This window comes from Nocardia arthritidis NBRC 100137, assembly GCF_001612765.1.
GTDB lineage: Bacteria > Actinomycetota > Actinomycetes > Mycobacteriales > Mycobacteriaceae > Nocardia > Nocardia arthritidis.
Genome location: NZ_BDBB01000018.1, coordinates 1 through 190,112, shown reverse-complemented (window position 1 = coordinate 190,112; position 190,112 = coordinate 1). Strand labels below are relative to the sequence as shown.

The following is a 190,112-nucleotide window of genomic DNA, read 5'->3' as shown; positions in this document are numbered from 1 at the left end:
GGGGGATTACTTTTCTTGCCGGTCGGCGGTGAGCGCGGTCGTCAATGCGGTTGCGGTGCTTCGCGTCGCGTCCATGAATTCCTCGCGTTCCGCTCGGGTCGTCGCGGCGCGCAGCGGTCCCAGCTGCACTTCGTATGCGGCGGCGCCGCTCGCGTCGAAAACCGGCGCCGCGAGATAGCTCAGCGGCAAGACTTCCTCCGAATCCAGCTCGGCCCTGGTGAAGGGCCGTGAGGTCAGTGCGGCGAGCTGGCGAAGCGCACGAGCGCGCAGATGCGGTTGCAGCAGTTCGGATCCCACGGCGCCGAGCAGATCGACGAGCAGATCGACCATCCCCGCGTCGTCGGCGCGTGGCCGGAAGACGGCCACCCCACGCTCGCGGACCAGGGCCAGCAGCCCACCGGCCATCCGTTGATCCGCTTCGGCGGCGGTGCGCAGCCAAATGTTCTGCTCGTTCGCGGGCCGCCACGGCATCACGCTGGCCCCGGCCGGGAACTGCAGCGGAATCCGATGTCCCACCGGGATTCCGGGAACGACGCGGTCGGCGCCGTGCCGCACGTCGAGCACCGTCAGTCGGTCGGGTTCGATGCGGCTGAATGTGGCGCCGTAACCGGTCCGGGCGGCGAGGCCGGCGAGGAGCTCGCCGACACCGTGCGGGAGGGCAGCGCCGTGCAGACCGGCCAGTGCGGGCCCTATGCCGTAGCCGCGAGCAGGGTCGCGGACCACCCAGCCGGCTGCGTCGAGTTCGGCCAAGATCGCGGTCGCGGTGGCGCGGGCGATACCGAGGCGTTCGGCGATGCCCGCGACGCTGATCGCCTCCGCGGAGGCCGCCAGCAACGACACGATTTCGACGACGCGACGCGTCGGTGGCGACGCCGATCGATCCGGCATGTCCACAACCCCTTGTCCCGCTCGGGTGAGCGACCTACGATGACGAATATTAGATCACATGTTGTCGAATATTCGTCACCAGCGTAGGGAGCGCGAATGATTCTGGATCGGTTCCGAATCGATGATCAGGTCGCCATAGTCACCGGTGCGGGTCGCGGTCTCGGCGCGGCCATAGCGGTGGCGTTCGCGGAGGCGGGGGCGGATGTCGTCATCGCCGCACGGACCGAGAGCCAGCTCGAGGAGGTGGCCGCGCGCGTCGCCGCCGCAGGTCGACAGGCCCACGTGGTGCCCGCGGATCTGAGCGACGCCGATGCCACGGCGGCTCTCGCCGCGGCGGCGGTCGAACGCTTCGGGCGACTGGACATCGTGGTCAACAATGTGGGCGGGGCGCTGCCGTGCCCGCTGCTGGACACGACGCCGCAGGCGCTGACGGACGCGTTCGAGTTCAACGTCACCAACGCGCACGCACTGGTCCGAGCCGCGGTACCGCGCATGCTCGAAACCGCCGGTGGCGGTTCGATCCTGAACATCACGTCGACCATGGGTCGACTGCCGGGGCGTGCGTTCGCGGCGTACGGCACCGCCAAGGCCGCCCTCGCCCACTACACGAGGCTCGCCGCCCTCGACCTGAACCCGCGTATCCGGGTGAACGCCATCGCGCCGGGGTCGATCCTGACCTCCGCACTGGAGATCGTCGCGGGAAACGACGCCATGCGCACCGAATTGGAATCGAAGACACCGTTGCATCGCATCGGCGAACCCGAAGACATCGCCGCGGCCGCGCTCTATCTGGTGTCGCCCGCGGGCAAGTACCTCACCGGCAAGATCCTCGAGCCCGACGGCGGCTTGATCATCCCGAACCTCGACCTCCCGATCCCGGATCTGTGACATGACATATCGCGTAGTGCAATGGGGCACCGGCAATGTGGGCAGGCATGCCCTGGCCGGCGTGATCGCCCATCCCGAACTGGAACTGACCGGCGTGTGGGTGTCCGGTCCCGCCAAGAGCGGCGTCGACGCGGGGACGCTCGCGGGCCTCGAGCACCCCGTCGGCATCACTGCCACGACCGACGCGGACGCATTGCTCGCGTCGCGGCCGGACTGCGTCGTCTACTGCTCCATGACCGACAACCGGCTGTTCGAAGCCGTGCAAGACCTCCAGCGCATCCTGGCCGCCGGAATCAATGTCGTCGCCTGCGCACCGGTGTTCTTCCAATACCCCTACGGAGTGCTGCCCGACGAGCTGCTGAAACCGGTGCAGGAGGCGGCCGCGCAGGGGAATTCGTCGCTGTGGGTGAACGGTATCGACCCGGGTTTCGCCAACGACCTGCTGCCGCTCGCGCTCACGGGGACCTGTCTGCGCGTCGACCAGGTGCGCTGCCTGGAGATCGTGGACTACGCCAGCTACGACAACCGGGCGGTCATGTTCGACATCATGGGCTTCGGCAAGCCCGTCGACGAGATCCCCATGCTGTTGCAGCCCGGGGTGTTGTCGCTCGCCTGGGGCGGCACGGTCCGTCAGCTCGCCGCCGGGATCGGCGTCACCCTCGACGCCGTCACCCAGTCCTACGAGCGCATCCCGGCGCCGGAGTCGTTCGACATCGCGACCGGGCACATCGCCGAAGGAACCGCGGCGGCATTGCGTTTCGAAGTCCGGGGCATGGTCGGGGACGTGCCGGTCACGGTGCTCGAGCACGTGACCCGGTTGCGTCCCGACCTGTGCCCGGACTGGCCACAGCCGGCGCACCCCGAGGGCTCCTACCGGGTCGAGATCACGGGCGAGCCCGACTACGCGCTGGACCTGGTGACCTCGAGCCGCAACGGGGATCACAACTACGCGACCGTCCTGGCGACGGGCTTGCGGATAGTCAACGCCGTTCCCGCCGTCGTCGCCGCTCCCGCAGGCATCCTCACCGCGCTCGATCTACCGCTGATCACGGCTCCCGCGCACCGCCCCGGCCGGTGACCGACCTCGCGGACCCGAGGCGCGCGGCCGCGCGGCTGCGGCCCAGGCTCCGGTCCTGGTCGCAGACCGGTGACGTGCGGGGCTCTGTCTCGTGGGGCGCGGTGCGGACAGCGCCTCCTCGAGGTATTGGGCGGGCTCGACGCTCCGGCCCTGGTCTCGGACCGGTGGCGCGGTCGCGTCCCGCTACGGCTTGCCGCGCTGGAGGCTCACCTCGATCTCTGACCGGTCGGGCGGTACGCGGCTGCCGCGGGAACTATCCGGCGCGCAGTGCGGACAGCGCCCGCTCGACGTCGTCGGCGCTGTTGTAGAGATGGAAGGCGAACCGCAGCCCGCCGCCGCGCGCCGAGGCGATCACCTCGGCCTCCGCGAGCCGGGCTGCCAGGTCCCCCGCGCCGGGCACGGAGACGATCGGTGAGCGCGCATCGACGGGCTCGAAGCCCAGGTCGCGCAGACCGTCGCGGAAGCGGTCGGCGAGTTCGAGGTCGTGCGCGCCGATTTTCTCGACGGTGAGTTCCTCGATCAGCGACAGCCCCGCCAGCGCTGCCACGACGCCGAGCCAGTCCGGTGTCGTGTCGAACCGCCGTGCCGTCGCGGGCAGTGCGACCGGACGGTAGAGCTCGGCCCAGCGGTCCTCGGCGGCGTACCAGCTCGAGCCCACCGGACGCAGCTGCGGGACGAGGTCGGACGGTGTGGCGAGGAACGCGACGCTGCGTGCGCCGATCAACCATTTGAAGGTGGCGCAGACCCAGTAGTCCGCGTCGGCGAAGCGCAGTGGCAGCCATCCCGCGGCCTGGGTGGCATCCACCAGCAGGCGCGCGCCGTTGGCCCGGGTCACCGCGCGCAGTTCGGCCAGATCGGTGACGCGGCCGTCCGCGGACTGGACCACACTCATGGCCACCAGCGCGGTCTCCGGCCGCACGCGCGCGGCCAGTTCCCGCAAGGGCACGAAGCGCACGACGAGGTCGTCCCGGTACACGAAAGGCATGGACACCGACGAGAATTCGCCTTCCGGCAGCAGGACCTCCGCGCCGGGCGGCAGTGCGGTGGCCACGGGGGCGATGAGTCCCGCGACACCACTGCCGAGCGCGATGTCGTCGGCGGTCGCGCCGTCGAGCAGCCGGGCGAACCCGGCGCGCAGACCGGGCGCCAGTCGATCCACCTCGGATGTCGGCGCACCGCGGCCGGAGGCCCAGCTCGCACTCGCGTCGTGCACCGCGGCCAGGGCCCGGGCGGGCGGCAGACCGAAGGACGCGGTGTTCAGGTAGGTGGTTTCGGGAGTGAACTCGTCAGGCGCAAGGGAGGGCATGGTCGCAGCATCCGCCGGAACGCGCCGGGCCGTCCAGCGCCACCGGGCCGATAGTGGACCGATTTCCGCGCCCGGCGGTCACTTCTCCGGTGCCCACATATTGGACAGCAGTTGGAAGCTGGGCGTGTCGGCCAGCGACTGCATGGATTCGTAGATGCGGCGGTAGCCGGTGGAGGCGATGCGCCATTTGCCGTCGGCGTCGCGGCGGTAGGTGTCGGTGTAGTAACCGGCCCCGCGGATCAGGACCCCGTACTCGGTGGCGATGACGGTGTCCTCGAAGGCCCAGGATCCCGTGGCCGTCGCTCCGTCGACGCTGATCTCCGGGTGGTTGGCGATGTGCACCGAGACGATGGAGGGTCCGAGGTTCTCCCGCATGAACGCCGTGATGGCGTCGCGGCCGTCCAGGTGCAGCGGCTCGCCCATGGCGTGGGTGCCGTAGCGTCCTTCCGCGTCGACGGCGAGGGTGTCGGCGAAATCGTCCCAGTCTTTGAGGTCGAGGCTCCGGAAGTAGCGGTACTTCAGCTGGCGGACGGCTTCGATGGCGTCGAGATCCATCTGTCGAGCCTGACACGCGCGGGCGCCGCGGACAAGAACGTGTTCTACTTCGCTGGCGATCGGCGTCGAACAGCGGATGATCGCGTCCCCCGGAAGGAGAATTCGGACGCAGGGGCGCGGCCGACGGTCACAGGCGGGGTGTCGAACCAGTTCGACCGGGTACCCGTAGGACAGGAGTTGTCCTACGGCTACGACAGCACCTCAGGTACCGATCTCGTCACCACCAGGGGAATCTTGCGATGACCGACCGTCCTGCCACTCACGACACGAACCAGCAGACCCCGCTCGATCAGGAACTCGCCTTGAAAACGGCCGCGCAGCGCTTGGAGGACGAATTCGGCGGCGTCGCCAGCGAAGCCGCGATCGAGGATCATCTGCACTCGTCCTACGATCATGTCGCCGACCACGCCACCGTCGTGAACTACCTGCCGCTGCTGGCTGAGCGGTACACCCGGGAGTGGCTGTTCACCCTCGCGGATTCCGCGCACGGGTCGCCCTAGTGGCCTCTAAGCTCTACGCGAGTACGCGTGGAGGTTGGCAATGACGGTCGAGGTGATGACCGATCCCGAGCCGGGGGAGTTATGGACCGGATCTGGACAGGCAGCACGGCCGGGTCAGCCCCCGGTATCGATGATCGAGCGGATGACGCTGATATTGGAGGCTTTCGACGGCGTCACGCCGACGCTCACCCTCGTCGAACTGGCCGAGCGCACCGGGTTGCCGCGTTCCACCGTGCACCGCATTCTCGACCAGTTGATCCGGCTGCGCTGGCTGGCGCACGCGCCCGGCGGCTACCGGCTCGGTCTGCGCACGCTGGAGCTGGGCGGACTTGCCGCCGAGCACAACGAGATCCGTGACGCGGTGAGTCCGCTGCTGCACGATCTGTGTCAGCAGACCGGAATGGTCGGGCACCTCGGTGTGCTGGACGGGCGCGACGTGTTGTATCTGGACAAGGTCGGCGGCCGATTCGCCGCGAGCGTGCCCACCCGGCTCGGCGGCCGGATGCCCGCGCACAGTACGGCATTGGGCAAGGCGCTGTTGGCCACCTTGGACCCGAGCATCGTGGAAGCTTCCTTCCGGGACCGCCTGCCGCAACTGACCTCACGCACTCTCACCGACAGCACCGAACTGCATCGCGAACTCGGCCGCATCCGCAATCGCCAGGGTGTCGCCGTCGACAACGAGGAGTGCGTCCCCGGTCTGGCATGCGTGGCCGTGCCGATTCGCGGGCGTGGCGCCGCGGTGGCCGCGGTGTCGCTGTCGGGCCGCACCGGTTCCGAGACAGTGGTGCCGGACACCGCTCGGTTGGCCCGTGCGCTGTCCGAAGTGGCCCAGGAGGCGGGACGGAATCTCTTCCCTCGGCACGCGCGCAGGCGCTGAGGTCAGCGTGGGGCGTGGTGGTTTCGCCCCGAGCCACGCCGGATCATTTCCGACCAGCCGGTGTCGTTGCCGGGTGGCGAGGCCGAAATTAGCGGCGTGCTTGCTGAATTACGCGTCCTTCACAATGAAGAATTTTCGTTCGCGCTGCGCCCGGGCGGTGGGGCTGCTTTCCTGGTGAGGTCAGGATGGACAGTCCGCGAGCAGGCGAGCCGGAGTCGGGGAAGCGATGCACCGGGTACCGATCCAAGAGCGGCCATTCCGTTCCGAGTGGCTATGGTTCGCCGCAGGCGTGCTGGCTACCGTCGCGGTGGGCGTCTGGCTGGTGCGGCCGTCTGCGCCCACCTGTGTCGCGGCGAGCCCCCTGCACGAGGCGTCCTCGCCGTCCCGATATCCGGTGACCGCCATGACCTTCGCGCCGATCGGGCCGGAAACGTCCGCCGAAGCGCGCTACTTCGTGCTCGGCAAGCAGGTGTCGTGCTCCTTCCACGACCTGACGCCGGACGGCTTCTATGCCGGATTGTCCACCCCCGACTTCGGGCGCGCCGAGCTTTGCGGGGCGTATCTGGACATCACGGGTCCGCGCGGGTCGGTCCGGGCACTGGTGGTCGACCACTGCCCGGCATGCGGTCCGGGGCAACTGGATCTGAGCGCGGCGGCGTTCGAACGGATCGCCGATCCCCACGACGGGGTGGCGCGGATCGGCTATCGCCTGGTGCGGGACCCGCAGCCGGCGCAGGAGCTGACCTACGAGGTTCAGCCGGATTCGTCCGCGTCCTGGTTCGGCCTCCTGTTCGGCGGGACCGGAAATCCATTGCGTGAGGCGGCTGTTCGACCCACTGCGGGCGGCCCCTGGCGACCGCTCACCCGGCGGGCGGACAACTATTGGACCCTCTCCGGCGCCGGACCGGGCCCGTTCACGGCGCGCGTGACGGACGTCTACGGCAACGAGGCCGAGATCACCGATGTCACGGTGGAGCCTGGGCGGTACGCGGCACGGACCCGGCTCTACTCCGGCACTCCGTCGTTCACGTCCGCGCCGGTCCTCGCCACCTCGGCCGGGACCGGCGCGGTCGCCTCCCGCTGCGGGCGTTAGCGATCAGGCGAGTTCCGCCGCCAGCGCACGCCCGGCGGCCCGGCCCGAGAAGATGCATCCGCCGAGGAAGGTGCCTTCCAGCGCGTTGTACCCGTGCACGCCGCCACCACCGAACCCGGCGACCTCACCCGCGGCGTACAGACCAGGGAACGCCGTGCCGTCCGGCCGGATCACCTGGGAATTCAGGTCGGTCTGCAAGCCGCCCAGGGTTTTGCGGGTGAGGATGTTGAGCCGCACGGCGATCAGCGGGCCCGCGGCCGGATCGAGGATCCGGTGCGGTTTGGCGACCCGGCCCGCCTTGTCGCCGAGGTACCGGCGCGCGTTGGCGATCGCCATCAGCTGGCTGTCCTTGCTGTACTTGTTCGTCAGCTCACGGTCCCGCGCGACGATCTGGCGTTCCAGATCGTCATAGTCCAGCCGGGGGCCGCGAGCGATCTTGTTCATGCCCTCGACCAGTTCACGCAGCGTGTCCGCCACGACGAAATCGACACCGTGCTGTTTGAACGCCTCGACCGGCCCCGGTGCGCCCTTGGCGACGCGGCTTTTCAGCGTCAGCTTGAGGTCCTTGCCGGTGATGTCCGGGTTCTGCTCGGAGCCCGACAGCGCGAACTCCTTCTCGATGATCGACTGGGTGAGCACGAACCACGAATAGTCGTGGCCGGTCTTCAGGATCTCCTTCATCGTCGAGTTGGTGTCGAATCCGGGGAAACACGGTGCGGGCAGGCGCTTTCCGTTCGCGTCGAACCACATCGAGGACGGTCCGGGGATGATCCGGATCGCGTGATCGGGCCAGATCGGGTCCCAGTTGACGATGCCTTCGGTGTAGTGCCACATGCGGTCCCGGTTGACGATGGCCCCGCCCGCGGTCTCGGTGATGGCGAGCATCCGGCCGTCGACGTGCGCGGGCACGCCGGAGATCATGGTCTCCGGGCACGGACCCAGTCGCTGGGTGGGCCAGTTGCGCCGGATCAGCTCGTGGTTGTGACCGATTCCGCCGGATGCCACGATCACGGCCTTGGCGCGCAACTCGAATTCGCCCACTTCGGTCCGCGACGAAGCGCGTCCCCGGTCCAGATCGGTGTCCTCGAGCACCGCGCCGCGCACGCCGACCACCGCGTCGTTCTCCACGATCAATTCGTCCACCCGATGGCGGAAGCCGAATCGAACCAGTCCGCGCCGCTCGCCCTCCAGGACCGGCTCGGCGAAGACCCGGACCACCTCGGGGCCGGTGCCCCAGGTGAGATGGAAGCGCGGCACCGAGTTGCCGTGTCCGTCGGCGCGGTCGCCGCCGCGTTCGGCCCAGCCGACCAGCGGCGTCACCCGCAGGCCGAGTTCGCGCAGGTACTCCCGCTTCTCGGTGGCCGCGAACCGCACATACGCCCGCGCCCACTGCCGGGCCCACTTGTCCTCGTCGTCACGGTCGAACCCGGCCGAGCCGAGCCAGTCCTGCAAGGCCAGATCGTAGGAATCCTTGATGCCGAGGCGTCGCTGCTCCGGGCTGTCGACGAAGAACAGCCCGCCCAGCGACCAGAACGCCTGCCCACCGAGATTGTTGCGATTCTCCTGGTCGAGCACGTGCACCGTGCGACCGGCCTTGACCAGTTCGTGCGTGGCGACCAGGCCGGCCAATCCGGCGCCGACGACAAGGACGTCCGCCTCCGGCGTCGCCTCGGAACTGCTGTGGGACATGTTCATCCTTCGGTTGCGGTGCTGTAGGCCAGCACGACGTGGTGGAACAGTTCGGTGCGGCGCTCGCGCGCGGCACGGCTGTCCGGCTCCATCAGGACCTGCACGCTGGTCCCGTCGTGGACGGCGATGAGCGCTTGGCCGAACGCCTCCGGGTCCGGCACGGTGCGGCCGCCGCGGGCGAGCGCCGCGACGATGGTGGGCATGAGGGCCGCGACGATGGCTTCCTCGCGGGCGGCCATCACCCGGCGCAGCGCGGGGGTGCGCAGGGCATGCGCGGTGAATTCGGCGGTGATCCGGTACCAGCCCTCGTCGACCGGCACCGCCCGTTCCAGTCGCCGGACCGCGGCGCGCACGTCATCGGCGCCGTCGGCGGCGATCTCGTCGAGGATGGCGCCCGCCTCGGTGAGCATCGCCGTCGAGCGCTGCTCCCACATGGCCAGGAACAGCTCGTCCAGCGAGCTGAAGTTCGAGTAGAACGCCCCGCGGGTGAATCCGGCGCGCTCGCACACCCGCTCCACGGTGGCGCGCCCGAAGCCTTCCTCGGCGAACGCGTCGTAGGCCGCGGTCAGCAGCCGATTCCTGGTTTCGGCGCGGCGGCGGGTGACCCGGGCGGGTGCGGCCTGCGCGGCATCGGACGCCATCGGGCACCTCCTCGGTTCGGCCTCGACCAGGGCATCGGATACAGAAATGTACTCGATACAGAAACGTATCAGAAGCCGGTGGGCGGTGTGGCCGAATCCGCCGAGTAGGGTGATTTCGGCGCACCCGGCCCGGCCGGGATGCCCGGTCCGTGTCGATCCGATCGGTGCGAGGTGATCCGACGATGAGCCAGGTCCGCGAAGGTAGGACTGCGATGCGATGCTGGCGGGTGCGCAGGCCGGGCCCGATCGATGGCGGCCCGCTGCAAGCGGAGCGAACCTCCGTCCCGGAACCCGGTCCCGGCGATCTGATGGTGCGTGTGGTGGCCTGCGGCGTGTGCCGGACCGACCTGCACGTGGCCGAAGGCGATCTTCCGGTGCACCGCGCCGGAGTGGTGCCGGGGCACGAGGTCGTCGGCGAGGTCGTCGCGATCGGGCAGGGTGCGGAGGGGGAGGGTTTCGCGGTGGGGGACCGGGTGGGCATCGCCTGGCTGCGGCACACGTGCGGGGAGTGCAAGTTCTGCCTGCGCGGCGCGGAGAACCTCTGCCCGCGTTCGGCCTACACCGGCTGGGATGCCGACGGTGGATACGCCGAATTCGCCTGTGTGCCCGCGACATACGCGCTGCGCTTGCCCGCCGGTTACTCGGATGCCGACACCGCCCCCTTGCTGTGCGCGGGCATCATCGGATACCGGGCGCTGCTGCGGGCCGCCGTTCCGCCGGGCGGGCGGCTGGGAATCTACGGCTTCGGCGGCAGCGCCCACATCGCCGCCCAGGTAGCCGCCGCGCAAGGAGCGCAGGTGCACGTGATGACCCGGGATCCGGCGGCGCGGGAACTCGCGACCGCGCTCGGCGCCGCGTCGGTGCAGGGCGCCGCGGATCCGCCTCCGGTGCCGCTGGATTCGGCGATCCTGTTCGCGCCGGTCGGTGAGCTGGTGCCGCCCGCGCTCGCGGCGCTCGATCGCGGCGGGATCCTGGCCATCGCCGGTATCCATCTCAGCGACATCCCCGCGCTGAACTACCAGCGGCATCTGTTCCAGGAACGGGAGATTCGATCGGTCACCGCGAATACCCGCGCGGACGCTCGTGAATTCCTGGCATTCGCCGCCGACCACCGGATACATCTGGCCACGCACCGGTACTCCCTGGACATGGCCGATCGGGCGCTGATCGATCTCGCACACGGACGATTCACGGGCGCAGCGGTTCTCGTACCGTAGGACGACGGAGAACACGATTCGGCGCTGACTCCGTATCGGTCGGGTGGAGTTCCTTGACGGCCCCCGTGGCCGTTCCTACCTTCGCGGATATAGCCGAGTAATCGTCACTGACAAGTGTCGCTCGGCTGTCTCACAACGGCGTGAGTAGGTGAGTACGATGGCCAACCGGAAGGTAATTCACTTCGAAAAGTGGCGTGTAGTAGAGGCATTCGCTGTGCTACTGCTCGTCGCGGGGTTCGGGGCTGCGACGGGATTGCACGCATGGGCGACGTCCTGTGCGGCGGTCGAGGTGGTCGTCGCCCGAGGCACCCACGAACCCGGATATCTGGGTGCGGTGGTGGGCGACCCGCTGTATGACGCCCTGTGGCGAGCACTTCCGGTTGATTCGCAGGCATATCGGGTGGACTATCCCGCAGACCTGCTCGACCCGTCCTCGATCGGCCGCGGGACCCAGGACATGACCGCTCATGTGCTGTGGCAAGCGGCGCGGTGCCCGGATCAGCGGTTCGTTCTGGTCGGCTTCTCACAAGGGGCCGTCGTGACGCACGGGGTGCTCGGCACGGGCATCGTGACCGCGCTCGGTGGCATCCGCACCCTGCCCGCGGATCTGGAATCCCGCGTGGCCGCGGTGCTGTTGCTCGGTGATCCGATCCGGCTGGTCGGCTGGTCCGTGCCGGAGCAATACGCCTGGCGGACCGGAAACTACTGCGCGAGTGGTGATCCGGTGTGCGAGGGCGGCATCCGTCCGGCCGCGCACACGGACTACCGCTGGGCCATGCGGCCCGCCGTGGAGTTCGCGGTGTACCGGATGTGACCGCGCGGGACCGGGAATCCGCAGGAGTGGGGCCGACCGAGGTCGGCCCCACTCGGCTGTGCGGAGCTACCAGTGCAAGCCCGGGACCATACGAGCGACGCGCGCCGCGGGGGTCGGCAGCGCCATGAGCGGCATGATCACAGGGGCCAGCGCGGACAGCGCGCCGCCGCCGGTCGCGGGCGCGGTGGCGGGCGACGGGTCGCCCGGACGGCGCTCCGCGTCGCCCCGCGCGGCGCGGGATTCGCCGAACATGCGGTAGCCCTGGTGCATGATCTGACGCTTCACCGACGGCATCAGCAATTCCACCGCCTGGGCGAAGGTGCCGACCGGCGTGTCGATGCGATGCGGCCGGTCCTCGAGCGCACGCACCACGATCGCGGCGGCCTGCTCCGGATCCGGCACCGGAAGCGAGCGGTACAGGTCGGTCGGCGCGATCATCGGGGTCCGCACCAGCGGCATCCGCACCGAGGTGAAAGTGATCCCGGCATCGCGGTTCTCCACCGCCGCGATCTCGCTGAAGTTGTCCAGCGCCGACTTGCTCGCCACATAGGCGGCGAATCGGGGCACCTTGGTCTGCACCGCGATCGAGGAGATGTTGACCACGTGTCCGAAGCGTCGCGCCCGCATCGACGGCAGCAGGCCGAGGATCAGCCGCACGGCGCCGAAGTAGTTCACCGCCATGGTGCGCTCGAAATCGTGCATCCGGTCGGTGGAGTTGAGCACCGAGCGGCGGATCGAACGGCCCGCGTTGTTCACCAGGTAGTCGACGTGGCCGTGGTCGTCGAGCACGCACTGCACGAGCTTCTCGACCGCTTCGGAGTCGGTGATGTCGCACGGATAGGTATGCGCGACACCGCCATCGGCGCGCACGGCGTCGGCGGCCGCCGCCAGGTCGTCGTGCCCGCGGGCGACCATCAGGACCGTGGCGCCGCGCCGGGCGACGGCGTGCGCGGTGGCCAGCCCGATGCCGGAGGACGCGCCGGTGATCAGCACGACCCGTCCGGCGAGCGGGTCGCCGGTGATGGACACGCGTCCGCGCTGCGGGTCGAGGTGGTCGCGCCAGTACTGCCACAGCCGCTCGGCGTAGCTGTCGAACGACGGCACCGTCAGGCCGCAGCCGCGCAGCTGGGCGCGGGTGGAGTCGCTGATGAACTCCGCGGAGAACGAGGTGTGTGGAGCGACTTCGACCGGGATGCCCACCTGCTCGAGCAGGAAATCGCGCACGGCGGTGAGGCCGGGGATCTGCGCGAGCCCGCTGAGCGCCATTGCGCTGCCCGGCACCGCGCCCACACCGGTCGGGGCGCCCGCCGCGGCGGCGAGCGCGCGGTACACCTCGCCGAACGGCTGCGGCTCCGGGTTGACCAGGTGGAAGGTGCGCCCGTCCAGGCCGGGGCGGCGGATCAGCTCCGCCATGGCGGCCGAGACATAGTCCACCGGAACGATATTCGTGGCGCCGAGATCCGGGAGCGGCAACGGCAGCTCGGACGGCAGCGCGGCCAGCCGCGCGATCGCGCCGAAGAAGTAGTAGGGGCCGTCGATCTTGTCCATCTCGCCGGTGCGGGAATCGCCCACGATGATCGCGGGGCGATAGACCCGCCAGCGCACGCCGCGCGACTCGCGGACGAGCTTCTCGGCGGCGAACTTGGTGCGGTGATACGGCGAGGTCAGCCGCTGCCCGAGGTCGAAGTCCTCCTCGAAGAACTTGCCTTTGTGGTCGCCGGCCACGGCCACGGAGGAGACGTGGTGCAGCACCGCGCCCAGCTCGTGCGCCAGGGCCAGCACCGAGCGCGTGCCGGTGACGTTCGCCGCGTGCGCGGTGTCCTCGTCGGCGGTCATGTCGTAGACGGCGCCCAGGTGCACCACGTGGTCGGCCCGCGGCGCCTCGCACGCCAATCCCAGGCCCTCGGCGGTGAGATCGCCGATGAGCGCGAAGACCCGCTCGGCGCCGCGCCAGCCCGACGCGATGTCGGTGAATTTCGCCAGCGACGTCTCGCGCACCAGCACGTGGACGATCGCGTCGGCGTCGCGATCCAGCAGGTCCTGCACCACCCGCCTGCCCAAGAATCCGGTTCCGCCCGTCACGATGTAAGTGGCCATCGCACTCTCCTGCTGCTTACTCGAACCATGTTGTCGCACAAGTCATCCGGCATGCGGCAATGGATGCGGACAGCGTTGATTCGGCCCCCAGCGACACACGTCGGGCCGAAAGTAGGAACACCTTCGTCCTGACTTATTACTGAACAGTAATCGACCGCGTGCGGCACCGGCAAGCGATCATGGTCCGTTCGACATGTGGGACTGATCACCGTCTGCGCAGGTCAAACGGTATGTGTTACACAGAATTCCAGTTACTCACGTTCTGGTCGAGTGTCCAGCAACTCTGTGGCGTCCGATTCGACTACTTCTTCTCGACCCGTGCCGGCGGGGCCTGCAGCGGAGGTTTGTCACGCAGGAACGTCTCGAAGGCGTCCAGGTCGGTCGGGCCCACCGCGGTGTCGACGCCCTCGGTGAAGACGGTGAATCCGTCGCCGCCCGAAGCGAGGAAGTTGTTGGTCGTCACGCGATAGGCGGCGACCGGGTTGAGCGGCTGCCCTCCGATACGGACACTGTTCGCGATCACCTTCGCGCCTGTGGGAGCGGTATCGGAGTAGGCATAGCCGATGCCCGCGAGGGAAAGAATCGTCGGTTTGCCAGGGTTGTTCCACTGCTGTTCCAGTAGGCGCAGGATCTGGCTGCCGGTGAGTGTGACCGTGACGACCTGGTTGCCGAACGGCTGGACGGTGAAGATATCGCCGTAGGTGATCGGTCCCTGTCTCAGATCGGCGCGCACGCCGCCGGGGTTCATGAAGGCGGCTACGGCGGCGCCCGGTCCCGCGGTGGCCGACAGCATGGAATCGGCGATCACGTCGCCCAGCGGTGAGGTGCCCGCCGGGCTCGGGTCGTGCGGGAGGAGGGCCGCGCTCGCGCCGACCACGCGGCCCGCGCGGGGCCGGGACTGCTCGGTGTAGAAATCGATCAGCGCGGTCGTCGGGGCGTCGGGTGTCACCTCGCGGGTCACCACTCGGTTGAGCGCCGACGCTTGCACACCGTCGGGGCCGAAGCGCAGCGTGACGTCGGTGATGAGCCGTCCGTAGGACGATGCCTGGGTGATGACCTTGCCCCCGGTGGTGCAGACGTAGGGCTGGTGGCTGTGGGCGGTGAACACCGCCCGGACCGCGGGGTCGACCCGCTCGGCCAATTCGGTCACGTTCGGGGTGACGTTCGCGCAGCCGTTGTAGTCCAGTGGTGCGTCCTGTTCGGGCCGCTGGGAGCCGCCGTCATGCATCAGCGCCACGATCGCCTCCGCACCCGCCGCTTTCATCTCCGGCACGTAGCGGTTGATCGCGGCGGCCTGGTCGCCGAACAGATAGCCCCGGATGCCCTCGGGCAGAACGATATTCGCGGTGTCGGGCGTGACGGTGCCGACGACGCCGATCCGGTGCCCGCTCACCTCGAGCAGGGTCCACGGGCGCAGTGCGGGTGGCGGGTTGCCCTGCGCGTCGGTGACGTTCGCGGCCAGGTAGGGGAACTTCGCGCCGGTGAACGGAGCGCCGGGAGAACATCCGTCCCACGCGCACCCGCCTTGCTGTAAACGCGTCAATTCCCTTACTCCGTCGTCGAATTCGTGATTGCCGACCGCGGAGGCGGCCACTCCCACGTTGTTGAGGAAATCGATCGTCGGCTCGTCGTGGAACAGGCTGGAGACCAGCGGGCTCGCCCCGATGTTGTCTCCGGCCGCCAGTACGGCGCTGGACGGATAGGCGGCCTTCAGCCGTGCCAGATGGGTGGCCAGATAGGCGGCTCCGCCCGCGTCGTATCTGCCGATCTTCCCGTTGGACCCGTTCGGCGGCTGCAGGTTTCCGTGCAGATCGTTGAAGCCGAACAGGTGCACCTCGTCGGGCTGCGCGGGACGCAGATCGTCCGTCGAGATCAAGGGCACGATCTGTGCCGCCGTCGACGAGCCGGGACCGGCGCCGGGGTCGGACGTCGTGCCGCAACCCCCCACCAGACCGACACCGGCAAGACCGGCAAGAACCACGGCGATGCGGCGGCGCGCTCTCATATTATGACTGTCCCACGTCATCGGCATTCGCGCAGCACTGCCGAAATACCGCGCGCCGCAGCGCGATGCGTCACGTCGATCCGGCTACTGAGCGGCCGGGAATTCCTCGGCGAGCTCCTCGAAGACCGCGGTGTTCATCGCGAAGGCGCGCTTGCCCTCGTCGAGTACGCGGCGGCGCTCCAGATCATCGAGCGGCAGGCGATCGAGCAGGCCGCGGTATTCCCGCTTGAACGCCGCCGGATTGCGTACGCCGTCGAAGACGTAGAAACGCACCCCGTCGCCGCGATGGGGAAGGTTCCACAGCTTTTCGGCGGTGCCGCGGATGACTTGTCCGCCGGACAGGTCGCCGAGGTAGCGGGTGTAGTGGTGGGCGATGTACCCGGCGGGCCAGTCGCGTGCGCACGCATCGATGCGTGCGGCGTAGGCCGCGGTGGCGGGCAACGGTTCCAGGCCGGTACGCCAGCCGGAGCCAAGGAGATGCGCGAGATCGCGTTCGAGTTCGGCGGTGCGGGCCAGCTCCGGCCGGATGAACGGTCCGGCGACCGGGTCGTCGGCCAGCGTCTCCCACCGCTGTTCGAGCGCGCGGTAGATGAACCAGAGCTGACCGGTGTAGCGGTGATACGAGTCGACACCGAGGGACCCGCCCAGCATGTCGCTCATGAAGCGGGAGTTCTCCGCCTCCGCGTGCTGCTGCGCGGTGGCGGTACGGATCTGCTTCGAGAACGGATCTGTTTGCGGCATGTCCGAACCACCTCACCTCACACCGGGGCCGCCATCGCATCGCGCGGCCCTGACCAGTTCGATAAGAGGTTACCGGGCGGGCGTTCGCCGCGCATGCGCCTCGCGGGTCAGTGCGCGGGCGCCGAGCGCCGCCGTCGCCGCACGATCGGGCGGCGCAGCGAGCCGAACCGGCGCAGTATCCGGGGCCTGCGCACGGTGCGGTCACACCACTCGCCGAGCGTGACACCGGCCGCCAGCGCGCAGCCGATGCCGAAGGCCGACAGCAGCTGGTTGCCTCCGATCAGCAGTTCGTCGTTGAGCAGGGCGTAGAGCCCGCGATAGACCTTGAGGCCGGGGAGCAACGGGGTGATGCCCGCGACCGCGACGACCAGCGGGGGAGTCAGCGCCCGGCGGGCCATCAGGCCACCGGCCAGGCCGACCAGCGTCGCGGCCGCGCCGGAGGAGATCACGGGCCCGAACCCGGCCTGCTGGACGAGCAGGAAGCAGATGATGCCCGCGGCGCCGCTGCCCGCCGCGGCGGCGAGGGCCCGGCGCTCGGCGTAGCAGGCGAGCGCGAACGCCAGGGCCGCCACCGCACCGGCCAGGATCTTCACCGGCAGGTCGGTGATGTCGCGGGCGGAGGTCAGATAGACCGGTGGCACCGTGGCGTCGAGGAGGTCGGCGATGCGCAGGGTGAACGCGATGCCCGCGATGATGCCGCCGGTCATCATCATCACCTCGAGCATGCGGGCCGTGGCGGTGATGGGGGCGCCGGTGATCGCGTCCTGCACCGAGCCGACCAGCTGCAATCCACTGAGCAGCACGGTGATCCCGGCGGCGATGATCAGGGTCGGGTCGGCATCGATGCGCAAGCGCGCGGCCAGGCTCGCCAGCACGATGGCCGGGATCGCCGCGATGGCGCCGCCCACCATGTGCTGGAAGAAGAACGGCAATCCGTAGCGATTGAGGACGCGATTGGTGCGGTCGATCGCCGCGGTGGTCGCGAAACTGACCGCGGCCACGAGTGTGCCCGCGCCGAGCAGCGCGGCGATCGCCGCCGCCATCAGCGACCACGCGGCGGTGGCGGTCCACCGGGGGTAGGGATGCGGCGCCGAGGTGATGGCGTCGAGTGCGGCGCGGGCCTGGTCCGGCGGGACCAGTTCGTTGCGGATCCGGCGGGTGAGCCGGTCCACCGCGGCGAGCCGGGTGAAGTCCAGGGCGCGATAGTGCACGATCCGCATGGTGCTGGCCGGCGGCAGCGCGGGCCCGCGGTCGGCCCAGATGCGGATGGCGTCGTAGGTGACGTCGATGCTGCAGCGGGACAGGCCGTAGGTGGCGGCGATGAACCGCACCGTCGTGGTGGTGTCCACCACGCCGGTGCCGGAGGCGAGGACCACCTCGCCGACCCGGACCGCGAGGTCGAGGACTTCGGCCACTCTGGCGTCGTCGGTGAGATCGATCGGCTGCAACGGCGTCGGCGCGGTGACGATGGTATCCGCGGTCGCCTGCCGGTCGGCCACCAGCAGGCCGACGGCCTGGGTGACGACGGGTATGGGCCGGGCGCGCCGCAGGCGAAGCCCGCGACGCCAGCCGAGGTGATCCACCCGTTCGGTGGTGACATCGCCTACGGAAGATGCGTCGAGACTCATGGAGGCGAACCTAGTCATCCGACGTCTCCTTGGCATCCGTGCGGGTCGCGGCGGGCGAGCCGGTGCCGCCACCCCTTGGTGCGACCGGCGGATCGTGATAGAACTTGTTCTAATTTCGGCGATGGGAGCGCGTACGGTGCGGTACGGAATCGTGTTGTTCACCAGCGATCGGGGCATCACCCCCGCGGATGCGGCGGTGGCCGCCGAGCGTGCCGGTTTCGACACGTTCTACGTCCCCGAGCACACGCACATCCCGGTGGTTCGCGCCGCGGCGCACCCGCGCACCGGCGATGCGAGCCTGCCCGACGACCGCTATCTGCGCACCCTGGATCCGTGGGTCGCGCTGGGCACCGCCGCGTCCGTGACCGAGCGCATCGGGTTGTCCACCGCGGTGGCGCTGCCCGCCGAGCATCACCCGATCACGCTGGCCAAGACCATCGCCTCGCTCGACCATCTGTCCGGCGGCCGGGTCAGTCTCGGCGTCGGATTCGGCTGGAATACCGACGAGCTGGCCCACCACGGTGTGCCCGCGGGCAAGCGCAGGACGGTGCTGCGTGAGCATCTCGAGGCCATGCGGGTGCTGTGGACCGAAGAGGAGGCGGGCTTCGACGGCGAATTCGTCACCTTCGGCGCCAGCTGGTCCTGGCCGAAGCCGGTGCAGAAACGCATTCCGGTCCTGCTCGGCGCGGCGGGCACCGAGAAGAATTTCACCTGGTTGGCGAACTACGCCGACGGATGGATCACCACGCCGACCGAGGACGGGTTGGATCAGAAAATCGCTCTGCTGCACCGGGTGTGGCGCGAGCACGAGCGCGCCGACCGCCCCGAGGTCGTCGCGCTCGCCGGGCGCCACGACGCCGAGCAGCTGGCGCGCTGGGCCGAAGCGGGTGTCACCGAAGCGGTTTTCGGGCTGCCCGATCGCGCGGCGGAGGACGTGCGCGCCTACCTCACGCGACTGGCCGGGAAGCTGGGTATCGAGCCCAACGGGTGACGCGCTCGGCGCGCCACCGCGGTCACTCGTAGCCGCGGCCGATGGGCGAGCCCGCGAGCACCGGCCCGAGGCGAGGCGAACTGCCCCCGGACGAGAAGTGGCCCGCGCGAAGGGGTTTCGCGCGGGCCACGGGGTCCGTCGTCAGCGCAGGTCGCGCCTGCGGAACGCGGTGACGCCGACGGCCAGCAGGACCGCCGCGACCGCGAGCAGCCACAGCACCGGCAGCGCCTGGAATTCGGCGCCGGGCACCTTCGGTGGGTGGACGAACGGCACCAGATCCACCATCCATTGCGGCAGCCCGTCCAGCGAACCCACGAAGAAGATCACCACCATGGCGCTGAGCACACCCCAGGCGAGGGGGGCGAAGCGCGGTGCGACACCGTAGAGCGCGACCGCCATGCCCGTGACGACCCAGACCGCGGGCACCTGCACGGCGGCGGCGCCGATCGACTGCCCGAGTTTCGTGCCGAGATCACCGCCGGTGGCGCCGTACACGATGCCGATCGCCACGCCGGAGACCAGCAGTGCCGCGGCGGGCCCGAGCAGCGCGAAGCCGATGTGGCTCAGCGCGTATCGGACCCGGCCGACCGCACCGGACAGCGTCGCCTCGACCCGGGCGCTGGTCTCCTCGTCGTGCAGGCGCAGGGCGGCGGAGATCGAGTAGGCGGAGGCCGCCGCGGCCAGCATCGTGATCGCGTAGGTGATGAACGACTGCTGTAGCTGCTGGGAGCCGCCCATCCGGGTGACCATGTCGCGGATGGATGCGCTGCCGTCGAGCATGTCGCCGACGCTGTTGACCGCGCCGCCGATCAGCAGGCCGTACAGGGCGAAGCCGACCGTCCACGCCAGCAGGGTGCCGCGCTGCAACCGCCAGGCCAATCCGAACGGGCCGGACAGCACAGGCGCCGCGGCCGATGGCCCGGGGCGCTCGGCGATGAGCCCCGAACCGACGTCGCGGTTGCCGAGCAACGCGTACGCCAGCGCGGTGCCCGCCACGGCGAGGACGGCGAAGGGCAGCAGCACCCACCATCGTTCGTCGGCGTACGGGCGGATCTGCAACGACCATCCGATGGGCGAGAACCAGGACAGCACACCGTTTCCGGCGTCGCCGACCGCCCGCAAGGCGAAGGCCGCGCCGAGGGCGCCGAAGGCTACGCCGCGCGCCACTCGCGCACCGGCGCTCACCTGAGCGGCGACCGCGGCGATCGCCGCCCAGACGGTGCCGGACGCCGCCAGCGCGGCACCGAAAGCCACCGATCCCGCGCCGGGCAGGTCGGCGGCATACAGCGCCATCGCGCACACGATCCCGGCGAGCAATGCGCCGGTGTAGGTCATGATCAGGGTGGCGGTGAGACCGGCGAAACGCCCGATACTGGTGGCGCTCACCAGTTCCGCGCGCCCGGTCTCCTCCTCCACGCGGGTGTGCCGGATCACCGTGAGCACCGTGGCGATGGCGATCATGGTGTACATGGCGCCGGCTTTCCAGGTGCCGATCGAGCCGAGCGCCGAGCTGAACACCGGACCGTACATCGCGATCAGCGCGGGGCTGTCGGCTGTGGTGCGCGCGAAGCTGTCCAGGGACGCCTGGTTGTCGTACAGGCCCTTGATGCTGGCCACCTGGAACGCGGGCATCAGACCGATGAGCAGCGTCCACAGCGGCAGTACGATCCGGTCGCGGCGCAGGTACAGCCGCAGCAACCGCCCGGTGCCCGCGAAGTCGCGGGAGACGCCGCGCGCAGGCGACGCCGCGGCGCGCCCGGCGATGGCGGTGGTCATGCTCGCACCTTCTCCCCGGTGACCGTGGCGGACTCGGCGTCGTGGCCGTCGACGTGGTAATGCCGCAGGAACAGCTCCTCGAGCGTCGGCGGCGTGCTGGTCAGGCTGCGCACGCCCGCGTCGCCGAGTACCCGGATCAGCGCGCCCAAGTGCTCGTTGTCGACCTGGCAGCGCAGCGTGTGGTCGTCGAACTCGATGTCCTCTACGCCGGGGATGCGGCTCAGATCGCCCGCGTCGCCGACCAATTCGGCGGTGATCGATGTGCGCGAGAGGTGGCGCAGGTCCGACAGCGACCCGCTCTCCACCGTGCGCCCGGCCCGGATGATGGTCACCCGGTCGCACAGCGCCTCGACCTCGGACAAGATGTGGCTCGACAGCAGGACCGTCGCGCCGCGCTCGCGCGCCTCGTGCACACACTCCCGGAAGACCTGCTCCATCAGCGGGTCCAGCCCCGAGGTCGGCTCGTCGAGCAGCAGCAGCCGCGCGCCGGAGGCCAGCGCCGCGACCAGCGCGACCTTCTGGCGGTTACCCTTGGAGTAGGTGCGCGCCTTCTTGCGGGGATCGAGGTCGAAGCGCTCGATCAGCTCGTCCCTTCGTTTCTCGTCGAGACCGCCTCGCATCCGGGAGAGCAGGTCGATGGTCTCCCCGCCCGACAGCGACGGCCACAGCGTCACATCGCCTGGCACGTAAGCCAATTCGCGGTGCAGGGCGACCGCGTCGGCCCACGGGTCGCGCCCGAACAGCCTGGCTTGCCCGCCCGTGGCGCGCAGGATGCCGAGTAGTACGCGGATGGTGGTGGACTTGCCCGCGCCGTTGGGGCCGAGGAAGCCGTGGATCTCGCCCTCGGTGACCCTGAGGTCGAGGCAGTCCAGCGCGGTGACGTGACCGAAAGTCTTGCGGAGACCGCGGACTTCGATGATGTCGGACATCACTTCTCCTTGGTGAATGTGTCCAAGATCGTGGGATCGGTGATCAGCCCTTGGGTGTAGAACTCCAGGGCCGGTGGGGTGAGTTCTTCGGTGAGTTCGCGAATCGCCTTGCGATAGTCGATCTTCTCGTCGCGGTGCTGGCGCATCTGCATGTACAGCATGGTCGCGCCGACGTTCAGCATCATCAGATAGCGGGCGCGCGCCGCCGGATCGCGACTCGGCTTGATCCTGCCCGCCTCGACCGCCTTCTCGAGATAACCCTCGGCATCGGCGGCCATGTGCTCGAACAACGATTCCGCCATCGGTCCGCCTGCCTGCAGGCTGCGCACCATATAGGCGACCAGCGGCGCGTACGACTCGACCTCGGCCAGGGCGTCGAGCATGCCCGCCTTCATCGACGACGCGGTGATCGCCTTGACCTTCTCGTCGCGGATCAGCTGCAGGACTCGGTCGTCGCAGGCGGCGCGCAGGCCGTCTTTGGAACCGAAGTGATGGTTGACCAACCCCGGCGAGACACCGGCGGCGGCGGCGATCTTGCGGACTCCGACCTGGAATCCGTGCTCGCCGAACACCTCGATCGCGGTATCGCGAATGCGGGCCGCGGTGGTCAGATCCTCGGCGGATCCTTGCGGAACGGGCTGTTGGTTAAACACATGTTCAGTATATTAAACACATGTTCAACAGTCTAGCAAGACCCTCTTCCGGGGTTGTCGCGCATCACGGTTTGCCGCCGGTGTACCGGGCTATCGTCGAGGCATGACTAGCGGCACGGCAACGACGGCGGACCACCTACGCGCGGCACTCGACGGACCCTGGGCGGCCGTCCGGGACGAAGCCCGGACCCTGCTGGCCGGGGAGGAGTTCACCGGCGACCCCTACCTGGACTACAAGGCCGCGCGAGCGCGGGTGCTCGAGCAGATGAAGGCGATCTCCACCATGGGATTCGCCGAGCGCGGGTTCCGCCGGGAGAACGGCGGCACCAGTGAACCGGGTGCGGCGGTGGTCGGGCTGGAGATGCTGGCGTACGCGGACCTGTCGCTGTGGGTGAAATCGGGCGTGCAGTGGGGACTGTTCGGTGGCGCGGTGGAGAACCTCGGCACCGAACGGCACCGCGAGTACATCGAGCGCTTGATCTCGCTGGACCTGCTCGGTTGCTTCGCCATGACCGAGTCCGGGCACGGCAGCGACGTCGCGAACCTGGAGACCACGGCGACCTACGACCCGCAGACCCAGGAGTTCGTGGTGCACTCGCCGACGCCGTCGGCCCGCAAGGACTACATCGGCGGCGCGGCCGAACACGCGCGGATGGCCGCGGTGTTCGCCCAGCTGATCACGCTCGGCGAGAACAAGGGCGTGCACTGCCTGCTGGTGCCGATCCGCGACGAGAACGGCGCCGACCTGGCCGGCGTCACCACCTACGACGACGGCCTCAAAGGCGGCCTGCCCGGCGTGGACAACGGGCGCATCGTCTTCGACCACGTGCGGGTGCCCCGGGAGAATCTGCTCAACCGCTATGCCGACGTCGCGCCGGACGGCACCTACAGCTCAGAGATCGAGAACCCGAGCCGCCGGTTCTTCACCACGCTCGGCACCCTGGTGCGCGGGCGGGTCAGCGTCGGCGGCGCGGCGGCGGCCGGCGCGCGGGTCGCGCTGAGCATCGCGGTGCGCTACGCCCTGCAACGCAGGCAGTTCTCCGACCCCGACACCGGTGTGGAGACGGTGCTGCTGGACTACCGCAGCCATCAGCGCAGGCTGCTGCCGCTGGTCGCCAAGTCCTACGCCCTCGCGTTCGCGCAGAACGACCTGGTGCGCCGGATGCATCTGGTGCAGACCGGCCAGAACCTCGAGGCGGGCGCCCAGCGCGCGCTGGAGAAGCGCGCCGCCGGCCTGAAGGTCGCGCAGACCAACCACGCCACCCGCGCCATCCAGGAGTGCCGCGAAGCGTGCGGCGGCGCGGGCTACCTCACGGAGAACCGGCTGGTCACGTTGAAGGCCGACACCGACGTCTTCACCACTTTCGAGGGCGACAACGTCGTGCTCACCCAGCTGGTGGCCAAGGAACTGCTCACCTCCTACGCCGACGAGGTGCGCGACCTGGACGCGCTGGGCTGGGTGCGCTTCGCCGCCACCATGGCCGGTGACGTGGTGCGCAAGCGGTCCGGCGTGCGCCAGCTCATCCAGACCCTGCGCGACCGAGGAGACGACTCCATCGACGAGGGCGACCTGTCCCGCCGGGTGGTGCAGCTGCAGTTGTTCGCCGACCGCGAGGACTACCTGGTCCGGACCGCGGCCCACCGGCTGCGCGCCAGGGCCGAGGAGACCGGTCCGTTCGAGGCGTTCAACAATGCCCAGGACCACATCCTGGCCGCGGGCGCGGCGCACATCGACCGCCTGGTGCTCGAGGCGTTCATCGAGGGCATCTCCGACATCGAGGATCCCGAGGCGCGTGAAATCGCCGACTGGATGTGCGACCTGTTCGTCTACTCCACGATCGAAGAGAACCAGGCCTGGTACATCATGCACCGGTTCATGTCGGTGGACCGGGCCAAGACCGTGCGCCGTGGCGTGAACGAGCTGGTCGACCGGCTGCGTCCGCACGCGCTGACCCTGGTCGAGGCCATGGGTGTGCCCGAGTCGATGCTGCGCGCGGCCATGCTCGACGACGCGAGCGTCTTGGAGCGGACCCAGCCGATCTCGGCGTCTTCGTAGGGCTGCCGCGATCGGCCGCCGCCCGCGCGCGGCCGATCAGCCCGGCCCGTACGTCGTCAACGCGGTGACCAGAAACCACACCACCCAGACGAAGCCGACCACCATGCCGATGGCCAGGAGGGTGCGCATCACCGCGCGGCCGAAGTCGAGGTCACCGGTCTCCCGGGGATACAACTTCCACGGGCTGTACCACGGAGCCCGGATGGCGTACCGGGACGCGTGTGCCTCCCGTTCGGCCTGCGCGAGTTCCTCCGCGTAGGCCTCTGCCTGCGCCTGATTGGGGCCGCCGTGCCAGAGCGTGATGTCGATCGGGCCGAGGAAGCCCTCGTTGATCAGTTCCTGCGGTGCGGGCAGATAGGGCAGGATGCCGAGCCCGCGGAACGCGACGGCGACGTCGTTGGCCGTCCAGAGGTGTTTCTCCTCGGCGGCGAGCGCGTCGAAGTAGTGCCGGAGCCGGCCGGGATCGTCGCCGATGATCACGTCGAAACTCGGATCGGCCCAGCGCTGTTCGAGCTGGAGCTGGGCGCCGGACAACGTGACGAGCAGCGCGACGCCGTGCACGACGCGCTGCCCGAGACCACGGGCGGCCAGCCATTCCTGCAGTGCGAAGGTGTGCTCGCGGGACTTGTCCAGCGGTGTGCGGCGGTCGCGGCTCTCCGTCGCCATCGGTTCGCCGTTGATGCTCCACGGCCCGTTCAGCGGGACCTCGAGCACACCGTCCTGGCGGGCGACGAGCGCGTCGGCCTCGATCACCACGCAGCTGGTCGGTGTCCAGATCACGGCATCGAACTGGTGCAGCCGATCCTTGTGGAACAGGCTGCAGGTGATCGTCGCGACACCGTGCGGACTCGCGGAGTCCTTCCAGGTGCGCAGCCAATCGATCAGCGCGCGCTCGGCATTGGTGCCTGCGGCGTTCTGGACTCGCACGAGCATTGGCGGCCACCCTTCACGTCGACACTCGACAGTGGACAGGATACGAGGTGCCGCAACGGGTTCGCCGCGCCCACGCCGCGCGAACGGCGTGTCGGGTGCGCGCCCCCCGGTGGAGCCGCTACTCCGGTTCCGTGGCGTCGACCCGGCCGGTCCGCACGGCCTCGACCAGTTCGGCATGGTCGGCCTCGGTGCGGTCGGCGTAGCGCACCGCGAACGCGGCCACCGCGTCGTCGAAGCGCTCGTCACCGTCCAGATAGCCCGACAGCAAGCGCGGATCCAGCGACCGGGAATGGGCCCGGGCCAGCAGCGCGCCCGCCAGCCGTCCGTAGTCGTCCAAATCGGTCGCGGGCAGCTCGGCGGGATCGATGCTGCCCTTCAGGTTGCGGAATTGCCGTACGATGAAAGGCAATTCGGCACCATCAGGGGCCGGGGCGAGCGAGGTCCAGCCGAGCAGGATGTCGGATTCGGACTGGACGAGCCGCGCCCCCTGCACGATTCGCTCTCCCTCGTGGCGCACGGCACGGGACGGCAGGAACGGGGCGAGTGCCGCCGACGCGGCCTGCTTCACCTGTAGGACCAGCGCTTCGCCGTCGTTGCCGTGCAGCAGCGCGAGGTAGCTGTGCAAGCCGACGCTTCCGGTCCCGACGATCCGGAACGCGATGTCCGACACCGCGAATCGGGTCAGCAGGGTGCGCCGGGACTCGGGCAGGGTATCGGCGTAGCGCTCCAGCCCGCCGATCACCGCCGCCGCGACGTGCTCGTCCACCGCGGTGAGGATCGGGGGATCGCTGACGAAGCGGTGCTTGCGGATGCCGGTCTGGTGGTCATCCAGGTGCTCGGTCCACTTCGCCACCACCTTGGCGCTGGTGTTCTTGCGGGCCTTCTTGGCCGCCTTCTTGAAGTCGTCGAGCAGGGCGTCGGCCTTGGCTCGGGTGATCACCGACTCGTCGGGAAGCGCGCACCATGACGTCATGAACGGCATCGCGGCCAGCTCGTCCGCGGCCAGGCGGTAGGAGCGGGCGGCGTCGCGCGCCGCGGTGCGGCACTCGTCCTCGTCGGCGCCCGCCTCGCGTCCGGCCAGCACCAAGCTGGCCGCCAGCCGCTCCAGATCCCACTCCCACGGGCCGGGCACGGTCTCGTCGAAATCGTTTATGTCCATGATGATCTCGCCGCGCGCGGTGCCGTACAGGCCGAAGTTCGCCGCGTGCGCGTCACCGCACAGCTGGGCGCTGAGCCCACTGTCCGGGCCACCCGCCAGATCGGCCGCCATCAGACCCGCCGCGCCCCGGTAGAAGGTGAACGGCGAGGCGATCATCCGCCCGATCCGCAGCGGTATCAGATGCGCAAGCCGGCCCGCGTTGCTCGCCTCGATGAAGTCGAGCACACCCGGCCGTCGCACGCTGGTCGCCTCCCGGTCCCGTGCAATGACCGGAACCCGCTGACGCAGTGCGTGTCCGCGGGCGCGGACCTCCTCCGCGGGCACGTAGGAGCGCAGATCGATACCACTGTCCGACACAACGGCTCACGCTAGCCGGAACCGACCGTTCATGCTGCGTGGCCTCGCCCTCATCGCGCCGGAACGCTGGGCGGCGCCGGCTCGATCGGCAGCCGCAGCGCGCCCGGCGCCGCCGCGGGCACCGTGGGATGCGCCGGGGGCACCGCAGCGATGCGCCGGTAGGGCGAGCCCAGTTCCGGCCTGGGGTCGGGATCGTCGCGGTTGGGCCAGTAGGCCATGGCGCGCTCGGCCTGCGCGGTGATCGTCAGCGACGGGTTCACGCCGAGATTGGCGGTCACCGCCGAACCGTCCGCCACGTGCAGGCCGGGATGGCCGTAGACCCGCTGATACGCGTCCACCACGCCGGTCCGGGGGCCGTCGCCGATCACGCATCCGCCGATGTAGTGGGCCGTGGCGGGAATGTCGAACACATCCATGATCAGCCCGTGGGTGTCGCCGTCGACCTTGGCGCCGAACCGCCTGCCGATGTCGTGGGCCAGCGGGATCCAGGTCGGGTTCGGCTCGCCGGTGCCCTGCCTGGTCCGCAGCCGCCCGCGCTTGCGGAACGAGGTCAGCGAGTTGTCCAGCGACTGCATGATCAGCAGGATCACCGACTTCTCCGAGGCATGCCGCGCGTCGAGACTGCGCAGGAACACCAGCGGATGCAGCACGATCGCCAGCAGGAAGCGCAGGAAGCGGAACGCCCCGCCGTCCACGATGGGCACCGACATCGGGAACAGCGCGTTCTGGCGTTTGCCGTAGTGACACACCTCGACGTGGGTGTCGGGCTCCGGGTGGATCGAGGAGGTGATCGCGATGCCCTCGGCGAAATCGCGGCGGGCGCGGCTGACCACGTTGAGGATGGCCTCGGAATTGCTGCGGGTCAGTTCGCCCAGCCGGGGCGACAGGTGCGCCAGCACGCCGTCGTCGCGCATCTTGTGCAGCAGCTTCTGCGTGCCGAGCGCGGCGCCGGCGAACACGACCTGCTGGGCGGTGAAGGTTCTGCGCTGCTTGCGGATCCACCGGCCGGAACGCTGGGTGTCGACGGCGTACCCGCCGCCGGGCAGCGGTCGCACGGCGGTGGCCGTGGTGAGCGGGTGAACCCGCGCCCCGGCCCGTTCGGCAAGGTGGAGGTAGTTGGTCGTGGTGGTGTTCTTGGCGTTGTGCGGGCAGCCGGTGAAGCAGCGCGCGCAGTGCACACAGCCGGTGCGGCGCGGGCCCGCGCCGCCGAAATACGGGTCGTCGACCTCGGCGCCGGGAGCGCTCTCGTTGAAGAACACCCCGACCTCGGTCGGATGGTAGGTGTCGGCCACGCCGAGGTCCTCGGCGATCCCCCGGATCACCTCGTCGGCCGGGGTCGTGCGCGGGTTGGGCGCCACGCCGAGCATGCGCTTGGCCTGGTCGTAGTACGGGGCCAGCTCCGCGCGCCAGTCGGTGATATGCGCCCACTGCCGGTCGGTGTAGAAGTTCGGCAGCGGTTCGTACAGCGTGTTCCCGTAGATCAGCGAGCCGCCGCCGACACCGGCGCCGGAGAACACGGCGCACTTGCCGAGCAGGCTGATCCGCTGCGGTCCGGTCAGGCCGAGGCGCGGGGCCCAGATCGACTTGCGGACATTCCAATTCGTGCGCGGGATGTCCTCGGCGTTCCAGCGGCGGCCTGCCTCCAGTACACCCACCCGGTAGCCCTTCTCGGTGAGTCGCAGAGCGCTGACGCTGCCGCCGAAACCGGAACCGATCACCACCACGTCGTAGTCGAATGCGGACATGACTTCCTCTCGCTCACCCGGCCACACAATGAGAAATATTTCGAATCATTCGGTCACCGGCGTGCTGTGGCGGAAACCATCCTCGCACGCGCGTGCTGAGGCCGATATCCGGAAATTCGACGCGTGGAGATGGCGGGGACCGGGGCCGGTGAGGTATGCACGGGTCGTGACAACCGAATCGGGCACCACCCAACCGGAGGAACGCGCCACAGGCGGCGGAGTGCGCGGCGTCTTCGCCGATCGCGTCCTGACCGTCCCGAACGTGCTGAGCGTGCTGCGCCTGCTCGGAGTTCCGCTGTTTCTGTGGTTGCTGCTGATCGAGCGGGCCGATGGCTGGGCGTTCGCGCTCCTGATCGCCAGCGGCGTCACCGACTTCCTGGACGGCAAGCTCGCCCGGCTGCTCGATCAGTCCTCGCGGCTGGGGGCGCTGCTGGATCCGTTCGTCGACCGGCTCTATCTGGTCACCACGCTGGCGGCGTTCGTGATCCGCGGCCTGATGCCGTGGTGGGTGGCGGCGATCCTGGTCGGGCGCGACCTCGTGCTCACCGCGACGCTGTCGGTGTACAAACGCCGCGAACTGCCCCCGCCGGAGGTGATCTACCTCGGCAAGGCGGCCACCTTCGCGCTGATGTCCGCGCTGCCCTGGCTGCTGGCGGGGCAGATGGACTGGGCCGCCGACGGTTTCGGGCGCGCCTTCGGCGCGGCCTTGCTGATCTGGGGCACCGCGGTCTACGTCTGGACCGGCGTGCTCTATACCGGTAGGGCCATCGCGGTCGCAAGAGCGATACCGGCTGTGGGGCACCGGACGGCGTAGCCGATAGAGTTTGCGTGCAACGTTCAAACGAAAGGACGGCCTGTGACCCAGACCCCCGACGATCTGCGCTACACCGAGGAGCACGAGTGGGTACGCCGGATCGCACCGACCCGGGTGCGGGTGGGCATCACCGACTACGCCCAGTCTCAACTCGGTGACGTTGTGTTCGTGCAGCTGCCCGAGACGGACGCGGACGTGGCCGCCGCGGACAGCATCGCGGAGGTGGAGTCGACCAAGAGCGTGTCCGACATCTACGCGCCGCTGAGCGCGAAAGTGGTTGCGGTGAACGACATGCTGAACTCGGAGCCGGAGACGTTGAACACCGATCCCTACGGTGACGGATGGCTGTTCGAGTTGGAGGTGGGCGACGCGGCGAGTCTCGACGCGACGCTCGGTGAACTGCTGGATGCCGCAGGTTATCAAGGAGTTATCGGGGGCTGAAGCAGCCTTCCCAGTTCTACCTGCACGGGTGCGGCCCGGCAGGGTACGGTCAATGCCAACAGATGCACCCGGCGGTTGTGCCGGGAATCTAGGGACTCGACGGCAGGTCGTGATGCCAGAGGTATCACCTGCTTGCATGGATAATCAGGTTCGAGGAGGAGAGAAACGGTGAGCGAGAACAAAGACCCGGGTTACGGGGAGACCGCGGCCGAGACGACGTCGGTCTTCCGCGCGGATTTCCTGAACGAGGTCGACGCGTCGCGCTCCGGAGAGCCGACCGGCGAGCAGCCGGTCCAAGGGGTCGAGGGTCTGCCCGTTGGCGCGGCCCTCCTGGTCGTCAAGCGCGGCCCGAACGCGGGCTCGCGGTTCCTGCTGGATCAGCCGACCACGTCGGCGGGGCGCCACCCCGACAGTGACATCTTTCTCGACGACGTCACCGTCAGCCGTCGGCACGCCGAGTTCCGTCAGGACGACGATTCGTTCCAGGTCGTCGATGTGGGCAGCCTCAACGGCACGTACGTGAACCGGGAGCCGGTGGACTCCTCGGAACTGCAGAACGGTGACGAGGTGCAGATCGGCAAGTTCCGGCTGGTGTTCCTCACCGGACCGCGCGCCCAGGTGTCGGACTCGTCGGCGGGCGCGGGGAGTCTATGACGGCGTCGGCGCCGGGTCGCGCACTCATGAAAGGCTCGGAGTCATGAAGGACCCGGCGCTGTGACCGGTGCGGCGCAGTGGGCACGCGGAGGAATGTCGATCGGCTCCGTGCTCGACCTGCTGCGTCCCGACTTTCCCGACGTCACCATTTCCAAGATCCGCTTCCTGGAAGCGGAGGGCCTGATCCGGCCGGAGCGGACACCCTCGGGTTACCGCAGGTTCTCCGTGGCGGATGTGGAACGGCTCCGGTTCGTCCTGACCGCGCAACGCGATCAGTACCTGCCGTTGAAGGTGATCAAGGAACAGCTCGAGGCAATCGACAGCGGTGCGGCGACGCTCGGTGTGCGGGAAGCCCGCGCCCGAGCGCACTCCGTCCGCGCCGGGGCGCCGGAGCCCGGACCCGGCGCGGCGGACGCCGGACAAGCCGCGCCGGTTTCCGAACGTGAGGTGCGCCCGGTGGCCGCGCCTCGGCGGCTCGGTGTCGTGCCGAGTGAGGTGTCGCCGGATGATCTGCGGTTCGATCACGAAATCCGGGTCACCCGGGCCGATCTGCTCGACCAGGCCGGGATCGAGGAGCGGTTCCTCAACGACCTCATCCGGGCCAATCTGATCACGCCAGGCCCGGCGGGGTACTTCGACGCGGACGCGGTCACGCTGGCCAAGACGGCCCGGGCGATGGCCGAATTCGGCTTGGAGGCACGGCATCTGCGTGCGTTCAAGCTCGCCGCCGACCGGGAGGCCGCGCTGGTGGCACAGATCGTCGCCCCCATCGCGAAGAGCCGGGACGCGGGGGCGCGCGCCCGTGCGGAAGAGACGGTGCGCGAACTGGCCGCGCTGTCGCTGACCCTGCACACCTGTCTGGTGAAGTCCTCGGTCCGGGGCTCGCTCGGGGGCTGACCCCCGGGCGCGCCCCGGGTCCGTAGGTTTCGGCGATCCAACACGGTGATTTCGGCTGCGCAGACGGATCGCTGGACCGGTGCGGGTTCGCCTAGACTCGTGGTACGGCGAGCTCTGCAGCGGTCATGCCGGGCCGGCGGCGAGTATGGGAGGCAGTGCGATGAGCGAAATGCGCGTGATCGGCATCCGTGTCGAGCAGCCACAGAACCAGCCCGTGCTGTTGCTCCGCGAAGTGGCGGGCGATCGGTATCTGCCGATCTGGATCGGGCAAGCAGAGGCGACGGCGATCGTGCTCGAGCAGGAGGGGGTGACTCCGATCCGCCCACTGACGCACGACCTGATCAAGATCCTGATCACCGAGCTGGGGCACACCCTCAAGGAGGTGCGCATCGTGGATCTGCAGGAGGGCACGTTCTACGCCGACCTGGTCTTCGAGAACGATCTGCGGATTTCGGCGCGGCCATCGGATTCGGTTGCGATCGCCTTGCGGGTGGGTTGCCCGATCCATGCCGAGGAGTCGGTTCTCGAGGAAGCCGGCTTGGTGATGCCGGACGAGCGCGAGGACGAGGTCGAGAAGTTCAAGGAGTTTCTCGAGTCGGTGTCCCCCGACGACTTCAAGGCGACCGATAGCTGAAGTAGAGGTCGAGACTTTTTCCGCGCGTCGCGTTTGGCTCGATGACGCCGCTCCCTGGACAATCGTGGGGAGTAATCTCGACAGTTGGGCCACGACCGTTTCGGCCGAATCCGCACCGATTCGGTCGGTGACGGAGCCGGGTCATCGATGAGGCTGGGAATGCGTCGGCGAAGCAAGGGAGTGGTCAGTGGCAGAGCAATCGCAGGATGTGGTACAGCCAGGCCTGTTCCCCGACGACTCGGTACCTGACGATCTGGTCGGCTATCGCGTTCCCAGTGCGTGCCAGGTGGCCGGAATCACCTATCGGCAGCTCGACTACTGGGCGCGCACCGGTCTGGTGGTGCCGTCCATCCGGAGTGCGGCGGGCTCGGGGAGTCAGCGGTTGTACTCGTTCAAGGACATCCTCGTCCTGAAGATCGTCAAACGGCTGCTCGACGCCGGCATCTCGCTGCAGAACATCCGGATAGCCGTCGACCATCTGCGCAGCCGCGGCGTGCAGGACCTGGCGGGGATCACCCTCTTCTCCGACGGCACCTCGGTCTACGAGTGCACCTCGGCCGAGGAGGTGGTGGATTTACTGCAGGGTGGGCAGGGAGTCTTCGGGATCGCCGTCAGCGGCGCCATGCGCGAACTGACCGGCGCCATCGCCAACTTCCCCGCGGAGCGCGCGTCGGCGATCACCGAGCGTCCGGAGGATGAGTTGTCATTCCGTCGCAAGGCGCGGATGAATCGCAAGACGGGCTAGAATTCGCCAGGTCAGCGCGAAATACAGGAACAACGCTCCCACGGCCGGGTAAGGCGCGCAGCCTCCCGGCCGTGGTGTGTGACAGCGCTGTCGGCGGCGGGAGATGGGGCCGGGGCGGCAGCGAAAGGGGGGCGCCGTGCGTGCGGGCGACATCACCGGTCTCGTCGGGTCGATCGGCCGGATCGAGGCGTTTCCGACCGTCGACGAACTCGACGCGTTCGCCGACGCGCTCGCCGCGGATCACCCGGATCGGATCTCGATCACCGAACTCGGGCGCTCCCGCGGTGGAGATCCGATTCGCGAGGTGACGGTCGGATCGGGCGAGCAGCACATCCTGGTGTTCGGCAACCCGCACCCGAACGAGCCCATCGGCATGGCCACGATTCGCCACCTGCTCGGCCGGATGGCCGCGGACGAGGCGGTGACCGTCGGCGCCACGTGGCACTTCCTGCTGTGTGTCGATCCGGATGGGACGCGGTTGAACGAAGGATGGTTCGCCGGGCCGCACACCAGGACCGGCGTCGCGCGCGGCTTCTACCGGCCGCCCGCGGTCGAGCAACCCGAATGGTGCTTCCCGGCCGAGTGGCGCGGCAGACGCGTCGGGGTGCCGCTCCCGGAGACAAGGGCGATGATGTCGCTGATCGACCGTACCCGCCCCGCGCTGATCGCCTCGCTGCACAACGCGGAATTCGGCGGCGGATTCTTCTATACCACCGGCGGTGACCCCGAGTACTGGTCGGCGCTGACCGCTCTGCTGGCCGCGGCCGACGTGCCGATCTACCACGGTGAGCCCGACGCGCCGGGCGCGCGCACGCTGGCGCCCGGCGTCTTCGAACTGCCGCTGTTCGAGGCGATGGCCGATCTGCTCGCGGCGCAGGGCCTCGACTCGGTCGCCGCGTTGGGCGGGGGTGGGTGCCGGGACTACGCGGCGCGCTACGGCACGGCGATCCTGGTCTGCGAATTGCCGCTGTGGGTCGATCCGCGCATCGGCGACGGCTCGGCGGGTGACCGCGTGCTGGGCGACCTGCTCGATGCCACCGCCGCCGACTATCGGGCCATGGCGGAGGTCGCCGCCGAGGTGCTCGCCCGCCTCGACGGCCGGTTGAGCGGTCGCAGCCCGTTCGAGCGGTCGGTGCGCGCGCTGGTCGCCGGATTGCCCGGGCTGGCGGTGAGCAGACAGGCTGTGCCGGAACGGAACCGGATCGCGACCAGGGGCGAGATCTTCGTCGAGCAGTACGACTGGACCGCGATGCTGCGCCTGCGGCTGGGCGGCATGTTGCTGCGCCTGCTGGAGGAGGAATACGCCCGCGACGCCGCGCCGTTGCTGGCCGCCGAGCGCGACCGGTTCGCCGCGGTCTTCCAGCAGTGGTGCGCCGACGTGGAGCAGAACGCCCCGGGCGCCGAGGTGCCGCTGGACCGTCTGGTGGGCATCCAGGCCGAGTCGATCTTGCTTGCCGCGATGAGAGTGCGCGCGGGGCTGGCCGTCTGACCGTGCGTCCCGGTCGAGTGACCAGAACGACACGGTTCGCGCGGGGTCCCGGGGCGCGCTCCGGCGTGGCGTCGGCATAAACTGACCGTGCGTCGCCGCCGTGCGGGAGAGTCTCGGTCTCGAAAAGAGTCCGAGCGCCGAAGGAGCAGCACCTCCCCGTCAATCTCTCAGGCAAAAAGGACCGTGCGGGCTTCGGCGCCTCTGGAAAGCGGTGGCTTCGAGCCGCCCGCCCATGGGGAAAGGGTCTCGGCCACCGGTCGCGGCACCCGAATCTCTCAGGCGCCACGACAGAGGGGGAGGGCCGGTACCCGTCGACCGCGTGGTCGACCCCGCCCGACCTTGGGAGCTGTTGTGACTCGCTCATTCGCCGACCGCCATATCGGACCCGACCGGGACGAACTGGCCAGGATCCTGGACGTCGTCGGCGTGCCGTCGCTGGACGAACTGGCCGCCGCGGCGCTGCCCGCGAGCATCCTGGACGGCGACGGACTGACCGGGCTGCCCGCGGCGGCCTCCGAGCACGAGGTGCTCGCCGAACTCGCTGGACTGGCCGCATCGAACACCGTGGCAACCTCAATGATCGGGCTCGGCTACTACGACACGCTGACCCCGCCGGTGCTGGTGCGCAACCTACTGGAGAATCCGGCCTGGTACACCGCGTACACGCCCTATCAGCCGGAGATCAGCCAGGGCAGGCTGGAGGCGCTGCTCAACTTCCAGACCATGGTGTCGGAGCTGACCGGCATGGACGTCGCCAACGCGTCCATGCTGGACGAGGCGACCGCCGCCGCCGAGGCGATGACGTTGCTGCGCCGGGCGAGCAAGGTGAACTCCGCCAGGCTGCTGATCGACGCCGACCTGTTCCCACAGACCAGGACCGTGCTCTACACCAGGGCAGAGCCGCTCGGCCTGGAGATCGTGGAGGCGGACCTGTCCACCGGCGAGCTGCCCGAAGGGGAGTTCTTCGGTGTGCTGGCGCAGTCGCCCGGAGCCTCCGGTCGCGTGGTGGACCGCACCGGACTGATCGCGTCGGCGCACGAACGCGGCGCGCTCGTGGCGATCGGCGCCGACCTGCTGGCCATGACCCTGATCGCGCCGCCCGGTGAGCAGGGCGCCGACGTGTGCTTCGGCACCACCCAGCGCTTCGGTGTCCCGCTCGGCTTCGGTGGCCCGCACGCCGGATACCTCGCGGTGCGGCAGGCGCAGGCCCGTCAGCTGCCCGGCCGCCTGGTCGGCGTCTCGGTCGACGCGGACGGCGCGGTCGCCTACCGGCTCGCCTTGCAGACCCGCGAGCAGCACATCCGCCGGGAGAAGGCGACCTCCAACATCTGCACCGCGCAGGTGCTGCTGGCCATCGTGGCCGCGATGTACGCCTCCTACCACGGCGCCGACGGGCTGCGGGCGATCGCGCGCCGGGTGCACGGGCACGCCGCGGCGATCGCGGCCGGGCTGGATGGCGCGGTCGTGCACGACAGTTTCTTCGACACGGTGCTCGCGCACGTGCCCGGCGGTGCGGAAGCCGTCGTGGCGAAAGCGAAGTCGCGCGGCATCAATCTGCGCCTGGTCGATGCCGACCACGTCGGCATCGCCTGCGACGAGGCGACCACCGCCGCGCATGTCGCGGCCGTGCTCGAATCCTTCGGTACCGCGGTGTCGTCCGAGCCGGGGACGGCCGCGCCGATCGCGGCGATCGAGGACCGCGCCTCGGAGTTCCTCACCCACCCCGCGTTCACGAAGTACCACACCGAGACGGCGATGCTGCGGTATCTGCGCACGCTGTCCGACAAGGACATCGCGTTGGACCGCAGCATGATCCCGCTCGGCTCGTGCACGATGAAGCTGAACGCCACCGCGGAGATGGAGGCCATCACCTGGCCGGGTTTCGCGCGCGTGCATCCCTACGCGCCGGTCGAGGACGCGCCCGGTCTGCTACAGGTGATCGCGGATCTGGAACGCTGGTTGTCGGACATCACCGGCTACGACTCGGTGAGCCTGCAGCCCAACGCGGGCAGTCAGGGCGAGTACGCCGGGCTGCTGGCGATCCGCCGCTACCATCTCGATCGCGGTGACACCCACCGCGACACCTGCCTCATCCCGTCCAGCGCGCACGGCACCAACGCGGCCTCGGCGGCGATGGCCGGACTGCGCGTGGAGGTGGTGAAGTGCCGCGCCAACGGCGACGTCGACCTGGACGACCTGCGCGCCAAGATCGCCGATCACGCCGATCGCCTGGCCTGCATCATGATCACCTATCCGTCCACGCACGGCGTCTACGAGCACGAGGTCGCCGAGTTGTGCGCGCTGGTGCACGACGCGGGCGGTCAGGTCTATGTGGACGGCGCCAACCTGAACGCCCTGGTCGGTCTCGCCCGGCCGGGCCGGTTCGGCGGCGATGTGAGCCACTTGAATCTGCACAAGACATTCTGTATCCCGCACGGCGGCGGTGGCCCCGGCGTCGGCCCGGTCGCGGTGCGCGCGCACCTGGCGCGGTATCTCCCCGGCGATCCGCTGGAGACGGGATCCCACGCGGTGTCGGCGGCGAAGTACGGCTCGGCCTCCATCCTGCCGATCACCTGGGCCTACATTCGCATGATGGGCGCCGACGGGCTGCGCCGCGCCTCGCTGACGGCGATCGCCTCGGCCAACTACATCGCGCGGCGGCTCGACGAGTATTTCCCGGTGCTCTACACCGGCGAGCACGGCATGGTGGCCCACGAGTGCATCCTGGACCTGCGCGAGATCACCAAACAGACCGGCGTCACCGTCGACGATGTGGCGAAACGCCTGGCGGACTACGGTTTCCACGCGCCGACCATGAGCTTCCCGGTGGCCGGTACGTTGATGGTGGAACCTACCGAGAGTGAAAATCTCGCCGAGCTGGACGATTTCATCGAGGCGATGATTTCCATCCGCGCGGAGATCGACCAGGTCGCCGCGGGTGTATGGCCGGTGACCGACAACCCGTTGCGCGGCGCGCCGCACACCGCGGCGTCGCTGGTGGGGGAGTGGGAGCACCCTTACAGCCGGGAAGTCGCCGTGTATCCGCGGGGTCTCGGGCATGCCCGCGCGAAGGTGTGGCCGCCGGTGCGCCGGATCGACGGCGCCTACGGCGACCGCAACCTCGTGTGCGCCTGCCCGCCGCTGGAGGCGTACGCGGGCTGAACTCCGGCCCGGCCACGCCTCGCCGTCATGCCGCGGCGGCCGCTTTCGCGTAACTGTTCGCCAGGTCCGGCCAACCGCCCGCACTGCCGACAGCGTCGTGCATGGATTCCCAGCCCGGTCCGTGCCTCTCGAAACCGGAGTGCACCAGCGTGACGGCGGTGCGATCGGGAGCGATGGCCGAAAAGGTGACGTCGACGCGGCTGGCGCGTTCCGGATCGGTCTCCTGCTTCCAGTCCAGGCCGATCTGCCAGGAGAACGCGAAATGGCTGGGCGGCTGCCAGACCAGTACCGTTCCCCACGGGCATTCGGTGCCGTCCTCCTCGCGGCCGAGGCAGCGGCCGCCCACGCGCGGCTCGATCACCTCCTCGGCGAGCCGGCCGGTGCCGATGTGGTGCTCACGCGGCCACCAGCGGTCGATTCCAGAGGTGAACACCTCGTAGGCGGTCTCGATCGGTGCGTCGACGACGAGTTCGACTCGCACGTCCTTGCCGTTGACCTGTTGTGTCATGGCTGCTCCTCCTTGCCTGTTCGTTGTTCGGCGGCGCGCCGGTTCGCCTCGTCCTGGAAAGCCGACATCGCGGTCGTCCAGAAGTGCGTGAAGTACGCGCGCAGCGCGTCGATACCGGTGGGATTCAAGCGGTAGACCCGGCGCGTGCCGACCGCTTCGTGGGCCACCAAACCGGCCTGTTCCAGCACCTTGAGGTGCTGGGACACCGCGGGCCTGCTCACCGGCAGACCCGCGGCCAGCTGTCCTACCGCGCACGGCCCATCGCCGAGACGTTCGAAGATCGCCCGTCTCGTCGGATCGCCCAGTGCGTCGAGGGCGGCATCTCGGTAAGTGCCCACGAACCGTAAGTCTATACTTACCAATTCGGCGTGTCGAGAGCCCGGGAGGGAGGTGACATGCGGGTACTTCGCCGGGTGCGCGCGGCTACGGCGTGGTGAGCGCTTGGACGACGGCGTTGCCGAAGCCGATGTCGTCGGAGGTGGACGGCCGGGTGTAGCTGCCGCCGGTCTGCCGCGACAAGGCCTGCAGTGTCTGGGTGCCGCCGCCGCCGAGCACGATCACGTCGATGCGCACGGGGCGGGCGCGGTCGATGGACGCGGTGATGTCGGCGGCCAGTTGGGTGCCGGTGACCGTGGAATCGTCGTCGGGTCCGTCGGTGATCAACAGCACCGAGTTGGTGCGGCCGGGCGTGTACCCGGCGACCGCGTTCTTGTACGCCGCGATCAGGGACGGATAGGCCTGGTCGGACCGGTTCTCATCCGGGCGCACCGAACTGAGCGCGGTGGTGATCTTCGTACGCTGCTCGGCGGTCAGCGGCGCGGTGGCGGCCGCCACCCGATACGGGGTGTTGCCGTCGAGGTTCTTGCCGAAGGTCCACACACCGAGGCCGAAGTCGGGCGGCATGACCGTCATGGTGGAGTTCAGCGCGGCGATGACGTTCGCCAATCGCGTCGTGGAGCCCTCGGCGGTCCCCATCGAGGCGGAGACGTCGACCAGGACCGTCGAGCGCACGCCGAGGACGGGATTCGCCAGCGTGACGCGCACCTTGTCGAGCGCGCCGCGCGGCGGGACGGCGGCCGCGGCGGGGGGCGCACTGCCGAAGCCGGCCGCGACGAACGCCTGCGCCTGCTCGGGCTTGCGCAAGTAGTCGGTGAACCGTCCGGCGATGAGATTCTGCGTCTTGTCCACCCAGGCACCGGACATCAGCGCGGCCGGGTAATCGGCCACCGGCGCCGACCCGGCGGGATGGAACGCCACAACTCCGGTCACGCCCTTGAGTTGCTGTTCGGTAGCCGCTATCGCGTGCAGCGGCGCGTCCTGGCCCGTGAGTTGCGCGGGCACCGCCGCGGCGTCGGGTGCTTCGGGCGCGTCGGCGGCGAGCCCGGAGATCGCGGCGACCACCTGGCCGGACTGCGCCGCCTGTTCGCTGAGCGGCTCGACTCCCGAGACCGCGGTCCCGACCGCCGTGGCCGCGGCCAGCGTGGCGTCCCCCGGAGGCAGCGCCATGCGCAGCCCGCCCCATCCGTCCAGTCCGAGCTCCCCGAGCGATCCCTGCTGCAACCGCGGCAGATCCGCCCAGGACGCGTCGGCCTGCTCCAGTGCGCGACGCAGCTCCTCCGGTACCGCGAGCACGATCGGGCTGGCGGCGATGGGCACCGGTGTGCCCTCGATCAGGCCGGGGACCCGCATGGATTCGATGGAGCGGGTCGAATCGGCGATCCACAGCGCCGGTTGCGGGCCGAGCGCCTGGTCCCACGGCTTGCCGCTGGTGAACGCGGCGACGATCGCGGCGGATGGCTGCGCGGTCACGCTGACCCGCGCGCAGTGGTCGCGTACTTTCGGCTGGGTGGCGTTGTAGCTGTCCGCGGCGGCCCGCACCTGCGCCGCGATGCTGGGATCGGCCGTCACCCAGAGCGTCGCGGGGCCCTCCACGCATTCGGCCGCCGCCGCGCTGTCCTGATCCGCCGCGCGATCGCGCAACTGGAACCAGCCGACGACGATCGCGGCCAGTAACGCAACGGCGACCACTGCGATAACCGGACCTTTGCTGACGCCCCGGGACCTGGTTCCGCTGCGATGAGTGCCCACGGGCCCCAGTGTATGGTCACCCGCGCCGGGCGAAGTCGGCGAGTCTTCTCCCGACCGGCACGAGTGGCACGGCGGTCCGCCGTCGTACCGGAAAGGCACGACGGCGCAACCTCAGTGGCGGATCACCCGTCCGCGGTCGAACTCGTGCCCGCCCCAGACGCCGGACTGCCCGGTGCGCGCGGCGAATTCGCCACAGGCGTCCCGGATCGGGCAGCGGGCGCAGACTTCGCGCGCGTAGTCGAAGTCTTGCGACGGGTACGGGAACCAGGCTTCGTGGTTCGGGTCGCCGCGGCAGGCCGCGCGGTGCCACCCTCGGGAGTCCGAGAGCGGGAGCAGGTCGGCCAGGGTCAACTCCGCGACGGCGGTGGTCTCGGTGCGCGTCATCGCTATCTTCTCCTTTCTCGGGTCGCGGTCAGGTCGCGGCGAGTTGTTTCCAGATCCGGCGCTGTTGCCTGACCTGATGGGTGGGGGCCTTCGGCTCCCAGAGCAGGCGCATGCCCGCCTCCTGCGGGGTGCGGTCGGCCTTGGCCGCGTTGCAGGGCGCGCAGCAGGCCACGAGGTTGCTCCAGATGTTCGGCCCGCCCCGTGACCGCGGCCGGATGTGGTCCACGGTGCGCGCCCACCCGGCGCAGTAGCCACACCGGTTCCGGTCACGGCGCAGCACGCCGGCCGGCGTGGCCCTGCTCTCGTCGTGCACCAGCACGGTGTGCTCCACGTAGACGTAGCGCAGCAGCCGAATCGTCTGCGGCAGAGCGATCTCCACGTGCCGTGACCGGATCGGGAAGTGCGGCTCGCGCTCGGCCACCGACTCCGCGGCTCCGGCGACCAGCAGCACCACGGCCCGGTCGGCCTTGATCTCGTCGAGCGCCTCGTAGGAGGCGTTCAGGACGAGGACCCCGGTGTGTATCCAGTTGTCGGCGGTTATCGCCGCCTGATCGGCGGCACGGCGGAACATCATGGGAATCACCATGTTTCGTGCGAAATGAAGCGAGGAGAGGAATGCGGCGATCAGCCGAGGATCTGGAGGCGGCTGACGTCCGGTTCGCCGTGCGATGCGTGCAACGGCCTGCCGAACGCATTGCCCGCGGCCGCCGGTCGCGCCGCCCGGGTCCGCATTCGCTTCGTCGTTTCCGGAATCACTGCCGCCCCTCCTCTCCACTGCTCGGCGACCACCTCGAGGCGGTGGTCGGTGTCGAAACACATGGTGGCACAGCGCACCCGCCGTTGTCGGGTCATTTTTCGGCGGTGCGCCCCCGGGGCCGGGCTCAGGCCGGTCGCAGTTCGGCAGCGCCGAAGGAGACGTTGAACCGGTCGCACCAGATCGCGACGCTGGTCAGCTGGGCCAGGTCGGCGTCGGCGGGGACGGGGTAGTTCTGGTTACCCTGGTTGCCTTTGAGCTTGCCCAGGTCGGTGTGGACGCCGTCGTCGAAGACGAACCACGCGTCGCGGCCCTCGCGCACCGGCGCGTCGGTGAGCCAGATGTGCAGGTCGGGGCCGCCGGAGGTGTCGAGGTTCTCCACTCGTAGCACCCTGCTGCCGTCGGGCAGCCGCAAGACCGCGACCGCGCCCGAGGTGGCGTGCTCGTGCGAGACGAACGTGCCCCGGGCGATGGCCTGCGGCTGCGCTTGCGTGCCGCCCGGACCGGGCGCCGCGGTGACCGACGGCGCCGCCTCCTGCACGGTGGTATCGGTGAACAGCCGCCACGGCTCGAACACGGCCAGTCCTACGCCCAGCCCGACCACCAGCAGCACGGCGACGGCCCAGGTGATCGGCGATCGTGCGATCGCGCGTGCGGACACCATGGCTTCTCCTCGGAGCGTCGTCGTGTGGCGGGAAAGGCCGCTCACTGCGCAAGGGTTCTCGCTTTCATCGATTATGAGGGCGAGTGGCGACGGCGTCGAGGGAATGGAAAGGGCCTCATCCGATCGGGGACTGCCCGAGCAGAACACGACCGGAGAAGCGGGTCTGCTTGGCCGGCGGCAACGGGTGGAACAGGCATCCGTGCACGTCGCGATAGCGCATCTCGAGTTCGCAGCTGCGGGAATAGCCCGCTCCGCACGAGCGCGTCCGCCGCGGCGGTCTTACGGCTGAGCGTCCGGCTCGCGTGCTGATCGGTATTGGCGAAGCGGCAGGTTGTCCGACGCGTTGAACATGGCGTCGACGAGGTCGCCCGCTCGGACACCGGCCCGCGCCTCGAGTTCAGAGGTTTCCGACGATGTGCTCGAGACGCTGGGCGACCAGTTCGCGCGCCTTCTCCCGCAGCGCGGGCCGGTATCCGCTCGGGTACACCGGGTCTGCCGGGGCGTAGTCCTTCAGGACCTCCTTCGCGAGGGTGATCTTGTGTACTTCGGTGGGTCCGTCGGCGAGGGCCATCACCTCGGCGTAGCCGAGCATGTCGATGAACGGCAGGTCCTGGCTGACGCCGAGCGCGCCGTGCAGGTGCAGCGCGCGCTGGGCGATGTCGTGCATCACCTTCGGCATGGCGACCTTGATCGCGGCGATGTCCTTGCGCACCTTCTTGTAGTCCTGCTCCTTGTCGATGCGCCACGCCGTGCGCAGCACCAGCAGCCGGAACTGCTCCATCTCGATCCAGCTGTCGGCGATGCGTTCCTGGGTCATCTGCAATCCGGCCAGCGGGCCGCCGCGCATCGGACGCGACACCGCTCGCTCGGCCATCATGTCGAATGCCTTGCGAACCATGGCGACCGTGCGCATCGCGTGATGCACGCGCCCGCCACCCAGTCGCGTCTGCGCGACGACGAAGCCCTGACCCTCCGCCCCGAGCAGGTGGTCGGCGGGCACGCGGACGTCGGTGAACCGCAGATGGCCTTCGTGCTCGCTGAAGCCGGCGACGTGATAGTTCTTGACGATCTCCAATCCCGGGGCGTCGGCGGGCACGATGAACATCGACATGCCCCGATACGGGCTCACCTCCGGATCGGTCACCACCATGACGATGTGGAAGGCGGCGAACTGCGCGTTGGAGTTGAACCACTTCTCGCCGTTGATCACCCAGTGGTCGCCGTCGCGCACCGCGCGGGTGCGCAACAGCGTCGGGTCCGAGCCGCCGGTCGGCTCGGTCATCACGTAGCACGAGCCGATCTCCCCGGCCAGCAGCGGCTCGAGATAGGTCTTCTTCTGCTCCGGCGTGCCGTAGTGGGCGAGGATCTCCGCATTGCCGGAATCCGGTGCCTGGCAGCCGAATACCGACGGCGCCCACACCGACGTGCCGAGCACCTCGTTGAGCAGGGCGAGCTTCATCTGCCCGAAACCGGGGCCACCCAGTTCCGGCCCGAGGTGGCAGGCCCACAGGCCCTGCTCCTTGACGTGCTCCTTCAGCGGCCGCATCAGCGCCATGGCCTCACGGTCGGTGCGGTCGTACGGGTTGGGGTAGAGCAGGTCCAGCGGCTCCACCTCGGTGCGGACGAACTCCGCCGCCCAGTCCAGCTTCCGCTGGTACTCCGGTTCGGTCTCGAAATCCCAAGCCATGGTCAGCCTTTCGTGTCTGGCGCGGTGCCGGTCACCACGCCGTCGAGCAAAGTGGTCGCGAGGATGTCGGCGATCTCGCCGGGGGAGCGGTCGCCGTGCGGTCGGTACCAGAACGAGACCATATTCAGCATGCCGAGCACACTGTTGGTGACCACGTGGTCACCGGTGCGCAACAGCCCTTCCGTGTGACCGGCGTCGATGACGCCTTGCCAGCAGTGCTGCACCCGGTCGCGCAGCTCCTGTAGCTGCGCGGCGCGCTCGCCCGTGAGCGCGCCGACGTCGCGCAGCTGGATGGCCACCTCGCGCTGATGGCGAACGATCAGCCGCACATGACTGTGAATCATCTTGCGCAGCTTGGTGACCGGATCGTCGGGTCCGTCGGAGATCTGCTCTGCCTCGACCAGCATCAGCTGGATGTAATCGCGCAGAATTTGCCAGAGCAGTTCCTCCTTGGAACCGATGTGGTAGTACAGCGCGCCGCGCTGCACGTCGGCCCGCTCACCGATCTCGGCCACGCCGGTGCCGTGAAAGCCCTGCTCGGCGAACAGATCGATCGCCGCACGCACGATCCGCGCCCTGGTGTCGCTCGCCGTCGATTCGGCGGCGGGCGGGCGGCCGCGCCTGCGCGATGGGGCGGTCATCTCGACGGGTCCAGAACGATCTTGCCCACCCCGTCGGCCCGCTCGGCGAACATCCGGTAGGCGTCGGGCCCCTCGGACATGGGCAGGTGGTGGGTGACCGCGGCCTCGGGCCGCAGCCTGCCGCCCGCGGTGAGCCTCAGCAGCGCGGGCAGCTCGTACTGGATCGCGCACAGCCCGATGTGGAATTCGAGGTCCTTCACCTGGGCCGCCATCAAATGGAACGGGAAGGCGCGGTTGTGACTCACACCGATCACGCTGACCCGGCCACCGTGCCCGACGGCGCTGATCGCAAGCTTGATGGTTTCGTCGGCGCCGACCGCCTCGATCGCGACATCTGCTCCGCCGCGCAGTGTTTCGCGGATCGCCTGCTTCGGATCGTCCGATTCGACCGGCTCGGCGCCCAGCTCGGCGGCGCGCTCGCGGCGCTCGGCGAGCAGGTCGACGCCGAGCACCCGGGCCGCACCCATCGCGAAGGCGGACTGCACCGCCATGAGCCCGACCGGACCGAGCCCGATCACCACCACGGTGTCGCCCGGGGCGATCCGGGCGCGCCGGGCTCCGTACCACGCGGTGGGGGCGTTGTCGGTGAGCACCACGGCGGCGGTGTCGCTCACCTCGTCGGGCAGCTTCGCCAGGTTGCCCCCGGCGTGCGGTACGGCCAGCAGCTGGGCCTGACATCCCGCCAGCGAGCCGCCGAGCCCATAGCAGGCATCGACCGGTAGCGGGTGGCGTTCGCACGCGGTGACGATCCCGGCGCGGCACTGCGCGCAGCCGTCGCAGCCCGCCGAGGCGGCGACCAGCACGCGGTCACCGACGGCGAACCCGCGCGCGTGCGGGCCCAGTTCCACGATCTCGCCGACCGCTTCGTGTCCGACGCCGTAGCCGGCGCCCGCGACGAATCCGTGCCCGGCGTAGATGTGCAGATCGCTGCCGCAGATGCCCGCCGCGGTGACCTGGACGATCGCGCCGTCCGGTCCCGGCAGGGCCGGATCGGGCCGATCCTGATACGAGATCTCCTGCGGGCCCTGGTAAGTCAGCGCCTTCATCGCCAGCCTCCGTCGATCGCGAGGGTGGCGCCGGTGCAGAACGCCGAGGCGTCGGTCGCGAAGAACAGCGCCGCCCCGACGATCTCCGCCGGCTTGCCGACCCGGCGCAGCGCGTTGTGCTCGGTGAGTTCCGCGCGCAACTCGTCGGGCCAGGCCGTGGCGATGTCGGTGTCGAAGGGGCCGCACTGGATGGTGTTGACCCGCACGTTCGGCGCGAACGTCTGGGCCAGCCCGCCGGTCAGGGCGTTGAGTCCCGCCTTGGCCGCCGAGTACGGCACCGCGAAGGGCTCCGGCCTGGTCGCTTCGATCGAGGAGACGTTGATGATCGAGCCGCCGCCGTCGGCCGCCATACGGCTGCCGATCAGGGCCGACAGCCGGAACGGACCTTTGAGGTTCACCCCGATGACCTTGTCGAACAACTCCTCGGTGACCTGGTCCAAGCTCGGGTACAGCGGCGAGAGTCCCGCGTTGTTGACCAGCACGTCCACCCGGCCGAACGTGCCGTAGACGGTCTCCACCAGGGCGTCGCACTGCGACCAGTCGCTGACGTTGCAGGCCGCCGGTAGGGCGCGGCGCCCGAACCGCCGAGTCACCTCCTCCGCGAGCGCGACGCACCCGTCCAGTTTGCGGCTCGCGATCACCACGTCCGCCCCGGCCTCGGCGAACGCCAGCACCATCTGCTCGCCCAAACCCCGGCTCCCCCCGGTGACGACGGCGACCTTGTCGGTGAGTGGCACCTGAACTCCTGCCTGCCAAGAAATGTTCCGATCAGTACATTAAATCGGCAGCGGGTTACGATCAAGGGGCTGTCCGGCCGACCGTCGACGGCTCGACGACCCGCCGGGTGGAAGACCAGCTCATTCGGCGTGGCGGATGCATTCGGGCACAGTGCCCACAGTGACCCGGCGCGCGGCGACACCACTACCCACGGGTAACATGGCACTGTTTTCCCACTCGGCTTTCTCGGAAGTGAGGCAGTAGATGACAGAGCGGATTCAGGTCGGCGGGCTCCAGGTGGCACGCGTTCTCCACGAGTTCGTCGAGAACGAGGCGCTCCCCGGTTCCGGCGTGGATTCCGCCGCGTTCTGGGCCGGCGCCGAGCAGGTCATCAACGATCTCGCTCCGCGCAACCGAGCTCTGCTGGCCGAACGCGACGAGATCCAGGGCAAGGTCGACGCGTGGCACGCGGAGCACCCCGGCGCGAACTACGACAAGGCCGCCTACAAGAACTTCCTGACCGAGATCGGCTACCTGCGCCCCGAGCCCGCCGATTTCCGGATCACCACGCAGAACGTGGACGACGAGATCGCCGTCACGGCGGGTCCGCAGCTCGTGGTGCCGGTGATGAACGCGCGCTTCGCGATCAACGCCGCCAACGCCCGCTGGGGCTCGCTGTACGACGCGCTCTACGGCACCGACGCCATCCCCGAGGCGGGCGGCGCGGAGAAGGGCACCGGCTACAACAAGGCGCGCGGCGACAAGGTCATCGAGTGGGCGCGCAACTTCCTCGACGACTCGGTCACCCTCATCACCGGTTCGCACATCGGCTCGACGTCCTACAAGATCGTGGACGGCGAACTGGAGGTCGGCCTGGAGGACGGCACCAGCATCGGCTTGGCCGACGCCTCGCAGCTGGTCGGCTACCTGGGTGACCCGGAGTCGCCGAGTTCGGTGCTGCTGAAGCACAACGGGTTGCACATCGAGATCCAGATCGACCCGCAGTCGCCGATCGGCAGCACCGACACCGCGGGCGTCAAGGACGTCGTGCTGGAATCCGCGGTCACCACGATCATGGACTTCGAGGACTCGGTCGCCGCGGTGGACGCCGAGGACAAGGTGCTGTGCTACCACAACTGGCTCGGCCTGATGAAGGGCGACCTCGCGGAGAAGGTCAGCAAGGGCGAGAAGACCTTCACCCGCACCATGAACCCCGACCGCGTGTACACCGCGCCGGCCGGCGGCGAACTGGTGCTGCACGGCCGTTCGCTGCTGTTCGTGCGTAACGTCGGTCACCTGATGACCTCCGACGCGATCCTGGACGCCGAAGGCAACGAGGTGCCCGAGGGCATCATGGACGGGCTGATCACCTCGCTGATCGCCAAGCACAGCCTGGCCGACGACGCGAAGCTGAAGAACAGCCGCACCGGCTCGGTCTACATCGTGAAGCCGAAGATGCACGGCCCGGACGAGGTCGCGTTCACCAACGAGCTGTTCGGCCGGATCGAGGACGTGCTCGGGCTGGAGCGCAACACGCTCAAGGTCGGCATCATGGACGAGGAGCGCCGGACCACGGTGAACCTGAAGGCCTGCATCCAGGCCGCCGCCGAGCGGGTGGTGTTCATCAACACCGGCTTCCTGGACCGCACCGGTGACGAGATCCACACCTCCATGGAGGCCGGGCCGATGGTCCGCAAGGCCGACATGAAGTCCCAGCAGTGGATCCTGTCCTACGAGGACTGGAACGTCGACACCGGTCTCGCGGCGGGTCTGCCCGGCAAGGCGCAGATCGGCAAGGGCATGTGGGCCATGCCGGACCTGATGGCCGACATGCTCACCCAGAAGATCGGCCACCCGCGCGCGGGCGCCAACACCGCGTGGGTTCCCTCGCCGACCGCCGCCACTCTGCACGCGACGCACTACCACCTGGTCGACGTGTTCAAGCGGCAGCAGGAGATCGCGAAGGGCGGTCGCCGTGCCACCGTCGACGAGATTCTGGAGATCCCGCTTGCCGCCGCGCCGAACTGGACCGACGAGGAGAAGCGCCAGGAGTTGGACAACAACTCGCAGTCCATCCTCGGTTACGTGGTGCGCTGGATCGACCAGGGCGTCGGTTGCTCCAAGGTGCCCGACATCAAGGACGTCGCGCTCATGGAAGACCGCGCGACCCTGCGCATCTCCAGCCAGCTGATGGCCAACTGGCTGCGCCACGGCATCGTCACCGCCGACGAGGTGGTGGCCAGCCTGGAGCGGATGGCCCCGGTCGTGGACCGGCAGAACGCCGGCGACCCGAACTACCGGGCGATGGCGCCGGACTTCGCGGGCAGCATCGCGTTCCAGGCGGCCAAGGAGCTGATTCTGGAGGGCACCAAGCAGCCCAACGGCTACACCGAGCCGATCCTGCATCGCCGTCGCCGTGAGGCCAAGGCGCTGGCCTGCGTCTAGTCCCACCCGTCGCGAATCCCCCGGCCCCGGCGGCCGGGGGATTCGCGCTTTCGCGGCGGTCAGAGTTTCGACTCCCGTTTATCGGTCCGTTACCCTGGGTGCCGCACGAGATCGTTCGATTTGTGAGGAAGATTCATGGGAAGCGTTGTGCTCGACATCGTGGCATTGCTCGCCAATCGCGCGGCGATGTTCTGGAATTGGATGGCCACCGGATCGGCGGGCTTCCCGCCGCTGTGAGCGTGCGGTGCACGATCTGTTTCGAGTAGCGAATCCCCTGGTCAGGTAGTGCTGGCCGGGGGATTTTCCGGTTCGGGCCCGGAATCGGAAAACGTTCCGGAATGTTTGTTTTCACACTGAGGATCTCCACTGCCTGCGGCTGCGGCGAAGCCCCGGGTGTCCGAATTCGGTGGACATGGCAGCACCGGACCGCAGGAACTCTCGTGCGCGGATTTCGGAATTGGACGTGCACCGGCGCCGCGGCTATCTGTCGCGCTCGCCGCGGCTTCGCCGTCGTGGGGATCGTCAGGGGGCCGGGCGATTTCGGCACCGATCCCGCGCGCGAAGCCTCTGCTCCTCGTATCTTGAACAGGTGAACTCCACAGGCTCCGTGCGCACACGGTCGCGTATTCCTCGTTGGTTCGTGCTGTGGATGGGGCTGCTGACCGCCCTGGTCGCGCTCTGCTGCGCGGCGCTGTTCTGGCAACTCGCCGCAGAGGGCACGTTTCCCACCCTCGTCGTGTTGTGGGTGGTCCTCGGCGTGCTCGGCGGAATCGCCGTCCTGTTCGGGCTGCTCGGCTTGCTGCGCTACCGGGCCTTCTTCTACAGCCTCGCCTCACCCGTGCTGATCGGCGTCCTGGTTGCGCTGACACTTTACGACGTCCCGGAGGAGACCGGCTGGCGGCTGTCTCGCGGCATTCTCGAAGATCAAGCCGTTGACTGTGCCCACCCCGGCCAGCGCACCCGCCTGGGCGTCTACACCATCACCTTCGTCACGCCCCGCGACGGCGGCTGCCTGTTCTACACCCAGGCGGGCGACTCGAATTCCGAAGGCTTCGCGTTCTTCCGCGATCCGGCCACCCCACCACACCTCGGCCCACCCGCCACCAACGGCATCGAGTACTCCGCGTTCGACGGCCAGTGGTACCGCTTCGTCGACACTCACTGAGTCCGGTCGCCGAAGATCTCCTCGAGCGCGCTCGCCGTGGCGGCACGGGTGATCCATCCGGTGAGGCGTGCATGATCGGTGCAGGCCTCGATCTCGGCGGTGAGTACTGCCGGCACGTCGAATCCGCGGGCGCCGAGCATAGTGAGCAATGCCTTGGCCTCACCCTTGGCCTCGCCTTCGGTGGGGTGGATCACCATTCGAACGGCAGCGGCTGCCGGGGCTCGATCCAGAGAGCTTCGGCGAGGGCGCAGAGCGTGCCGTCTGCGCGGGCCAATGCCACGCCGACCGTGTGTTTCCGGCCGTTCGCGGAGATCGGCCAGCCGTAGGAGAGGTAGGGATCGCCGGCGCGGACCGGTTCGAACTGGGTGGCGGTGAGGGCGGCGGTCACCGCTCCCGGACGCAGGTCACGCAGGGACATCGCGGCCCAGCCACCGGGACAATCCAATGCGGCCCAGACGTTTTCGGTGGAGAGGAAGCCGCCGGGTCCGCCGAGCAGTGGATCAGGTGTCCAGGCGGCGACGACCATGTCGTGCGTCGGCATGGCCCAGGGCGACAGGCGCAAGCCTCGACCGGGTGTGCAGGCGGCTCCGCAGCCGTAGCAGTGGCTCATCTTGCGCAGCACGTCGGCGGTCGCAGTCGCGGCCCGTGCCTCCGCCCAAGAGGGCGCGGGCCGCGGCGCCACCGTAACCGTCGACGCGGACGCCTCGGCGAGCACCGTGCCCTCCTGATCGGTGAGCGACGCGCCGCCCGAACCGTCGGCGGCCAGCACAATCGGGGAATTCACGGAAACTGCGCGCCGGAAGTCGACGCGCACCTGCGCGGCGCCGCTCGCTGCGGCGAGCAGGCCCGCCACGTACCCGCCGAACGCCACTCCCGGATAGCCACGCACGTGACCCGGCACCGTGAACGCATCCGTCCGAATCATCCGCTGCTCAACCTCTCCCGGCCGACGATCATGACCCGGCTCAGCCGACCATACCGTCCCGGCGTCGCCGGAAGCTCTCCGGGCAACCTGCCACGCCGCCGAGGACGATGATCTCGCCGGTCGCCCACGAGCCGGCCGTTCCGGCGAGCCGCGTGATCGAGGCACACGTCGTCGATCTCGCCCCCGCCCGCTCGGAACCGTGCTGATGGGCGAACTTGCCGAGGCCGACCGGGTGCCTCGGCCCGTTCGCTCGGAACCGTGCCATGCGCAATGCGCATTCGCTCGACGGCTTCGGGGGCGATGCCGCCTGCGGCGCGCAGCGGGGTGCGCACCATGCCGGGCGGGGCCGCCCCGGCCGCTTAGCGGGTCTCGATCCGGTCACCGAGCCGCGAACGAGATCGCCCGCGGCCTCGTGGGCGGCGAGACGCCCCGCCGGGACATTCCACGCCATCGCGGCAGGCCGTCTGCCGCCGCGCGTCCGCGCAGATCGAGGGGATGGCGGAATATCCGCTGTTCCGAACGCTGTTGCGCCGAGATGTGACGAAAGCCGGAATGAACGTACTGATCGTGTACGCCCACCCGAAGCCGGATTCACTCACCGGTGCGCTCAAAGACGTGGCCGTGCGGCAATTGCGGGCGGACGGGCACGAGGTGCGGGTCACCGACCTCTACGCGATGGGCTGGAAGGCCGCCGCCGACACCGAGGATTTCGGTGCGGTCGAGGAGTCCAACTTCATGCTGGCCTCGGGCGTGGCCTACCGCGACGGGACGCTGAGCCCCGACATCCGCGCCGAGCAGGAGAAGCTGCTGTGGGCCGACGCCGTCGTGCTGCACTTCCCGCTCTGGTGGTTCGGCATGCCCGCGATCCTGAAGGGTTGGGTGGATCGGGTTCTCACCTGCGGGTTCGCCTACGGAGCGGGCGGGAAGGCGATGCCCAGGTACGGGGCGGGCGTCCTGGCGGGCCGGCGTGCGATGCTCGTGGTCGCGGTCGGGGGAAAGCAGCCGTCGTACTCCGCCCGCGGGATCAACGGCCCGGTCGAGGATCTGCTGTTCCCGATCCACCACGGCATCCTGTATTACACCGGCATGGACGTACTGCCGCCGTTCCTGGTGCACGACACCATCCGGCTGGGCTCCGCGCGTTTCGGCGACGTCGCGCTCGACCTTCGGCAGAGGATGTCGGAGCTGGCGCGGCTGGAGCCGATTCGGTACCGCTCGCAAGCCGGGGGCGACTACGACCGGAGCCTGCGTCTCGAGCCGGGGCGTGAGGCGCGGGGAGCGACCGGTTTCGGTTTGCACGTGGCGTCGTGACCGTCGGTCACGGCAGGACAGGAGCCCCGCGCTGGGCGAGCAGCATGCCCATCACCCCCGCTTCCTGACCCTGACCGTGGATCATGGACCGGGCGATCTCCTTGACCGGCCCGGAGCGCAGCAGACCGTCGGCGGCCTCGGCCATCGCGATGCCACCCTGGTGATGGCGAAACATCAACTGCAGGAACAGGATTTCCGCGTCGCGGCCACGCGCCGTCGCCAAGGTGTCCAATTCCGGCGCGCTCGCCATCCCCGGCATGGGCGGGGTGGCGGCGCTGCGCGCTGCCGGATGCCGATGCGCTGACACGTCCGCGCTGTGCATCCACGCCATCGGATGCGCCGAGCCGGGGGCCGCGTCCGCCAGGCGCAGCCAGCCGAGCATGGTGCCGATCTCCAGGCGCTGGGTGCGGTCGAGCTGCTCGGCCAACCGGGCGATCGCCGGATCGATCGAGCGATCCAGCCGCTGCACCATGAGCAGCGCTTGCTGGTGATGAGTGGTCATGTCCTGGACGAAGCCGATCTCCACCTCGGTGAGAATCGGTGTGGCGGACCGGCCTTCCGGAAAGATCGCGGGGCGCAGCGCGGCGCCCAGGACGAGCAGCGTGAAGGCCGCCGAAGCCAGGGCCGCGGCGCGCGTCCAGTGCCGCATCGCTACGATCCGACGATCGAGTGCTGGTCCGGCGGTGGCGAATACACGTCGTCGTCCAGTTGCAGCACCATGAAACCGTTGTCCGAGCACGCGACGTAGAGTTGCGCGCCGCGCCATTCCGGCGGCGAAAGACACCAATCGGTGGACACGTCGCCGAAGGCGAGCCGGCCGGTGCGCGCGGTGGTGGCATCCAGCGGGTCGAACTCTCCCTCCAGCACGGCGCGCAGCGCCGACGGCGCGCTCATCAGCGGAACGCCGATGAGCGAGGCGAGCGCGTGCGGCGAGTTCCACAGGCTCAGGTTCTGCCCGGTTCGGGCGGGCGGGTTGTAGTAGGCGATCTCGCGGATGGCGTAGGGATCACGGATGTCGAAGACCCGGATGCCCGAGGAGATCCACCCGCAGGCCAGGGCGGTCGGGTTCGCCTGCCGGTCCGCGGCGCAGTAGTGCGATTCGTAGGCGAAGGCGGAACCGCCCATCGAGGATCCGATATTGCTGTCGAGGTGCTGCGGGAGGTTGATCTCGAGCTTGATCTTGCCTACCACCTCGGGCGCGGTCTCGTCGGAGATGTCGATGAGTTTGACGCCGCCGGAACCGCCCTCGTCTACGGTGTAGAGGTAGGGTTTGCCGTCGTAGCTGACCGGGACACTGTGCTGGGTCGCCCAGCCGTCCGTCCAGAATGTCCGGCCGAGGTGGTGCACCTGCGGGTTCGGGTCGCGGCGCTGCACCGCGCTGATGTCGAGGACCGTGAATCCGCCGAGCGCGGAAATATACATCCGGTTGCCGTCGGGACTGATGCCGAAGCCGTGCGCCTCGATGCCGGTCAGTCCCTGCCAGACGACGTGCGGGTTCGCGGGGTCGGTCAGGTCGACGGCGCTGACGAACCCGGGTGCGATTCCCGAGGCCCAGTACGTGTTGCCGTCGGGGGAGAAGCCGCCCTCGTGCGTGGTGATCGGCAGCGGCATCAGCAGATTCGTGCCAGGGCCGGGGTTGAGCAGTCGCGGATGCGCGCAATCGGAGACGTCGTAGACCGACAGATAGCCCACGCCCTCACCGACCGGCACACCCGTGCCGACCAGCAGCTTGCGCTCGGTGTTGACCTTGAGGCTCTCCCAGGTGCCTGCGAGCATGGCGGGCTCGGTCAGCGTCATGGTCGGGAGCGGATGCGCCGGATCGGACACGTCGAGCACCTGGACGCCGCGCCCCTCGCTGATCAGGTCGCCGGGAAAGAAGGAGCCCAGATAGGCGCAGTGCTCGAAGCTGGTGGAGGTGATGCCCGCACCACGTCCCGCGTAGCCGCCGACGAAGGAGATATTGCACCGGTAGCCCTGCGTGCTGCGCCCACTGTCGCGGTCGGCGGCGGTGACATCGCCCTGCAGTCCGTTCTCGGGTGCGGCGCCCGGTCCGCAATCGGCGCGGGGCACCGACGTGCGTCCGACGTCGAGGAACTCCTGGACGGCGTTCCGGGTCTCCGAAGGCGGATCGGCCGCGGCGCTCGCGGGCAGCAGCACGGCCGTGACCATGCCGATGGTGAGCAGAGCGAGCGGTTTGGCACGGCACAGGCTGGCCAGTGGGCGCATCGTCGCGACCCCCCAACTTCGTCGTCGAGCTTGGCTACCAGGGTGACTGGGACAGTCAGCACTGAATTGACTGAATGGTAGTAATCCGCGGTAACTTCCGAGGAGGGTTTCGTCGAATCCGCACGGATCCGGGAAGTTTTCCGTCGAGCTGCGGCGGCGTCAGCGCGGGTGGGCCGATTCCGTGCACTCGATCGCGACAGCGTCCGATGTCAGCAGTTCGTCGCAGACGCCCAGAAAGGTTCGGCGCAGTTCGGCGGCGCGTTCGGCCAACGCGGACTGGGCGCGGACGTACTCGGCTCGTCCGGCGGGCGTCTCGATGCGCACCGGGTCGTAGCCGAACTCGGACAGGTCGTAGGGGCTGGCGCGCATGTCGAGTTCGCGTGCGGCGCAAGCCAACTCGAGACAAGCCAGGAGCAACGCCGAGGAGATCAGCGGGACCAGTTTGAAGCCCCACTTGTACAGGTCCATGTTCGCGTGCAGACAGCCCGGCTGTTCGCGGCGGATTTGGTCGTCGCGGGTGAGCGGCTCGGCATTGCGGCCGACGGCGTCCGGGGTGAAGAAGCGGTAGGCATCGAAATGCGTGCATCGCAGCGACATCGAATCGACCACCGCGTCGGTGCCCGCGCGCCCGAGCCGCAGCGGCACCTTCTGGTGGCGGATATCGTCGGTCCGATACACCATCGCCCATTCGTGCAGGCCGAAGCAGGACAGCTGGGCGGGGCGGGACGCGGTGGCGCGCAGCAGTTTCGCGACGAACGCGACGGTGTCCCTGCGTTTGACCAGGTAGGCGGGATCGGCCGTGTAGACGCGCCGCCCGGCGGGATCCCCGGTAGTCGAGTCGGTCGCTTCGTCGGCACGGTGATATCCACGGGCACCGTCGTACTCGGCGGCATCCGCCAGGCCGATGCCGTATCCCGGATGCCAGCGCCGCAGTTGGGCGGGTTTGTGTCCGTAGTAGGTGAACAAGAAATCGATCACCGGGTGCGAGGCCCCTTGTGCCCGCCGCTCGAGATAGGGCCCGACCAGATCGTCCAGCCGGGCCCGGTGCGCGGCGGCGGACGCCCGCCACCGCGCGCCGGACAACACCCGCATGATCACCGCACCTCGCACGCGCCGGTGATGCCGATCGTCATTCGCCCACCCGGTGCGTTCCGTCTCGGACGGTGCCGACGAACTCCTCGACCAAGTCCTCCAGGGCGACGATCCCGGTGGTGTTGCCCCGGTCGTCGACCACGCGGCCGAGATGGCTGTTGGTGCGGCGCAGCCGGGCGAGTGCCTCGTAGAGCGTGGTCTTCATGCCGACCGTCGGCAGCGGGCGGATGTCGGTGCGCGGAATCGGCGTCCCCGGACCGGCGCTCTCGTCGGCGACTTTGTCCAGCACATCCTTGACGTGCAGATACCCGACCAATGAGCCGTCGTTCGCTCGCACCGGGAAGCGGGAGAAGCCGGTCTCGGCGACGGCGGATTCGATGTCCCCGAGCGTGGTCCCGCTACCGCGCAGAGGGATCGATCGAGTCGCGTCCCGCGGCACCATCACGTCGGCGACCACGCGGTCGCTGGTGCCGAGAGCCTGGGTGAGACGGCGGTGCTCTTCCTCGTCGAGCAGTCCCTCGGAGCGGGACTCACCGATCATCTCGGCCAGTTCGACCGTCGAGACGGTGGCCTCGAGCTCGTCCTTCGGCTCGATCCGCAGCACGCGCAGCGACAGATTGGCGGCCAGGTTGTACAGCGCGATGAGTGGGCGGGCCAGCCGCAGCCAGATCAGGTGCAGCGGCACCAGCAGCAGCGCGCTGCGTTCCGGTCCGGCCAGCGCGATGTTCTTCGGGATCATCTCGCCGAACAGGATGTGCAGGATGACCACGATGGTCAGCGCGAGGGCGAACGCCACCGGGTGCAGCAGCTGCCCGGGCAGGCCGAGCAGCTCGAACGGGCCTTCCAGCAGGTGGGCGACGGCGGGCTCGCCGACGCGGCCGAGCAGGATCGAGCAGATGGTGATACCCAGCTGCGCGGCCGCGAGCATCATCGAGAGGTTCTCGCCCGCCCGGATGACGGTGTTCGCGTTGCGCTTGCCCTGCGCGGTGAGCGCTTCCAATCGGTCGCGGCGGGCGGAGATGAGCGCGAACTCGGCGGCGACGAAGAAGGCGTTGCCGCCCAGCAGCACCACGGTGAGCAGGACGCCGAGCAGGTCACCCATGGCTGTGCTCCTTGGTCGCTATGGCGTCGGCGTCGACCGGGGTCAGCCGGACCCGGTCGATGCGCCGCCCGTCCATGCGCTCTATCCGCGCGATCCAGCCGCCCGCGTCGGGGCTGTCGGCCGCCGTCCACTGCTGCGAGCGAGGATTCGGCAACACGACCTCGTCACCCGTCACGGGGATGCGGCCGAGCCTGGTCAGCACGAGCCCGCCCAGCGTCTCGTACTCGCCCTCGGGGGCGTCGTATCCGGTGGCCCGGGAGACCTCGTCGATGCGCAGCAGGCCCGAGCAGTCCCAGCCGTCGGAGACGCGCCGCACGTCGCGCTCCTCCTCGTCGTGCTCGTCGCGGACGTCACCGAGGATCTCCTCGATGATGTCCTCCATGGTGACCATGCCCGCGGTGCCGCCGTACTCGTCCACGACGAGGGCGACCTGCATGCCGTCGGCACGGACGCGTTCGAGCACCTCGTCGCCGTCCAAGCTGGCGGGCACGATCGGGACCGGCTGGGCGAGCCGGTGCAGGGGGATCGTCCGGCGCGCGTGCACCGGGCGGGTGAAGGCCTGCTTGACGTGCACGAAGCCGAGGGTGTTGTCCAGGTCGCCGTCGATCACCGGAAAGCGCGAGTAACCGGTGCGGCCCGCCGCGTCGATCAGGTCGGCGATGGTGTCGTCCTTGTCCAATGCTTCGATCTTCACCCGTGGGGTCATCAGTTCCTCGGCGCTGCGCTCGCCGAACTGCAGGGAACGGTCCATCACCTGGGCGGTGGGCTGGTCGAGCGCGCCGCGCAGGGCGGAGGTGCGCACCAGGGAGCCGAGTTCCTGCGGCGAGCGGGCCGAGCGCAACTCCTCGGCGGGTTCGACGCCGAGCCTGCGGACGACCCAGTTGGCGGTCCCGTTGAGGAAATGGATCATCCACTTGAACACCACCGAGAACGCGATCATCGGGCCTGCCGTGACGCGGGCGGTGCCCAGTGACTTGGCGATGGCGATGTTCTTGGGCACCAGCTCGCCGTAGATCATCGACAGCGAGGTGGCCAGGATCAGCGCCAGCGTCAGGGCGATACCGCTCGCGGCGGTTTCGCTCAGCCCGACGGCGGTGAACAGCGGATGCAGCAGCCTGGCCAGGACCGGCTCGGCGATGTACCCGGTGATCAGCGTGGTGATGGTGATCCCGAGCTGGGCCCCCGACAGCTGGAACGACAGGGTGCGATGTGCCTTGCGGACCATGCGGGCGCGGACGTCGCCGGTGCGGGCGTGCGCCTCGACGGTGCTGCGCTCGAGCGCGGTGAGGGAGAATTCCGCGGCGACGAACAGGGCCGTGCCCGCGGTGAGTGCGATGAACCCGATCAGGCTGAGCGCGGTGAGCGCGATGGACATCGTCAGCACCACCTGCACGGTGCTGCGAGACGGCCTGGGCGGAATGGGACTACTGCGGGGAGGAGGACGCCGGGTCGGTCACCCGGCTCGGTAGAGGAGCCCTCCTGTGCGGCGCCCTCGGACGCGGGTGACAACTGGATCCTTTCGCGAATGTGTCGTGGTGCCGATGTCCGGCAACCACCATGCTACCGGCCCACGCGCGCAGCGGCGTGGGCCGGTGCCGGTGCGATGCGCGTGTCGGCGCTCACCAACCGCCGGGCAGTGGGCGGCCTTCGGCGAACCCGGCGGCGGACTGCACGCCGAGCACGGCCTTCTCGTGGAGTTCGGTGAGCGTGCGCGCTCCGGCGTAGGTGCACGCGCTGCGCACGCCCGAGCAGATGTGGTCGAGGAGGTCCTCGACGCCGGGGCGCTCGGGGTCCAGCTGCATCCGGGAGCTGGAGATGCCTTCTTCGAACAGCGCCTTACGCGCGCGGTCGAATTCGCTGTCGGAGGCGGTGCGGGCGGCGACGGCCCGCTTGGACGCCATGCCGAAGCTCTCTTTGTACGCGTTGCCGTCGCGATCGACGCGCAGGTCGCCCGGCGACTCGTAGGTACCCGCGAACCAGGAGCCGATCATCACGTTGGACGCCCCCGCGGCCAGCGCGAGCGCCACGTCGCGGGGATGGCGCACGCCGCCGTCGGCCCAGACGTGCACGCCGAGTTCCTCGGCGGCGGCGGAGCATTCGGCCACCGCGGAGAACTGCGGGCGGCCGACACCGGTCATCATCCGGGTGGTGCACATGGCGCCGGGCCCGACACCGACCTTGACGATGTCCGCGCCCGCCTCCGCGAGATCCCTCGTGCCCTCGGCGGAGACGACGTTGCCCGCCGCCAGCGGGACGCCGAGCCCGAGATCGCGCACGGCGGAGAGCGTTTCGAGCATCTTGGCCTGGTGGCCGTGCGCGGTGTCGATGACGAGCAGGTCGGCGCCCGAATCCACGAGGGACTTGGCCTTGGCGGCCACGTCGCCGTTGATGCCTACCGCGGCCGCGACGCGCAGCCTGCCCGCGGCGTCGACGGCGGGCTGATAGATGCCCGCGCGCAGGGCGCCGGTGCGGGTCAGCACCCCGGCCAGGGTGCCGTCCTCGGCGGTGAGCACGGCGAAATCGGCGTGCTCGGCGTGCAGCAGGTCGAACAGGTCGCGCGGGGTGGTGCTCGCGGGGGCCCGCACGAAATCGGTGACCGCGACCTCACGGAGCCGGGCGAAGCGGTCGACGTCGGCGCAGGCGGCCTCGGTCACCACGCCGACCGGCCGTCCGCCGTCGACCACCACGACCGCGCCGTGCGCACGCTTGTGCATCAGGGCGACCGCCTCGGAGACCGAGCGGTCGGGGTCGAGGGTGACCGGGGTGTCGGCGGTGAGCGAGCGGCTCTTGACGAACGCGATGGTGTCGGCGGCCGCGGTGATCGGCAGGTCCTGCGGAAGCACGACGATACCGCCGCGCCGGGCCACGGTCTCGGCCATTCTGCGCCCGGCGACCGCGGTCATGTTGGCCACGACGATGGGGATGGTGGTGCCCGACCCGTCGGACGTCGAGAGATCGACATCGAAGCGCGACGCGACGTCCGTCCGGTTCGGGACGAGGAAGATGTCGTCGTAGGTCAGGTCGTACGGCGGCTGATGACCGGGGAGAAAGCGCACTCGACCGATGATATCCGGGCGCCGACCGGTGCGTGCCGTTCTGCCGGACTGCCCAGGTCCCGGCAGTGCGGCCATCGGCAGGCCGCGCGTCCGGCTCGGAGCACCGACTCGCGTGGGTCTGTCGCCCGCCGCGCCGAGATCCGCGCCTCGCGGCATGCGCGCCGACGGTCCGGCCTGTTCGGGGCGCGGCGTCGGTCCGTGTGGTCCGCGCCTTCGCGCGTGGGTTCAGGCGGTGGCTTGGGAGCGGGAGAGCGCGATCGTCGCGGCGACCATGACGAGCACCGCACCTGCGGTAACGACGAGGCCGACGGTGTTCGTCCGCAGTCGCTCGTCCAGCACGGCGATGCCGATGAACGCGGCGGCGAGTGGCTCCACGACTGTGACGGCGGGCAGTGACGCGGCCAGCGGTCCGGCTTGAAAGGCGCGCTGCTGCAGGTAGACGCCGGTGATGCCGGCCCCGATCAGCACCCAGGTCTGCCAGCCGCTCAGTACGCTTCCGAGGCCGTGTTCGAACAGGCCGGTGACGTACTCGGTGAGCGCGGCGGCCAGCCCGAAGAGCGCGCCGCTCGCGGCGCCGATCAGCAGCGCGCGCCACGCCGGCTCGGGGGCGGCGATCCCACCGGCGGTGGCGGCGGCGATCAAGCCGACCAGCAGGCCCAACGGCACAAGCCACTCGTGCAGCGGCGCGTCGGTGTTGCCTTCGGCGGGATCGCCGACGAGCAGGAAACAGGCCAGCGCGGCGGTGAGCGCGAGGGCGGTGGCCCAGGTACGAGGCGCCACGCGGCGATGATTGAGCCGGGCGGACAGCGGCAACGCGAACACCAGCATGCTCACCAGGATCGGCTGCACCAGCAGGACCGCGCCGAGGGCGAGCGCGGCGACCTGCATGGCGTATCCGCCCGCGTCGCCGACGACGCCGCCCCACCAGCGGGGGCTCCGCAGCAGCGAGCGGATCAGTGCATCGCTCTCCGGTACCGCGGCCGCCGCGCTCTGCTGCGCGACCGCGGCGACCGCGAACAACAGAGCGGCGAGCAGCGCGCAGAGGATGGCGGCTGCCGGATGAGTCGACACGGTATTAGTTTGCTGTGCGATTGCCCCGAGACGCGGGCTGCTGCGTACGCACGGCGCGTCGCCGGGCCCGGCCCGGCGTGTCGCCAGCCGTGGAAGCTGCGGCGCGGCCGGGGTGCCCGCCGGTCGCGACCGATTTGCGAATCGGCGCGCCCGTGGCCGAACCCGCGCCGCGTCCGGCCGGATTGCTCGCGGCGACTTTCCCGTTGCCTCGGTGTCGCGTAGGCGCGGTGACCGATTCGCCGCCACGCCCTGCTCCAGCGGCCGACCGGCTCCCGGCTTGCTTCGCCGAACCCGCGCCACGGCCACCGGCCGCCGTCTGCTCACCGCGCCTGCCCGGCTTGCGCCGAGCGGGTTTCGCGGAGGCCGCGGCAGGGGCGGCCACGGGCGCGGCCGCCGCCGCGACCGGAATACCGGATGGCCGACGGGCGCCGGTGATCTCGATCAGCGTGCGGTCGCCCGGCCGGACCGCGACCCCGTCGACCTCGACGCCCGCCTTGCGGGCCATCGTCTCGACGTCGCGGCGCTCTTCGTCCATCACCAGCGTGACGACCACCCCGTCCTCGCCCGCGCGGGCGGTGCGCCCGGCCCGGTGCAGGTAGGCCTTCGGCTCCGGCGGCGGATCGACGTGCACGACGAGGGAGATCCCGTCGACGTGGATCCCGCGCGCGGCGACGTCGGTGGTGACCAGTACCGGCACCGAACCGTCGGCGAACGCGGCGAGGGTGCGGGTGCGGTTGTTCTGCGCCTTGCCGCCATGCAGCACGCCCGCGGGGATGCCCGCGCCGCGCAGCTGCTTGGCGAGCCGGTCGGCGCCGTGCTTGGTGCGGACGAACATGATGGTCAGCCCGTCGCGGGCGGCGATCTCGGTGGCGACCGTCCGTTTGGCCACTTTGTCACCGACGTACAGCAGATGGTGCGACATCGTGCTGACCGCCGCCGACGGCGGCGCGGTGGAGTGCGTGACGGGGGCGCGCAGGTAACGCTTGACCAGTTTGTCCACTTCTCCGTCCAGCGTGGCGGAAAACAGCAGGCGCTGGCCGTCGCGCGGCGTGCGGTCCAGCAGCTTGGTCACCTGCGGCAGGAAGCCCATGTCGGCCATGTGGTCGGCCTCGTCCAGGGCGGTGATCAGCACCTCGGACAGGTCGGCGGACCCTTGGCCGATGAGGTCGGCGAGTCGCCCCGGCGTGGCGATGAGCAGGTCGACGCCGCGGGCGAGCCGATCGGCTTGGCGCTTGATCGGGGCGCCGCCGACCACCGAGGCCACCCGCAGGCCGAGCGCGAGCGCCGGTTCGTCGAGCGCTCGCTCGATCTGCGCGGCCAGTTCGCGGGTCGGCACCAGCACGAGTCCGCGCGGGCGGCCCGGCTTGGCCGAAGCGCCCATCAGGCGGGCGAGCATCGGGAGCCCGAAGGCCAAGGTCTTTCCGGAACCGGTCGGCCCTCGGCCGAGTACGTCCTTGCCTGCCAGGACGTCCGGCGCCGTGGCGGCCTGGATCGGGAACGGCGTCTCGATGCCGTCGCGTCGCAGTGCCTGTATGAGCACGGCGGGCAGGCCCAGTTCCGCGAAGGTCGCGGTGGGCGCCACGGCGACGGTGGTCGAGGGGGTCACGAGGTGGATGTGCCTTTCGTCGCACGGCGCGTTCCAGCGGAACGCGCTGTTCGGTGGGGTGAAGAGCGGTGCACGATGCGGTTCACCGCGCGGGGCGCGGGCTATGACGCGCGCCGGGTGGAGCGAGAGGTGCGGCCGACCGGAGGCGGACCGAGTCTCCAGAATACGTGCCGGGGAGTCAGCCGTGGAACAGGCGGCTCAGTTCCACGAGCCAGGGTACGGCCACGGCCTGGGTGGGCACCACCAGGATTGCGGCCGAGCCGAGATAGGCGGCCGTGGCGATGCGGATGTCACCGATCCGCTCGCTGAGTCGCTGGATACGGATGAGCGTGGTGGGACCGCCCGCGGCGAGCGCGCCCTGCGGCGCGGTGGATTTCGCACACGCGACGAGCGCGCGGGCCAGCGGCTTCGGGCCGGTGACCTTGACCGCCGAGTCGTCGGCGAGCAGTTCGATGAGCAATTTGACCGAGCCGAGCGCGGCCTTGCTGCGCACCACTCTCGGAAATGCCTCGTGCACCGCCGTGAACGCCTCCAGCACGAGATCGTGCCTGGCCCGCAGGTGCGAGCGTTCGTGGCTGACGATGGCGGTGACCTCGGCGTCGGCGAGATTGGTCAGGGTGCCTTCGCTGAGCACGACGCGCTGGCGCAGACCGGGCAGGCAGTAGGCGATGGGCTCGGGCGCGGCCAGCACCCGGATGTCGGCCGCGCGCCGGTGCGGCCCGCTCTGGTCCAGCAGATCCACGAGCATGCGGTGGCGCGCCCGCCGCCTGCGGGTGTGCACGCCGACCCGGATGACCGCGTAGATCAGCCGGGCGCCGACCAGCAGGGTGAGCGCGAAGACGAACACGTAGGCCAGCCACAGCGGCAGGCCGAGCGCGTCGATCTCCCGGGTCGGCGCGGTGGTCGGGCGGCCGTCGGGACCGGGTACGAGCAGCTCGGCGGCGATGGCCAGCCCGGAGCCGAAGGCACTGAGCACGGCGGCGAGCGCGATGGCCTGCCAGAGCACCAGCGCGGCGCGGGGCGTCCGGTATGTCCAGGTCGCCCGGCTGAGCAGGGCCGGGGCAGGCCCCGCGAGAAGCAATGCGAGTCCGGCGAAGACCGGCGCGGTTGCGTTCATCGACTCAGCTCACTGCGTTGTGGGGCCAGGGCGCCCGAGGAGTCTACTGCGGCGGCGACGCCGAATCCTCGTCCTCGGTAGCTTCGAGCTTAGCGAGTGCTTCGCGCAAGGCGGCAGCCTCGTCCTTGCCGACCTGCTCCACGAAGTGCACCAGCGCGGCTGCGCGGCTGCCCGCCGCGTCGGCCTGCTGTAGGGCGTCGACCATCAGACTGGCCACGAGTTCGTCCCGGGTGTGCACGGGCGCGTACCGGTGTGCGCGGTCGTCGCGCCGCTGCACCACGAGGTTCTTCTTCGCGAGGCGTTGCAGCACGGTCATCACCGTGGTGTACGCGAGTTCACGGCGTGCGGCGAGCGCCTCGTGCACCTGCCGGACCGTTTGTGGTTCGTCGGCCGACCACAACTGGTCCATGACCGCTTTCTCGAGTTCACCAAGACCTGCCATTCCACAATTTTAGGTACTCAACGACGCCGATGCGTACTACAGGATGTCGTAACCATGAAATAGCCGGTGTGTCATTTCTCATAGGGCGCCGATTCGGCCCCCGTATCGGCGGGTCCGCCGACCTTTCCGCGGACATGCCGCGCCCCGATCGGCACGATCATCGGTCGGCCCGACACCGGGTCCTCGAGCACCGTGGCGTCCAGATCGAACACGGCGCGCAGCAGCTCGACCGATATCACCTCGCCCGGTGCGCCCGCGGCGACGACGCGCCCGTCGCGCATCACGACCAACTGGTCGCTGTAGCGGATCGCGAGATTGAGATCGTGCAACACCATGACGACGGTGCGCCCGAGATCGGCGTGCAACCGGTCCACCAGGTCGAGCACCTCGATGGAGTGCGCCAGATCCAGATAGGTGGTCGGCTCGTCGAGCAGCAGGATGTCGGTGCCCTGGGCCAGCGCCATCGAGATCCAGGCGCGTTGCCGCTGCCCGCCGGACAACTCGTCGAGCGCGCGGTCGGCGAGGTCGGCGATCCCGGTTCGGTCCAGCGCGGTCGTCACCTCGGTTTCGTCCGTCCCCGACCATTGCCGGAACCAGGATTGGTGCGGATGGCGTCCGCGGGCGACCAGATCGGCGACGGTGAGTCCTTCCGGCGCGACCGGCGACTGCGGCAGCATGCCGACGACGCGGGCGACGTCCTTGGTCTTCATCGTCGAAATGGCCTTGCCGTCCAAGATGACTCGGCCTTCTCTGGGGCGCAGCAGACGGCCCAGCGAACGCAACAGGGTGGACTTTCCGCAACCGTTGGGTCCGATGACGGTCGTGACCACACCAGGGGTGATGGTCAGGCTCAGCCCGTCGACGATCACCCGGTCGCCGTAACCGAGAGTGACCTCCTCGGCGCCGAGCCGGTGCCCCGGAGCGCTCGCCCGCCCCGTGACCTCGGGGGTGGTGATGTCTGCGATCGTCATGACAGCGTCGCCTTCCGGTTCATACGCACGAGCAGGTACAGCAGGAACGGTCCGCCGAATGCCGCGGTTACGACGCCGACAGGCAGCTCGACCGGAAACAGCGTGCGCGAGGCGACATCCGCGCCGACCACCAGGATGGCGCCGACGACGGCGGAGCCGACGAGCGGTTCGCCCGGGGTGCGCAGCAGGCGGCGTGCGATCTGCGGCGCCGCGAGGGCGACGAAGCCGACCGGCCCGACGGCGGCGGTCGCCACCGAGGCGGCCACCACGGCCGCCCCGATCAGGATGGCCTGCTGGGTCTGGATGCGTACTCCCAGTGCACGCGTGGTGTCCGAGCCGAGGCGCAACGCGGCGAGGGTGCGGGCGGAGGCGAGCCCGACGACCGCGACGGCGCCCGCGGAGATCGCGGCGGGCGCCAGGTGCGCGGAGTCGGCCGCGTTGAGCGATCCGTTCAGCCACAGCTGCGCGCGCTGGGCGTCCCCCAGGCTCGCGCGGGTGAGCAGCCAGCTGATCCCCGCCGTCAGCAGGGCGTTCATCCCGACGCCGATCAGCACCAGCCGCAGTCCGGTGGCGCCGTACCCGCCGGTGGCGGTGCGGCCCCAGGCGAGCAGGTAGACGGCGGCGGCGGTGAGCAGTCCGCCCGCCAGTGCAGCCAGCGGCGCACCGACCGAAGCGGCCGGTCCGGTGCTCGCGCCGCCGGTGCCGACCAGCACGGCGACCGCCCCCAGGCTCGCGCCCGAGGTGATGCCGAGCATGTCCGGCGCGGCCAGCGGATTGTGCAGGACGGACTGGGTGATCGCGCCCGCGAGCCCGAGCGCGAGGCCGACCACGAGCGCGGTGAGCGCGCGCGGCAGCCGCGATTCGAGCACGATGAACCGCTGTGCTCTGGAGCCGCCGCCGGTGAGCACGTCCAGTACCCGCCCGAGCGGCAGATGGGATTCGCCCACCGCGATCTCCAGGCAGAAGAGTCCGAGCGCCAGCGCGATCAGGACCGCGACGATCAGCATCATCCGCGGTCGCAGCACCGCCGACACCGGGCCGACGCGCAGTGCGGGTCGTACGCTCGTGGTTCGCGGCGAGATCGTCACAGACTCACCAGCTTCCGCCGACGCACGAACGCGAGGAAGAACGGCACACCGACCACGGCCAGCATCACCCCGACCTCCAGCTCGCCCGGCCGGGCCACCAGACGACCCGCCACGTCGGCGCTCAGTAGCAGCAACGCGCCGAACAGCCCGGAATAGGGGATCAGCCAGCGATTGTCCGGCCCGGTGATCGCGCGTGCCAGGTGCGGGACGACCAGGCCGAGGAAGGCGATCGGACCGACCGCCGCCGTCGTCGCGCCCGTCAGCAGCACGACCGACGCGAGTCCGAGCGCCCGGCTGCGGCCGACGTGCACGCCGAGTCCGCGCGCGACCTCGTCGCCCAGGCCGAGGACATTCAGTCCCGGCGCTGCCAGCACCGCCAGCAGCATGCCCGCCGCCAGGAACGGCAGCACCTGCCAGAACACCGCGGCGTCGCGGCCGGCGACCGTGCCGATCACCCAGAACCGGTAGCTGTCCAGCGCCGCTGCGTCGAACAGCACGACGGCGTTCGTCATCGCCTGCAGGAACGCGGTGACCGCGGCGCCCGCGAGCACCAGGCTCAGCGGACTCGCCTTGCCGCCGCCCACCGAGGAGGTCGTGAACACCACCACACCGGCGATCAGCGCTCCGGCGAAGGCGAACCAGAGGTATTGCTCCGGTGCGCTGAAGGCGAACAGATACGTGCTCAGCGCGGCGAGAAACGCCGCGCCCGCGTTGAGCCCGAGCAATCCGGCGTCGGCGAGCGGATTGCGGGTGTAGCCCTGGATGAGCGCGCCCGCGATACCCAGGGCCGACCCGCAGAGCAGCGCCAGCGCGGTGCGGGGCAGGCGCAGGCCGCGCACGATCTGCTCCTCGGTGGAATCGGCCGCACAGGCGAAGGGCCCGCCGGGGCAGGTGAGCGCGTGATGCACGGCGTCGTACACGGTCACCGGCGCGAGTGAACGGGCGCCGACCGCGACGCCGGCGAACACGGCGAGCAGTAGCAGGACGGTCGAGACGAGAAGTCCGGAAAGACGTCGCCGCCTCACGGTGGCAAGGGAAGTCACGGCGACGAGCTGCTCCTGAAATCAGCGATACGGTTGCTAGGTCTGGTAAGCCTAACCTATCTTTCGCTACAGACGGGCATGGCCGAGTGTCCGCCGCGCCGCGCGACGGAGCCGATCCCCGAGGAGGTTCGATGACCGAGCTCATCACCACGCCACATCGCTCGACGACGGCGTTCGGACGCGCCGGTGCCCGGCTTCGCGCGCTGCAACCGGAGCATCCGCGGGTCTACGCCGTGGCCGCGATCGCGGAACAGGGGAAACGGCGCTGGTGGCAGCTGGCGGACGGCGTGCGCGAAGGGCGCGTCGAACTCATGTACCGGCGGCACGCGGCGGAGATGATCAGCGCCGACATCGCGGCGGAAGTAGTTGCCACGGCCCTGATCCACGCGATCGCCGGGCGGGTGGTCGCGTTGCTCGTCGCGGAGGGGCGGGCGTGGGATCCCGGGCTGGAGAACCTCTGGATCCATACCGACAACGATGGCGGAATCGACTGGGCGGGCCTGTCGGACACCACGATTCGCGTGATCGACGGTGACCCGATGGCGGGCGGTCCCGGTGTGGTCACGCTGCCGTGCGCGGAAGCGATGTATGTCTGGCTCGCGCATCGCTGCGCGTCCGCGCTGACCGTCGTCCAGCAGAGCATGGCCCGCTGCTCCGGTTTGAGTGCCCGGCGGTTCTGGTCTCTCGTCGGTGAATCGGTAGCGGGCGCTGCGACTTACGTACCAGATCTCGCGCGGACCGATTCCGCTACCGGTGCCAGGCGTGGGCAGGGACTGCTGGCGGCGATGGCCGAGCGCGGGCTCCCCGTGCGGCGGTCCGGGCCTTGTCTAGTTAGGTAAGCCTGACCTATACTAATAACCGGCGTACGGATCGTGCGAGAGTCCCGAGGGCTGCGGTGACCCCCGATCCCTTGCCGCGGCGGGCTCCACTCCCCGTGGGGCCCGCCGCTCTGTTTCCCTGTGAGCTACGTCGCCCGCGCTGGCGTGCCGCCTCGTCCCGGATCTAGTCTGACGCCGACACGCACGTAGAACCCGCTGCACAACAAGGGTATTCGTCGTCCGGTCGTCCTCGGTGGGTCACCGCCGCGCCGCGGATCCGGCCCGGCGCCGTGTCGCGATCATCGGTGCGCAGCGTCGCGCGCCGGGCTCCGAGCCGTCGATGATGCCCGCCTGCCCTCTCGCAGGTTTCGCGGTGGCTCTCCGGAAGTTCGAGGGGTTGTCAGCTTGCCCACCAACACACGGTCCCGTCCCATCGCTGCGGTGCTGGCCGCCGTCGCGGTACTCGTGATTCCCGCCTGCGGCTCCGGCGAGCAGCGGGCATCGAGCGAATCCTCCCCGCACGCCGCGCCGCACTGGGATTACGACGCCGAGGGCCCCGACCACTGGGCCGACCTGGACCGGGACTTCGTCACCTGCAAGAGCGGCCATCAGCAGTCGCCCGTCGACCTGCCCGGTCACGCCCGGCTCGAGCCGCACGAGCACACCACCGTCGACTACCACTCGACACCCACGGTGACGCTGCGCAACACCGGGCACACCGTGCAGGCGAATCTCCCCGCGGGCAACGGAAATCGCATCGTGGTCGACGGCGTGCCGTTCGAGCTCACCCAATTCCATTTTCACCTGCCGAGCGAGCACACCGTGGACGGCGTGGGCACCGCGATGGAAGCGCACTTCGTGCACAAGAGCGCGGCGGGCGAGGTGGCCGTGCTCGGTGTGCTGCTGCAAGCGGCGCCGGGACCGTCGGCCTTCGCGCCGATCCTCTCGGTCGCGCCACGGGCGGTGGACGCCGAGACCGTGGTCGCGGGCCCGGTCGACCTGCGCTCGATGCTGCCGGGCGCCACCGATCAATACCGCTATCAAGGTTCGCTCACCACGCCGCCGTGCAGCGAGGGCGTCCCGTGGACGGTGCTCGGCAGTCCGGTCACGGTGACCCCGGACGACGTCGACCGGTACCGGACGCTGTTCGCGCACAGCAACCGGCCGACCCAGCCGCTGAATGGCCGGACGGTCACGCTGGCGGGCGGGTGAGGGCGCTCCGGTAGTCGACCTCGGGTGTGGGGCACGGAGGCCGGCACCTGTGCGGACCCGACGTGAGGCCGCGACGGCGGGGAGCGGACGCTGTGCGACAGTGAATGCATGACACAGCAGGAGACCCAGCAGGTCGGCTCGCTGGCGGATGTGACGCCCGAGCAGATGAACGCCTACAGCGAAGGCACCTTCGCCGACCTGATCGGCCTGCGCTACACCGAGATGAGCCCCGACCGCGTGCGCGGCGAGTGGGTCGTCAAGCCGCATCTCTACCAGCCCGCGGGCATTCAGAACGGCGGCGTGTACTGCACCGTCATCGAGACGCTCGCCAGCATCGCCGGCGGCGTCTGGTTCGGCGACCAGGGCACGGTGGTCGGGGTGAACAACAACACCGATTTCCTGCGCGCGGTGCGCGAGGGCACGCTGTTCGGCGAAGCGACGCCGTTGCATCGCGGCAGGCTGCAGCAGCTGTGGCAGGTCGTCATCACCGACGAGCAGGGCCGCACGGTGGCCCGCGGTCAGGTGCGATTGCAGAATCTGCCGCACCGTTCCTGAGCGCTCCTCCGGCGACGGCGGAACGGGCGTGCCAGAATGTCCGTCACCCGCCACTGTGAACCGGTGAGGAGCCCGGATGCGACTGTCACCGCACGAGCAGGAGCGCCTGCTGCTCAGCTACGCCGCCGAGCTGGCCCGGCGCAGGCAGGCCCGCGGGCTGAAGCTGAACCATCCCGAAGCGGTGGCGCTGATCACCGACCACGTGCTGGAAGGCGCGCGCGACGGCCGCACCGTCGCCGAACTGATGTCCTCGGGGCGGACGGTTCTCACTCGCGACGATGTGATGGAAGGTGTGCCGGAGATGATCCCCGACGTCCAGGTCGAGGCGACCTTCCCGGACGGCACCAAGCTCGTCACCGTGCACAACCCGATCGGCTAGGCGAATCGGTATGCGATACCCGAGCGACCCCGAGCCCGACCGAGGCCCGGCGTGATCCCCGGCGAGTATTTCTGCGCCGAGGGTTCCATCGAACTGAACTCCGGTGCGCGCCGCCTCGAACTGGACGTGATCAATACCGGTGACCGGCCGGTGCAGGTCGGCAGCCATGTGCACTTCCCGCAGGCGAACGCGGCGCTGGAGTTCGACCGGGCGGCCGCGCACGGCCATCGTCTCGACATCCCGGCCGGGACCGCGGTGCGCTTCGAACCCGGTCTCGGGCAACGCGTGTGGCTCGTGCCGCTGGGCGGCGCCCGCGAAGTGCACGGCATCAGCCTGACCCCGCCGGGCCGTCTGGATGATTAGCGCGTGTGCCCGGCGAGGGCCGGGACAGAGGGCGCGGGCTCAGGAGGTAGGACGCGATGAGTGAGCTGAGCCGGGCGCGGTACGCCGAACTGTTCGGGCCGACGACGGGCGACCGGATCAGATTGGCGGACACCGATCTGCTGATCGAGATCACCGAGGACCGCAGCGGGGGACCGGGGCGCGCGGGCGACGAGGCCGTGTTCGGCGGCGGCAAGGTACTGCGCGAATCCATGGGCCAGTCCCGTGCGACGCGCGCCGAGGGCGCTCCCGACACGGTGATCACGGGTGTGGTGATCATCGATCATTGGGGAATCATCAAGGCGGACGTCGGTATTCGTGACGGACGGATCAGCGCGATCGGCAAGGCCGGCAACCCCGACACCATGACCGGCGTGCACCCGGACCTGGTCGTCGGCCCGTCCACCGAGATCATCGCGGGCAACGGCCGCATCCTCACCGCGGGCGCGATCGACTGTCACGTGCACTTCATCTGCCCGCAGCTGATGGAGGAGGCGCTCGGTGGCGGGATCACCACCCTCATCGGCGGTGGCACCGGTCCGGCGGAGGGCAGCAAAGCGACTACGGTGACACCCGGCGCGTGGCATCTCACACGCATGCTCGAGGCCACCGACGCCTGGCCGCTGAACATCGTGCTGCTCGGCAAGGGCAACACCGTCAGCGCCGAGGCCATGTGGGAGCAATTGCGCGGCGGGGCATCGGGATTCAAGCTGCACGAGGACTGGGGCTCCACGCCCGCCGCGATCGATGCCTGCCTCACCGTGGCCGACGCCGCGGGGGTGCAGGTGGCGCTGCACTCGGACACCTTGAACGAGGCGGGCTTTGTCGAGGACACCCTGGCGGCGATCGCCGGGCGCGGCATCCACGCCTACCACACCGAGGGTGCGGGCGGCGGGCACGCGCCCGACATCATCACCGTCGCCGCCCACCCGAACGTGCTGCCCAGTTCGACCAACCCGACGCGTCCGCACACCGTCAATACCCTCGACGAGCACTTGGACATGCTCATGGTCTGCCACCACCTCAGCGCGTCGATCCCGGAGGATCTGGCCTTCGCCGAGAGCCGCATCCGCCCATCCACCATCGCGGCGGAGGATCTGCTGCACGATCTCGGCGCCATCTCGATGATCGGCAGCGACTCGCAGGCCATGGGCCGCATCGGCGAGGTCGTGCTGCGCACCTGGCAGACCGCGCACGTCATGAAACGCCGGCGCGGTGCCCTGCCGGGCGACGGCGGGGCCGACAACGCCCGGGTGCGGCGCTACGTCGCGAAATACACCATTTGCCCGGCCGTCGCGCACGGCCTGGACCATGAGATCGGATCGATCGAAGTGGGCAAGCTCGCCGACCTGGTGCTCTGGGAGCCCGCTTTCTTCGGCGTCCGCCCGCACGCCGTCCTCAAGGGCGGCGCGATCGCCTGGGCCGCGATGGGCGACGCCAACGCCTCCATCCCGACCCCGCAGCCGGTGTTGCCGCGCCCCATGTTCGGCGCCGCCCCGGCGACCGCCGCCGCCACCTCGCTGCATTTCGTCTCCGAGCAGGCGATCGAGGACCGCCTCGCCGACCGGTTGCGGGTCCAGCGCGAACTGGTGCCGGTCCGCAACGTGCGCGGCGTGACCAAGACGGACTTGCCGCACAATGACGCCATGCCGCGCATCGAGGTCGAGCCCGACACCTTCACCGTCCGCATCGACGGCGAGGTCTGGCGCGAAGAACCCGCCACCGAGTTGCCCATGGCGCAGCGGTATTTCCTGTTCTGATCGTCCTCGACGGACGATCACCCCCGCACATGGCCGCGGTGAGGTGTATGGGTCTCGGTGGTGTACCACTTGTGCGGCAGCTAGCCGGGGAGGAGCGTATAGTCCGGTAGCCTGCTGGGCCTCGAGGAAGGGAGGGAAGCATGTTCCGACCAGGTGAGCGGGGGGTGGGGCGCCGGGTTCTGCTGGGCGTTGTGGGCGGAGGGACGTTTCTGGCGGCGATGTTCGCGACCTCCGCGGCCGCGCCGTTGCCGTCCGGTAGCGGGTCGGCCGGAGCGCCGGACGGCTCCACGGTCACCTTGAACGACTATTGCCAGGATCCCGGCGCGGTCGGCCACCTCGCCGACGGGCGGACCGTCTACTGCACACAGGTGCAGGGCACCGACGCGTTCGTATGGTCCTACAGCCGAGACCCGATCCCGCGCGACCCCAACACTCGCGGCTACACCTGCGACAGCGATGCCTGCCACTGGCCCGACGGCACCGCCGTCCCGAACTACCAGCGCTGCGGGATCCTGTGCGGCGAGCCTCCCACCAGTGGCGACAGGCAGAGCGGCCTCTACGACTGTGTCGAAACGGGAACCGAGTTCGAGGAGTGCGAGCGCCGGATCAGATGAGTCGGTCGCGGCGCTGCCTGCGGTAGCGAGACTCGATCCCGCCGATGCTCGCCCGGCGGCACTCGGCCCGGCATAGGATCCGCACGGGCTGCAAACCTGCGCTACCCGGCGGCCGCCCGAAGATTACGGGAGCCGGTGCTCGTCGACCGAGGTGCTCAGGCCGGTGCCGTTGAGGTCCAGATACAGCAGGCGCTCGGTGACCGACAGGGTGACGGTGTTGCGCCGTTCGACGGCGGCGACGGCGGCATCGATGAAGTCGCGGTCGAAGCTGTACAGCGGTATGGCTTCGGCGCGATGGATGCGTTTGCCGGAGAGTTGCGCCAGCACCTTGATCGGATCGCGATGGGTGTAGACGGCGACGCGTTCGGCCAGTTTGCTGCCCCGGTGCAGCCGCTCCGCGTCCGGTGCGCCGACTTCGATCCACGCGGTGACGCGCCCGGTGAGGTCGCGAACCAGCACCGCGGGCTCGTCGGTCGAGGAGACCCCGCCGTCACTGAATGCGATGCCCTCCTCGTACTCGAGGCAGTAGGCCAGCACGCGCGTCAGCATGAACTCCGCGGATTCCGACGGGTGACGCGCCACCCGCAACTCCAACTCCTGATAGACGCCGCGATCGACGTCGGCCAAGTGGACGGCGAAGTTGTGCAGTGTCGCGCTGAGTGCCATAGGTGCAGCAGCTTAACCCGAGGTGCGCTGGGTGCCGCGCCTTGCCCGTTGCCGGACCGCCAGGTAGGGCGGAAGACGTCTCGGAGCCCGAAGCCGGCGGCTCGGCGAATGTCGTCGGCGGCTTCTAGGATTCGGCGGTGACAGTTACGCGTGACGACTTGGCCGGTTACGTCGAGCGAGACTTGGACGCCGACCTGGCGCGATGGTTCGCCGATCGGCCGCCGGTCACCGTGCCGGAGGAGACCAGGCCTGTGGCGCCCTTCCTCGAACGGTTGGCACCCTCGAACGCGGCGGCGCTCGCGGCCTTCGATCGACGGGTGCGATCCGGGCGGATGCCGCAGTTCCTGGACATCCATTCTTGGTCCTACGGTTTCGACTTCGCCGGAAACGACTGCGGGATCCGGGATTCCGACTACGAGACCGAGCTCACCGACGGCGATGTGTACTCGATCGGCGCGGACGGCGGCGGCAACCTGTACGTGGTGCTCACCAACGGGCAGATCGCGATCTGGTTCCACGAGGAGGAAGTCGTCGAAGGAGAGACCCGTTTCGACGACCTCGATGTCTTCCTCTGGTCGGTCGTGCGGTACCACGCGGTGCGCGCCGGGGTCCTGGAACCGGCCGCGGTCGAGGCGGATTTCCTGTCCCTGGGCCAGGACGGCGCGCTCGAGCCGAACCTCGGATTGCTGCGCTTCATGAAGTAGCCGCCGACCACGCGATGTCCGCCTGGTGCGGCACTCATCAGGTCCGGCAACTTCGTTGTAGGAGTAGACATCCCCGGCGGGACCGGTGTGGGGCAGGGAGCGAATTGCGGTCGCCGCCCACTCCCACGACCCGTCGCTCAGTCTTCGCCCGCTCGTCGCTGAAACGGCCTGCGGGCCCGGAATATGTCGCGGACCCAGGGTGCTCGGCGGTGGTGGGGACGACTGCGGTCGGCCCAGAGCGGATTGGATTCGTCCCGGCGGTAGGCCGCGAGCTGACCCGCGATGGCGAAGTGCAGACGGGTGGCTTTGCCGACCACCTCACCGTCGGTGGCCAGCGCCTCCGGAGTGGGCAGCTGCACGAAGAGTTCGGGCAGCTGGCGCTCGCCGTATACCTTGCTGTGGCCGATCGCCGCCAGCAGCAGCGCCAGCACGGCGCGGGTGCGCGACCACCGCAGATCAGCGCGCAGCCAGCGCACGTCGAGCAGCCCGGCGTCGAGGCGGTCGCGGAAAGCGGGCACAGCGCCGTGCGGGTGATAGGGACCGTTGCCCACGAACAGGAACCACACCCGCTGCCAGCGCCCGTCCAGGCAGATCTCGATCGGCTCGGCCCGGCGCAGGGTGACCACGAGCGCGGCGGCGAAGGCAGGCCACTTACCCCAGCGCGGCTGCCACTTCTCGCGCAGTTGCACCAGATCCGGATAGGCGCCGAGGCTGGCCGTGTTGATCAGATGCCTGGTGCGCGAACCGGTTTCGTCCTCACATTCGACGCTCGCGATGTCGACCGCGACCGCCTCGCCGACGCCGGTGGCATCGATCACCTCGCGCAGGTCGTAGACGCCGAGGTCGCGGGCGAAGTGGTTGAGCGTGCCGGTGGGGATGACGACCAAGGGCAACTCGTGGCGCAACGCGACCGCGGCCACGGCGGCCACGGTGCCGTCACCACCGGCGACGCCCACCGCCAGCACCGGTTCACCGTGCTCGGCGATGGCCTGTTCGAGTTGTTCGGCACAGTCCAGATCGGGTCGCGTGCGCAGCACGGTGGCGGCGGGCAGCGCTGCCGCGACGTCGTCGGTGGGATCGTAATTCGGATCGCCCGAGATCGGATTCACCATGACCACAAGGCCTTTGCCCTCCACCAGGGTGGGAACCTCGCGGACCGGGCGGGCTTGCGCCTCGTCGGATTCACGCACCGGCCACCAGCGCCGTGTGGCCAGTGCGACACCGGAACCGACGGCCGCGCCGACGAGCACGTCCGAGCTCCAGTGCACGCCGGTGTGCACCCGTGAGTACGCGACGGTGGCGGCCAGCGGGGCGACGACCAGTGCGGTACGCGGGCTTTCCAGAGCCACGGCCGTGGCGAACGCCGCGGCGGTGGCGCTGTGCCCGGAAGGGAACGAGGAGGACGTGGGGGCGGGAGTGAGTCGCCGGTGCATCGGCAGGAGTTCGGCGGCCGGCCTGCGCCGCGCGATGAGCGATTTGAGGCCGACGTTGACGATGAGACTGGCTCCGGCGAGGGAGACGACACCGCGCAGCGCGGCTCGCCGAGGTGCGCCTTGGCGGGTGGCGAGCAGCGTCGCGATGAACAGCCACAGCCCGCTGAAATCGGCGCTGTTGGTGATGCGCAGCAGCCCTCGGTCGACCGTCGAAGCAGGCAGGTCGGCGACCGCGCCGCCGATCGCTCGATCGATTCGTCCGATACCTTGGAATTTCCGGCGCACCCACATACTCACCCGGTCGACACTACCGATCACCGCGCAGACCTCGCCGAACGCGGTGCCGCGCAGCATTCGTCGGCAAGTGACCTCCGGGACCGGGCAGAGATGGTGATCATGCCGAACACATGCCCGGAAAATCGCGGATGTAACGGCGTGCGTCCGATCCCGACTTCCAGTTGTCGGGAATTCGAAAGGGAGGCGAATGAAGACGATCATCGCTGCGGTGGTGACGGCGATCGCGGTGAGCGTGGCTGTCGCGGGTTGTCAGGGCGAATCGGGTGCGCCGGCGACCGGAACGAGCGAACCCGGCCGGTCCACCGTCGAGGCCACTCGAACAACGCCTGCGCGGGGCGCCACCACCACCGAGGACGCTCCCGCGAAAGTTCCTGCTACCAGCGGAAAAGGGCGATGCGTCGATCCCGGGTCGAGCGTGGTCGCCAGCGCGATGACTTCGCTCGGGCCCGCGCCGGGCGGCACGCCGTACGTGGTCGACAGTGCCACCGACGCGCCCGCAGGGGCTTGCCCCGAACTGCTGTGGGTGCTGGCCGCGACACCCGGCGGAACGGCGAGTTCCCCTTGGCACGTGCTGTTGTTCGACCACGACGGCTATCTCGGCACCGCGACGGCGAAAGCGACATCCTACACGACGGTGGTCGGTTCGGGCGAACGCGATGTGCGGGTGCAGTACCGGTGGCTGGAGGGTCGCGACGCGAACTGCTGTCCCTCCGGCGGTCCGGTCGTGATCACCTTCACTCTCGCCGGCGACGGCCGCACGGTGACACCGAGTCCGGCGATCCCCGACCAGGTCGGATGATCCCAGCGGCTGTCCGTTCAGGAAAGGCGCTCTGCCGCAAGCCTGCGCAGAGCAGCGAGTGCGAATCAGGTATTGCCGGATTCTCCTCTCCGCCACAGTGCCACCGGTTGGCAGGCCGGCGGAGATCGGCGGCACGATCACCGGGCGCAGAGAAGAGTGCGCTCAAAGGCGTCGCCGACCAGAAGCCCGTGTGTGGCCTCTCTTGAGACGGCGGCCGGTCTCCGAACCAGCACTGGCGCGTACCCGACCGACGATGGAGAATCCGATGCTCACAGCAGGCCGCCGGCGGGGCTGTCTAGTGCCGTTGACCGTCGGGATCCTTGTCGTCCTGGGATTCGCCGCGTCCCTGGCAATTCAGGCTCGAGTCGAACGAGCCCATCCACCCGCCGCCGCCCCGGCCGACCTCTGCGCGGCGATCGGACCCGCTCTGTTCGAGCAATTGGTGCCCGACGGCGTTCCCTCTCCCGGGGGCAGCTACTCCTCCGGACCGGACGCCGCATGCTCTTACCGGACCGCGGATAGCCGTCCTTCCGGCTCCGACGCGTACGGCCTCCTGGACGTGCGCGTGCTGCGCTACGGCCAGGTCGGGTGGGACTCCGGTGCCGAGCGAGCCGGGGCCGCTCTGGGTACCTCCTGTCGAGGCACCGCGGCGGCCGGGCAGTTGCACAGCGATGGTGCCCTCGGAGACGAGGCGTGTAGCGCCTACAGCGCCGAGGGCGAGGGTGGTACGGCGTACGGTTCGGCTGTGGTCCGCCGTGGCGCCGACCTGTTCTGGGTCGACTATTACATCCACCCCGGTACCGCTGAGCAGGTACGGCAGGGGGTCGTGGCGGTGTCGCTGGCGTGCCTGGCGGGGGTCTCGTGACGAGCGCTGGCCGAGGCCGCCCGCGGTCTGGCCGACTCGGCGCGGCGGACGCGGTGGCCGGGGCCTGCGATGCGGGCCGCGCCCGTTCCGCGAAGCTCCGCAGCGTCGCGGACGCGCTGGCCGCAGGCGCGCTGGCTCGTGCCGACGACCGGGCGAACCGAGTCGTGCAGATGGCGCGAGAAGCGGACGCGGTGGCCGCCGAAGCCACCCGCGCCGCCGACGCATGTTCGGGCACCGACGGTCAACTGAACTTTCGCCGAACACGTCGGCGATGTCGATGGTCGCCTGCGTGATAGCGCTCCCCGTGCGCGTCGGCGCCCCGGATGCCGCGTGTCGCAGATGTCGCCTTCGAGCGTCCGCTGGCGAACATCTCGAGCCGTATGCAACCAATGGTTGCGCGAGAGGCGAAGGTGGGTTAGCGTCATATGCAACCAAATGTTGCGCATGACGAAAGGAATGGCGAGTATGGAGTACGGCAGCATCGAACGCGAGATCTACGTCGACGCCTCGCCCGAGGTGGTCTTCGAGGTGGTCAGCAGCCCGGAGCACATCTCGCACTGGTGGACCGACGATGCCGAATTCGAGGTGGCGTCCGGCGCGGTCGGTGAACTCGTCTGGGGTGACCGGGCGCAGGTCGCTCCGATCACCGTGGTGAACGCTGAGCCGCCTCGGGTGTTCTCGTTCCGCTGGTGCTACCCCGACCGCGAGGTCGACGACTCCGCCGGGTCACTGCTGGTCACCTTCGAGCTCGTTGCGTCGGGCGCGGGTACCACGATCCGGCTCATCGAGACCGGATTCCGGGAGATGGGTTGGGAGGCCGCGAAGTCGGCGGAGCAGTATCGCGAGCACACCGTGGGCTGGGATACCTATATTCCGCGGCTGGGGGAGTACATCGCCCGGCTGGTGTCCACCCGGTGACCGCCGCCGTCGACGACGACCTGTGGTCCGCGGTCGGAGATCCGACTCGTCGGCGGATGCTCGACCTGCTGCTCGCCGACGGCGGCGGCACCGCCACCAGTCTCAGTGAGCAACTGCCCGTCACGCGGCAGGCGGTCGCGAAGCATCTCGGCGTGCTCGACCGCGTCGGTTTGGTGCACGCCACGCCCGCCGGGCGGGAGCGGCGGTACCGGGTGGACGAGGCGCAGCTCGCCCGCGCGGTCGCGCAGTTGTCCTCGGTGGGGGCGGCGTGGGACGCCAGGCTGCGTCGTATCAAGCGGATCGCCGAGGCGATTCAGCGTGGGCAAGACCAGCGGTGAATTCATGGAAGTCAACGGCAATCGACATCGGAAAGAAGTGACGAAATGGTGGACATCCTGCACAGGGTCGGAATCAAATCCGCGGTGGCCGACGTCTACGCGGCCTTGACCACCACCGAAGGGCTGGCAGGCTGGTGGACGACCGACACCAGCGGCAAAGGCAGTGACGTCGGTGGTGTGCTCGAATTCCGGTTCGGCGCCGGTGGATTCGACATGAGGGTCGCCGAGCTCGATCCGGGCAAGCGCGTGCGGTGGGAAGTGATCGATGGACCCGAGGACTGGGTCGGCACGCAGCTGCACTGGGATCTCGCTCAGGCCGACGACTACGCCATCGTTCTGTTCAAACATCAGGGCTGGAAGGAGCCGGTGGAATCCATGCACCACTGCAGCACCAAGTGGGCGGTCTTTCTGCTGAGTCTGAAGTCGCTGATCGAAACCGGGAAAGGTGCGCCGGAGCCCTACGACGTCAAGATCGACAACTGGAACTGACGTTCCGCGAGAGGCCCGTGGCCGCTGAGGGTGCGGCCACGGTCGCCCGCGCGAACCCCGCTCAGGCGCCCACGTAGGCCGCGAGATGTTCGCCGGTCAGGGTGGAGCGGGCGGCGACGAGGTCGGCGGGAGTGCCCTCGAAGACGACCCGGCCGCCGTCGTGTCCGGCACCGGGGCCGAGGTCGACGATCCAGTCGGCATGCGCCATGACCGCCTGGTGATGTTCGATGACGATGACCGACTTGCCGGAGTCGACGAGCCGGTCGAGCAGGCCCAGCAGCTGCTCGACATCGGCGAGGTGCAGGCCGGTGGTCGGTTCGTCGAGGATGTAGACACCGCCCTTGTCGGCCATGTGGGTGGCCAGCTTGAGCCGCTGCCGCTCGCCACCGGACAGCGTGGTGAGCGGTTGGCCGAGGCTGAGGTAGCCCAGCCCGACATCGGCGAGCCGGCCGAGGATGGCATGCGCGGCCGGCGTGTGCGCCGCACCGTCGCCGAAGAACTCCTGGGCCTCGAGCACCGACATCGCGAGTACCTCGCTGATGTCGCGGCCGCCGAGGCGATACTCCAGCACCGATGCCTGATACCGCTTGCCCTCACACTCCTCGCAGGGAATGGCGACACCGGCCATCATCGCCAGGTCGGTGTAGACGACGCCCGCGCCGTTGCAGGTGGGGCAGGCTCCCTCGGAGTTGGCGCTGAACAGCGCCGGTTTCACGCCGTTGGCCTTCGCGAACGCCTTGCGAATCGGGTCGAGCAGTCCGGTGTAGGTCGCCGGGTTGCTGCGCCGCGAGCCGCGGATGGGCGCCTGGTCCACCGACACAACGTCCTCGCCCGCGGGAATGGACCCGTGCAGCAGGGAACTCTTGCCGGACCCGGCCACACCGGTGACGGCGACCAGCACTCCCAGCGGAATGTCGACGTCGACGTCACGCAGGTTGTTCGCCTTCGCGCCGCGGATCTCCAGTGTGCCCGTGGGTTTGCGCACCGTCTCCTTGAGGGTCGCCCGGTCGTCGAAATGGCGGCCGGTGACCGTTCCGCTGGCCCGCAGCCCTTCGATGCTGCCCTCGAAGCAGACGGCGCCGCCCGCCGCACCGGCGCCGGGGCCGAGGTCGACGACGTGATCGGCGATCGCGATCGCCTCCGGCTTGTGCTCCACGACGAGCACCGTGTTGCCCTTGTCCCGCAGCCGCAGCAGCAGATCGTTCATCCGCTGGATGTCGTGGGGGTGCAGGCCGATGGTCGGCTCGTCGAAGACGTAGGTCACGTCGGTGAGCGAGGAGCCGAGGTGGCGAATCATCTTGGTGCGCTGGGCCTCACCGCCCGACAGCGTGCCCGAGGGCCGGTCGAGCGACAGGTAGCCCAGCCCGATCTCCACGAACGAGTCGAGGGTGTGCCGCAGCGCGACCAGCAGCGGCGCAACCGACGGCTCGTTCAGGCCGCCGACCCATTCGGCCAGGTCGCTGATCTGCATCGCGCAGGCGTCGGCGATGCTGATCCCCTTGATCTTCGACGATCGAGCCGCCTCGCTCAGCCGGGTGCCGTCGCACTCGGGACACGTGGTGAAGGTGACCGCCCGGTCGACGAAGGCGCGGATGTGCGGCTGCATCGCCTCCCGGTCCTTGGCCAGGAACGACTTCTGGATCTTGGGAATCAGCCCCTCGTAGGTGAGGTTGACGCCCTCGACCTTCACCTTGGTCGGCTCTTTGTACAGGAAGTCCTGCATCTCCTTCTTGGTGAACTTGCGGATCGGCTTGTTCGGGTCGAGGAAGCCCGACTCCGCGTAGACCCGCACCGTCCAGAAGCTGTCCGACTTCCAGCCGGGAATGGTGAACGCGCCCTCGGCGAGCGACTTGTAATCGTCGTAGAGCTGCGTGAGGTCGATATCGGATATCGAGCCTCTGCCTTCGCACCGCGGGCACATGCCGCCGGTGATGTTGAAGCTGCGGCGCTCCTTCACGGTCCTTCCGGCGCGCTCGGTGGTGACCGCACCGGCTCCGCTGATCGAGGCGACGTTGAAGGAGTACGCCTGCGGCGAGCCGATGTGCGGCTTCCCGAGGCGGCTGAAGAGGATGCGCAGCATCGCGTTGGCATCGGTGGCGGTGCCGACCGTGGAGCGTGGGTCGGAACCCATGCGTTGCTGGTCGACGATGATCGCGGTGGTCAGCCCTTCGAGCACGTCGACATCGGGCCGTGCCAGCGTCGGCATGAAGCCCTGGACGAAGGCGCTGTAGGTCTCGTTGATCAGCCGCTGCGACTCCGCTGCGATGGTGCTGAACACCAGGGAGCTCTTGCCCGAGCCGGAGACGCCGGTGAACACCGTCAGCCGCCGCTTCGGGATCTCGATGCTGACGTCCTTCAGGTTGTTCTCGCGCGCGCCGTACACGCGGATCAGATCGTGGCTGTCGGCAGCGTGCAGCGCGGGCGACTGCGTGTCCGTCGTCGTGGCCGTGCTCATCGTGTCTCCCTTTGTCGGGCGGGGCCGCCTGCGCGGTCCGGGGTCGGCGTCGCCTGGCTCGATTCAACCAGGTCGACCGATCCGTCTGAGTGTTTGTCGATGCGCCTGGTCCGAGGCGTCGGACCAGCGGCGGGTCGCGGCCGTCTCCCGCGACGAAGCGGTCGTGAGCCGGCTGTCGTGGGCGTCGGCTCCGGAGCCGACGCACCGCCCACCGAGTCGTCGGCACGCGGACGTCTTCGTCGCGGATGACGTGCTGCTCGGTGCGGCGGTGGTCGTCGCGCGGGTCGGGGCCGCGCCGGGCGGCTCAGCGCAGTTGCTGGATGCGGATCAGGTTGCCCGCGGGATCGCGCACGGCGCAGTCGCGGACCCCGTACGGCTGCTCGGTCGGTTCCTGGACGATCTCCGCGTCGCCGGCCACCAGCCGCTCGAAAGCGCGGTCGAGATCTTTGGTAGCCAGAAGGATGCCGCCATAGGTGCCCTTGGCCATCATCTCGGTGATGGTGCGGCGCTCGTCATCGGTGATGCCCGGGTCGGCGCCCGGCGGGTGCAGGACGATGGACGTGCCCGGCTGGTCGACGGGGCCGACCGTGAGCCAGCGCATCCCTTCGTATCCGACGTCGTTGCGCACCTCGAAGCCGAGAAGGTCGCGGTAGAAGGCGAGGGCCGCGTCCGGGTCGTCGTGCGGCAGGAAGCTCGCGTGAATGGTGATGTCCATGGCAGTCAGGCTAATTGCGGCTCGATAACCGGCGCTTCTCGATTCCTGATCGGTCTGGTCACCTGTTTCGCGACGCACGACGGCATGCCCGCCGTCGCGCGCGCGGCGTCGCGCCGGTAGACGCTGGGCGGCACGCCGACCAGTTCGGTGAAGCGCGTGCTGAAGGTGCCCAGCGACGAGCAGCCGACCGCGAAACAGACCTCGGTGACGCTGAGGTCGCCCCGGCGCAGCAGCGACATCGCGCGTTCGATGCGCCGCGTCATCAGATAGGCGTAGGGCGACTCGCCGTAGGCGAGCCGGAACTGGCGGCTGAGGTGCCCGGCCGACATGTGCGCGTCGCGCGCGAGCGCCTCCACGTCCAGCGGCTGCGCGTACTCCCGGTCGATGCGGTCGCGGACGCGGCGCAGCCGCGCGAGATCGTGCAGGTGCTGTGTCGCGGAGGGTCGGCTGGTCACTCCCCAGATCGTGCCACATCGCGGTGACAAGCGACCGCGTGTCGGCCACCGGCCGGTCCGGCCTCAGGCGCTCGGAAGCCTGGCCTCGCCCGCAGGACGGCGAACCACGATTCCGGCGAGCTCGGCCACCCGCGCCGCGGGAACGACGATGCCGGGTGTCCGCAGCGTCCGATCCGAGAATGCCGCCACGCTCATAGCTGGACCGCGACGAGCTCGCATACCCGCACCGGATCGCCCGGCGGCCCCGGCCGTGCGCGGGCGCCACTTCGCCGCAGGTGACCTCCGGCTTGCGGCAGTCGCCCAGGCCGCTACCAGAAGGTCGCCGACAGCTCGTACTCGGCGAGCGCGGCCTGCACCAGCTCGCTCAGCCGCTCGGCGTCCAGGAGTGTCGGCGGGTGGAAACCCATGACGCGCAGCGTGATCGCTTCCGCGGTTTCGACCAGCGCGACGTACAGAGTGCCGCCGCGTTCGGTCACGACGGCCCGCGAGTTCAGGCTCTGATTGACCAGGCCGAGCATCATCGCCGAGGCCGGGCGACCGTCGATGCGGAGGATCTCGGGGTCGAGCTTGCCGAGGCTGGAGCACACCGTCGAGGTGGGGTCGGTGGCGGCTTGCCGCGCCAGCACCGCATAGCGCCCGCGCGGCAGCGCCACCGCGACCGGGACCAGCGGTGGGACATCCTGTCCGCCGGCCGTCGCCGCACTGAGCTGTTCCTTCATCACCGTGCGCAGCGGAGCGAGGTCGGCCGGTTCGCCGTCGCGCATATCCACCTCGAAGGCGATGGAGGTCAGCGCGTTCGCGCGAAGATCGTCGGCGGTGCGGGTGCTGACCGGCATCATCATGCGAACCCGGCCCTCGTCGTCGGTGCGGCCGATCTCGGTGGCGATGGACGCCATCATCGCCACCGCCAAGGTGGTGCCGGTGCCGCCCCGGCTGCGTGCCGCCGCATGCCAGAGCTGCGCCGGGACCGTCGCGGTGACCGTGGGCAGGCGGAAGTCCCGCGCCTCCTCGTCGGTAGGTCCGGTCTTACCGCGGCGCCCGGTCACGGCCAACCGCAACGCCAGAACGGCAGCCGACGGCAACGACCGGGCGCGCCTCGCGGCATCGCGAAGCTCACCGGCGAGCAGACGCGTCCGACCGAATTCATCGCTGCGGTACGCCAGATCGAGCCGCTTGTCCGCGACCGCGTCCGTGATCGCCGCGCAGAAGGCCTGGCCGTCGGCGAGGGTGTGCGAAACCAGCAGCGACACCGCGCTTTCCCCGTTGTCGAGGTGGGTTGCCGCCAACCGCCACGCGGGCCCGCCGAAGGTGCGCAACTCGGCGTGCCCCTGCTCGGCGATCCAGGCTTCCAGATCGCCCGGGGGAATGGGCGCTTCCGCGACCTCGAGCGAGCTGAACTCGGTGCGGGTGGTCCACCGGTCCCCGGCGGCCGGGATCATCGCGGGCGCGACCGCTCTCCCCAGCCTGCCGTGCCGCAATGCCTCGTGGAAACGCTCCAGCGCCGCCATGTCGACGGGACGGTCGTACCGCCAGACCGCTTGTATCGCCAGGGTTCCCCCTAGGGCGGAGTGCCCCCGCGCACTCACGCAATCGATATCGGTCAGGCGGTAGGTCACGCGAATCTCCCCTCGAGTTCTGGACACCGGAGCAGGTCCGCACCGGCGTCTTCGCCGCGACAACTCGGCGCTACGACGATGAGGATCGTTCGAATGTCCGGTTTCGAGCTGTTCGGCCAAACAAGAGCATTAGGCCTGGCAACGTCGTGGTCAACCCTACTGGCGGGTTCGGTGAGCGCGGCCGCGGTGGGCCGTCGGAAATGGGCGAAAAGCTACTCATCGGTTCGCTGTGCTGCGCGAACGGCGATCCTGCCCGCCATCTGCACGGGAACCGCGGTACGGGCGTCCGATCCGCCGAACCGGACCGCTCCCGAGCATTGGAGTTGGACGGGCGACCACTTCAGCAACGGGCTGGTGGACGGGTGAGGTCCGCCGGTGTGGCCGGATCGCGTCGGCGGATCAGCGGCAGGTAGACCTCGTCCACGATGTCGACCAGAACGTCATCGGGTGCGCTCGGAGCCCCGCGCACGACGAATTCATTGCGGAGCAGGACCAGGGCCACGGTGGCGACCCGGGGGTGCAGCGCTTCGGGAGCGGCTTCTCCCCGGGCCACCGCGCGGCCGAGCAGGGTGAGCCAAGGGGCGGCGGCGGCATTGCCGGACTGGTCGGGCAGCTGTGCGAGGAGTTCCGACGCGCCGCCGGAGGCGGCGATGAGTTCGCGCAGGATCGCGCCCGAGGGCGAGCTCCAGTGGCGGTTGACCCGGCGCAGCAACTCGAGCGCGTCTTCACGCAGGTTTCCGGTATCGGGTGGAGGTGTCGTCCTGGCCAGCTGCCGGTAGGCCGCGATGCCGAGTGCGAGGCGGTTCGGCCAGCGCCGGTAGATGGCGTTCTTGTTGGTCCCGGCACGGGCGGCGACCTTGTCCATGGTCAGGGCGGCGTAACCGGATTCGACGAGTTCGTCCACCGCGGCCCGCAGAATCGCCTCTTCGAGGGCGGGTCCGCGCCGACGCGTGTGTCCGGCGCCTGGCTGCCGCGCCGCATCGTCCACCATGCCTCCTTTTCGCAGTCGGTGCCGATCCTACGTTCCGAGACCGGGCTTGCTCCGGCCGCGCAACCTCTTTAAGGTACTTGAAGTACTCTATTTGACGATGAAAGGACGGTTCCTGTGCGCGCCAAGGGCATCAGCTACGAGACAGGCTTCATCCGCGACGGAAGAATCTCCCGCTTGCACTTCGATCCCGAGATTGTGGCGCGCGAACTGCGCGTTATTCGTGACGATCTGCATTGCAACGCGGTGCGGATCATCGGAGGCGATCCCGGGCGGCTGGAACTCGCCGCGGCCTGCGCGGCTGAACTCGGTCTCGAAATATGGTTCTCTCCGTACCCTCTTGAATCGACGGTCGAGGAGATGCTCACCTTGTTCGCGGACTGCGCCGAGCGAGCGGAGCGGATTCGACGGCAGGGCGCCGAAGTGGTGTTCGTGACCGGCGCCGAACTGAGTTTGATGCACAAGGGATTCCTCCCCGGCGACAACCTCGACGAGCGCGTGCACTCGCTGACCAGCCGGCCACATGATCTCGCGGAGCGGGTCGTCGAGGCAGGAAGGCGCGTGAACGACTTTCTCGGCAAAGCCGTATCGACTGTCCGGGCGCGTTTCGGTGGCCGGATCACCTACGCGTCCATTCCGTTGGAGCGCGTCGACTGGACCGCGTTCGACATCGTGTCGGTGGACCTGTATCGCACGGCCGAGGTCGCCGACCGATTCGGCGACGGCGTTCGCGCGCTCGTCGCGTCGGGAAAGCCGCTCGCGATCACCGAGTTCGGTGCGTCGACCTTCGCGGGCGCGGGCGATCTCGGTGCGCACGGGCTCGAGATCGTCGAATACGACGACATTCGCGGACCGATCCGATTGAACGGAGAGTACGCCCGCGACGAGGCCGGACAGGCGAAATATCTGCGCGAGCTGCTGGAGGTTTTCGACGCCGAAGGCGTCGACAGCACGTTCGTGTTCGTCCTCGCGCTCTACGACCACGTGCACCGCCCGGACGGCGACCCACGCGACGACTTGGACCTGGCCAGCTACGGCGTGGTCAAAGTCTTCGAGGACCGCCGCGGCGATACCTACCCGGACCTTCCGTGGGAGCCCAAAGCCGCGTTCGGCGCCCTGGCCGACTATTACCGGAACCACTAGAGCCCGAGAATCGGTAGGACGGCACGTCCGTGTCCGGCTGGGCAACCGCACGGTCGCCCCGGGCCGGTCGTGTGCCGCAGGACCGAAAACCGCTGTCTCGGACGGCTATCCGGTCCGATCCGGGCCGCAAGATTTCCACCGGGTGGCGCGTTGTCGAATACTTGCGCAACTGATTGACGTACCCGTTCGGCGGGTTTCTAATGATGGATGGCGCAATTCGTGCGCCGGTCGACCAACGAAGCGAGGTGAGCGGCAGATGCCGGTTGACAGTATCGACGTCTACAGCCGGGCCGCCCTCGAGAAACGGGTTGCGCCGGCGCGTCGTTGATCCGCGTACGCGATCGGCGGCCGGGCAACGTCGCCCCGATCGTCCGGCGCGGCGTCGAATCCACCTTCGCCAGCTCTTCGACGCGTGACGGCGGCGCGTGCGCGTCCGGCCGATGCGCTGGTTCTTCGCCCACGGCGCGACCGAGTTCGTCGTGGCTCGACGCGACCCGCCCCATGCGCGCGTCCTCTGTCCCGGAGGGCGTGCCAGCCCCGCACGATGGTAAGTCCCGCACGATAGTAAGTATTGGAGTCCCCGTTATGGCCACATTGCTCGAGAAATCCGAAACATCGTCTCGTTCACGGAAACCGGAGCGTCCACAGCAGGCCGTCTCGCTCGTGCACTCCTCCTTCGGGCAGCGGTAGTCGATGACGACCTTTCTCAGCACGGTGGCCGCCGACCACTTCGACACCGAAGTGCTCCAGCAGCACTGGATTCCGCTCGCCGCCCACGACGCCGACACCGCCGCCGTGCTCCGGGAACGGCTGGGGCTCGACTTCACCGTCGCCCGCAGGCAGGTCTGGGAGTCCGACAACTTCCTCTATCTCCCGGTGGTCGCCGGCTACCAGCGCGGCGAGACCATCGAACACGCGACGATCGTCTTCGCTCTGGGCGGTGAATTCCTCGTGACGCTCCAGCCGTCCGAGCATTTCGTCCCCTTCGACAAGGCGGTCGCGAAGATGCGCCGCAGCCCGCAGCTCGCCGGCTCCGCGCACGGGGTGATGTACGCGCTGCTGTGGGCGCTGAACGAGGCGTCGGAGCGGGTGCTCCACCACGCCGGCGACGCGCTGGAGGCGATCCACGAGAAGATCGAGCAGGCACTCGAACGCCAGGATCGAAGCGGCACCGGCATCGCTGACCTGCGCGACGCCGTGTCACGGCTGGACGCCACCGCGCGCATCGTCGCGCGCACCCGCGAGACCCAGCTGCAACTGGCTCGCACCGCGCGTCATTTGATGGCCGACGCCGACTCCGGCCCCGGGAAGCTGAACGATTCCATCGGTCTCCTGCTCGCCGACATCGACGGAGTGAACGAGCACGCGGGCGTCGAGTACGACAAGGCTCGCTACCTCCAGCAGTCTGTGACGACCTGCCTGGGCGCGCGTCAGAACGAGGTCGTCAAAGTGTTCACCGTCGTCACCGCGGCCTTCCTGCCGTCCACGCTGATCGCCGGCTGCTACGGCACGGATCTCATCGGCGTCTCCGAATTCTCTTGGCAGCTAGGTCTTTTGATTACCGCACTGCTGGCGTTGGTGGCCGCGGTGATCCCGTTGGCGTACCTGAGGAAGAAGGGCCTGCTGCGCTGAATCGCCGCCTACGTGGTGACCGCTTCGTTTCCGGCGATCATTACCTCGCGCGTAATCGACGCGGGGCGCGTGGCACGGCAAGGTTGGAGGCACCCGATCGGAGAACCTCGGATCGGTGACTGAAAATCATTACCGCACAGGAGGATTCATTATGTCGCGCTACGACGAAGCGGTCGATCGGTACTTCGCCGCGTGGAATGCGACCGACGAGGACGCCAGGGCCGCGGCGGTCGCGGTCGCTTGGGCCGAGGACGGCGGATACACCGATCCGCTCGCGGAGGTGAGCGGGCACGCCCAGCTGGCGGCGGCCATCGGAGGAGTGCAGGCGCAGTTCCCCGGCTTCGCGTTCCGCCGCGTGGGCGAGGTCGACGGTCACCACGACATCGCCCGCTTCTCCTGGGAGCTGGTCTCGGCGGCCGACGGCAGCGCCCCGGTCGCGGGCTCGGACGTGATCACCCTCGGCGCCGACGGCCGGATCACGAATGTGCACGGTTTCCTCGACCGGGTGCCCTCGGCGTAGCCTCCGGGCCGGGCCCCCATCCCGCGACACGCCCGGCGGAGGTGACGGGCGCCTGGTGCGTGGCGGATTCAGCCGGCGAGTCGTCCCGCTGTGCACTGCCCGACATGGGCTCGGCTGACCGTGCGCCAGGCTCGGTCGGCCGAGCCGAGGAGAGCCCGGCCGGCGGGGTCGGCAGGTGCAGTTGGTGCCGTAGCGCGGCGACCAGGGCGGCGGTCTTGTCCGGTTCGGCGGTGCCGAAGACGTACCGGTCCGGGCGCAGCAGCACGACTGCGCCCGGCTGCAGCCGGGCGCGGCGGAACCAGCGCACCAGTGTGCCGGTGTGGTCTTCGATGTCGGTGAGGTCGTCGCGGCCGTCGCCCGGTTTGCCCTGCGGGCGTCCGCCCAGCGGGTAGACCGTCGCGAAGTGGGTGTCGAGGGCACGCAGAACGTCCAGGTCCGCGGGGGAGAAAGCGCGGCGTGGGTCGGACCCATAACCCAAGACGGCGAAACCGAGGCCGAGCGTGTCGTCGAGTCGCTGGTGCCTGCCGCTGTAAGTGCGGATCTCGGGCTGGGGCGCGAGTCTGCCTTGCACTCCGCGGATCAGCGGGCGGGGCAGGCCCAGGTAGGCGCCGCGGCGGAAGCGTGGGGCGGGCTTGATCTTCGCCTCGCGGATCCAGCCGCCGAGGCCGGGTACCCGCATCGTGGTGGAGATGAGGGTGTCGCGGGCCGCTGCGAGGAGGCGGTTGTCGAGGGAGACGATGTTCTTGTTGAATACCGACAGGTCGATCATGGCCTTGGCATGCGGTCGGCGTTCGCTCTCGTAGCTGTCCAGGATCGCCGGGTCGGCGCCGTGGCGCAGGATCGTGGTGAGCTTCCAGGACAGATTATCCGCGTCGCGGACACCGGAATTCATGCCCTGGCCGATGAATTGCGGGGTCATGTGCGCGGCGTCGCCGGCGATCAGGATCCGGCCCTCGCGCCAGCGGTCGGCGATTACGGCGTTGAAGGTGTAGACGAGCTTGCGCAGCACCTCGACCTCGTCGGGGTCGACGTAGCGGGAGATGTGGCGGCGCACGGTGTCCGAGTCCTCCATCTCCTCCTTGGTCTGGTCCGCGCGCAGCATGAATTCGAAGCGGTGGTGCCCGTCCGGCTGCGGGCAGGACACGACCGGCAGCTCGGGGTCGCAGACGAAGTCGAAGTAGGGCAGGTGCCGGAACGCGTCGACGCCCTCGCGCGCCTTCAGATCGACGACCAGCCAACGCTCGGGAAAGCTGATGCCCGACATATCTATTCCCAGGTCGGTGCGCACGATGCTGCGCCCGCCGTCGCAGCCGACGAGGAACTTCGCCCGCACCCGTTCGGTGCTGCCCGGATCGATCTCCGCGTCGCGCTTGCCGTAGCCGGTACCCATGCACGCGGCGTGCTCGACGCTCACCGACGCGGCGTCCTGGTCGAAACCGGTCACGGCGCGCCCACGGCGCGTGGTGACGTGCGGGTAGCGGTCGAGAGCACGTTCCAGGCTGTTCTCCAGGTAGGGCTGGTAGAGGAAGTTGGACACGGGCCAGCTCAGGGGCCGGTCGATCTGGTTGAACTGCGCGAGCACCTTTCCGTCGCCGCGGACCCATCGGACGGTGGAGTCGAGGTTCATCTCGGTGTTGATCTCGTCGGCGACGTCGGCGGTTTGGAAGATTCGCATGCATTCGTCGTCGGTGTAGACCGCGCGAGCCAGGCCGTAGTACTCGGGTTCGCGTTCGAGGACGAGCACGTCGATGCCGCGGCGGCCCAGCAGGTTGGCCAGGGTCAGGCCGGTCGGGCCGAGCCCGACGATCACGACCTCGTGGTCGAATTCGCTCATCTGACAGGACTTCCGGTGAGTTGGGGGACGGTGATCTCCGGGGTGCGCAGGCGTGCGGCCGCGGTGCGGAGCTGGGCGAGCTTGTCCAGCGGGGTCTCGGAGACGGTGTGGTGGCCCCAGATGCTGATGCGCTGATAGGTCGTCGCCACCCACGCGGCGTCGAGCTCTGGGGTGACGACGATCGGGTTCCAGCCGACCTCGAGTTCGAAGCCCGAAGGAGTGACGCAGTAGAACGACAGTTCGCGGTCGTTGGTGTGCTGCCCGACCGACCATGCCATCCGGAACCCCAGATCGGTGACGCGGCCGTAGGCGGCGAGCATGTCCTCGAGGGTGGCGGACTGGATATTGACGTGCTGGACCCGGGTGCGGATCGGGTCGATTTTGACGCCGCGAATGTTGGCGACCGCGATCGAGTGGTGGCGTTCGTCGACCCGCAGGAAGCGAATCTTCATCTTCAGCCCGGAGATGTTCTCGTCGATGAAGTCCGACAGCCGCGAATCGAACAGGGTGCGGTAGTAGGCGTGCATCGACTCCGGTTCCCGCGACACGATCGCCACGTGGCCCATGCCGGCTTCGCCGGTGACCCAGCCGGAGCTGAGCATGCGTAGCGGCTCGGGTGTGGTCAGCGCGCTGGTGAAGATCTCGGTGGCGATGCCCTTGGGGCCGGGGAAGCGCCACAGCCGTTCCACCCCGCGCAGCGCGGTCTCCTCGGCGGCGCCTTCTTCGATCGGCACGCCGCGGTCGCTGACCCGGGCCAGGATGCGGTCGAATGTCTCGTGGTCGTCGACCTGCCAGCCCAAGGCGGTGACATCTTCGGCGGGGCCGCGTCGGATCAGGAAACGGCAGGCGCGGTCATCGAGACGCAATCGCAGGGTGTGGGCGTCGAGCCGATCGGCGTGCAGCCCGATCGCCAGCGCGCCGAAGCGCTCCCAGTCGGTCAGCCGCTGCGACTGCACCGCCAGGTAGCCGAGGTGGACCGCACCGTAGACCGAGTCGTCGGCATTCGGGCGCGGCGAATCGCTCATCGCGACCCTCCGAGGAAGGTCGCCGCGAGATCGTTGAACAGCTCCGCGCGTTCCCACTGCACCCAGTGGCCGGTTCGCGCGGCCAGGTAGACATCGCAGTCGGGCATGCGGTCGGCCAGCATGCGGGCGCCGCTGGGCCGGTTCACCTGATCCGCGGCGCCCCAGACCACCAGGGTGGGGTGGTGGACCTTACCGAGCCGAGGATCTCGGGTGAAGTCCATCCGCCATACGGTGCGCAGCGCGCCCGGCCCGGACGGGCGCCGCAGTGGCGGGTTCTCGATCACCTCCGGGTCCAGGCTGGCCTGGTAGCGGCTGTCGATGAGGTCCTCGGTGATGGCGCTCGCGTCGTAGACCAGATGGTCCCGCACGAATTCCGCGAGCTTCTCCCGGGTCGGTCCCGTTCCGGTGTAGTAGCTCAGCAGCGACTGCAGGCCCTTGGTCGGCAGCGCGCGGGTTGTCCCGACACCGCCGGGGCCCATGAGGATCATCCGGTTCACCTTCTCCGGCCGGTCCATCGCCAGCCGCAGTGCCGCCGCGCCGCCGTAGGAGTTGCCGATCAGGTGGGCGCTGGTCACGCCCAGCGCGTCGAGCAGTCCGCCGACCGCCGAGGCGAGATCGCCGAACGGGTCGGTGTGGTCGACCCGCTTGGTGGAGCGCCCGTAGCCGGGCATGTCGGGCACGATCACCCGGAACTTCCCGGCCAGAGCCTCGATGTTGCGCGAGTAGTTCGACCGTCCGGAGGCGCCGGGGCCACCGCCGTGCAGCAGCACGAGGACCGGGCCCGCACCGGCCTCGATGAAGTAGATGTCACGGTCGCCGACCCGGACCGTCCGCCCGGCCTCGACTCCGTTGTCAGTGCTTGTCACGGCCACCTCCACAAAGTTAATGATGAAATCATCAGTCAAGATGGAGTTGTATGTCAAGGCGATATTGATGATTCCATCAGAATGGGCCGTTGTCGCCAATCGCAACTGACTGATTCCTCAGTTATGATTTCCCTCAGACAACAGGGAAGGGCTGATGACTGCCGAACCAGTGGTGCGTACCCGTACCGATCGCCGCCGTGAACGCACCCGCAACGCCCTGCTCGGTGCGGCGCGCAAGTTCCTGTCCGAGGGGCGTTCGGCGGTGAGCATCCAGGAGATCACCGACGCCGCCGATGTCGGATTCGGCTCCTTCTACAACCACTTCGATTCCAAGGACCAGCTCTTCGACGAGGCAGTGCGTTCCGCGCTGCAGATCTACAGCGAGATGCGCGACGGCATCGTCGCCCGCTACGACGACCCCGCCGAAATATTCGCCGTGAGCTTCCGGATGACCGGGCGGTTGCAGCGGCGCATCCCGGAGATGGTGCGCGTGGTTCTCAACTCCGGCATGGGCGTGCTGCTGCGCGACGAGGGCCTCGCCCCGCGCGCCCGCCGCGACATCCGCGCCGCGCAAGAGGCCGGACGATTCGAACCGATGGATCCGGACCTGGCCGTCATGGCCGCCGGCGGTGCGCTGCTGGGGCTGCTGCAACTGCTCGATGCCGACCCGGCCGCCGACGCCGACGCCCTATCCGACGAGATGACCTACCGCATGCTGCGCATGTTCGGGATGAACAAGCGGAGCGCGCAGCGTCTGAGCTCCGGCTCGCTTCCCGAGGTCCCGCAGCTCTGAGGGCCGGGCACAAGCCTCGTGCCACACCCTCGGCGGCCGCATCGAGGTAATCGCCGGCCGGTCGCGGAACCTCCTCGGGTGAGGTTCATCCGAAACCGTTCGACCAGCGCCGGCACCGGCCGCGCAGCCGCAGCGCCTTCCAGATGCCGGTCGCCACCAGGCCGGGTGTGGTGGACGTGATCGCGGTCCCGGTGGAATCGGCGGCGGACCGATCGTGGCCTAATCGGCGGCCGGGACCGGCTCGGCGGTGGGCATCGGCGCAAGTGACTCTGTCTTCCATCGCGCGTCGACGACCAAACCGCCCAGGCCGACGGCGAGGCAGACGCCGGACAGCGCCAGCATTGCCGGATGGGTCGTCCCGGTGAGCGCGTCACCGAGGATGACTGTCCCGACGGTGCCGGGCAGGACGCCGAGCACCGTGGCGATCAGGTAGGGCCAGAACCGGATCGACGACAACCCGCAGCAATAGTTGATCACCGAGAACGGAACCGCCGCGATGAGCCGCAGCGAGCCCACCGCCAGCCAGCCCCGGCGTGCGAGACGTTCATCGATCGCGCGCACCGCGGGGTGGGTGAGCCGGGCGGCCACCTGATCGCGATCGAGCGCGCGCACGAGCAGGATCGCCAGTACCGCGCTGACCGTTGTCGCTCCGACCGCCAGCGTGATGCCCAGCAGCGGGCCGAACAGTAGTCCGGCGCTCACGGTGAAGACGGTGCGGGGGATCGGCGCCACCGTCACCAGGGCATGGACCAGGAAGAACAGCAGCGGAAAGACAGGGCCGACGGACGTCGCCCAGTCCTGCACCTGACGGGGCGACGGCAGCGGAACGAGCAGGGCCGCGCCGAACAACGCCACCGCGCCGACGATCAGCGCGACGATACGCGGGTCCCTGATCAGCCTCGTCACCCGCGACAGGTTACCGGTTGGTAGTGGCGGGCAGGATCAACCGGCTGGGAATCCGCCCGCTAGCATCAGAGGAGCGGGACGAATGCCCGTTAACCGAAGTAGTCGCTGAGCTGGGCGAATGTGAGGGTATCGGGCGCGCACTGCCGGTGCGCCCGTGTTGAGGAAGAGGAACAGCAAGCTATGCCGATTGCTTCAGATTCCGGGGCCGGCCCGGTGCCCGAATACGCCGCGTGGCGCAAGGGTGTTGCCGGGGTGCTGGCCAAGGCTCGCCGCGTCGATGTCGGCGAACTTCCCGAGGAGCCCGAGCGGCTGCTCGACGAGACCACCTATGACGGGCTGACTGTCGCCCCGCTCTATACCCGGCGCGACGAGTTGCCCGAGCAGCCCCTGCCGGGAACCTTTCCCTTCGTTCGCGGCCGCGACGCCACCCGGGATGTGCACCGGGGCTGGTTCGTCAGCGCGCAGTTCGCCCAGCGCGACGCCGCGGCGGTCAACCGGGAGATCCTGGCCGCGCTGGAGAACGGGATCAGCGCGATCTGGCTCGGCGTGGGTGAGCGCGGCGTGCCGGTGGCGGAACTGCCGACCGCGCTGAACGGCGTGCTGTTCGAATTGGCCCCCCTCACGCTGGACGCGGGCGGCGACGTCGCCGACGCGGCGGACCAGGTGTTCGCGGTGCTCGACGGCTACGCCGCGCCCGCTCGCGAGGACATCCGGGTCTCCCTCGGCGCCGCCCCCTTGACCAGCCGCTTCGCCGACCTTACCGATACCGGTCTCGCCGAGGCCGTCGCGCTGGCCGGACGGGCCGCCGCGCGGCCGGAATCGGTGCGCGCGATCACCGTGGACGGCACCGTCTTCCACGACGCGGGCGCCTCCGACGCGCAGGAACTGGGCGCGGCCGTCGCCGCGGGCCTGGCCTACCTCCGGACGCTGACCGAGAGCGTGGACATCGCCGACGCGCTGGAACAGTTGGAATTCCGGTTCGCGGCCACCGACGATCAGTTCGCCACTATCGCGAAGCTCCGTGCCGCCAGGCAGCTCTGGGCGCGGGTCGCGCAGGTCTGCGGCGCACCGGATTTCGGCGGCGCACCGCAGCACGCGGTCACTTCGGCCGCCATGATGAGCCAGCGCGATCCCTGGGTGAACATGCTGCGCACCACTCTCGCCGCGTTCGGCGCGGGCATCGGCGGCGCCGACACCGTGACCGTGCTGCCGTTCGACTCCGCCCTGCCGCCCGGTGAGCTGGGCGTCTCGAAGTCGTTCGCCGACCGCATGGCTCGCAACACCCAGTTGCTGCTGCTCGAGGAATCGCATCTCGGCCACGTGCTCGACCCGGGCGCAGGCTCCTGGTACATCGAGGACCTCACCGCCGCGCTGGCCGCGAAGGCGTGGGAGTTCCTCCAGGAGATCGAGGCAGCCGGTGGCTACCTCGCCGCACTGGAGTCGGGCATGCTCGCCGAGCGCGTCGCCGCGACGAAGGACGCCCGCGACACCGATGTCGCGCACCGCAAGACCGCCGTCACCGGCGTGAACGAATTCCCGAACCTGGCCGAACAGCCGTTGTCCGAGGCGGCGCGGCAGGCGGGACGGGTCGCTCGCTACGGCGCCGCGTTCGAGCAGTTGCGCAACCGCTCCGACGCCTACCTCGCCGAACACGGCGTGCGGCCGAAAGCGCTGCTGGTGCCGCTCGGTTCGGTGGCGGAGCACAACGTACGGGTCACCTTCATCGCGAACCTGCTGGCTTCGGGCGGCATCGAGTCGACCAACCCCGGGCCGCTCGCGGTGGACGGCATCGCCGCGGCGGCCACCGGAGCCGGGGCGCCGATCGCGGTCCTGTGCGGGTCGGATACGCGCTACGGGTCCGAAGCCGGTGCGGCGGTGGAGCAATTGCGTGCCGCGGGCGTGGGAACGGTGCTGCTGGCGGGTTCGGCGAAGGCCGTCGCCGACCTGGACGACGCGCAGCGCCCGGACGGATTCCTCGCCGCGCGCATCGACGCCGTAGCCGCGCTGTCCGGCCTGCTGGAGAAGGTGGGAGCCTGATGACTACTCGTGAGATCAAGCACGTGATCGGCAGTTTCGCCGACGTGCCGCTGGCCGAGCGCGCGCCGGAGCCCGCCGCGGTGGACGCGGCGCAGGTGACGGAGTACGTGCGCGCGGCAGCGGCGGCCAACCGGTACGCACCCGAGCAACTGGTGTGGTCGACGCCCGAAGGCATCGATGTGCCGCCGGTGTTCACCAAGGCCGACCGGGATGCCGTTGCCGCCGAAGGGTATCCACTCGACAGCGTGCCCGGTGTCGCGCCGTTCGTGCGCGGGCCGTACCCGACCATGTACGTCAACCAGCCGTGGACCATCCGCCAGTACGCGGGCTTCTCCACCGCCGCGGATTCGAACGCCTTCTACCGGCGCAATCTGCAGGCGGGTCAGAAAGGCCTGTCGGTCGCGTTCGACCTGGCGACCCACCGCGGTTACGACTCCGATCACCCGCGCGTGCAAGGTGACGTCGGCATGGCGGGTGTCGCCATCGACTCGATCCTGGACATGCGCCAGTTGTTCGACCACATCCCGCTGGACCAGGTCAGCGTCTCGATGACGATGAACGGCGCGGTGCTGCCGATCCTGGCGCTGTACGTCGTCGCCGCCGAGGAGCAGGGCGTCGCACCCGAGCAGCTGGCCGGAACCATTCAGAACGACATTCTGAAGGAGTTCATGGTCCGCAACACCTACATCTACCCGCCCAAGCCCTCGATGCGGATCATCTCCGACATCTTCGCCTACACCAGCGCGAAGATGCCGAAGTTCAACTCGATCTCCATCTCCGGCTACCACATCCAGGAGGCGGGCGCGACCGCCGACCTGGAGCTGGCCTACACCCTCGCCGACGGTGTCGAGTACATCCGCGCCGGCATCGACGCGGGCATGGAAGTCGACAAGTTCGCACCGCGACTGTCGTTCTTCTGGGCCATCGGCATGAACTTCTTCATGGAGGTCGCCAAGCTGCGCGCCGGGCGCCTGCTGTGGAGCGAGCTGGTCGCGAAGTTCAATCCGAAGAGCGCGAAATCGCTGTCGCTGCGCACCCATTCGCAGACCTCCGGCTGGTCGCTCACCGCGCAGGACGCCTACAACAACGTCGCGCGCACCTGCATCGAGGCGATGGCCGCCACCCAGGGGCACACCCAGTCACTGCACACCAACGCGCTCGACGAGGCGCTGGCGCTGCCGACGGACTTCTCCGCCCGCATCGCCCGCAACACCCAGCTGTTGATCCAGCAGGAGTCCAACACCACCCGCCCGATCGATCCATGGGGTGGTTCGTACTACGTCGAGTGGCTCACCCACCAGCTGGCCAACCGCGCCCGCGCGCATATCGCGGAGGTGGAGGCGCACGGCGGCATGGCGCAGGCGATCGGCGAGGGCATCCCGAAGCTGCGTATCGAGGAGGCCGCCGCGCGCACCCAGGCGCGCATCGACACCGGCCAGCAGCCGGTGATCGGCGTCAACAAGTACCAGGTCGAAGAGGACCAGCAGGTCGAGGTTCTCAAGGTCGAGAACTCGCGGGTGCGCGCCGAGCAGATCGAGAAGCTGCGGCGGCTGCGGGCCGAGCGCGATCCCGACGCCGTGCGACGGGCGCTGGCCGAATTGACCCGCGCCGCGGCCTCGACCGAGGGCGGCATGGCGAACAACCTGCTGGCGCTGGCGATCGACGCGGCCAGGGCCAAGGCCACCGTCGGCGAGATCTCCGATGCGCTGGAGCAGGTGTACGGACGCCACCAGGCCGAAATCCGTACGCTCTCCGGCGTGTACCGCGACGAGGCAGGAAAGGTCACCAACATCACCAAGGCGAGCGAGCTGGTCGAGGAATTCGCCGAGGCCGAGGGCCGCAGGCCGCGCATCCTCGTCGCGAAGATGGGTCAGGACGGCCACGACCGGGGACAGAAGGTGATCGCCACGGCCTTCGCCGACCTCGGCTTCGACGTCGACGTGGGCCCGCTGTTCCAGACTCCGGAAGAGGTGGCGCAGCAGGCGGCCGACAACGACGTGCACGTCGTCGGGGTGTCGTCGCTGGCGGCGGGCCACCTCACGCTGGTGCCCGCCCTGCGGCAGGCACTGGCCGATGTCGGACGCCCCGACATCATGGTCATCGTCGGCGGCGTGATCCCGCCCGGTGACTTCGAGGAGCTCTACCAAGCGGGCGCCGCGGCGATCTTCCCGCCCGGCACGGTGATCGCGGACGCGGCGATCGACCTGCTGAAGAAGCTCGGCGCCGAACTCGGTCACGAACTCGGCAGCGGCGCCACGGATTCCGCCGCGACGGAATGAGCGAAGCCGGTTCCGCGGCGCGCGCCACCCCGAAGGCGGCCGCGCGCCGCACGATCGACGTCGACGCCCTCGCCGCGGCGGTCCGCGCCAACGAGCGGGCCGCCCTGGCGCGGGCGATCACGTTGGTGGAGTCCACCAGGGCCGATCACCGGGCGCTGGCGCAGCAACTGCTGCTGAAGGTTTCGCCGGAGGCGGGCGCCGGTGGCGCGCCCTCCAACCGCGTCGGCATCACGGGCGTTCCTGGCGTCGGCAAGTCGACCTTCATCGACGCGCTCGGCATGTACCTGATCGGGCAGGGCCACCGGGTCGCGGTGCTCGCGGTCGATCCGTCTTCGACCCGGACCGGCGGCTCCATCCTCGGCGACAAGACCAGGATGGCGCGATTGTCGGTGGAACGCGACGCCTACATCCGGCCTTCGCCCACCGCGGGCACGCTCGGCGGCGTCGCCAAGGCGACGCGGGAGACCATCGCGCTGCTCGAGGCAGCGGGCTACGACGTGATCCTCGTCGAGACCGTCGGGGTGGGTCAGTCGGAGGTCACGGTCGCGAACATGGTCGACGTCTTCTGCTTCCTGACCCTGGCCCGGACCGGCGATCAGTTGCAAGGCATCAAGAAGGGTGTGCTCGAACTCGCCGATCTGGTCGCGGTGAACAAGGCCGACGGCAAACATCAGGTCGAGGCCAAGGCCGCCGCCCGGGAACTCGCGGGTGCGCTGCGCCTGATCCATCCGCACGACGCGCTGTGGCGGCCGCCGGTGCTGACCATGAGCGGATTGGAAGGCGTCGGTCTGGACCGGTTCTGGGACACGGTGCTCGAACACCGCCGCGTGCTCACCGACGCCGGGGAGTTCGCCGAGAAGCGGCGTCGCCAGCAGGTCGACTGGACCTGGACCATGGTGCACGACCAGTTGCTGCGCAGGCTCGCGGACAACCCGGAAGTGAAAGCCATTCGGACGCAGGTGGAAAAACAGGTCCGCGACGGCACCCTCACCGCCGCGCTCGCCGCCGAGGAACTGCTGCGCGCCTTCGACGGGCGCTGACCTGCCGTAGGCGCGAATGCCGCGTCGTGCAGCATCGCGATGGCGGCCGCGTCGATGCGGAAACGCGGGACCACCTCGGCCTGCGCGACCGTTCGAGCGGCGGCACTCGACGGTTCCGCCGAACCCGCCGATGGCGTGGTGTGGCTTACCGCTGCTTCCCGTGCAAGCGGACCTGCGCCACCAGCGCGTGGTGGTCGGCTCCCGGGAGGTCTACCGTCTCCACCGCGACGGCGCGACCGCTTGCGACGAGGATGTGGTCGATGCCGACGAGGGGCGGCCAGCGCTTGTCGGTCGGATAGGTGACCAGATGCCCGGCGCCCGCCTGTTCGGTGGCATCGCCGAAGCGGCCGGAGAGCATCGCACGGAACTGCCGATGATCGTAGGTGGCGTTGAAGTCGCCGCCGGCGATCGCCGGTCGATCCGCGGGCGATCGGTCGAGAATGTCACGCAGCCGGGACAATTCTTCGGCCCAGACTCGCGTTCCGTACACCGGCGGTACCGGGTGGAACGCGTACACCATGACCGGCCCGGCGCCCGGGATCTCGGCGGTCGCCGAGAGTTGGTTCAGCACGAAGCCGTCGTACTCCACGGTGTCCGATAGAGGGTGGCTGCTCCAGATTCCCGTCCCGGTCGCGGTTCTTCCCGGCGACAGGAAACGGTACGGCAGCACCTGATCGAGTCCTGCCCGGCCGAGATCCTCGACCGCCGTGGGAGTGAGTTCGTTGACCGTGAGCACGACGACCCTCCGTGCGCGCACCTCGTCGACCAGCGCTCGAGGGTCGGCTCCGTCGAACAGGAGATTGGCCTGCATCACGGTCACGGTGTGCCCGTCCCTGTTGTCCCGGTGGCCGACATACAGCGGCGCTTGCGTCCACGTCGCGATGGCCACGAGCACGATCGCGACTCCCGCGCCGACCCAGTGCCGCATGGCGACGAAGACGACCGCACCCAGGACAGCAGAACCCATCAGATACGGCGCGCCCGAAGCCGCCAGAACCAGTATTCGAGACGACGACCCGTTGAAGTGCAAGGCGATCCCAGCGGCGGCGGCCAGAGCCGCAACCCAGGCCAGCAGACGGATAACGAGCAGAACCGACTTCGAAATCACATCCGATACCCGAGCACGCAGGCCCGTTCACTCGATACCGAACAACGTCGCGGCGTTGCGGTAGCAGACCTGGCGCAACCAGTCGTCACCGAGCTCGAGCCGTTCGAGCGCCGCGATCGAGTGACCGTAGGAGTGCGGAATATTGGGAAAGTCGCTGCCGAACAGGATGCGGTCGGCGAAGGCGCGCAGCCTGCTGTGCTCGTGCACCGGGAACGGAGCGTCGGCCTCGGAGAAGTCGGTCCACACCATCGTGGTATCCAGCCGCACTTCCGTGTAATCGCCTGCGAGATCGAGGAATTCGGAATACTCGGGCGTGCCCATGTGCGCGATGATCAGCCGCAGGCGCGGAAAGCGCCGCAGCACAGCGGCGATCGGCTCCGGGCCGGTGTGTGTTCCGGGCGCGGGGCCGGAACCGCAATGGATGACGATGGGAATGCGCGCGTCCTCCAGCACGCCCCACACCGGGTCCAGCAGTGGGTCGCCCGGGTGGTAGCCGCCGACTTGGACGTGCGCTTTGAAGACGCGGGCGCCGCGTTCGACCGCCTCGCCGACATAGCCTGCTGCCTGCGGCTCGGGAAAGAAGGTGGCGGTGTGCAGGCAATCCGGGGTGCGGTCGGCGAAGTCGGCGGTCCATTCGTTGAGCCACGCCGCCATGTCCGGTTTGTGCGGGTACACCAGCGCGGTGAACGCGCGCACGCCGAAGTCGCGCAGAGTCTTCAACCGGACCTGGGCATCGTCGCGGTAGGTGATCGGCCAGGTGCGGCCGGTCAGCGGCCCGACCGTGTCGAAGTACGCCCACACCTTCCGCATCACCTGATCGGGCATGAAATGGGTGTGCACGTCGATGATGCCGGGCAGGCCGAGCCCGGCGCGGAAGGCGGACAGGTAGGTCGCGTCGTCGGCGGCGGTCATCGGACCTCCTGCGCCGCAGGCGGGTGCACCGTTCGCGCGAGGTCGCCGACCCGGGCGATGAGTCGTTCGAAGAACAGCTCCGGGTCGGTGCCGATCACGATGTCGGCGTTCGGTTCCCGGCCCCACATGCCCGCCCAGTCGGCGACCGTCGTCGCGCGGGTGAGGGTGCCCGCCAGCTCTACGTCCACCGTCGCCGGGCGGGTGCGGGCCAGCGCCGGGTCCAGCGCCACCGCGGCCGCGAACGGATCGTGCATATGGGCCAGATAGCCCAGGTCGTAACCGTGATGGAAATCGAAGTAGAACCGCACGGCATCGGTGACGTGCCGGACGATCGGATTGCTCGCGGCCGAACGGGCCTCGGGCGGGTCTGCGGGCGAGACGACCTCCACCGGATAGCTTTTCGCCCGCTCGGCCAGGCGGACCAGGTGCTCGGGTCGCATCTCGATCGTCTCGGTGATGTCGAGCGCGCAGACGATCGGCCTGCGCTGGGCGGGCGCCGCGGCGAATGCGTCGAAGACCTCCTTGGCGGCCTCCGGGTCGACGTGCACATTCCACTCGTTGGTGGGCGTGGTGTTGCCCGGATGGTTGAACGCGCCGCCCATGATGACCAGACGATTCAGCAGCAGCGGCAGATGCGGTTCGATCCGCAAGGCGAGGGCGAGATTGGTCAGCGGCCCGGTGCAGAGGCCGACGATCTCGCCGGGATTTGCGCGCACCAGCTCGGCCCACATCAGCGCGGCAGATCGCGGCGAGAGACGGCGAGCCGAGGGGGGAAGTTCGGCGTATCCGATGCCCTGGGGTCCGTGCGTGTCCTCGGTGGTGCGCAGCGGGATCGCCAGGGGATCGGCAGCGCCGAGCGCCACTTCGATCGCCGGTGCGCGGCAGACGTCCAGCCAGGCGAGATTGTTCGCCGCCACTTGCGCCGCCGGAACATTGCCCGCGGTGGCGGCGATGCCGGCGATCTCGGCCTCGGGGGAGCCGAGCAGGTACAGCAGCGCCAGAGAGTCGTCGATGCCGGTGTCGACGTCCAGGATGATCTTCTGCCGCACGGCATGAGACTAGCGAGCCGGGATGCCGGGGCCGCGCCGAGGTGCCGATTGCCCAACGGTCGCAGTAGCTAGTACATACGTCTAGTACGTTTGTCTAAGACGTTGTAGCCTGTCGGTATGGGAAATCGCGAGGATCTGCTGGCAGGAGCACGGAAAGTCATCGTCGAGCGAGGCGTCGCCAAGGCGACCGCCCGCGACATCGCCTCGGCGGCCGGCGTGAGCCTGGCGGCGATCGGTTACCACTTCGGCTCCAAGGACCAATTGATCACCGAAGCGCTGAGCGACGCTTTGGGCACCGCGATCGGCGACAACATGGAGGCGAAGATTCGCGAGGGCAGCGGCTCTGCGCCCCTGGCGGCGTTCGCCGCCATGTGGAACGGCATGCCCGCGGTGTTCACCGAGAACCGCGACAGCATGCTGGCGAGCATGGAGAACCTCGTGCGCGTCGCGCGCTCGACGGAGTCGCAGGAGTTCTTCGCGCAGAGCCTGCCCGGCGCCTACCGGGACATGGCCGAGGCGCTGCGGCAGGCGCACCCGAAGCTGAGCGAAGAGCAGGCCGGAGCGATCGCCGAGCTGTACTTCGTGCTCGTCCAGGGGCTCGGCGTGCTGCAGACCATCGCTCCGGAGGCGAACCTCCCGGACGGTGACCGCCTGGCACAGGCGGTCACCGCGCTGGCCGGGGGGAGATCCGGTGACGTCCACGGCTGATGTCGCCGATGGTGGAGCGCTGCCACGGTGGCGGCTCGGCCCCCATGCTCGCTACACCTCCTGGCCGTCGCTCCGCTGCCCGCCCGGCCCCGATCGGGGCGATGGAAGCCCGCCGCCGGTACGCCGCGGAGGATTGCGCGGCTCCCGGCGGGAGGGTCAGTGCGCGGGCAGTGGCCAAGCGGGACTATCCGCGCCGTACGCGGGTGCGGGCCACGGGTAATCCGGGTACTCGGTGAGCACGGGCGGCGCGGTGACGACCTGCCCGTGCCGGACCACGTGCGCGGCGCTCGGCATCGCGGGCTTGGCATGGCGCGGTGTGCGGTCCGGCGCGTCGAGCAGCCAGGACGCGGTGCGCGCCAAGGCCACTCGCACGTCCCGTCCGACGCCGTCGTCGCTGCGCGCGACCAGGGCGTCGATCACGCCCGCGGCGAGCAGGTAACCCGACGCGTGGTCGAGTGCCTGTGCGGGCAGCGCCCCCGGCACGGCGGGCGCACCCTCGAGGATCGAGATGCCGGATGCGGCCTGCACGATGCTGTCGAAACCGCGACGATCACCCCAGGGACCGGCTTCACCCCAGGCGGATACCCGCCCGTGAATCAACCCGGGACGGGCGGCCGCTCGCACCCCGGCCCGCTCCAGCGCGCCCGGCCGGTAGCCGGTGATCAGCACGTCGGCGGCGGCGATCAGGTCGTCGATGCCGTGGGTGCGCAGGTCCAACAGCGTCGAGCGTTTGCCCTGGCAGGTGTCGGCGAACTGCCAGGAGATCTCGGGCAGCTGCGGCGGGTCGACGCGCAGTACGTCCGCGCCGAGCAACGCCAGCGCCCGCGTCGCTACCGGCCCCGCGATCACCCTGGTCAGGTCGAGCACCCGCACGCCCCGCAGGGGTTGCAGAGGCGCGGCGCCCGCAGGTAGTCCGGTCTCCCCGCGGTCGGGACGGTCGGTGATCGCGACCAACGGACCCGCTGCCGCGGCCTGTCCCTGCGGTGTCGCGGTCCATTCCTCCTCGGTGCGGACGCGCACCGCGACGGCCCCGTGCGCGGCGGCCTGCTCCTCCAGGTCCGAGGCGCGGATCATGGCCATCTGGGCGACGGCGAGGTCGACCGGCGCGGAGTCGGGCAGGCCGAGCGTGGCGAACAGGCGCGCCCGGTGATGCGGATAGTTGGCGTGCGTGCGAACCCAGCCGTCGAAGGTGGGGAAGAAGCCGGAAAGGTCGGCGAACGGTGTCGGCATCTGGCCGCCGATGCGTAACAGACGCTCGCTGGAGAAGGCCGCGGTGATGCGGGCGGGATCGAGGCGATGCGCCACCGGGTCGATACCGCGTGCGGTCCGCATGCGGTTCGCGGCCGTGGTCAGCGCCGCGATCGAACCGGCGGCCAGCGCCCAGACCGGCAATGTCGCGGCGAGATTGCTACCCGGATCGGGCGCGGGGGAGATGCGCGAGGCGGTGACACCTATACCGGCCTCGTAGTCCTGGACGAGCCGTGCGTGCGTGTTCACTCGCTTCAGCCTAGTTGGCACCCCGGGGAACTCGCGTGTCGTGGTCCCGCTCGCCCGGCGTGAGCGAAGGCCGCCACATCCGGCCGCCGCGCCGCTCACCGCGGCTACCTGCTCAGATTCGGCTCGAAGACGCGCCGGTTCCGCGCGCCGGTCCGCCGTGCCCCGATGCGGCGGAGCTGTCGCCGACCGGCCGTCGCGCTCGGCCGGGTCGGACCGCCGCGGGCGCCCGGGCGGCGACCGCGCGCTCGCAGACGCGTGTCCGCGAGATAGCGGATGAAGTGCTGACGAGTCCGATACCTTCGGGCAGGCCCACGACCTGACGGGATCTAGACCGGGCGAACAGGATCGCGCGGCGTGAAAGAGCTGTCCGAGCGGACTTCTCGCCAATCAGGACAGTGCCGTGCGCCGGAACGCGCCGATCGAACACGACTACGAACTCGGCCGTGCAGGATGCCCGGAACGCCGGGTACCTCCGGGGAGATCGGGGACCTCGCCGCGGAGCGCGCGTCGCTCGGGACACCGGCCACGACCAGGCGACGCGATCGCGCGTGGAGCAGCTCGAGGCCGCGTTCACGGCGGCGACGGCGGACGCGGTCGCCGCGGGAGTCGCGGCCGACGACGTCGATCGTGCGGTGGCGCCGACGCCTACTGGGCCGAGCGGCCCACGCACCGACACCTGGGCCGCATCGTTCAGCTGATCGACGAAATGTACTACCGCCTCGATGGATTGGCCGGTTTCCGGCAGCGGGTCGCCGAGCTCGAACAGCGGCTCGCGCAAAACCGGTCGCGGCGAATCCTGAGCCGTTCGCTTTCTTCGCGCGACCCCGGAGCCATCCGCCCCACCCGGGACGGGGATGCTGCATCGGTGCAGGAGATCTTTCGGACCGCGGGCGTGGAGGGGTGGGTTCATACCCAGTGCGTCGACTGTGGCGCGCAAGCGGGTACCCGGGCGGACGAGCCGGTGGTGCTCGCCTCGGTGGTGAAGGTGCCGCTGGTGCTGGAGTTCGCCAGGCAAGTGGTGGCGGGGCAGCTTGACCCCGCGGATCGGGTACGGGCGCGGGCGGCGGATCGGCTCGGCGGCGTCGGCACCGCGGGCTGTACTGACGACGTCGAGCTCAGTCTGCGCGACGCGGCGTACTTCGCACTGACCGTCAGCGACAACACTGCGGCCGACCTGCTGTTCGACCGCGTCGGCCTGGACAACGTGCGCTCGCTGCTGCGCGAACTCGGGCTCACCGCCACCCGGGTGGTCGGCCCGCCCCGCGCTGTCGTGCAGTCCATGGCCGAGGATATCGGCGCGGCCGACGCGGCGGAGTTCGCCCGCCGGTTCCCCGCGCTGAACGCCGAGCAGGTACTGCGCACCCGGGCACTGGACCCCCGGCGGACCACCGCGAGCACTCCGCGAGAGATGGTGCGGCTGCTCACCCTGATCGCCCGGGATCAGGCGGGCGCGCCGGAAGCGTGCCGGTGGGTCCGTGACCTGATGCGCCAGCAGGTGAATTGGTACCGGTTGGCCGCCGCCTTCCCGCCGGAGGTGGGGGTCTGGGCCAAGACGGGGACGCTGCCCGGTGTGCGCAACGAGATCGGCGTCGTCGAGTACCCGGACCGAAAGCGTTACGCCGTAGCCATTTTCACGCGGGCGGCCACATTGACGCAGCGATTGCCCGAGGTGGACCGCGCGATCGGCGCCGCCGCGGTCGAGGCCATCGGCCGCATCGTTCACGGACTGCCGTAGACGACGTTCCACGGGCGTTGCGGCGGGTCGGCGACCGTGCCTGGCCGCGACGCGCCGTCGCCTTGCAACACCGTCACCACCACTTCGGCCAGCTCGCCGACCAGTGGATGGGCCATGCCCACCGGCCAGGCCAGCGACAGCCGATGACTCAGCGCGCCCTCCGGCAGCGGCCGCCAGACCACGCGCGGCTCCTTCTGCGCCACCATGCCCTGATCGAAGGCCACACCCCGGCCGGAGAGCACCATTCCGAGGACGAATTCCGGATTGCGCGCGTGCTGCACCGACGCCGGGCGGAAGCCTTGTTCCCAGCACCGGCGCAGCGTGGCGTCGTAGAGCCCCGGCGCGGCGGCGCGCGGGAAGATCACCAAGCCGTGCCCGGCGAGATCGGCCAGTTCCAGCGCCGACCGTGCGGCCAGCGGCGAATCGCGGGGCAGCACCACGCCCAGCGGCGTCTCCACCGCCGGGCCGAGTTCGAGGCCGACCACGTCGACCGGGTGTTGCAGCAGCCCGGCGTCGAGTTGCCGGTCGGCGAGCAGCCGGACCTGTTCGGCGGTGGTCAGTTCCTGCAGGTCGACCCGGACGTCCTTGGCCTCGAACGCGGTGAGCAGCGCGGCGAGCACCCGTCCGGCCGATTCGGGCGGCACGCCGATCCGCACCGCGTCCATCTCGCCGCGATGCGCCTTGCCGACCAGCGTTTTCGTCCGTTCCCAGCGGGCGAGCAGGTCGCGGGACTCCGCGAGCAGGATCTGCCCGGCCTCGGTGAGCTCGACCCGGCGGCTGCCGCGGTCGAACAGCCGGGCGCCGAGGTCGGTCTCGAGGCGGCGGATGCGCTGGCTCAGCGGCGGCTGGGCGATGCCGAGACGTTCGGCGGCCCGTCCGAAATGCAATTCCTCGGCGACGGCGACGAAATACCGGAGCTGGCGCAGCTGGTCCACGCTGCGACGATATCCGTTCCGATATCGCCGAGCGTGTGCGGCGGTCTTGGACAGGGTCGCCGCGCATGTGGTGTGGTGCCCGCATGAAAGGTTTCGGACGGCGTGAATTCTTCGGCGCGACCGCGGGAGCAGCCGCGCTCGCGGGCCTAGTTGCTTGCGGTACAACGGATTCCACGGACAACGGTGTGACGGCCCCGGCCTCGGCTGGCGAGTCGTCCGGTGGGATGACACTGCGGTGGTGGGGCAACAACAGCTGGGAGATCCGCCTGCCGGGCGGCAAGACCGTGCTCATCGACCCCTGGCTGACCAGGTTTCATACCGGAACCTACACCGCCGAGGGCGCGGACCCGCAGACCCCGATCACCGTGGACACCGCGCTGATCGACAGCTACGTCGACAGCGGCGAACTGCGCGCCGATCACATCCTGGTCACCCACGGCCACTACGACCATCTCGCCGACGTGCCGTATCTGGCGAAGAAGACGGGAGCGACGGTGCTCGGCACCGAGACGCACCTGAACCTGATGGCCGCGCTCGGCGCCCCGGAGGCGCAGTTCGCCTTGGCCACCGGCGGCGAATTCCTCCGTTTCGACGGGTACACCATCCGTGTGCTGCGTTCACTGCACTCCGCGTCGGGACCGCGTGCCACGGTGGCATTCGCGGGTACCCGACCCGGCCTCGGCGCGGGAGCGCTACCGCAACCGAAGGTGATTCGTGATCTGGTCGAAGGCGGCACGCTCGCCTACCAGGTGAGTGGCGGCGGGGTGAGTGTGCTGAACTTCGGCGGCTCGAACTACATCGAGTCGGAGGTGGCGGGATTACGCCCGGATGTGCTGCTGCTGCCCGCCGGGGGCGGCAAGATTCAGGATTACGTCGGCCGCCTTTTGCGCGCGACCGGCAATCCGCGCTATGTGCTGCCCACCCACTGGGACGACTTCGATCATCCGCTCACCGACCCCGCCCGCGACTGGGGTGGTCTGGAAGCCCTGCGGGCCGCGGTGGCCGCGGCCAGCCCGCAAAGCGCCTTCGTCACCGTGGACCATCTGCAGACCTTCACGCCTTGACCGGGTCCGGGTCGCTCGCTCGGGTCCCGGGATGTGCCACAGGTCGAAGCGATGCGACGAATCGGCGCACGCCGATCGTGACCGGGCATCATCCATGCTCGGCGGGTTCGCTTGCCGCGCCGACGATTTCAGATGCGGCACGGTGGATTCCGGCCAGGGCGGTCAGCAGGTGCAGGTCCCGGGAACTCCGGCATCACGGGCACCTCGGGGATTGACGGCTGATCATTGATCGGACGCATGCCGCGCTCGTTCGCCGACTGGTGCGCGCCCGTAACGCGGACGCTCTTCGCATCGGATGAACGGCGGCATCAGCAAGCTCCCGCACTCGACCGAGGCGACTACCGTGGTCTGGTCCGGCCGCGCGGTGGGACGACGACGGCGAAGGGAGATCGAACGTGGCAGGCGGCAGCACCGACTCGGAATGGTTGCGGACGCTGCGATCCGAGACGGTCGTGCGCCGACACCTGCTGTGCTTCCCACCCGGCGGAGGGTCGGCCACGGCATACCGGGACCTCGCACAACGGTTCGGGGCGGGCGTCGCGGTGCGCGCGGTGCAGTACCCGGGACGGCAGGACCGGTTGGGCGAGGACCCGATGACCGACCTGGTCGCGCTGGCGGACCGGATCGCCCAGGCGGTGCTCGCGCAGGGCCGGATCGCGCGGCTGTCGTTGTTCGGGCACAGCATGGGCGCGACCGTCGCGTTCGAGACCGCGCGCTGGCTCGAGCGTGCCGGGCAGCCGGTGGCCACTCTGTTCGTGTCCGGCCGTCCGGCACCCTCTTTCGAGGAGACGCAGCGGTTGCACCTGGCCTCCGACGACGAACTCATCGATGAGCTGGTGCGGCTGGCCTCGGATCCCGCCCCGCTCGAGCTGCTGCGCACCGAGCCGGGCCTTGCCGAACTCGTGCTGCCCGCCGTGCGCGCCGACTACCGAGCCGTGGAGACCTACCGGTATCAGCCGGGGGAGCCGCTGCGCGCCGATATCGCGGCGCTGGTCAGCACCGAGGACCCGACGATGCGACCCGAGCAGGCCGACGAATGGCGCGCGTACACCAGCGGAGGATTCGACCGGGCGATCTTCCCCGGCGGCCATTTCTATCTGGACGAGCATGTCGCGCAGGTGGCGGGCTTCGTCGCGCGCCACCTCGGCGGCTGAGCGACGGCGTCAGCGCGGTGCGTGCACACGGGCGGCAGTGGCGGGGCGGCGTCGCGCCCACACATAGCCGATCCACGACGCCACCACCACCGCGGCCACCACGGCCCGCACCAACCCGAGCGCGTGTTCGGGGTAGATCACGCCGGTGAGGTAATGGTCGATGAATCCGCTCGACGGCAGCCGCTCTCGGCCGGCGTGCTCGCGCGCCCAATTCTCCAAATGCGTGAGCGGGCAGTCGAAACCGACCACGATCGTGCCGAACCCCCAGCAGACGGCGAGCAGGTGCAGCCAGATCGTGCGCGGAAAGCGCCATGCGAGGAATCCGCCGACCACCACGTAGGCCACGAAGGCGAAATGCGTGACGGCGGTGGCGTCGGCTGCCAGCCGGTAGAGCACGCCTCCAGGGTAGCCCTCCGCCGCGTGGCGGATCCCGGATCGAGCGCTACCAGGGGGAGGGTTGATAGTCCTTGAGGAAGCAGCCGAACAGATCGGTGCCGTTCTCACCCTGCACGATGGGGTCGTAGACGCGCGCCGCGCCGTCGACCAGGTCCAACGGCGCGTGGAAGCCCTCGTCGGCGAGCCGGATCTTGGTGTAGTGCGGTCGCTCGTCGGTGATCCAGCCGGTGTCGACCGCGGTCATCAGAATGCCGTCCTGCTCGAACATCTCCCGGGCGCTGGTGCGGGTCAACATGTTCAACGCCGCCTTGGCCATATTGGTGTGCGGGTGCCCCGGGCCCTTGTAGGCCCGAGAGAACTGCCCTTCCATCGCGGAGACGTTCACGACGTACTTCCGGCGGGCCCCGGCGGCGGCCATCGCCGGGCGCAGGCGGGAGACCAGGATGAACGGCGCGACGGAATTGCACAGCTGCACTTCCAGCAGTTCGGTCGGATCCACCTCCGCGACGGTCTGCACCCAACTGTTGGTGTGCGCGAGATCGGGCACCAGGCCACCCGCGTCGATCGCGACGCCGCGCGCGATGCGTTCCGGCGTCGCCGACCCCGCGACCAGTGCCAGCTCGGCTACGTCGGCGGCGCTCAGCGCGGGGGTGAGCGACGCGGTCAGCGCGGTGGGGTGGGCCTGCATGGTCTTGCCGAAGCTCACCACCTCCGGCAGCGCGCCAGCGGGCAGCGGTCCGGATTCGGCGTCGACCAGGGCGCTGTAGGCGCCGGGGGAGCGGCGCACCGTCTGCGCGGCGTTGTTGATCAGGATGTCCAGCGGGCCCTGGGCGGCGACGTCGTCGGCCAGGGCGACCACCTGAGCCGGATCACGCAGATCGATGCCGACGATGCGCAAGCGATGCAGCCAGTCGGCGCTGTCGTCCATCGCGGCGAACCGCCGGATGGCGTCGTTGGGGAAGCGGGTGGTGATGGTGGTGTGCGCGCCGTCGCGCAGCAGGCGCAGCGCGATGTACATGCCGATCTTGGCGCGGCCGCCGGTGAGTAGCGCCCGCCGCCCCGTCAGATCGGTGCGGGCGTTTCGTTTGGTGTGGCTGCTTGCCGCGCACTCCGGGCACAGCTGGTGGTAGAAGGCGTCGACCTGGGTGTAGCGCTGCTTGCAGATGTAGCAGGGGCGCGCGCGGATCAGCGTGCCGGCGCTGGCTCCGTCGGTGGCCGAGCGGATCGGGATGCCCGCGGTCTCGTCATCGATCCGGTTCGGGGATCCGGTCGCGGTGGCGGCGACCACCGCCCGGTCGGCCGCCGAGACCGCCGCGCGCGCTTCGGTGCGGCGGCGCTGCTTGAGCTTTTTGAACATGTGGCCTACCGCCCGCTGCACGGCCACCGAGTCCGGATGATCCTTTTCGAGCGTTCCGGCCTGCTCCAGGACCCGAAGACAGGTCGCGAGCTCCTCGGGATCGATCATGCTTTCGGCCATCGGGGCGGGGGACATCCTTCATCGAGCTGGGCAGACGACCGGCCCATTGTCGCAAACCCCATCCGCCGGGTGGTCGCCCGGTCGCCCCATGTCAAGCTCGAGCGCGTCGGTCAGCTGCTGCGCGGGGAGATGGCCGCGCGGTCGGCGCGCAGGTCGTCGACGAAGTTGGCGATCGCTTCGGCGACCAGCAGTGGCTCGGTGACCGGCAGCCAGTGATCGGCCGGAACGGCGCAGCGCCACAGCTTGTCGACCCAGCGCGTGGAGGCGTCGTAGACAGCGGCGGGCACGAACGGGTCGGTGGTGTCGACGAGCAGCTGGACCGGTACCGCCGTCCGCCGCACCCGCGGCCTGCCCAAATGGTGCAGCAGATTGGCCTGGGCGATCCGCGCACCGGCGACGAGATCGGTGCGCCAGGTGTGCGCGACGCGCGCGGGCACCGGCGCGAGACCGCCGAGCCGACCCACGAGCAGCCCGCGCACCCGCGGCGGGTAGAGCCTGCGGGCGATCGGGCCGGGCGTCAGCGCCCAGCGCGCACCGCGCAGCCACCAGCCCGGGTCGCCGAGTTCGCGCCCGGCGCGCGGCGCCAGCGCGCGTAGCCACAGACCCAGATGATCGAGGTTCGGTCCGGCGATCGCGGTGAACGAGGCGATACGGGAGTTGGCCCGCTTGTCGCAGACCGCCTCCCACAGTTGCACGGCGCCCCAGCCGTGGCCGCAGGTGTGCACCGGCCCGCGCGGACTGGCGGCGTCGATCACCGCGAAGAAATCCTCCGCCAGCACGCCGAGGCGATACTCCGACAGCACCGCGGGGGTGGCCGAACGACCGTGACCGCGTACGTCATAGGTGATGACCCGGAAGCCGTCGGCCAGCAGGGCCGCGACCGTGGACCACACGCGGTGTGTGTCGGTGAGGCCGTGCACCAGCACCAAGGGCTCGGCGGCGGGGTCACCCCATTCGTAGACGGCGAGATCGGCACCGTCCCGGTCGACCATCCAGGTGCGGTCCGGGCGGGGCGTTTCGGTGCTGTCGAGCAGTTCGGTCATGTCGTTACCCCTTCGCTGCCGGCTACCGATCCGATGGCACGTCGCCGTCGTGCCCGATGTCAGTGATTCCGATACGGACAGTACGAAGAATTGACCCATCAAGGGAAAGGTAAAACGCCCGAATATGGCGCAGCTCACCCACGGGCGAATGGGACCTTGCCGCCCGAGCCGGAGGGTTACCGCCCGAACTCGCGGCCGGGCCTCGATCCCCTGGTGGGCAACGGAGGGCCGGCTCGTCCCCGGAGTACTCCCGCGACAACGCGCGACACTTGTTGACAACTCGCCAATAGTCCGGGAATCTGGGGCGGAACCGGTGACGAGACCGGACCGGAGCGAGCGAAGGATCGAGCGATGGCACGCGCGGCGTGGAGTGACGACGAGGTCGAGGCGGTACGAGACCTGGCGAGGACCTTCTTCGAAAAGGAGGTCGTGCCCCACGAGGAGAAATTCGTCGCCCAAGGGCACCCCGATCGCGCGCTGTACAACCGGGCGGGTGAACTCGGCTTGCTGTGCCCCGCCATCCCGGCCGAATACGGCGGTGGGGGTGGCACCTTCGCGCACGAGGCCGCCATCATCGAGGAGCAGGCGCGCGCGGGCGACGGATCGATGGGCATCCCCGTGCACAGCTCGATCATCGCGCCATACCTCTACGAGTTCGGCTCCGAAGAGCTCAAGCGGCGTGTACTGCCCAAGGCCGCGAGCGGTGAGATCGTGCTGTCCATCGGCATGACCGAGCCGGGCACCGGATCCGACCTACAGAACATCAAGACCCGCGCGGTCCGGGAGGGCGACGAGTACGTCATCACCGGCTCGAAGATCTTCATCACCAACGGCTGGCTCTGCGACGGCATCATCATCGCCGCCAAGACCGACCCGACCAAGGGTGCGGCCGGAGTCTCGCTGATCTTCGCCGAAGTCGGCGACGACACCCCCGGCTTCAAGCGCGGGCGCATCCTGAACAAGATCGGCGGCAAGGCCCAGGACACCGCCGAGCTGTTCTTCGACGGCCTGCGCGTGCCCGCGTCCAACCTGCTCGGCGAGGCCGAGGGCCAGGGTTTCTACCAGATGATGCAGATGCTCGCGCAGGAGCGGTTGGTCACGGCCGTCATCGCGGTCGCCATGATGGAGAAGTCGGTGCAGCTCACCGTCGACTACACCAAGGGCCGCGAAGCGTTCGGCAAGCCGCTGTTCGCGATGCAGAACACGAAGTTCGAGCTCGCCGAGTGCGCGACCATCACCAAGGTCTCCCGCACGTTCCTCGACGACTGCCTGGCCAAGCACCTGCGCGGCGAACTCGATATTCCCAGCGCTGCCATGTCGAAGTACTGGCTGACCGATCAGCTCGGTATCGTGGTGGACCGCTGCCTGCAACTGTTCGGCGGCTACGGCTACATGACGGAGTATCCGATTTCCCAGCTCTACACCGGCGCCCGCGTCCTGCGCATCCTCGCGGGCAGCAACGAGGTGATGAAGGATCTCATTGCCCGGTCTCTCTGACACCACGAGCGCGGCCGCGGACGGGGGCGCCGATCCGGCGCTACCGCGCCGCCGCAGGCTCGAGCCCGACGAGCGCCGCGCGCAGATCCTGGCCTGCGCGATCGACATGTTCGGCGAACGCCCGTACGCGGCCGTCTCCACCGCCGAACTGGCGCAGCGGGCCGGTGTGGCCCGCGGTCTGATCAACCACTATTTCGGCAACAAGCGCGATCTCTACCTGGCGGTGGTGCGGCGGATGGTGACGCTGCCCAAGCTCGACAACATGGCCGTGCCCGCCGGCTCGTGGCGCGAGCGGGTCGACGCGAGCGTGCGCTGGTTGCTGGACACCATCGCCGAGCACGGCAGCACCTGGGTGAAGGTGACCAGCCACGAGGGGGTCGGAGACGATCCCGAGGTGCAGCAGATCCTGGACGCGGCCGACGACGCGGCGGCCGAGCGCCTGCTGTTGATGGTCGGCCTCGCCCATTCGGCACACGATGCCCAGCTGCGCGCGATGGTGCGTGCTTACGGCGGGCTGGTCAAGGTCGCAGGCCGGGAATGGATCACGCGCGGCACACTCACCCGCGAGCAGGTGCACGACCTGCTGTGCGACATGTTGCTGACGCTGGTCACCGAATCGCTGCCCAAGGTCGACCGCAGGCAGTGAACGGCGGCACGGGGCACCGTCAGTGTGCGCCGTCGGCTGACGCGCGCAATACGATGTCCGCAGGGTGGAATTGTCATCGAGCAAATCACCGGCCCTGGCATCACGGTCAGGGGTGCCCCGGCCGCTCGACGTCGTCTTATCGGACACCACTGCTCCTTCGAATGGGCGTGCCCCCGCAGGCCGCCGGTCGGCAGCATGCTTCTCGGCTAACAGTTCGGCGGCCATTGCGCGAAGTTGGTTATCACGGGCGGATCACAAATTGCCGCAGACTTCGGATCAACTTTTCGCGGTGGGCGTCCTATTCTGTGTCGGTATATCGGGGCGGGTCCGGATAGTCCGAGGTTCCTGCGCGGTGTGTTGGTGTGGAGAGGACCTTGATGACACGGGCAGAACGGCGTGAAACGGATCGCTGGCCGCAGGCGCAGCCGGAGGATCGCTGGGCGGAGCCGGAGCCCGACGGCCGCTGGTCGGACGAGGAGGACGAGCGCTGGCCGGAGCCGCCGAGCCGCCGCCGGACCGGACGGCTGCGCGTGGAGATTCCGCCGATCGTCAATCCGTACGCGATCATCGCCCTGGTGGCGGCACTGCTCGGGTTGTTCCCCGTGGCCATCGTGTTCGGCTTCATCGCCTTCAGCCATCCCCGCGGCCGGGTCATGGCGATGTTCGCGCTGCTGCTCGGCGTAGCCGAGATCACCGCGGTGGCGGGGTTGGTCCTGATGACGAGCAATTGGCTACCGGACGTGACCAACCGCACGGCCTCGCTCGGGCCCGCGCCCGTCGCCTCGACTCCCGCCACCGTCGAGCGTCCGGTGGCGACCGCCACGACCGCCGCACCCAGCCTCGCGGTGACGACCACGCCGTCGGAGAGCCAGGAGCCGGTCACGAAGGGCGCGCCCTGCACCGACGCCCAGCTCGGCAAGATCGGCAGCGCCACCACCGGCGGCACGCTGATCTGTCTCACCGCCGCCGGTGGCAACCAGTGGTCGGGCCCGCACGTGGTGGCGACTGCCGTGCAGCAGGCGGGCTCGAAGTGCGACGGCTCCGGCGCCAAGACCGGGCGTACCGCCGATGGCCGCGCCCTGGTGTGCGAAGTCAGCGGGCGCAGCGGCACATGGGTGCTGTGGACCGAATAGCCGTCGACGCTATTCGGGCTTCTTCGCCCGGCTCGGCTGCACCCGGGGCGGTTCGTTGGGCATCTTCGGGTACTGCGGCGGCCACGGCGCGTCCATGAGGCCGGCCGCCATGTCCCGTTCGGACATCTCCAGCAGCGGGGCGATGGATTGCGGCGAGCGGTCGGCCCACGGGTCGCCGGATTCGGCGTACCGCGCGGGCACGGTCGCGATGGTCAGGTCGTCGGGCACCACCGAATCCAGATCGGACCAGCTGATCGGCGTGGACACCTGCGCGCCGACCTTCGGCCGCACACACCACGCGCCGAAAACCGTTTTGTGCGGAGCGTTCTGATTGAAATCGATGAATACCCGGTTGCCGCGTTCTTCTTTCCACCATTGCGCGGTGATGTCCTCGGGGTATCGGCGCTCCAACTCGCGTGCCAGCGCCACCGCGGCGGCGCGCACCAGATAGCCGTCCCACTTCGGCTCCAGCGCGGAGTACAGATGCAAGCCGCGTGATCCGGAGGTCTTGATCCGGGATTCGATGCCGAGTTCGGCCAGCAAATTCCTGGTGCGGATCGCGGCCTGCCGCAGGTCGGCGAAGGTGATGCCCGGCGAGGGATCGAGATCGATGCGCAATTCGTCGGAGATCTCCAGATTGTCCGCGCGGTTGGGCCAGACATGGAATCCGAGGCACCCCTGATTCACCGCCCACAGAATATGGGCGAGATCGTGGGCGACGAGGGCATCGCTGGTGGTGCCGTTGGGCGTGGTCACCTCCACCGTGCGCAGCCACTCCGGCGCGGATTTCGGCACCCGCTTCTGGAACCAGGATTTGCCCGATGCCCCGTCCGGGTAGCGCTCCAGCAGCAGCGGCCTGCCGCCGACCACATTCAGGAACGGTTCGGCGATCGCCTGGTAGTAGCGCACCAGATCGAGTTTCGTCTCACCGCGCTTGGTGAAATAGATCTTGCCCGGATTGCTGATCGTGACGATGCGGCCGTCGGTCTCGATGTCGACGGACTCGGTCATCGCGTCGCGCCTTCGCCGAACAACATGCTCAATTCCGCGGGCGCGACTTCGTCGAGTTGCGCGTAGGTACACGATTCCGGGGTCCGGTCGCTCCGGAAGCGCACCAGCCTGCCGCCGTGGCGCAGCCGGCCCGACTGCACGTGCTCGTAGCGCACCTCGGCGACCAACTGCGGCCGCAGCGCTTCCCAGGACAGATCCTTGCCGCCGGTCCAGCGGCTGACGCCGCCGGGCATCTTGCCGTCCGCGGCCGCCTGCGCCGCCGCATCCGCCCACTGCCGCCAAGGGTGATTCTCCAGCGCGTTCTCCCGCAACGGGGCCAGCTCCTCGATCAGTTCTTTGCGCCGCGCCGCGGTGAAGCTGCTGGCCACGCCGACGTGATGCAGGTGGCCCTCGTCGTCGAAGAGCCCGAGCAGCAGCGAACCCACACCTGCTCCGTCCTTGTGCCAGCGGAAGCCCGCCACCACGCAGTCGGCGGTGCGTTCGTGCTTGACCTTCAGCATCACCCGCTTGTCCTGGAGGTAGGCGAGGTCGTCGGACTTGACCATCACGCCGTCGAATCCGGCGCCCTCGAAACGGGTGAACCAGTCCTCGGCCACGTCGGGGTCGTGGGTGATCGGCGTGAGGTGGACGCGCGCGAGCGCGGTGTCCAGGATCGTCTCCAGCAGCCGCCTGCGTTCGGTGAACGGCTCGCCGGTCAGGTCCTGGTCGCCGAGCGCGAGCAGATCGAAGGCCACGAAGCTGGCAGGCGTCTCCGCGGCCAGCTTGGCAACCCTGGACGCGGCCGGGTGCAGTCGGTTCTGCAGGGTGTCGAAATCCAAACCCTGCTCGGTGACCACCACGATCTCGCCGTCCACCACGCAGCGGTCCGGCAGCGCCTGCTTCAGCAACTCGGCGACCTCGGGAAAATACCTGGTCAGGGGCCGGTCATTGCGCGATCCGAGCTCCACTTCGGCGCCGTCGCGGAACACGATGCAGCGGAAACCGTCCCATTTGGGTTCGTAGCTCAGGCCCGGCTCGCGCGGTACCGCGGGTGCGGATTTGGCCAGCATCGGCCGCACTGGGGGCAGAACCGGTAGATCCACGCGATCCTCCTCGGGTTCGATCCTCACCCATACCGACGATGCGCGCCCGACGAACTCATCGGTCTGTGGCTGTGGTCTCGGCTCGATCGTAGGCGGCCGCCCCGACAGCGATCGTGGAGTTCGCCGCTCAGTTCTCCAGCCAGCCCTGCTGGTCGGCGAAGGCGGTGAGCCGGTCGCGGATAGTGAGGATCTCGCCCGCGGTGAGCGCGGGGCTCGCGTCCAGGAGCAGTTCGGTGATCAGGCGTTTGTGCTCGGCGACGGTGAGCGGTCCGGAACCCGGCCGGTCCTTTCCCTTGTGCCGCGCCGGGGGCGCGGACGATCCGCCGACCACGTTGAGATTGACCGCCTTGGGCCCGCGGTCGCCTTCGGTCACCTCGAATTCGAACACCCGCCCCTGCCGCAACTCGTCCTCGTCCAAGCCGATGTCGTTGACGTGGACGAACACGTCCGGTCCACCGTCCTCCGGCCGAATGAATCCGAATCCCCGAGAGCTGTCGAACGACACCAATTTCCCGATGGACACCAACACCCGCTCCTCGTCGCCGTCGCTACCGGGCAACTTTAACCCGCGTTTTCGCCGTCGTCGGTGGAAAGCGCCTTTTGCAACGAATGGAAAACGGTCAGTCCTTGACCGACCATTCCGTTCACCAGTTCGCCCACTCCGTCCGGTCCGTTCAGCACGGTGAGATTCGCGTTCGCCAGCCCGTTCGACGCCTGCTTCACGATTTCCGGCAGTTGTTCGATCAACAACTGATCCAGCGCGATCCGGTTGTTCGACGCGGCAGCGGCGGCCTGGATGCGGGTGCGGTCGGCCTCCGCCTCGGCCAGGATGCGCACCCGATCCGCTTCGGCCTGAGCGGGTTTCACGACCTCGGTCTGCAACTGCTGCTCCCGCAGTTCGGCCTCTTTGCGCGCCTGCTCGGCTTGGGCGGTGAGGACCTCCTGCAACGCCATGGCCTCGGCCAGCGGGCCCGCCTGCGCGGCCTCCGCGTTGGCCTTGTCGATATCGCGCTGGTATTGCGCGCGCAGGATCGCCGTCTCGCGCTGATATTCCGCCTGCCTGCGCTGGGATTCCTGCTCGGCCTGCGCCGCCGCCTGCGCGGCCTGCGATTGCGCGATCTGCGCGTCGCGCTGCACGGCGGCATTGTGCGGCGCGGCGAGCGCGGCGATATAGCCGAGGTTGCCGTCGTCGATGGACTGGATCTGGAAGGAATCGACCCACAGGCCGATATTGCTCATCTCGACTTTCGACGCGACGAGCACTTCGTCGGCCAGTTTCTGGCGCTCCCGGATGATCTCCTCGACCGTCATCGAGCCCACGATCGACCGCAGGTGCCCGGAGAAGATGCGCCCGGTCAGCACCGACATCTCCCGCTCCTGCTCGGAGAGGAACCGCTGAGCGGCGTTCACGATGGACTGGGTGTCGTTGGCGACCTTGAACGCGATCACCGCGCGGACGTCGAGCTGGATCGCCTGCTTGGTGACGCAGCGCTCCTTGATCTCGGATTCGAACATCGCCAGCGACAGGTAGCGCACTTTCCGGAACAGCGGGACCACCCAGGCGCCGCGCCCGATGACCACCTTGAACGGCGCGTTGTCGCGGCTCTTGGCGCCGCTGACCAGCATCGCCTCGTCCGGGTCCGGCACGTGGTAACCCAGCACGTCTGTCTCCCTTACTTTTTCAGGTTTCTCCGGCCGCGTCCGGGGTGAGCGGAATCCACGGGACGACGTCGACGACGCGCCCCGGGTGGACCGCGATGACCAGCACGGCCGCACCGGCCGGGATCGGCTCGGTGGACTGTGCGATGTACAGCTCGGTTCCCCCTCGAATCGCGACAAGGACCTCGCCCAGCGTCCCGGCGCCTCGGATCGGCGATGTGAGCGTACCCGTCAACCCCACCACCGGGTCGATCATCCCAGGATCTCCTTCCGACGATCCGACCGTCAGCCTACGTCTCGCACAGCACCTTTCGATATCGGCCGGGCGGGACCGCCGCGGGGGCGCAGGTATGTTTCTTGCATGGGAGGACGCCTGGCGCTGGTGGTGGGGTCGGAATGCGCGGCGCTGGGAGAATTGGGTTTCACCGAGGAACTCGCCCATGGGCTGTACGGGAGCCTGACCGAAGCGGGAGGTTGGCGGCCCGCGATCGATGTCGACGGCCCGGTGCTGAATCCGACTGCCGCGCAATTGTTCACCGCCGTCGACACGGCCTTCGCGGCGGCATCGCAGCGGCAGGCCACCCTGCTGCTCGGCTTCATCGGGCACGGCGTGGCGACGACTGCCGAGGACTTCTACCTGCTGAGCCACGATTCACCCGGTGAACCCACCTCGCACAACGCCTTCCACCTGACCCAGGAGATCCGCGAGCGGCTCGACCGCGCCGCGCTGGACGGGCTGGTGCTGCTCGTCGACGCCTGCGAGGCAGGTCAGGGCGTGCAGGGCGCCGCGCGCCGGTGGACCGATCTGCTGGCGCAGTCGGGCGGCCGGATGGAGTTGCTGGTCGCCTCGGGCGACGGGCCCGCGTACTCCGGCTGCTTCACCCGCACCATGCTCGCCACCTTCGACCTGGGCCTGCCGCTGCGCGGGGAGAACCTGCTGCCCTCGGACCTCGTCGATCCGATCGCCGGGCAGTGCACCCATCAGCAGCCGCAGCATCTGTCCTTCAGTTCCGGCGCGGTGTCCGCAACGCAGGGCGTCGACCCTGGATTGTGGCTGGTGCCGAACACCGCCCGCCATCGCGACGCGGTGAGCGGACGTTCCGCCGCCGGGTTCGTGGACCAGCTGACCCGGCGTCTGCTGCTGACGCCCGATGTGCGCGAGCGTCTCGACGCGATCATCGACGCGGGCAGCCACCGGCTGCGGGCGGTGCTGGGGCCCGCAGGCGTGGGCAAGTCCACGCTGCTGGCCATGCTGATCCGCCCCAGCCTGGTCGACGGACTCGCCGTGACCCCCGACTACATCACCGCCGCGGTGTTCTTGACGGTGAACAGCTCGGTGGAGTCCGTCGCCTCGGAGCTGGCCGCGCAACTGGACGCACGACTACCCGGCTTCCGGGAGGCGGCGCGCGCGGCGCGGGCGCACCGGCCCAGGGACGAGTTCGACATCTTCGACATCCTGGTGCGCCGCCCGCTGGCGCGCCTGTCCACCGCGGGCAGGCGGGTCACCCTGGTCTTCGACGGATTGAATCAGCCGCAGGAGGGGACCAGGCGGTTGCTGGTGGCCGCGATCGCCGATCTGACCCGCCGGGAAGATCTCCGGCATGTCCGGGTGATCGTCGGCATCCGGCCCGGCACCGGTGTCGAGGACGATCCGGGGCTGGCGCACATGTACCGGATCGATGTCGCCGAACCGGCGGCCGACGACATCGCCGCCGTGGTGGACTCCGCGCGCGGAACGGCGCCGGTCGGCCCGGTCGACTGGATCGGCTGGATCCAGCGGCTGCTGGCCGAGACCCCGACCGACGCGAGCGGTTCGCGCGCGGTCTCCGGCGGCTGGCTGGTTGCGCGCATCCTGCTGGAGGTGGCCTCGAGATTGACCGACGTCGCGGTCGCGTCCGGGATCGGTCTGGACCGGGTCATCGCGCTGCGGGTCGAGACCGCCCTGCGGGGGGCCGATCCCGCGACCGCGAGTGACACGGCGAACCTGCTCGGGTTGCTGGCCGCGGCCGGAGTCGGGCCCGTGCTGCCGCTGGAGTTGCTGGATTCGGCGCTGTTGTCGCTCGGTGTCGACCTCAGCGCCGCCCGGATCCGCGACATCGCCGTCAATCTCGGCGATTTGATCACCCGCAGTCATCCCGGCACCGTTCGCGAGTCGCTCGGTGTCACCCACAGCGCGTTCCTGCCCGCGCTGGACGCGGAATGCCGTCGTTCCGGTGTGCGCATGGCGGACGCGCACCGCGCCCTCGTCGCGGCGATCCAGGCCGACGACGGTGACCGGGCCGCCGACTACGCGCGGGGCGCGGCCGTACGCCACTGCCTGGCCTACGGTGATTCCGCCTTGGCCATCGACTTCCTGATGAAGCTGGAAACCGGCAGATCGGCCGACGATCGCGACCTGTGGGCGGCGTGGGCGCCGGACTTCGTCGAGTCGCTGGGACCGGATCATCCCGACACCTTCACCACACGGGAACGGCGGGCCTTCCACCGCGCCGAGAGCGGCGACCTGGTCGGCGCCATTGCCGATTTCGAACAGTTGCTCGCCGACCGGTTGCGGGTCTTCGGCCCCGACGACCCGGCCACCTTGGACACGCGCGACAGGCTGGCCAGCTACCGCGCCCGCTGCGGTGACCACTCCGGCGCGGGCGAGGAATTCGAACGACTGCTCACCGACCAGCTGCGCCTGCTCGGCCCCGACCATCCCGAAACCCTGCGCACCAGAAACAATCTGGCGTCCAATCGCGGCGACGTCGGCGATTTCACCGGGGCCATCGTCCGCTTCGAACAGCTGCGCGCCGACCGCGCCCGCGTGCTCGGTCCCGACCATCCGGACACCTTGCGCACCCGCAACAGCCTGGCGTACTGGCGTGCCGACAGTGGCGATCGCGCCGGTGCGCGCGCCGAGTTCGAGCGGCTGGTGGCCGACTATCTGCGCGTCTTCGGCGCCGATCATCCCAATACACTCGGGGCACGCAACAACCTCGCGGCGTTCCGCGCGCGCAGCGGCGATCTCGCCGGTGCGGGCGCGGAGTTCACCCGCCTGCTCGACGATCGTCTCCGGGTGCTCGGCCCCGACCACCCCGACACGCTGCTCACCCGCGGCAGGCTGGCCGGTTACCGCGCCGACAGCGGTGACCTCGAGGGCGCGATCATCGACCTGGAGAAGCTGCTCGGCGACCGGTTGCGGGTGCTGGGCCCGGACCATCCGGACACCTTCGGCACCCGCAACGAACTCGCGGGCTGCCGCGCCCGCCATGGCGATCTCGACCGCGCGGTCGCGGAATTGGAGGTTCTGCTGGTCGCGGAATTGCGGGCCCTCGGCCCCAATCACGCCGCCACCATCCGGACCAAGAACACCCTGGCGTATTGGCGGGGACAATCCGGGGATTGACGGCAGGCGCTTCCCTCGCGCCGTGCGTCAGGACCGATACAGCGAGCGGTACACGGTCAGCATCGCGAGGCAGTGCTCGATGATCTGCTCGCGGGTGGCGCGCAGCGAGCCGTTCAGCCACGCCGAGAACATGCCCGCGTTCCCGCTGGCCATGCTCACCGCCGCCAGCCTACGTTTGACCGGATCGTCGATGTGGCCGAACAGATGGTCCTGCATGACCCGGGTGAAGACCGGCATCACGGCGAAGGTGGTCTGCCCGAGGCCGGTACTGGAATACGGCTCGACCAGGAACAACCGCGACTTGCGCGGATCGTCGAGCACCTTGTCCACGAGGATCTCCGACAGCGCGCGGTCGCGGGACGGGTCGTCGGTGGCCGCGAAGGCCGTCATGGGCTCCAGGAATTCCTCGGCGACCTGACGGTAGAGCACGTCCAGCAACTCGTCGCGGCTGGCGAAGCTTTCGTAGAAGTAGCGGTCGGTGAGGTTGGCCTTGCGGCACACCGCCCGCATGGTGACTCCGCTCGCTCCGGACTCGCCGATCAGGTCGAGCGCAGCCTCCAGCAGCGCCGCCCGCCGCGTCTCCCTGCGCTCGGTGAGCGTCGTCCCACCCCAGATCCGCGGGCCCCCGTCGTCGTCTGCTTCCTGACCTGTCTGCACGGCCCCACGATAATGCCTGGCGGCGCGCCCCCGCGCCGCGCGCACCGGGCCCGGACTCCGCGGTCTTGCCGAAATGGATCCCAAGAACGGCCTGCGAACCCGCGCAGATCAGCCTCGTTCCAGCGGAAGCCCCGCATCGCGCCAGGCGACGACGCCACCGGCCAGGCCGGCGGCGTCGTATCCGGCTCGCCGGGCTCGCGCGGCGAAACGCACCGACAGCTCACCCACGGGGCAGACGAAGACCACAGGCCGCGAGCGCGGGAAGGGGATCCCGTGGCCGAACATGTCGTCGAGCTGGTCGTCGCGAATGTTCAACGCGCCGGGCACGTGCCCGATGCGGTAGGCCATGGCGCCACGGCTGTCCACGATGGTCGGGCGGCCGGTCCGGTCCAGCTCGGCGAGCTGCTCGGGCGACAGGCGCGGTACCGCCGCCAGTTCGTCCGCGCTCGGCGCCGTTTCGCGTTCGGCGCGGCCGAACAGTTCCGGCCTGCGCTTCTTGATGTAGGACAGGTACGGCTCGAGCCGGTCGCAGACGATGAACACCGCGATGATCGGGTCGTCCGGATCGGCGGCCGAGCGATCGAGCGCGCCGAGCGTGTCCAGCGCGGCGGTATAGGCCGCGCCGCTGGTCGGCCCGGCCAGGACGCCGTATCCGGTCGCCAGGCGCAGCGTCGCGTCGACGGCCTCGCCCGCCGACACGGTGACGATCCGGTCGTAGAACTCCGGTTGGAACAGCCCGACATCCCACATCTCGGTCTCCGACCGGATGCCGGGAATGAAGTCCGACCGCTCCGAGACAACCGCGACGGTGCGCAATTCGGGATTGTGTTTGCGCAGGTAGGTGGCGGTCCCCCTGGTGGACCCGGTGGTGCCGAGCCCGCCGATCAGATAGTCGATCCTGGTGATGCCATCGGCCGCGAGGTCCTCCTGGATCTCCCGCCCGGTGCCGTGGTGGTGCGCCTCGATGTTCTTCTCGTTGGTGTACTGCGACAGATGCCGGTACACGCCGGGATGCTGCGCCATCGTCGCCTCGATCACCGAGTAGACGTCGTTCGGTGTGGTCGGGTCCGGGCACTCGGACAGCCCGGGCAGTTCCAGGATCTCGGTCCCGAACAGCTGCAGCAGGTCACGGACCTCGCCGACCTTGATCCGGTTGGTCACCGCGCGCAGGTCGATGCCGTACATCGCGCCGAGCACGCGCAGCGCTTTGGCCGTGTTCCCGCTGGAGGCCTCGATGAGCGTCCGGCCGCCTCCGCGCAGCTCGTTCAGTTCGTCGCGCAGCATCGCCCAGGCCACCCGGTCCTTGACCGAGCCGAACGGGTTGTGCGACTCCAGTTTCGCGTAGAGCTCGACACCGGCCAGTCCATGCACCGTGGGGTCGAGCCGCAGCAGCGGTGTGTCACCGATGAGGTCGGTGATGTGGTCGTATCGCATCAGGGAGCCTCGACGGATCGGACCGGGCCGGCGGCGTGCGTCGCGAGAGGACGTGCCCGCGGCGTCTCGGAGAAGCCGGGTTCGTAGGCGGCGTCGGGGACGATCCGGAATCCGTCGGATGCCCAGGTGACCGCGAGTTTCGCGGGAAGCGGGTGCATGGAGGCCGTCGCCGCGGACAGGTCCATGTGATAGGCGGCAGTGTTCGGGAACACCACTGTGTCGCCCGGCCGGGGGCGGACGGGCAGCCACACCTTGTGATTGGTGATCAGGTCTCGCTCCAGGCACAACCGTCCGGCGATGTAGACGCCGACCGGGCCCGTCGCGCGGTCGCTTTCAGCGGCGACGCCCGCGCGCGGCAGCAGGATCGGGTCGACCATGACTTCCTGGTCGGCGGGCGTCACGGCATCGCGGCTGAGATCGACATGCACCAGCACGCTGCCGTCGGCGACCTCCTTGACGAACTCGACCGTGGCCAGCGTGATGCCCGCGTGGTCGACCAGCGCCTTGCCCGGCTCGAGCCATATCTCCAGCAGATTGTCACCCGCCACCTGCGCGACCGTGCGCCCGCCCTGCCGCTCCAGCGGCGCGTCGAGAAGATCGGCGAGCATGCGGTCGGCGGGAACGGTGTTGGCGTACTTGTGGAACACCGGTGTGCCGTGCACGGCGCCGCCCGCGACGTGATAGCCGAAGGTATTACTGCCCCAGGTCATCGGTTCCCCACGGCCGAGCAGCGACTCACGCAGCGCCAGCACATAGGCGTCGAACCGTTCGGCGTCGGCGGTGAACACCTGCCGGAACCCGCCGCCGATGTCGAGCACCGAAGGGGCGAGCCCGCGATCGTAGGCTCGCTCGATCAGGCGCAGGCAGGCATCGATCGCGCGGACGCGCTCGCCGAGGTCGCCGGAGTCGAGGTGGAAGGCGAACCCGAGGAAGGCGATTCGCCCGCGCTGTGCCGACAGCAGATCGAACGCCTGCTCGACCTGCCCGACCGGCGTACCGAACCGGCTCACCTGTCCCGTGCCGATACCGGAAACCCGCAGCAGCACCGGTATTTCCGCATGGCCGGGGGCCAGTTCCGCGATGCGGCCCAGTTCCCACAGGTTGTCCACGTTGATCGTCACTCCGCGGTCGAGGAGCTCGCGCAGGAAAGCTTCCCCTTTCGGCCCGGTGACCTCGATGCGCGCCGGGCCGAACCCGGCGGCGAGCGCGCTGGACAGCTCGTGCGGTGACGCGACGTCGACGGCGATGCCCGCGTGCTCGGCGGTGCGGACGAACGCGCGAGACTGATTCACCTTGTGCGCGTAGCAGATTCGATGCCCGGACAGGCGTCGCTCCAGCACGGTGCGCAAACGGAGCAGATTCTCCGAATAGACCTGCGGGAACACCAGATGCACCGGAGATCCGAAATTCGCCCGCGTCTCCGTCGCGAGACCGGAGGCATCGAGAAAGGCACGGACCATCGGATGCAGCTTCGCGGGCAGCGCGGGCGGCCGAGGCGTCATACGGCAGCTTCCGATGGCTCGGTGACCGATGCCCGCGTGGCGCCGTCGGGGCGTTCCGCGACCGGGTTGTAGCCGCCGTCCCGGATCGCCTCGAAGGCCCGGGCGCGATTGCGCGGGCTGCGGAACTCGGCAACTACTCGTTTGCTGGCCAGATCGATCTCCACCACCCGGATGTCCATCGACTCCAGCACTCCGCCGATGGTGCGGACGCAGTGCTTGCATGTCATGTCCGGCACGTAGAAGACCTGGTCCTCGGCGGTGGCAGCCCGGTCGGCGGTCGCCTCGTCGAGTTCGGCGCTCACCTCGTCGACCTCGATGCGGCCCGCGATCTCGGTGAATGTCGCGACGAACCGGTCGACCAGCGACGGCAGGATGCTGACATGCCCGCTGTCGAGCTGATGCGGCGTGGCCGCGAGACAGGCCGGATGACTGCCGAGGGGCAGCAGCGCGTACTGCCGGGAGATCAGGTCCAGGTCGTCGTGATATTTGGCGATCGCCTCGGCGACGGTGAGACCTTCGACGGTGGTGGCGCGCTCCATCACGGCATGCGCATCGGCGATGGTGGCGTCCTTCATGGCGCGCAGAGTCGCCACCGTCTCCGCTGAATAGCGAACGGTGCCGTCGGGCTGCGCGACGAGCGTCACCGGGATCATGCCCCGCCGATAGGTCGAGGCCTGCAGTTCCCAGAACCATCGCGTGGCCACCGCGGCGAAGATTCCGGAAGCCCGCAGGCCCTCGGCGAACTCGGCGGCATCCCGGTAGGGGGTCTGCGCGGCCAGCAGCGCGTGCTGGGCCAGTACGCGCCCGGCCGCCTCGATGCCGACCCGGAAGATATCGCGCGGATCGTGGTCGGTGGTCGTGCCCGCCAGCACAGCGTGTTCGGCCGGCCCGAGCGCCGCGATCCGCGCGGCGAAGGCCGGATCGGCGTCGAGCTGGTGCCACAGCGCCAGGACGGTCTCGCGCATCGCGATCGGCAGCGAGGGGCCGAGACCGCCGGCGCGGAAGTGCCCGGTGTTCGGGATGCCGTCGCTGTCGGTCCACGCGATCCGGTGCGTCGCGCTGGTCACCTGATCCGCGCGGCACGGCCGCATGAACCGCTCCAGATACAGCCGCTGGGAATAGGTGAGATGGCTGTCCTGCTCGGGACGCAATGCGGCGCACGTGAATTCGAATCGCCGCGGCGGGGGAGCGGGCGCGAGCGCGGTGCGCAACCCCGGCTGCGCCAAGTGCGCCAGCACCCTGGACGCGGCCCGCCGGTCGTAGCGGGGGATGTCGTTACTCACGTGACCTCCTCGGCGATGGTTCGCACGCACGCGACGAATCGGTCGATCTCGTCGGGCGTGTTGTAGATGTGCGTGCTGACCCGCACCGAGCCCGCGCCGTCGGTGTCGGCGGGGACGCAGTGCGCGCCGGTGCGCACCAGGAAACCCAGTTCGCTCAGGACGAATCCCACGTCGGTGGCCGAGATCCCGTCCAGGGTGAAGGAGACGATGCCGTAGCCGACCTCGCACGCGGCATGCGCCGGGCCGGGCAGGAACTGCAGGCCGGGGATCGGTCGCAGCCCGTCGATCAGGCGCAGGGTCAGGGCACGGTTGTGCGCGGCGATGACATCCATGCCGAACGATTCCAGCACCTCCAGCGCACTGCCGAGGGCGAGGATGCCCGGGATGTCGGGTGTGCCGCCTTCCAGCAGCGCCGGCATCGGCCCCGGCCGCAGACCGCCGGGATCCGTGGCGATGCCGGAATTGCCGCCGGGCAGGAACGGCACGAGCCGGTCGTGCACGCGCCGGTGGCAGTACAGGATCCCGGTGCCCGGCGCCCCGAACATCTTGTGCGCGGCGAAGATCGCGAAATCCGCGCCGAGCGCGGTCACGTCGACCGGAAGATGCCCGCCGCTCTGCGAGCAGTCGAAGCACAACAGGATGGCGGGGTCGATCCGGCCGCGCAATTCCTCCAGGGTGCTGAGACCGCCGAAGACATGGTGCAGATGCCCGGTCGTGATCAGCCGGGTGCGCGGGGTGATCTTGGCCAGGATGTCGTCGGTGTCCGCCTCCCCGGCGGCGGTCATCCGGTAGGGGATCGGATGGATGCGGCGTCCGAACCGGGCGAGCAGTCCGCACAGGTGCTGCCACGGGTACACGTTCGACGCGTGATCGCTTGCGTTGTAGAGGATTTCGTCGCCATCGGCGAGCCCCGCGAGGCCCCACGACAGCGCGACGGCGTTGAGTGCGGCGGTGGCTCCCGCCGTGAAGACCACTTCGTCCGGGTGCTCCGCGCCGATGAAGGCGGCGGTACGTTCCCGGATCCGGGCGATCCGGGCGGTCAGGCCGGTCGCCCAGGGATAGGTGCCGCGGCCGACGTTGGCGGTGCCGTTGCTGTGATAGCGCTGGATGGTCTCGATCACCGGAAGCGGCTTCTGTGTGGTCGCGGCGCTGTCCAGGTAGATCTCGGTGGCGCCGGCGAGCGCGGGGAACAGCGCCCGGGCCGCGACCGGCGGCGTCGCCGGTGGCCGGGGAATCTCGTCGGTCCGCGTCACCGGCGATCTCGGGGCAGGGGACCGCAACGTGACGCTCCCTTCACCGGTAACTCGGACGTCACCCACGATACGCATTTTCGGTACGGACTTCGAAGCTTTGTCGCCGACAACGGCTTTCAGGACTAGCCTGGACGATATGCCCCTGAGCCCGCAAGAACGTCGAGAGTTCCTCGCACAGCCGCATGTCGCGGCGTTCGCGGTGGCCGCGGGTACCGGTCGTGGCCCGCTGACCGTCCCGATCTGGTACCAGTACAGCCCCGGCGGCGAGATCTGGATCCTGACCGGCCCGCAGTCGCAGAAGATGCGCTACCTCCGGGAGACCGGCCGCTTCAGTCTGATGGTGCAGCAGGTCGAGCCCACGGTCCGGTATGTGAGTGTGGAGGGCCCGGTTACCCGGACCGTCCCGATGACCGACGAGCAGCACCGCGAGATGGCCGCGCGGTATCTGCCGGCCGAATCGGTCGACGCCTACCTGAAAGCGGCCGAGGCCTTCGGTGAGCAGGTCGCGGTCTACCTGCGGCCGGAGCACTGGCTGTCGGCCGATCTGGGGGACCCCAGCGCGTTCTAATATCTGCCCTGCAGATACTCGACGAGGTGCTCGCGCTCGGTCGCCAATTCGGAGATCGCGCTTTTGACCACGTCGCCGATGCTGACGATGCCGACCAGCCTGCCCTCGTGCACCACGGGCAGGTGCCGGATGCGATGGTCGGTCATGGTGCGGCGCAGGCCGTCGACCCGGTCGTCGGGTGCGCAGGTGCGCACCGCGGAGGTCATGATCGCCGACACCGGTGTGTCCAGCAGCTCCGCGCCTCGCGCGTGCAGACTACGCACCACGTCGCGTTCGGAGACGATGCCCGCGATCGTGTCGCCATCGGGGGAGACGACGACCGCGCCGATGTTCCGCTCGGCCAGGGTGGCGAGCAGTGTGCGTACCGTCGTGTCGGGTGCGACGGTGGCCACCTCGCTGCCCTTCCTGCGCAGGATCTCCGAAATTCGCATATTTCACCATCCAGACGTCGGGGCATTACCAGGATCGCAAGTTCGCGCCGCGGTGACCAGCACGAATCCGTTACAGGCCACGGTTCGGTCACGGTGCGCAGGTCAGAGCCTGCGCGCTACGCTGCGGTCCAGATCCCGGGCCAGCAGGGCGATCGCCGCCTGGGAGATGCCCGCCGAGGTCGCCAGGTCGACGGAGGTCAGCTGGGCGATGCGGCGCAGGCGGTAGTCGACGGTGTTCGGGTGCACGTAGAGCTGGCGGGCGGTGAGCTGCCGGTTCATGTCGTTGCCGAGGTAGGCGCGCATGGTGTCGAACAGCTCGGGGTGGGCGTCCAGCGGGTCGAGGATGGTCGCGATCCGCCGGGTGGCCGGGCCGCCGCGGGTGAGCTGGTATTCCACGGCCAGATCCGACATCTGGTACAGGCCGGGCGGCCGGACGCCGACGCGCACGAGATTGAGCAGCTCGTGCGCTTGATCGGCCGACTCGGGAATCTGATCGGTGTCGGTCGGCACGACGGTCGCGGTGAGCGGCACCTCGGCGGCAGCGGCCAGCAGCTCGAGCGTCGTGGCGGTGAGGACTGCCTTGTCCTCGTCGCCCAACGGGATGAGCAGGGTCCCTCCCTTGGCGCTGAGTAGGGCGAGCGCGCGGGAGGCGAACACGGTGGCCAGCTCGGACTGCAGCCGTCGCAACTTGCGGCGCGCGGCCACGTTCCCGTCGACGCGCGGATCGCGCTCGTCGGGATGCTCCGGAATCGACAGGGCGACAACCTGATAGGCCTCCGCGATCGGAATGCCGGTCTGCCGTGCCAGAGCCGAGCTGCCGCGACCGCTGAGCAGTGCCGAGGCGAGCGTCTGCGTCGCCGTCTGATGCTCCTTGGCGACCAGGTGCTGTTCGTCGACGTAGGCATCGGACACCGCCGCGGTGATCGCCTCGAGCAGTTCGAGAAGCAGATCGGCGGCGACCAGCACCTCGTCGACGTCGTCGGCCGCGGCAGGCGCGGTGACCAGACCGAAGGCGATGCGCAGTCCCTCGTGATAGGTGCGCAGGATCGTGCTCAGCGGCACGCCTTCACGCGCCCAGCGAGCAGCAGCCGCGCGGACCGGGCCGAGCTGGTTCTCGTCCGGCACGGTGCGCCGGTCGAACATCTCGGCAGCGAGGTTCAGGCAGCTGCGGGTGAGTTTCGTGACGTCACCGCGTAATTGCTCGCCGGGCAGGGTGCGGCATGGTGCCATGACGCTCTCGAAGTATCCGACCATGTGCGAGGCCACGCTGTCGGTGTTCAGCAAGGGCACCGAAGCCGGCTGTCCGCCGATTTCCAGCACCGGGTCGGACGAGTCGGCGGACAGATCCAACGCGGAGTAGGTCATTACGAGTTCGCTCCCAATGCCACGCCGGGCGTGCGAGAAATCGCGCCCGGGTCGATCGATCACTATACGAAAGGGTCGTGTGCACGGGGAGTGATCTGTGAGATCGTCTGGGAGCTGGGGACATTCCGCGATGGCGTCTCCGACCGCGGTGCGGGGTCGCGAAGCACTGCCGGCCGGTCACTGCTCGGCTTCACCTGCGGCGAATACTCTCGCGTGCCCGCCGCGGCAGGGTTACTCGTCGTCCAGCCCCGCTGACAGGTAGGCGGCGGCGGCCAGCCATTGCCTGCACTGCGGACCGTGGACTTCGTGGGTGTAGAGAATGTCGCGCGCCTGCCGGTAGGTGAGGCCGCGGGGCTCGACCCCGCAATCGGACAGAGCGAACTCGGGCGCGGCCGAGTATTGGCGCAAGGGTTCGGCGCCGGCGCCATCGATGACGGCAACCCGGCGGGGCGTTCGAAATGGCTCGATCATTCGACTACCCCTCGCGTCCCACGTGCGGCGGGGAGGCCGACGTGCCGGTGACGCAAGCTCGAACTCCCTGCGTACCTCCCCGATTTCGAGTTCGAGTCTATGCCTCCGTTACTTACAGATGCAAGTACATCTGCACGATCGGTCGGAGAAAAAATGGCGGTGGCCGCCGGTGCGAGACCGGCGACCACCGCTGTGCCGCTTACGGTTTGATGTTCAGGGGCCTTACGGCTTGCGGGCGACCGCTCCGTATGCGGAGATCGGCCGGGTCTCACCGACCTCGGTGTCGCCCGAGCGCCACTGCGTGATGGAGACGAAGCCGGGGTCGACGAGTTCCAGACCGTCGAAGACTGCCTTGATCTGAGCCTGCGGACGGGGGACATAAGGAGTGCCGCCGGTGCCGGTGTAGTTCTCGCACAGCGTGACGTACGCCTTGCTGTCGTCGGTGCCGTCCCACATCACCAGGTAGCTGCCCGATGGCACGGCATCCAGCACGGTATGCACGATGCGCAGCAGATCGTCGTAGGTCTTGGCATGTCCGAGCACGCCCATGAACATCACGGCGACGGGCTCGTTGAAGTTGAGGACGTGCTTGGCGTCGTTGACGATTCGCTCGGGGTCGTGGTAATCGGCGTCGATGTAGGTGGTGACGCCCTCCGGTGTGGTGGAGGTGAGCAGCGCCCGCGCGTGCGTGAGCACCAGTGGGTCGTTGTCCACGTAGACGATCCGGGACTCGGGCGCGACGGTCTGGGCGACCTCGTGGGTGTTCTGCATGGTGGGCAGGCCGGTCCCGATGTCGAGGAACTGGCGGATGCCCATCTCGCCCGCGAGGTAGCGCACCGCGCGGATGAGGAACTGGCGCGACTGCACGGCCATGGTGGTGATGTCCGGATCTACTTCGATGCCGGCGTCGCCTGCGATGCGGTCGATCTCGTAATAATCCTTGCCGCCCATCCAGTAGTTCCAGATCCGCGCGGAGTGGGGGATGTCGGTCCGGATGAGGGGGCTGTGGTCTTCGGGCATGGGGTGGTACTCCTCGGCAATAACGTGTCCGCGACACTGCCGTGCGGGTGGGTGCGTGGGGGCGTCGCGAATGACTGGTGCATCCGATGTGCACTGCGACACTACAAGATTCGAACTCGTCCAGCGGGGTGGATCGGGGAGCTGATCTCGCTGTTCCCGAGGCGAGGCGAAGGCGTTTCACATCGCCGCCCGGATGCCTCCGGTCTGCGAGCGCACGGAGGGCGAACTTCGTGCTATCGTCCGGTGTTGGTGCAAATGCAAGAACGTTTGAACGTGCATCTGCACGAACCGAATCGCCTAACTGCGGTAACCGAGGAGTGGGGAAGATGTCGGATACGTCCACCAACGAGATCATCGGAACTTGGCGTAAGAGTTCCTTCAGTAATCCGAGCGGCAACTGCGTCGAGGTGGCCGAAACGGCCAACGGCCAGGTGGCGGTGCGAAACTCGCGAGACCCGGAGGGTGGGGTCCTCTTCTACACGCGTCCGGAGATCGATGCGTTCGTCCGTGGCGCGAAGGCCGGAGAGTTCGACTATTTGACTAGCTGAGCGGTAACATTAGCGGTCGGTACGGTGTGTTTCGCGACAGGTGGTTGTGACACACTGTGGGCAACCCCCGGAGTATCGGAGACGAACTCGATGATCGCTGAACCCGATGACGATGGTCATGTGCAATCCGTTGTCGCGGAACGTGGTCCGACCGTGCTACGCATCGCACTGGGCGGCCAGCTGCGCAAGCTCCGGGAGAAGAGGAACATCACCCGCGAGGCGGCGGGCGATGCGATCCGCGGATCGCACGCCAAGATCAGTCGTCTCGAGCTCGGCCGTACCGGCTTCAAGGAACGTGACATCCGCGACCTGCTGACGCTGTACGGCGTCCACGATCCCGAGGAGCGCGAGTCGTTCCTCGAATTGGCCAGGCAGGCCAACGAACCCGGTTGGTGGCATCGCTACAGCGACCTGCTGCCGCAGTGGTTCGGTACCTACCTCGGTCTGGAACAGGCCGCGAGCAAGATTCGTACTTACGAGTCGCATCTTGTTCCCGGCCTGCTGCAAACACCCGAATACGCCAGGGCGGTCGTGGCGCTCGGATACGAGGACGTCGATACGGATCGGCGGGTCGCGGTGCGTCAGCGCAGGCAGGAAATTCTCTTCCGCTCGGACCCTCCGGTGGTCTGGGCGGTGCTCGACGAAGCCGCGCTGGTGCGACCGGTGGGTGGCCCAGAGGTACATCGCGAGCAGATGTTGCACCTGGTCCGGCTGGCGAAGCTGCCGAACGTGACGATCCAGGTACTGCCGTTCACCGCGGGCGAGCACGCCGCCGCGGGCAGCTCCTTCAGTATTCTGCGTTTCGCCGAGCCGGAACTCCCGGACATCGTGTACCTCGAACAGTTGACCAGCGCGCTGTATCTCGAGCGGCGACAAGACCTGGCGCTGTACCTGTCGGTGATGGACCGGCTCAGCGTCCAGGCCGAGCGTCCGGAGAAGTCGATCGAGATCATGGAGAAGTACGCCGACGGGCGCTGAGACCGCGCGGTAGCGTCTCGCGGCAAGTCTCGATACACGAACGGCCACCCCGGAATCGGAGGTGGCCGTTCGGTTGGCTGTCTAATTGCTAAGCGGCGGTGGCCGCGAAAACGGTGTCTATCCGCCCCAGCGTCCGGCGTCCGGTGGCTCCGCGCCGACGTCCGGCGACGCGACGTAAGTGCTCGTGGCACAAGGCATCAACTATCCGCCGGTGCTCGGGTCTACTGCCTGATGAAGCTGGAGGCAATTCGCCAGAATGTCGCGGGTTGCAATGTCTCGAGGTCCCAATCGTCGGCCATCGCGTGCGCGGTGGTGACGATCCGGTCGATATCGAAATCGTGCCGAGTTGCCGCCCCGGTGGATTCGACGGCATCGACGACGTATGCCACGGCGGTTTCTCGGGAAAATGTGGTACTGCTGTGGCCGCTGCGGGCCGTTGATGTGCTCATATGTCTACCGTTCGCTGGCTGGTCGGCCAGTGCGGTGTCGGTTGATCCGAACCGACCGCCGGTAAGTGGTTGTTCCATTCGAACGCCCCTGCTTGTCCGGCGGCGGCAAACCCACGGCGGCTTCGGCCTTCGGCTCGCCCACGCGGCCTTCCCTGGTGGTCCCCTGTAAAGCGTTGCGGGACCGAGTTTATGCCGCTGTACCTTTCAGATGCAAGCACATCTGCACGATCGATTGCACGTGCGCAGTGCGTATTTCGAGGCCGGAAGTTTGCGGATGCGGTGTCCGGCGCGAAAATTTCAGTCGCGGGCGAATAGGACGTCCGTGCTGTAATCGATCTGTGTACCCGGCTCGACGAATTGGTCCGCGGCGGCCCGCCAGGCCAGAAAATGTTCGGTGAAGCGGTGCGCTTCCGCCGCCTCGTCATCGGTGTAGAGCTGGTAGAGGAAGAATCGGTGCGGATCCACCCGATCAGCGCAGATGTCGAAGCGCAGACAGCCGGGCTCGGTCCGTACGGAGGCGTCGGCGCTGCGGGATATGGCCGCGAGGAACTCGGCGCGAGAGCCGGGGCGGATCTTCATCGAGACGATTCGACTGAACACGGTTGTTCTCCCATCGTGACCGTTGCGGTCGATCGGCAAGGGCGGTAGCGAGCTGCGCGACAGCTCAGTCGGCCAGTTGCGCTATTGCCTGGCTAATCGGAGTACTGCCGGAAACGAGTTCGAGTGTCAGCTCGAAGGTGTGCGCGGCGGGCAGCAGTCCAGCCAGTACGGCCGCGACGTCGGCGCGGGGGACCTCGCTGCGCTCGACCGGCGGCGGGGCGAGAGTCACCAGCCCGGTACCCGGAGCATCGACCAACCGGCCGGGGCGCAGGATGGTCCAGTCGAGGGCTCTGCTCCGCAGATCGTTCTCGGCCTCGGTCTTGGCCGTTACATACGCCGCCCACACCTCGTCGGAACCGGGAGCGGGCGAGCGGCCCGCCCCCATCGTGGAGATCTGCAGGAAACGGCGCACCCCGGTTCGCTCGGCCGTCTCGGCCAGCCGGACGGAGCCACCCAGATCGACGGTGTATTTACGTTCGACGCCGCTGCCCTGCCCCGCGCCCGCGGCGAAAATCGCCGCGTCGCAGCCTTCGACGACGTCCGCCAGTTCGTCGGTCGCGGCGTGCTCCAGGTCGCACAGCACCGGCTCGGCGCCGGTGACGCGCACGTCGTCCGCGTGCTCGGGATTACGGATCAGGGCGGCGACCTCGTGGCCGTTCGCGGTGAGCACGGGGGCCAGCAGCAAGGCGATCTTCCCGTGTCCGCCTGCGATGACGACGCGCATGGATCGCTCCTTCCGGTCGGGGCGGCGCCCGCGCTCAGCGCTCGGGGCCGCCAGGATTGCAGTGTGCTTCGACGGTGGCCGGATAGCCGACCGCCGGACGCCAAGGTTCCAGGTTCCAGCTCGGCTTGTCCGGCTGGACCAGCCGCGCCCACGCCCAGTGACAGATGAACTGATCGCGCATGCCGGGTGCGCCGGCGTCCGCCGACCGGTCCACGACTTCCTGCCACGCCCGTTCGTCCGAGCCGGGGAAGGTGGTCTGCCGACCGGCCTGGGTGGGGAACACGAGCAGTCGCGGGCCGTCGGTCGTCTCGGTCCAGGTGACGTGATCGATCAGCGGCTGTCCCGCGTAAGGGTCGACGGACGGTATCGCGGCCTGCGCTGTCGAGACCGGCGCCGCCGACGCGCTGGAAGTGGTCGTGCGGTCGATATCCGCCGACGGCGCGGACGCATCGGCACCGCAGGCGACCGCCGAGACAAGCAGGGCCGCCGCGAGGAGCGCGGCCGCGCGACGCCGGGTGACGAGGCGATGCGGGTACCGCTGCGCCACGGTCGAGCCTCCTGTGTTCTCCTCGGCACCGCTTTCCGGCTGATCACCCGAGCCTAGCGAGCCGGGGCGGCTCCGGCGAGACTCCCCGGCCGCGCCACCGATTGTGGTGGCTTGCCGGTGCGGCTCCGGCTGGGGATAGTCGGTCGGTGCGGTGTGGACGGATCATGGTGGGGGCGGCAGGCGTCGTGGTCTCGGTGACGGTCGCGTTGGCCGGGCCCGCGGGCGCTCGGGCGGGCGAGGCGCCCGGCACCGTGACGGATCTGGTGGAGCTGGCGGGGCGGCTGCGTGTGGCGGGGGCGGCGACCGCCGAGCGGCTGACGTATTGGTCGCGTGGCCCGCGTGGGCCGATGCAGAGCACCGGAGTGCTGTATCTGCCCGAAGGCACTCCGCCGCAGGGTGGTTGGCCGATCATCGCCTACGCGCACGGCACCTCGGGGATCGCCGACGAATGCGCGTTCACGCTGCAATCCCGGGACTACTACCTCACGTCGGTGTACCCGGACCTGCTGCGCGCGGGATACGCGGTCGTGATCTCCGACTATGTCGGTCTCGGCACCCCCGGCGTGCATCCCTATCTGGACGGTCCGGCCCAGGCTCGCAGCATCATCGACGGCGTGCGCGCCGCACGGGCGGTCGCACCCTCGCTCGGCGCCCGATGGGCGGTGTTCGGTCAGTCGCAGGGCGGGCACGCGGCGCTGTTCACCGCCCACCTCGCACCCGCCGACGCGCCGGAACTCGATCTGCGCGGTGCCGCCTCGACCGGGACGCCGTCGAACCTGGACGCGCTGTTCCCGCTGGCCGGGCCCTGGCTGCCGCGACTGCCGCTGCAGAAGACGACGACCTACTTCGGCATGCTGCTGGCCGGATTGCGCGCCAGCGCACCGGAGCTGGACGTCGACAGCTACCTGACGCCGGTGGGCCGGGACGTCCTGCGCATCGTGGAGGTGGATTGCGCCGCCGAGGCGGACGCCCAGGTGGCGAGTATCGGCATCGGCGCCATGCTCTCGCGGCCCTTGGACGATCCGGCATTGCTGGCCGCGGTGCGCGCGATGTTGCGGGTGCCGACGAGCGGCTACTCCATTCCGCTGTATCTCGGCCAAGGGGTGACCGATCTGGAGGTGCCCGCGCCGTTGACGCTCGAGCTGATCGCGGAGTTGCGCGCGTCCGACACCGATCTGCGGGTGGGCTGGTACCCCGGCGGTCATCTGGGCGCGGCGCGGGAAGCGTTTCCCGACGCGCTCGCGTTCCTGCGCGGTGTGCTCGATCGGCCCTGAGTACGCGTACTCAGCGCCAGAGCGACCGGCACGGTAGCCTGCGCAGGCCGGGCCGGACCTGAGCGTCGACGGTGACGGTGAGCCCGGCGTGTGCGGCGGCCGAGGTGAACTCCCACGCCTCGGTCCTGGTCGCGGCGTATTCGAGGACCAGCGCGTCCGCGGGCGTGGGGCCGTCGAAGTAGACGGTGATCCGCCGGGTCGGCGGATCCTGGGTGTCGTCGCGGTCGGCGAGTCTGCGCGCAGTGCCGTCCATGCCACCGTCTCCTTCCTACCGGCTCGGCAGCCGTGCCGGTGGATCTGACGGTAAGGGCCCGCCACTGCTGAGAACATGTTCCAAGTTATCGGCTGGAAATGTCACAGAACGGACGCCGCGCGGTCGGGTACAGTCACCAGCCGGGGCGCACGTCCGCCACAGGCCGGGCACCCGAAACTTGTGCTTTGTCAACATGATCGCGTCGGGTGGTGCTCAGCGCGGGTGATGTTGCCGAGGATGAGTACAGCGTTGGACGATTCAGGAGGCACACGTCGATGAGTCAGGGCCCACGTTCGTTGGGTAGGGGAGTGGGGCGACGTCGTCTCGCACGGGCGATCGGAGCGATGGCCGCGGGCCTGGCGCTGGTCGCGAGCATGGCCGGTGCGGCAACCAGCGCGCCGCTGTACCCCGAACCCGATCCGGATCCCTTCTACGCGACACCCGCGGATATCGCCGACCGCAAGCCGGGCGACGTCATCGCGACCAAGGTGATGCCGCCGCTGGCGATCTTCCCGGAGACCACGGTGACCGTGGTCCGGTTCCGGTCGACGAGTTCGGAAGGCAAACCCATCGCCGCGACCACCACGGTGTTGACGCCCAAGGCGCATCGCACCGACGGGCCGCTGCTGTCGTTCCAGCACATCATCAACGGACTCGGCTCGGAGTGCTCGGTCTCCCGGGTGCTCTACACCGGTGACCCCAACCTCGTCGTGCGGGAAGCGCCGGGCTGGAACGTTCTGCTGGCGCGCGGCTGGAGCGTCGCGCTGCCCGACCACCTCGGTCCGAATTTCGCCTACGGCGCCGCGAAGCTCGGCGGGCAGATCACCCTCGACGGGATACGCGCCGTCAAGCAGGTCGGCGAACTCGGGGTGCAGCGCAGCCCGGTGGCGATGGTCGGGTATTCCGGTGGCGGGATGGCCACCGCGTGGGCGGCCGCTCTGCAGCCGAAGTACGCCCCGGAGCTCGATATCGCCGGCGCGGCCATGGGCGGCGTGCCGATGAACCTCGTGAAGATGCTCGAGGGGCTGGGTTTGAACCCGCACCCGGTGTTCGGGCTCGCGTTCGCCGCCGGATTCGGGTTGGAGCGTGAGTATCCGACTCGCTTCCCGCTCAGCGAGCAGTTGAACGAGCGGGGGCTGGCCGCCCGCGCGCAGATCGCCAACAGCTGCACCAACGACATCCTCTCGACGGGCGCGGGCCGCGGTGCGCTGGACTTCGCCAAGACGACCTCGATGATCAACGACGACACCGCGCGCGGCGTGGTCGAGGAGAACAGCCTCGAGCTCTACGACGGTGTGCCGAAGACGCCGGTGTTCGAATGGCATTCGCCGATCGACGGTCTCATCCCGATCGACGCGGTGGTCAACACCGACAAGCGGTGGTGTGCGGCGGGCGCGAAGGTGCAGGCCGAGCAGATTCCGGTTCCGGACCATCTGACCGCGGCGGTGCTCGGCATTCCCGCGGCACTGACCTGGCTGGACGCCCGATTCCGAGGGGAGCCCGCGCCGAGCAACTGCTGAGCGCCGAAACGCAACCGGCCGAGCCGGGACCCGTTCTCCGGATACGAGTCTCGGCCCGGTTGTTGCGATATGGATACGCGACAACACAACTCGGATGCTTTACTGCGTCCAGTCATGGGCGCTGACGTAGCCTGACGTCCTGGCTCCCGGTCTGACAGGGGCCGATTCGGGGGTCGAAGGCCAGTGCGCCCGGGTGCCAGACGACGTTGCCGTTCGCACCCGAAGGCGTGTGCCATGAGAATTTCGCGTGCCATTGCTGTGGCTTTGCTCGCCGCCGGCTCGGTCCTGGCCGTCCCCGCTGCCGCAGAGCCTGCGCCCGCCCCGCCGCCCGGGGGGCTTCTGCCCGGGCTGCAACAACTCATCGATCAGGTCATCCCGCCGCCGCCGATCGCCGCGCTGCCGGAGCCGAGTTCGCCCGCGCACGAGGCGACTACGCTGTCGCCGTCGCTGGCGGCGCTGCGCTCGGCCGCCCTGCCGTCGGCCGTCGGCGATCCGATGTTCGACCTGCGCCCGGCGAATCTCGACGAACTGTCCGAGGGACAGGTCATCGAAATCCGTGACGTGAGCCCGACCACCGCACCGTTGATGCTGATGCCCATCCAGCGTGCACTCCTGATGAAGTACCGCACGACCGACGCGCACGGCGCGCCGTCGTATGCCACCGCGACGCTGGTCGTTCCCGCCGCGCCGTGGCCGGGACCGGGGCAGCGACCGGTGGTCGTGAACAACCTGCCCATCGACGCCCTCGGCCGTACCTGCACGCCGGGATACACCCTCGCGCACGGGCTCAACCCGGACACCAGCTTCACCGACTTCCTGCCACCCACGACACACGTGGCGGCGCTGCGCGGTTACGCCGTGCTGATCCCCGACCACGAGGGCCCGTCGATGGCCTACGCCGAGCCGATCGTGGCCGGCCACGCGGTGCTCGACTCGATCAGGGCGGTGCGCGGTCTGTTGCCCGAGGAGTTCGGCGCCGCGAAGTTCGGGCTCGCGGGCTATTCCGGCGGCGCGATCGCGACGCACGGGGCGGTGAAGCTGATCGACGGCTACGCACCGGAATTGGCGGAGGTGATCGTCGGCGCCGCACTCGGCGGGGTGCCCGCCGACTTCGAGATCCTGGCGCGCAGCATGAACGGCAACCTCGCCTCGGCGGTGTTCATGGGCGCGGTCTTCGGGATCGGCCGCGAGCGGCCGGAGATCCTGGCCGGGATGAACAATCTCGCCCAGTGGGTGGCCACCTCACCGGTGAAGAACATGTGCGGCAGCAGCTACGGCGCGATCGGTGTGCTGATGCTGCCGATCGACATCGCCGCGAACTTCCCCGATCCGCTGCACTCGGCACTGGCCACGGACATCTATCGGGTGACGAAGATGGCCGGCATGAGGTCGGCGACTCCGCTGTACGTCTACAACGGCGAGCAGGAGTTCTGGATCCCGGCAGAGGGTGCGCGCAATCTCTACGCGGAGCAGTGCCGACTGGGGGTGCCCGCGGTGTACCGCAGTGTGCTCGGTGAGCACATCATCGCAGGTGCGCTCGGTTATCCGGAAGCCATGGTCTGGCTCGACGACAGGCTGCGGGGAGTCCGGGCGCCCGACGAGTGCTGACCGGGTGACCGCGCGGGGAGGGCTCCGGTTAACACCGTGGGCCTGCGCGTGCGATCAACACGGTGTCCCCTTCGGTACGTATGCCCAGATCTGGCTAGAGCGCTGTGCGACGTCGTCGGCGCTTCGGTACGGTGGGCCGGTCCGGGCGGGGTGACGCCCGAATTCCCGAGAGAGGCACATGAGCGACATCACGACCACCGCGTCCGAGCAGGCCAAGGCACTGGTGGGGCGGCACTACCGCCTGACCGACCCGTACGAGGTGGGGCGGGAGAAGATCCGGGAGTTCGCGCGAGCGCTGCAGGACGGCCATCCGGCGCACCGGCACGAAGACGCCGCCGGGGGACTGGGCTTCGACGGACTCGTCGCGCCGCTGACGTTCTCCTCGATCATCCTCATGCTCATGCAGCGCAAGATGTTCGAGTCCGTGCTCACCGGTTACGACCTCGGTCAAGTGCTGCAGACCGAGCAGTCGATCCGGGTGCACCGGCCGATCGTCGCGGGCGACGAGGTGCGGTGCGACTCCTACATCGAGTCGTTCCGGCAGTTCGGTGACAAAGACTTCATGGTCACCAAGAACGTGCTGAGCAATCAGCACAAGGAACTGCTGCAGACCGCGCACACCACGGCCGTGGCGCAGACCGGAGTCGAGCTCGCCGCCGATCTGCGCGCCGCGGTCGACGGCGTGATCATGACCGGGCAGTCGGCCGCCGACCGCGCGGACGCGGCGGCCGCGCGCCTGGCCGACGACGACGGCGGGCTCGTCGAGAGCTTCGATGAGCCGGCGCAACCGGAATCGCCCGCCGAACCGCGCATGCCGCGCACCTTTCCCGCCTTCGAGGACTTGTCCGTCGGCATGGAACTCGCCCCGCGCACGGTGCTGCTGTCCCGTGGTGATCTGGTGAACTACGCCGGTGTGTCGGGCGATTCGAATCCGATCCACTTCAGCGACGAGGTCGCGCGCAGTGCCGGTCTGCCCGACGTGGTATCGCACGGTCTGCTGACGATGGGTCTGGGCGCCGGATATCTCACCTCGTGGCTCGGCGATCCCGCCGCCGTGACGCGGTACGGGGTGCGGTTCGCCGGGTTCGCCCCGGTTCCGGCGACCAAGGCCAGCGCGATCGAATTCCACGGGCGGGTCAAGCAATTGGATCCGGATCGCCGTGCGGCCACCATCGCGTTGACGGCCACCTGCGGGGACCGCAAGCTGTTCGGTCGCGCGACGGCGGACGTGCTGCTGCGCTGAACCGTGCGGCAGCTCTGTCCTCCTCGTCCGGAGAGCGTGGGGCCGGTGCCGTCGCTCGGGCGTCCGAACCACACCGTGATCCGGCTTGGTCGTAGCCCTGTGTGACCGGAATAATGATCTCGCCCACCGGAGTTCGGCACCTCGCCAGGCCGGGCAACCCGTGACCTCGCGACACCCGGGGTTTCGCGCGTACTGGAGTAAGTTGGCACGCGGGTGTGCGAAGTCGGCCTGCGACACAGCGCTGTGCGCGACGTCCGGTGACTGCCGCCGGAAGCGAGTGGAGTCACCGCTATCCCGTGCGCGATCTTGCGGATGTGCTTACACCTGCGCATTCGCGTCGCCGGCGAAGGACTCGGTGCTGGAATGTGGACAGTGCGCATGCAAGACTGCGTACATGCGTGCTTCGGTAGTGCGGCCTCAAAACGAAACCATCTCTCGGGGAACGGCTCCCGCCGCCGAGGGCGGTCCGACCGCCTTACGGATGATCCTCGGCGGGCGGATGCGGCGGCTGCGGGAGGCGTGCGGCATCTCGCTCGAGGAAGCGGGCGAGGCGATCCGCGGCTCACATTCCAAGATCAGCCGATTGGAATTGGGGCGCACCGGTTTCCGGGAACGGGATCTGGTGGATCTGCTCGCTCTGTACGGCGTCACCGACGAGGAGGAGTGCGCGGAGTTCAAGCGGCTGGCGAAGCAGGCGAACACCTCGGGATGGTGGCATCGCGACGCCGACTGGCTGCCGAAGTGGTTCGACACCTACCTCGGGCTGGAGCAGGCCGCGCAGCTGATCCGCTGCTATGAGCCGCGGGTCGTCCCGGAGTTGCTGCAGACGCCCGACTACGCTCGCGCACTGTTCGTGCTCGCGCATCCGCACGAAGACGAGGAGTCGATCGAGCGGCGCGTGGCCCTGCGGATGCGCCGCCAAGAGATCCTCACCCGACCCGACCCGCCCCAGCTGTGGCTGATCGTCGAGGAGGCGGCGCTGCGGCGCAGGATCGGGGGATCACAGGTGTGGTTGGCCCAGCTCGAGCACCTGCTGCGGGCCGCCGACGCGCCGAACATCACGGTGCAGGTCCTCGCCGATCATGTCGGCGGCCCAGCGCTGGCCGACGGCGCGTTCGCCATGCTGCGCTTTGCCGAGGCGGATCTGCCCGACCTCGTGTATCTCCAGCAGCTCACCGGCGCGCTGTACCTGGACAAGGACGCCGACCTCGCCGCCTACCGCGCCGTGGTGAATCTGCTATCGGTGCACGCCGCGCCGCCGGAGTACACCCGCGACCTCATCGCGGCGTTGCGCGAGCGTGAGCCGCGGATCGTGGACCTGCCGTCCGGTCGCGCCTGACCGTCAGCACGGCGACGAGCCCGGCGAGGCCACGAATACCCAGCGGTACAGGGACTTTCGGCCATAGATAACGACTGGGTGAACATGGCAGACTCGGGGGCATGCGTCCTTCGAAGGAACGACAGGCGAGCGATTCTCCCGGGCCCGGCGGTTATCCGGTGTCCGGTGGCGGGCCGACGGTCCTGCGCATGGTCCTCGGTGGCAGGCTGCGCCGCCTGCGCGAGGCTCGGAATATCACCCGCGAGGCGGCGGGCGACGCCATTCGCGGGTCGCATTCGAAGATCAGCAGGCTCGAGCTCGGGCGCACCGGCTGCCGGGAACGGGATCTGGTCGACCTGCTCGATCTCTACGGGGTGACCGAGCCCGAGGAACGAGAGCGCTATCTGGAACTGGCCAGGCAGGCCAATGCGTCGGGGTGGTGGGCGCGGGACAACGAATGGTTGCCGAAGTGGTTCGACACCTACCTCGGGCTGGAACAGGCGGCGCGCCTGATCCGCAGCTACGAACCGCGAGCGGTCCCCGAACTGCTGCAGACGCCGGAGTACGCCCGCGCGCTGCTCGCCCTGTCGCACCCGGGGGAGCCGGAGGAGTCGATCGAACGTCGTGTCGCGCTACGCATGCGCAGGCAGGACATCCTCGCCGGCCCGCACCCGCCCCAGCTGTGGATGATCATCGAGGAGGCCGCGCTGCGCCGCAGGATCGGCGGCTCGACCGTGTGGCGCGCCCAGCTCGACCGCGTGCTGCGCGCGACCGCTCAGCCCAACGTCACCATCCAGATCCTTGCCGATCATGTGGGTGGCCCGGCCCTCACCGACGGCGCGTTCACCATCTTGCGTTTCGCCGAGGCGGATCTGCCCGACATCGTCTACCTTCAGCAGCTGACCAGCGCGCTGTATCTGGACAAGATCGCCGACCTGGACGTGTACTATGCGGCGCTGAACCAACTCTCGCTGCTGGCCCCTTCGCCGCAGCACTCCCGGCAACTGCTCCAGGTCTTGCGCGACGGCGTCCCGCCGACGGTCGACGAACCGGTGGACCACCCGCGAGGGTGACCGGAACGCGCACCGCGGCACGTCGCATTCCCGCGCCGGAGTGACACCCGGCCTCGCGCCCCGAACGATCCGCCTGGATTCAGCGCACCCGAATCGGGCATTTCCTATGCGAGATGATCCGCATGCCGGAGAAAGGGCGAAATATTGTCCCACTGGGACAATAGGGGTAGGCTGTGTGCATGAGCGACGACGGTGTCGGTCTGGACGGCCGTCGGCTGCGCACTCGGCGCAGCCGCGAGGCGTTGTCGCGCGCGGCGTTCGACCTGCTCACCGAGCGGGGGCTGGAAGCGGTGGCCGTCGAGGACATCGCGGTCCGGGCCGGTGTCACCCGGCGCACGTTCAGCAGGCATTTCGCCTCCATCGAGGAGGCGATTCTCGGCGATGTCGATCAAGACGTCCACCTGTTCAACGAGGCGTTGTGCCGTCGGCCGCCGGGCGAGCCGCCCCTGATCGCCTACCGCAACGCCGTGCACGACTGGCTCGCCACCGAGTACGGCGGCGCGCGCGCGTCCCTGCTGGCCCGCCGCTGGGCATTGTTCCAGCGCTTCGAGGACGAACCCGAACTGTTCGCCGGCTATCAGCGCATCCGCATCGATGGACAGCGCGAATCGGTCCGGATCATCGCGGCGCGGCTGGGGGCGGATCCGCTGACGGATCCGCGTCCGGCGGTCGCCGTAGGCGCCGGTGCGGGCATGCTGCTCGCGGCGCTGCAGAGCTGGGCGGCGGGCCCGGATCCGATGGGTCTGCCCGGCCTCGTCGAAGAGTTCTTCGACACCCTCGTCACCCTCACCGCCGAATTCCGTAACGAGGAGTCACCGTCATGTCTACCGGGTCGGTGAACATGTACCGCCGCACGTGCCGCCGCGTCGGCCTGGATCGAAATCCGCTGCGCCGCAGAGAAGACCGTGTGCAAACCGGGGTCGCGGTGCTGCTGGCCCTGGTGTTCCTGATCGTCGTGCCCGTGCTGACGGTGACCGTCGGCGGCCGGGTGTACCGGGTGGAGACGGCCGCGGTGCAGGCCGAGACGGCGCGGTTGCATCAGGTCGACGCCACTGTGATCGAAACCGGGAAGGCGCCACTGTACGCGCCGGTGGTGCCCGCCCGCGTGTCCTGGAAAGACGCCGACGGCGTGACCCACACCGGCGACTATCAGTCCACCACGGTGGTGGAGCCGGGTTCCGCCGTGCCGATCTGGCTGAACGAGCGCGGTGCGATCGTCGAGCCGCCTTCGTCGTCTCAGCCCGCCAGCAAAGCGGTCATGCTCACCGCGGGTGCGGTGCTCGGCGTGTCGATCGTGCTCGCGGGAAGTTACCTGCTGCTGCGCCGCGGACTCGATCGGCGGCGGCTGCGCCGGTGGGAAACCGAATGGGTGGCCGCCGACCTCACCTGGGGGCACGGCTGAGCCTTGGTGCGGCGTGCCCGCCGGGCGAGGGTAGGGAACAGGCGCAGCGGGCACGTCGCGTGCCGGGCGGCAACGCGGCGAACGAAGCGGCCCGGCACTGCCCTGAGATTAAGGCATCGGCGCGCCGGGCGGCCCCGTTCGGCGCGGATCGTCGGAGATCCCACCACATAGACCCGGTTACGTTGTGACACAACATAACCGGAGCCGGGTGGCGTCTCAGACCGGGAACAGGCTGTGCTTGCGCGGGTTGGGTTCGGCGCTCGCCTCCTTCTCGCGCAGCAGGCGCAGCGCGCGACGGATCTCCAGTCTGGTCCGCGAGGGTTCGATCACCGCATCGATGTAGCCGCGCTCGGCGGCGATCCACGGCGTGGCCACCGTGGCGTTGTACTGCTCGATCATGTAGTCGCGCAGCGCCGCGCGTTGCTCCGGGGGCACCTGGGCGAGCTGACGCTTGCCGACGATGCTCACCGCGCTCTCGGCGCCCATCACGGCGATGCGCGCCGTCGGCCAGGCCAGGCTGACGTCGGCGCCGAGTTGCTTGCAGCCCATCACGGCGTAGCCGCCGCCGTAAGCCTTGCGGACCACGACGGTGACGATCGGGACGGTCGCCTCGATCACCGCGCGGAAGAACCGCCCGCCGCGTTTGATCACCCCGCTGCGCTCCTCCTCCACGCCGGGCAGCACGCCGGGGGTGTCCACGACGAAAATCAGCGGCAACCCGAAGACGTTGCACAAGCGGATGAAATGCGTCGCCTTGTCCGAGCATTTGGCGTCGATCGCGCCGCCGAGCACCAAGGGCTGATTCGCGATCACCCCGACGCTGCGCCCGTCCACCCTGGCGAAGCCGGTGATCAGGTTCTGCGCGGTAGCCGCGCTGATCTCGTGGAAGTCACCGTCGTCGAACAGGCGCAGCAAGATCTCATGCATGTCGTAGCCCTGCCGATCGGCATCGGGAACGATCGAGTCCAGCTCCAGATCGTGCGGCGTGACCTGCGGCTCCAACCCCGGGTTGACGATCGGGCCGGGTTCCAGGCAACTCGACGGAAGATAGCTCAGATAGGTCCTGGCCCAGTCGAAGGCGTCCTGCTCGGTGGCGGCGACGTGGTGGACGGTGCCGGTGGCCGCCTGCGCCTGCGCGCCGCCCAACTCCTCCATGGTCACCTCTTCGCCGGTGACCTCCTTGATCACCTCGGGGCCGGTGACGAACATGTACGACTTCTCGGTCGCGATCAGGACGTCGGTGTTCACCGGTGCGTAGACCGATCCCGCCGCGCATTTGCCCAGCATGATCGACACCTGCGGCACGAAGCCCGACAGCCGTTCCTGGCGGCGGCTCATCAGCGCGTACCACGCCAGCGAGGTGACCGCGTCCTGGATGCGGGCGCCGCCGGAGTCGTTGATCGCGACGACCGGGCAGGCATTCGTGGTGGCGAAATCCAGTGCGGCGGCGACTTTGCGGCCGAACATCTCACCCACCGAGCCGCCGAAGACGGTCTGATCGTGCGCGATCACCACCACGGGCCTGCCCTCGATCCGGCCGCGCCCGGTGACCACGCCGTCGCCGTACATGGCTCCGGGGGTGCCCGGCTGGCGCACCAGCGCGCCGATCTCCACGAAACTCCCGGGGTCGAGGAGTGCGCGCACCCGCTCCCGCGCGCTGGGAATGCCCTTGCTCTTGCGCTTCGCGATGCCGTTCTCGCCTGCGGGTTCCTCGGCCAGCTCCAGGATCCCCCGCAGCTCGTCCAGCTTCTCTCGCGTACCGCTCATATGTGGTGTAGCCCTTCGAAACTCGTCGCGACGCCGTACGGCAGCGCGGCGCTCGATGCTATCGGCGCCGCGATCCGCTGCACAGCGGTTCGGAAGATCTCATGGAACAGCTCACAGGTTTGCCTTTCGATTCCTCGGTTCATAGCACGCGCCGGACCGGTTCGCTGCGACGACACGGACTGTGTGAGGTCCCAATCGTGGCCGTGGGCGTCGATGAACCGTCCTCACAGCGCCGAAGGGGGCTTCTCAGGTCGGTGCCCGCGGATCTAGGGTTATCTCGACGCAGCGCCGGAAATGCGCGGACGGCGCTGCGTCACATACTCCCCGGATCGGTGAGCCGGCGAGGGCTCGGGCGCCGGGTCCGAAATGGCGGTGCCGCAGCAGTTCTGTCCGTGCCGGACGCGTCGGCCTCGATCCGCTCGAAAAGCTTGTGATCGTGCCCAACTGGTCGGGTGACCGCTGATGACTTACCCGATTCGGTGCGACATATCTCGATTCCATCACGATCCGTCGCTAACCTTCGGAAGGCATGATGGGCAGGCAGCTGAGAACGAGTACCGAGACGTTGACATCGAAACTCGTCGAACACCTCGCCGAGCGCGTCGGCCACGAGGCGTCCGGCGATGTCGCGACCACCGCGCGAAACTGTTTGGCGGCCGCCGTCGAACTGCTGGCGCCGCGTCCGACGCCGGCGGTGTCGCGACCCCCGGAGATCGCCGGTTCCGCCTCGCGTTGGGCGCGGGAGGGCATCGCGCTGGAAACGGTACTCGGCGCCTACCACGACGAAATCCGCAACGGACTGGAATTGCTCGCCGACGAGGTCGCCGACGAACGGACCGACCATTTTCTCGCGGGTGCGCGACTGGCGATCCACGTCTTGGAAATGGTGACCGTGGCGGCGTCGACCGCTTACGTGGACGAGCACCGCGCGGTCGCCCGGGAACATCAGACCGCCGCCCAGACGCTGGTCTCCGCGTTGCTGGGCGGGCACGCGGTCGGCGAACTCGCCAGGGCGACCGGCATTCCGATCGCACGGTCCTACCAAGTCGTGGCGCTGGGCATTCCGGCGCACCCGGACGAGCGAAGACCCGTCACGGGCACGGACGCCGCCCGGCGCAAACTCCGGCGGGTCCAGGCCGCGCTGGCCGACCCGCTCGGCTCACGGGCGTTGTCGGTGCTCTCCGCCGCCGGCGGCACGGTGCTCGTGCCGATCGATGACGTGCCCGCCCGCACCGGAACGTTCAGCATGACCCCCGACGTGCTGGCCATCGTCGGCGAGGCCGCCGAGGTGCCGTTGACCGCCGCGGTGGCCACCGGGCGCACCGCGCGCATTCCCGAACTGGCCGGGCGCGCCCACGATCTGCTGGACCGGTTGCGGTCGGCGGGCATGCCCCCGGGGCTGTACGGGGTGACCGACGTGGGTGAAACCGCGGGTTGTGAACCGCCCCAGCCGGGTCATATGACCATCGTCACCTCGCCCAACGATCACGTAATCGGTCGTTCGGCCTGAAATTTCGCCGGTATCGTCGAATGCGCCCTGAAATCGAGGGTGAGTAAAGGAGTGCGAGTGACCACCGCGTTGACCGATCGCGATATTCTCCGCGAACTCGAACCCACCGCCGAACGCCTGCTCAACGACCATCTGCGCAAGGCCAAGTCCTGGAATCCGCACGATTACGTGCCGTGGGACGAAGGGCGTAATTTCGCCGCCCTCGGCGGAATTGATTGGGAACCGGCACAATCCGGACTTTCCGAGGTCGCGCAGACGGCGATGATCACCAATCTGCTCACCGAGGACAATCTGCCGTCGTATCACCGGGAGATCTCGGACGCGTTCTCACCGGATGGCGTGTGGGGTACCTGGGTGGGCCGGTGGACTGCCGAGGAGAACCGCCACGCCATCGTGATGCGCGACTATCTGGTGGTGACCCGCGCGGTCGATCCGGTGCTGCTCGAGCAGGCCAGGATGGCGCATATGACCACCGGCTTCGCGAAACCCGACGCGCAGCAAGTGTTCCTGCGTTCGGTGGCCTACGTCACACTGCAAGAGCTGGCGACCAGGATCAGCCACCGGAATACCGGAGCGGCCTGCGAGGAACCGATCGCCGAGCGTATGCTGCAGCGTGTCGCCGCCGACGAGAACCTGCACATGATCTTCTACCGGAACATCAGCGCCGCCGCTGTGGACCTCGTGCCGAACGAAGCGCTGCGCGCGATCACCACCGTGGTCACCCGCTTCCAGATGCCCGGACTGTCGCAGCCGAACTTCCGGCGCAACGCGGTGCTGCTGGCCAAGCACGGCATCTACGATCTGCGCCAGCATCTCGACGTGGTCGTGCGTCCGGTGCTGCGCGCGTGGCGCGTCTTCGAGCGCACGGACCTGACCGGCGACGGCGAACGCGCCCGCGACGAACTGCACGCCTACCTCGAGGATCTGGAGCTGAAGGCGCGACGGTTCGAGGAGCAGCGCGAGCGCGCGGCGGCCAGACGAGCGGAACGGGCCGCCGCGGCAGGATGAGGTCGCGCGTACCGATCACCGTGGCGGCGATGGCACTCATCGCCGCGATCACCGCTGCCCCCGTGTGCGCCGATCCGGTGCCGCAGACCCCGCCGCCCGCGGTGGACCCGGCCATGACCCGCACGGGGCTGCTGTCGATCGAAAAGGTCGCGCAGGGGCATGAACGGCTCTCCATCGCTTCCTCGGCGATGCGCAGGATCATCTCGGTCGACGTGCTGCGCGGCAGCGGCGAGGCGCCACGCCCGGTGCTGTATCTGCTCGACGGCGTGGACGGCGACGCCACGTCGGCATGGCTGGGCAAGGGCGGCGCCGCCGAATTCTTCGCGGGCAAACCGGTCGACGTGGTGCTCACCGGCGGCGGCACCGGCAGCATGTACAGCGACTGGGTCCGCCATGACGCCGCGCTGGGACTCAACCTCTGGGAGACATTCCTCACCACCGAGCTCCCGCCCATCGTGGAATCGCTGCTGCGCACCGACGGCCGCCGCGCGATCGCCGGAGTGTCGATGGGGGCCCAGGCGGCGATGATGCTCGCCCAGCGCCACCCCGGCTGGTATCGCGCCGTCGCCGGGATGAGCGGGTGCTATTCCACCGCCGACCCGCTCGGTCACGCGGTCACCACCATCACGGTCGCCTCGCGCGGTGGCAACGTCGACAATCTCTGGGGCCCGCCGTCCTCACCGGAATGGGCCGCGCACGACAGCCTGCTGCATGCGGAGAACCTGCGTGGCACCGCTGTCTACCTCTCGGCGGCCGCCGGGTTGCCGACCGGCGCCGACCTGGTGGCGGTCGCGAACTCCCCGTCGGTCGCGGACGCGTTGCGCACCGCGGGCGGCGGCGCGGCGCTGGAGGCGGGCGCCCGTGCCTGTACGGAGCGGTTCGCCGCCCGCCTGTCCGAGCTGCGGATTCCCGCGTCCGTGGAGTACACCGCGGAGGGCATGCACACCTGGCCGGATTTCCAGGCCCAGCTGCCGCGGGCCTGGCGGATGCTGGCGGAGGCACTCGGAGTGCCCGCCTCCCCGTGAATCGCCGCGGAATCAGCGCGGCGCGCTCGCGTTGACATCGGTATGACCTCGGCGCTGTCCTCTCTCCGGTTCTCCGTCCTCGATCGGTCGCGCGTGCGGCGCGGTCAGAGCCATCCGGCCGCGCTGCGCGAGACCGTCGAGTTCGCCCGGCTCGCCGAGGAGTGGGGCTATCACCGCTTCTGGGTGTCCGAGCACCACAGCGTGCCCGGCGTGGCGGGTTCGGCGCCGACCGTGCTGGCGGCGGCCGCGGCGGCGGCGACTTCGCGGATCCGCATCGGCACGGGCGGCGTGATGCTGCCCAATCACCAGCCGCTGGTGGTCGCCGAACAGTTCGGCGTTCTGGAATCGCTGTATCCGGGGCGCATCGACATGGGATTGGGACGCTCGGTCGGATTCACCGACGGCGTGCGGCATGCGCTCGGGCACGACAAGCGCGACGCCGAGGACTTCGACGCCCGGCTCGCCGAACTCCTGGCGTACTTCACCGAGGGAAGGCAGGGCGTGCACGCTTGGCCCGCCGAGGGACTACAGGTCCCCGCCTTCCTGCTGGCGACCGGCTTCGGCGCCGAACGCGCGGCCCGCTTCGGGCTGCCGCTGGTGATCGCCCCGGCCGGCGGCGAGGATCGCATGGTCGAGGCCATCGAGCGCTATCGCGCCGAATTCCGCCCCGCCTCGGCCGGCGCCCAACCCTACGTGGTGGTCTCCGGTTCGATCGTCATCGCCGACACCACCGCGCAGGCCCACCGGCTGCTGCTGCCGGAGGCGTGGTCCGCCGCGTACGCGCGCACCCGTGGCGAGTTTCCGCCCCTGCTGCCGCCCGCGGAGATCAAGGCGCGCACCATGACCGGCCGGGAGCGCCGTATCGTCGAGGAGGGACTGCGCGGCCATCTGTACGGCACCGAGGACGAAGTCGCCGACCACCTGGAGCGGCTGGTGACCAGGACGGGCGCGGACGAGATCCTCGTGCACACCAGCACTTACGATCGTGCGGCGCGGCTGGATTCGCATCGCCGCCTGGCGCTGCTCAGCGGGTTGTCGGCCGACCGCCCAGGCCGCGACCGCGCCGACGCGCGATCCGGCCGGGCCGCCTGATCCCGATATCGCCTACGGGAAGAGCGCTTCGGCGGCGGCGTAGCCGAACAGTCTGCGGCCCTCGGCGCGTGCGTCGACCGCGATGGTCGCCCGCCGCCTGCGCGCATCGATCGCGGTGACCCGGCCGCGGAAGTGGATCGTGCCTGCTCCCAACGACGGTATCCGCAGGTGATGCGTGTTGTGCGCGAACTGCGCGCGGAAACGGGTGACCGCCGCGGGATCGCCGAGCCAGGAGCTCAGGAACGAGGTGGCCAGGCCGAGTTTCAGCATGCCGGGCGCGACCACGGTCGGCAGGCCGCTGGCGACGGCGACCCGTTCGTCGAACAGCACCGGATTGGACTCGCCGGTCACGCCGGCGTAGTTGACCAGGTCGCCACGGGATAGGCGCATGGTGCGAACGGGCAGCTCGGTGCCCACCTCCAAGTCTTCGAAATCTATACGCGTGCGCGGTATCCGGGGGTCGGGCGTCGGCGCGAGATAGTCCGCCGCGGCCGGGACGACGGCGCTGCCCGGGGCCGGCTCGTCGGGGGAGCGATGTTCCATGGCGACTTTGCGCACGGCATCGGCCAACCCTGGATCGCGCTCGCCGACGCGCGCGAGCAGCGCGCTGGAACCGGTCTGCACCACGGCGCCGTGCTGGTCGATCAGCACACTTTTGATCGCGAGGACGTCGTAGTCGCCGAAGTGCCGGAACGATTCGAAATAGATGTCGCAGGTCAGCCGATCGCCGGCCACCATCGGCCTGCCGAAGTCGAAGACCTGGTCCGCGTGCAGAATCCGACTCGGGTCGTAACCGGTGATCAGCGTGTCCAGTATTTCGCGATGCACCCTGGTGAGAATGATCGAGCTGAACGTCGCGGGCGCGATGAGTCCGGGAAAGCCGAGTTCGGCCGCGGCGGCCTCGCTTCGATGCGCTGGATGCGAATCCTGCACGGCGCGGGCGAATTCACGGATCTTTTCCCGTTCCACCTCGTAGTGGAGAGTGGAACGGTAACGATGGTCGACCAGCGACATCGCCTGTTCGGCGGGATTCACCGCGGTCTCGTTCATGGTTGCTCCTGTATTGCGAAACGGTGGATTACGGCCGCCTCCCGTCAGGGGAGCGGACCGAACCGCCAGAGTGCGGGCGGCACCTGCTCGGGGGTCACGGTGCCGACGACGTCCACCCCGGCGTCGTGGAAGGTGCCCACCGCCCGGTCCATGTGGTCGGCCGAAGTGATCACCACGGCGTCGTGGGCGCCGATCGCGCGCATGATCGTGGCCGAGCGCACGGCGTTCTGCGCGGTCGTGTCGGCCTCCGGCTCGAGATTGATCCGTGCCGGCGGAATGCCGCGGGCCATCAGCCAATCGGCCATCGCCCGTGCCTCGGTGACGCCGTTGCGTGCGTTACCGCCGGTCACGATGATCGGCGAGAAGGGTGCCAGCAGCGCCTGGGCGTATCCGGCGTGCAGCCGATCGATCAGTTCCGGGCGCATGCCGCCGTCGGGCAACAGTCCGTAGCCGAGCACGACGATGGCGGTGACCGGCCCACGCACCGTCGGCGTCGGGACGGGGACGAGGGCGAACGGCGCGGTGATCGAGGCGACCGCGCCGGCGGAACCAGGGCCGTCCGCGACGGCGTGCGGGGGGTTGGTCAGCGCGGCGGTGACAGCGAACGCGCCGAGCACGGTGCGGGCGAGGGTAACCATGGTGGCGGACACGGGATCTCCCAATGGTTAGCCACCGGATGGCCACCGATGGCTGGGGTTCAGCGTTCATCCATGATGCGGCCGTCGGCCGTTGCGGAACCGTAATTGACTGGTGATCTGGAAAATTCACCGTTTCGGCGCCTTCGGCTTGTGCTGGCCGACCTATTCGCCGAATTCATGGAATTGCCTATTTTCGCGCGCTTTGTGCCGTCTCCCTAGCCGTGGCCGAACGCATTCGTGAGGTCTCCAGATCCAGCTCTTCCGCATAGGCCGTCCCGTTTTCCGGTTCTAGCGTTGGCGCAGCTTCGGTGCCGTCTACCAGCGAGAACGGCGCCGGTCGCCGAACACCGTGGTTCTGCAGGAAGGCAAATCATGAAACGAAGTACCTACGGGCGATCGTCCTTGGCGGCGGTGCTGCTGAGCGTTTCGGTGCTCGCCGTCGGTGCGTCCGGCGCGAACGCGGCGCCGGAGGCTCGGCCCACCGAACAGCAGTTGGCCGACTACATCGCGGCGGGCCGCACGGCCGCGCCGGTGGCGGATTCGGGCAGTGCGGGCACCGGCTCGGCATGCACGTCGGGCAGCGGAGCCGGGTCGGGCAACGGATCCGGGGACTGCTATGGCGGATCGGGCAGCAGCTCGGGATCCTCGGGCGGATACGCCAGCGACACCGTGGGTTACGGTCCGCCGATGACCTCGTGGCTGGCCGCGTTCGGCTACGGGCTGACCCATCCGGACGCCGCCCCGCCGGGCGCCAACGACTGGAGCTGCAAGCCGACCGCCGAGCACCCCCGCCCGGTGGTACTGGTGCACGGCACCTGGATGAACGCCTACAACGGCTTCGCCTTCATGGGCCAGCCCATCAAGGACGCGGGCTTCTGCACCTTCACCTTCAACTACGGCCGGTCCAACCTGCTCGAGGGCGGTGGTCTCGGATCGGTGCTGCCCGGGGTGATGGGCACCGGCTACATCCAGGACTCGGCCAAGCAGCTGGCCACGTTCGTCGACCGGGTGCTGGCCGCGACCGGGGCCTCGGAGGTGGACCTCGTCGCGCATTCGCAGGGCGGGTCGATGTCGAACTGGTACACCAAGTTCGAAGGCGGCGCGGCCAAGGTGAAGAATCTGGTCACCTACGGCGCCACGCATCACGGCACCAGCCTGGACGGCATCGGTGCGCTGGGCCGGGCGATCAACAACTTCGGCATCGACATCCTCGGCTTCATCGAGATCTTCGTCGGGCACGCGGGCATCCAGCAGACGATCGGCTCGGACTTCGTCAACAAGCTCAACGAGAACGGCGACACCGTTTCCGGGGTCGATTACACCGTGGTAGGCACCCGCTACGACGAGATCACCAATCCCTACGATCTGACCTTCCTGAAGGCGGCGCCCGGCGTCACGGTGCAGAACATCACGCTGCAGGACGGATGCGAACAGGACGTGTCCGACCACCTCACGATGATGTACTCACCGCGGGCGCTGTCCATCGCGCTGCGCGCGCTGGACCCGGCGGGCCATCCGAATCTGGAGTGCACCTTCAACCCGTGGTTGCTCGGCGGCGCGGGCTCGCTGTGATCACCGGATGACCTGTTTCCGTCGAGCGGCGTGGCTGGTGCCCCCGACGCCGCGCGCCTGCTCGACGGGAGCACCGGCCGCCACGCGTTCATGCCCGCCGGAACGGGATCCCTCAACCCGCCCCTGTCCGGCGCGTACGTCCCCGGCGCGCGGCGGTATGCCCACCGAGTAGCCCTCGCACCCGCTGCTCGGTGGGCATCGGCGTGTTCTGGGACGTTCCGTTCCGTGCACTATCGCCAACATTGGCAACTGACAATGTCTTTCAGCGCCCTAAGGTTGACCGACCTTATGTTCGTCCGAACCACCCGGTGTCCGAACAGGAGCCATGCATGCTGGTATCCGGTTCCACGCGCAGATCCTTCTTGCGTGCGGCGGGCTTCGGCGCGGCGGCTCTGTCCGCTGCGGCCTGCACCGGACTCGCCACCAGCGGCAACGGCGGAATGATCTTCCTGTCCACGCAGTTCCGTCCCGCCGACGAGGCCGAGCGGTTCCGCGGTCTGCTCGCCGATGCCGCACCCGGCGTCGGCTACGTGACCATCGAAGAGAGCCCGTTCGCCAGCCAGGTCCGCAGCCAGGTCGACGCGGGCGCGACCCAGATCGGCCTGCTCGGTGGCCTGCACGGCGACATCGCGCCGCTCGCCGACGGCTATCTGCAAGACCTCACCGGTTTGCTCGCCGACCTCGGGGCCCGCGGCTGGCCCGCGGCCTACCTGGAACTGGCCAGGGTGGGCACCGACCGTACGTGGTACATCCCGTGGGCCACGGCGAGTTATGTCCTTGCCGCACATGCGGAGGCGCTGGAGCATCTGCCGTCCGGCGCCGATGCCGCGTCGCTGACCTACGACCAGTTTCTCGACTGGGCCATCGCCGCGCGCCGCGCCAACGGCAATCGTCCTGTGCTGGGCCTGCCCGCGGGACCCAAGGGCCTGCTGCACCGCTTCGTCCAGGGCTTCCTGCTGCCCTCGTTCACCGGCGGCCAGATCACCACCTTCCGCTCGAACGAGGCCGTGACGGCGTGGCGATACCTGCGTGAGCTGTGGGCGAACTGCGTCCCGGCGAGCACGAACTTCGACTTCATGCAGGAGCCGCTCGACAGCGGCGAGGTGCGCCTGGCGTGGGACCACGTCGTGCGCCTGGTCCACGCGCCCGAGCGCGACCCGCGCGACTGGCGGATGCTTCCCGCGCCCCGTGGCTCGCACGGCCTCGGCTACATGGCAGTGATCGCCGGACTCGCGATTCCCGAGGGCAGCCCGGACCCCGAACTGGCGCAGCGGACGATCGGCACGCTCACCCGTCCGGACACTCAACTGCGGCTGCTGCGGTCCAACGGTTTCTTCCCGTCGGTCGACACGGCGATCCCGGGCGACCTGCCACCGGCCATCCAGCTCGAGGCCGATGCGGTGCGCAGGCAGCAGGAGGCGCCCGGCGCCATTCTTTCGCTGCCGCCGGTGGGTCTCGGACAGCGTGAAGGCGAGGTGAGCAAGGTTTTCAAAGACAGTTTCCGCTCGATCGTGCTCGACGGAGCCGATATCCGCTCCACGCTGGATCAGCAGGCTCGGGTCCTGCAAGGCATCCTCGACGACCTGAAGGTGCCGTGCTGGGCTCCCGATCCCGCCGCCGAACTCTGCCGGGTGGGCTGACCATGATGTCGCGACTGCGCTCCCCATGGATGCTGCTGCTGCCCTCGATCGTCCTGATGGCGGCGCTGTTCGGCTGGCCGCTCGTGCAGGGCGTGCTCGAGGCGTTCCGTGGCGACGACAAACTCACCCTCGCCAACTGGGAGCGGCTGTTCGACGATCCCTACATCTTCACCGCACTGCGCAACACCGTCCTGCTGATCGTGATCGTCGTGCCGATCCAGCTCGTGCTCGCCGTCGGCATGGCGCTGCTCATGCAGGCGCGGCCCCGGTTCGCCGGTGGCCACTTCTATCTGTGGTGCCTGCCGCTGGCGATCTCCGAATTGGCCGCGGGCCTGGTCTGGTTGTCCATTTTCGACAACCGCGGCTATCTGAACTCCTTGCTGGTCGGCCTCGGAGTCTCCGACGACGGCGTGCAGTGGCTCGGCTACCAGAACGCGGGCACGATGCTACTGGCCGTCGTGGTGGCGGAGATCTGGCGCGCGACGTCGCTGGTGTTCGTGATCGTGGTGGCGGGCGTGCAGATGATCCCGCGTGACTACGACGAGGCCGCGCAGGTGTTCGGCGCGAACTTCTGGCAGCGGCTGCGGCACGTGACGCTGCCGCTGCTCGGGCCGAGTCTGCAGGTGGCGCTGATCCTGCGGACCATCCTGGCCTTGCAGGCGTTCGCCGTGGCGCAGGCATTGACCGGCCGGGACTTTCCGTTGCTGGTGGGCGAGACCTACGAGTGGTACGCGAACCTGCAGAATCCCGCGGTCGCCAGCGCTGTCTCGCTGATCGTGCTCGCGATCTCGCTCGCCACCGCGGTCTTCTACCTGCGGGCGGTCCGGCAGCCGGAGCAGGCGCGATGAACCCGGACAGCGCCCCGCCGCGCGCACTGCCCCCCGTCGATCGCGCACCGCTGCGCAGGCGCCGCAGGCGCGCGGTGTGGGTGCAGCTGGCCTGCGCGGCCGTGAGCCTGTTCATGGCACTGCCGATCGTGCTCATCGGCCTCGCCGCGGTGTCCTCCCGCGAGGCGCTCAACGAGTTCCCGAAACCGCTGATTCCCAGCGATTTCTCCACCGAGACGCTGGTGGCGTTCTTCCGGGCGACGGGAACCGCCGCCGCACTGGGCAACTCGGTGCTGGTCGGCCTCTACACGGTGTTCTGGTCGCTGGTGATCGGCGCGCCCGCGGGATACGCGCTGGCGCGGCATGCGTTTCGCGGCAAAGACACCTATCAGGTCTTCATCCTCTTCGTGCGCGCCTTGCCGATCGTGGTGCTCTCGGTGCCGCTGGCCACGATGTTCCTGCGCCTCGAGGTGTACGACACGGTGTTCGCCGTGACGCTGGTGCACACCACGCTCGCGTTGCCGACCACCGTGCTCATCACGGCGAGCATCTTCGTCGCGGTGCCGCCCGATCTGGAGGAGGCGGCCCAGGTCTTCGGATGCGGCCGCTGGCAGGCCGCGCGCCGGATCGTGGTGCCGCTGGCGCTGCCGGGGCTGGCCGCGTCGTCGATCTTCACGTTCGTCCTGTCGTGGAACGAGATCCTCGGCGCGACGATCGTGACACTCGGGCACCGCACGCTGCCCGCGCAGGTGCTCACCGCGCTGGACGAGGCGTCGACGGCGTACCGCTTCGCGGGCGGCTTCGCGTTGATCATCCCGGCACTGGCGTTCATCTTCGTGATGCGGCGCTACCTGGTGAACATGTGGGGGACGACGCTGCGATGACAGGGGTTGGCTGATGGCCGAAGTGGTGATCCGGGATCTGGCGAAGACCTATCCCGGCGGCACGGCGCGCGCCACCGACGAGGTCTCGCTGGAGATCTCCGACGGCGAATTCATGGTGCTGCTCGGACCGTCCGGCTGCGGCAAGACCACCTTGCTGCGCATGATCGCCGGGTTGGAGCTGCCGGACTCGGGTCAGATCGTGATCGGCGGCAAAGACGTCACCTATCTCGAGCCGCGGCGGCGCAACCTGTCCATGGTGTTCCAGTCCTACGCCGTGTTCCCCAACAAGAAGGTCGCCGACAACATCGGCTTCGGCCTCCGCGTGCACGGCGTGGCTGCCGACGAGATCCGCCGCAAAGTCGCCTGGGCCGCGGAGCTGTTGCAGCTCACGCCCTATCTGGACCGCTACCCGGCGCGGCTGTCGGGCGGGCAGCGCCAGCGCGTCGCGGTAGCACGGGCGATCGTGATGGATGCCGACGTGCTGCTCATGGACGAGCCACTGTCCAACCTGGACGCGCTGCTGCGGCTGTCGTTCCGGGCCGAGCTGAAACGACTCGTCGCCGAACTCGCCACCACCACGATCTACGTCACCCACGACCAGGTCGAGGCGCTGTCGCTGGGCAACCGCGTCGCCGTAATGCGCGACGGGGCGATCGTCCAGTGCGGCCCGCCGACCGAGGTCTACGACGACCCCGCCACCGAATTCGTCGGCGGCTTCCTCGGCAGCCCGCCGATGAACTTCCTCACCGGCACGGTCGCCGCCGGAGCGGCCGGGCCGCGCATCGACCTGGGCGGGCAATCGCTCGCCGTTCCTCCCGCGCTGTCCTCCTTCGAGGGCAAGACGCTGCGGCTCGGTATCCGCCCCGAGGCCGTCGGGATGGACAACGGCCCCGCGGACGCGACGGTGCGGGCCGAGCTCGAAGTGCTCGAGCCACTGGGCTCCTCCACCCTGCTCACCGCCCGCCTCAGCGGGCAGACGGTGAAAGTACAAGCGCCGCCGGGCTTCCGCGCCGACGAGGGCGGCACTGCGAATCTGCACCTGCCTCCCGAAGCATGCCGCTGGTACGACCCGGAAACCGGGCTGCTCCTGCCGGTCGGGTGAGCACCGGACTCCGACCCGGCGCCTGCGCGAGCTTCTGGCGGCGCCGGAGGAGTGCAGTTGGTGCCGTAGCGCGGCGACCAGGGCGGCGGTCTTGTCCGGTTCGGCGGTGCCGAAGACGTACCGGTCCGGGCGCAGCAGCACGACTGCGCCCGGCTGCAGCCGGGCGCCGCGGAACCAGCAGATGTGGTCGAGCCCGAATATCATCAGGGTGTCGGTGTCGGCCAGGATGCGTTCGTCGATGGGCAGGGTGTAACCGGCTTGGTCGATGCGCTGGAAGACCGCGACGGGATGACCGGTGGCCTCCTCGGCCAGCTGCTGGAAACTCAATGTCGAGCGGTGGAACAGCTCGAGGTGCCCGCTCGCCCGCATCGGCCTCGCCCGGTGCCCGGATCTCACCCGGCCGGGCGCCAACGGGCCCGAAACGGAGACTCCCAGCATCTGGTGCATCCCGTTCTCTAGTGGCTTCCGGCCGATCGCAGTAACCTAGTCGAATCACGTCCTTTCCTCATCGTCGCGGAAAAGGTCGTCGCTTCGGCCGGAGCACCGGTGTCGAAGCTGCCAGGTCGACGCAGTCGCGACAGGGCTTGGCGCCGGACCGTCCTGCACAGGGTGTGGTTCGGCTATTTCACCGTACGGTTGACGCTCGCCGTGCGAGACCACAACAACCGGGTCGGGGTCGAGAACAAAACAAGCGCGTCATGGTCGGCGCAGCCGGGCACTGTCTGTCTCGGCAGATTTTGCTCGCCCGCTAGCCGTCACGTCGGTTCGACGGCACCACTTCGCTGGTCGGCTGGAATGCACGCGCATCGAACCAATCACTCGATATCGAGGGAACAAATATGTCCAGCAAAATTAGCAAGTTCGTCGTCGCATCCGCTATTGCCTTGCCCCTGGCCACTCTCGCAGCTCCGGCGGCTTCGGCCACCCCCCTTGGAACGGTGCCCGCGAGTTCGACATCCACGGCGGTCGTTCCTGCCGGGGGAACAGGATCAGGATGGGGATCAGTGGCAATCTGCTTCCCCCTGGGCAGTGTGGTCTGGTGCATCTGAGACCATCCGCCAACGTATGCAGGCAGTCCGGAAGGAGTCGCGAATAGCCGACCTGGCATCCCCGGATTCCGCCTTCCTGGCGCCGGGGATGCCCCCACACCGCCGGACATATCGGCAAGCAGGGCCCGTGTGCGTTGTTTCGTCAACGGGAGGTATGCCATGCCACAACTGAACGTCTATCTCGAAGGCGGACCGGATGGTCTGGCCGAACACGCTCTACCGCTCGCGCCGACCGCTGAAATCAAGATCCCCTATCGTGGCGGCTTCGAGCACTTCATTCCGACACCACGGTTTCGCGGTACCGCGATAGGCCGCGCGCGTGTATTCGAGTGGACCTATCGGACCATATCGCCGAACAGCTCGTAGGCTCTCCACCACCAAGTCCCGGCACAGTCTGCACTTTCCATCGCCATTTGCGGCTCTCGTGTCATGATGTGAGGCGATCCCGCGGCTCGCTTCGATGTGAGCGGGCGAGCCGGATCGAACAGGATGCGGGGGTTTTCCGAGCCTTGGGATGCCTCGCTCGAACCGCGCAGGGGGCGGGATGAGGGTATTCCTCAGCCACACGAGCTACGACGCCGGAGTGGTCAGGTACTTGCGCAGCGTGCTGGAACATGATGTCGGTGTCGGGTTCTTTGTCCTTCCCGACGACGCACCGCACGGTCTCCCGTGGATCGAACAGATCAAGCTGGGTGTCGAGAACAGTGACGAATTGTTCACCGTCATCACCCCGGAGTCGGTGCACCGCCCTTGGGTCTCGGCCGAATGGGCATGCTTCTGGATGCGGGGTAAGCCGACGACACCGCTGCTCCTCGAGGTCGGCGTCGACCAGTTGTGGGAGCCGATGCGCGCATTCCAAACTGTCGACCTGCTCGACGTATCGTCGTTGACCCGCTTTCTTCGCACCATCGCCGACCGAACCGGGTGCGAACCGACCTCCGGTGTGACTCCTGTGGCGCACCAGATGGTCAGGGAGATTCCGCGCATCCGTGAGCGGCAGGCCGTAGCGGATCTGGAGCGCACCCTGGAACGGCTGCAACGCACCGTCACCGCGAATCACACCAATGTGCGGGCCGGTGACGTTCGAGCACTCATCGCTCGCGATCGCCTGGACGATCTGATCGCGATCGCGATCTCGGCGCAGGCCGCGCAAGTCAAGCAGAAACAGATCGCCGTGCACCTGGTCGATCTCGGGCGGTTCGGAGAAGCGGCACGGATCGGCGAACATATGCAGAACAGGGCGGAGATTCGCAATATCTGCCTGCAGATCGTCAAGGCGATACCGCGCGGCGCGACCGGATCCTCCGATGAATGGGCCGCGCTGGACCGTCTGCATCCGAAGCTCGGCAAACCCCAGCGTCGCGACGTGCTGGAATTCATGGACCAGAACGGCGTGGCTCCACTCGGCCGCTGGGCGCCTGCGGATTCGTTGGACGAGGGTGGTGGATGACGGCTGGATCGCCGTGGAAGGGGCAAGGCGCGGATGCCGGTTTTCGCCGGACGCTGAGGGAGTCCGGTGTGGAGGCTCTGGCCGAACAGGCATGGCGTGTCCGGCTCGACTCGGCTCACCGCACGCGCTGCTGTCCAGCAGACTTCGGGTCAGTAACAGGAACCGGGTTGGACTGCCTGGATTGATCAGGATATCGGCCCCGTCGGGCACGATGTCCGACAACGCGGCGCCCAGCACTGGCCACCATCGGTCTGCCTCGAACCGGTGTTTGTGTATTGCGGCGGTGGCGACTACCACGCACTGCGCGCCGTCCGGAGCTCGCCCCACCAGTGGTTCATTCCGGTTGTCGCACCCGATTTCCACCACGGCGTCGCGGAGCGCTGCGATGATTTCCTCACCGGTGACGTTGTCGCCGTCGGCGGCCCTTCTCAGCGCGGCATCGATGGGATCGGTGGGTAATGCCTCGTCGGTCGGCACGTAGTTCGGATTGGGTTCGAAAGGACCTGGGATGCCGTCCTCACGAATCATCCAACCGCCGAGGATCAACTCAGGTGGCGGCATCGCCTCGGGTGACGTTTCGTGCCAGCCTGAATCGACAAACACCACCCAGTCAGCCCGCCGAACGACACTTGACGTCAGGTCCTGCATGTCACTCACCTACCTTTGGTCGAGCGCGGTGTTCGAAGGTGCGGATCCATACGTTGTCATGGATTTCCCCTTGTTCGGCTTCGGGGAAAATGGCAGAGCAACGCCGCCGCGCCGGTCCGTCGTGTGACGTGGGCGGCGAGTTCGGTGTGCGAGGTGACCACGTCGCGGTCGGGGTGGAGGTGGAGTCCGGCGGCTACGGCATACGACGTCAGGAGTTTGTCGATCACCGTTAGAAGCCGACGAGCGAGCCCCCATCCGGTTCGAAGAACACCGAGACGCCGTAGTCGTTCTTGATCCGTAGCGAAACACGCAGCGGATACCAAGAACCGCTCCGGCGATGCCACTACTTACCGGCACCCTCGGGAGCTCCACGTGCAACTCGGGCTACGCGACGAACACAGGCACACCCCCTGCGGCGCGCCGCCACCGGCCGCTGCGGTGCGGCTGAACCACCACCAAGGAGTCCACACCCGTTGCCGGGCAACGGTCCGGCTGGTGTGCGCAGGTCGCTCTCGCCTCGGCCGGGAACCGACGCGTGATCTTGCCTCTATCTGTGTCGCGCCCCCACGTCTTCCGGGTCGATTCGTGAGGTGTCCAGACCCATTGAACCGGGAAAGTGCGTCGCCTTCTTCTGCTTTAGCGTTGGCGGAGCTTGTCTGTCGTCGACGACCTGAATCGGTGGCGGGTAGACGTACGCAACGGTTGGAGGAAAGCAAAGCGATGAAACGAGGTTCCGACGCCGACGCCGGACGTGCCGCCGCGCCTGTTGTCGATTCGGCAAGGGTACGCACGGGAATCGGAATGGTCTGCCGCTCGATGGTGCACGCGCTGGCGGCAATGGCGGCGGTGTTCGCCCTGACCGCAGGGGTGGTCGCGGCTTCACCGGCCGCGAGTGCCGACGAGTCGTCGGTGACCGGTTCGTGGGCCGAGGACGAGCGGACCGTGCAGTTGCGGGTGCATTCGGCGGCGATGGGGCAGGACATCATGGTGAAGGTGCTGCGCCCTGCCGATCGTTCGGTGCCGCGGCCGACGTTGTATCTGTTGAACGGTGGCGGCGGTGGCCAGGACAGCGCGACGTGGCAGAAGAACACCGATGTACTGGGCTTCCTCGCAGGCAAAGACGTGAATGTCGTGCAGCCGGTGGGCGGGCGCTGGAGCTATTACGCCGATTGGCGCTCCCCGGACCCGAAACTCGGTGTGTACAAGTGGAAGACGTTCCTCACCGAGGAGTTGCCGCCGCTGATCGACGCCGAGTTCGCCACCACCGGCGTGAACGCCATCGCGGGCTTGTCCACCTCCGGAACCTCGGTACTGCAGCTGCCGATCGCCAAACCTGGTCTGTATCGAGCGGTCGCGGCTTACAGCGGTTGTGCGCAGATCAGCGACCCGATCGGGCGCGAATTCGTGAAACTGGCAGTCGAGAGCTGGGGCGGCGGCGACACCGAGAACATGTACGGCCCGCCAGAAGACCCGATGTGGGCGGCCAACGACCCGTACCTGCACGCCGACCAGCTCCGTGGCATACGCCTGTTCCTGTCGACCGGGACCGGAGTGCCGGGCATGTACGACGTCTACAACGGTGCTTACGCGCAGCCAGGACCGCGCGGCTACCTCAATCAGCTGGTGCTGGGCGGCGTGATCGAGGCCGCGGTGAACTGGTGCACCCACAACATGCGCGACCGCCTCAATGCCCTCGGTATCCCCGCCACCTACGATTTCCAACCCACCGGCACCCATTCTTGGGGCTATTGGCAAGAGGCGCTGAAGAATTCGTGGCCGGTGCTGGCAGACGGGTTGGGCCTGCCGCACTGACGGCCCGGGGAGGGGGAGCGGCGGGCCGCCCGATCCTTCCTCGGAACTCCGGATCAGCGGCAGCCAGTAGGCCCGGAACCCGGCCGTGGCGGATACTGGCCCGCATGACCGACGTCTTGGTGGACTCCCATTCCCTGCCGGCCGAGTTGCGTCCCTACCTGGAAGGTCTCGTGCGTCGCACCCGCGCTGTCTGTGGAGGTCATCTGATCAGCGTCTTCGCGGTAGGGTCGATCGCGCTGGGTGACTATCGGCACGGGCGCAGCGACGTCGATGTGACAATCGTCGCCGAACCATCGATCCCCGCGCGGGTTCTGCGGGAACTGGCCGAATCGCTCGCCCATCCCTCGCTGCACTGCCCTGCGGCCGGGCTGGAACTGGTGGTCTACGGCGCGGATTTCATCGCCGAACCATCGGGCGCGGCTGGTTACCTCATGGACCTCAACACCGGCCCGATGCTGCCGAACCGCGTCAGCTTCGATCCGGCGGAATCATCGGGCTTCTGGTACGTCATCGATCGTTCCATCGCTCACCAGGACGGGCGTCTCCTGCACGGCACCCCCGTACGGCAGGTGCTCGCGGCACCGTCAGAGCGCGACCTGTACGCGGCGATGCAGGCTTCGGTGCGCGAACACGCCGGGGGAGCAGGGCATCTGGGCGACAACCGGGTGCTGAACGGCTGCCGGACGGTAGCGTTCTGCCGCACGGGTCGCTGGCTGGCCAAACGTGAAGCCGCACAATTGATCGCGACGTCCGAGCAGCATTTTCGCCCCCTCGTCGAAACCGCGCTGCACAGCTTCCAGCGCCCGCGCTCGGCAGCACTTCCGCTGCCCGCGAGCGACGTTCGGACTTTCCTCACCTGGGTGGGGGAGCGCGTCGATGAAGCTGCAACCCGCGCAGCGGTCGGCGGGGAGATGCGGACCCGTGGCGAGGACCGTGGAGCCCTCCGAGGTGAATAGCTGACCTGATCGGGATCGAAAACCGGACTTCCGAAAAATAATGAAGTTACTCGGATATGCGCATCCAACTATAAATCTCTCCTGAACCATGCTCGGTGGAATTGAAGGCTGAGGAACCAAGGGTGTCAGCCCTGTTCGCTAGCGCTTGTCGTGCACCCGCACCGGTACATCGTCGGCCCAAGGCTGGCGGGTGACCATGTCGGCGACTTTCACCTCTCCGCGTTCGAATTCGCCGGTGGCCGCGTCGACGAGGCGGTATTGCTGGGTTTGCTTGTGGATCGGCTGGGCGTCCAGGAGGACCACGCGTACTTCGCCGGGTTCGAAGTGGCAGCGCCGGTGCATGGCGGCGATGAGTTGTTCGTTGTGCATGTGGCCGTCGCCGAAATTCCAGCCCACGGCGGTGCTGCAAATGCGTTCGCCGTCGGTGATGGTGTACTCGTCTTCGCGGCCGGGCGGCATGGCGCGGTGGACGAGGGTGAACAGCGCGCGGCCATGGGTGTTCATGGCCCGGAAGGCGTATCCCAGGTACATCGGAATCTGCGCGCGGTCCTTGCCGTAGAACCGCTCCAGTTGCGCCTGCGGCATGCTCGCGATGGCGACGATGCTCGTGCCGATCTTCTGCGCGGCCGAGGGTTTGATGCACCACATCGTGGTGTCCCAGTTCCCCGCGTAGTAGCGCATACCCGGCAGGAAGGAAATCTTGCGCGGGAACAGGTTCCCGGCGATCACGATACTCGCGGTCACGCCGAACAGTACTGCGACCGGTACCGGATTCCGCAGGCTGCTCAGGCCGAGGTCGGCGTGCGCGACGAACAACGTGGCGATGCCGAAGATCATGAAGACGTTCCACTCCAACGGCACGCCCATCGGAATGGCGGTCAGGATCGCCAGATGGAAGCACACCATGACGGACGCCGCGACGGCAGTCGGCCACCCGCCGTCGGAGAAGAACAGTACAGGCGGAACGCACATCTCGACGACGGTGCCGCCGTGGGCGAAGACGCGGGACAACCGCCCTGGCCGCAGATCGTCGGGGAAGCGTTCGAAGAACGCGCGCTTGAGTGGTTTCGGCCGGAACACCGGACTGTTGGACATCATCGTGGAGACCACGAAAGGGAAGTGCCTGTTCAGCTTCGATGTGGCCGCGCCCATCCAGATCACGACGAAGACCGCTTTCGCGGCGACGATCGAATCGGCTCCCGGGAAGAGGAAGGCGACGGTGAGCGTGGCGTAGACCTCGCCCCGGGCGGCCAGGAAGATCACTTTGTCGCGCAGGCCGATGATCGCCAGCAGGCCGAGGATCGCCGCGACCTGCCAGTGCGGCAACAATCCCACGGTGGTGTCCAGTTCCGGGATCGGGCCGGTGCCGTCGGACAGCAAGGCGACCGTTGTCGCCGCCAGCAGCGCCGCGTACAGCGCGATGTCCCCCTGTGTGCGGTTGTCGCCCTTGGTGAGCGGTATCCGATCCGGCCATGGTGGTAGCCGAATAGTGTTGGGGCGCAACCAATACAGAATCGAGCCCAGCGGCGGAAAGTATCGGTTGTTCAGTGGGCCGAAGCCGCAGCCCAGCCCCACCACCTCGAACAGCAGCGTGTACAGCACGACCTTCTGGAAGACGATCGGTTCCGCCCACCAGGCGCCGACGTTCGTGAATCCGTCGATGCCCGCGGTGGTCAGTGCGACCAGCAGGCCGCCGAGCACATAGAGGCAAATCTTGCCGACGTAGAACAGGTGCAGCACCGCAGGTGTCCCGAAGCCCACTTCGGCCCAGTGCCGCGCCATGGGACGGATGCGCTCGCCGCGCGTGCCCTTGCTCCATTCCGCCAGGTCGACCACGGGCAGGTCGGGCTCGAGAAACCCCATCAAGCACGCTCCCATCGCGAACGCCCGAGGCACGGCCGGGGCCCCGAGGTTCCCGATACGGTGACAGGTGCGGCATTTGCTGTCAACGACTCCCGCGTCGCACCTCGGGTCCGGCTCGGGCAAGATCGAGGCCATGGAGCCGACCCGGAGAGCGCCGCTGCCCAGGAGCGTCGAGGAATTCCGCGTGCTCGCGCACTCCCGGCTGGCGGGATTCCCGCGCATCGAGGTCGCCGACGCGCCCGGTGTGCGCCGCGCGGCGGTGGTGTTGTGCGTGGTCGAAGAGCCCGATGGATCGCCGGCGGTGATCGTCATCAAGCGGGCCTACCGTGGCCGCAACGCCGGGCAGTGGGGATTGCCCGGTGGCCGCTTGGACGAAGGCGAGACCGCGGAACAAGCGGCTTTGCGTGAACTGCACGAGGAATTGGGGCTGCACGCGCGTCCCGGTGATCTGCTCGGCGCGCTCGACGACTTTCCCGCCGCGTCCGGCTTCACGATCACGCCTCTCGTTCTGGCGCTGACCGACGCCACGCGCCTGCGGCCGAACCTCGACGAAGTCCACTCGGTGCACCTGGTCGACCTCGCCCGGCTCGCCGCCGAGGACACCCCGCGCTGGGTCCGGGCCGAGGACGCGGTACGGCAGGCGGAACTGCGCGACGATGCCGCGCCCGCCGACGCAGTCGGCCTGCTGCAGATGCGGCTCGGCCCGAAGATGACCATCCACGCACCGACCGGCGCACTGCTGTGGCAGTTCCGCGAAGTCGTCCTGCTCGGTACAGCGCCTTCCGCGGCCCGAGTCGCTCACTTCACCCAACCCGATTGGACCCATCGGTAGGTCTCCTGCCAGGTCCGGCGGGGGAGGTCCACAGCGCGGGAGCATGTCCGGCCTGCTACCTTGAACGTCGTTCAAGTTCTATGCGGAGGGTTGTCGTGGAGGGTGTCGAGGACTCTCGGGAGCCGAGGGTGGGTATTTCCGCGCGGGACATGGCGCAGATCGCCGTCTTCGCGGCGCTGATCGCGGCGCTCGGCTTGCCGGGCGCCATCACGGTCGGGTTCAGTGGTGTGCCGATCACGGTGCAGACCCTCGGTGTGATCCTGGCGGGTGCGGTGCTCGGGGCACGCAAAGGGACGGCCGCGGTCGTGGTCTTCTCGACGCTCACGATGATCGGCCTGCCGCTGCTGTCGGGTGGTCGTACCGGTCTGACGGCGCTGGCCGGTCCCAGTGCCGGGTACCTGATCGGCTGGATCCCCGCGGCGCTTTTCATCGGACTGTGCACCGCCCGCATCCTGCCGAAATACCCGATCGCGCTCGGCCTGCTGATCAACGCCACCGGCGGCCTGCTGATCATCTACCTGTTCGGCACGGTGGGCCTGTTGCTGCGCACCGACCTGGGGGTCAGGGCGGCCATCACCACCAACTGGGCGTTCATTCCCGGTGACCTGCTCAAAGTCGTCGTCGCGAGCGTCGTGGCCAAAGGAGTGCACCGCGCGTATCCCGGTGTGATCCGTGCCTAGTCACGAACTCGGCGGCGCGGGCGACGCGCCTGCCGTCGACTTCGACGGCCACACCTACACCTACCGCGAACTCGACCGGGCCATCGAGCAATGGATCGTCCGGCACCCGGACGCGGCCGTCTACGACGCATCGGCCCTGCCCGTCGTGGACGCACTGATCTGCGTCTGCGCCGCGGCGCGGCGCGGTATCCCCGTCTTCGTGGAGAATCCCGCCGCCCGCCCGCACCGGACGGGCATACCGCCCGAGGCTCTCTTGCTGGTGACGACATCGGGCTCGACCGGTCGCCCCCGGCCGCTCGCGCGAACGGCCGCTTCCTGGTACGACAGCTTTCCTGCGTTCACGGCTATCACCGGCGTGAAACCGGCCGACCGCGTGCTGATCACCGGGCCGTTGCACGCGACCATGCATCTGTTCGGCGCACTGCACGCCTTGTGGCGCGGCGCGTGCGTCACCGATGACCCGGCGCGAGCCACGGTGGTGCACGCGGTTCCGGCGGTACTGCGCGCGGTGGTGCGCACCTGCCCGCGTCTGCGCACGGCGATCGTCGCGGGCATCGCGCTCGACGACGGCGCCTTGTCGGCGGCCGGGGCGGTGGAGGTCGTCGAGTACTACGGGTCCTCGGAGGTCTCGCTGGTGGCGGCGCGCCGCGTTCCCGAGCCGATGCGGTTGCTCGACGGAGTCGAGGCCGAAGTGCGCGACGGACTGCTCTACGTTCGATCGCCCTACCGTGTGCTCGGCGCGCCCGACTGGTTCGGGGTCGGCGATCTCGCCGAACTGGGGCACGATCGCGAGCTGACCGTACTCGGCAGGGGCGACTGCGCGATCAATGTCGGTGGCACCACCGTGGTCGCCGAGGAGGTGGAGCGCGCCCTCGAATCGCTCGACGGCATCGCCGCGGTAGCCGTGATCGGCTCGCCCCATGCCGTGTTCGGCGAAACCGTCACGGCCGCGGTGCAGTTGGACGACGGCGCGAGACTCGACGAGATCCGGTCGCGAGCGCGTCGCGTGCTGGCCAAGGAGGCGATGCCGCGCCGGTGGGTGCCACTGCCCGCGCTGCCGCGAACCGCCGCCGGAAAGGTCGCCAGGGGCAAGCTGAAAGACTTGCTGACATGAGCCCGGTTCCCGTTCTGGTAGCGCCGCGCCGCACGCCGATCGGCAACGCGGGACACGGATTGGCGGACCTGACCATCACAGACCTGGCTGCTCCCGTGCTGCGTGACGTGCTGGCCTCGCTGCGCGGCGCGGGCATGGACGCCGAAGTGGACGACGTGGTGCTCGGCAATTGCCTGGGACCCGGCGGCGATCCCGCCCGGGTCGCCGCACTGCGGGCGGGGCTGGGTGTGCACGTCCCGGGCGTCACCGTGGATCGGCAGTGCGGGTCGGGCTTGGACGCGGTGATGCAGGCGGCGTTGCGGGTGCGCAGCGGCGCGGACGAACTGATCCTGGCCGGGGGCGTGGAATCGGCGAGCACCGCGCCGTGGCGCTTCTGGCCGCCGGTGGCCGGCGCCGAGCCCGTGCGGTACACCCGGGCTCCCTTCGCGCCACCGGGCTTTCCCGATCCGGACATGGGCGCGGCCGCCGACGATCTCGCACGAGCGCGCGGCATCAGCCGGGAACGCCAGGACGCTTACGCGGCCCGCTCGCACACGCTCGCCGCGGCCACCGACTTCTCCGCGGAGATCGTGCCGATCGGCGACGTGCACCGGGACGAACGTATCCGCGCGGGCATGACCACGACTCGGCTCGCGCGTCTGCGCCCGAGCTTCGGCGTCGACGGCACGGCCACCGCGGGCAATTCCTGCGGCATCTCCGACGGAGCCGCGGTCATGGCGGTCACCAGCGAGTCGATGGCCGCCGGGCTGCCCGCGTTGCGGATCCTCGGCTGCGCGGTCGCCGGATCCGATCCCGCGTTTCCCGGTCTCGGGCCCGTGCCCGCGATCCGCAAACTGCTGCGCCGGACCGGCTTCGGTGTGGCGGACCTCGGCGTCATCGAGATCACCGAGGCGTTCGCCTCTGTGGTGCTCGCGGTGGCCGACGAATTGGGCCTCGACGAGGCCAAGATCTGCCCGCAGGGCGGCGCCATCGCGATGGGACACCCGTGGGGCGCGTCCGGAGCCATCTTGCTGGTGCGCCTGGCGAGTCGAATGCTGGGGGCGGACGGCCCTGCACTCGGTCTCGCGGCCTGCGCCATCGGCGGCGGGCAGGGAATCGCCGTGCTCGTGGAGCGAGTGTCATGAGTGAGATCGTCTTCGACTCGGTGCATCACCGTTTCGGTGAGCGGAAGGTGTTGCGCGACATCGACCTGCGGATCACCGAGCGCCGCGTCGGCATCATCGGGTCCAACGGTTCCGGCAAATCGACCTTGGCGCGCATGATCAACGGCCTGCTGACGCCGAGTTCCGGCGTGGTCACGGTGGACGGCGTGGACGCCTCCCGCAAGGGCGCACAAGTGCGGCGGAAGGTGGGGTTCGTCTTCACCGATCCCGATACCCAGATCGTGATGCCCACGGTCGCCGAGGATCTCGCCTTCTCCCTGCGCCGGACGGGGTTGAGCAAGCAGGAGATCGCGGCGCGCGTGCGGGAGATCCTGGAACGGTTCGGGCTCGCGGGCCACGCCGAGCACCCCGCCCATCTGTTGTCCGGCGGCCAGAAACAGCTGCTCGCCCTCGGCGCCGTCCTCATCCGGCGGCCGGAGGTGATCGTGGCGGACGAGCCGACCACGCTGCTGGACCTGCGCAACGCCAGGGTCGTCGCCGACGCGCTGGACAACGTGGATCAGCAGGTGATCGTCGTGACCCATCAGCTGTCGTTGCTGGAGAGCTTCGAACGCGTCATCGTGATCGATGACGGCGCGGTGGCGTTCGACGGAACACCCGGCGACGCCGTCGCGGCATACCGGGCAGCGGTCGAATGATCGGCCTGTACCGTCCGGGCGATTCGCCGCTGCACCGGATACCGGCCGGGGTGAAGCTGGTGCTGCTGCTCGGGTCGATCGTGGCCACCACCGTGTTCGCCCGGACCCCGCCGCAGGTGCTGGCCGCCGCGGGGATAGTAGCGGGACTGTTCGCGGTGGCCCGGATCCCTTGGCGAGTCGCGCTGGCACAACTGCGTCCATTGGTGTGGATGCTGCTGCTCATCGCCGTTTTCCAAGTGCTGATCACCTCGCCCGCGCGAGCCGCGGTGGTGTGCGGGGTTCTGGTGGTCTCGGTGGCGCTCGCGGCCCTGTTCACCCTCACCACGCGGGTGACCGACATGCTCGACGCCGTCACCCGGTGGCTCGGTCCGCTGCGCGGGGCCGGTGTCGATCCGGAGCGGATCGGCCTGCTGCTGGCTCTGGCCATCCGGTGTGTTCCGCTGCTGGCCGGGATCGTGCACGACGTCGCCGAGGCGCGGCGCGCGCGTGGCCTGCAATGGTCGATGACGGCGCTGGTGACGCCGGTGCTGGTGCGGGCGCTGCGGACGGCCGACGCGATGGGTGACGCCCTCGCGGCACGAGGGGTGGACGATGACTGAACTGCTCGCGGCGCGGATCGCCCGGCAGGTCGCTGCGAATCCGGCCGCGACCGCCGTGATCTCGGGACGCGAGCGGGTGGGTTACGAGCGGTTCTGGTCGAAGGTCGTTCGGGTCGCGGCCGGGCTCGGCGGTATGCGCCGGGTGGCCGTGCTCCCCACCTCCGATGTCGAATCGCTGGTGGCGGTGACGGCGGCGATGCATGCCGGGGTGAGCGTCGTCCTGCTGCATCGTCATCTGCTGCCCGCCCAGCTGAGCCGGGTACTCGCGCTCGCCGAGCCGGGAGCCGTCGTGGCCGCGCCGCAGCAGCACCGGCGATTACGGCGGCTGGGATACGACGGAATCGTGCGGACCGCGACCGCACTCGAATCCGAGGGTGCGGTGGGCCGGGTGGAGCCGGGCGGCGAACTGTTGGTCGGCATCACCTCCGGCACCAGCGGCGAGCCGAAACTCTTCGTGCGCGATCACCGGTCGTGGGCCACGACATTGGATCGCTCCGATCGGACGTTCGACATCGGCGCCGGTGACCGGGTGTCGGTGCCCGGCGTGCTGGACCACACCCATTTCCTCTACGGCGCGTTGCACGCCTTGACCCGGGGCGCGACGGTCGATCTGCGGCCGGTGGGCGACGCGCTGAAAAGCGGCGCGACGCATCTATATTCGGTGCCGACGATCGCGTGGGATGTGGTGCGGGCGGGTATCGGCCGGTTCGGCGGTGTCCGGGAAGTGCTGTCCTCGGCGGCCCGGTGGCCGCGCACGGGCCGGGAAGCGTTGCAGGAGGTCTTGCCCAATGCCTCGCTCGTGCACTTCTACGGTGCTTCCGAATTGAGCTTCGTCTCCTTCGATCGCGGGCTCGGCAGCACGGACGAGAAGTCGGCGGGTGAACTGTTCCACGGTGTCCAGGCGCGCATTCGCGACGGCTTGGTGTACGTGCGCAGTGACATGCTCTTCGACGGCTATCTCACCGCTGACGGTGTGGTCGGCGGTCCGGTCGACGGGTGGATGACGGTCGGCGACCGGGGCGAGGTGATCGGCAACCAGCTGCGGCTGTTCGGCCGGGACAGCGACATGTTGATCCGGGCCGGTCTCAATGTGGAGCCCGCAGCCGTCGAAGCGGCGCTCACGGCGATACCGGGTGTCGCCGAGGCCGCCTGCGTCGGCGTGCCCGACGCACGCATGGGGGAGGCGCCCGCGGCGGCGATCGTGGTGGACGCGGCCGCACCGGGCGCCGAGGAGATCTGGCGGCGGCTTCGCGCCACCTTACCGAGTCCGAGTATGCCGGTGCAGGTACTGGTCGTGGACAGCCTGCCGCGCACGCCGCGGGGCAAGCTGGATCGGGCCGCGCTGGCCGCGACGCTGGCCGCGCACCGTCGTGGCGGTCGCGCTGCCGAGGCCGATCACTGACCGTCGGCGCTTCGGTCCGATGGATGCGGGCTCGCTCGCCTATGTCGCCGAATCGGCGGTGTGACAACTAAACGCGCCGCCCGCTGCACCGGCCGCGCACTGGGCGCGCGGCCGGTGCGGGTCGTTCAGAGCTTCGCTGACAAACCGGCCGACCGGGTCGGCTCGACCGATGACGCGCCGAACCACGTGGTGTAGAACATGATCGCCAGCGCACTGAGCGAAGCAATGAGCGCGATTCCGGACGGAATCGGGTACGCCGCCATCTGCGCGGCGAGGAACCGAATGCACAGCAGCACACCGGTGCAGACCGCGACCCCCATGGCGACGATCCGGACGCGCGGGCGATCCCAGCCCCGGTCCGGGTCGCGCAGCGCGGATTCGACGGTCAGGCACAGCGCCGCGCCCACGATCAGGTCGACGCCGTAGTGGGCGCCGAGGCCGAGTGTCGCGATGAGCGTGCACACCAGCCAGAACGCGCCGCCCCAGCGCAACCACAGCGGGCCGCGCCGGGAGTGGATGAACAGCGACAGTGCCCAGGCGGTGTGCAGCGAGGGCATGCAGTTGCGCGGCGTGATGCCGTCGAAGCGCAGCGCCTCGAGTGAGGACGGCACCGCGGGAACGACATTCGGCCAGACGTCAGCGATCTCGAAGCCCAGGCCCTGCGGTCCGTACGCGAGCACCGGCCCCACCACCGGGAACACCACATACCAGATCGGCCCGACTACCCCGAGTGTCAGGAACGTTCGCACCAGGTAGTGCCGTGGCCACGCACCGGTTGTCACGCCGCGCAACTGCCACGCCGCGACCAGCACGGCCGCCAGCGGAAGCTCGAAATACACCCAGCGCACCACGCCCGAGGCCAGCGGTCCCGCCGCGTCGAGCGCGTGCCCGACCAGCCACGACGGGCTACCGAGGGCGCGGTCGGCGACTTGCACGTACGGATCGAGAACCATCGGGCAGGCCCACGCGGTGATGTCCAACCAGATCTCGCTGACCTTCGTCGCGCAGATCAGCAAGGCGCCGAAGGCGATGGTGCGCAACGCCGTGCGGCGTCGCTGCTCGTCCCACCGCACGAAGGCGATCACCGCCAGTGCGGTCAGCACGATGGTCGGACCGTTGCCGACGGTGAACGGCCGCCCCTCGGCCGCCCTGATCAGAACGAACACCAGGTCGATGGCGATCGCCGCGGCTACGGCGCCGGCACGTGCGCGAACCGTGATCCCGGCCAGCCCCAGCAGGAACCCCGCCCACGGTGTGGTCGCCGATTTGGGCGTTCCGGCATAGTCCCGCAGCAGGCTGGTCAGCGGTCCCAGCGCCCCGATGTGCGCGGCCATCAGCTCACCACCGACCAGCGCGAGCACGATGGCCGCTATACCGCCCCACACGACCACCGGCCGCAACCGACGCTCTCGGAGCTCTTCGGTACCCACTCGCTCGCCCGGTGGGGTCAAGCTCCCTCGCACGTCGTTCACAAGCACCGGGACATCGTAAACACGACGTTAACGACGCATGGACGGGGAGATGCCTACGCGCGGGCGGGTGCCGTGCGGGAGGGCGCGCGATGCGCGGCTGAATCGGCCGGAACGGGAGGGCGCTGATAATGCGGAGAGCTGTGCACGGTCACCCGCGATGACTGTGCTGCCGCACCGGGAAGCTGTGCCGGAGGCATTCCTGGTCGACCTCGGCTATCGGGAGGCGGACGTGCGCACCGCGTTGTCGATGTTCGCCGCCGGAGGGTTCGACACCGCCCGGCCGGACACGCGGCGCTGTTGTGGGCGGAGACCAGTGGAAGCCTCGGGACCGCTCAGGCGTAGTGGTCGCTCAACGGATCGCCGCGTCGCCGAGGGGAGCGTGCCGTTGCCACGGACGCATCCGCTCCAGTTGCGCGGCGACCGCCAGCAGCGTGGTCTCGCCGCCGGGCGCCGCGGCGAGCTGGACGCCGATGGGCAGCCCGGTATCGGAATGTCCGGCGGGAACGGAGATCGCCGGGTAGCGCACCGTGTTGAACGGCGGCGTGAACGGGATGAAGCGGGACACGTCGAGCATGGTTCGCAGAAACCCTTTCCCGGCGAAGGCCCCGACGGTCACCGGCGGGGTCGCCAGGGTGGGCGTGAGCAGGAGGTCGTGCTCGGTGAACCACGCGGCGAATCGGCCTGCCTGCCGCGGCGGGGGAGCGTCGGGTACGCGGTGGATCCTGGTGATCACCCGCCCGGCCCGCGCCACCTTGCGGGTCAGCGGTTCGAGGAGATCCGAGCTCAGGTTCGTGGTGTCCTCGGCGACGCCGGCGAAGTAGCGTGCGAGGAACCCGAGCGCGTCCTGCGGCCGCCACGGCGGCGGCGCCTCGGTGACGGTATGGCCCGCTGCGCGCAGCGCTTCGGCCGCGTCCAGCATCGCCGTGCGCACCTGGGGGTCGACGGATGCCCCGAGCACCGGTGACCGGGTGGTCATGCCGATCCGCAGCGGCCGCTCGAGCGGAGGCGGCGTCCGGTAGCGGTCGTCGGCGGCGAGCACCCCGAGCAGGAGCGCCGCGTCGGACACCGTGGTCGCGAGCGGGCCGAACGTCGATATGCCGAGCCAATTCGAGCCGAGTTCGGCAGGGCGCGGGATCACGCCGTCTCCGGGCTTCAGGCCGACGAGCCCGCAGCAGGACGCGGGGATACGGATCGATCCGCCGCCGTCGGAACCGACCGCGAGCGCGGCCATCCCGGTGGCGACCGCCGCCGCGCCGCCGCCGGTGGAGCCGCCCGGCGTGTACGCGTGGTGCCACGGATTGCGGGTGACCCCGTGCGCGGCGCTCTCGGTGACCGGCCACTGACACAGCTCGGGCACATTGGTCTTGCCGATCAGCAGCGCGCCGGCGGCGCGCAACCGGCCGACCAACTCGCTGTCGGAACCGGCCGCGGTCTGGCGTGCCGCGCGGGATCCGTTGCCGGTCGCGCTTCCGGCGAGGTCGAGGTTGTCCTTCACCGCCACCGGAACCCCGGCGAGCGGAAGGTCACGAAGATCGCCGCGGGTGGCAAGAGCACGGGCTTCGTGGCGAACCTGCTCATGGCGCACGATCCGGAAGGCGTTGAGCCGCGGGTCCAGTGCCGCGATGCGGGCCAGGTGCTCGTCGACCACCTCGAGCGGCGATACCGTCCGGCTCCGGACTCCCGCCGCGATCTCGGTCGCCGGCGCGCCCGCCCATGTCATCGCATTCTCCTCGGTACCTCTGATCGCGACGACCGCTGCCGCATCGCCACCAGCCTTCGCGACTCGCCGCCCACGGTAATCCTCGACGGGTGAACCCACAACGACCGGCTCCGTCGTTCCCGCGCATGGGAACGAGCGACGCGACGCAGGGCGAGTGCCTCGCACTCGCGATGCAGGCGAGCTGGTCGGACCGAGAGCATGTCGCGCCGGAGATCGCCGCGGGTGCGGCGCGCGCCGGCCGGGAACTGCGACGAATCGGGCTCGGCTCGGCGAATGATCAGGTCGTGCGATAGGTGCGCGCCACGAGTGCCGAGCGCAGGTACCACAGGCCCGAGGGCTGGGACGGGTCGAAACCGGTGAGCTGTCCGATCCGCTTGAGCCGGTAGTCCACGGTGTTGGTGTGCACGTGCAGCACGCGTGCCGTGCGCTGCCGGTTGAGGTTGTTGGCGATGTGGCGTCGCAGCGTTTCCAGCAGCTCGGGATGCGCGTCCAGCGGGTCCAGCAGCGAGCCGAGATACTCGCGGCCGGGCCCGGGTCTGGTCAGCTGGTATTCCAGTGCCAGTTCGTCGAAGCGGTAGAGCCCGGCGACCGCCTGCAATCGCTGCACCATGTCGAGCAGTTCGTGCGCCTGATCGGCGGCGGTGGGGATCTTCTCGGGGGTCGCCTCGACCATGGTCGCGGTGACGCCCACCTGTGCGGCGTGCGACAGCTGGGTGACCAGCGCCTCCAGCTGCTCGTTGTCCAGATGGCCGGACGGGATGAGCACCGTGCCGCCGTCGACGCTCAGCAGCGACAGCACGGCCTCGCCGCAGCGTGTGGCCAGTTCGGCCTGGACCCGGCGCAGTTTCCGGCGCGCGACGACCTTGCCGTCCACCATCGGGTTGCGTTCCTCGCGGTGCGGCGGGATCGCCACGGCCAGAACGGCATACGACGACGCGATGGCGATGCCGCACTCGCGCGCCATGGTGGAGGTGCTGTGCCCGCCGAGCAGCGCGGAGGTCAGCGTGTGCACGGCGGTGTGGTGCTCGCTGACCACCGCGCGAAGCTCACGGACGTAGGCCATGGAGACCGCGGAGTTGATCATGTCGAGCATCTCGACGACCATCTTGGCGCCGTCGACGAGATCGTCGTAGTCCTTCATCGTCGCGTCGGATACCACCAGGTCCAGGCCCATCTTGAAGCCTTCGTGGATGGAGTGGTGGATGGTGTCGATCGGCACCCCCTCCCGCGCCCACCCCGCGGCGGCGTCGCCGAGCCGCTGGAGTTTCTCCGGAAGGTCCTTTCCGTCGAGCATGCTCACCGCCAGCTCCAGACAGACCCGGGTGATGGTGGTGACGTCGCCGGCGATCGCGTCACCCGGTAGCGTCCCGCACGGGATGACGTTCTCGACGAAGTGCCCGACCATCTGACGCGATAGCCCGCGGACATCCTTCAGCGGGGACGACATCGGCTTCCCCGACAGGGTCAGGCTCGGCCGGGCCGAACTGTCGACGGACATTGGCGACTCCCTTCCGCCCACGATTGGTGTGCAGCGCATTCACACTAATCGGTAGATCTCCTTCGCGGACCCGATCGACTGGTTCTGTGAGAGCTGGGGGGGACCGGTCGGTGCGGGGTTGTGAGCGATCACAGTACCGGGCCGGACAGCGGCTACCGACCCCTCAGCGGGCGGCGCCGGGTTCGGTCGTTGCCGCGAGCGCGGACGGACATGCCGGTAGGATCACCCGCGCCGGGCATGGCCATGTAACGAGGGTCTTGTCCGGCACGTGTCGTGTCCTGGAAGGTGTGCAGTGCCCATCTGCCGCGCACGCCACGGCGGAAAGGCAGTGCGGACGCAACGATAGGGGCAGGGCGATGACACCGGCTCTGAGATGTCTTGTCTGGGAACTGGACAACACCTTGTGGGACGGAGCCGTGTGCGACGCGACCGTCGGCGCGTTACGACCCGCGGCCCTGCGCACCCTGCGCGTGCTCAGCGAGCGCGGGATCTGGCATGCCGTGGCCAGCCGCGGCGAGCGCGAATGGACGCTGGACAAGCTGTACCGGTACGGCGTGTACGAGATGTTCTCGGCCATCGAGATCGGCTGGGGCCCCAAATCTTCGGCGATCATGCGGATCGCGCGCACCCTCGGACTCGGGCCGGAGGCCATCGGTTTCATCGATCACGAGCCGGTGGAGCGCGCCGAGGTTGCCCGTGCGTTGCCTGCCGTGCGCTGTTACGCCGCCCGCAACGCCGATGTCCTGCCGGTGCTGCCCGACTTCCGTCCGGTGTTGCGCACCGGTCCCACTCCCACGCCGCCGCTCGGGTTCGCCCGGGTGCCCGCGCGCTGAGACGAGCGCGGTGTGCCCACGTAATACGCGCCCGGCCTGCGGGATCGCGTGACCGCGCCGGAGGCTTCCCAGCTGCGCGAGGAACGCGCTGGAGTCGTATCGTGTTGATGGACAATGCGGTATCGGTGAATCGGCGGCGATAGGTTGTCACCATGAAGTGCTATGGCGTAACCGCGAACGATGCCGAATCGTGGACCGAGATCGCCAACAGCTTCGTTCCCATGGACTACCGCTACGGCGATCCGGAACGATGGTATTCGGGGCTGACGGTTCAGGAGTCGGCCGTCTACCGGTTGTTGCGCTGGGAGCAGCGGGGAACCAGTACCTCCTACCGCACCCGGACGAACATCCGCCACGGTCCGTGTGACGACTTCTATTGGGTCGTCGTCCCCCAGCGGGGCGTGTACTCGGTGCGCTACCGCGGGGAGGAGACGCGAGCGCGACCCGACCAGGCCGCGGTGACCGCGCTCGACGATCTGTGCCAGATCCACATTCCGCTGCTGTCGGCCTACGCGTTCCAGCTTCCCCGTGCCGAACTGGACCATCGCGCGGGACCGCTCGCCGAACGCGGTATGACGATCGACCTGAACTCCGGGCTCGGCCGGATCACCCAGGCCATGATCCGCAGCACCCACGACGAACAGTCGAATCTGTCCGACCGTGAGTTCAATGCCGTCTGTGACCGGATCGCGGAGTTGCTCAGCCTGATCTCGCTCGGCGAGACCGGTCCGCAGCGAACCCATCACGCACAAGTCGTCGCGCAGATCCGGCAATACGTGCGAGCCAATGTCGGCCGCAGTGACGTGCGCCTGCCCGCGGTGGCGCACGCGCTGGGCTGGTCGCCCCGCCAGTTGCGCTCGGTACTGCAGCAGGCCGGCACCACCTACCGCGACGTGCGGCGGGACGAAGCCCTGCGCGCCGCACGCGACCTGCTCGAGGACCCGGCGCGGGAGGACAATCCCATCAGCGAGTTGGCGGTTCGCGCCGGATTCACGCCAGCATGGTTCTCCGCGGCGTTCAAGGCGCGCTTCGGTGAGACGCCGCGGGACTTCCGGCGCCGCCGTGCGGCCGAACGCGCCGCGCCGGGCGGCGCGCGTGAGCCGGTGCCGACGTCCTGAACCGGACGGCGTCCGGAATCAGGAGGGCAGCAGGGTGATCGAGAGTCCGCGCAGCCGGGCCGCGTCGGCGATCACCCGGTATCCCGCCACCCGGTCGCCGCGCACCGTGACAGTGAGCGCCAGCAGCAGCCTGCCGCGCGGCGCGACCACGATGCCCGGGTGACCGTCCACCAGCGCTGGCGCCGCCACCTGTGCACGACGCCGGAGCAACACGGTCTCTCCGGCCACCGAGGCCGCACCGCGCACGGTCGTGGCCACTCCGGCGGGAAGCGCGGCGGCGTCGGCCGTGCGGACCACATCGGGCGCCAGGACAGCCAGGAGCGCGTCGAGGTCGCCGTCGCGTGCTGCGCCGAGAAACGCCTCGAGGACATGCCGCTGCGCGGTGAGTTCGGGGGTGGCATCGGCATCCCGCACGCGGTGTCGAGCCCGGCTGGCCAGCTTCTTGGCGGTCGGCGTGGTGCGTCCGACAATCGGCCCGATCTGGTCGAACGGCACCGCGAACAGGTCGTGCAGGACGAACGCGATCCGCTCGTCGGGGCCGAGCCGGTCCAGCACCACCAGCAGTGCCCGGCCGACCGAGTCGATCAGGACTGCCTCATGCTCCGGTTCGTTCTCCTCGACGCGGCTTTCGAGCCGGGCCGGGTGGTCGAGCGGTTCCTCGCGCCGCGCGGCCCTGGCGCGCAGCAGGTCCAGGCAGATCCGCGACACGACGGTGGTGAGCCAGCCCGGCAGGTTCCGTACGTCCTCGACGTCGTGGCGGGCCAGCCGCAGCCAGGTCTCCTGCACCGCGTCGTCGGCCTCGCTGGGTGAGCCGAGCATGCGGTAGGCGACCGCGTGCAGGTGGCCGCGCTGGGACTCGAATTCTCGCGCGAAACCATCTTCGGTGGGCATCGGTCACCTTTCCGCTCCGTGGTCCGTCATCGAGATGACGGACCGGACAGCGCCCAGGTGACCGGGCGCGCCACCTGACGAAAGGGTATTGCCATGGACATCGCTTACGTCGTCGCCACCGTGCTGGCAGCCGCGGCCGCATTGCTCGCGGCGGGCATAGACGTGGTCCGCGCCGAGTGGGTGCGGACGAACATGCGCGCCTACGGCGTTCCGGACTCGTGGCTGACGCCCCTCGCGGTCGTCAAAGCGGTCGGCGGGGCCGGGCTGCTGGTCGGCTTGGCGGTCCCGCCGATCGGGGTTGCCGCAGCGGCCGGGCTGGTCGTCTACTTCGTCGGCGCGGTGCTGACCGTCGTCCGTGCGCGGCAGTACGCGCACATCGGCTACCCGCTGCCATACCTCGCACTCGCGGCAGTATCGCTGGGACTGTCCGTCGCGGCGTAGCTTCGCGGCGACGCGCGCGTGGCACTATTCCGCGAGGATGAACTCGGCCGCCTGCTCACCGATGAACACCGCGGGCGCGTGCGTGTGGCCCCGGATGAGCAGCGGCATCACCGAGGCGTCGGCCACCCGAAGCCCTTGGACACCACGCACTTCCAGCCGGGGCGTGACGACGCTGGCGGAGTCGGTGCCCATGCGGCAGGTGCCGACCGGATGGTAGAGCGTGTGGGCGTAGGAGTTGAGCGTCAGTTCGAGCACGGCTTCCGGTTCCGCGGGCGCCTGGGGCGGGTAGATCAGCGGGCCGAGCACGGCCTTCATCGAAGGCTCGGCCGCGATGGCGGCGCACACCCGCAATCCGGCCATGATGGCGGCGCGGTCGGCCCCTGCGCTGTCGGACAGGTAGCGCGGATCGATCACGGGTTTGGCGGATGGGTCCGAGCCCGACAGGGCGATCCGTCCTCGGCTCTGCGGGCGCAGCAGCACCGTCGCCAGGATCACCCCGTGCTCGGTCGGGTCCTGAAGTCCTTCGTAGTAGAACGGCGCGGGCGCGAACACCAGCTCCAGGTCCGGGAACTCCAGATCCGGCTTGCTGCGCACGAACCCGTACGCCTCGCCGACGTTCGAGGTGAGCATGCCGCGATGGCGGATCAGGTAGGCCAGCAGCTGACGCGGCCGCTCGGCGCCGAACAGCGAATCGCCCGCGACGCTGTAGCCGATGCCCGCGACGAGATGATCCTGCAGATTCGCGCCCACCTCCGGCGCGTGGTGGCGTACCTCGATGCCGTGGCGGGCCAGTTCGTCGCGATCGCCGATGCCGGAGAGCATCAGCAGTTGCGGGCTGTTGATCGCGCCGCCGCACAGCACGACCTCACGCCGCGCCGTCACCGTGTGCGTGCCGCCGCCGTGGCGGTACTCCACGCCCACCGCGCGCGTGCCGTCGAACAGCACCCGGGTGGCCAGCGCCTCGCTGCGCACCGTGAGGTTCGGACGACGCAGTGCGGGCCGCAGGTAGGCGTCGGCGGTGCTCCAGCGGCGTCCGGCGCGCTGGGTGACCATGGTCTCGCTGAACCCCTCCGGCTGCGGACGGTTCGGTGGCTCGACCTGGTAGCCCGCCTCCCGCACCGCGGCCAGGTAGGCGGCGGTGAGACCGCGTGGGCTGCGCTGGCGGGAGACGTGCAGCGGACCCTCGGTGCCTTCGTCGGGGTACTGGGCGTTCTCCACGCGTTCGATGCGGCGGTACTGCTCGACGGCCGCGGCGAAACCCCACTCCTCACCCGCCAGCAGCGCCCACTCGTCGTAGTCCGCCCGGAATCCGCGCACCCACATCATGGCGTTCATCGAGGACGAGCCGCCGAACATCTTGCCGCGGGGCCAATAGATCTCGCGGTTCTTCAGTTCCGGCTGAGGCGTGGTGAGGTAGTCCCAATCCACCTCGGAGCGGAACAGTTTGGCGAATCCGGCGGGGATGTGCGCGAACTTGTTCTTGTCCGGCGGGCCCGCTTCCAGCAACATCACCGTGGTGGCGGGATCGGCGCTGAGCCGATTGGCCACCACCGCGCCCGCCGATCCCGAGCCGACGACGACGTAGTCCGCGGAAAGCTCACCAGGTTGCACTGTTCCCACTCCGATCTGCACCGACTACGGCAAAGATACGAGCATGCCCGCGCCGCGTGGCCGATTTCGGGCAACCCGGCGCGAAGTCGTCCGGCGAAGTCCGCGCTACCGCAGGATCAGCAGCGCGGAGGTTTCGATGCGGTCGGCGATCTCGGAGTACGACCCGTAACCCATGCCCGCCCGCACCAGCGCGCCCGCGTAGAGCAATTCCAGCGATTCGACCACGTCCGGGTCCGGATCCGGACCGAGGGCGCGGATGATCCGCTTGCGGATCTCGGCCCCGATGCGTCCGCGCAGATGCTCCACGTCCGGATCGCGGCCGAGCAGGGCGCTGGTGACCGCGCCGGAGAGCTCCTGCTCGTCGGCCACCAGCATCGCGATGTTCCTCAGCTCGGCGATCACCCGGACGGTCGGGTCCTGGTCCTCGCTGACCGGCGACGGCGACGCGACCAGCCGCCGCCAGAAGATCTCGGCGACCAGATGCTCCTTGGACGAGAAGTAGGTGTACGCGGTGGCCGTCCCGACCCCGGCGGCCGCGGCGACCATCCGGATGGTCATGCCCGCGAACCCTTCCCGCGCCAGCACTTCCACCGCCGCGCGGGTCAGCTTGTCGACGGTGTCGGCCTGCTTGCCGGACAGCCTGCGGCGGGTCGCCTCGAGAATGACGGAATCGGGTTCGGACATGTGTCTGGATCCTACTAGCGGCCCGGGCGGTTCAGTTCTTGGCCGCCGCGATGCCGGCCCGGCGCCCGTAGAAGCTGCCGTCGCCCAGGGAAGCGCCGCTGACGTAGCCACCCGCGCACAGGCCGGAGGTGCACCGGCCGGCCGCGAACAATCCCGGAATCGGCTCTCCGGAGACGTGCAGCACCCGCGAATCGAGGTCGGTACGCAGTCCGCCGAGGGTGAAACCGGCCGTGAAGCCGCGCATGTCGAAGGCCGCCACCGGTCCGCGCAGCGGGCGTACCCATTCCGGCTTCTTGCCCAGCACCGGGTCCGCGCCGCCGGCGGCGTGCAGGTTGTAGCACTCCACGGTCGCCTGCAACGCCTGGCCGGGCAGGCCCATCTCCGCTTCCAGCTCGGCGATGGTCTCCGCCACCCAGGTCGGGGGCTGGCGGAAGAACGGCGTGGAGGTCTCGGTCGTCAGCGCCTCCTCGTAGGACGCTTCATCGATCACCAGGTACGCCTGATTGTCCTGCTGGATCAGCGTCGCCTGGCCGATCCGGCCGGGGTAGGTGTCCTCCGGGATGTAGCGCTGGCCGCGCCCGTTGACCAGGATGCCGCGGGCCAGCAGCTGCGGATCCCCGAAGAACGCCACCTCGGTCGCGTCCATGTGCGCCAGCTCCGCGCCGAGCGCCTGCGCCAGCCGGATGCCGATGCCGTCGTGCTCCTCGATCGCCGCGGCGGGCCTGCCGATCAGTCGCGGCGCGTACCCTTCGATCATCTCCTTGTGGTAGGCGAAGCTCCCGGTGGCCAGCACGACGCCGCGTTCCGCTCGGATGGCGACCGGCTTGCCGTAGCGGCGGGCCAGCACCCCGACCACCCGATCGTCGTCGTCGACGATCAGCCGCGCGATCCGCATGTCGTACTCCGCCCGGATGCCCAGCGCTGCCGCGGTGTCGGCCAGCGGCTTCATGAGCATGTAGCCGCCGCCCTTCTCGCCGGTGCGCTTGTCGGCCATCTGCGGAACATGGCCGCGCGGAGCGGGTTCGGCGATCGCGTTGAAGGGCGCGGCGTTCTCGCCGCCGGAGTACATCAGTCCTTCGTCGTGCGGCGGCTCCCACCCCGGCTCGCCCCAGAACGCCTCGCGGAACGGCACGCCGCAGGACACCAGCCAGTGGAAGTGCTCGACGCTGCCGCGGCAATAGTCGGCGATCTTCGCCTTGTCCACGCCGGGACCGAGCGCCGCGAGCAGGAAGGTCTCCATGTTCTCCGGCGTGTCCTCGAAACCGAGGGCCTGTTGCAGCGGTGTGCCGCCGCCCAGGTAGATGAATCCGCCCGCCAGGGCGGCGGCGCCACCCCAGCCGCCGGTGCGCTCCAGGACCAGCACGTCCGCACCCGCGCGGGCGGCCTCGATGGCGGCGCAGACCCCGGCGATGCCGTATCCGGCGACGACGACGTCGGCCCGGTGGTCCCAGGTCTCGACCCGGCTCGCGCGCAGGGGGCGAATGGTGGTGGCGTCAGACATGGTCAACGAATCCTTCACTGCTCGGCGGGCGCGGACTGCGCGCGGGCGGCCTTCTTCTGCTGCGCCACAATCGTGCCCACCAGGATGTCGAGTTTGGTGCCGTTCGGCCACCCCACGTAGTGACACAGGAACACCGCGATCTCGTGCAGCTGGTCTTCGGTGAGTTCGCCGTTGCGCAGCGCGGCCCCGATCTGGATGCCCGCGGTGTCGATCGCGCCCTGCGCGGCCAGCGCGCCGAGCAACAGCAGCCTGCGGTCGCGGATGGTGAGTCCGGGTCGCGACCAGATGTCGGCGAAGAGGTGGTCGGCGGTGACGGCGAAGTGGGAGCCGGGGTATTCCTGGAACTCGGTGCCGTAGACCTCGGCCATCTTGGCCAGGCCGCGCTGCCGCACGCTGTCGCCGGAACCGTTGTCGCTCATGGGGTTTGCCTTTCCGATGTGAAGGTGCCCGTCCCGACGCCGAGTCCGGGACCGAGCCGGTCGATGGCGAGTGCGGCCAGCGGCAACTCGGTGCCGAGCCGTTCGCCCAATTCCAGGGCGAGACCGAGATCTTTCTCCCCGAGGTCACGCACGTGCCGCAGGATCGGCAGCCAGAAGTCGCCGTCCTGGATCGGGGCGGTGGTGTCGCGCAGCATGATGGCGCCGGGCCCGCCGGTGACCGCGTCGGAGTGGCGCACCACCTTGCCGAGCGCGGTGAGGTCGAGACCGGCCGCCTCGGCCAGGCGTTGCGCCTCGGTGGCCGCGGTGAAGGAGACGAAGTGCAGCAGGTTGCGCGCCAGTTTCATGCGCGTGCCCGCGCCGACCGGCCCGGCGTGCACGATCAGATCCGCGAAGCAGCCGAACGGTTCGCGCACCTGCTCGAACGCCGCGTCGCTGCCGCCGACCATGACCGCGAGCGCGCCGCGGGTCGCGCCGGGCGCGCCGCCGCTGATCGGCGCGTCCACCAGTTCGACGCCCCGGTCGCGGCAGACCGCCGCGAGCTCTTCGGCGGTGCGATCGCTGATCGTGGAGTGCACGGCGACCACGGTGCCGGACGCGGCGGTGCGCAATACGCCCTCCGGACCGGTGATCACGTCGCGGACCTGCGCGTCGTTCACCACGGTGATCGAGATGACCGCCGCCTGCCTGGCGAGCTCGGCGGCGGAGGCGACCGCCTCGGCCCCGGCCGCGAGGAACGGCTCGACCGCCTCGGGCCGCGTGTCGCACACCGCCAGCCCGCCCGGCCATTCCAGCAGGCGCTCGGCCATCGGCGCACCCATGTTGCCGAGGCCGAGGAATCCGATGCGGGCGCTCATGACCGGACGATCTGTCCGCCGTCGACGTTGAAGATCTGCCCGGTGACCCAGCTCGCCTCGTCCGACAGCAGGTACAGGCAGGCGCCGACCAGGTCCTGCGGCGTGCCCATCCGCTTGAGCGGCAGGCGTTTGACGATGTCGTCGACGATCACCTCCGGGGTGACCGCCTTGGTGGCGTCGGTGTCGATCGGACCCGGCGCGATGGCGTTGACGCGGATGTTCGACCCGCCCAGTTCGAAGGCCAGTTGCTGGGTGAGCCCGTTGACGCCGACTTTCGCCAGGCCGTAGAAGCTGGAGTACAGCCACGCGGCGGTGGAGGACTGGTTGACGATGGATCCGCTGCCGCGCTTGGACATGTGCGGCCAGACGGCGCGGGTCATGACGAGCGCGCCGTCCATGTTCACGCTCATGAACTTCCGGTAGTAGTCCCACGGCACGGTCAGCAGCAGGTTCAGTTTCATCTCGCCGTAGATGGCGGCGTTGTTGACCAGGTGGTCGATGCCGCCGAACTCGGCGACGGCGAGATCGGCCAGCGCGGTGGCGGAGTCGGGATCGGACACATCGACCTGTCCGAACACCGCGGTGCCGCCGTCGGCGACGATCTTCTCGACGACCGCCGCGCCGCTTTCGGCGTTCTTGTCGGCGACGACGACGTTCGCGCCTTCTGCGGCCAGCGCCTGCGCGTAGGCGGCGCCGATGCCCTGAGCGGCGCCGGTGACAATGGCGGATCTTCCCGTGAAACGGGCCATGGAGTTCAGCTCCTCTGTGTTGTCCCGCGGCGGTCAGACCGCGGTGGCGATGACTTTGGTCTCGAGGTACTCCTCGAATCCGGCGATGCCCATCTCACGGCCGAGGCCGGATTGCTTGTAGCCGCCGAACGGGACGTCGGCGGAGTACCAGATCCCGCCGTTGACGCCCAGCGTCCCGGTGCGCACGCGTTCGGTGACGCGCCGGATGCGCTCGGGGTCGGTTCCCCAGACCGAACCGGACAGGCCGTAGGGGGAGTCGTTGGCGATGCGGACGGCGTCCTCGTCGCCGTCGTGCGGGATGATCACCAGCACCGGGCCGAAGATCTCCTCGCGGGCGACGGTCGAGCTGTTGGGGACGTCCGCGATCAACGTCGGTTCGACGAAGAATCCGCGCTCGTGCCGGGACGGCCGCCCGCCGCCGACCACGATCCGCCCGCCCTCGGCGCGCGCGATGTCGACGTAGCGTTCGACCCTGGCGCGCTGGCGTTCGGAGATCAGCGGCCCGCACACCGTGCGCGGGTCGGAGGGATCGCCCGGCCGGATCCCACCGAGCGTGGCCGCGGCCGCCTGTACGGCTTGGTCGTAGGCGGCGCGCGGGACCAGCAGCCGGGTGGACAGCGCACACCCCTGTCCGGCGTGCACGCACACCGAGAACGCCGCCACCGAGCACGCCGCGGCGATGTCGGCGTCGTCGAGCACGATGAACGCCGATTTGCCGCCCAATTCGAGAAACGCCTTCTTCAATGTCGTGGCGGCGCCGGTCATGACGGCCCGGCCGGTAGCCGTGGAGCCGGTGAAACTGATCATGTCGACGCGCGGGTCGGCGGTCAGCCGGGCGCCGAGCGAGTGGTCGGCGGAGGTCACGATATTCACGACGCCGGCCGGGATGTCGGTCTCCTCGGCGATGACGGCGCCGACCGCCGCCGCGCACCAAGGGGTATCGGGGGCGGGTTTGAGCACCACGGTGTTCCCCGCCGCCAGCGCGGGACCCAATTTGGCGAAATTGATCTGATGCGGGAAGTTCCAGGGCGTGATCGCCCCGACCACGCCGATCGGCTCCCGGCGCAGCAACCGGCGGGTCTTGATGCCCATCGGTTCGGCCACGCCCAGATCGGTTTCCCAGTCGTAGGTTTCGGCGAGTCCGGCCGCGTAACCCAGGTCGGCGACCGGGCCTTCCAACTGCGGGCCCGCGGTCAGCATCCGCGGGGCGCCGGCCTCGGCGATCGTGATTTCGCGCAGGTCCTCGACGTGGGACTGCAACGCGGTGCGCAACTGCTCGAGGCAGTGGGCGCGGAAGGCGTGATCGCGCGACCAGTCCGTCTCGTCGAACGCGGTGCGCGCGGCGGCGACGGCCGCGTCGAGATCGGCCGCGTTCGCGTCGGCGGCGAGGCCCAGGACTTCCTCGGTCGCCGGGTTCACCGTCGCGAAGACACCGTCGGCGCCCTCGACCAGCTTGCCGCCGATCAGCAGGCGGGACCCGTCGGCGGGCAGAAGGCTGCTCATGGATTACTCCGATACTGTCTGGACACGTGTACGGAATATAGTCTCGGACGGCGATCTGTGGCAATAACAGGTTCTAACTCTGCCATTCTCGACGGTACCGAGCGGGAAGGCGTGTGCTCCGGCCGGATGCGCGCGAGAGGATCGAGTGCGGCATGGAGAAACGGTTGGTGATTCGAGAAGCATTGTCGGGAACGGTGGGTCGGTGGTACTGTCCAGACACATGTCCAGCTATCTGTCTCCGCCCTGGTGGCGGCACGCTGCCGCGAGGCGGAACGTGTTATCGGTTTGGGGGTGTGGGTGATGACTGCGGCGGTGGGGCCGGTGG

Annotated in this window: 178 protein-coding genes, 2 pseudogenes and 1 riboswitch; of the genes and pseudogenes, 83 read left to right on the top strand and 97 right to left on the bottom strand. The window is 69.2% G+C overall.

Annotated elements, in window-relative coordinates; all coding sequences use genetic code 11:
- Positions 1–6: 6 nt before the first annotated feature.
- Positions 7–888 (bottom strand): helix-turn-helix domain-containing protein, encoded by an 882-nt coding sequence (locus tag NA8_RS15410; protein ID WP_063051084.1) that lies wholly within the window; start codon positions 886–888, stop codon positions 7–9.
- A gap of 96 nt (positions 889–984) precedes the next feature.
- Between NA8_RS15410 and NA8_RS15405 the strand changes: the two genes are divergently transcribed.
- Together NA8_RS15405 and NA8_RS15400 are read left to right on the top strand one after the other, a co-directional pair.
- Positions 985–1,776: an SDR family oxidoreductase gene (locus tag NA8_RS15405; RefSeq protein WP_063051059.1), complete on the top strand. Its 792-nt coding sequence runs from the start codon at positions 985–987 to the stop codon at positions 1,774–1,776.
- Between the two features lies 1 nt (position 1,777).
- Entirely contained in the window at positions 1,778–2,854 is a 1,077-nt protein-coding gene (locus tag NA8_RS15400; RefSeq protein WP_063051058.1) for an NAD(P)H-dependent amine dehydrogenase family protein, read from the top strand.
- Positions 2,855–3,107: 253 nt separating this feature from the next.
- On the opposite strand, the gene NA8_RS15395 is transcribed toward NA8_RS15400, so the two are convergent.
- Both NA8_RS15395 and NA8_RS15390 read right to left on the bottom strand, forming a co-directional pair.
- Positions 3,108–4,160: an aminotransferase class V-fold PLP-dependent enzyme gene (locus NA8_RS15395; RefSeq protein WP_063051057.1), complete on the bottom strand. Its 1,053-nt coding sequence runs from the start codon at positions 4,158–4,160 to the stop codon at positions 3,108–3,110.
- Between the two features lie 78 nt (positions 4,161–4,238).
- On the bottom strand, positions 4,239–4,715 hold the full coding sequence (locus NA8_RS15390) for a nuclear transport factor 2 family protein (protein WP_062975566.1): 477 nt from the start codon (positions 4,713–4,715) through the stop codon (positions 4,239–4,241).
- 239 nt (positions 4,716–4,954) lie between these two features.
- On the opposite strand from NA8_RS15390, the gene NA8_RS15385 reads away from it, so the two are divergent.
- The 3 genes from NA8_RS15385 (at position 4,955) to NA8_RS15375 (ending at position 7,188) form a co-directional block, all read left to right on the top strand.
- Positions 4,955–5,215, top strand: a complete 261-nt coding sequence (locus NA8_RS15385) for a three-helix bundle dimerization domain-containing protein (RefSeq protein WP_063051056.1) — start codon at positions 4,955–4,957, stop codon at positions 5,213–5,215.
- Between the two features lie 40 nt (positions 5,216–5,255).
- Complete coding sequence (locus NA8_RS15380) at positions 5,256–6,095, top strand: IclR family transcriptional regulator (RefSeq protein WP_063051055.1); 840 nt, start codon at positions 5,256–5,258, stop codon at positions 6,093–6,095.
- A gap of 289 nt (positions 6,096–6,384) precedes the next feature.
- The gene (locus NA8_RS15375) at positions 6,385–7,188 is read left to right on the top strand and encodes an expansin EXLX1 family cellulose-binding protein (protein WP_157106713.1); all 804 of its coding nucleotides are present in this window, start codon (positions 6,385–6,387) and stop codon (positions 7,186–7,188) included.
- A 3-nt stretch (positions 7,189–7,191) separates the two neighbouring features.
- On the opposite strand, the gene NA8_RS15370 is transcribed toward NA8_RS15375, so the two are convergent.
- Positions 7,192–8,877, bottom strand: coding sequence for an FAD-binding dehydrogenase (locus tag NA8_RS15370; protein ID WP_157106712.1), 1,686 nt, complete (start codon positions 8,875–8,877; stop codon positions 7,192–7,194).
- Positions 8,878–8,879: 2 nt separating this feature from the next.
- Entirely contained in the window at positions 8,880–9,518 is a 639-nt protein-coding gene (locus NA8_RS15365) for a TetR/AcrR family transcriptional regulator (protein WP_040866469.1), read from the bottom strand.
- A gap of 212 nt (positions 9,519–9,730) precedes the next feature.
- On the opposite strand from NA8_RS15365, the gene NA8_RS15360 reads away from it, so the two are divergent.
- Together NA8_RS15360 and NA8_RS15355 are read left to right on the top strand one after the other, a co-directional pair.
- Entirely contained in the window at positions 9,731–10,735 is a 1,005-nt protein-coding gene (locus NA8_RS15360) for a zinc-binding alcohol dehydrogenase family protein (RefSeq protein WP_063051052.1), read from the top strand.
- A gap of 157 nt (positions 10,736–10,892) precedes the next feature.
- Positions 10,893–11,549, top strand: coding sequence for a cutinase family protein (locus tag NA8_RS15355; protein WP_063051051.1), 657 nt, complete (start codon positions 10,893–10,895; stop codon positions 11,547–11,549).
- A gap of 66 nt (positions 11,550–11,615) precedes the next feature.
- On the opposite strand, the gene NA8_RS15350 is transcribed toward NA8_RS15355, so the two are convergent.
- The 4 genes from NA8_RS15350 to NA8_RS15335 all read right to left on the bottom strand — a co-directional run bounded on the left by NA8_RS15350 (position 11,616) and on the right by NA8_RS15335 (position 17,924).
- Positions 11,616–13,646 (bottom strand): SDR family oxidoreductase, encoded by a 2,031-nt coding sequence (locus NA8_RS15350; protein ID WP_063051050.1) that lies wholly within the window; start codon positions 13,644–13,646, stop codon positions 11,616–11,618.
- A 301-nt stretch (positions 13,647–13,947) separates the two neighbouring features.
- The gene (locus NA8_RS15345) at positions 13,948–15,651 is read right to left on the bottom strand and encodes a bifunctional metallophosphatase/5'-nucleotidase (RefSeq protein WP_063051049.1); all 1,704 of its coding nucleotides are present in this window, start codon (positions 15,649–15,651) and stop codon (positions 13,948–13,950) included.
- A gap of 84 nt (positions 15,652–15,735) precedes the next feature.
- Positions 15,736–16,392 (bottom strand): biliverdin-producing heme oxygenase, encoded by a 657-nt coding sequence (locus NA8_RS15340; protein ID WP_063051048.1) that lies wholly within the window; start codon positions 16,390–16,392, stop codon positions 15,736–15,738.
- 107 nt (positions 16,393–16,499) lie between these two features.
- Positions 16,500–17,924 carry a threonine/serine exporter family protein gene (locus NA8_RS15335; RefSeq protein WP_063051083.1) on the bottom strand — a complete coding sequence of 475 codons (1,425 nt, stop codon included), beginning with the start codon at positions 17,922–17,924 and terminating at the stop codon, positions 16,500–16,502.
- A 232-nt stretch (positions 17,925–18,156) separates the two neighbouring features.
- Here NA8_RS15335 and NA8_RS15330 point away from each other — a divergent pair, with 232 nt between their 5' ends.
- Positions 18,157–19,011 carry an LLM class F420-dependent oxidoreductase gene (locus tag NA8_RS15330; RefSeq protein ID WP_063051082.1) on the top strand — a complete coding sequence of 285 codons (855 nt, stop codon included), beginning with the start codon at positions 18,157–18,159 and terminating at the stop codon, positions 19,009–19,011.
- Between the two features lie 141 nt (positions 19,012–19,152).
- Here NA8_RS15330 and NA8_RS15325 read toward each other — a convergent pair whose 3' ends face one another.
- From NA8_RS15325 to NA8_RS15315, 3 genes are read right to left on the bottom strand one after another with little or no spacing between them, the layout of a single operon-like run.
- Complete coding sequence (locus NA8_RS15325; protein ID WP_063051047.1) at positions 19,153–20,787, bottom strand: ABC transporter permease; 1,635 nt, start codon at positions 20,785–20,787, stop codon at positions 19,153–19,155.
- The gene (locus NA8_RS15320; protein WP_063051081.1) at positions 20,784–21,716 is read right to left on the bottom strand and encodes an ABC transporter ATP-binding protein; all 933 of its coding nucleotides are present in this window, start codon (positions 21,714–21,716) and stop codon (positions 20,784–20,786) included. The genes NA8_RS15325 and NA8_RS15320 overlap by 4 nt, the downstream gene beginning before the upstream one ends.
- Positions 21,716–22,369 (bottom strand): TetR/AcrR family transcriptional regulator, encoded by a 654-nt coding sequence (locus tag NA8_RS15315; RefSeq protein ID WP_063051046.1) that lies wholly within the window; start codon positions 22,367–22,369, stop codon positions 21,716–21,718. Before NA8_RS15315 ends, NA8_RS15320 begins: the two co-directional genes overlap by 1 nt.
- A gap of 103 nt (positions 22,370–22,472) precedes the next feature.
- Here NA8_RS15315 and NA8_RS15310 point away from each other — a divergent pair, with 103 nt between their 5' ends.
- Positions 22,473–24,425, top strand: a complete 1,953-nt coding sequence (locus NA8_RS15310) for an acyl-CoA dehydrogenase family protein (protein WP_063051045.1) — start codon at positions 22,473–22,475, stop codon at positions 24,423–24,425.
- 36 nt (positions 24,426–24,461) lie between these two features.
- On the opposite strand, the gene NA8_RS15305 is transcribed toward NA8_RS15310, so the two are convergent.
- From NA8_RS15305 to NA8_RS15295, 3 genes are all read right to left on the bottom strand, one after another.
- Entirely contained in the window at positions 24,462–25,358 is an 897-nt protein-coding gene (locus NA8_RS15305; RefSeq protein ID WP_063051044.1) for a nuclease-related domain-containing protein, read from the bottom strand.
- Positions 25,359–25,476: 118 nt separating this feature from the next.
- A complete protein-coding gene (locus tag NA8_RS15300; RefSeq protein ID WP_063051043.1) occupies positions 25,477–26,874 on the bottom strand; it encodes a DUF2252 domain-containing protein in 1,398 nt (465 codons plus the stop codon).
- Positions 26,875–26,924: 50 nt separating this feature from the next.
- The gene (locus NA8_RS15295) at positions 26,925–28,619 is read right to left on the bottom strand and encodes a GMC oxidoreductase (RefSeq protein WP_063051080.1); all 1,695 of its coding nucleotides are present in this window, start codon (positions 28,617–28,619) and stop codon (positions 26,925–26,927) included.
- A 220-nt stretch (positions 28,620–28,839) separates the two neighbouring features.
- Here NA8_RS15295 and NA8_RS15290 point away from each other — a divergent pair, with 220 nt between their 5' ends.
- The 8 genes from NA8_RS15290 to gcvP all read left to right on the top strand — a co-directional run bounded on the left by NA8_RS15290 (position 28,840) and on the right by gcvP (position 37,455).
- Positions 28,840–29,433 carry a CDP-alcohol phosphatidyltransferase family protein gene (locus tag NA8_RS15290; protein WP_063051079.1) on the top strand — a complete coding sequence of 198 codons (594 nt, stop codon included), beginning with the start codon at positions 28,840–28,842 and terminating at the stop codon, positions 29,431–29,433.
- 42 nt (positions 29,434–29,475) lie between these two features.
- Positions 29,476–29,874, top strand: a complete 399-nt coding sequence (gcvH, locus tag NA8_RS15285; RefSeq protein WP_063051042.1) for a glycine cleavage system protein GcvH — start codon at positions 29,476–29,478, stop codon at positions 29,872–29,874.
- A gap of 168 nt (positions 29,875–30,042) precedes the next feature.
- Positions 30,043–30,528 (top strand): oxoglutarate dehydrogenase inhibitor Odhl, encoded by a 486-nt coding sequence (gene odhI / locus NA8_RS15280; protein WP_040866480.1) that lies wholly within the window; start codon positions 30,043–30,045, stop codon positions 30,526–30,528.
- Between the two features lie 93 nt (positions 30,529–30,621).
- Positions 30,622–31,425, top strand: a complete 804-nt coding sequence (gene ftsR, locus NA8_RS15275; RefSeq protein WP_063051041.1) for a transcriptional regulator FtsR — start codon at positions 30,622–30,624, stop codon at positions 31,423–31,425.
- Positions 31,426–31,585: 160 nt separating this feature from the next.
- Entirely contained in the window at positions 31,586–32,059 is a 474-nt protein-coding gene (locus NA8_RS15270) for a bifunctional nuclease family protein (RefSeq protein ID WP_040866482.1), read from the top strand.
- 187 nt (positions 32,060–32,246) lie between these two features.
- On the top strand, positions 32,247–32,804 hold the full coding sequence (locus tag NA8_RS15265) for a MerR family transcriptional regulator (protein ID WP_039797830.1): 558 nt from the start codon (positions 32,247–32,249) through the stop codon (positions 32,802–32,804).
- 136 nt (positions 32,805–32,940) lie between these two features.
- The gene (locus tag NA8_RS15260; RefSeq protein WP_063051040.1) at positions 32,941–34,293 is read left to right on the top strand and encodes a M14 family zinc carboxypeptidase; all 1,353 of its coding nucleotides are present in this window, start codon (positions 32,941–32,943) and stop codon (positions 34,291–34,293) included.
- Positions 34,294–34,386: 93 nt separating this feature from the next.
- Positions 34,387–34,487: riboswitch (glycine riboswitch) on the top strand.
- A 157-nt stretch (positions 34,488–34,644) separates the two neighbouring features.
- Entirely contained in the window at positions 34,645–37,455 is a 2,811-nt protein-coding gene (gene gcvP / locus NA8_RS15255) for an aminomethyl-transferring glycine dehydrogenase (protein ID WP_063051039.1), read from the top strand.
- A 25-nt stretch (positions 37,456–37,480) separates the two neighbouring features.
- Here gcvP and NA8_RS15250 read toward each other — a convergent pair whose 3' ends face one another.
- From NA8_RS15250 to NA8_RS15200, 10 genes are all read right to left on the bottom strand, one after another.
- Complete coding sequence (locus tag NA8_RS15250; protein WP_063051038.1) at positions 37,481–37,963, bottom strand: SRPBCC family protein; 483 nt, start codon at positions 37,961–37,963, stop codon at positions 37,481–37,483.
- Entirely contained in the window at positions 37,960–38,301 is a 342-nt protein-coding gene (locus NA8_RS15245; protein WP_174550084.1) for an ArsR/SmtB family transcription factor, read from the bottom strand. Before NA8_RS15245 ends, NA8_RS15250 begins: the two co-directional genes overlap by 4 nt.
- 85 nt (positions 38,302–38,386) lie before the next feature.
- Positions 38,387–40,051: a VWA domain-containing protein gene (locus tag NA8_RS15240; protein WP_218019464.1), complete on the bottom strand. Its 1,665-nt coding sequence runs from the start codon at positions 40,049–40,051 to the stop codon at positions 38,387–38,389.
- A gap of 111 nt (positions 40,052–40,162) precedes the next feature.
- Positions 40,163–40,435: a WhiB family transcriptional regulator gene (locus NA8_RS15235; RefSeq protein ID WP_063051035.1), complete on the bottom strand. Its 273-nt coding sequence runs from the start codon at positions 40,433–40,435 to the stop codon at positions 40,163–40,165.
- Positions 40,436–40,463: 28 nt separating this feature from the next.
- A complete protein-coding gene (locus NA8_RS15230) occupies positions 40,464–41,009 on the bottom strand; it encodes an HNH endonuclease (RefSeq protein ID WP_063051078.1) in 546 nt (181 codons plus the stop codon).
- Between the two features lie 307 nt (positions 41,010–41,316).
- Positions 41,317–41,853, bottom strand: coding sequence for a DM13 domain-containing protein (locus NA8_RS15220; protein ID WP_063051033.1), 537 nt, complete (start codon positions 41,851–41,853; stop codon positions 41,317–41,319).
- A 397-nt stretch (positions 41,854–42,250) separates the two neighbouring features.
- Positions 42,251–43,540 carry an acyl-CoA dehydrogenase family protein gene (locus NA8_RS15215; RefSeq protein ID WP_063051032.1) on the bottom strand — a complete coding sequence of 430 codons (1,290 nt, stop codon included), beginning with the start codon at positions 43,538–43,540 and terminating at the stop codon, positions 42,251–42,253.
- Between the two features lie 2 nt (positions 43,541–43,542).
- Positions 43,543–44,181 (bottom strand): TetR/AcrR family transcriptional regulator, encoded by a 639-nt coding sequence (locus NA8_RS15210; protein WP_063051031.1) that lies wholly within the window; start codon positions 44,179–44,181, stop codon positions 43,543–43,545.
- Positions 44,178–45,227, bottom strand: coding sequence for a zinc-binding dehydrogenase (locus NA8_RS15205; RefSeq protein WP_063051030.1), 1,050 nt, complete (start codon positions 45,225–45,227; stop codon positions 44,178–44,180). The genes NA8_RS15210 and NA8_RS15205 overlap by 4 nt, the downstream gene beginning before the upstream one ends.
- A complete protein-coding gene (locus tag NA8_RS15200; protein ID WP_084466811.1) occupies positions 45,224–45,964 on the bottom strand; it encodes an SDR family NAD(P)-dependent oxidoreductase in 741 nt (246 codons plus the stop codon). The genes NA8_RS15205 and NA8_RS15200 overlap by 4 nt, the downstream gene beginning before the upstream one ends.
- A gap of 244 nt (positions 45,965–46,208) precedes the next feature.
- Between NA8_RS15200 and NA8_RS15195 the strand changes: the two genes are divergently transcribed.
- Entirely contained in the window at positions 46,209–48,389 is a 2,181-nt protein-coding gene (locus NA8_RS15195; protein ID WP_063051029.1) for a malate synthase G, read from the top strand.
- 589 nt (positions 48,390–48,978) lie between these two features.
- Positions 48,979–49,554 (top strand): hypothetical protein, encoded by a 576-nt coding sequence (locus NA8_RS15190; protein ID WP_157106710.1) that lies wholly within the window; start codon positions 48,979–48,981, stop codon positions 49,552–49,554.
- Here NA8_RS15190 and NA8_RS15185 read toward each other — a convergent pair.
- From NA8_RS15185 to NA8_RS15175, 3 genes are read right to left on the bottom strand one after another with little or no spacing between them, the layout of a single operon-like run.
- Complete coding sequence (locus tag NA8_RS15185; RefSeq protein WP_157106709.1) at positions 49,548–49,748, bottom strand: hypothetical protein; 201 nt, start codon at positions 49,746–49,748, stop codon at positions 49,548–49,550. The two genes, NA8_RS15190 and NA8_RS15185, sit on opposite strands and share 7 nt — an antisense overlap.
- Positions 49,745–50,479, bottom strand: a complete 735-nt coding sequence (locus NA8_RS15180) for a PaaI family thioesterase (protein ID WP_063051026.1) — start codon at positions 50,477–50,479, stop codon at positions 49,745–49,747. The genes NA8_RS15185 and NA8_RS15180 overlap by 4 nt, the downstream gene beginning before the upstream one ends.
- A gap of 40 nt (positions 50,480–50,519) precedes the next feature.
- Positions 50,520–50,744, bottom strand: coding sequence for a hypothetical protein (locus NA8_RS15175; RefSeq protein ID WP_063051025.1), 225 nt, complete (start codon positions 50,742–50,744; stop codon positions 50,520–50,522).
- 287 nt (positions 50,745–51,031) lie between these two features.
- On the opposite strand from NA8_RS15175, the gene NA8_RS15170 reads away from it, so the two are divergent.
- Positions 51,032–51,790 carry an NAD(P)H-dependent oxidoreductase gene (locus NA8_RS15170; protein ID WP_063051076.1) on the top strand — a complete coding sequence of 253 codons (759 nt, stop codon included), beginning with the start codon at positions 51,032–51,034 and terminating at the stop codon, positions 51,788–51,790.
- Between the two features lie 7 nt (positions 51,791–51,797).
- Here the strand turns inward: NA8_RS15170 and NA8_RS15165 are convergent, their stop codons facing one another.
- From NA8_RS15165 to NA8_RS15105, 13 genes are all read right to left on the bottom strand, one after another.
- Positions 51,798–52,439 (bottom strand): DUF305 domain-containing protein, encoded by a 642-nt coding sequence (locus NA8_RS15165; protein ID WP_063051024.1) that lies wholly within the window; start codon positions 52,437–52,439, stop codon positions 51,798–51,800.
- Positions 52,440–52,441: 2 nt separating this feature from the next.
- Positions 52,442–54,016 carry an LVIVD repeat-containing protein gene (locus NA8_RS15160; protein ID WP_063051023.1) on the bottom strand — a complete coding sequence of 525 codons (1,575 nt, stop codon included), beginning with the start codon at positions 54,014–54,016 and terminating at the stop codon, positions 52,442–52,444.
- A 159-nt stretch (positions 54,017–54,175) separates the two neighbouring features.
- Positions 54,176–55,108 (bottom strand): hypothetical protein, encoded by a 933-nt coding sequence (locus NA8_RS15155; protein ID WP_063051075.1) that lies wholly within the window; start codon positions 55,106–55,108, stop codon positions 54,176–54,178.
- A gap of 37 nt (positions 55,109–55,145) precedes the next feature.
- Complete coding sequence (locus NA8_RS15150; RefSeq protein ID WP_063051022.1) at positions 55,146–56,210, bottom strand: hemolysin family protein; 1,065 nt, start codon at positions 56,208–56,210, stop codon at positions 55,146–55,148.
- On the bottom strand, positions 56,203–57,585 hold the full coding sequence (locus NA8_RS15145) for a hemolysin family protein (RefSeq protein WP_063051074.1): 1,383 nt from the start codon (positions 57,583–57,585) through the stop codon (positions 56,203–56,205). Before NA8_RS15145 ends, NA8_RS15150 begins: the two co-directional genes overlap by 8 nt.
- Positions 57,586–57,829: 244 nt before the next feature.
- The gene (locus NA8_RS15140) at positions 57,830–59,266 is read right to left on the bottom strand and encodes a GuaB1 family IMP dehydrogenase-related protein (RefSeq protein ID WP_063051021.1); all 1,437 of its coding nucleotides are present in this window, start codon (positions 59,264–59,266) and stop codon (positions 57,830–57,832) included.
- 225 nt (positions 59,267–59,491) lie between these two features.
- Positions 59,492–60,337, bottom strand: a complete 846-nt coding sequence (locus NA8_RS15135; protein ID WP_063051020.1) for a DMT family transporter — start codon at positions 60,335–60,337, stop codon at positions 59,492–59,494.
- 4 nt (positions 60,338–60,341) lie between these two features.
- Entirely contained in the window at positions 60,342–61,943 is a 1,602-nt protein-coding gene (locus NA8_RS15130; protein WP_063051019.1) for a DEAD/DEAH box helicase, read from the bottom strand.
- Between the two features lie 178 nt (positions 61,944–62,121).
- Positions 62,122–63,060, bottom strand: a complete 939-nt coding sequence (locus tag NA8_RS15125) for a M56 family metallopeptidase (RefSeq protein ID WP_063051018.1) — start codon at positions 63,058–63,060, stop codon at positions 62,122–62,124.
- 43 nt (positions 63,061–63,103) lie between these two features.
- Positions 63,104–63,502 (bottom strand): BlaI/MecI/CopY family transcriptional regulator, encoded by a 399-nt coding sequence (locus NA8_RS15120; protein ID WP_063051017.1) that lies wholly within the window; start codon positions 63,500–63,502, stop codon positions 63,104–63,106.
- A 71-nt stretch (positions 63,503–63,573) separates the two neighbouring features.
- A complete protein-coding gene (locus NA8_RS15115; RefSeq protein ID WP_063051016.1) occupies positions 63,574–64,473 on the bottom strand; it encodes an ABC transporter ATP-binding protein in 900 nt (299 codons plus the stop codon).
- Positions 64,470–65,561, bottom strand: a complete 1,092-nt coding sequence (locus NA8_RS15110) for a FecCD family ABC transporter permease (RefSeq protein WP_063051015.1) — start codon at positions 65,559–65,561, stop codon at positions 64,470–64,472. Before NA8_RS15110 ends, NA8_RS15115 begins: the two co-directional genes overlap by 4 nt.
- On the bottom strand, positions 65,558–66,604 hold the full coding sequence (locus NA8_RS15105; protein WP_063051014.1) for a FecCD family ABC transporter permease: 1,047 nt from the start codon (positions 66,602–66,604) through the stop codon (positions 65,558–65,560). The genes NA8_RS15110 and NA8_RS15105 overlap by 4 nt, the downstream gene beginning before the upstream one ends.
- Before the next feature lie 131 nt (positions 66,605–66,735).
- On the opposite strand from NA8_RS15105, the gene NA8_RS15100 reads away from it, so the two are divergent.
- From NA8_RS15100 to NA8_RS15070, 7 genes are all read left to right on the top strand, one after another.
- Positions 66,736–67,443 carry a hypothetical protein gene (locus NA8_RS15100; protein WP_063051013.1) on the top strand — a complete coding sequence of 236 codons (708 nt, stop codon included), beginning with the start codon at positions 66,736–66,738 and terminating at the stop codon, positions 67,441–67,443.
- Positions 67,444–67,827: 384 nt separating this feature from the next.
- Entirely contained in the window at positions 67,828–68,634 is an 807-nt protein-coding gene (locus NA8_RS15095) for a carbonic anhydrase (RefSeq protein ID WP_245663846.1), read from the top strand.
- Between the two features lie 165 nt (positions 68,635–68,799).
- On the top strand, positions 68,800–69,189 hold the full coding sequence (locus tag NA8_RS15090; RefSeq protein WP_245663849.1) for a PaaI family thioesterase: 390 nt from the start codon (positions 68,800–68,802) through the stop codon (positions 69,187–69,189).
- Positions 69,190–69,265: 76 nt separating this feature from the next.
- A complete protein-coding gene (locus tag NA8_RS15085) occupies positions 69,266–69,568 on the top strand; it encodes an urease subunit gamma (RefSeq protein WP_063051012.1) in 303 nt (100 codons plus the stop codon).
- A 51-nt stretch (positions 69,569–69,619) separates the two neighbouring features.
- Entirely contained in the window at positions 69,620–69,931 is a 312-nt protein-coding gene (locus NA8_RS15080; RefSeq protein ID WP_063051011.1) for an urease subunit beta, read from the top strand.
- A 56-nt stretch (positions 69,932–69,987) separates the two neighbouring features.
- Positions 69,988–71,709, top strand: a complete 1,722-nt coding sequence (locus tag NA8_RS15075) for an urease subunit alpha (protein ID WP_063051010.1) — start codon at positions 69,988–69,990, stop codon at positions 71,707–71,709.
- Between the two features lie 140 nt (positions 71,710–71,849).
- Entirely contained in the window at positions 71,850–72,323 is a 474-nt protein-coding gene (locus NA8_RS15070) for a hypothetical protein (RefSeq protein ID WP_157106708.1), read from the top strand.
- 123 nt (positions 72,324–72,446) lie between these two features.
- On the opposite strand, the gene NA8_RS15065 is transcribed toward NA8_RS15070, so the two are convergent.
- The gene (locus NA8_RS15065; protein ID WP_063051008.1) at positions 72,447–72,989 is read right to left on the bottom strand and encodes a YaeQ family protein; all 543 of its coding nucleotides are present in this window, start codon (positions 72,987–72,989) and stop codon (positions 72,447–72,449) included.
- A gap of 137 nt (positions 72,990–73,126) precedes the next feature.
- Between NA8_RS15065 and NA8_RS15060 the strand changes: the two genes are divergently transcribed.
- Positions 73,127–73,693 (top strand): hypothetical protein, encoded by a 567-nt coding sequence (locus NA8_RS15060; protein ID WP_063051007.1) that lies wholly within the window; start codon positions 73,127–73,129, stop codon positions 73,691–73,693.
- A gap of 137 nt (positions 73,694–73,830) precedes the next feature.
- Here the strand turns inward: NA8_RS15060 and NA8_RS15055 are convergent, their stop codons facing one another.
- Positions 73,831–75,480, bottom strand: a complete 1,650-nt coding sequence (locus tag NA8_RS15055) for a bifunctional phosphatase PAP2/diacylglycerol kinase family protein (RefSeq protein WP_245663845.1) — start codon at positions 75,478–75,480, stop codon at positions 73,831–73,833.
- A gap of 130 nt (positions 75,481–75,610) precedes the next feature.
- On the opposite strand from NA8_RS15055, the gene NA8_RS15050 reads away from it, so the two are divergent.
- From NA8_RS15050 to NA8_RS15025, 5 genes are all read left to right on the top strand, one after another.
- Positions 75,611–76,222, top strand: a complete 612-nt coding sequence (locus tag NA8_RS15050; protein WP_063051006.1) for an LppP/LprE family lipoprotein — start codon at positions 75,611–75,613, stop codon at positions 76,220–76,222.
- A gap of 265 nt (positions 76,223–76,487) precedes the next feature.
- A complete protein-coding gene (locus NA8_RS15045; RefSeq protein WP_157106707.1) occupies positions 76,488–77,087 on the top strand; it encodes a hypothetical protein in 600 nt (199 codons plus the stop codon).
- 444 nt (positions 77,088–77,531) lie between these two features.
- Positions 77,532–78,005, top strand: a complete 474-nt coding sequence (locus tag NA8_RS15035; RefSeq protein WP_245663844.1) for an SRPBCC domain-containing protein — start codon at positions 77,532–77,534, stop codon at positions 78,003–78,005.
- Positions 78,002–78,343 (top strand): ArsR/SmtB family transcription factor, encoded by a 342-nt coding sequence (locus NA8_RS15030; protein WP_063051002.1) that lies wholly within the window; start codon positions 78,002–78,004, stop codon positions 78,341–78,343. Before NA8_RS15035 ends, NA8_RS15030 begins: the two co-directional genes overlap by 4 nt.
- A 45-nt stretch (positions 78,344–78,388) precedes the next feature.
- The gene (locus NA8_RS15025; RefSeq protein WP_063051001.1) at positions 78,389–78,832 is read left to right on the top strand and encodes an SRPBCC family protein; all 444 of its coding nucleotides are present in this window, start codon (positions 78,389–78,391) and stop codon (positions 78,830–78,832) included.
- Positions 78,833–78,893: 61 nt separating this feature from the next.
- On the opposite strand, the gene NA8_RS15020 is transcribed toward NA8_RS15025, so the two are convergent.
- From NA8_RS15020 to NA8_RS15000, 6 genes are all read right to left on the bottom strand, one after another.
- Positions 78,894–81,287 (bottom strand): ATP-binding cassette domain-containing protein, encoded by a 2,394-nt coding sequence (locus NA8_RS15020; protein ID WP_063051000.1) that lies wholly within the window; start codon positions 81,285–81,287, stop codon positions 78,894–78,896.
- Positions 81,288–81,591: 304 nt separating this feature from the next.
- Positions 81,592–82,002 carry a VOC family protein gene (locus NA8_RS15015; RefSeq protein ID WP_063050999.1) on the bottom strand — a complete coding sequence of 137 codons (411 nt, stop codon included), beginning with the start codon at positions 82,000–82,002 and terminating at the stop codon, positions 81,592–81,594.
- 5 nt (positions 82,003–82,007) lie between these two features.
- Positions 82,008–82,457: a helix-turn-helix transcriptional regulator gene (locus NA8_RS15010; RefSeq protein WP_063050998.1), complete on the bottom strand. Its 450-nt coding sequence runs from the start codon at positions 82,455–82,457 to the stop codon at positions 82,008–82,010.
- Positions 82,458–82,520: 63 nt separating this feature from the next.
- A complete protein-coding gene (locus NA8_RS35540; protein WP_281199036.1) occupies positions 82,521–82,652 on the bottom strand; it encodes a hypothetical protein in 132 nt (43 codons plus the stop codon).
- Positions 82,653–82,765: 113 nt separating this feature from the next.
- Positions 82,766–84,073, bottom strand: coding sequence for a condensation domain-containing protein (locus NA8_RS15005; RefSeq protein ID WP_157106706.1), 1,308 nt, complete (start codon positions 84,071–84,073; stop codon positions 82,766–82,768).
- Positions 84,074–84,413: 340 nt separating this feature from the next.
- The gene (locus tag NA8_RS15000; RefSeq protein WP_063050996.1) at positions 84,414–85,064 is read right to left on the bottom strand and encodes a TetR/AcrR family transcriptional regulator; all 651 of its coding nucleotides are present in this window, start codon (positions 85,062–85,064) and stop codon (positions 84,414–84,416) included.
- A 114-nt stretch (positions 85,065–85,178) separates the two neighbouring features.
- On the opposite strand from NA8_RS15000, the gene NA8_RS14995 reads away from it, so the two are divergent.
- The 3 genes from NA8_RS14995 to NA8_RS14985 all read left to right on the top strand — a co-directional run bounded on the left by NA8_RS14995 (position 85,179) and on the right by NA8_RS14985 (position 88,356).
- Entirely contained in the window at positions 85,179–86,204 is a 1,026-nt protein-coding gene (locus tag NA8_RS14995; RefSeq protein WP_063050995.1) for a glycoside hydrolase family 113 protein, read from the top strand.
- 693 nt (positions 86,205–86,897) lie between these two features.
- Positions 86,898–87,836, top strand: a complete 939-nt coding sequence (locus tag NA8_RS14990) for a CorA family divalent cation transporter (protein WP_063050994.1) — start codon at positions 86,898–86,900, stop codon at positions 87,834–87,836.
- Between the two features lie 151 nt (positions 87,837–87,987).
- Positions 87,988–88,356 carry a nuclear transport factor 2 family protein gene (locus NA8_RS14985; protein WP_063050993.1) on the top strand — a complete coding sequence of 123 codons (369 nt, stop codon included), beginning with the start codon at positions 87,988–87,990 and terminating at the stop codon, positions 88,354–88,356.
- Here the strand turns inward: NA8_RS14985 and mhpA are convergent.
- The 3 genes from mhpA to NA8_RS14970 are packed head-to-tail and all read right to left on the bottom strand — an operon-like array spanning position 88,313 to position 92,081.
- On the bottom strand, positions 88,313–90,190 hold the full coding sequence (mhpA, locus tag NA8_RS14980; RefSeq protein ID WP_084466809.1) for a bifunctional 3-(3-hydroxy-phenyl)propionate/3-hydroxycinnamic acid hydroxylase MhpA: 1,878 nt from the start codon (positions 90,188–90,190) through the stop codon (positions 88,313–88,315). The genes NA8_RS14985 and mhpA overlap by 44 nt on opposite strands.
- Entirely contained in the window at positions 90,187–91,215 is a 1,029-nt protein-coding gene (locus NA8_RS14975) for a VOC family protein (protein ID WP_063050992.1), read from the bottom strand. The genes mhpA and NA8_RS14975 overlap by 4 nt, the downstream gene beginning before the upstream one ends.
- Positions 91,212–92,081 (bottom strand): alpha/beta fold hydrolase, encoded by an 870-nt coding sequence (locus NA8_RS14970; protein ID WP_063051071.1) that lies wholly within the window; start codon positions 92,079–92,081, stop codon positions 91,212–91,214. The genes NA8_RS14975 and NA8_RS14970 overlap by 4 nt, the downstream gene beginning before the upstream one ends.
- A gap of 154 nt (positions 92,082–92,235) precedes the next feature.
- Here NA8_RS14970 and NA8_RS14965 point away from each other — a divergent pair, with 154 nt between their 5' ends.
- On the top strand, positions 92,236–92,874 hold the full coding sequence (locus NA8_RS14965) for a TetR/AcrR family transcriptional regulator (protein WP_063050991.1): 639 nt from the start codon (positions 92,236–92,238) through the stop codon (positions 92,872–92,874).
- A 219-nt stretch (positions 92,875–93,093) separates the two neighbouring features.
- Here the strand turns inward: NA8_RS14965 and NA8_RS14960 are convergent, their stop codons facing one another.
- Entirely contained in the window at positions 93,094–93,780 is a 687-nt protein-coding gene (locus NA8_RS14960; RefSeq protein ID WP_174550083.1) for a TVP38/TMEM64 family protein, read from the bottom strand.
- Positions 93,781–93,960: 180 nt separating this feature from the next.
- Here NA8_RS14960 and NA8_RS14955 point away from each other — a divergent pair, with 180 nt between their 5' ends.
- The 3 genes from NA8_RS14955 to meaB are packed head-to-tail and all read left to right on the top strand — an operon-like array spanning position 93,961 to position 99,136.
- The gene (locus tag NA8_RS14955; protein WP_063050990.1) at positions 93,961–95,817 is read left to right on the top strand and encodes a methylmalonyl-CoA mutase family protein; all 1,857 of its coding nucleotides are present in this window, start codon (positions 93,961–93,963) and stop codon (positions 95,815–95,817) included.
- A complete protein-coding gene (gene scpA, locus NA8_RS14950; RefSeq protein WP_063050989.1) occupies positions 95,817–98,096 on the top strand; it encodes a methylmalonyl-CoA mutase in 2,280 nt (759 codons plus the stop codon). The genes NA8_RS14955 and scpA overlap by 1 nt, the downstream gene beginning before the upstream one ends.
- Positions 98,093–99,136, top strand: coding sequence for a methylmalonyl Co-A mutase-associated GTPase MeaB (gene meaB / locus NA8_RS14945; protein ID WP_062967412.1), 1,044 nt, complete (start codon positions 98,093–98,095; stop codon positions 99,134–99,136). Before scpA ends, meaB begins: the two co-directional genes overlap by 4 nt.
- A 145-nt stretch (positions 99,137–99,281) precedes the next feature.
- On the opposite strand, the gene NA8_RS14940 is transcribed toward meaB, so the two are convergent.
- The 3 genes from NA8_RS14940 to NA8_RS14930 are packed head-to-tail and all read right to left on the bottom strand — an operon-like array spanning position 99,282 to position 102,205.
- Positions 99,282–100,244, bottom strand: coding sequence for an endonuclease/exonuclease/phosphatase family protein (locus NA8_RS14940; protein WP_063050988.1), 963 nt, complete (start codon positions 100,242–100,244; stop codon positions 99,282–99,284).
- Between the two features lie 27 nt (positions 100,245–100,271).
- Positions 100,272–101,156 (bottom strand): amidohydrolase family protein, encoded by an 885-nt coding sequence (locus NA8_RS14935; RefSeq protein ID WP_063050987.1) that lies wholly within the window; start codon positions 101,154–101,156, stop codon positions 100,272–100,274.
- Positions 101,153–102,205 carry a nucleoside hydrolase gene (locus tag NA8_RS14930; protein ID WP_063050986.1) on the bottom strand — a complete coding sequence of 351 codons (1,053 nt, stop codon included), beginning with the start codon at positions 102,203–102,205 and terminating at the stop codon, positions 101,153–101,155. The genes NA8_RS14935 and NA8_RS14930 overlap by 4 nt, the downstream gene beginning before the upstream one ends.
- Positions 102,206–102,322: 117 nt before the next feature.
- Between NA8_RS14930 and NA8_RS14925 the strand changes: the two genes are divergently transcribed.
- Positions 102,323–102,913 carry a TetR/AcrR family transcriptional regulator gene (locus tag NA8_RS14925; protein WP_063050985.1) on the top strand — a complete coding sequence of 197 codons (591 nt, stop codon included), beginning with the start codon at positions 102,323–102,325 and terminating at the stop codon, positions 102,911–102,913.
- Positions 102,914–103,069: 156 nt separating this feature from the next.
- Here NA8_RS14925 and NA8_RS14920 read toward each other — a convergent pair whose 3' ends face one another.
- The gene (locus NA8_RS14920; RefSeq protein ID WP_084466808.1) at positions 103,070–104,410 is read right to left on the bottom strand and encodes a CoA transferase; all 1,341 of its coding nucleotides are present in this window, start codon (positions 104,408–104,410) and stop codon (positions 103,070–103,072) included.
- 548 nt (positions 104,411–104,958) lie between these two features.
- On the opposite strand from NA8_RS14920, the gene NA8_RS33810 reads away from it, so the two are divergent.
- Positions 104,959–105,108 (top strand): hypothetical protein, encoded by a 150-nt coding sequence (locus NA8_RS33810; protein WP_157106705.1) that lies wholly within the window; start codon positions 104,959–104,961, stop codon positions 105,106–105,108.
- Positions 105,109–105,275: 167 nt separating this feature from the next.
- A complete protein-coding gene (locus NA8_RS14910) occupies positions 105,276–106,145 on the top strand; it encodes a serine hydrolase (protein WP_063051068.1) in 870 nt (289 codons plus the stop codon).
- Here the strand turns inward: NA8_RS14910 and NA8_RS14905 are convergent.
- The gene (locus tag NA8_RS14905; protein ID WP_063050983.1) at positions 106,130–107,080 is read right to left on the bottom strand and encodes a LysR substrate-binding domain-containing protein; all 951 of its coding nucleotides are present in this window, start codon (positions 107,078–107,080) and stop codon (positions 106,130–106,132) included. The two genes, NA8_RS14910 and NA8_RS14905, sit on opposite strands and share 16 nt — an antisense overlap.
- Positions 107,081–107,265: 185 nt before the next feature.
- On the opposite strand from NA8_RS14905, the gene NA8_RS14900 reads away from it, so the two are divergent.
- Together NA8_RS14900 and NA8_RS14895 are read left to right on the top strand one after the other, a co-directional pair.
- A complete protein-coding gene (locus tag NA8_RS14900; RefSeq protein ID WP_245663843.1) occupies positions 107,266–108,144 on the top strand; it encodes an MBL fold metallo-hydrolase in 879 nt (292 codons plus the stop codon).
- A 395-nt stretch (positions 108,145–108,539) separates the two neighbouring features.
- Complete coding sequence (locus tag NA8_RS14895) at positions 108,540–109,298, top strand: thioesterase II family protein (RefSeq protein ID WP_063050981.1); 759 nt, start codon at positions 108,540–108,542, stop codon at positions 109,296–109,298.
- Positions 109,299–109,307: 9 nt separating this feature from the next.
- Here NA8_RS14895 and NA8_RS14890 read toward each other — a convergent pair whose 3' ends face one another.
- The 3 genes from NA8_RS14890 to NA8_RS14880 all read right to left on the bottom strand — a co-directional run bounded on the left by NA8_RS14890 (position 109,308) and on the right by NA8_RS14880 (position 112,214).
- Positions 109,308–109,694 (bottom strand): DUF2784 domain-containing protein, encoded by a 387-nt coding sequence (locus tag NA8_RS14890; protein WP_063050980.1) that lies wholly within the window; start codon positions 109,692–109,694, stop codon positions 109,308–109,310.
- A 46-nt stretch (positions 109,695–109,740) separates the two neighbouring features.
- The gene (locus NA8_RS14885) at positions 109,741–111,171 is read right to left on the bottom strand and encodes an SDR family NAD(P)-dependent oxidoreductase (protein WP_063050979.1); all 1,431 of its coding nucleotides are present in this window, start codon (positions 111,169–111,171) and stop codon (positions 109,741–109,743) included.
- A 110-nt stretch (positions 111,172–111,281) separates the two neighbouring features.
- Positions 111,282–112,214, bottom strand: a complete 933-nt coding sequence (locus tag NA8_RS14880) for an alpha/beta fold hydrolase (protein WP_063050978.1) — start codon at positions 112,212–112,214, stop codon at positions 111,282–111,284.
- Positions 112,215–112,565: 351 nt separating this feature from the next.
- Here NA8_RS14880 and NA8_RS14875 point away from each other — a divergent pair, with 351 nt between their 5' ends.
- The 3 genes from NA8_RS14875 to NA8_RS14865 all read left to right on the top strand — a co-directional run bounded on the left by NA8_RS14875 (position 112,566) and on the right by NA8_RS14865 (position 115,490).
- Positions 112,566–113,711, top strand: a complete 1,146-nt coding sequence (locus tag NA8_RS14875; RefSeq protein ID WP_063050977.1) for an acyl-CoA dehydrogenase family protein — start codon at positions 112,566–112,568, stop codon at positions 113,709–113,711.
- A complete protein-coding gene (locus NA8_RS14870; protein WP_063050976.1) occupies positions 113,695–114,357 on the top strand; it encodes a TetR/AcrR family transcriptional regulator in 663 nt (220 codons plus the stop codon). Before NA8_RS14875 ends, NA8_RS14870 begins: the two co-directional genes overlap by 17 nt.
- Before the next feature lie 377 nt (positions 114,358–114,734).
- Complete coding sequence (locus tag NA8_RS14865; protein ID WP_157106704.1) at positions 114,735–115,490, top strand: DUF4190 domain-containing protein; 756 nt, start codon at positions 114,735–114,737, stop codon at positions 115,488–115,490.
- A 9-nt stretch (positions 115,491–115,499) separates the two neighbouring features.
- On the opposite strand, the gene ligD is transcribed toward NA8_RS14865, so the two are convergent.
- The 5 genes from ligD to NA8_RS14840 all read right to left on the bottom strand — a co-directional run bounded on the left by ligD (position 115,500) and on the right by NA8_RS14840 (position 119,498).
- Positions 115,500–116,501, bottom strand: a complete 1,002-nt coding sequence (gene ligD, locus NA8_RS14860; protein WP_063050974.1) for a non-homologous end-joining DNA ligase — start codon at positions 116,499–116,501, stop codon at positions 115,500–115,502.
- Positions 116,498–117,583 carry an ATP-dependent DNA ligase gene (locus tag NA8_RS14855; protein ID WP_174550082.1) on the bottom strand — a complete coding sequence of 362 codons (1,086 nt, stop codon included), beginning with the start codon at positions 117,581–117,583 and terminating at the stop codon, positions 116,498–116,500. Before NA8_RS14855 ends, ligD begins: the two co-directional genes overlap by 4 nt.
- Before the next feature lie 127 nt (positions 117,584–117,710).
- The gene (locus NA8_RS14850) at positions 117,711–118,112 is read right to left on the bottom strand and encodes a cold-shock protein (protein WP_062967733.1); all 402 of its coding nucleotides are present in this window, start codon (positions 118,110–118,112) and stop codon (positions 117,711–117,713) included.
- Between the two features lie 32 nt (positions 118,113–118,144).
- The gene (locus NA8_RS14845; protein ID WP_063050973.1) at positions 118,145–119,245 is read right to left on the bottom strand and encodes an SPFH domain-containing protein; all 1,101 of its coding nucleotides are present in this window, start codon (positions 119,243–119,245) and stop codon (positions 118,145–118,147) included.
- A gap of 19 nt (positions 119,246–119,264) precedes the next feature.
- Positions 119,265–119,498, bottom strand: a complete 234-nt coding sequence (locus NA8_RS14840; protein WP_063050972.1) for an NfeD C-terminal domain-containing protein — start codon at positions 119,496–119,498, stop codon at positions 119,265–119,267.
- Between the two features lie 105 nt (positions 119,499–119,603).
- On the opposite strand from NA8_RS14840, the gene NA8_RS34695 reads away from it, so the two are divergent.
- A complete protein-coding gene (locus NA8_RS34695; protein ID WP_063050971.1) occupies positions 119,604–122,630 on the top strand; it encodes a tetratricopeptide repeat protein in 3,027 nt (1,008 codons plus the stop codon).
- A 27-nt stretch (positions 122,631–122,657) separates the two neighbouring features.
- Here the strand turns inward: NA8_RS34695 and NA8_RS14830 are convergent, their stop codons facing one another.
- The 5 genes from NA8_RS14830 to NA8_RS14810 form a co-directional block, all read right to left on the bottom strand.
- Positions 122,658–123,287: a TetR/AcrR family transcriptional regulator gene (locus NA8_RS14830; protein ID WP_051175165.1), complete on the bottom strand. Its 630-nt coding sequence runs from the start codon at positions 123,285–123,287 to the stop codon at positions 122,658–122,660.
- 108 nt (positions 123,288–123,395) lie between these two features.
- Positions 123,396–124,721: a pyridoxal-phosphate dependent enzyme gene (locus NA8_RS14825; RefSeq protein ID WP_063050970.1), complete on the bottom strand. Its 1,326-nt coding sequence runs from the start codon at positions 124,719–124,721 to the stop codon at positions 123,396–123,398.
- A complete protein-coding gene (locus NA8_RS14820; protein WP_063050969.1) occupies positions 124,721–126,223 on the bottom strand; it encodes a type III PLP-dependent enzyme domain-containing protein in 1,503 nt (500 codons plus the stop codon). Before NA8_RS14820 ends, NA8_RS14825 begins: the two co-directional genes overlap by 1 nt.
- Positions 126,220–127,506: a heavy-metal-associated domain-containing protein gene (locus NA8_RS14815; protein WP_063050968.1), complete on the bottom strand. Its 1,287-nt coding sequence runs from the start codon at positions 127,504–127,506 to the stop codon at positions 126,220–126,222. The genes NA8_RS14820 and NA8_RS14815 overlap by 4 nt, the downstream gene beginning before the upstream one ends.
- Positions 127,503–128,759: an aminotransferase class V-fold PLP-dependent enzyme gene (locus NA8_RS14810; RefSeq protein ID WP_245663842.1), complete on the bottom strand. Its 1,257-nt coding sequence runs from the start codon at positions 128,757–128,759 to the stop codon at positions 127,503–127,505. Before NA8_RS14810 ends, NA8_RS14815 begins: the two co-directional genes overlap by 4 nt.
- A gap of 136 nt (positions 128,760–128,895) precedes the next feature.
- On the opposite strand from NA8_RS14810, the gene NA8_RS14805 reads away from it, so the two are divergent.
- Positions 128,896–129,327 (top strand): pyridoxamine 5'-phosphate oxidase family protein, encoded by a 432-nt coding sequence (locus NA8_RS14805; protein ID WP_063050967.1) that lies wholly within the window; start codon positions 128,896–128,898, stop codon positions 129,325–129,327.
- Here the strand turns inward: NA8_RS14805 and NA8_RS14800 are convergent.
- The 4 genes from NA8_RS14800 to NA8_RS14785 all read right to left on the bottom strand — a co-directional run bounded on the left by NA8_RS14800 (position 129,324) and on the right by NA8_RS14785 (position 132,614).
- Positions 129,324–129,758, bottom strand: coding sequence for a CBS domain-containing protein (locus NA8_RS14800; protein ID WP_063050966.1), 435 nt, complete (start codon positions 129,756–129,758; stop codon positions 129,324–129,326). The genes NA8_RS14805 and NA8_RS14800 overlap by 4 nt on opposite strands.
- A gap of 102 nt (positions 129,759–129,860) precedes the next feature.
- On the bottom strand, positions 129,861–131,123 hold the full coding sequence (locus NA8_RS14795; RefSeq protein WP_063050965.1) for a PucR family transcriptional regulator: 1,263 nt from the start codon (positions 131,121–131,123) through the stop codon (positions 129,861–129,863).
- A 231-nt stretch (positions 131,124–131,354) separates the two neighbouring features.
- Positions 131,355–131,594: a hypothetical protein gene (locus tag NA8_RS14790; RefSeq protein ID WP_040866586.1), complete on the bottom strand. Its 240-nt coding sequence runs from the start codon at positions 131,592–131,594 to the stop codon at positions 131,355–131,357.
- Between the two features lie 222 nt (positions 131,595–131,816).
- Positions 131,817–132,614 carry an SAM-dependent methyltransferase gene (locus NA8_RS14785; protein WP_174315388.1) on the bottom strand — a complete coding sequence of 266 codons (798 nt, stop codon included), beginning with the start codon at positions 132,612–132,614 and terminating at the stop codon, positions 131,817–131,819.
- A 326-nt stretch (positions 132,615–132,940) separates the two neighbouring features.
- Between NA8_RS14785 and NA8_RS14780 the strand changes: the two genes are divergently transcribed.
- Complete coding sequence (locus NA8_RS14780) at positions 132,941–133,162, top strand: DUF397 domain-containing protein (protein WP_063050964.1); 222 nt, start codon at positions 132,941–132,943, stop codon at positions 133,160–133,162.
- A gap of 90 nt (positions 133,163–133,252) precedes the next feature.
- On the top strand, positions 133,253–134,140 hold the full coding sequence (locus tag NA8_RS14775) for a Sco1979 family transcriptional regulator (protein WP_063050963.1): 888 nt from the start codon (positions 133,253–133,255) through the stop codon (positions 134,138–134,140).
- A gap of 221 nt (positions 134,141–134,361) precedes the next feature.
- Here the strand turns inward: NA8_RS14775 and NA8_RS14770 are convergent, their stop codons facing one another.
- From NA8_RS14770 to NA8_RS14755, 4 genes are all read right to left on the bottom strand, one after another.
- Positions 134,362–134,667: a hypothetical protein gene (locus tag NA8_RS14770; RefSeq protein ID WP_157106703.1), complete on the bottom strand. Its 306-nt coding sequence runs from the start codon at positions 134,665–134,667 to the stop codon at positions 134,362–134,364.
- 219 nt (positions 134,668–134,886) lie between these two features.
- Complete coding sequence (locus NA8_RS14765) at positions 134,887–135,189, bottom strand: putative quinol monooxygenase (protein ID WP_063050961.1); 303 nt, start codon at positions 135,187–135,189, stop codon at positions 134,887–134,889.
- A 64-nt stretch (positions 135,190–135,253) separates the two neighbouring features.
- Complete coding sequence (locus NA8_RS14760) at positions 135,254–135,913, bottom strand: SDR family oxidoreductase (protein WP_063050960.1); 660 nt, start codon at positions 135,911–135,913, stop codon at positions 135,254–135,256.
- Between the two features lie 34 nt (positions 135,914–135,947).
- A complete protein-coding gene (locus tag NA8_RS14755; protein ID WP_063050959.1) occupies positions 135,948–136,460 on the bottom strand; it encodes a DUF2599 domain-containing protein in 513 nt (170 codons plus the stop codon).
- A 164-nt stretch (positions 136,461–136,624) separates the two neighbouring features.
- Between NA8_RS14755 and NA8_RS14750 the strand changes: the two genes are divergently transcribed.
- Positions 136,625–137,734: a lipase family protein gene (locus NA8_RS14750; RefSeq protein ID WP_063050958.1), complete on the top strand. Its 1,110-nt coding sequence runs from the start codon at positions 136,625–136,627 to the stop codon at positions 137,732–137,734.
- A gap of 10 nt (positions 137,735–137,744) precedes the next feature.
- Here the strand turns inward: NA8_RS14750 and NA8_RS14745 are convergent, their stop codons facing one another.
- Positions 137,745–137,987 carry a hypothetical protein gene (locus NA8_RS14745; protein WP_063050957.1) on the bottom strand — a complete coding sequence of 81 codons (243 nt, stop codon included), beginning with the start codon at positions 137,985–137,987 and terminating at the stop codon, positions 137,745–137,747.
- Between the two features lie 344 nt (positions 137,988–138,331).
- Between NA8_RS14745 and NA8_RS14740 the strand changes: the two genes are divergently transcribed.
- From NA8_RS14740 to NA8_RS14710, 7 genes are all read left to right on the top strand, one after another.
- Entirely contained in the window at positions 138,332–139,507 is a 1,176-nt protein-coding gene (locus NA8_RS14740) for a lipase family protein (protein WP_063050956.1), read from the top strand.
- A gap of 234 nt (positions 139,508–139,741) precedes the next feature.
- A complete protein-coding gene (locus tag NA8_RS14735; protein ID WP_063050955.1) occupies positions 139,742–141,115 on the top strand; it encodes a lipase family protein in 1,374 nt (457 codons plus the stop codon).
- 178 nt (positions 141,116–141,293) lie between these two features.
- Entirely contained in the window at positions 141,294–142,358 is a 1,065-nt protein-coding gene (locus NA8_RS14730; protein ID WP_063050954.1) for a fused (3R)-hydroxyacyl-ACP dehydratase subunits HadA/HadB, read from the top strand.
- 394 nt (positions 142,359–142,752) lie between these two features.
- Entirely contained in the window at positions 142,753–143,697 is a 945-nt protein-coding gene (locus NA8_RS14725) for a Sco1979 family transcriptional regulator (protein ID WP_063050953.1), read from the top strand.
- A 101-nt stretch (positions 143,698–143,798) separates the two neighbouring features.
- On the top strand, positions 143,799–144,749 hold the full coding sequence (locus NA8_RS14720) for a Sco1979 family transcriptional regulator (protein ID WP_063050952.1): 951 nt from the start codon (positions 143,799–143,801) through the stop codon (positions 144,747–144,749).
- 179 nt (positions 144,750–144,928) lie between these two features.
- Positions 144,929–145,588, top strand: a complete 660-nt coding sequence (locus tag NA8_RS14715) for a TetR/AcrR family transcriptional regulator (RefSeq protein ID WP_063051065.1) — start codon at positions 144,929–144,931, stop codon at positions 145,586–145,588.
- Positions 145,570–146,151 (top strand): Rv1733c family protein, encoded by a 582-nt coding sequence (locus NA8_RS14710; RefSeq protein WP_157106702.1) that lies wholly within the window; start codon positions 145,570–145,572, stop codon positions 146,149–146,151. The genes NA8_RS14715 and NA8_RS14710 overlap by 19 nt, the downstream gene beginning before the upstream one ends.
- 216 nt (positions 146,152–146,367) lie before the next feature.
- Here the strand turns inward: NA8_RS14710 and NA8_RS14705 are convergent, their stop codons facing one another.
- On the bottom strand, positions 146,368–147,918 hold the full coding sequence (locus tag NA8_RS14705) for an acyl-CoA carboxylase subunit beta (RefSeq protein WP_063050950.1): 1,551 nt from the start codon (positions 147,916–147,918) through the stop codon (positions 146,368–146,370).
- Between the two features lie 565 nt (positions 147,919–148,483).
- On the opposite strand from NA8_RS14705, the gene NA8_RS14700 reads away from it, so the two are divergent.
- The 4 genes from NA8_RS14700 to NA8_RS14685 are packed head-to-tail and all read left to right on the top strand — an operon-like array spanning position 148,484 to position 152,553.
- Positions 148,484–149,428 (top strand): RsbRD N-terminal domain-containing protein, encoded by a 945-nt coding sequence (locus tag NA8_RS14700; protein ID WP_245663840.1) that lies wholly within the window; start codon positions 148,484–148,486, stop codon positions 149,426–149,428.
- Between the two features lie 57 nt (positions 149,429–149,485).
- On the top strand, positions 149,486–150,436 hold the full coding sequence (locus tag NA8_RS14695; RefSeq protein WP_063050949.1) for an acyl-ACP desaturase: 951 nt from the start codon (positions 149,486–149,488) through the stop codon (positions 150,434–150,436).
- Between the two features lie 29 nt (positions 150,437–150,465).
- Positions 150,466–151,461, top strand: a complete 996-nt coding sequence (locus tag NA8_RS14690) for an alpha/beta hydrolase (protein ID WP_245663839.1) — start codon at positions 150,466–150,468, stop codon at positions 151,459–151,461.
- A 42-nt stretch (positions 151,462–151,503) separates the two neighbouring features.
- Entirely contained in the window at positions 151,504–152,553 is a 1,050-nt protein-coding gene (locus NA8_RS14685) for an LLM class flavin-dependent oxidoreductase (RefSeq protein WP_063050947.1), read from the top strand.
- A gap of 12 nt (positions 152,554–152,565) precedes the next feature.
- On the opposite strand, the gene NA8_RS14680 is transcribed toward NA8_RS14685, so the two are convergent.
- Both NA8_RS14680 and NA8_RS14675 read right to left on the bottom strand, forming a co-directional pair.
- Positions 152,566–153,603: a fused (3R)-hydroxyacyl-ACP dehydratase subunits HadA/HadB gene (locus tag NA8_RS14680; RefSeq protein WP_063050946.1), complete on the bottom strand. Its 1,038-nt coding sequence runs from the start codon at positions 153,601–153,603 to the stop codon at positions 152,566–152,568.
- Positions 153,604–153,647: 44 nt separating this feature from the next.
- On the bottom strand, positions 153,648–154,253 hold the full coding sequence (locus NA8_RS14675) for a YdcF family protein (RefSeq protein WP_063050945.1): 606 nt from the start codon (positions 154,251–154,253) through the stop codon (positions 153,648–153,650).
- Positions 154,254–154,613: 360 nt separating this feature from the next.
- Here NA8_RS14675 and NA8_RS14670 point away from each other — a divergent pair, with 360 nt between their 5' ends.
- The 5 genes from NA8_RS14670 (at position 154,614) to NA8_RS14650 (ending at position 160,266) form a co-directional block, all read left to right on the top strand.
- Positions 154,614–155,813, top strand: coding sequence for an esterase/lipase family protein (locus NA8_RS14670; protein WP_063050944.1), 1,200 nt, complete (start codon positions 154,614–154,616; stop codon positions 155,811–155,813).
- Positions 155,814–156,142: 329 nt separating this feature from the next.
- Complete coding sequence (locus NA8_RS14665) at positions 156,143–157,453, top strand: ABC transporter substrate-binding protein (protein WP_063050943.1); 1,311 nt, start codon at positions 156,143–156,145, stop codon at positions 157,451–157,453.
- A 2-nt stretch (positions 157,454–157,455) separates the two neighbouring features.
- Entirely contained in the window at positions 157,456–158,301 is an 846-nt protein-coding gene (locus NA8_RS14660) for a carbohydrate ABC transporter permease (RefSeq protein WP_218019463.1), read from the top strand.
- Positions 158,298–159,164 (top strand): carbohydrate ABC transporter permease, encoded by an 867-nt coding sequence (locus NA8_RS14655; protein WP_063050942.1) that lies wholly within the window; start codon positions 158,298–158,300, stop codon positions 159,162–159,164. The genes NA8_RS14660 and NA8_RS14655 overlap by 4 nt, the downstream gene beginning before the upstream one ends.
- 13 nt (positions 159,165–159,177) lie before the next feature.
- The gene (locus tag NA8_RS14650) at positions 159,178–160,266 is read left to right on the top strand and encodes an ABC transporter ATP-binding protein (RefSeq protein WP_063050941.1); all 1,089 of its coding nucleotides are present in this window, start codon (positions 159,178–159,180) and stop codon (positions 160,264–160,266) included.
- Positions 160,267–160,446: 180 nt separating this feature from the next.
- Here NA8_RS14650 and NA8_RS35120 read toward each other — a convergent pair.
- Positions 160,447–160,626: pseudogene (locus NA8_RS35120) on the bottom strand (hypothetical protein); the annotation flags it as partial.
- Between the two features lie 848 nt (positions 160,627–161,474).
- Here NA8_RS35120 and NA8_RS14640 point away from each other — a divergent pair.
- On the top strand, positions 161,475–161,681 hold the full coding sequence (locus tag NA8_RS14640; RefSeq protein WP_063050939.1) for a DUF5988 family protein: 207 nt from the start codon (positions 161,475–161,477) through the stop codon (positions 161,679–161,681).
- Between the two features lie 148 nt (positions 161,682–161,829).
- Positions 161,830–162,765 carry a toll/interleukin-1 receptor domain-containing protein gene (locus NA8_RS35755; protein WP_084466804.1) on the top strand — a complete coding sequence of 312 codons (936 nt, stop codon included), beginning with the start codon at positions 161,830–161,832 and terminating at the stop codon, positions 162,763–162,765.
- Positions 162,766–162,912: 147 nt separating this feature from the next.
- Here the strand turns inward: NA8_RS35755 and NA8_RS35750 are convergent.
- Positions 162,913–163,413 (bottom strand): annotated as a pseudogene (locus tag NA8_RS35750) (type VII secretion system-associated protein); the annotation flags it as partial.
- Positions 163,414–164,229: 816 nt separating this feature from the next.
- Between NA8_RS35750 and NA8_RS14625 the strand changes: the two are divergent.
- Together NA8_RS14625 and NA8_RS14620 are read left to right on the top strand one after the other, a co-directional pair.
- Positions 164,230–165,225, top strand: a complete 996-nt coding sequence (locus NA8_RS14625) for an alpha/beta hydrolase (RefSeq protein ID WP_063051062.1) — start codon at positions 164,230–164,232, stop codon at positions 165,223–165,225.
- Between the two features lie 104 nt (positions 165,226–165,329).
- The gene (locus NA8_RS14620; protein ID WP_063050936.1) at positions 165,330–166,181 is read left to right on the top strand and encodes an aminoglycoside adenylyltransferase domain-containing protein; all 852 of its coding nucleotides are present in this window, start codon (positions 165,330–165,332) and stop codon (positions 166,179–166,181) included.
- Positions 166,182–166,319: 138 nt separating this feature from the next.
- Here the strand turns inward: NA8_RS14620 and NA8_RS14615 are convergent, their stop codons facing one another.
- Complete coding sequence (locus NA8_RS14615; RefSeq protein WP_063050935.1) at positions 166,320–168,044, bottom strand: DUF3556 domain-containing protein; 1,725 nt, start codon at positions 168,042–168,044, stop codon at positions 166,320–166,322.
- 76 nt (positions 168,045–168,120) lie between these two features.
- Here NA8_RS14615 and NA8_RS14610 point away from each other — a divergent pair, with 76 nt between their 5' ends.
- The 7 genes from NA8_RS14610 to NA8_RS14580 all read left to right on the top strand — a co-directional run bounded on the left by NA8_RS14610 (position 168,121) and on the right by NA8_RS14580 (position 174,472).
- Positions 168,121–168,876 carry an NUDIX hydrolase gene (locus NA8_RS14610; protein WP_281199029.1) on the top strand — a complete coding sequence of 252 codons (756 nt, stop codon included), beginning with the start codon at positions 168,121–168,123 and terminating at the stop codon, positions 168,874–168,876.
- A gap of 95 nt (positions 168,877–168,971) precedes the next feature.
- Positions 168,972–169,556, top strand: a complete 585-nt coding sequence (locus tag NA8_RS14605) for a biotin transporter BioY (RefSeq protein WP_174550081.1) — start codon at positions 168,972–168,974, stop codon at positions 169,554–169,556.
- A complete protein-coding gene (locus tag NA8_RS14600) occupies positions 169,549–170,670 on the top strand; it encodes a class I adenylate-forming enzyme family protein (protein WP_063050933.1) in 1,122 nt (373 codons plus the stop codon). The genes NA8_RS14605 and NA8_RS14600 overlap by 8 nt, the downstream gene beginning before the upstream one ends.
- A complete protein-coding gene (locus tag NA8_RS14595; RefSeq protein WP_063050932.1) occupies positions 170,667–171,794 on the top strand; it encodes a thiolase family protein in 1,128 nt (375 codons plus the stop codon). Before NA8_RS14600 ends, NA8_RS14595 begins: the two co-directional genes overlap by 4 nt.
- Entirely contained in the window at positions 171,791–172,471 is a 681-nt protein-coding gene (locus NA8_RS14590) for an energy-coupling factor ABC transporter ATP-binding protein (RefSeq protein ID WP_063050931.1), read from the top strand. Before NA8_RS14595 ends, NA8_RS14590 begins: the two co-directional genes overlap by 4 nt.
- A complete protein-coding gene (locus NA8_RS14585) occupies positions 172,468–173,070 on the top strand; it encodes an energy-coupling factor transporter transmembrane component T family protein (RefSeq protein WP_063050930.1) in 603 nt (200 codons plus the stop codon). The genes NA8_RS14590 and NA8_RS14585 overlap by 4 nt, the downstream gene beginning before the upstream one ends.
- Positions 173,063–174,472, top strand: a complete 1,410-nt coding sequence (locus tag NA8_RS14580; protein WP_063050929.1) for an AMP-binding protein — start codon at positions 173,063–173,065, stop codon at positions 174,470–174,472. The genes NA8_RS14585 and NA8_RS14580 overlap by 8 nt, the downstream gene beginning before the upstream one ends.
- 125 nt (positions 174,473–174,597) lie before the next feature.
- Here the strand turns inward: NA8_RS14580 and NA8_RS14575 are convergent, their stop codons facing one another.
- The 3 genes from NA8_RS14575 to NA8_RS14565 form a co-directional block, all read right to left on the bottom strand.
- Positions 174,598–175,950 carry a phosphatase PAP2 family protein gene (locus NA8_RS14575; protein WP_245663838.1) on the bottom strand — a complete coding sequence of 451 codons (1,353 nt, stop codon included), beginning with the start codon at positions 175,948–175,950 and terminating at the stop codon, positions 174,598–174,600.
- Between the two features lie 343 nt (positions 175,951–176,293).
- Complete coding sequence (locus NA8_RS14570) at positions 176,294–177,664, bottom strand: amidase (protein ID WP_084466815.1); 1,371 nt, start codon at positions 177,662–177,664, stop codon at positions 176,294–176,296.
- 277 nt (positions 177,665–177,941) lie between these two features.
- Positions 177,942–179,162, bottom strand: a complete 1,221-nt coding sequence (locus tag NA8_RS14565) for a PucR family transcriptional regulator (protein WP_063050926.1) — start codon at positions 179,160–179,162, stop codon at positions 177,942–177,944.
- A gap of 356 nt (positions 179,163–179,518) precedes the next feature.
- Here NA8_RS14565 and NA8_RS14560 point away from each other — a divergent pair, with 356 nt between their 5' ends.
- The gene (locus tag NA8_RS14560; protein ID WP_063050925.1) at positions 179,519–179,995 is read left to right on the top strand and encodes an HAD-IIIC family phosphatase; all 477 of its coding nucleotides are present in this window, start codon (positions 179,519–179,521) and stop codon (positions 179,993–179,995) included.
- Between the two features lie 152 nt (positions 179,996–180,147).
- Complete coding sequence (locus tag NA8_RS14555; protein WP_063050924.1) at positions 180,148–181,113, top strand: helix-turn-helix transcriptional regulator; 966 nt, start codon at positions 180,148–180,150, stop codon at positions 181,111–181,113.
- Between the two features lie 18 nt (positions 181,114–181,131).
- Here NA8_RS14555 and NA8_RS14550 read toward each other — a convergent pair whose 3' ends face one another.
- A complete protein-coding gene (locus NA8_RS14550) occupies positions 181,132–182,004 on the bottom strand; it encodes a sigma-70 family RNA polymerase sigma factor (RefSeq protein ID WP_063050923.1) in 873 nt (290 codons plus the stop codon).
- A gap of 93 nt (positions 182,005–182,097) precedes the next feature.
- Between NA8_RS14550 and NA8_RS14545 the strand changes: the two genes are divergently transcribed.
- Positions 182,098–182,445 carry a DoxX family protein gene (locus NA8_RS14545; RefSeq protein WP_063050922.1) on the top strand — a complete coding sequence of 116 codons (348 nt, stop codon included), beginning with the start codon at positions 182,098–182,100 and terminating at the stop codon, positions 182,443–182,445.
- 24 nt (positions 182,446–182,469) lie between these two features.
- On the opposite strand, the gene NA8_RS14540 is transcribed toward NA8_RS14545, so the two are convergent.
- The 7 genes from NA8_RS14540 to NA8_RS14510 form a co-directional block, all read right to left on the bottom strand.
- The gene (locus tag NA8_RS14540) at positions 182,470–184,056 is read right to left on the bottom strand and encodes a GMC family oxidoreductase (protein ID WP_063050921.1); all 1,587 of its coding nucleotides are present in this window, start codon (positions 184,054–184,056) and stop codon (positions 182,470–182,472) included.
- 105 nt (positions 184,057–184,161) lie between these two features.
- On the bottom strand, positions 184,162–184,740 hold the full coding sequence (locus NA8_RS14535) for a TetR/AcrR family transcriptional regulator (RefSeq protein ID WP_063050920.1): 579 nt from the start codon (positions 184,738–184,740) through the stop codon (positions 184,162–184,164).
- 31 nt (positions 184,741–184,771) lie between these two features.
- Complete coding sequence (locus tag NA8_RS14530) at positions 184,772–186,241, bottom strand: FAD-dependent oxidoreductase (protein WP_063051060.1); 1,470 nt, start codon at positions 186,239–186,241, stop codon at positions 184,772–184,774.
- A 14-nt stretch (positions 186,242–186,255) separates the two neighbouring features.
- Entirely contained in the window at positions 186,256–186,660 is a 405-nt protein-coding gene (locus NA8_RS14525; RefSeq protein ID WP_063050919.1) for a carboxymuconolactone decarboxylase family protein, read from the bottom strand.
- A complete protein-coding gene (locus tag NA8_RS14520) occupies positions 186,657–187,535 on the bottom strand; it encodes an NAD(P)-dependent oxidoreductase (RefSeq protein ID WP_063050918.1) in 879 nt (292 codons plus the stop codon). The genes NA8_RS14525 and NA8_RS14520 overlap by 4 nt, the downstream gene beginning before the upstream one ends.
- Entirely contained in the window at positions 187,532–188,284 is a 753-nt protein-coding gene (locus NA8_RS14515; RefSeq protein WP_040866630.1) for an SDR family oxidoreductase, read from the bottom strand. The genes NA8_RS14520 and NA8_RS14515 overlap by 4 nt, the downstream gene beginning before the upstream one ends.
- A gap of 33 nt (positions 188,285–188,317) precedes the next feature.
- A complete protein-coding gene (locus tag NA8_RS14510; protein ID WP_063050917.1) occupies positions 188,318–189,787 on the bottom strand; it encodes an aldehyde dehydrogenase in 1,470 nt (489 codons plus the stop codon).
- Positions 189,788–190,112: the final 325 nt, after the last annotated feature.

Bases quoted from the DNA above. Each gene is read 5' to 3' on its own strand.
- NA8_RS15410 (WP_063051084.1), bottom strand. From the start codon at position 888: ATGCCGGATCGATCGGCGTCGCCACCGACGCGTCGCGTCGTCGAAATC.
- NA8_RS15405 (WP_063051059.1), top strand. From the start codon at position 985: ATGATTCTGGATCGGTTCCGAATCGATGATCAGGTCGCCATAGTCACC.
- NA8_RS15400 (WP_063051058.1), top strand. From the start codon at position 1,778: ATGACATATCGCGTAGTGCAATGGGGCACCGGCAATGTGGGCAGGCAT.
- NA8_RS15395 (WP_063051057.1), bottom strand. From the start codon at position 4,160: ATGCCCTCCCTTGCGCCTGACGAGTTCACTCCCGAAACCACCTACCTG.
- NA8_RS15390 (WP_062975566.1), bottom strand. From the start codon at position 4,715: ATGGATCTCGACGCCATCGAAGCCGTCCGCCAGCTGAAGTACCGCTAC.
- NA8_RS15385 (WP_063051056.1), top strand. From the start codon at position 4,955: ATGACCGACCGTCCTGCCACTCACGACACGAACCAGCAGACCCCGCTC.
- NA8_RS15380 (WP_063051055.1), top strand. From the start codon at position 5,256: ATGACGGTCGAGGTGATGACCGATCCCGAGCCGGGGGAGTTATGGACC.
- NA8_RS15370 (WP_157106712.1), bottom strand. From the start codon at position 8,877: ATGTCCCACAGCAGTTCCGAGGCGACGCCGGAGGCGGACGTCCTTGTC.
- NA8_RS15365 (WP_040866469.1), bottom strand. From the start codon at position 9,518: ATGGCGTCCGATGCCGCGCAGGCCGCACCCGCCCGGGTCACCCGCCGC.
- NA8_RS15360 (WP_063051052.1), top strand. From the start codon at position 9,731: ATGCGATGCTGGCGGGTGCGCAGGCCGGGCCCGATCGATGGCGGCCCG.
- NA8_RS15355 (WP_063051051.1), top strand. From the start codon at position 10,893: ATGGCCAACCGGAAGGTAATTCACTTCGAAAAGTGGCGTGTAGTAGAG.
- NA8_RS15350 (WP_063051050.1), bottom strand. From the start codon at position 13,646: ATGGCCACTTACATCGTGACGGGCGGAACCGGATTCTTGGGCAGGCGG.
- NA8_RS15345 (WP_063051049.1), bottom strand. From the start codon at position 15,651: ATGAGAGCGCGCCGCCGCATCGCCGTGGTTCTTGCCGGTCTTGCCGGT.
- NA8_RS15340 (WP_063051048.1), bottom strand. From the start codon at position 16,392: ATGCCGCAAACAGATCCGTTCTCGAAGCAGATCCGTACCGCCACCGCG.
- NA8_RS15325 (WP_063051047.1), bottom strand. From the start codon at position 20,787: ATGACCACCGCCATCGCCGGGCGCGCCGCGGCGTCGCCTGCGCGCGGC.
- NA8_RS15320 (WP_063051081.1), bottom strand. From the start codon at position 21,716: ATGTCCGACATCATCGAAGTCCGCGGTCTCCGCAAGACTTTCGGTCAC.
- NA8_RS15310 (WP_063051045.1), top strand. From the start codon at position 22,473: ATGACTAGCGGCACGGCAACGACGGCGGACCACCTACGCGCGGCACTC.
- NA8_RS15305 (WP_063051044.1), bottom strand. From the start codon at position 25,358: ATGCTCGTGCGAGTCCAGAACGCCGCAGGCACCAATGCCGAGCGCGCG.
- NA8_RS15295 (WP_063051080.1), bottom strand. From the start codon at position 28,619: ATGTCCGCATTCGACTACGACGTGGTGGTGATCGGTTCCGGTTTCGGC.
- ftsR (WP_063051041.1), top strand. From the start codon at position 30,622: ATGTCGATCGGCTCCGTGCTCGACCTGCTGCGTCCCGACTTTCCCGAC.
- NA8_RS15270 (WP_040866482.1), top strand. From the start codon at position 31,586: ATGAGCGAAATGCGCGTGATCGGCATCCGTGTCGAGCAGCCACAGAAC.
- NA8_RS15250 (WP_063051038.1), bottom strand. From the start codon at position 37,963: ATGACACAACAGGTCAACGGCAAGGACGTGCGAGTCGAACTCGTCGTC.
- NA8_RS15235 (WP_063051035.1), bottom strand. From the start codon at position 40,435: ATGACGCGCACCGAGACCACCGCCGTCGCGGAGTTGACCCTGGCCGAC.
- NA8_RS15230 (WP_063051078.1), bottom strand. From the start codon at position 41,009: ATGATGTTCCGCCGTGCCGCCGATCAGGCGGCGATAACCGCCGACAAC.
- NA8_RS15220 (WP_063051033.1), bottom strand. From the start codon at position 41,853: ATGGTGTCCGCACGCGCGATCGCACGATCGCCGATCACCTGGGCCGTC.
- NA8_RS15215 (WP_063051032.1), bottom strand. From the start codon at position 43,540: ATGGCTTGGGATTTCGAGACCGAACCGGAGTACCAGCGGAAGCTGGAC.
- NA8_RS15210 (WP_063051031.1), bottom strand. From the start codon at position 44,181: ATGACCGCCCCATCGCGCAGGCGCGGCCGCCCGCCCGCCGCCGAATCG.
- NA8_RS15205 (WP_063051030.1), bottom strand. From the start codon at position 45,227: ATGAAGGCGCTGACTTACCAGGGCCCGCAGGAGATCTCGTATCAGGAT.
- NA8_RS15195 (WP_063051029.1), top strand. From the start codon at position 46,209: ATGACAGAGCGGATTCAGGTCGGCGGGCTCCAGGTGGCACGCGTTCTC.
- NA8_RS15180 (WP_063051026.1), bottom strand. From the start codon at position 50,479: ATGATTCGGACGGATGCGTTCACGGTGCCGGGTCACGTGCGTGGCTAT.
- NA8_RS15175 (WP_063051025.1), bottom strand. From the start codon at position 50,744: ATGGCACGGTTCCGAGCGAACGGGCCGAGGCACCCGGTCGGCCTCGGC.
- NA8_RS15170 (WP_063051076.1), top strand. From the start codon at position 51,032: ATGAACGTACTGATCGTGTACGCCCACCCGAAGCCGGATTCACTCACC.
- NA8_RS15165 (WP_063051024.1), bottom strand. From the start codon at position 52,439: ATGCGGCACTGGACGCGCGCCGCGGCCCTGGCTTCGGCGGCCTTCACG.
- NA8_RS15160 (WP_063051023.1), bottom strand. From the start codon at position 54,016: ATGCGCCCACTGGCCAGCCTGTGCCGTGCCAAACCGCTCGCTCTGCTC.
- NA8_RS15155 (WP_063051075.1), bottom strand. From the start codon at position 55,108: ATGCGGGTGTTGTCCGGCGCGCGGTGGCGGGCGTCCGCCGCCGCGCAC.
- NA8_RS15150 (WP_063051022.1), bottom strand. From the start codon at position 56,210: ATGGGTGACCTGCTCGGCGTCCTGCTCACCGTGGTGCTGCTGGGCGGC.
- NA8_RS15145 (WP_063051074.1), bottom strand. From the start codon at position 57,585: ATGTCCATCGCGCTCACCGCGCTCAGCCTGATCGGGTTCATCGCACTC.
- NA8_RS15125 (WP_063051018.1), bottom strand. From the start codon at position 63,060: ATGAACGCAACCGCGCCGGTCTTCGCCGGACTCGCATTGCTTCTCGCG.
- NA8_RS15120 (WP_063051017.1), bottom strand. From the start codon at position 63,502: ATGGCAGGTCTTGGTGAACTCGAGAAAGCGGTCATGGACCAGTTGTGG.
- NA8_RS15115 (WP_063051016.1), bottom strand. From the start codon at position 64,473: ATGACGATCGCAGACATCACCACCCCCGAGGTCACGGGGCGGGCGAGC.
- NA8_RS15100 (WP_063051013.1), top strand. From the start codon at position 66,736: ATGACCGAGCTCATCACCACGCCACATCGCTCGACGACGGCGTTCGGA.
- NA8_RS15090 (WP_245663849.1), top strand. From the start codon at position 68,800: ATGAACGCCTACAGCGAAGGCACCTTCGCCGACCTGATCGGCCTGCGC.
- NA8_RS15085 (WP_063051012.1), top strand. From the start codon at position 69,266: ATGCGACTGTCACCGCACGAGCAGGAGCGCCTGCTGCTCAGCTACGCC.
- NA8_RS15075 (WP_063051010.1), top strand. From the start codon at position 69,988: ATGAGTGAGCTGAGCCGGGCGCGGTACGCCGAACTGTTCGGGCCGACG.
- NA8_RS15070 (WP_157106708.1), top strand. From the start codon at position 71,850: ATGTTCCGACCAGGTGAGCGGGGGGTGGGGCGCCGGGTTCTGCTGGGC.
- NA8_RS15065 (WP_063051008.1), bottom strand. From the start codon at position 72,989: ATGGCACTCAGCGCGACACTGCACAACTTCGCCGTCCACTTGGCCGAC.
- NA8_RS15055 (WP_245663845.1), bottom strand. From the start codon at position 75,480: ATGCTGCGCGGCACCGCGTTCGGCGAGGTCTGCGCGGTGATCGGTAGT.
- NA8_RS15050 (WP_063051006.1), top strand. From the start codon at position 75,611: ATGAAGACGATCATCGCTGCGGTGGTGACGGCGATCGCGGTGAGCGTG.
- NA8_RS15045 (WP_157106707.1), top strand. From the start codon at position 76,488: ATGCTCACAGCAGGCCGCCGGCGGGGCTGTCTAGTGCCGTTGACCGTC.
- NA8_RS15035 (WP_245663844.1), top strand. From the start codon at position 77,532: ATGACGAAAGGAATGGCGAGTATGGAGTACGGCAGCATCGAACGCGAG.
- NA8_RS15025 (WP_063051001.1), top strand. From the start codon at position 78,389: ATGGTGGACATCCTGCACAGGGTCGGAATCAAATCCGCGGTGGCCGAC.
- NA8_RS15020 (WP_063051000.1), bottom strand. From the start codon at position 81,287: ATGAGCACGGCCACGACGACGGACACGCAGTCGCCCGCGCTGCACGCT.
- NA8_RS15015 (WP_063050999.1), bottom strand. From the start codon at position 82,002: ATGGACATCACCATTCACGCGAGCTTCCTGCCGCACGACGACCCGGAC.
- NA8_RS35540 (WP_281199036.1), bottom strand. From the start codon at position 82,652: ATGAGCGTGGCGGCATTCTCGGATCGGACGCTGCGGACACCCGGCATC.
- NA8_RS15000 (WP_063050996.1), bottom strand. From the start codon at position 85,064: ATGGTGGACGATGCGGCGCGGCAGCCAGGCGCCGGACACACGCGTCGG.
- NA8_RS14990 (WP_063050994.1), top strand. From the start codon at position 86,898: ATGACGACCTTTCTCAGCACGGTGGCCGCCGACCACTTCGACACCGAA.
- NA8_RS14985 (WP_063050993.1), top strand. From the start codon at position 87,988: ATGTCGCGCTACGACGAAGCGGTCGATCGGTACTTCGCCGCGTGGAAT.
- mhpA (WP_084466809.1), bottom strand. From the start codon at position 90,190: ATGAGCGAATTCGACCACGAGGTCGTGATCGTCGGGCTCGGCCCGACC.
- NA8_RS14975 (WP_063050992.1), bottom strand. From the start codon at position 91,215: ATGAGCGATTCGCCGCGCCCGAATGCCGACGACTCGGTCTACGGTGCG.
- NA8_RS14965 (WP_063050991.1), top strand. From the start codon at position 92,236: ATGACTGCCGAACCAGTGGTGCGTACCCGTACCGATCGCCGCCGTGAA.
- NA8_RS14955 (WP_063050990.1), top strand. From the start codon at position 93,961: ATGCCGATTGCTTCAGATTCCGGGGCCGGCCCGGTGCCCGAATACGCC.
- scpA (WP_063050989.1), top strand. From the start codon at position 95,817: ATGACTACTCGTGAGATCAAGCACGTGATCGGCAGTTTCGCCGACGTG.
- meaB (WP_062967412.1), top strand. From the start codon at position 98,093: ATGAGCGAAGCCGGTTCCGCGGCGCGCGCCACCCCGAAGGCGGCCGCG.
- NA8_RS14935 (WP_063050987.1), bottom strand. From the start codon at position 101,156: ATGACCGCCGCCGACGACGCGACCTACCTGTCCGCCTTCCGCGCCGGG.
- NA8_RS14925 (WP_063050985.1), top strand. From the start codon at position 102,323: ATGGGAAATCGCGAGGATCTGCTGGCAGGAGCACGGAAAGTCATCGTC.
- NA8_RS14885 (WP_063050979.1), bottom strand. From the start codon at position 111,171: ATGGCCGAAAGCATGATCGATCCCGAGGAGCTCGCGACCTGTCTTCGG.
- NA8_RS14880 (WP_063050978.1), bottom strand. From the start codon at position 112,214: ATGACCGAACTGCTCGACAGCACCGAAACGCCCCGCCCGGACCGCACC.
- NA8_RS14875 (WP_063050977.1), top strand. From the start codon at position 112,566: ATGGCACGCGCGGCGTGGAGTGACGACGAGGTCGAGGCGGTACGAGAC.
- NA8_RS14865 (WP_157106704.1), top strand. From the start codon at position 114,735: ATGACACGGGCAGAACGGCGTGAAACGGATCGCTGGCCGCAGGCGCAG.
- ligD (WP_063050974.1), bottom strand. From the start codon at position 116,501: ATGACCGAGTCCGTCGACATCGAGACCGACGGCCGCATCGTCACGATC.
- NA8_RS14840 (WP_063050972.1), bottom strand. From the start codon at position 119,498: ATGATCGACCCGGTGGTGGGGTTGACGGGTACGCTCACATCGCCGATC.
- NA8_RS34695 (WP_063050971.1), top strand. From the start codon at position 119,604: ATGGGAGGACGCCTGGCGCTGGTGGTGGGGTCGGAATGCGCGGCGCTG.
- NA8_RS14825 (WP_063050970.1), bottom strand. From the start codon at position 124,721: ATGCGATACGACCACATCACCGACCTCATCGGTGACACACCGCTGCTG.
- NA8_RS14820 (WP_063050969.1), bottom strand. From the start codon at position 126,223: ATGACGCCTCGGCCGCCCGCGCTGCCCGCGAAGCTGCATCCGATGGTC.
- NA8_RS14805 (WP_063050967.1), top strand. From the start codon at position 128,896: ATGCCCCTGAGCCCGCAAGAACGTCGAGAGTTCCTCGCACAGCCGCAT.
- NA8_RS14800 (WP_063050966.1), bottom strand. From the start codon at position 129,758: ATGCGAATTTCGGAGATCCTGCGCAGGAAGGGCAGCGAGGTGGCCACC.
- NA8_RS14795 (WP_063050965.1), bottom strand. From the start codon at position 131,123: ATGACCTACTCCGCGTTGGATCTGTCCGCCGACTCGTCCGACCCGGTG.
- NA8_RS14790 (WP_040866586.1), bottom strand. From the start codon at position 131,594: ATGATCGAGCCATTTCGAACGCCCCGCCGGGTTGCCGTCATCGATGGC.
- NA8_RS14785 (WP_174315388.1), bottom strand. From the start codon at position 132,614: ATGCCCGAAGACCACAGCCCCCTCATCCGGACCGACATCCCCCACTCC.
- NA8_RS14780 (WP_063050964.1), top strand. From the start codon at position 132,941: ATGTCGGATACGTCCACCAACGAGATCATCGGAACTTGGCGTAAGAGT.
- NA8_RS14775 (WP_063050963.1), top strand. From the start codon at position 133,253: ATGATCGCTGAACCCGATGACGATGGTCATGTGCAATCCGTTGTCGCG.
- NA8_RS14770 (WP_157106703.1), bottom strand. From the start codon at position 134,667: ATGGAACAACCACTTACCGGCGGTCGGTTCGGATCAACCGACACCGCA.
- NA8_RS14760 (WP_063050960.1), bottom strand. From the start codon at position 135,913: ATGCGCGTCGTCATCGCAGGCGGACACGGGAAGATCGCCTTGCTGCTG.
- NA8_RS14750 (WP_063050958.1), top strand. From the start codon at position 136,625: ATGGTGGGGGCGGCAGGCGTCGTGGTCTCGGTGACGGTCGCGTTGGCC.
- NA8_RS14745 (WP_063050957.1), bottom strand. From the start codon at position 137,987: ATGGACGGCACTGCGCGCAGACTCGCCGACCGCGACGACACCCAGGAT.
- NA8_RS14740 (WP_063050956.1), top strand. From the start codon at position 138,332: ATGGCCGCGGGCCTGGCGCTGGTCGCGAGCATGGCCGGTGCGGCAACC.
- NA8_RS14735 (WP_063050955.1), top strand. From the start codon at position 139,742: ATGAGAATTTCGCGTGCCATTGCTGTGGCTTTGCTCGCCGCCGGCTCG.
- NA8_RS14730 (WP_063050954.1), top strand. From the start codon at position 141,294: ATGAGCGACATCACGACCACCGCGTCCGAGCAGGCCAAGGCACTGGTG.
- NA8_RS14725 (WP_063050953.1), top strand. From the start codon at position 142,753: ATGCGTGCTTCGGTAGTGCGGCCTCAAAACGAAACCATCTCTCGGGGA.
- NA8_RS14720 (WP_063050952.1), top strand. From the start codon at position 143,799: ATGCGTCCTTCGAAGGAACGACAGGCGAGCGATTCTCCCGGGCCCGGC.
- NA8_RS14715 (WP_063051065.1), top strand. From the start codon at position 144,929: ATGAGCGACGACGGTGTCGGTCTGGACGGCCGTCGGCTGCGCACTCGG.
- NA8_RS14710 (WP_157106702.1), top strand. From the start codon at position 145,570: ATGTCTACCGGGTCGGTGAACATGTACCGCCGCACGTGCCGCCGCGTC.
- NA8_RS14705 (WP_063050950.1), bottom strand. From the start codon at position 147,918: ATGAGCGGTACGCGAGAGAAGCTGGACGAGCTGCGGGGGATCCTGGAG.
- NA8_RS14690 (WP_245663839.1), top strand. From the start codon at position 150,466: ATGGCACTCATCGCCGCGATCACCGCTGCCCCCGTGTGCGCCGATCCG.
- NA8_RS14685 (WP_063050947.1), top strand. From the start codon at position 151,504: ATGACCTCGGCGCTGTCCTCTCTCCGGTTCTCCGTCCTCGATCGGTCG.
- NA8_RS14680 (WP_063050946.1), bottom strand. From the start codon at position 153,603: ATGAACGAGACCGCGGTGAATCCCGCCGAACAGGCGATGTCGCTGGTC.
- NA8_RS14670 (WP_063050944.1), top strand. From the start codon at position 154,614: ATGAAACGAAGTACCTACGGGCGATCGTCCTTGGCGGCGGTGCTGCTG.
- NA8_RS14665 (WP_063050943.1), top strand. From the start codon at position 156,143: ATGCTGGTATCCGGTTCCACGCGCAGATCCTTCTTGCGTGCGGCGGGC.
- NA8_RS14660 (WP_218019463.1), top strand. From the start codon at position 157,456: ATGATGTCGCGACTGCGCTCCCCATGGATGCTGCTGCTGCCCTCGATC.
- NA8_RS14655 (WP_063050942.1), top strand. From the start codon at position 158,298: ATGAACCCGGACAGCGCCCCGCCGCGCGCACTGCCCCCCGTCGATCGC.
- NA8_RS14650 (WP_063050941.1), top strand. From the start codon at position 159,178: ATGGCCGAAGTGGTGATCCGGGATCTGGCGAAGACCTATCCCGGCGGC.
- NA8_RS14640 (WP_063050939.1), top strand. From the start codon at position 161,475: ATGCCACAACTGAACGTCTATCTCGAAGGCGGACCGGATGGTCTGGCC.
- NA8_RS35755 (WP_084466804.1), top strand. From the start codon at position 161,830: ATGCCTCGCTCGAACCGCGCAGGGGGCGGGATGAGGGTATTCCTCAGC.
- NA8_RS14625 (WP_063051062.1), top strand. From the start codon at position 164,230: ATGGTGCACGCGCTGGCGGCAATGGCGGCGGTGTTCGCCCTGACCGCA.
- NA8_RS14620 (WP_063050936.1), top strand. From the start codon at position 165,330: ATGACCGACGTCTTGGTGGACTCCCATTCCCTGCCGGCCGAGTTGCGT.
- NA8_RS14615 (WP_063050935.1), bottom strand. From the start codon at position 168,044: ATGGGGTTTCTCGAGCCCGACCTGCCCGTGGTCGACCTGGCGGAATGG.
- NA8_RS14595 (WP_063050932.1), top strand. From the start codon at position 170,667: ATGAGCCCGGTTCCCGTTCTGGTAGCGCCGCGCCGCACGCCGATCGGC.
- NA8_RS14590 (WP_063050931.1), top strand. From the start codon at position 171,791: ATGAGTGAGATCGTCTTCGACTCGGTGCATCACCGTTTCGGTGAGCGG.
- NA8_RS14585 (WP_063050930.1), top strand. From the start codon at position 172,468: ATGATCGGCCTGTACCGTCCGGGCGATTCGCCGCTGCACCGGATACCG.
- NA8_RS14580 (WP_063050929.1), top strand. From the start codon at position 173,063: ATGACTGAACTGCTCGCGGCGCGGATCGCCCGGCAGGTCGCTGCGAAT.
- NA8_RS14570 (WP_084466815.1), bottom strand. From the start codon at position 177,664: ATGACATGGGCGGGCGCGCCGGCGACCGAGATCGCGGCGGGAGTCCGG.
- NA8_RS14565 (WP_063050926.1), bottom strand. From the start codon at position 179,162: ATGTCCGTCGACAGTTCGGCCCGGCCGAGCCTGACCCTGTCGGGGAAG.
- NA8_RS14560 (WP_063050925.1), top strand. From the start codon at position 179,519: ATGACACCGGCTCTGAGATGTCTTGTCTGGGAACTGGACAACACCTTG.
- NA8_RS14555 (WP_063050924.1), top strand. From the start codon at position 180,148: ATGAAGTGCTATGGCGTAACCGCGAACGATGCCGAATCGTGGACCGAG.
- NA8_RS14550 (WP_063050923.1), bottom strand. From the start codon at position 182,004: ATGCCCACCGAAGATGGTTTCGCGCGAGAATTCGAGTCCCAGCGCGGC.
- NA8_RS14545 (WP_063050922.1), top strand. From the start codon at position 182,098: ATGGACATCGCTTACGTCGTCGCCACCGTGCTGGCAGCCGCGGCCGCA.
- NA8_RS14535 (WP_063050920.1), bottom strand. From the start codon at position 184,740: ATGTCCGAACCCGATTCCGTCATTCTCGAGGCGACCCGCCGCAGGCTG.
- NA8_RS14530 (WP_063051060.1), bottom strand. From the start codon at position 186,241: ATGTCTGACGCCACCACCATTCGCCCCCTGCGCGCGAGCCGGGTCGAG.
- NA8_RS14525 (WP_063050919.1), bottom strand. From the start codon at position 186,660: ATGAGCGACAACGGTTCCGGCGACAGCGTGCGGCAGCGCGGCCTGGCC.
- NA8_RS14520 (WP_063050918.1), bottom strand. From the start codon at position 187,535: ATGAGCGCCCGCATCGGATTCCTCGGCCTCGGCAACATGGGTGCGCCG.
- NA8_RS14515 (WP_040866630.1), bottom strand. From the start codon at position 188,284: ATGGCCCGTTTCACGGGAAGATCCGCCATTGTCACCGGCGCCGCTCAG.
- NA8_RS14510 (WP_063050917.1), bottom strand. From the start codon at position 189,787: ATGAGCAGCCTTCTGCCCGCCGACGGGTCCCGCCTGCTGATCGGCGGC.